216 protein-coding genes and 2 pseudogenes (1 of these 218 only partly in view) are annotated in these 228,566 nt (G+C 59.1%); 102 read left to right on the top strand and 116 right to left on the bottom strand.

Going from position 1 to position 228,566, the window contains the following annotated elements; genetic code table 11:
- Positions 1-259: 259 nt before the first annotated feature.
- Genes DQ393_RS32300 through DQ393_RS33645 form a run of 3 tightly spaced genes read right to left on the bottom strand, consistent with a single transcriptional unit; the run spans position 260 to position 927 of the window.
- Entirely contained in the window at positions 260-454 is a 195-nt protein-coding gene (locus tag DQ393_RS32300; protein ID WP_112345743.1) for a hypothetical protein, read from the bottom strand.
- 60 nt (positions 455-514) lie between these two features.
- Positions 515-751 (bottom strand): 30S ribosomal protein S21, encoded by a 237-nt coding sequence (gene rpsU / locus DQ393_RS32295; RefSeq protein ID WP_112345742.1) that lies wholly within the window; start codon positions 749-751, stop codon positions 515-517.
- A 29-nt stretch (positions 752-780) separates the two neighbouring features.
- A complete protein-coding gene (locus tag DQ393_RS33645; RefSeq protein WP_169645360.1) occupies positions 781-927 on the bottom strand; it encodes a hypothetical protein in 147 nt (48 codons plus the stop codon).
- A gap of 345 nt (positions 928-1,272) precedes the next feature.
- Between DQ393_RS33645 and DQ393_RS32285 the strand changes: the two genes are divergently transcribed.
- The 3 genes from DQ393_RS32285 (at position 1,273) to DQ393_RS32275 (ending at position 4,149) form a co-directional block, all read left to right on the top strand.
- A complete protein-coding gene (locus tag DQ393_RS32285; protein WP_112345740.1) occupies positions 1,273-1,554 on the top strand; it encodes a ribbon-helix-helix domain-containing protein in 282 nt (93 codons plus the stop codon).
- Between the two features lie 299 nt (positions 1,555-1,853).
- Positions 1,854-2,765 carry an alanine--tRNA ligase-related protein gene (locus tag DQ393_RS32280; RefSeq protein WP_112345739.1) on the top strand — a complete coding sequence of 304 codons (912 nt, stop codon included), beginning with the start codon at positions 1,854-1,856 and terminating at the stop codon, positions 2,763-2,765.
- A gap of 226 nt (positions 2,766-2,991) precedes the next feature.
- The gene (locus DQ393_RS32275) at positions 2,992-4,149 is read left to right on the top strand and encodes an MFS transporter (RefSeq protein ID WP_112345738.1); all 1,158 of its coding nucleotides are present in this window, start codon (positions 2,992-2,994) and stop codon (positions 4,147-4,149) included.
- Between the two features lie 156 nt (positions 4,150-4,305).
- Here the strand turns inward: DQ393_RS32275 and DQ393_RS32270 are convergent, their stop codons facing one another.
- The 3 genes from DQ393_RS32270 to DQ393_RS32260 all read right to left on the bottom strand — a co-directional run bounded on the left by DQ393_RS32270 (position 4,306) and on the right by DQ393_RS32260 (position 7,626).
- The gene (locus tag DQ393_RS32270; protein WP_112345737.1) at positions 4,306-5,589 is read right to left on the bottom strand and encodes an epoxide hydrolase family protein; all 1,284 of its coding nucleotides are present in this window, start codon (positions 5,587-5,589) and stop codon (positions 4,306-4,308) included.
- A 514-nt stretch (positions 5,590-6,103) separates the two neighbouring features.
- Positions 6,104-6,613, bottom strand: coding sequence for a cytochrome P460 family protein (locus tag DQ393_RS32265; protein ID WP_112345736.1), 510 nt, complete (start codon positions 6,611-6,613; stop codon positions 6,104-6,106).
- Between the two features lie 140 nt (positions 6,614-6,753).
- Positions 6,754-7,626 (bottom strand): helix-turn-helix domain-containing protein, encoded by an 873-nt coding sequence (locus DQ393_RS32260; protein ID WP_112345735.1) that lies wholly within the window; start codon positions 7,624-7,626, stop codon positions 6,754-6,756.
- Between the two features lie 112 nt (positions 7,627-7,738).
- Between DQ393_RS32260 and DQ393_RS32255 the strand changes: the two genes are divergently transcribed.
- The 13 genes from DQ393_RS32255 (at position 7,739) to DQ393_RS32195 (ending at position 20,111) form a co-directional block, all read left to right on the top strand.
- Positions 7,739-9,055, top strand: a complete 1,317-nt coding sequence (locus tag DQ393_RS32255; protein ID WP_112345734.1) for an alpha-glucosidase/alpha-galactosidase — start codon at positions 7,739-7,741, stop codon at positions 9,053-9,055.
- Between the two features lie 186 nt (positions 9,056-9,241).
- Entirely contained in the window at positions 9,242-10,036 is a 795-nt protein-coding gene (locus DQ393_RS32250) for a DeoR/GlpR family DNA-binding transcription regulator (protein WP_112345733.1), read from the top strand.
- Complete coding sequence (locus DQ393_RS32245) at positions 10,033-11,031, top strand: N-acetylglucosamine kinase (protein ID WP_112345732.1); 999 nt, start codon at positions 10,033-10,035, stop codon at positions 11,029-11,031. The genes DQ393_RS32250 and DQ393_RS32245 overlap by 4 nt, the downstream gene beginning before the upstream one ends.
- Complete coding sequence (locus DQ393_RS32240) at positions 11,024-12,280, top strand: ABC transporter substrate-binding protein (RefSeq protein WP_112345731.1); 1,257 nt, start codon at positions 11,024-11,026, stop codon at positions 12,278-12,280. Before DQ393_RS32245 ends, DQ393_RS32240 begins: the two co-directional genes overlap by 8 nt.
- Positions 12,277-13,194, top strand: coding sequence for a carbohydrate ABC transporter permease (locus DQ393_RS32235; RefSeq protein ID WP_112345730.1), 918 nt, complete (start codon positions 12,277-12,279; stop codon positions 13,192-13,194). Before DQ393_RS32240 ends, DQ393_RS32235 begins: the two co-directional genes overlap by 4 nt.
- Positions 13,194-14,051, top strand: coding sequence for a carbohydrate ABC transporter permease (locus tag DQ393_RS32230; RefSeq protein WP_112345729.1), 858 nt, complete (start codon positions 13,194-13,196; stop codon positions 14,049-14,051). Before DQ393_RS32235 ends, DQ393_RS32230 begins: the two co-directional genes overlap by 1 nt.
- Before the next feature lie 11 nt (positions 14,052-14,062).
- Complete coding sequence (locus tag DQ393_RS32225) at positions 14,063-15,016, top strand: SIS domain-containing protein (protein WP_112345728.1); 954 nt, start codon at positions 14,063-14,065, stop codon at positions 15,014-15,016.
- Positions 15,013-16,311: a D-tagatose-bisphosphate aldolase, class II, non-catalytic subunit gene (locus tag DQ393_RS32220; RefSeq protein ID WP_112345727.1), complete on the top strand. Its 1,299-nt coding sequence runs from the start codon at positions 15,013-15,015 to the stop codon at positions 16,309-16,311. Before DQ393_RS32225 ends, DQ393_RS32220 begins: the two co-directional genes overlap by 4 nt.
- Positions 16,312-16,363: 52 nt before the next feature.
- Positions 16,364-17,428 carry an ABC transporter ATP-binding protein gene (locus DQ393_RS32215; protein WP_112345726.1) on the top strand — a complete coding sequence of 355 codons (1,065 nt, stop codon included), beginning with the start codon at positions 16,364-16,366 and terminating at the stop codon, positions 17,426-17,428.
- Between the two features lie 179 nt (positions 17,429-17,607).
- Positions 17,608-17,931, top strand: coding sequence for an ArsR/SmtB family transcription factor (locus DQ393_RS32210; protein WP_112345725.1), 324 nt, complete (start codon positions 17,608-17,610; stop codon positions 17,929-17,931).
- Positions 17,928-18,359, top strand: coding sequence for an SRPBCC family protein (locus DQ393_RS32205; protein ID WP_112345724.1), 432 nt, complete (start codon positions 17,928-17,930; stop codon positions 18,357-18,359). Before DQ393_RS32210 ends, DQ393_RS32205 begins: the two co-directional genes overlap by 4 nt.
- Positions 18,360-18,478: 119 nt before the next feature.
- Complete coding sequence (locus DQ393_RS32200; protein ID WP_112345723.1) at positions 18,479-19,099, top strand: YdeI/OmpD-associated family protein; 621 nt, start codon at positions 18,479-18,481, stop codon at positions 19,097-19,099.
- A gap of 262 nt (positions 19,100-19,361) precedes the next feature.
- On the top strand, positions 19,362-20,111 hold the full coding sequence (locus DQ393_RS32195; RefSeq protein ID WP_112345722.1) for a 2OG-Fe(II) oxygenase: 750 nt from the start codon (positions 19,362-19,364) through the stop codon (positions 20,109-20,111).
- A gap of 15 nt (positions 20,112-20,126) precedes the next feature.
- On the opposite strand, the gene DQ393_RS32190 is transcribed toward DQ393_RS32195, so the two are convergent.
- Positions 20,127-20,888: a helix-turn-helix domain-containing protein gene (locus DQ393_RS32190; RefSeq protein WP_112345721.1), complete on the bottom strand. Its 762-nt coding sequence runs from the start codon at positions 20,886-20,888 to the stop codon at positions 20,127-20,129.
- A gap of 169 nt (positions 20,889-21,057) precedes the next feature.
- Between DQ393_RS32190 and DQ393_RS32185 the strand changes: the two genes are divergently transcribed.
- Both DQ393_RS32185 and DQ393_RS32180 read left to right on the top strand, forming a co-directional pair.
- Positions 21,058-23,316, top strand: a complete 2,259-nt coding sequence (locus DQ393_RS32185) for a marine proteobacterial sortase target protein (RefSeq protein WP_112345919.1) — start codon at positions 21,058-21,060, stop codon at positions 23,314-23,316.
- Positions 23,313-23,939 (top strand): class GN sortase, encoded by a 627-nt coding sequence (locus DQ393_RS32180; protein WP_112345720.1) that lies wholly within the window; start codon positions 23,313-23,315, stop codon positions 23,937-23,939. The genes DQ393_RS32185 and DQ393_RS32180 overlap by 4 nt, the downstream gene beginning before the upstream one ends.
- 338 nt (positions 23,940-24,277) lie before the next feature.
- Here DQ393_RS32180 and DQ393_RS32175 read toward each other — a convergent pair whose 3' ends face one another.
- Positions 24,278-25,753: a mannitol dehydrogenase family protein gene (locus DQ393_RS32175; RefSeq protein ID WP_112345719.1), complete on the bottom strand. Its 1,476-nt coding sequence runs from the start codon at positions 25,751-25,753 to the stop codon at positions 24,278-24,280.
- Positions 25,750-26,967 carry a mannonate dehydratase gene (gene uxuA, locus DQ393_RS32170; RefSeq protein ID WP_112345718.1) on the bottom strand — a complete coding sequence of 406 codons (1,218 nt, stop codon included), beginning with the start codon at positions 26,965-26,967 and terminating at the stop codon, positions 25,750-25,752. Before uxuA ends, DQ393_RS32175 begins: the two co-directional genes overlap by 4 nt.
- Before the next feature lie 101 nt (positions 26,968-27,068).
- Here uxuA and DQ393_RS32165 point away from each other — a divergent pair, with 101 nt between their 5' ends.
- The 7 genes from DQ393_RS32165 to DQ393_RS32135 all read left to right on the top strand — a co-directional run bounded on the left by DQ393_RS32165 (position 27,069) and on the right by DQ393_RS32135 (position 34,405).
- Entirely contained in the window at positions 27,069-27,806 is a 738-nt protein-coding gene (locus tag DQ393_RS32165) for a GntR family transcriptional regulator (RefSeq protein WP_112345717.1), read from the top strand.
- Between the two features lie 97 nt (positions 27,807-27,903).
- Complete coding sequence (locus tag DQ393_RS32160) at positions 27,904-28,941, top strand: L-idonate 5-dehydrogenase (RefSeq protein ID WP_112345716.1); 1,038 nt, start codon at positions 27,904-27,906, stop codon at positions 28,939-28,941.
- A gap of 41 nt (positions 28,942-28,982) precedes the next feature.
- Positions 28,983-30,395, top strand: a complete 1,413-nt coding sequence (locus DQ393_RS32155; RefSeq protein WP_112345715.1) for an MFS transporter — start codon at positions 28,983-28,985, stop codon at positions 30,393-30,395.
- 364 nt (positions 30,396-30,759) lie between these two features.
- Positions 30,760-31,056, top strand: coding sequence for a type II toxin-antitoxin system HigB family toxin (locus DQ393_RS32150; RefSeq protein WP_112345918.1), 297 nt, complete (start codon positions 30,760-30,762; stop codon positions 31,054-31,056).
- Positions 31,056-31,442 carry a helix-turn-helix domain-containing protein gene (locus DQ393_RS32145; protein ID WP_112345714.1) on the top strand — a complete coding sequence of 129 codons (387 nt, stop codon included), beginning with the start codon at positions 31,056-31,058 and terminating at the stop codon, positions 31,440-31,442. The genes DQ393_RS32150 and DQ393_RS32145 overlap by 1 nt, the downstream gene beginning before the upstream one ends.
- 212 nt (positions 31,443-31,654) lie before the next feature.
- Entirely contained in the window at positions 31,655-32,035 is a 381-nt protein-coding gene (locus DQ393_RS32140) for a hypothetical protein (RefSeq protein ID WP_112345713.1), read from the top strand.
- 273 nt (positions 32,036-32,308) lie between these two features.
- Positions 32,309-34,405 carry a carboxy terminal-processing peptidase gene (locus tag DQ393_RS32135; protein WP_112345712.1) on the top strand — a complete coding sequence of 699 codons (2,097 nt, stop codon included), beginning with the start codon at positions 32,309-32,311 and terminating at the stop codon, positions 34,403-34,405.
- 81 nt (positions 34,406-34,486) lie between these two features.
- On the opposite strand, the gene DQ393_RS32130 is transcribed toward DQ393_RS32135, so the two are convergent.
- Positions 34,487-35,785, bottom strand: coding sequence for an MFS transporter (locus tag DQ393_RS32130; RefSeq protein WP_112345711.1), 1,299 nt, complete (start codon positions 35,783-35,785; stop codon positions 34,487-34,489).
- Between the two features lie 84 nt (positions 35,786-35,869).
- The gene (locus DQ393_RS32125) at positions 35,870-36,745 is read right to left on the bottom strand and encodes a helix-turn-helix transcriptional regulator (RefSeq protein WP_112345710.1); all 876 of its coding nucleotides are present in this window, start codon (positions 36,743-36,745) and stop codon (positions 35,870-35,872) included.
- 112 nt (positions 36,746-36,857) lie between these two features.
- On the opposite strand from DQ393_RS32125, the gene DQ393_RS32120 reads away from it, so the two are divergent.
- The 5 genes from DQ393_RS32120 (at position 36,858) to DQ393_RS32100 (ending at position 43,597) form a co-directional block, all read left to right on the top strand.
- A complete protein-coding gene (locus DQ393_RS32120; RefSeq protein ID WP_112345709.1) occupies positions 36,858-38,312 on the top strand; it encodes an MFS transporter in 1,455 nt (484 codons plus the stop codon).
- Positions 38,313-38,490: 178 nt separating this feature from the next.
- Positions 38,491-38,985: an Lrp/AsnC family transcriptional regulator gene (locus tag DQ393_RS32115; RefSeq protein WP_112345708.1), complete on the top strand. Its 495-nt coding sequence runs from the start codon at positions 38,491-38,493 to the stop codon at positions 38,983-38,985.
- Positions 38,986-39,115: 130 nt separating this feature from the next.
- Positions 39,116-40,612 carry an NAD-dependent succinate-semialdehyde dehydrogenase gene (locus DQ393_RS32110; RefSeq protein WP_112345707.1) on the top strand — a complete coding sequence of 499 codons (1,497 nt, stop codon included), beginning with the start codon at positions 39,116-39,118 and terminating at the stop codon, positions 40,610-40,612.
- A 31-nt stretch (positions 40,613-40,643) separates the two neighbouring features.
- Positions 40,644-42,023: an aspartate aminotransferase family protein gene (locus tag DQ393_RS32105; RefSeq protein ID WP_181592463.1), complete on the top strand. Its 1,380-nt coding sequence runs from the start codon at positions 40,644-40,646 to the stop codon at positions 42,021-42,023.
- 143 nt (positions 42,024-42,166) lie between these two features.
- Complete coding sequence (locus tag DQ393_RS32100) at positions 42,167-43,597, top strand: PLP-dependent aminotransferase family protein (RefSeq protein ID WP_112345705.1); 1,431 nt, start codon at positions 42,167-42,169, stop codon at positions 43,595-43,597.
- 20 nt (positions 43,598-43,617) lie between these two features.
- Here the strand turns inward: DQ393_RS32100 and ehuA are convergent, their stop codons facing one another.
- The 9 genes from ehuA to DQ393_RS32055 all read right to left on the bottom strand — a co-directional run bounded on the left by ehuA (position 43,618) and on the right by DQ393_RS32055 (position 52,108).
- Positions 43,618-44,382 carry an ectoine/hydroxyectoine ABC transporter ATP-binding protein EhuA gene (gene ehuA, locus DQ393_RS32095; RefSeq protein WP_112345704.1) on the bottom strand — a complete coding sequence of 255 codons (765 nt, stop codon included), beginning with the start codon at positions 44,380-44,382 and terminating at the stop codon, positions 43,618-43,620.
- Positions 44,379-45,071 (bottom strand): ectoine/hydroxyectoine ABC transporter permease subunit EhuD, encoded by a 693-nt coding sequence (gene ehuD / locus DQ393_RS32090; protein ID WP_112345703.1) that lies wholly within the window; start codon positions 45,069-45,071, stop codon positions 44,379-44,381. Before ehuD ends, ehuA begins: the two co-directional genes overlap by 4 nt.
- A complete protein-coding gene (gene ehuC / locus DQ393_RS32085) occupies positions 45,068-45,733 on the bottom strand; it encodes an ectoine/hydroxyectoine ABC transporter permease subunit EhuC (RefSeq protein WP_112345702.1) in 666 nt (221 codons plus the stop codon). Before ehuC ends, ehuD begins: the two co-directional genes overlap by 4 nt.
- A 93-nt stretch (positions 45,734-45,826) precedes the next feature.
- Positions 45,827-46,684, bottom strand: coding sequence for an ectoine/hydroxyectoine ABC transporter substrate-binding protein EhuB (gene ehuB, locus DQ393_RS32080; protein WP_112345701.1), 858 nt, complete (start codon positions 46,682-46,684; stop codon positions 45,827-45,829).
- Positions 46,685-46,788: 104 nt separating this feature from the next.
- On the bottom strand, positions 46,789-47,808 hold the full coding sequence (gene doeB, locus DQ393_RS32075; RefSeq protein WP_112345700.1) for a N(2)-acetyl-L-2,4-diaminobutanoate deacetylase DoeB: 1,020 nt from the start codon (positions 47,806-47,808) through the stop codon (positions 46,789-46,791).
- Positions 47,809-47,817: 9 nt separating this feature from the next.
- On the bottom strand, positions 47,818-48,996 hold the full coding sequence (gene doeA, locus DQ393_RS32070; protein ID WP_112345699.1) for an ectoine hydrolase DoeA: 1,179 nt from the start codon (positions 48,994-48,996) through the stop codon (positions 47,818-47,820).
- Positions 48,993-50,009 (bottom strand): ectoine utilization protein EutC, encoded by a 1,017-nt coding sequence (eutC, locus tag DQ393_RS32065; RefSeq protein WP_112345698.1) that lies wholly within the window; start codon positions 50,007-50,009, stop codon positions 48,993-48,995. Before eutC ends, doeA begins: the two co-directional genes overlap by 4 nt.
- Positions 50,006-50,992: a hydroxyectoine utilization dehydratase EutB gene (eutB, locus tag DQ393_RS32060; protein WP_181592462.1), complete on the bottom strand. Its 987-nt coding sequence runs from the start codon at positions 50,990-50,992 to the stop codon at positions 50,006-50,008. Before eutB ends, eutC begins: the two co-directional genes overlap by 4 nt.
- Positions 50,993-51,262: 270 nt before the next feature.
- Positions 51,263-52,108: an oxidoreductase gene (locus DQ393_RS32055; protein ID WP_112345697.1), complete on the bottom strand. Its 846-nt coding sequence runs from the start codon at positions 52,106-52,108 to the stop codon at positions 51,263-51,265.
- Between the two features lie 158 nt (positions 52,109-52,266).
- On the opposite strand from DQ393_RS32055, the gene DQ393_RS32050 reads away from it, so the two are divergent.
- Positions 52,267-53,130 (top strand): AraC family transcriptional regulator, encoded by an 864-nt coding sequence (locus DQ393_RS32050; protein ID WP_112345696.1) that lies wholly within the window; start codon positions 52,267-52,269, stop codon positions 53,128-53,130.
- Between the two features lie 247 nt (positions 53,131-53,377).
- On the opposite strand, the gene DQ393_RS32045 is transcribed toward DQ393_RS32050, so the two are convergent.
- Both DQ393_RS32045 and DQ393_RS32040 read right to left on the bottom strand, forming a co-directional pair.
- Positions 53,378-55,018 (bottom strand): FAD-binding dehydrogenase, encoded by a 1,641-nt coding sequence (locus DQ393_RS32045; RefSeq protein ID WP_112345695.1) that lies wholly within the window; start codon positions 55,016-55,018, stop codon positions 53,378-53,380.
- Between the two features lie 110 nt (positions 55,019-55,128).
- A complete protein-coding gene (locus DQ393_RS32040; RefSeq protein ID WP_112345916.1) occupies positions 55,129-58,155 on the bottom strand; it encodes an alpha-mannosidase in 3,027 nt (1,008 codons plus the stop codon).
- Between the two features lie 202 nt (positions 58,156-58,357).
- Between DQ393_RS32040 and DQ393_RS34380 the strand changes: the two are divergent.
- Positions 58,358-58,555 (top strand): annotated as a pseudogene (locus DQ393_RS34380) (IS30 family transposase); the annotation flags it as partial.
- A gap of 852 nt (positions 58,556-59,407) precedes the next feature.
- The gene (locus tag DQ393_RS32025) at positions 59,408-60,544 is read left to right on the top strand and encodes an ROK family transcriptional regulator (RefSeq protein ID WP_112345694.1); all 1,137 of its coding nucleotides are present in this window, start codon (positions 59,408-59,410) and stop codon (positions 60,542-60,544) included.
- Positions 60,545-60,572: 28 nt separating this feature from the next.
- On the opposite strand, the gene DQ393_RS32020 is transcribed toward DQ393_RS32025, so the two are convergent.
- Positions 60,573-61,619 (bottom strand): Gfo/Idh/MocA family protein, encoded by a 1,047-nt coding sequence (locus DQ393_RS32020; protein ID WP_112345693.1) that lies wholly within the window; start codon positions 61,617-61,619, stop codon positions 60,573-60,575.
- 273 nt (positions 61,620-61,892) lie between these two features.
- Between DQ393_RS32020 and DQ393_RS32015 the strand changes: the two genes are divergently transcribed.
- From DQ393_RS32015 to DQ393_RS31990, 6 genes are all read left to right on the top strand, one after another.
- On the top strand, positions 61,893-63,191 hold the full coding sequence (locus DQ393_RS32015) for an extracellular solute-binding protein (protein WP_112345692.1): 1,299 nt from the start codon (positions 61,893-61,895) through the stop codon (positions 63,189-63,191).
- A 67-nt stretch (positions 63,192-63,258) separates the two neighbouring features.
- A complete protein-coding gene (locus tag DQ393_RS32010; RefSeq protein ID WP_112345691.1) occupies positions 63,259-64,188 on the top strand; it encodes a carbohydrate ABC transporter permease in 930 nt (309 codons plus the stop codon).
- Entirely contained in the window at positions 64,185-65,027 is an 843-nt protein-coding gene (locus DQ393_RS32005) for a carbohydrate ABC transporter permease (protein ID WP_112345690.1), read from the top strand. The genes DQ393_RS32010 and DQ393_RS32005 overlap by 4 nt, the downstream gene beginning before the upstream one ends.
- Before the next feature lie 38 nt (positions 65,028-65,065).
- Complete coding sequence (locus DQ393_RS32000; RefSeq protein ID WP_112345689.1) at positions 65,066-66,304, top strand: ROK family transcriptional regulator; 1,239 nt, start codon at positions 65,066-65,068, stop codon at positions 66,302-66,304.
- A gap of 31 nt (positions 66,305-66,335) precedes the next feature.
- A complete protein-coding gene (locus tag DQ393_RS31995) occupies positions 66,336-67,190 on the top strand; it encodes a sugar phosphate isomerase/epimerase family protein (RefSeq protein WP_112345688.1) in 855 nt (284 codons plus the stop codon).
- Between the two features lie 21 nt (positions 67,191-67,211).
- Entirely contained in the window at positions 67,212-68,267 is a 1,056-nt protein-coding gene (locus tag DQ393_RS31990) for an ABC transporter ATP-binding protein (protein WP_112345687.1), read from the top strand.
- 28 nt (positions 68,268-68,295) lie between these two features.
- Here the strand turns inward: DQ393_RS31990 and DQ393_RS31985 are convergent, their stop codons facing one another.
- Entirely contained in the window at positions 68,296-68,928 is a 633-nt protein-coding gene (locus tag DQ393_RS31985) for an invasion associated locus B family protein (RefSeq protein ID WP_112345686.1), read from the bottom strand.
- A 592-nt stretch (positions 68,929-69,520) separates the two neighbouring features.
- On the opposite strand from DQ393_RS31985, the gene DQ393_RS31980 reads away from it, so the two are divergent.
- Entirely contained in the window at positions 69,521-69,811 is a 291-nt protein-coding gene (locus tag DQ393_RS31980; protein ID WP_112345685.1) for a hypothetical protein, read from the top strand.
- 14 nt (positions 69,812-69,825) lie between these two features.
- Here the strand turns inward: DQ393_RS31980 and DQ393_RS31975 are convergent, their stop codons facing one another.
- The 6 genes from DQ393_RS31975 to DQ393_RS33640 all read right to left on the bottom strand — a co-directional run bounded on the left by DQ393_RS31975 (position 69,826) and on the right by DQ393_RS33640 (position 74,101).
- Positions 69,826-70,719 carry a CsgG/HfaB family protein gene (locus tag DQ393_RS31975; RefSeq protein ID WP_245430538.1) on the bottom strand — a complete coding sequence of 298 codons (894 nt, stop codon included), beginning with the start codon at positions 70,717-70,719 and terminating at the stop codon, positions 69,826-69,828.
- 143 nt (positions 70,720-70,862) lie between these two features.
- Complete coding sequence (locus DQ393_RS31970; RefSeq protein WP_181592461.1) at positions 70,863-71,168, bottom strand: curli assembly protein CsgF; 306 nt, start codon at positions 71,166-71,168, stop codon at positions 70,863-70,865.
- Positions 71,169-71,207: 39 nt separating this feature from the next.
- Positions 71,208-71,651, bottom strand: a complete 444-nt coding sequence (locus tag DQ393_RS31965) for a hypothetical protein (RefSeq protein WP_210209451.1) — start codon at positions 71,649-71,651, stop codon at positions 71,208-71,210.
- A gap of 56 nt (positions 71,652-71,707) precedes the next feature.
- Entirely contained in the window at positions 71,708-72,136 is a 429-nt protein-coding gene (gene csgH / locus DQ393_RS31960; RefSeq protein ID WP_112345682.1) for a curli-like amyloid fiber formation chaperone CsgH, read from the bottom strand.
- A 27-nt stretch (positions 72,137-72,163) separates the two neighbouring features.
- A complete protein-coding gene (locus DQ393_RS31955; protein WP_146759013.1) occupies positions 72,164-73,252 on the bottom strand; it encodes a hypothetical protein in 1,089 nt (362 codons plus the stop codon).
- Between the two features lie 216 nt (positions 73,253-73,468).
- Complete coding sequence (locus DQ393_RS33640) at positions 73,469-74,101, bottom strand: hypothetical protein (RefSeq protein ID WP_181592476.1); 633 nt, start codon at positions 74,099-74,101, stop codon at positions 73,469-73,471.
- On the opposite strand from DQ393_RS33640, the gene DQ393_RS34375 reads away from it, so the two are divergent.
- Positions 74,049-74,492 (top strand): helix-turn-helix domain-containing protein, encoded by a 444-nt coding sequence (locus DQ393_RS34375; RefSeq protein ID WP_112345679.1) that lies wholly within the window; start codon positions 74,049-74,051, stop codon positions 74,490-74,492. The two genes, DQ393_RS33640 and DQ393_RS34375, sit on opposite strands and share 53 nt — an antisense overlap.
- Positions 74,493-74,497: 5 nt before the next feature.
- Positions 74,498-74,923 carry a DUF6941 family protein gene (locus DQ393_RS31940; RefSeq protein ID WP_112345678.1) on the top strand — a complete coding sequence of 142 codons (426 nt, stop codon included), beginning with the start codon at positions 74,498-74,500 and terminating at the stop codon, positions 74,921-74,923.
- Between the two features lie 507 nt (positions 74,924-75,430).
- Here DQ393_RS31940 and DQ393_RS31935 read toward each other — a convergent pair.
- The 4 genes from DQ393_RS31935 to DQ393_RS31920 form a co-directional block, all read right to left on the bottom strand.
- Positions 75,431-76,198 carry a helix-turn-helix transcriptional regulator gene (locus tag DQ393_RS31935; RefSeq protein ID WP_112345913.1) on the bottom strand — a complete coding sequence of 256 codons (768 nt, stop codon included), beginning with the start codon at positions 76,196-76,198 and terminating at the stop codon, positions 75,431-75,433.
- A 260-nt stretch (positions 76,199-76,458) separates the two neighbouring features.
- Entirely contained in the window at positions 76,459-77,130 is a 672-nt protein-coding gene (locus DQ393_RS31930; RefSeq protein ID WP_245430536.1) for a Crp/Fnr family transcriptional regulator, read from the bottom strand.
- A 255-nt stretch (positions 77,131-77,385) separates the two neighbouring features.
- Positions 77,386-78,606: a polysaccharide pyruvyl transferase family protein gene (locus tag DQ393_RS31925; RefSeq protein WP_112345677.1), complete on the bottom strand. Its 1,221-nt coding sequence runs from the start codon at positions 78,604-78,606 to the stop codon at positions 77,386-77,388.
- Positions 78,603-80,027, bottom strand: coding sequence for a hypothetical protein (locus DQ393_RS31920; RefSeq protein WP_245430535.1), 1,425 nt, complete (start codon positions 80,025-80,027; stop codon positions 78,603-78,605). Before DQ393_RS31920 ends, DQ393_RS31925 begins: the two co-directional genes overlap by 4 nt.
- Before the next feature lie 309 nt (positions 80,028-80,336).
- Between DQ393_RS31920 and DQ393_RS31915 the strand changes: the two genes are divergently transcribed.
- The 5 genes from DQ393_RS31915 to DQ393_RS31895 all read left to right on the top strand — a co-directional run bounded on the left by DQ393_RS31915 (position 80,337) and on the right by DQ393_RS31895 (position 95,469).
- Positions 80,337-81,029, top strand: a complete 693-nt coding sequence (locus DQ393_RS31915; protein WP_245430534.1) for a glycoside hydrolase family 16 protein — start codon at positions 80,337-80,339, stop codon at positions 81,027-81,029.
- A gap of 307 nt (positions 81,030-81,336) precedes the next feature.
- The gene (locus DQ393_RS31910; protein WP_112345676.1) at positions 81,337-83,250 is read left to right on the top strand and encodes a non-ribosomal peptide synthetase; all 1,914 of its coding nucleotides are present in this window, start codon (positions 81,337-81,339) and stop codon (positions 83,248-83,250) included.
- The gene (locus DQ393_RS31905; RefSeq protein WP_112345675.1) at positions 83,247-91,340 is read left to right on the top strand and encodes a non-ribosomal peptide synthetase/type I polyketide synthase; all 8,094 of its coding nucleotides are present in this window, start codon (positions 83,247-83,249) and stop codon (positions 91,338-91,340) included. The genes DQ393_RS31910 and DQ393_RS31905 overlap by 4 nt, the downstream gene beginning before the upstream one ends.
- A complete protein-coding gene (locus DQ393_RS31900; RefSeq protein ID WP_112345674.1) occupies positions 91,337-93,820 on the top strand; it encodes a condensation domain-containing protein in 2,484 nt (827 codons plus the stop codon). The genes DQ393_RS31905 and DQ393_RS31900 overlap by 4 nt, the downstream gene beginning before the upstream one ends.
- Positions 93,821-93,864: 44 nt before the next feature.
- Positions 93,865-95,469: a glucosamine inositolphosphorylceramide transferase family protein gene (locus DQ393_RS31895; protein ID WP_112345673.1), complete on the top strand. Its 1,605-nt coding sequence runs from the start codon at positions 93,865-93,867 to the stop codon at positions 95,467-95,469.
- On the opposite strand, the gene DQ393_RS31890 is transcribed toward DQ393_RS31895, so the two are convergent.
- Both DQ393_RS31890 and DQ393_RS31885 read right to left on the bottom strand, forming a co-directional pair.
- A complete protein-coding gene (locus tag DQ393_RS31890; protein ID WP_112345672.1) occupies positions 95,439-96,176 on the bottom strand; it encodes a 4'-phosphopantetheinyl transferase family protein in 738 nt (245 codons plus the stop codon). The two genes, DQ393_RS31895 and DQ393_RS31890, sit on opposite strands and share 31 nt — an antisense overlap.
- 1 nt (position 96,177) lies before the next feature.
- Positions 96,178-97,362: a DegT/DnrJ/EryC1/StrS family aminotransferase gene (locus DQ393_RS31885; protein ID WP_112345671.1), complete on the bottom strand. Its 1,185-nt coding sequence runs from the start codon at positions 97,360-97,362 to the stop codon at positions 96,178-96,180.
- Between the two features lie 213 nt (positions 97,363-97,575).
- Here DQ393_RS31885 and DQ393_RS31880 point away from each other — a divergent pair, with 213 nt between their 5' ends.
- Positions 97,576-99,306 carry a GMC oxidoreductase gene (locus DQ393_RS31880; protein WP_112345670.1) on the top strand — a complete coding sequence of 577 codons (1,731 nt, stop codon included), beginning with the start codon at positions 97,576-97,578 and terminating at the stop codon, positions 99,304-99,306.
- On the opposite strand, the gene DQ393_RS31875 is transcribed toward DQ393_RS31880, so the two are convergent.
- From DQ393_RS31875 to DQ393_RS31850, 6 genes are all read right to left on the bottom strand, one after another.
- On the bottom strand, positions 99,288-100,127 hold the full coding sequence (locus DQ393_RS31875; RefSeq protein WP_245430533.1) for a methyltransferase, TIGR04325 family: 840 nt from the start codon (positions 100,125-100,127) through the stop codon (positions 99,288-99,290). The genes DQ393_RS31880 and DQ393_RS31875 overlap by 19 nt on opposite strands.
- Before the next feature lie 34 nt (positions 100,128-100,161).
- Positions 100,162-101,679 (bottom strand): oligosaccharide flippase family protein, encoded by a 1,518-nt coding sequence (locus tag DQ393_RS31870; RefSeq protein ID WP_112345668.1) that lies wholly within the window; start codon positions 101,677-101,679, stop codon positions 100,162-100,164.
- 433 nt (positions 101,680-102,112) lie between these two features.
- Positions 102,113-102,805 carry a sugar transferase gene (locus tag DQ393_RS31865; protein ID WP_112345667.1) on the bottom strand — a complete coding sequence of 231 codons (693 nt, stop codon included), beginning with the start codon at positions 102,803-102,805 and terminating at the stop codon, positions 102,113-102,115.
- Between the two features lie 131 nt (positions 102,806-102,936).
- Positions 102,937-104,244 (bottom strand): glycosyltransferase family 4 protein, encoded by a 1,308-nt coding sequence (locus tag DQ393_RS31860; protein WP_245430532.1) that lies wholly within the window; start codon positions 104,242-104,244, stop codon positions 102,937-102,939.
- Between the two features lie 4 nt (positions 104,245-104,248).
- A complete protein-coding gene (locus DQ393_RS31855) occupies positions 104,249-107,500 on the bottom strand; it encodes a Wzz/FepE/Etk N-terminal domain-containing protein (protein ID WP_112345665.1) in 3,252 nt (1,083 codons plus the stop codon).
- A 28-nt stretch (positions 107,501-107,528) separates the two neighbouring features.
- Positions 107,529-108,815 (bottom strand): polysaccharide biosynthesis/export family protein, encoded by a 1,287-nt coding sequence (locus tag DQ393_RS31850; protein WP_245430531.1) that lies wholly within the window; start codon positions 108,813-108,815, stop codon positions 107,529-107,531.
- Positions 108,816-109,191: 376 nt separating this feature from the next.
- On the opposite strand from DQ393_RS31850, the gene DQ393_RS31845 reads away from it, so the two are divergent.
- Complete coding sequence (locus DQ393_RS31845; protein ID WP_112345663.1) at positions 109,192-110,388, top strand: glycosyltransferase; 1,197 nt, start codon at positions 109,192-109,194, stop codon at positions 110,386-110,388.
- 238 nt (positions 110,389-110,626) lie between these two features.
- Positions 110,627-110,878 carry a hypothetical protein gene (locus DQ393_RS31840; protein WP_146759012.1) on the top strand — a complete coding sequence of 84 codons (252 nt, stop codon included), beginning with the start codon at positions 110,627-110,629 and terminating at the stop codon, positions 110,876-110,878.
- Between the two features lie 73 nt (positions 110,879-110,951).
- On the opposite strand, the gene DQ393_RS31835 is transcribed toward DQ393_RS31840, so the two are convergent.
- Complete coding sequence (locus tag DQ393_RS31835; RefSeq protein ID WP_112345661.1) at positions 110,952-112,022, bottom strand: LacI family DNA-binding transcriptional regulator; 1,071 nt, start codon at positions 112,020-112,022, stop codon at positions 110,952-110,954.
- Between the two features lie 221 nt (positions 112,023-112,243).
- Between DQ393_RS31835 and DQ393_RS31830 the strand changes: the two genes are divergently transcribed.
- The 6 genes from DQ393_RS31830 (at position 112,244) to DQ393_RS31805 (ending at position 119,078) form a co-directional block, all read left to right on the top strand.
- Complete coding sequence (locus DQ393_RS31830) at positions 112,244-113,197, top strand: sugar phosphate isomerase/epimerase family protein (RefSeq protein WP_112345909.1); 954 nt, start codon at positions 112,244-112,246, stop codon at positions 113,195-113,197.
- A 58-nt stretch (positions 113,198-113,255) separates the two neighbouring features.
- Positions 113,256-114,488 carry an ABC transporter substrate-binding protein gene (locus tag DQ393_RS31825; protein ID WP_112345660.1) on the top strand — a complete coding sequence of 411 codons (1,233 nt, stop codon included), beginning with the start codon at positions 113,256-113,258 and terminating at the stop codon, positions 114,486-114,488.
- 72 nt (positions 114,489-114,560) lie between these two features.
- On the top strand, positions 114,561-115,448 hold the full coding sequence (locus DQ393_RS31820; RefSeq protein WP_112345659.1) for a carbohydrate ABC transporter permease: 888 nt from the start codon (positions 114,561-114,563) through the stop codon (positions 115,446-115,448).
- Complete coding sequence (locus tag DQ393_RS31815) at positions 115,448-116,335, top strand: carbohydrate ABC transporter permease (protein ID WP_112345658.1); 888 nt, start codon at positions 115,448-115,450, stop codon at positions 116,333-116,335. The genes DQ393_RS31820 and DQ393_RS31815 overlap by 1 nt, the downstream gene beginning before the upstream one ends.
- Positions 116,336-116,339: 4 nt before the next feature.
- Entirely contained in the window at positions 116,340-117,422 is a 1,083-nt protein-coding gene (locus DQ393_RS31810; protein ID WP_112345657.1) for an ABC transporter ATP-binding protein, read from the top strand.
- An 18-nt stretch (positions 117,423-117,440) separates the two neighbouring features.
- Positions 117,441-119,078, top strand: a complete 1,638-nt coding sequence (locus DQ393_RS31805) for a GMC oxidoreductase (protein WP_112345656.1) — start codon at positions 117,441-117,443, stop codon at positions 119,076-119,078.
- Between the two features lie 219 nt (positions 119,079-119,297).
- Here DQ393_RS31805 and DQ393_RS31800 read toward each other — a convergent pair whose 3' ends face one another.
- The 7 genes from DQ393_RS31800 to DQ393_RS31770 form a co-directional block, all read right to left on the bottom strand.
- Positions 119,298-119,597, bottom strand: a complete 300-nt coding sequence (locus tag DQ393_RS31800; RefSeq protein WP_112345655.1) for a hypothetical protein — start codon at positions 119,595-119,597, stop codon at positions 119,298-119,300.
- 550 nt (positions 119,598-120,147) lie between these two features.
- A complete protein-coding gene (locus DQ393_RS31795) occupies positions 120,148-121,941 on the bottom strand; it encodes an ABC transporter ATP-binding protein (protein WP_432422055.1) in 1,794 nt (597 codons plus the stop codon).
- An 11-nt stretch (positions 121,942-121,952) separates the two neighbouring features.
- Entirely contained in the window at positions 121,953-122,813 is an 861-nt protein-coding gene (locus DQ393_RS31790) for an ABC transporter permease (RefSeq protein ID WP_112345653.1), read from the bottom strand.
- Positions 122,810-123,760 (bottom strand): ABC transporter permease, encoded by a 951-nt coding sequence (locus DQ393_RS31785; protein ID WP_432422051.1) that lies wholly within the window; start codon positions 123,758-123,760, stop codon positions 122,810-122,812. Before DQ393_RS31785 ends, DQ393_RS31790 begins: the two co-directional genes overlap by 4 nt.
- Before the next feature lie 12 nt (positions 123,761-123,772).
- The gene (locus tag DQ393_RS31780) at positions 123,773-125,290 is read right to left on the bottom strand and encodes an ABC transporter substrate-binding protein (RefSeq protein ID WP_112345652.1); all 1,518 of its coding nucleotides are present in this window, start codon (positions 125,288-125,290) and stop codon (positions 123,773-123,775) included.
- A gap of 82 nt (positions 125,291-125,372) precedes the next feature.
- Entirely contained in the window at positions 125,373-126,854 is a 1,482-nt protein-coding gene (locus DQ393_RS31775) for a M81 family metallopeptidase (RefSeq protein ID WP_112345651.1), read from the bottom strand.
- A gap of 501 nt (positions 126,855-127,355) precedes the next feature.
- Positions 127,356-127,730, bottom strand: a complete 375-nt coding sequence (locus DQ393_RS31770; RefSeq protein WP_112345650.1) for a hypothetical protein — start codon at positions 127,728-127,730, stop codon at positions 127,356-127,358.
- 217 nt (positions 127,731-127,947) lie between these two features.
- Between DQ393_RS31770 and DQ393_RS31765 the strand changes: the two genes are divergently transcribed.
- From DQ393_RS31765 to DQ393_RS31755, 3 genes are all read left to right on the top strand, one after another.
- Positions 127,948-128,229, top strand: coding sequence for a hypothetical protein (locus DQ393_RS31765; RefSeq protein ID WP_112345649.1), 282 nt, complete (start codon positions 127,948-127,950; stop codon positions 128,227-128,229).
- Between the two features lie 190 nt (positions 128,230-128,419).
- Entirely contained in the window at positions 128,420-129,103 is a 684-nt protein-coding gene (locus DQ393_RS31760; RefSeq protein WP_245430530.1) for a BON domain-containing protein, read from the top strand.
- A 112-nt stretch (positions 129,104-129,215) separates the two neighbouring features.
- Positions 129,216-129,653: a CBS domain-containing protein gene (locus DQ393_RS31755; RefSeq protein WP_112345647.1), complete on the top strand. Its 438-nt coding sequence runs from the start codon at positions 129,216-129,218 to the stop codon at positions 129,651-129,653.
- Between the two features lie 96 nt (positions 129,654-129,749).
- Here the strand turns inward: DQ393_RS31755 and DQ393_RS31750 are convergent, their stop codons facing one another.
- From DQ393_RS31750 to DQ393_RS31730, 6 genes are all read right to left on the bottom strand, one after another.
- Positions 129,750-131,081, bottom strand: a complete 1,332-nt coding sequence (locus DQ393_RS31750; RefSeq protein ID WP_112345646.1) for a PQQ-dependent sugar dehydrogenase — start codon at positions 131,079-131,081, stop codon at positions 129,750-129,752.
- Positions 131,078-131,698, bottom strand: a complete 621-nt coding sequence (locus DQ393_RS31745) for a DUF2231 domain-containing protein (protein ID WP_348628037.1) — start codon at positions 131,696-131,698, stop codon at positions 131,078-131,080. The genes DQ393_RS31750 and DQ393_RS31745 overlap by 4 nt, the downstream gene beginning before the upstream one ends.
- A gap of 23 nt (positions 131,699-131,721) precedes the next feature.
- Positions 131,722-131,919, bottom strand: coding sequence for a hypothetical protein (locus tag DQ393_RS31740; RefSeq protein ID WP_112345644.1), 198 nt, complete (start codon positions 131,917-131,919; stop codon positions 131,722-131,724).
- Between the two features lie 9 nt (positions 131,920-131,928).
- Complete coding sequence (locus DQ393_RS31735; RefSeq protein ID WP_112345643.1) at positions 131,929-132,111, bottom strand: hypothetical protein; 183 nt, start codon at positions 132,109-132,111, stop codon at positions 131,929-131,931.
- 101 nt (positions 132,112-132,212) lie between these two features.
- Positions 132,213-132,365, bottom strand: a complete 153-nt coding sequence (locus DQ393_RS33635; protein ID WP_181592459.1) for a hypothetical protein — start codon at positions 132,363-132,365, stop codon at positions 132,213-132,215.
- 154 nt (positions 132,366-132,519) lie between these two features.
- Complete coding sequence (locus DQ393_RS31730; protein WP_112345642.1) at positions 132,520-133,377, bottom strand: SDR family oxidoreductase; 858 nt, start codon at positions 133,375-133,377, stop codon at positions 132,520-132,522.
- A gap of 193 nt (positions 133,378-133,570) precedes the next feature.
- Between DQ393_RS31730 and DQ393_RS31725 the strand changes: the two genes are divergently transcribed.
- From DQ393_RS31725 to DQ393_RS31715, 3 genes are all read left to right on the top strand, one after another.
- On the top strand, positions 133,571-134,335 hold the full coding sequence (locus DQ393_RS31725; RefSeq protein WP_112345641.1) for an SDR family NAD(P)-dependent oxidoreductase: 765 nt from the start codon (positions 133,571-133,573) through the stop codon (positions 134,333-134,335).
- Positions 134,336-134,350: 15 nt separating this feature from the next.
- The gene (locus DQ393_RS31720) at positions 134,351-134,788 is read left to right on the top strand and encodes a PPC domain-containing DNA-binding protein (RefSeq protein ID WP_112345640.1); all 438 of its coding nucleotides are present in this window, start codon (positions 134,351-134,353) and stop codon (positions 134,786-134,788) included.
- A gap of 115 nt (positions 134,789-134,903) precedes the next feature.
- Positions 134,904-136,997, top strand: a complete 2,094-nt coding sequence (locus tag DQ393_RS31715; protein WP_112345639.1) for a catalase — start codon at positions 134,904-134,906, stop codon at positions 136,995-136,997.
- Between the two features lie 88 nt (positions 136,998-137,085).
- Here the strand turns inward: DQ393_RS31715 and DQ393_RS31710 are convergent, their stop codons facing one another.
- A complete protein-coding gene (locus tag DQ393_RS31710; protein ID WP_112345638.1) occupies positions 137,086-138,873 on the bottom strand; it encodes a thiamine pyrophosphate-requiring protein in 1,788 nt (595 codons plus the stop codon).
- A 252-nt stretch (positions 138,874-139,125) separates the two neighbouring features.
- Between DQ393_RS31710 and DQ393_RS31705 the strand changes: the two genes are divergently transcribed.
- Positions 139,126-139,329 carry a hypothetical protein gene (locus DQ393_RS31705; protein ID WP_112345637.1) on the top strand — a complete coding sequence of 68 codons (204 nt, stop codon included), beginning with the start codon at positions 139,126-139,128 and terminating at the stop codon, positions 139,327-139,329.
- A 58-nt stretch (positions 139,330-139,387) separates the two neighbouring features.
- The gene (locus DQ393_RS31700) at positions 139,388-140,488 is read left to right on the top strand and encodes a DNA topoisomerase IB (RefSeq protein ID WP_112345636.1); all 1,101 of its coding nucleotides are present in this window, start codon (positions 139,388-139,390) and stop codon (positions 140,486-140,488) included.
- A gap of 123 nt (positions 140,489-140,611) precedes the next feature.
- On the opposite strand, the gene DQ393_RS31695 is transcribed toward DQ393_RS31700, so the two are convergent.
- On the bottom strand, positions 140,612-140,941 hold the full coding sequence (locus tag DQ393_RS31695) for a four-helix bundle copper-binding protein (RefSeq protein ID WP_112345635.1): 330 nt from the start codon (positions 140,939-140,941) through the stop codon (positions 140,612-140,614).
- Between the two features lie 184 nt (positions 140,942-141,125).
- Between DQ393_RS31695 and DQ393_RS31690 the strand changes: the two genes are divergently transcribed.
- A complete protein-coding gene (locus DQ393_RS31690; protein ID WP_245430529.1) occupies positions 141,126-141,731 on the top strand; it encodes a hypothetical protein in 606 nt (201 codons plus the stop codon).
- A gap of 23 nt (positions 141,732-141,754) precedes the next feature.
- Here DQ393_RS31690 and DQ393_RS31685 read toward each other — a convergent pair whose 3' ends face one another.
- The 3 genes and pseudogenes from DQ393_RS31685 to treS form a co-directional block, all read right to left on the bottom strand.
- A complete protein-coding gene (locus tag DQ393_RS31685) occupies positions 141,755-141,976 on the bottom strand; it encodes a hypothetical protein (RefSeq protein ID WP_112345907.1) in 222 nt (73 codons plus the stop codon).
- Between the two features lie 198 nt (positions 141,977-142,174).
- Positions 142,175-142,408 carry a DUF2934 domain-containing protein gene (locus tag DQ393_RS31680; RefSeq protein WP_112345634.1) on the bottom strand — a complete coding sequence of 78 codons (234 nt, stop codon included), beginning with the start codon at positions 142,406-142,408 and terminating at the stop codon, positions 142,175-142,177.
- Positions 142,409-142,716: 308 nt separating this feature from the next.
- Positions 142,717-144,363 (bottom strand): annotated as a pseudogene (gene treS, locus DQ393_RS31675) (maltose alpha-D-glucosyltransferase); the annotation flags it as partial.
- A gap of 223 nt (positions 144,364-144,586) precedes the next feature.
- Between treS and DQ393_RS31670 the strand changes: the two are divergent.
- Positions 144,587-144,874 (top strand): DUF3175 domain-containing protein, encoded by a 288-nt coding sequence (locus DQ393_RS31670; protein WP_112345632.1) that lies wholly within the window; start codon positions 144,587-144,589, stop codon positions 144,872-144,874.
- A gap of 67 nt (positions 144,875-144,941) precedes the next feature.
- On the opposite strand, the gene DQ393_RS31665 is transcribed toward DQ393_RS31670, so the two are convergent.
- Entirely contained in the window at positions 144,942-145,361 is a 420-nt protein-coding gene (locus tag DQ393_RS31665) for an HD domain-containing protein (protein ID WP_112345631.1), read from the bottom strand.
- 345 nt (positions 145,362-145,706) lie between these two features.
- On the opposite strand from DQ393_RS31665, the gene DQ393_RS31660 reads away from it, so the two are divergent.
- The 3 genes from DQ393_RS31660 to DQ393_RS31650 all read left to right on the top strand — a co-directional run bounded on the left by DQ393_RS31660 (position 145,707) and on the right by DQ393_RS31650 (position 147,744).
- Positions 145,707-146,234 carry a hypothetical protein gene (locus tag DQ393_RS31660; RefSeq protein ID WP_112345630.1) on the top strand — a complete coding sequence of 176 codons (528 nt, stop codon included), beginning with the start codon at positions 145,707-145,709 and terminating at the stop codon, positions 146,232-146,234.
- A 73-nt stretch (positions 146,235-146,307) separates the two neighbouring features.
- Positions 146,308-146,469, top strand: a complete 162-nt coding sequence (locus tag DQ393_RS31655; RefSeq protein WP_112345629.1) for a DUF1328 domain-containing protein — start codon at positions 146,308-146,310, stop codon at positions 146,467-146,469.
- A 180-nt stretch (positions 146,470-146,649) separates the two neighbouring features.
- A complete protein-coding gene (locus tag DQ393_RS31650) occupies positions 146,650-147,744 on the top strand; it encodes a PAS domain S-box protein (protein ID WP_112345628.1) in 1,095 nt (364 codons plus the stop codon).
- Positions 147,745-147,821: 77 nt separating this feature from the next.
- Here DQ393_RS31650 and DQ393_RS31645 read toward each other — a convergent pair whose 3' ends face one another.
- The 5 genes from DQ393_RS31645 to DQ393_RS31630 form a co-directional block, all read right to left on the bottom strand.
- Entirely contained in the window at positions 147,822-148,322 is a 501-nt protein-coding gene (locus DQ393_RS31645; protein ID WP_112345627.1) for a ferritin-like domain-containing protein, read from the bottom strand.
- A 97-nt stretch (positions 148,323-148,419) separates the two neighbouring features.
- Positions 148,420-148,596: a hypothetical protein gene (locus tag DQ393_RS33630; RefSeq protein WP_169645414.1), complete on the bottom strand. Its 177-nt coding sequence runs from the start codon at positions 148,594-148,596 to the stop codon at positions 148,420-148,422.
- A gap of 349 nt (positions 148,597-148,945) precedes the next feature.
- Entirely contained in the window at positions 148,946-151,231 is a 2,286-nt protein-coding gene (locus tag DQ393_RS31640; RefSeq protein ID WP_112345626.1) for a xanthine dehydrogenase family protein molybdopterin-binding subunit, read from the bottom strand.
- A complete protein-coding gene (locus DQ393_RS31635; protein WP_112345625.1) occupies positions 151,228-152,217 on the bottom strand; it encodes an FAD binding domain-containing protein in 990 nt (329 codons plus the stop codon). Before DQ393_RS31635 ends, DQ393_RS31640 begins: the two co-directional genes overlap by 4 nt.
- On the bottom strand, positions 152,214-152,744 hold the full coding sequence (locus DQ393_RS31630) for a 2Fe-2S iron-sulfur cluster-binding protein (protein ID WP_112345906.1): 531 nt from the start codon (positions 152,742-152,744) through the stop codon (positions 152,214-152,216). The genes DQ393_RS31635 and DQ393_RS31630 overlap by 4 nt, the downstream gene beginning before the upstream one ends.
- A 346-nt stretch (positions 152,745-153,090) precedes the next feature.
- Here DQ393_RS31630 and DQ393_RS31625 point away from each other — a divergent pair, with 346 nt between their 5' ends.
- From DQ393_RS31625 to DQ393_RS31590, 6 genes are all read left to right on the top strand, one after another.
- On the top strand, positions 153,091-153,240 hold the full coding sequence (locus DQ393_RS31625) for a hypothetical protein (RefSeq protein ID WP_112345624.1): 150 nt from the start codon (positions 153,091-153,093) through the stop codon (positions 153,238-153,240).
- A 256-nt stretch (positions 153,241-153,496) separates the two neighbouring features.
- Positions 153,497-154,933: a CHAD domain-containing protein gene (locus tag DQ393_RS31620; protein WP_432422050.1), complete on the top strand. Its 1,437-nt coding sequence runs from the start codon at positions 153,497-153,499 to the stop codon at positions 154,931-154,933.
- Positions 154,934-155,592: 659 nt separating this feature from the next.
- Complete coding sequence (locus DQ393_RS31610; protein ID WP_112345905.1) at positions 155,593-158,001, top strand: FdhF/YdeP family oxidoreductase; 2,409 nt, start codon at positions 155,593-155,595, stop codon at positions 157,999-158,001.
- Positions 158,002-158,061: 60 nt separating this feature from the next.
- Positions 158,062-159,432, top strand: a complete 1,371-nt coding sequence (locus DQ393_RS31605; protein ID WP_112345621.1) for an MFS transporter — start codon at positions 158,062-158,064, stop codon at positions 159,430-159,432.
- A gap of 332 nt (positions 159,433-159,764) precedes the next feature.
- Positions 159,765-160,694, top strand: a complete 930-nt coding sequence (locus DQ393_RS31595; RefSeq protein WP_112345619.1) for an NADP-dependent oxidoreductase — start codon at positions 159,765-159,767, stop codon at positions 160,692-160,694.
- A gap of 23 nt (positions 160,695-160,717) precedes the next feature.
- Positions 160,718-161,101 (top strand): NAD(P)H-binding protein, encoded by a 384-nt coding sequence (locus DQ393_RS31590; RefSeq protein ID WP_245430545.1) that lies wholly within the window; start codon positions 160,718-160,720, stop codon positions 161,099-161,101.
- Between the two features lie 28 nt (positions 161,102-161,129).
- Here the strand turns inward: DQ393_RS31590 and DQ393_RS31585 are convergent, their stop codons facing one another.
- The 6 genes from DQ393_RS31585 to DQ393_RS31555 all read right to left on the bottom strand — a co-directional run bounded on the left by DQ393_RS31585 (position 161,130) and on the right by DQ393_RS31555 (position 167,605).
- The gene (locus tag DQ393_RS31585; protein WP_112345618.1) at positions 161,130-162,005 is read right to left on the bottom strand and encodes a shikimate dehydrogenase; all 876 of its coding nucleotides are present in this window, start codon (positions 162,003-162,005) and stop codon (positions 161,130-161,132) included.
- A 141-nt stretch (positions 162,006-162,146) separates the two neighbouring features.
- Positions 162,147-162,818 (bottom strand): TetR family transcriptional regulator, encoded by a 672-nt coding sequence (locus tag DQ393_RS31580; RefSeq protein WP_112345617.1) that lies wholly within the window; start codon positions 162,816-162,818, stop codon positions 162,147-162,149.
- Positions 162,819-162,901: 83 nt separating this feature from the next.
- The gene (locus DQ393_RS31575) at positions 162,902-164,788 is read right to left on the bottom strand and encodes a bifunctional sugar phosphate isomerase/epimerase/4-hydroxyphenylpyruvate dioxygenase family protein (RefSeq protein WP_112345616.1); all 1,887 of its coding nucleotides are present in this window, start codon (positions 164,786-164,788) and stop codon (positions 162,902-162,904) included.
- An 80-nt stretch (positions 164,789-164,868) separates the two neighbouring features.
- A complete protein-coding gene (locus DQ393_RS31570; protein ID WP_112345615.1) occupies positions 164,869-166,209 on the bottom strand; it encodes an MFS transporter in 1,341 nt (446 codons plus the stop codon).
- A 505-nt stretch (positions 166,210-166,714) separates the two neighbouring features.
- On the bottom strand, positions 166,715-166,921 hold the full coding sequence (locus DQ393_RS31560; RefSeq protein ID WP_112345614.1) for a hypothetical protein: 207 nt from the start codon (positions 166,919-166,921) through the stop codon (positions 166,715-166,717).
- 111 nt (positions 166,922-167,032) lie between these two features.
- On the bottom strand, positions 167,033-167,605 hold the full coding sequence (locus tag DQ393_RS31555; protein ID WP_112345613.1) for a cysteine hydrolase family protein: 573 nt from the start codon (positions 167,603-167,605) through the stop codon (positions 167,033-167,035).
- A 304-nt stretch (positions 167,606-167,909) separates the two neighbouring features.
- Here DQ393_RS31555 and DQ393_RS33625 point away from each other — a divergent pair, with 304 nt between their 5' ends.
- Entirely contained in the window at positions 167,910-168,071 is a 162-nt protein-coding gene (locus DQ393_RS33625; RefSeq protein WP_181592458.1) for a hypothetical protein, read from the top strand.
- A 106-nt stretch (positions 168,072-168,177) separates the two neighbouring features.
- Complete coding sequence (locus DQ393_RS31550; protein WP_112345612.1) at positions 168,178-168,831, top strand: LysE family translocator; 654 nt, start codon at positions 168,178-168,180, stop codon at positions 168,829-168,831.
- Between the two features lie 85 nt (positions 168,832-168,916).
- Here DQ393_RS31550 and DQ393_RS31545 read toward each other — a convergent pair whose 3' ends face one another.
- Together DQ393_RS31545 and DQ393_RS31540 are read right to left on the bottom strand one after the other, a co-directional pair.
- Complete coding sequence (locus DQ393_RS31545) at positions 168,917-169,411, bottom strand: hypothetical protein (protein WP_245430547.1); 495 nt, start codon at positions 169,409-169,411, stop codon at positions 168,917-168,919.
- Between the two features lie 27 nt (positions 169,412-169,438).
- Complete coding sequence (locus tag DQ393_RS31540; RefSeq protein WP_112345610.1) at positions 169,439-169,894, bottom strand: hypothetical protein; 456 nt, start codon at positions 169,892-169,894, stop codon at positions 169,439-169,441.
- Between DQ393_RS31540 and DQ393_RS31535 the strand changes: the two genes are divergently transcribed.
- On the top strand, positions 169,893-170,330 hold the full coding sequence (locus tag DQ393_RS31535) for a chromate transporter (RefSeq protein WP_245430528.1): 438 nt from the start codon (positions 169,893-169,895) through the stop codon (positions 170,328-170,330). The genes DQ393_RS31540 and DQ393_RS31535 overlap by 2 nt on opposite strands.
- Before the next feature lie 137 nt (positions 170,331-170,467).
- Here the strand turns inward: DQ393_RS31535 and DQ393_RS31530 are convergent, their stop codons facing one another.
- From DQ393_RS31530 to DQ393_RS31520, 3 genes are all read right to left on the bottom strand, one after another.
- Positions 170,468-170,875: a hypothetical protein gene (locus tag DQ393_RS31530; protein ID WP_112345609.1), complete on the bottom strand. Its 408-nt coding sequence runs from the start codon at positions 170,873-170,875 to the stop codon at positions 170,468-170,470.
- Between the two features lie 475 nt (positions 170,876-171,350).
- The gene (locus DQ393_RS31525; protein WP_112345608.1) at positions 171,351-172,226 is read right to left on the bottom strand and encodes a hypothetical protein; all 876 of its coding nucleotides are present in this window, start codon (positions 172,224-172,226) and stop codon (positions 171,351-171,353) included.
- 143 nt (positions 172,227-172,369) lie between these two features.
- Positions 172,370-173,428 carry a helix-turn-helix domain-containing protein gene (locus DQ393_RS31520; protein WP_112345607.1) on the bottom strand — a complete coding sequence of 353 codons (1,059 nt, stop codon included), beginning with the start codon at positions 173,426-173,428 and terminating at the stop codon, positions 172,370-172,372.
- A gap of 158 nt (positions 173,429-173,586) precedes the next feature.
- Between DQ393_RS31520 and DQ393_RS31515 the strand changes: the two genes are divergently transcribed.
- Entirely contained in the window at positions 173,587-174,642 is a 1,056-nt protein-coding gene (locus DQ393_RS31515) for a DUF1176 domain-containing protein (RefSeq protein WP_112345606.1), read from the top strand.
- Positions 174,643-174,858: 216 nt separating this feature from the next.
- Positions 174,859-175,251, top strand: coding sequence for an Ivy family c-type lysozyme inhibitor (locus DQ393_RS31510; RefSeq protein ID WP_112345605.1), 393 nt, complete (start codon positions 174,859-174,861; stop codon positions 175,249-175,251).
- A gap of 30 nt (positions 175,252-175,281) precedes the next feature.
- On the opposite strand, the gene DQ393_RS31505 is transcribed toward DQ393_RS31510, so the two are convergent.
- Complete coding sequence (locus DQ393_RS31505) at positions 175,282-176,169, bottom strand: LysR family transcriptional regulator (RefSeq protein ID WP_112345604.1); 888 nt, start codon at positions 176,167-176,169, stop codon at positions 175,282-175,284.
- Between the two features lie 452 nt (positions 176,170-176,621).
- Here DQ393_RS31505 and DQ393_RS31495 point away from each other — a divergent pair, with 452 nt between their 5' ends.
- The gene (locus tag DQ393_RS31495) at positions 176,622-177,020 is read left to right on the top strand and encodes a DUF1236 domain-containing protein (RefSeq protein ID WP_112345603.1); all 399 of its coding nucleotides are present in this window, start codon (positions 176,622-176,624) and stop codon (positions 177,018-177,020) included.
- 291 nt (positions 177,021-177,311) lie between these two features.
- On the opposite strand, the gene DQ393_RS31485 is transcribed toward DQ393_RS31495, so the two are convergent.
- Positions 177,312-177,983, bottom strand: coding sequence for a hypothetical protein (locus DQ393_RS31485; protein ID WP_112345602.1), 672 nt, complete (start codon positions 177,981-177,983; stop codon positions 177,312-177,314).
- Positions 177,984-178,260: 277 nt separating this feature from the next.
- Between DQ393_RS31485 and DQ393_RS31480 the strand changes: the two genes are divergently transcribed.
- Together DQ393_RS31480 and DQ393_RS31475 are read left to right on the top strand one after the other, a co-directional pair.
- Complete coding sequence (locus DQ393_RS31480; protein WP_112345601.1) at positions 178,261-179,694, top strand: sensor histidine kinase; 1,434 nt, start codon at positions 178,261-178,263, stop codon at positions 179,692-179,694.
- Positions 179,691-180,335 (top strand): response regulator, encoded by a 645-nt coding sequence (locus DQ393_RS31475; RefSeq protein ID WP_112345600.1) that lies wholly within the window; start codon positions 179,691-179,693, stop codon positions 180,333-180,335. The genes DQ393_RS31480 and DQ393_RS31475 overlap by 4 nt, the downstream gene beginning before the upstream one ends.
- On the opposite strand, the gene DQ393_RS33620 is transcribed toward DQ393_RS31475, so the two are convergent.
- The gene (locus DQ393_RS33620; protein ID WP_112345599.1) at positions 180,329-180,826 is read right to left on the bottom strand and encodes a hypothetical protein; all 498 of its coding nucleotides are present in this window, start codon (positions 180,824-180,826) and stop codon (positions 180,329-180,331) included. The genes DQ393_RS31475 and DQ393_RS33620 overlap by 7 nt on opposite strands.
- Positions 180,827-181,234: 408 nt before the next feature.
- On the opposite strand from DQ393_RS33620, the gene DQ393_RS31465 reads away from it, so the two are divergent.
- Positions 181,235-181,558, top strand: a complete 324-nt coding sequence (locus DQ393_RS31465) for a hypothetical protein (RefSeq protein WP_112345598.1) — start codon at positions 181,235-181,237, stop codon at positions 181,556-181,558.
- Positions 181,559-181,594: 36 nt separating this feature from the next.
- Here DQ393_RS31465 and DQ393_RS31460 read toward each other — a convergent pair whose 3' ends face one another.
- The 7 genes from DQ393_RS31460 to DQ393_RS31430 all read right to left on the bottom strand — a co-directional run bounded on the left by DQ393_RS31460 (position 181,595) and on the right by DQ393_RS31430 (position 187,871).
- Entirely contained in the window at positions 181,595-182,794 is a 1,200-nt protein-coding gene (locus tag DQ393_RS31460) for an ABC transporter permease (protein WP_112345597.1), read from the bottom strand.
- Between the two features lie 4 nt (positions 182,795-182,798).
- A complete protein-coding gene (locus tag DQ393_RS31455; RefSeq protein WP_112345596.1) occupies positions 182,799-183,941 on the bottom strand; it encodes an ABC transporter permease in 1,143 nt (380 codons plus the stop codon).
- Complete coding sequence (locus DQ393_RS31450) at positions 183,938-184,648, bottom strand: ABC transporter ATP-binding protein (protein ID WP_112345595.1); 711 nt, start codon at positions 184,646-184,648, stop codon at positions 183,938-183,940. The genes DQ393_RS31455 and DQ393_RS31450 overlap by 4 nt, the downstream gene beginning before the upstream one ends.
- Positions 184,645-185,739 carry an efflux RND transporter periplasmic adaptor subunit gene (locus tag DQ393_RS31445; RefSeq protein ID WP_112345594.1) on the bottom strand — a complete coding sequence of 365 codons (1,095 nt, stop codon included), beginning with the start codon at positions 185,737-185,739 and terminating at the stop codon, positions 184,645-184,647. The genes DQ393_RS31450 and DQ393_RS31445 overlap by 4 nt, the downstream gene beginning before the upstream one ends.
- An 85-nt stretch (positions 185,740-185,824) precedes the next feature.
- Positions 185,825-186,844, bottom strand: a complete 1,020-nt coding sequence (locus DQ393_RS31440) for a helix-turn-helix domain-containing protein (protein WP_112345593.1) — start codon at positions 186,842-186,844, stop codon at positions 185,825-185,827.
- A gap of 295 nt (positions 186,845-187,139) precedes the next feature.
- Positions 187,140-187,592: a VOC family protein gene (locus DQ393_RS31435; RefSeq protein WP_112345592.1), complete on the bottom strand. Its 453-nt coding sequence runs from the start codon at positions 187,590-187,592 to the stop codon at positions 187,140-187,142.
- Between the two features lie 12 nt (positions 187,593-187,604).
- Entirely contained in the window at positions 187,605-187,871 is a 267-nt protein-coding gene (locus DQ393_RS31430) for a hypothetical protein (RefSeq protein ID WP_146759010.1), read from the bottom strand.
- Between the two features lie 140 nt (positions 187,872-188,011).
- Between DQ393_RS31430 and gcvA the strand changes: the two genes are divergently transcribed.
- Complete coding sequence (gene gcvA, locus DQ393_RS31425) at positions 188,012-188,908, top strand: transcriptional regulator GcvA (protein WP_112345590.1); 897 nt, start codon at positions 188,012-188,014, stop codon at positions 188,906-188,908.
- 87 nt (positions 188,909-188,995) lie between these two features.
- Here the strand turns inward: gcvA and DQ393_RS31420 are convergent, their stop codons facing one another.
- The gene (locus DQ393_RS31420) at positions 188,996-189,328 is read right to left on the bottom strand and encodes a hypothetical protein (RefSeq protein WP_245430527.1); all 333 of its coding nucleotides are present in this window, start codon (positions 189,326-189,328) and stop codon (positions 188,996-188,998) included.
- 91 nt (positions 189,329-189,419) lie between these two features.
- Between DQ393_RS31420 and DQ393_RS31415 the strand changes: the two genes are divergently transcribed.
- Positions 189,420-189,743, top strand: a complete 324-nt coding sequence (locus DQ393_RS31415) for a DUF1236 domain-containing protein (protein ID WP_112345588.1) — start codon at positions 189,420-189,422, stop codon at positions 189,741-189,743.
- 218 nt (positions 189,744-189,961) lie between these two features.
- Here DQ393_RS31415 and DQ393_RS31410 read toward each other — a convergent pair whose 3' ends face one another.
- Positions 189,962-190,408 (bottom strand): hypothetical protein, encoded by a 447-nt coding sequence (locus DQ393_RS31410; RefSeq protein WP_112345904.1) that lies wholly within the window; start codon positions 190,406-190,408, stop codon positions 189,962-189,964.
- Between the two features lie 642 nt (positions 190,409-191,050).
- On the opposite strand from DQ393_RS31410, the gene DQ393_RS31405 reads away from it, so the two are divergent.
- Both DQ393_RS31405 and DQ393_RS31400 read left to right on the top strand, forming a co-directional pair.
- Positions 191,051-191,242 (top strand): hypothetical protein, encoded by a 192-nt coding sequence (locus DQ393_RS31405; protein WP_112345587.1) that lies wholly within the window; start codon positions 191,051-191,053, stop codon positions 191,240-191,242.
- Positions 191,243-191,355: 113 nt separating this feature from the next.
- Entirely contained in the window at positions 191,356-191,589 is a 234-nt protein-coding gene (locus DQ393_RS31400) for a hypothetical protein (protein WP_112345586.1), read from the top strand.
- A gap of 239 nt (positions 191,590-191,828) precedes the next feature.
- Here the strand turns inward: DQ393_RS31400 and DQ393_RS31395 are convergent, their stop codons facing one another.
- The 9 genes from DQ393_RS31395 to DQ393_RS31355 form a co-directional block, all read right to left on the bottom strand.
- Positions 191,829-192,074: a hypothetical protein gene (locus DQ393_RS31395; RefSeq protein WP_245430544.1), complete on the bottom strand. Its 246-nt coding sequence runs from the start codon at positions 192,072-192,074 to the stop codon at positions 191,829-191,831.
- A 108-nt stretch (positions 192,075-192,182) separates the two neighbouring features.
- The gene (locus tag DQ393_RS31390; protein ID WP_112345584.1) at positions 192,183-192,959 is read right to left on the bottom strand and encodes a TIGR04290 family methyltransferase; all 777 of its coding nucleotides are present in this window, start codon (positions 192,957-192,959) and stop codon (positions 192,183-192,185) included.
- Positions 192,960-192,961: 2 nt separating this feature from the next.
- Entirely contained in the window at positions 192,962-193,993 is a 1,032-nt protein-coding gene (locus tag DQ393_RS31385; protein WP_112345583.1) for a UDP-glucuronic acid decarboxylase family protein, read from the bottom strand.
- 20 nt (positions 193,994-194,013) lie between these two features.
- Positions 194,014-195,117, bottom strand: a complete 1,104-nt coding sequence (locus DQ393_RS31380; protein ID WP_112345582.1) for a CgeB family protein — start codon at positions 195,115-195,117, stop codon at positions 194,014-194,016.
- A complete protein-coding gene (locus DQ393_RS31375; protein ID WP_112345581.1) occupies positions 195,114-196,202 on the bottom strand; it encodes a CgeB family protein in 1,089 nt (362 codons plus the stop codon). Before DQ393_RS31375 ends, DQ393_RS31380 begins: the two co-directional genes overlap by 4 nt.
- Positions 196,199-197,320 carry a CgeB family protein gene (locus tag DQ393_RS31370; RefSeq protein WP_112345580.1) on the bottom strand — a complete coding sequence of 374 codons (1,122 nt, stop codon included), beginning with the start codon at positions 197,318-197,320 and terminating at the stop codon, positions 196,199-196,201. Before DQ393_RS31370 ends, DQ393_RS31375 begins: the two co-directional genes overlap by 4 nt.
- The gene (locus DQ393_RS31365) at positions 197,317-198,393 is read right to left on the bottom strand and encodes a glycosyltransferase family 4 protein (RefSeq protein WP_181592474.1); all 1,077 of its coding nucleotides are present in this window, start codon (positions 198,391-198,393) and stop codon (positions 197,317-197,319) included. Before DQ393_RS31365 ends, DQ393_RS31370 begins: the two co-directional genes overlap by 4 nt.
- Before the next feature lie 83 nt (positions 198,394-198,476).
- Positions 198,477-199,541 carry an NAD-dependent epimerase/dehydratase family protein gene (locus DQ393_RS31360; protein ID WP_432422054.1) on the bottom strand — a complete coding sequence of 355 codons (1,065 nt, stop codon included), beginning with the start codon at positions 199,539-199,541 and terminating at the stop codon, positions 198,477-198,479.
- Positions 199,538-200,647: an NAD-dependent epimerase/dehydratase family protein gene (locus tag DQ393_RS31355; RefSeq protein WP_112345578.1), complete on the bottom strand. Its 1,110-nt coding sequence runs from the start codon at positions 200,645-200,647 to the stop codon at positions 199,538-199,540. Before DQ393_RS31355 ends, DQ393_RS31360 begins: the two co-directional genes overlap by 4 nt.
- A gap of 260 nt (positions 200,648-200,907) precedes the next feature.
- On the opposite strand from DQ393_RS31355, the gene DQ393_RS31350 reads away from it, so the two are divergent.
- The 3 genes from DQ393_RS31350 (at position 200,908) to DQ393_RS33260 (ending at position 203,323) form a co-directional block, all read left to right on the top strand.
- Positions 200,908-201,897 carry an MDR/zinc-dependent alcohol dehydrogenase-like family protein gene (locus DQ393_RS31350; RefSeq protein ID WP_112345577.1) on the top strand — a complete coding sequence of 330 codons (990 nt, stop codon included), beginning with the start codon at positions 200,908-200,910 and terminating at the stop codon, positions 201,895-201,897.
- A complete protein-coding gene (locus DQ393_RS31345; RefSeq protein WP_112345576.1) occupies positions 201,894-202,916 on the top strand; it encodes a Gfo/Idh/MocA family protein in 1,023 nt (340 codons plus the stop codon). The genes DQ393_RS31350 and DQ393_RS31345 overlap by 4 nt, the downstream gene beginning before the upstream one ends.
- Before the next feature lie 104 nt (positions 202,917-203,020).
- Complete coding sequence (locus DQ393_RS33260) at positions 203,021-203,323, top strand: hypothetical protein (protein ID WP_146759009.1); 303 nt, start codon at positions 203,021-203,023, stop codon at positions 203,321-203,323.
- On the opposite strand, the gene DQ393_RS31335 is transcribed toward DQ393_RS33260, so the two are convergent.
- On the bottom strand, positions 203,309-205,186 hold the full coding sequence (locus tag DQ393_RS31335; protein WP_245430525.1) for a hypothetical protein: 1,878 nt from the start codon (positions 205,184-205,186) through the stop codon (positions 203,309-203,311). The genes DQ393_RS33260 and DQ393_RS31335 overlap by 15 nt on opposite strands.
- Between DQ393_RS31335 and DQ393_RS31330 the strand changes: the two genes are divergently transcribed.
- From DQ393_RS31330 to DQ393_RS31320, 3 genes are read left to right on the top strand one after another with little or no spacing between them, the layout of a single operon-like run.
- The gene (locus DQ393_RS31330; RefSeq protein WP_112345574.1) at positions 205,185-206,288 is read left to right on the top strand and encodes an inositol-3-phosphate synthase; all 1,104 of its coding nucleotides are present in this window, start codon (positions 205,185-205,187) and stop codon (positions 206,286-206,288) included. The two genes, DQ393_RS31335 and DQ393_RS31330, sit on opposite strands and share 2 nt — an antisense overlap.
- A complete protein-coding gene (locus DQ393_RS31325) occupies positions 206,285-206,884 on the top strand; it encodes a histidine phosphatase family protein (RefSeq protein WP_112345573.1) in 600 nt (199 codons plus the stop codon). Before DQ393_RS31330 ends, DQ393_RS31325 begins: the two co-directional genes overlap by 4 nt.
- A gap of 18 nt (positions 206,885-206,902) precedes the next feature.
- Positions 206,903-207,841, top strand: a complete 939-nt coding sequence (locus DQ393_RS31320) for a beta-xylosidase (RefSeq protein ID WP_112345572.1) — start codon at positions 206,903-206,905, stop codon at positions 207,839-207,841.
- Positions 207,842-207,852: 11 nt separating this feature from the next.
- Here the strand turns inward: DQ393_RS31320 and DQ393_RS31315 are convergent, their stop codons facing one another.
- The 3 genes from DQ393_RS31315 to DQ393_RS31305 form a co-directional block, all read right to left on the bottom strand.
- A complete protein-coding gene (locus tag DQ393_RS31315; protein WP_112345571.1) occupies positions 207,853-209,145 on the bottom strand; it encodes a Coenzyme F420 hydrogenase/dehydrogenase, beta subunit C-terminal domain in 1,293 nt (430 codons plus the stop codon).
- 106 nt (positions 209,146-209,251) lie between these two features.
- A complete protein-coding gene (locus DQ393_RS31310) occupies positions 209,252-210,403 on the bottom strand; it encodes a polysaccharide pyruvyl transferase family protein (protein ID WP_112345570.1) in 1,152 nt (383 codons plus the stop codon).
- Positions 210,404-210,597: 194 nt separating this feature from the next.
- Entirely contained in the window at positions 210,598-211,329 is a 732-nt protein-coding gene (locus DQ393_RS31305) for an endonuclease/exonuclease/phosphatase family protein (RefSeq protein ID WP_112345569.1), read from the bottom strand.
- Between the two features lie 67 nt (positions 211,330-211,396).
- Between DQ393_RS31305 and DQ393_RS31300 the strand changes: the two genes are divergently transcribed.
- Positions 211,397-212,353: a lysylphosphatidylglycerol synthase domain-containing protein gene (locus DQ393_RS31300; RefSeq protein WP_112345568.1), complete on the top strand. Its 957-nt coding sequence runs from the start codon at positions 211,397-211,399 to the stop codon at positions 212,351-212,353.
- Here DQ393_RS31300 and DQ393_RS31295 read toward each other — a convergent pair.
- Together DQ393_RS31295 and DQ393_RS31290 are read right to left on the bottom strand one after the other, a co-directional pair.
- Positions 212,306-213,724 (bottom strand): phospholipase D-like domain-containing protein, encoded by a 1,419-nt coding sequence (locus tag DQ393_RS31295; protein ID WP_245430524.1) that lies wholly within the window; start codon positions 213,722-213,724, stop codon positions 212,306-212,308. The genes DQ393_RS31300 and DQ393_RS31295 overlap by 48 nt on opposite strands.
- A gap of 193 nt (positions 213,725-213,917) precedes the next feature.
- Positions 213,918-214,127, bottom strand: coding sequence for a hypothetical protein (locus tag DQ393_RS31290; RefSeq protein WP_112345567.1), 210 nt, complete (start codon positions 214,125-214,127; stop codon positions 213,918-213,920).
- A 317-nt stretch (positions 214,128-214,444) separates the two neighbouring features.
- Between DQ393_RS31290 and DQ393_RS31285 the strand changes: the two genes are divergently transcribed.
- A complete protein-coding gene (locus DQ393_RS31285) occupies positions 214,445-214,972 on the top strand; it encodes a DUF4142 domain-containing protein (protein WP_112345566.1) in 528 nt (175 codons plus the stop codon).
- Positions 214,973-215,085: 113 nt separating this feature from the next.
- A complete protein-coding gene (locus DQ393_RS31280; RefSeq protein WP_112345565.1) occupies positions 215,086-215,319 on the top strand; it encodes a hypothetical protein in 234 nt (77 codons plus the stop codon).
- A 112-nt stretch (positions 215,320-215,431) separates the two neighbouring features.
- Here the strand turns inward: DQ393_RS31280 and DQ393_RS31275 are convergent, their stop codons facing one another.
- Positions 215,432-216,712, bottom strand: coding sequence for an NRAMP family divalent metal transporter (locus tag DQ393_RS31275; protein ID WP_112345564.1), 1,281 nt, complete (start codon positions 216,710-216,712; stop codon positions 215,432-215,434).
- Between the two features lie 314 nt (positions 216,713-217,026).
- Here DQ393_RS31275 and DQ393_RS31270 point away from each other — a divergent pair, with 314 nt between their 5' ends.
- From DQ393_RS31270 to DQ393_RS31255, 4 genes are all read left to right on the top strand, one after another.
- Positions 217,027-217,230 (top strand): hypothetical protein, encoded by a 204-nt coding sequence (locus DQ393_RS31270; RefSeq protein ID WP_112345563.1) that lies wholly within the window; start codon positions 217,027-217,029, stop codon positions 217,228-217,230.
- Between the two features lie 403 nt (positions 217,231-217,633).
- The gene (locus DQ393_RS31265) at positions 217,634-218,251 is read left to right on the top strand and encodes an NUDIX hydrolase (RefSeq protein WP_112345562.1); all 618 of its coding nucleotides are present in this window, start codon (positions 217,634-217,636) and stop codon (positions 218,249-218,251) included.
- Between the two features lie 180 nt (positions 218,252-218,431).
- Positions 218,432-218,944 (top strand): ferritin-like domain-containing protein, encoded by a 513-nt coding sequence (locus tag DQ393_RS31260; protein ID WP_112345900.1) that lies wholly within the window; start codon positions 218,432-218,434, stop codon positions 218,942-218,944.
- Positions 218,945-219,073: 129 nt separating this feature from the next.
- A complete protein-coding gene (locus tag DQ393_RS31255; RefSeq protein ID WP_112345899.1) occupies positions 219,074-219,979 on the top strand; it encodes a c-type cytochrome in 906 nt (301 codons plus the stop codon).
- A gap of 6 nt (positions 219,980-219,985) precedes the next feature.
- On the opposite strand, the gene DQ393_RS31250 is transcribed toward DQ393_RS31255, so the two are convergent.
- The 10 genes from DQ393_RS31250 to DQ393_RS31200 form a co-directional block, all read right to left on the bottom strand.
- Positions 219,986-220,405 carry a c-type cytochrome gene (locus tag DQ393_RS31250; RefSeq protein WP_112345561.1) on the bottom strand — a complete coding sequence of 140 codons (420 nt, stop codon included), beginning with the start codon at positions 220,403-220,405 and terminating at the stop codon, positions 219,986-219,988.
- Positions 220,380-221,276, bottom strand: coding sequence for a cytochrome c oxidase assembly protein (locus DQ393_RS31245; protein WP_112345560.1), 897 nt, complete (start codon positions 221,274-221,276; stop codon positions 220,380-220,382). The genes DQ393_RS31250 and DQ393_RS31245 overlap by 26 nt, the downstream gene beginning before the upstream one ends.
- The gene (locus DQ393_RS31240; protein WP_112345559.1) at positions 221,264-221,575 is read right to left on the bottom strand and encodes a hypothetical protein; all 312 of its coding nucleotides are present in this window, start codon (positions 221,573-221,575) and stop codon (positions 221,264-221,266) included. Before DQ393_RS31240 ends, DQ393_RS31245 begins: the two co-directional genes overlap by 13 nt.
- The gene (locus DQ393_RS31235) at positions 221,572-222,174 is read right to left on the bottom strand and encodes a cytochrome c oxidase subunit 3 (protein ID WP_112345558.1); all 603 of its coding nucleotides are present in this window, start codon (positions 222,172-222,174) and stop codon (positions 221,572-221,574) included. The genes DQ393_RS31240 and DQ393_RS31235 overlap by 4 nt, the downstream gene beginning before the upstream one ends.
- On the bottom strand, positions 222,171-224,084 hold the full coding sequence (gene ctaD, locus DQ393_RS31230; protein WP_112345557.1) for a cytochrome c oxidase subunit I: 1,914 nt from the start codon (positions 224,082-224,084) through the stop codon (positions 222,171-222,173). The genes DQ393_RS31235 and ctaD overlap by 4 nt, the downstream gene beginning before the upstream one ends.
- Complete coding sequence (gene coxB, locus DQ393_RS31225; RefSeq protein WP_112345556.1) at positions 224,081-225,079, bottom strand: cytochrome c oxidase subunit II; 999 nt, start codon at positions 225,077-225,079, stop codon at positions 224,081-224,083. Before coxB ends, ctaD begins: the two co-directional genes overlap by 4 nt.
- Entirely contained in the window at positions 225,076-225,645 is a 570-nt protein-coding gene (locus DQ393_RS31220) for a c-type cytochrome (protein ID WP_112345898.1), read from the bottom strand. The genes coxB and DQ393_RS31220 overlap by 4 nt, the downstream gene beginning before the upstream one ends.
- A gap of 276 nt (positions 225,646-225,921) precedes the next feature.
- Positions 225,922-226,647 carry a metallophosphoesterase family protein gene (locus DQ393_RS31210; protein WP_112345554.1) on the bottom strand — a complete coding sequence of 242 codons (726 nt, stop codon included), beginning with the start codon at positions 226,645-226,647 and terminating at the stop codon, positions 225,922-225,924.
- Between the two features lie 2 nt (positions 226,648-226,649).
- On the bottom strand, positions 226,650-227,468 hold the full coding sequence (locus tag DQ393_RS31205) for a nucleotidyltransferase family protein (RefSeq protein WP_112345553.1): 819 nt from the start codon (positions 227,466-227,468) through the stop codon (positions 226,650-226,652).
- A 33-nt stretch (positions 227,469-227,501) separates the two neighbouring features.
- Complete coding sequence (locus tag DQ393_RS31200) at positions 227,502-228,029, bottom strand: sigma-70 family RNA polymerase sigma factor (RefSeq protein WP_245430523.1); 528 nt, start codon at positions 228,027-228,029, stop codon at positions 227,502-227,504.
- A 76-nt stretch (positions 228,030-228,105) separates the two neighbouring features.
- Between DQ393_RS31200 and DQ393_RS34250 the strand changes: the two genes are divergently transcribed.
- Positions 228,106-228,566, top strand: partial view of a response regulator gene (locus tag DQ393_RS34250; RefSeq protein WP_348628036.1) — the 5' portion only. 223 nt of this gene lie beyond the right edge of the window; the window shows 461 of its 684 coding nt (coding positions 1-461); the start codon lies at positions 228,106-228,108; its stop codon lies beyond the right edge, outside the window.

Here is a 228,566-nt window from a genome sequence, read left to right as displayed (position 1 = left end):
CCCTCTCACGTTCACGCCCGCTACATAAAGCGCCCTAACACAATGACTTTTCAATTCATCCATTCGCACGAGGACATCCCGCTTTCAGATTGAATCCACAGGATTTCGTCACTTGAAAGGACAGAAGCGCCGCTCGCGCGCTTACCGTTACGCTCGGCTCCGCTGATTCTATATGTCTACGAAATCAAGGCGCTGGTGAACGGGATTTGCGCAATCGCTCGATAGCGGTTGCGCGCATCACAATATTCGTCACCAGCTCCTAGTGGACGCTGGGAATCTTCACGACCGCGGCGAAATCTTCCGCCACCAGTTCGCTGATTGCGATCAGGACCTCCTCGGCCGTGAAGCCGGCGGCGATCGTATCGTCTATCAAATCCCGCAGATCGGGCTCGATGACGTCACGGCAATCTTCGAGCCGCTCATCGGAGACCGTGATATTATTCAATTCTTCCATCTCGCGCCCTCTTCAAAAGATATTCGCGGCCGGCTCGATGCACCGGCCGCCGTTGAGCTGTTATCGAGCCGAAGCCCGGCGCTTGGCAGTCGGCAAGAGCCCCTCGCGTTGCAGCTTCTTGCGCACAGCCTTGCGCTGCCGGGCAACCGCCTGTGCTTTTTCGCGAACCCGGCGCTCGGAAGGCTTTTCATAGGCGCGACGCTCCCTCATTTCCCGAAAGAGACCTTCCCGCTGCATCTTCCTCTTCAAGGCACGCATGGCCTGTTCGACATTGTTGTCTCTGACGATGACCTGCATCTTCTTTCTCCTTGTTGTCGTTGTTGAATTCAGCCGAGCTGATCGGCAATGATGGCCTGAAGCTCCTGCCTCGTGAGAAGACAGGGATATGGCTTCCAGTTCGTGTCCGGCCGTTTGACGGCTTCGCCGCGCTCGCGCGGCTTTACCGCCGCCGGCACGGCGGCAGTGTTTTGCATGTTCAATCGAAATCCCTGGCCGCCCGAGGCGGCGAAATGGCTCGGCAGCGCTTGACGCGCAAAATTATCGACGTCCTTGAAACGTCTGCCACAGCCGTGTGTGAAATTTGGGTGATGGCCAAAAGATAGGAAGCGCTCTGTCATATTACAAGGCAGCCGCGCGCACAGCTGGAAAACGGGATGTTGTGCCATCCTATATGGGTTTAGATGCTACCGAGCGCGCGGAAGAGACTAACCCAGAGGATTCGGGCCAGTGAAATGGATCTTACATTCTCCCCGCGATCTGCTTAGCTGGAGCATCGGTTTGGTGGTAAACTTCCTACCAGAAAGCGGATGAGGACAGCCATGTCTAATGTCTCAAAGGTCAGCATTGCAGTAACGCCGCAGCAAGCTGAGCTTTTACGCGATGCGGTCGAAAGTGGTGCATATGCCAGTAGCAGCGAAATTGTCCGCGAAGCCATGCGTGACTGGTCTGCGAAATGGGCTAGCCGGAAGAACGATATTCAGCATCTGCGCGAATTGTGGGCGCAGGGTAAAGCCAGCGGCGCGCCGCAAGCTGTTGATTTCGACGCAACCCGCGAAAAAACCCGGCAGAAATTAAACGCCGCTCGCGGTCATGGCGGTTAAGCTCGCTCGGTCGCCTCAAGCCGAGGACGACGTTATCAGTATTATGTCGAGATAGGTCTTCACCAACCACAAGCTGCTGAACGCTATTATGAGCAGTTTAGGCAGAAAGTCGGCCTTTTGGCCGATGCTCGATATCCCTGTTCGAAGATGAGAACGACGCACAATCTAGCGGGATAGCCGAGGATTTATCTGCCAAAGCAGTAATTGGCTGTGTCGACAATAATCTGACGGGCCGAAGAAGACGATCTCAGGCCCAGCTCGGACATGACCCGGCGTATATGGATTGCCGTCAGCACCATATGCCACTATCTTTGAGCCCAGGCACATTTACTACAAAGGAGGTTGCCTATGCCATCGCGGGACGCCTGATCCAGCAATACCAAGACTTCTGTCTTTCCAAAGACATCGACTTCACACGTATAGAATCCGTACGGCCGCACGACAATACCACGCTTTTCTGCAGCGCTGGGATGCAGCAGTACAAACAACTCTTCTCCGATCCCTCCCACATTGGAACCGTTGCCAACGTTCAGGCCTGCCTGCGAATGGGCGATCTCGACGAAATCGGGGACGGGACGCATTTCCTTCATTTCACGATGCTCGGTCTCTTCTCCTTCCGAGAAATGAGCGTCGGTGACGCGATCGATTTCTGGATCGAGTTTCTCGGCTCGATTGGCCTGGTGCCAGACCATGTCACGATCCATTCGGACCGCCTGGAGGAATGGTCGCCGCTTTATCGAGACCGTATCCCCATCGTACCGGATGACGGATGCATATGGAGCGATGGCAGCGTCAGCGGTTACTGCACCGAGTTCTACAAGAACGGCATTGAGATCGGGAATATCGTCAATCCGCTCGGGACCTGTATCGACGTCGGGTTTGGTGCCGAACGCCTTGACATGATCTTGAACGGCACGCCGCCCAGCGATGCGCTCAGCACGCTAAGCGACACCGTCATGAAGATCGTCGAGAGCGGCTATCGACCGGGAAGCAAGGAGCAAGGATATGTATTGCGAAAACTCCTTCGTCGCATCCATGTGCTCGGCGGAAAACTCGACCATCCTTATTTCGAGCAGGAAGTTGAGCGCCAGGAGCGACTACACTCCAAATATCTGCGCCTTCGCGACAAATATCCTGAGATGAGTCCGGAATGGTGGTTCGATACGCATGGGATCGATCTTTCCGACATGCAGGCAAGGAGGTCGAGCTAGTCTGATCGTTAAGAAAGCGGCGACGGAGCGCGCGGACGGTTTCATCGCCGCTCCATCGCCTCCCGCCGCTGACCAACTACAGGCTGCGCCGCACCCAGCGGAAATGGTCGGAAGAAAAGCCGCCAATTGGTAGGATCATTTAGACGCGCTTGTATTGCCAGCACTGGTTGCTTTGAGATAGACCCGTTCCATCTCACCCGTGTTCAGATTCTCCGGAGCATCCGAAATGCGCCTTCAACCGCAGCAGCGAATTTATGTCTGCTTTTTCCTCTTTGCGGTATCGATGGGCGCATTGCTGTCGCGCCTTCCCGATCTGCAGGACGCCTTGCAGATCGACAAATCCGAGCTCGGCCTGACGTTGATCGGTGCGGCCATCGGCGCATTGATATCGCTGACATTGGCGTCACCGGTCGTAGCGCGCCTTGGCGCGCGCAAAACCGCGTTCGTTACCGTGCTCGGGACATCGGCGATGCTCGCGCTCGTGCCATGGATGGGTGCGGCGCCTCTGGTCTTTGCCGTGCTGTTTTGCGAAGGCTTGCTGGCGGGCGCTCTCGAAATCAATCTTAACGTCGAAATCGATCGCATCGAGGCCCAGCTCGGCCGGGGTGTGATGAACAGGGCGCATGGCTTCTGGAGCCTCGGCTTTTTCGTCACCGCTCTCGTATCCTCCGCGGTCCGTCAAGCAGGCGTGCCGATGCAGCTGCATCTTGCCCTGACATTCGCCTTTGTCCTCATCGTCGGCTTCATCACGATCGCCGGTATGCGAAATGCCCCCGCACGCGCGACGCATGACCATGCAGACGAAGGCCATATCGCACTGCCAACGCTTGGCCTGCTGCCTCTTTGCGTGATCGGGATCGCGGCATTCCTGGTCGAGGGCGCCGGCATCGACTGGTCGGCGATCTACATGCGCGGCGTCTTTCACGCCGAGCCGTTCATCGGGGGGCTCGGCCTGACGCTGTTCACCTTTTTCATGGCATTGGCGAGATTGTTCGCCGACCCGTTTGTCGATCGCTACGGCTCCAGGGCCGTTGCGCTCTTCCTGCTGCTTCTGTCGACCGCCGGGCTTTGCGCCGTCTGGCTTGCCCCGCATCCCAATGTGGCTCTCGTGGGATTTGCCTTCATGGGCGCCGGCTGCAGCGCGGTCTATCCGCTGGCGGTTTCAGCCGCCGCACAGCGCACCGATCGTCCGGCACATGTCAATGTTGCCGCTCTCGGGCAAATGTCGTTCGTCGTCTTTTTCCTGGCTCCGCCGTTGCTTGGATTCGTCGCCGAACAGGCGGGCATTCGCACGGCCTATCTCGTGTGCATCCCCGTCATCCTTGCCGCCCTGATGGGTGTCGGTTCGCTCTCGGCGCGCCGCAGCGCTTTTGCGACCTCTTGAAACTCGCGGGTCAAATCAGGCATCGGCTTCACAAGTTCGACCTGCGAAGCCGGCTGTCTGTCGAGGGGATACGCCATACCGCTTCCCCTCGCCCGCAGGCGAGCTAGGGGCATCGCTCGCCTGCGAGGTTTTCACCAGACAGGAGGCCGAACCCCCTTAACGCAGCGACCGGAATGCCGCCCTGACTTCATCGGTGAAAATCGCCGGTTGTTCCCAGGCGGCGAAATGCCCGCCATTGTCGGCCTCGTTGAAGTAGATCAGGTTGCCATAGCAACGTTCGGTCCAGCTCTTCGGGGCCTGGTAGATTTCACCGGGAAAGACACTGACGGCAACCGGCAGCGTCGGAATCTGAATGGCATTGAAGTTGTTGGAATGATCTTCCCAATAGATCTGGGCCGCGGACGTTCCGGTTTCCGTGAACCAGTAGAGAGAGATGTCATCCAGCATTTCATCGCGGCTCAAGACCTTTTCCGGCTGCTTGTTACTGTAAGTCCAGGTGACGAACTTGTCGTAGATCCAAGCGGCCAGGCCGACCGGCGAGTCGACGAGCGAATAGCCGATGGTCTGCGGACGGGTGACCATCATATTGGCGTAGCCCGAGCTGTCGCGATAGAACGCCGCCAGCTTGTTGAAACAGGCGCGCTCCTTGTCCGTCAGATCAGCCGGAGCGGGATCGCCGGCTGCAAGGATGTGGGCAATCTCCTTCGGGACGATGCCGGGCATGTTGAGATGGATGCCGAGCAATCCCGGCACCTTCTGAAGCGCCATGCGCTGCGAGATGACCGAGCCGCAATCGCCGCCCTGCGAGACGAACCGCTCATAGCCAAGGCGATGCATCAACGTACCCCATGCCCGGCCGATATGATCCGAGCCCCAGCCCGTCGTCGTCGGCTTGCCCGAGAAGCCGAAGCCGGGAATCGACGGTACAACGAGATGAAACGCGTCTTCGGCCTTGCCACCATGGGCCGTCGGGTTCGTCAAAGGATCGATCACCTTGAGCATTTCCAGGATCGAGCCCGGCCAGCCATGGGTCATGATCATCGGCATTGCGTTTTCATGCGGGGAGCGCACGTGAATGAAGTGGATATCCAGCCCGTCGATTTCCGTGATGAACATCGGAAGGGAATTGAGCTTCTGCTCCACCTTTCGCCAATCGTAGCCGTCGGCCCAATATCCAACGAGATCGCGCAAGCGCTCGAGCTGCACACCCTGGGAATCATCGGCGACATTTTCCTTAAGCGGCCAGCGTGCCGTCGCAAGTCTCTGCTTCAACTCGGCAATCGCGCTGTGGGGGATATGAACCTTGAAGGGCTTGACGCCATCGGGCAAGGCCTCCGAGCCGGCAAAGGACATCGCAGGCTTGAGCAGCGCCGCTGCACCGGCGACAGCAGCCGCGGTGACGAAGGCGCGTCGATTCAATGAGAAGGATGAAGACGACATCAGAAACTCCATATATTTGGGAGGTTGTTGAATGCCGTGAAGTTCTGCTTTCCGCGTGTATCTGCGTTGTGTCTTCAACCGTATCGAATTGTATCCGTCCGTATCAAGACCGAGGAAGGCTACGATGGATTACAGAAGCCGCGTTTTCAGGCTTTGTCGGCAAAGAGGAAATGCACACAACATGCCTCCAGCCGGATTGGTCGGCGAGAGGATGTCCGCCGGAAAGCCGCAGCCGCATGGGCAAGCGCGCCGCGCCATACGTAGCCTCTGATGGCGAATATTGGGTTCGGTGTGGGATACAAGACGCAGCGGCGGGAACGTCAAAGTCCGCAAGATCATCGACTTGCCTGGGCTTGTCAGGACCTCCTTCCGCAATAGCGGAATGGCCTCATGGCTGAGCGCCAGGAGCGATAGGAGCGGCTATCCCGGCGGGAGGAGGAGACCGTGGATAGCCGGCCGGCCTGATTTAAAGAAATCGGGCCGGCGATTTCCAATTGCGCAATATCGCCGCACCTTATGGTGCATAGCGCGTGAAGACGTAGTCGTGATCCTTCACATTGCCGACATGGCAGCTGAGACAGGTCTCGTGCTGCGCAATATCCACCGGCTTGCCATCGATGAACCGCCCGAAGCCCCAACCGTGGCTATCGGGATATTTCTTCGAATCCTTCACCATGACCTGCACCGTTGTCGGCGCTCCCGGCACCGTTGCCGGCGCAAACTCCGTCGATTGCTTGCGCTTGTAGGCCAGCTTGACAAGGATCGAACCATCGGGAAAAGGCAGGGTACCCTTCTTATAGGCGTCGACGGCAATATCGTTGCCGAGCACCGCGCGAAGCTCGTCGAGCGGTGGGGCCTCCTGCGCCGGCGCAATGAATTTCCAGTCTCTATAACCTTCCGGGATGTTTACGCCATAAATCGGCGAGGCGTTTTCGGAGGGCGTCGCGGGGTCGGCGGACTGCGAAGCTGCAACGCCGACAGCAAGGCTTGAGACGACAAATGCGCCAAGGAATGCGAGTTTCATTTTGGACTCCTGCCCGACCGATGATTTGACGGGAGGATCGCGCCGAATTGTATCTGCCAGATTTCAGGAAGCAGCCCGATTGTATCGCAATGTAGCCTCGACAAGCGGCGGCGGGCCGTTATCTGTTGGGGAATCGAACATCAGTCCGCCTTCCCGTCGCGCGCGAGGGATGAACGGAACAGCCTTGGCGTCGTTCCCGTTCGACGCTTGAAGATATCGTAGAACCGGCTGCTGGAACCGAAACCGCAGTCATAGGCGATCTGGAGAATGGGCACCTTCGTTTCCGCAAGCTGCTGCATCGCCCGCGCCAGACGATAGCGCGTGAGATATTCGTTGACGGGAATGCCAAGGATGCTGCGGAAGATCTTGTTGGCGGTGCTCGGATGCATGCCGGCAAGCCCAGCCAGTATCGGCAGGCTGACCGGCTCGGAATAACGGGCGTGAATGAGGTCGGTCAGCGTCTCGGCTCGACCTATGGCGGCGCCGCCGCCCAATGCCGAGGATTGGCGGGCGACAGAATGATCGTCGATGGGAGCATCGAGAACGAAGCGCCGTATTCTGAGTTTGACCTCATCCACAATCAGCTGGCGCTTGGCCGCATCGCCAAATTGCCAGTCTTGCACCCACTGAGGCAAAAGGACCGCGTCGGCTGCATAAGCGCGCGCATCCGCGAAAAAACGTCCTTGCATGATCGACTGGCGAACGCCGCGATCGATCGGCAGACCGAGGAAATCAACGAGCGGAAGATAGATGCAGACGAGCGGCGCATTCGGCGTAACCGCGACCGTTCTATGGGGAATGGCCGCCCAAAAGAGTACCAGCCGCCCCGCCTCGACCTGTTCCTGCCTCCCATTGAAGATGTAGGTCATCTGACCATCGAGCAGATAGTTCAGCTCGACATGATCGTGCCAATGCGCTGCGTTCATGGCGCCGGCGATGTGACGCTCGATCATGAAATCGCCCTGGGATGCGAGAAGAGCACCCTCCTCGGCGGATATGTGAAGTTTTGGCATGACTACTCGGCACCGCGCCGCGAATCCGGGAATAATCTCCCTATTATCGGGAAGAAATCCGATTTTGAAAGATGCATTCAGCTTCACAGATATCTCTTGTGGAGGCTTTTCCATGCCAAAGATCTGCCTGATCGGTGCTGGCAGCACCGTCTTTGCCCAGAACATCCTGGGCGACGTCCTCTCCAGCCAAAGCGGTGGCGATTATGTCATAAGCCTCTTCGACATCGATCCGGAACGTTTGAAAACATCCGAAATCGTTGCACGGCGCATCTGCGAGGCGCTTCACCTCGGCAAGGTGCACGTCGAGGCGACGCTCGACCGCAGGCAGGCGCTGCGAGGTTCGGATTTTGTCATTCTGATGATGCAGGTCGGCGGCTATAAGCCGGCCACGGTGACCGATTTCGAAATCCCGAAACGGTACGGGCTTCGACAGACCATTGCCGATACGCTTGGGATTGGCGGCATCTTCCGAGGGCTTCGCACCATTCCCGTTCTCGAAGCGATCTGCCGCGACATGGAAGAAGTGTGCCCGAATGCCTTGCTCATGCAATACGTCAACCCGATGGCGATCAATTGCTGGGCGATCAAGGAGATTGCTCCGAGCATCCGGACCGTTGGTCTCTGCCACAGCGTACAGCACACAGCCGCCCATCTTGCCGATTGCCTTGGCGAGGATGTCGCCGACATCAATTATCTCTCGGCCGGCATCAACCATATCGCCTTCTTTCTCAAATATGAAAAGCTGCGTGCCGATGGCAGCCGCGAGGACCTCTATCCGCGCCTGCGCACCCTGGCCGAGGAAGGACGCGTCCCTTCGGATGATCGGGTCCGTTTTGATGTTCTCAAGCGGCTCGGCCATTTCGTGACGGAATCGAGCGAGCATTTTTCGGAATATACATCCTGGTACATCAAGGAAGGCCGTAGCGATCTGATCGAGCGGCTCAACATTCCCCTGGATGAATATATCCGCCGTTGCGAGGTGCAGATTGCCGAGTGGCACGAGTTGCGCCGCGATCTTGAAGGCGGCAAGCCGATAGATGTTTGCCGGAGCAACGAATATGCGGCCGGCATCATTCATGCTGCGGTCACCGGCCAGCCCGCGCTGATCTATGGAAATGTTCCGAACGACGGCTTGATCCAGAATCTGGCGAACGAATGCATCGTCGAAGTTCCCTGCCATGTCGATCGCAACGGCATTCAGCCGATCCGCATCGGACGCATACCGTCCCAACTCGCCGCCGTAATGAACTTGAGTATTTCCGTGCAAGGACTGACGGTCGAGGCGGCGCTGACGAAGAAACGGGATCGCATCTATCAGGCGGCTCTGCTTGATCCGCATACCTCGGCGGAGCTGTCGCCTGATCAAATATGGACGCTTGTTGACGACATGATCGAGCAGCACGGCAATCTCTTGCCTGCTTATCATTAGCCCATTTGGGCGTCCCAGACATCATGTGAGCGCGCGGCTTCTTCGCAAGAGGATGCCGCGCGCTCACATTTTGTGGTTTCCGCCGATCAGAAATTAGATCAAAAAAGATCAGAATCATGATTGACATTGATCTTATTGAATGGAAACTTGAGCGAAATAGAAGCCTTCGTGAGACAGGAGTTTTCGTTGAGCCAAGCCGGGGGAGTGAAAGTCGATCGCCTCGACGCTATTCGCAGCCATCTGTATGCGAATGGATTTTCGACCATTCAGGCGCTCGCGGATGCCATCGGCGCCTCCCTGGCAACGGTGCGCAGGGACCTGCAGGTTCTCGAACGAGAAGGCGCGATCGACCGCGTGCATGGCGGCGCCCGGATCGCCGAGGGGTCGTCGGTGGAGCTTGCCTTTCAGGAGCGGGCCAAGCGCCATCTGTCGGCCAAGCGCGCGATCGCAACGGCTGCCTACAATCTGCTAACGCCGCGCACGGCCATTTTTCTCGATGCTGGCACGACGGTTCTGCAACTGGCACGGCTCATCCGCCTGAACCCGATGCCGCTTCGCATCTTCACCAATGGCCTGACGGTGGCGCAAGAATTCCTCAATATCCCCAATCTGGAAGTCGTCTTGCTCGGCGGCCAGCTTCGCAGCGAAAACGCTTCGCTCGTCGGACCGCAGGCCGAAGCGATGCTCGAGAGCATCTGGTTCGATCAGCTTTTCCTCGGTGCAAGCGCCATCAGCCCGGATGGCGCGATCTATAGTGTCGACAGCGCCGAAGCGAGCCTCAACAAATGCATGCTCAGCCGTTCAGCGCATCGTTTCGTGCTCGCCGATTCCTCGAAGTTCGGCACGATGGCAACCTATAAGGTCGCTCCCCTGAATGCCGCCAAGGTGATAACCGATGCGGGCCTTTCCGCGCATTGGCGCAGCGAACTCGTCAATCTCGGCGTCGAGATGACGATTGCGGACCTCGGAGCGCCGGAATGAGCGACGAGCTGATCCTCGGCATCGATGGCGGCGGCAGCAAGGTGCTGGTCGCGCTCGCTGATCGAGCCGGCAACATACTCCAGATGTCGCACAGCGGCGGCGTCAATCCAATGGACAATCCGAACTGGCGGCGCGAACTGGATCTTGCGCTGTGCCCCTTCCTGGAGCGGGACCAGCCGGCGGTTGTCGCCGCCGCATTGCCGGCCTATGGCGAAGTGGCCCGCCTGTCGGAGCAGCAGCGCGAGGCGATCGAGGCCAGCTTTCCCAAGGCGAAGCGGCATATTCTCAACGATGTCGACGCAGCACATCTTGGCGCCTTTGCCGGAGAGCCAGGTATTCTGATCCTATCCGGCACAGGTTCGATGGCCTGGGCGCGCAACAGCGCTGGGGTTTCTGCACGCGTCGGCGGCTGGGGCGATGTCATCGGCGACGAAGGCAGCAGCTATTGGATCGGGCGGACAGCACTCAGTCTCGTCAGCCAGAGTCTCGACGGCCGTGCAGGCCCGACCGCGCTGGCCAAGGCCATGTTCGAATTCCTGAACCTCGACAGTATCGACCCGGTCAACGCTCTGGGAGGCTGGGTAAGTGAACTCAAAAACCCTCGTGCTGATATCGCTGCCCTTTCGGTTCTCGTCGATCGCGTCGCACGTGCCGGCGACCGAGCGGCAAAGCAGCTGATCGGCGAGGCGGCGTCCGAGCTTGCAAAGCATGCCGAAGCCATAGCGCCGCATTGCGATCCGGCGGCAGACTGGACCTATGCCGGCGGAACATTTGCAAGCCGCGCCCTGCTTGCCGCACTGGAGCGGCGCATCGGCCGTCCGGCTGTGAGCCCCAAACTTCCTCCCATCGGCGGCGCTCTTCTGGCGGCCGCCCGTCTTCTCGATTGGCCGGTGAATGACGGCTGGATCACGCAAATCGCCGCAACGGCAAAGACCGCAGCGGTGCATTCAGGTGAAGCAGACCTCAATAACAAGGAAAGAAGGGAACATGCGTAAATTAACTTTGCCATTCGTCGCCTTGGCGGCGCTCGTTGCCGCCGTTCCGGCTCTCGCTCAGGATGCGAAGCCGCTTGCCGGCCAATCGATCACGGTGCTGATGCCTTCGCCGCAAGCGCCGAATATCGCCGGCGACTTCGAAGCCGAAACCGGCATCCACGTCAACATGCAAACCTTATCTTGGGACGATATCCGCCCCAAGCTCGTCACATCGCTGATCGCGGGAACAGCGCCGGCCGATGTCACCGAATTCGATTGGTCGTGGACCGGCCAGTTCAGCGCCGCAGACTGGTATCTGCCGCTCAACGACGTGATCGACACCGACACGGTGAAGGATATCGGTGTCTCCAAGATCTTCACGGTCAACGGCAATCTGCTCGGCGTGCCCTATACCAACGACTTCCGCGTCATGCTGATCAACAAGAAGCATTTCGCCGATGCGGGCATCACGACAATGCCGAAGACACTCGACGAGCTTGTCACCGCTGCCAAGCAGATCAAGGAAAAGAAGGTCGCGACCTATCCGATCGGCCTGCCGCTTTCGGCGACCGAAGGTGCGTCGACGAGCTGGTACCTGCTAACCAAGGCCTTCGGCGGCGAACTGTTCGACAAGGATTTCAAGCCGCTTTTCGTTTCGAAGGATTCCGCCGGCTACAAGGCGCTGGCCTTCGAGCTGATGCTGTTGAAGGAAGGTCTCGTCGATCCCGCCTCCACCGGCCTCAAGGACAGCCAGATCAATGAGAGCATGTTTGCCCAGGGCGTCACCAGCATCATGATCTCGGGTGAGCCGGGCAGGATCGGCCAGATGAACGATCCCAAGCAGTCGAAAGTGGCCGGTCAGATCGAGGCGATCCTGGTGCCGACGGCAAGCGGCGAGACCCGCAGCTTCGGCCTTCCCGAAGCGCTCGCCATCCCACGCGTTTCGCAGAACAGGGAAGCCGCCATCGCCTTCGTCAAATGGTTCACCAGCAAGGAGTTCCAGAAGAAGAACGCGGTCAATGGTGCATTGCCGACCCGCACTTCGGCATTGTCCGAGCTCAACGCCGCCGGCCAGTTGTTGAGCGGCGATACACTCGTTGCGCAATCGAAGACCGTCGAGCCGCTGTTCCAACAGGGTACGCCCCCCTGGTATCCGGAATTCTCGAGTGCGGTAAATACGGCCATCAATAGCGCCGCAAAAGGCCAGGTCACCGTCGATCAGGCCATGCAGAACATCGCCGAAGCGGCAAAGCAGGCATCGGCGCAATGACAATCGCAATCTCTGCCGGTGGCGGGAGCAGGCGTGGTGCCGGCGTCAAGGCCGACACCATGCTGGGTATCCTGCTTGTTTCACCGATCCTGATCACGATGGCGGCCCTTGTCTTCTACCCGATCGGAAGAACGGTTTGGGACAGCCTGCACAGGGTCAATCCGATGCAGGCGGGAACGCCCTTTGTCGGGTTGGAAAACTACACGCGCATGCTCTCCGACGGGCAATTGGGCACGACCTGGATCAATACGTTTCTCTACGTTGTGCTTGCAGTCGTGGCCGAGACGGTGTTTGGCGTGCTTGCCGCCGCTCTTATCAATCAGGTCAAGGTCGGCCGGCAATGGCTGCTCGCAGCTGTCGTCCTGCCTTGGGCGCTGCCCGGTGTCGTCAATGCGGTGATCTGGCTCTGGATCTACCAACCCGGTGCGGGATTACTGAATGGCATTCTCTCGGCCATCGGGTTGCCATTCGAAAACCACGTCTGGTTCAACGATCGCACCAGCGCCATCATTGCAGTCACGGTGGTCCACGTCTGGCGCATGATGCCCCTGACCGTCGTCATTGTGCTGGCCGCCATGCAGAGCATTCCCGCTCATCTCTATGAGGCCGCGCGCATCGATGGCGCAACGCGCACACAGATGTTCGCCCTTGTTACGCTTCCATTGGTGCGCAGCGCGATTGCCGTTGCCATGACCAACGCGACCGTCAATGCATTCAACCTCTTCGATGAGGCCTGGGTATTGGCCGGTTCCAGCCTCGAGACGCGACCGGTTCTCGTCCAGATCTATCTCGAGACCTTCCAGAACCTGCGCTTCTCCTACGGCATGGCCTTGTCTCTCGTGATCACGTTGGTCTCGCTGCTGGTCTCGCTCGTCTATGTCCTGCGCGTCTATCGCAACACCCGGTTTGACTGATGAAACAGAGCCTTTCCTATCGTTTGCTGATCTGGGCCGGTGTCGCGGTTCTTCTGATCTGGTCGCTCGGGCCGATATACTGGACGCTCGCAAGCTCCGTCACCCCGACCGAGGACTTTTCGGCTAGACCCATCCATTTTTTCCCGCAGCATTTCACGCTGGATCATTTCTCGCGCTTGTTCGGTATCGATATCGCTCGAATTGGCGGTGTTCAGGTCTGGTCGCAGTTTCGCGCCGCACTGATCAACAGCATCGTCACCTCGGTGGCTGCAACGCTTCTTTGCGTAGCGATATCGGCACTCGGTGCCTACGCCTTCACGCGGATCCAGTTTCCAGGCCGGGGCTTTCTGTTTGCCGCCGTCGTCGCGACGCTCGCAATCCCCGGTTACGCCGTGCTCATTCCGCTTTATCGGATCATGATCAGCCTGCATCTGGTCGATACGTATGTGGGCGTGGCGCTGATCTATGTGTCTGCCTACCTGCCTCTATCCCTTTGGCTGTTGCGCAGCGTCTTCGAGGCATTGCCGATCACGCTTGAAGAGGCGGCACAGCTCGATGGCGCCGGCAGGCTCTACATCTTCTTCAACATCGTCCTGCCGCTTGCCGGTCCCGGCCTGACGGCAGCAGCCATCCTGACCTTTCTTGGCGCATGGGGGCAGTATCTCGTCCCGCTCATCTTCTCGCCGCAGGCGACGAAGCCCCTGACGGTGCTGATCCCGGAATTCGTCACCAAGAACTTCATCGACTATGGGCTGATCACGGCAAGCGGATCGATTGCCATCATCATCCCCGCCCTGGTCGTCATCTTTCTCAATCGATACCTCGTCAGCGGTCTGCTGGCCGGATCGGTCAAGTAATCGGAGCTGATATGAATACGACGGAAAAGGTGATCTTCGAGCAATTCCCTTATTGGGAAAAGGCGATTGGACCGATCTCCGCCCCGCAAGATGCCGAACTGACGGTGTTTCTGGGCTGCGGCACATCCTACAATCTCTCTTTGTCGCTTGCGGCTCACGCCAATCTTGCCGGCTATCCGGCGATCGCCGTACCGGGTGCGGAATGGCTGAACCGGCCGGCCGCCTTCTGGCCGCGCTGGCAGAAAGTCCATCTGGTGGCCCTTTCGCGCAGCGGCGAAACGACGGAAACCGTTGCTGCCGCCAAGGCAAGCCGCAAAGCCGGCGTTTTCGTCACTGCCATCACGGTCGAGCCCGAAAGCTCGCTTGCCAAGAACTGCGACCGGCTGATCGAAGCGGCGACCCATGGCGACGAAGGCATCGTCATGACGGTCTCGGCGAGCCTGATGCTGCTTCTGGGGATGCAGATGGTCGGCATGGAGATTCCGCTGTCCATCGTCCAATCGGCGCGCGTCCTGGCTGATCGGCTCGATAAGGCCTTCCCCGGTATAATCGAGGGGCGGTCGCATTTCGTTTTCCTCGGTAGCGGATCGCTCTACGGCATCGCTCTGGAAGGCGCCTTGAAGCTGATGGAGATGAGCCAGATCATCACTCAGGGCTTCCATCCCCTGGAATACCGCCATGGACCGATCAGCCTCGTCGATGAAAAGACCGCTGTTGTCATGCTCTACAGCGCCGACCAGAAGACCGCGGAAACGTTGCTGGTCGAGGAGCTGCGGCAAAAGGGCGCCACCGTCATCGGTTTTGGCGGCCCAGGCGATCTGGAGTTGACTGTCGATTGCGATCCGGCACTTACAGGCCTCTGCGTGCTGCCGGCTCTGCAGATCCTCGGCGAACGGGCAGCGCAGTCGAAGGGTGTCGATACGGTATCGCCCCGCCACTTGACCAAGGTCGTGATGCTCGGATGAACGCGTCCCTCGAACATAATCGCCGTGTGGCGCTGAAAAAACTTCTCGGCGATCGCGTCAAGACATTGCCGCGCGGCATCGCCTCCGTTTGCTCCGCACATCCGCTTGTCATCGAGGCGGCACTGAGGCGCGCAACTTCCGAGGATGCGGCCGCGCTCATCGAAGCGACCTGCAACCAGATCAATCAGGAGGGCGGCTATACCGGCATGACGCCGCGCGACTTCCGGCGTTTCGTGGAAGACACCGCCTCCACGGTCGGCTTTCCGATCGATCGCCTCATCCTCGGCGGCGACCATCTCGGGCCGAACCCATGGAAGAAGCTGCCCGCGGAACAGGCAATGGTGAAGGCCGAGGCGATGATAATGGCCTACATCGAGGCGGGTTTCGAAAAGATCCATCTCGATACATCGATGGGCTGCGCGGGCGAGCCGGTGGCCTTGGCCGACGAGCTGACGGCGGAGCGCGCAGCAAGGTTGGCGCGCGTGGCGGAAGAGACCGCTCGTCGCTCCGGCCGCCGCTCGCCAATCTACATTATTGGCACCGAGGTCCCGCCGCCGGGTGGTGCCACCCATGCCCTCGACGAGCTTGAGGTGACGCGACCCGAGGCGGCGATAAACACGTTGGCAGTGCATCGCGAAGCTTTCGCCAAGGCAGGCGTCGAGAAAGCCCTGGAGCGAGTGATCGCGATTGTCGTCCAGCCCGGCGTCGAGTTCGGCAATGCCAATGTCGCCATCTACAGGCCGGATCGGGCGTCATTTCTGACCGGCGCGCTGGAGCAGATGCCTGGCCTACTTTTCGAGGCTCACTCCACGGACTACCAGCCTGCGGAGGCGCTTGCCGCCCTCGTGAACGACGGATTTGCGGTCCTCAAGGTTGGCCCGGGTCTGACTTTCGCCTTGCGCGAAGCGCTCTACGGCCTCGATGCCATCGCGTCTATTCTCGCCGGTGAGACCTTACCCGGCGCGCTTTATGCCACCATGGAGACCGTCATGCTCGAAAGTCCGGGTCACTGGAATTCCCATTATGGCGGCTTGGTCGAGGAACAGCGCTTGCAGCGCCACTTCAGCTATAGCGACCGCATCCGTTACTATTGGCCGGACGAGCGGGCAGCAGCAGCGGTCGAGACGCTGCTTGCGCGCTTCGACGGTGATATTCCCGAAACGCTGATCAGCCAATACCTCCCCCGGATCTATCCGGCGGTGGTTGAAAAGAAGGTTCCACCTCGCGCGCGGGATCTCTGCATTGCGTCGATCGATGCCGCCCTCGCACCCTATTCCGCCGCAACGATCGCATAGGTCGGCAGGGCGCGGGCGATCAAACAACACGTTTTTCTAATTGGAGATCAATATGGCATCGGTCAGCGTGGCGAATGTCCGCAAGAGCTACGGTCACTTCGAAGTTCTGCATGGTGTGGATATCGATATCGAAGACGGCGAGTTCGTCATTCTCGTCGGGCCTTCGGGCTGCGGAAAATCGACCCTGCTTCGCATGATCGCCGGACTTGAGGAGATCAGCGGCGGCAATGTCGCCATCGGCGGCAAGGTGGTCAACGATGTCGAACCCAAAAGACGTGACATCGCCATGGTGTTCCAATCCTACGCTCTCTATCCGCATATGACCGTCGAGGCGAATATGGGTTTTTCGCTCCGGCTGGCCAAGGCGCCGAAGGAAGAGATCCGGCAGCGCGTACGCGATGCGGCGCAGATCCTCGGCCTGGAAAACCTGCTCGACCGCCATCCGCGCAATCTGTCCGGCGGCCAGCGCCAACGCGTTGCCATGGGCCGCGCGATCGTGCGTCAGCCACAGGTATTTCTCTTTGACGAACCGTTGTCCAATCTGGACGCCAAGCTGCGCGTGCAGATGCGCTCGGAAATCAAGCAGTTGCACCAACGTTTACGCACGACCACGATCTACGTCACCCATGATCAGATCGAAGCCATGACGATGGCGGACCGCATCGTCGTCATGCGCGACGGTTATGTCGAGCAGATCGGTTCGCCTCTGGAGCTATACGACCGACCCGCCAACCTCTTCGTTGCCGGCTTCATCGGTTCTCCGGGGATGAATCTCATTCGCGGCAAGATCAGCAGCGCCGGCCCGCTGGAATTCGTCGCTGATGGCGGCGGACGCCTGCCGTTGCCGCAAGGGCTCGATGTCACGCGAGGAGCCGAGATCATCTATGGTATTCGGCCGGAGAACATCTCGATCAGCGAAGCCGGCATCGATACCGACGTCGTCGTGGTTGAGCCCACGGGAGCAGAGACGCTGATCGTCTCCCGCATGGGATCGGACGATCTCGTGACGGCGTTACGCGAGCGGGTAAGTACGCGGGTTGGAGAGCGTCTCTCGTTAATGCCCGATCTTGGAAGGTTGCATCTTTTCGATGGAGCGACCGGCCGTCGGCTTGAATGAGCCAACCTCTCCCGATCGAAGCTCATCGCAACTCGTGACCGCCTGAAAAAGACGATCAATGGAAAATGCCACGATGGTGCGTGTTCTGAAGCTTCTGATGAAAGGCCATATGCATACTTGACTTATTCATAACTCTTCAGCTATTCATCCAACCAATAGCTGGAGAGTTATGAATTGCCATGGCCAACGGTCACGATCCAATTTTCAGGGCTCTCGCCGATCCGACGCGGCGGGCGATTTTCGAGCGATTGTGCCACAATGGCGATCAGACCGTTGCTGCGCTCACCGCTTATGCCGGGGTATCCCAACCAGGTGTTTCGAAGCATCTTGCCGTCCTGAAACAGGCGGGGCTGGTGGGTGACCGGCATGAAGGACGCCAGACCCATTATAGCGTACGGCGAAACGCTCTTAAGCCGCTGGTTGATTGGGCAAGCCAAATGGCTGGCTTTTGGGAGGACAAGCTCGACGATCTCGAAGATCTGCTCGGCAGGATGGATCAATGAAAGAAGCATCGCCCGAGGTGCGCGCCGTCGTCGTCGAGCGAGACATCGCTCATCCGCCCGAACGGGTCTGGCGCGCCCTAACTCAGCCGCATCTGATGGCGGAATGGCTGATGAAGAACGACTTCGTTCCCGCCTTGGGCCACAGGTTTACTCTTCGCAGCGACTGGGGCGGTGTCTTGGATTGTGAGGTGCTCGTCATCGAGCCGAACAGCAGACTGTCCTACACATGGAATTTCACACATGATGACCCGGCTTTCGATCTGAAGAGTGTCGTGACCTTCACGCTGGCACCGACGGAGAACGGAACCCATCTGCGCGTGGAGCAGCGTGGCTTCCGGCCGGATCAGAAACAGGCCTCCGGAGGCGCCAAAGCTGGATGGCGGCGGTTTCTTGGAAGGCTTGAACAGGTGCTGACGAGCGTAAGTTGAGGCCATCGTCGGCAAGCCGGGGAAGTAATCATGCTTGCACCGTCCTGCCGCTTGCTTTCGTCAGGCCCATTATCCTGTTTCGACGCGTCGAGCAGCAAAATTTGGAAGTGGATGAGGAAATGATTACCGATATCGAGGATTTCTTCAGCAAGGGATGCGGACGCTGCGAACGCTTTGCGACGCCGGACTGTTCGACCAGACAATGGATTGGTGGTCTGAACGACCTGCGTCGAATCTGTCTGGAAGCGGGGCTCATCGAGACGGTGAAATGGGCGCATCCATGCTACATGCATCAGGGCCGCAATATCGTCATCATCGGCGCATTTCGCGGCGATTTTCGCCTCACTTTCTTCAACGCGGCACTGATGAAGGACCCCGAGGGCGTGCTCGAAAAACAAGGGCAGAATACCCGGCATCCCGATATGATCCGCTTCGTGAACAATGCCGCCGTGGCAAAACTGGAACCCATCATCCGCGCCTATCTGAAGGAGGCAATGGGATATGCGGAAGCGGGCATCAGGCCTGCGAAAGAGGTGGCCGAAATCGAATTGCCAGACGAGCTGATCGAGGCGCTGGATTCCGATCCCGAGCTGGCGGAGGCTTTTCACGATCTGACACCAGGGCGAAAGAAAAGCTATGTAATCAACCTCGGCTCCGTGAAGAAGTCCGAAACGCGGGTCGCGCGCATAGTAAAGTTCCGCGATCATATTCTCGCCGGAAAAGGTGCATTGGAGCGGTAGCCGATCCCCTCGACCGGCCGGCCAACCTCTTCGTCGTGGGCTTCGACGTCATTTCCCCGAAGCCCGACCTTGGCAAGCTTCACCTTATCGACGGAGCGACAGGCCGGCGGATCGGTAACGGCGGAGATTGAGTTCCCTTCGCATAAACGGCTCATCGGAAATCGGGTGGCCACGGTTCCAGTTCGGACGCTAGGCTTCAGGTTCTCGCGGCGACCGGGCGCTTCCAACGCTCGCGGTAGCCCACCCAAACCGAGGACATGACATGAACACCTTGCTATCCACTTTTGCTCCATCTCCGATGGAACGCTCTGTCCAAGCGCGGGTCGACGCTTATGATTGGAAGACCCTTGCTGGAGAACTCGACGGTTTCGGCTGCGCCATCCTTCCGAAGCTTCTCGCACCCGGCGAATGCGATGCAATCTCCCGCCTTTACCCCGAGGAACGCCACTTCCGCAGCCATGTCATCATGGCGCGTCACGGTTTCGGAAAAGGCGAATACCGCTATTTCAATTATCCGTTGCCCGAACTTCTTAGCGGATTACGCACTGCGCTTTATCCTCATCTGGCCGGGATCGCGAACGAATGGAACGAGCGCATGGGCGCGGACGAGCGCTATCCGGATGAGCACGCGTCCTTCCTGAAGCAATGCCATGCGGCCGGCCAGGCACGCCCGACGCCGCTATTGCTGCAATATGTGCCCGGAGACTTCAATTGCCTGCACCAGGACCTCTACGGCGAGCTTGCCTTTCCGATCCAGGTCGCGATCCTGCTTTCCGAGCCGGGCCGAGACTTTACCGGGGGCGAGTTTGTTCTGACGGAGCAGCGGCCGCGCATGCAAAGCCGTGTGGAGGTCGTGCCCCTTCGCCAAGGCGATGCCGTCGCCTTCGCGGTTCATAACCGCCCGGCGCGAGGAACAAAGGGGAACTACCGAGTCAATCTCCGGCATGGGGTCAGCCGGGTTCGCTCTGGCATGCGTCACACTGTCGGCATCATCTTTCACGATGCCCGATAATGGCTGCCGCCATTCTCAGCCCACGAAACCGGCGTAGCTCTCGCCGGTAATCCTGCGCATGATCGCGGTATAGGCCTCGTGATTTTGGTCTCCCGCCGAAACGCGCCCCAGCGAGGGCTGCGCGAAGGCCGAGATCGGCAGCAGGGCCAGCGGCGTCGAGACGGGCGTGAGATGCGAGCCCTGCCCGGCGCGCAAGGTCGTCAGAAGGCCAAACATCTCGCCCGTGATGCTGGGCCGCGACAATATGGCCATGCGGTACTGCCCGGACGAATTCGTCACCAGATAGATATGCCCCGACAGATGCGGAACGGAGACCGAGCCATGCTGCGAAAACGAGGCGTCACTGCGCTCGCGTTCCCGGAAGCTCAAACAGGTGCGCTCTCCGTCCCAGGCGATCTCGGTGCAATAGGCGAAAATCGCATTCGGATCGCCGAAGGACGGACGCAGCGTCAGGTAGGTGCCTTCGAGCCATGAGACCGAAGCGCGGGAATAGGCACCGAGTTCCTCAGGGGCATGGCCCGGCTTGTCGTTGATGACAGTCGATTGTGCTCCGCTCGCATCGCGCAGGACGACACCCATCGCCTGCTCAAGGCGGATAAGGGTCGCAAGCGTGAAGGGCCGGTGGCCGGAAAGAGCCTTCTCCAAGGTCGAAAGACTGATGCGCGCATCGTTGGCAAGACGCTGACGGGAAATGCGCCGGCGGGCGATCTCTTCGCGAACCCGCGCCGCCACGGCGCTGTTCTGATGTTCGGATAGATAGGGGTCGCCCTGGACCATTCACTCGTTTCCTGATTGCGTAATTTTCTTCACAATTCCACACATGACCGCCACCGGCAAGACCGTTTGCGGCAAGATGCGGACGAAACAGGGCAAAGCTTACGCTGGCGGGAAAATAGCCTTTGTTCACAATGGCTTCAGTCATTCCACAGCGAACAAGGAGCCTGTCATGTCAGCCTCGCCAAGCCTTTCACGCAATCGAAATCAGCACGCCGTCCTTACAGGAGCCGGCCTGTTCCTATGGTTCAGCAATGCCATCCTGCTGCCGGTGCTCGCCGTCATTCTCGCCCTGCTTCATCCCTTGGAGTCGCAGGCGCAGCCGGCGGCCTTCGTCACCCCAAACGACATGGGCGCGGGCAGCCTTCTTCTCCAGACGGCACAGGATGGCAAATACATCGAGGCGCCGCGCCTTGCGACCGATGTCGACATCGACGTCAACGGACCGACGGCACGTGCGGTCCTGACCCAGGCTTTCGAAAATTCGACCGACAAATGGGTCGAAGCCCTCTACGTATTTCCTCTTCCGGAGGACAGCGCCGTCTATTCCTTGAAGATGATCGTCGGCAACCGGGTCATTGTCGCCGATATCAAAGAGAAGCAGGCCGCACGCGCCATCTATGAGAAGGCGCGCAGAGAAGGAAAGAAGGCGTCCCTGGTCGAGCAGCAACGGCCGAATGTCTTCACCAATGCGGTTGCCAACATAGGTCCGCATGAAAAGATCGTCGTCCAGATCGAATATCAGCAGGCCGTACACCTGGCCGATGGCCGCTTCTCCTTGCGGGTTCCGCTGGTCGTTGCTCCTCGCTATACACCGCAAAATGCCGAAGCCATCGCGCAGCGGGCAGACCTGAAGGCCGGCTGGGGACAGACCAAGCAGAGTTCGTCGCGCAATGGCGTCAGCAAGCCCGTTTCCGCGCCGCTGTTGGCGCCGGAGAGCGATCGTGCCAATCCTGTCACGCTGAAGGTCAATCTCAATGCCGGCTTTCCGCTCGACGACGTCAAAAGCCTCTATCACACAGTCGAGATCGATAGGGTAAGCGACGGTGCGCGCCGGATCGTTCTGGATGGCGATGCGACGGCCGATCGTGACTTCGTACTCGAATGGAGTGCTGTCGCAAGCAGTGTGCCGAGCGTCGGTCTCTTCCGCGAACATGTTGGCAAGGATGACTATGTGCTTGCCTATGTGACGCCGCCGGCTGTGGCAACGTCGCAAAAAGCCGGCCGAGAAGTGGTCTTCGTCATCGACAATTCCGGCTCCATGGGTGGCACGTCGATCGAACAGGCAAGGGCGAGCCTCGACTATGCCCTGTCCCGGCTCAAAACGAATGACCGCTTCAACGTCATTCGCTTCGATGACACGATGACCAAATTCTTCCCGGATTCGGTCATGGCGACGGCGGATAATATCGCCTCCGCACGCCGCTTCGTCACCGGCCTCGACGCCTCAGGCGGTACTGAAATGCTGCCGCCGCTCCAGGCAGCGCTCGATGACAGCCATCAGACTCCGGGATTGCGTCAGGTCGTCTTCCTGACCGATGGTGAGGTCAACAACGAGCAGCAGCTTCTCGATGCGATCGCCCAATCGCGTGGACGCTCGCGCATCTTCATGGTGGGCATCGGCTCCGCGCCGAACACCTACCTGATGAGCCGCGCCGCCGAACTCGGCCGTGGCAGCTTCACCCACATCGGTTCGGTCGCCGAGGTGGATGAGCGTATGCGCATCCTCTTCGACAAGCTGGAAAACCCGGCAGTCACCAATGTCGCGGCTGCCTTTTCGGAGAAGAATGTCAACCTGTCGCCCAGCCTCCTGCCCGACATCTATCATGGCGAACCGCTGGTCCTGGCCGCCCGCATGGGGAAAGCCGCGGGCAGCCTGACCGTCAGCGGCATGGTCGGTGACCGCCCGTGGACGATCTCCTTGCCGCTCGATCAGGCAAGCAACGCCAAAGGCATCTCCAAGATCTGGGCACGCCGCCAGATCGACGATGCCGAAGTCAATCTCACCCTTGGCAAGATCACGCAGACGGAAGCGGACAAGCGCATCCTGCAGCTGGCGCTGGAGCATCATCTGGTGACACGCCTCACGAGCCTCGTCGCGGTCGACAGCAAGCGTCTGCGCCCGGCAAACACACCTCTGACTACGGCCGATATCCCGCTGCAGCTGCCGGCCGGCTGGGATTACGACAAGCTCCTCGGCATCGAGGCGATGCGGGAAGCGAAGGCAGACACCAGGGACCACCAGACGGGCGACAAGTCGCAAAGTGTCAACGGCGATGCAGATGTTCAGGAGATCTCGGCACCGCCTTCGGCAAGCCCGCCCCTGCCGCAGACGGCAACACCCGCAATGCTTCTCATCCTTCAGGGATTGCTTGCCCTGCTGTTTGGAGCGTCGCTACTGATCTTCATATCGCGAAGGAGCAAGGCATGATCGCCGCCGCTCGGATCCAATCGATCGGGAGCGCGCCAGCGCGCTCCCTTCTGTCCCTGGCCGCCGGCATTTTCATAGCCATAGGCCTCTTCCTCGCTGCCCAGGGCGGATGGATCTACGCGAAGGCAGCCCTGGCTCAGGTTCTGCTGGAGCGCGCCTTTGCCGAGAGCGTGACGTCCGGCTTGCCGGTCAAGCCCTGGAGCTGGGCCGACACCTGGCCCGCGGCGCGCATAGAGGTTCCGCGTCTTGGCGTTTCCGCCATCGCCCTCAATGGCGCAAGCGGCCAGGCGCTGGCCTTCGGTCCCGGTCATCTCGACAATACGCCGGAAGCCGGCGAGAACGGAACGGCGGTTTACGCGGCGCATCGCGACACGCACTTCACCTTCCTGCGAAATATCAAGGAAAATGACCAGATCACGATCACGCGCCGCGATGGCCGGATTTTCACCTTCCGCGTGGCGCATATGGCCGTCGCACGCTGGGATGAGGCCGGGATCGACCCCGACGCGCATGGTGTTCATCTCGTGCTCGCGACATGCTTTCCCTTCGACGCCGTAACATCCGGCCCGCTGCGTTATCTGGTCTATGCCGATCTGGAAGAGGGTGGCGCAGCCGCACCTTGAAGAGAATAAGGGCGAAGGCAGGGAATTCGGCTTTCGCCTCGTTGAATATTGTTTGAACTCTTAAAGTTCCGGATCGTTCAGAACGAACCGTTCAGCCAAAGCATTGCCGGCGCCCCCAGGATTACCATGGCGATTACTGCCGAAACCGCCATTTTGATCGCCTTGATGCGCCGTGTCCTGACGCCGCTCCAGTCATAACTCACAATCACTAACCCCAGAAAATCATTAGAGATTCGCAAACTAGAGCCGATCGGCCCTTCGACAAGGGAAGCATGTGATTCGTCCACAGGGGATATTTTGAAGACTTGCGCGTCATCAGAGACGGCATCGGCCGTATGCTAATGCGCCAGCTCGGAAGCGACTGCCGCCTGCATCCCATCCATCATCATTCTGCCAAGCCTGGACGACACGGCATCCAGCCATTTGGGGTCGGAGCGAAGGCGTTCGGGAAATAACCCCGGAAGGGCATGCAATGCCCTGGCTAGATCCGACGGCGAGCGGACGCCCGAAATGGCCTTGGCGATATCGGCCTCGCGCGGGACGTTGAGCGCATAAGCCGTGCCGTCGTCCTGACGCCCGAGGCAATAGCGCATCCAGGCTGCGACGGCGAAGGCAAAAGGACCAATATTCGCGCCGTCAGCCAGGAGCTCGGCCGCCGGTGTCAGGAGGCGCTGCGGCAATTTTTCGGTGCCATCCATCGCAATCTGACGGGTTTCGTGGGCAATGGCCGGATTGGCGAAGCGGGCAAGAATATCCGCAGCATAGGCGTCGAGCTCTATGCCCGGCAGCGGCCGAAGCGTGGAAGCGGCAGCGCTCAGATGCCGCATGATCAACGGTCGAAAGCCGGCCGGGCCGACCGTATCGCGGACATAGCGTCGGCCGGTCAGAAATCCCGCATAGGCCAGCATCGAATGCGATCCGTTGAGCATGCGCAGCTTCATCGCCTCATAGGGACGCACGTCATCGACAAACAATGCGCCGCCCGTCTCCCAGGCCGGACGTCCGCTCGGAAAGCGATCCTCGATCACCCATTGCCGAAAAGGCTCGGTTTCGATCGCGGCGTGGTCCACACAACCGGTCATTTGCCGGGCGTCGTCGAGCGTCTGCTGGGTTGCTGCGGGTGTAATGCGATCGACCATGCTCGACGGAAAGGCGACATCGGTTGTAATCCAGTCGGCAAGCGCCGGGTCGGATCTGCGGGCAAAATCGATAACCCCTGCCCGAACGAAAGCTCCATTGTCAGGCAGATTATCGCAGCACAGCACGACAAATGGCGAAATGCCGGAAGCACGCCGACGCTTCAGCGCTTCGGTCAGAACGCCGAGCACACCGGTCGGCTGCGCGGGTTTTGCCAGATCCGCCGCGACGGCGGAATGGTTGAGATCGGCCATCATCCTGACGCGATCGATGCCGTAGGCCTTCTCCGTCACGGTCATCGACACGATGCGCGTCGCCGGATCCACAAGCGCCTGCATCACGGCAGCAGGCTCGCGGCTCCCAGCGATGACGCGCTCGATACTGCCGATGACCCTTGCGCGTGCTCCGGCAGCATCGCGTTCGATCAGCGTGTAGAGGCCGTTTTGCGGATTGAGGGCGTCGGCAACGTCATGGCCGCGAAGGCTCACGCCCACGATACGCCAATCGCCGCCGCGAGCGGCAAGGGCTGCGTCCGTATAATCGGCCTGATGCGCACGATGGAATGCGCCCACTCCCAAATGCACGATGCCGCGGCCGTGACGGCCGGGCTCATAGCCGGGCCTTGATGCCGGGCCGGCTATGTCGGCGAGCGAAGACAGGCGCTTCCGATCGGTCATGCCTGCAGCCCTGCCGAGGGGTGAGACAGTGCCGTCTCGATGCCGCGCAGTTCGGCAAGGCCCTTGAGCCGCCCGATGGCGGGATAGCCGGGCTGGCCTTCCCGCTTGAGGTCATCGAGGATATCCTGCCCGTGATCCGGCCGCATCGGAATTTGGCAGTCAGCGCGCCCGATGGCGGCACGACGGCGCTCCTCGCGCAGGATGGCGGCAATCATCGCCACCATGTCGGTGCCTCCTCCGAGATGCTCGGCCTCGTAGAAGGAGCCGTAGACGTTGCTGGATTCGCGCTTGACGTTGCGCAGATGCAGGAAATGGACGCGATCGCCGAGCCGTTCCATCATGCCGGGCAGGTCATTGTCCGGCCGGGCGCCCAGCGATCCCGTGCAGAGCGTGATGCCGTTTGCCGGGCTGTCGACGGCTTTCATCAGCGCCGCATAATCCGCCTCCGTCGACATGATGCGTGGCAGTCCGAGAAGCGCGAACGGCGGATCATCCGGATGGCAGCACAGCCGCATACCGAGCTTTTCCGCCATGGGAACCACTTCGGAAAGAAAATCTATCTGATGAGCCCGCAGCCGGTCCGCCGGGACATCGTCATAATCCTCCAGATGGGCGCGCACATCCGCCAGCGTGAAATTTTCGGCAGCACCAGGCAGGCCGCAGACAATATTGTTTGCCAGCTGCTGCCGTTCCTCCTGGCTCATGCCCGCATGCCGCTTGCGCGCCTGCTCCACGAGCCAGTCGGGCAGTTCCTCTGCAGCGGCAGCACGAGCGAGGATAAACAGATCGAAGGCGGCAAAATCGACCAGATCGAACCGCATGCAGGTTGCTCCATTGGGAAGGCGCCATCGCAGATGCGTTCTCGTCCAATCCAGCACCGGCATGAAATTGTAGCAAATCGTCTCGATACCGGCGTCGCGAAGATGGCCAAGGCTAAGCTTGTAGTTTGCGATATGCTCGCGCCACTCGCCCTTCTGCTTCTTGATATCCTCCGAAACAGGCAGGCTTTCGACGACATCCCAGGCGAGGCCGGAGGGGCTGCCATCCGTCATGCGGCCGATTTCGGCCTTACGCTTCGCAATCTCGGCTGCGGACCACACGGCCCCCGTCGGAACGTGATGCAGTGCGCTGACAACACCCTGCACGCCAGCCTGCAGCATATCATCGATCGAAACCTGATCTCGCGGCCCGAACCATCGCCAAGTCTGCTTCACGATATTACTCCCTTTCGAGACGGCATGATCTGCATGTGCGATTGCATTAGCATGCAGGATTGTGATTGACTAGTATGGTAGTCCACTATATTGAATGCGACATGGCGACTATTGACCACTTAACCCGAACAACGGCGCAACGCACGGACGAGACCCGGACGACCGCATGGTCGCTGGAGCCGACGGCCGCCGTGGGACCGCAAATATATAAAGCCCTCCGCCGGCTGATTGTTCGAGGCGAGTTCAGTCCGGGCACGGCGATGTCGGAAGTGGACATCGCAGGGCGATTTGCCACGAGCCGCCAGCCGGTGCGCGAGGCTTTTATCAAGCTTGCCGAGGATGGTCTGCTCGAAGTCAGGCCGCAGCGTGGTACCTTTGTCCGAAAAATCAGCATCGCTCAGGTGATCGACGCGCGTTTCGTGCGCGAAGCGATCGAGACCCATATCGTACGCGAGCTTGCGGCCAAGAGCGACGCTCGCCTGATCAGACATCTTCGTCTGCAGCTGGAAGAACAGACGGCAATCCCGATCGACAGGCCCGACGACTTCATGAAATTGGACGAGCAGTTTCATTGGACCCTCGCCGACGCGGCGGGCCGATCCTATGGCTGGAAGGTCATCGAGGACGTGAAGCTGCAGATGGACCGCGTGCGTCACCTCACGTTGAGAAGCTTCCCGCAACAAAAGCTCGTGCGACAGCATACCGCCATCGTCGACAGCATCGAACGCTCCGCGCCCGACGAGGCCGAGCGCGAGATGAGGCAGCACCTGCAGCTCATTCTGGAGGATCTGCCGTCGGTCGAGGCGCAATATCCCGATTTTTTCACGCCATCGACCTAGCCGTTTGGCAATCGGCACAGCCAAGGCAGCGGCGGCTGATTGGCTGCTCCATCCTGCCTGACGGAAGATAGCGTCCCAGAAACACAGGAGGGAGCTCATGAAGACGAGAGCTTGCGTGCTTCACGCTCAAGGCGACATACGTATCGAGGAGCGTAAGGTCGGTGCTGCCGGCGACAGCCAGGTCCTGGTGCGTGTCGGTGCCGGAGGGATCTGCGGATCGGATATCCATTATTTCTGGGATGGCGGGATCGGCACGATCCGTGTCACCGAACCGATCATCCTGGGTCACGAGGTCGCCGGCACCGTCGAGGCCGTCGGCGCAAGCGTTGGGAATGTAAAGCCAGGGGATCGGGTGGCGCTTTGCCCGAGCCGGCCCTGCGGCCGCTGCCGTTTTTGTCAGGCCGGACAGCAGCAGCATTGCCTGGAAATGCAGTTCTTCGGAAGCGCGATGCGCAAGCCGCACTGCGATGGCGGCTTTCGCGATCTCATCGTCGTCGAGGATTTTCAATGCGAGCCCGTCGGCGAGGCAGCATTGGACGAGGCAGCCTGTGCAGAGCCGCTCTCGGTCGGCCTTCATGCCATCAACAATGCCGGCAGCCTGCTGGGCAAGAGCGTGGTGGTCATGGGAGCGGGTCCGATCGGTGCCCTTCTGATCGGTGCTGCACGCATGGCAGGCGCGCGTGAAGTCGTTGCCGTCGATCTGGCGGAAGCCCCGTTGAAGGCGGCGAAGAAAATGGGAGCCACCCTGGCCATCAATGGGGGCGACGGCGACCGTCTCGCTGGCTATTCCGAAGACAAGGGATACTTCGATGTCGGTTTCGAATGCACCGGATCCGGCATCGCGCTGGGCAATCTGTTTCCCATCGTGAAGCCGCGCGGCACCATCGTCGCGGTCGGCGTCAGCAACGGCTCGCATATTCCGTTCAATGCCCTGGTCGGAAAGGAGATCCGCCTGGTCGGCACACATCGCTTCCATAGCGAATATGCCCTGGCCGCCCGGATGATAGCGGAGCGACGCATAGATGTGCGCCCGATCATCACCTCGACGGTGCCGATGGAACACATCCGCGAGGCGTTCGATATCGTCCGCGACCGGACCACGCAAATGAAGGTGCAGCTCAGCTTCGCGACATAAGCAATCAAGGCGCAATGATCGACCATGTGGAGGAGGAGTGAATGGCAGCAATTGATACTCAAGATCCGGCAACCATACGGAAATTGTCGGATGAAGCGACGAGAGTCCTGTTAAACAAGCCCAATACGCTATCCAGCACGCAGGGCGGCTGGATGATGATCGCAACCATTCTCATCGAGGCCTGGGATCTCTATGCCATCGCCTTCGTACTGATCTTCATCAAGACGGATTTCAATCCGACGGCGGCACAGCTCGGTCTTGCCACCGCCGCCGTCCAGGGCGGCGCCTTGATCGGTGCGCTGCTCGGGGGGATCTTTGCCGATTATTTCGGACGAAAGAAGGTCTTCATCGGCACGATGATCCTGTTCATCGTCCTGGCGCTCGCGCAGGCCTTCGTGCGTGACATATGGGAACTGATCCTCATCCGCTTCCTGATCGGCATTCCGCTCGGCAGCGACATCTCCAACGGCTATGCCTACATCATGGAATCGATGTCCAAGGGCAAGCGCGAACAGATGGGCAGCCGCTGGCAGTTCATGTTCGGGCTCGGCGAGGTATTCGCCATCATCATCATCACGGTGATGTATATCAGCGGCATGGACCATTCGCTGCTATGGCGCGTCGCTCTCGCGCTCGGCGCCGTTCCGGCGGCGATCCTCCTGTTCTGGCGCCTCGACCTGCCGGAGACGCCTCTTTCCCTGCTGCAGCGCGGTCACTTCAGAAAAGCCAAGGAGGTTTCCAAGCGGCTGTTCGACGATCCGCTCGACATGCTTCCGAACGAGGATGTGCAGCTAGCCAAGCCCAAGCTCGGCGACTTCCTCAAGGTTATCTGGGCCGATCCGATCAAGAAACGGGCGACGATCTTCTCGTGGATTTCCAACGCGTGCCAAGGCGCGGAATTCACGGCCTGGGGCTTCTACCTGCCGGTCATCCTGGTGCTGAGCGGTGTCGGTGTGTCGAGCGACGGCAATATTACCGGCACGAACATGGTGACCGCCCTGATCTTCTGCCTTGCGACGATTTCCGGTTATGTGGCGCCCCTTATGCTGCCCAAAATCGGCCATCGCGGCGTTGCCATGTGGGGTTTCGGCCTGGCATTCCTCGGCCTTATCCTGGGCGGCCTCGGCATACAATATGATTGGAAGATCATCATCGTCGTCGGAGCCTGCATTCTCATGTGGGGCCATTATTGGGATGCGTCCAACGGCATGACGATATCGTCCATGGTCGCCCCAAGCCGCTTCAAGGCAACGGCTTCGGGATTCGGCTACGTCTTCGTCAAGGGGGCGTCTTTTTTCGGTGCCTTCGTGTTCCCCATCCTCAGCGAGCAGTTCGGCAAGGCCGGCGCGACCTTCTCGGTGGCGATCCTGTCGCTGATCGGCTTCCTCGCGGCCAAGTTCATATTGCCTGAGGTCTATGGCTACGTCGAAACCGAAGAACTATCCGATCCCTGATAGCGGCTTCTGACGACCGATGCCACCGGACCTGAACATCCGGCGGCATCCGGCACAGGCCATGCCGGTCCTTTGCCCATCGGTAAACTGTTTCGCATTCTTCTATAAAATCATGCGGAGCCGGACGCCGTAACTCGTGCTGCTCATTTGGAGGAAATGGGAAACGCAAAGGTATGGAGGAGGTTACCTTGGCAGCAACCGCAGAGGAAAATACCGCACCATGTTTGCTCATTGGGCATAAAAAAGCTGACTCCGGGAAACCGTCATTGCTTTGAACTTCGATTTTTTAAGAGAGACTTTCAGGGAGTTCCCATTTCGGGAAATTTTCCTTGTTCCCGATATGGGAATATGCTGCATACTGCTCATGCAGATCATCGCTAAGTCCACATTGAGGAAGTTTTGGGAAATCCATCCCCAAGCTGAAACCCCATTAAGGACTTGGTACGCAATGGTCGACAAGGCGATGTGGAGCGGGCCGACCGATGTCAAAATGATGTTCGGAGCGAATGTCGATTTCGTCAGCGATAATCGCATTATTTTCGATATTGGGGGGAACAAATACCGTCTGATTGTCCACGTCGCTTATCCATACCAACGGGTGCTGATCAAATTTGTCGGCACTCGTAAAGAATACGATAATATCAACCCGGAGACCGTGTAATGGACAACATCCGCGCCATCAGGAACGATGAAGACCTTGCCTGGGCTATTGGCGAGGTTGAACAATACTTCGATGCGCCGCCCGATTTGGGCACCCCGGAGGCAGACCGATTCGATATTCTCTCCACTCTTATCGAAGCCTATGAGGATCGTTATTACCCGATCGAAGCTCCAGGGCCGATAGAGCTGATCAAGGCTCACATGGAGATGATGGGCCGCAAGCAGTCCGACTTGGCTGATCTATTCAACTCCAAGTCTCGCGCCTCCGAGGTGCTTAACCGGAGGCGCGCCCTTACAGTGGATATGATCCACAAACTACATAAGGAGTGGGGCATTCCAGCCGATTCCCTCGTGCAGCCATATCATCTTTTAACTGATGCGGCTTGAAGTGCCGCCGACCAAGCCATCCCGATGTGGCGCGTGAACGCGGTACATCAGCCCGAACCCGGCCAGCGGACCAATGCCTTTGAAAGCCTGGGTCCCGGGATTGACGGAACGACGGAAATCACGACAGAGTGCGCCTGCATACCCCTCTCCATCGAGTTGCCCTGGCGTTGGAAGGGCCCGACAGAACCTCGTAGCGAGCAGGAACGATAGCCATGGCCAAGCAGCTTCCCGATATGACAAAGCACCGCGGCTTTCCATCCGGCATGCCGGGAACGGGCATCCAATTCACCATTCGCCGCGCAAACCCCAGGGGTGTCACGCCGATCAAACAGCTCCCGCGCCGCGCGCGACCGGGATCGCAGGAACACCGTGTCGACGCGGCTTTCCTGCACGCGCTCTGGCATCAATTCGGAACCGAACCTTTCGAGCGCGGCAACCTCGATGCGGCCCGCTTGAACCTGCTCTTCGGACGCGAGGTCGTGGCGGCGGACAAGGATTTCGATCCGATGTCCTATGAGGCGATGCTTGTCATCAACGAGAAGTTGGCACGTGAAAATTTTCCGGAAGCCTTCGAAGACGTCATGGAAGTCTAGCGAGCGCCAGCGGGGATTTTGCAGATATTTTGCCCTTGCGGGTCGTTCACGGCCCCTTCCGCAGTCTCCGACGCCACCCACACAGACAACCTCCGTCCCCGTTCTGAACTTCCTTTCGGCAGCCCTAGAACGTGGTGTCCATCAGCTCTCCTGGCGACATTTGGAAAAATGTTTCCGCAAGGAAAGCACCTGTCTGGTTGCCAAAAAACCATAATTGTTCCACCTAAGATCATACATCCAACATTCAATGATCCAGAATCGGGCCAAGATTTGATGCGTATGAAATATGGTTTACTCTGCCTTTTCCTGGCAATTGCTCCGTCGGCATATGCTCTGGAAGCAGGTTCGCCGCCAATTTTGACGCCACTGCCGCAACAGGCGCAGGCCGCTCATTTGAGCGCGGAATTCCTCACCCGTTTCCACTACAGGCCGGTTCCCCTGGATGATGCTTTGTCGTCCAAGGTCATGAACCGGTTCATCAAATCCCTGGATCCGGACCGGATCATCTTCCTGCAGGCGGATATCGACAAGTTCATGGCCGGCAGCACCAAGATCGACGATGCGATCAACCAGGAAGACCTGAATATCCCGTTCTCGATCTTCAACACGTATGAGCAGCGGGTGGTCGATCGCATGAGCTATGCGCGCGGCCTGCTCAAGCAGAAGTTCGATTTCAGCGTGCAGGAAGACTATCCCCTCGTGCGCGACAAGCAGCCGTGGCCGCAATCCGAAGCGGAAAGCAATGACCTGTGGCGCAAACGCGTCAAGAACGACTGGCTGCGCCTGAAATTGGCCGGCAAGGATGATGCCGCCATTCGCGACACGCTTGACAAGCGTTATGAAAACTCGCTTGAGCGGGCCTACAAATACAAGAGCGACGACGTGTTCCAGTCGTTCATGGACGCCTATACGACGTCGGTCGACCCGCATACCGACTATTTCGGCGCGACCGCTTCGGCCGAATTCGATATTTCCATGAAGCTCTCGCTGGTTGGCATCGGCGCGGTGCTGCAGGAAAGAGACGATTACACGACGATCCGCGAGCTCGTCGCGGGCGGCCCGGCGCAATTGTCAGGCAAGCTGGCGGTCGGCGACCGTATTATCGGCGTCGGCCAAGGCGAGAACGGTGCGATCAAGGAAGTCGTGGGGACCCGCCTCGATGAAATCGTGCAGATGATACGCGGCGCGAAGGGTTCCGTCGTGCGCCTGGATATCCTGCCGGCCGATGCCGGCCCCGACGGCAAGCATCACGTCATCAGCCTGGTGCGCGACAAGATCAGCCTTGACAAGCAGGCTGCCAAGAAAACCATCCTGTCTGTCAAGGATGGCGATGCCACCCGCAAGATCGGCGTCATCACGCTGCCGGCCTTCTATGAAGATTTCGAAGCGCGGCGAAAAGGCGACAAGGATTACCGAAGCGCGAGCCGTGACGTCGCCAAGCTTCTCGACGAGTTGAAGCAGGACAAGGTCGAAGGCGTTCTGATCGACCTTAGAAACAATGGCGGCGGCTCGCTCGCCGAAGCGATCGATCTGACGGGTCTGTTTGTCGGCAAAGGTCCGGTGGTTCAGCAACGCAATGCGGACGGTCAAGTGGAGGTGGAAAACGACGATCTTTCAACCCCCGCCTGGACCGGCCCAGTCGGTGTGCTGATCAATCGCGGTTCGGCCTCGGCGTCCGAGATTTTCGCCGCCGCGATACAGGATTATGGCCGAGGTGTGATTGTCGGCGAACCCAGCTTCGGCAAGGGCACGGTGCAAACCGTTGTCAATCTCGACCAGGTCGCCCATAACGCCAAGCCGAAATTCGGCGAGCTGAAATTGACCGTGGCCCAGTTTTTCCGCGTCGATGGCGGCACGACCCAGCTGCGCGGCGTGACGCCCGACATTAGCCTGCCGGGCCTTTCGGACCCCAAGAGCTTTGGTGAATCGAGCTATGACAATGCCCTGCCGTGGACACAGGTCAAGCCGGCAAAATATACGCCCGCCGGCAACATAAAGGCATTGCTGCCGCAGCTTCAAAGCCGCCATGATGAACGCGTACAGAACGACAAGGATTTCCAGCGCTTTGTCGAAGACATTGCCGTGCTGAAAGCACAGCGAGACAGACAGGTCATTTCTCTCAACGAAACCGAACGCCGCAACGAAATGGCCGCCCAGGCAAATCGCCTGAAGTCGCGCGACCAGATCAACGACGGCGTGGACACTGGAGAGGATGATGGCCTGCAGGCCAACGAGCGCAGCCTGAGTGCCGATATCGCCATCGAGAAAGCCCGCAAGAACGCAAAGGACGTGCTGCTGAACGAGGCAGCCGCGATCCTCGCCGACGAAGCCGACCTGCAGGCTGGAACGCCGAGGACGGCGGCTCAGTAGCGCGGAAACAAAGGGTTTGCACAAGGGAGACATCGCGGTGAACCGCGATATCTCCCTTGACTGGCGGACACCGCAATAGGCCTAGGACGTCCCCTCTGGTAATCTGGGCGATGCAACCTCAATGGGTTCAGGCACCGCCGCAGCGGCTCGCAGAACGCCATGAAAGCCGATCCAAAGCGCAATCGAGCCGAGCGCGAAGCTCCCCAAAATAACGAACATCGCGCTGTAACCGATTTCCTGCGCGAGCCAACCACCAATGGCTGGGCTCAAGGATGCGCCGACACCTTGAACGGTCATCACAATGCCCTGGCCGGCATTGATGCGGCCGGTTCCGTTCAGGATGCGCGCGACCAGCGCCGGCACGGCGACACTCTGCAGGCCCGCGCCGACGCCGTCGAGGATTTGGACCGGATAGACGCCCCAGGCGGTAATCAGGTGGGCTGCGACAAAACCGCGGACCGGCAAAGACATGAAGGAGATCAGCAGCACGAGCCACTGCCCTCTCCTTTCCGCCATATGCATCGCAATCAACGAGGTGATGATCATGGTGCCCTGTGCCACCACGACGGTCAGGGCAACGAAGGCTGCGGGATCGCCTCGCTTGGCGGAGACCACGGCAAGCCCGTAGAGCGGCAGCATCGCTCCATTACCGAGATGGAATAATGCGAGAGCACCGGCCAGGATCAGCAGCGGCTTTGATTCCGCAAGCACCGTGAAACCGCTCGGTTTGCGCTGTGCTGCAGTTTCCGTTTTTCCTTGCGGGCCGATCACGGTGAGAACGGCGCCTCGCGCCTCGTTATCGTCGATCGCGGCGGAGGGAACCATCAGAACGGAACCGATGGTGAGCACGCCGAACACGGCGGAAAGCCAGAATACCGCCGTCAGTCCGAACATCCAGCCGAGCCATCCTGATAGCGCGGCGCCGACCAAATTGCCGGCATGGTTGAAAGCTTGGTTGTAACCGGTCTGCCGATTGAAGCCGGCTTGCCGGACGATGCCGAGGGTAATTCCGCTGAGAGCCGGGCCGATCGCGGCACCCGCAACGGCAGTCGCAACCTGGGACAGCGCCACAACCCAGAAGGCCTGCGACAGCAATATGGTCATGGAGGCCAGGACGGTGCAGATGCCAAGTACGATGATACATGCCCGCTTGTGCGTCGTCTCATCGATGAAGGCGCCGGCCGGCGCCATCATCAGCATGCCGGCAAAGCCGCCGATCGTCATGACCGAGCCGATCGATCCACTTTGCCAGCCATGCGCGATCAGGAAGACACCAAGAAAGGGGCCGATGCCCGCCTGAACATCGGCCATGAAGAAGTTGAGGAGCGCGAGTGGGATGAGTGCGCGGGCTTGCTGGTCAAAAGGAGATGAGCGCGGCAAAGGATAACCATATCGTTCTTGAAATCGTCAGACGAAAAGCACTCGGCCGCAAAAAGGTTCCCGCGGGTGGAGTGCCGCCTGCCCTTAGCAGGCCCGCCTGCGTTTCATCATGGCTTTCAGCCTTTCGGCTCCGACCTCATCGACAGGCGTGTAGACGATCATGCGGTCGTCGTTGCTGGGGCTTGCCCACCAGTTGTTGGATTGCAGCGCAAGGATCGTACCATCGGCAAGACGGAAGCGTTTCACGGCATTCTCGATGCCCTTGAGCTGATAGCGGTCCCATACGATACGGAACTGATCCGAGGCGCTCATATAGCGCTCCAGCTGCCGCTCCCAGACGGGATCGTCGAGATGTTCGGCCATGGAGGCGCGAAACAGGGCAGCCATGTGGGCCAGCATCTCGTCGGGGTCGGCCTGACTTGCGCGCCAGGCAGGATTGACGAGGGACAGATAGATGCAGTTCCGATCTTCAGCCGGGATCGCATGGAGGTCCACTCCGACCAGACGGCGATAGGCTTCGTTGAAGCCACGAATATTGTAGCGTTGCGTCTGGATGAGAGCGGGATAGGGACAGAGTTGATCGAGAATGTGCTGGCTTGCCGCGGTCAGCGGCTTGCACACCTGGGGAGAATCGAGCCGGGGCGGAACGGGCAGGTTTGCCAGCCTGAACAGATGCTCGGTTTCGACCTCGTTGAATTCCAGTGCCTGCGCGACGGAAAGCAGCACGCGCGGCGACACGCGGATCGGCCGGCCCTGTTCCAGCTTCGTGTACCAGGTGATGCCGATATCGGCGCGCGCCGCCACTTCTTCGCGCCGCAATCCGGGTGTACGAACTCGCCCGACGCGGCTGAGGCCCAAACGCACGGGATCGAGCGTTTCCCGCCGCCGACGCAGCAGCTCGCCGAGTTCCTGGGCTCGCGACAGCATGTGATTGGGGGCAATATCGAGCGTGCCGTGCATTTTCATTCTCCAGCCTGATACTTTTTATACCAGTCTAAACAGGTATCTTGTACCAGTTTAACATAGGTGTAGAAGACAGTGGACTCAGTTTCGGAAATCCTTTGAGGTCTTCATGTCATCCGCACCAATCCGGCTCGGCCAAGTCGGCCTGATGATCCTGCTTGCCGGGCAATTGCTGCTGCAGCTCGATTTTTCCATCATCAATGTCGGCCTTGCCGCCATTTCCGCCTCGCTGCATGCCGGCGAGACGGAACTCGAGCTCTTCGTTGCCGCCTATGGCGTGGCGTTCGCCGTCTGCCTGGCCATGGGTGCACGCCTCGGCGACAATTTCGGCCGCCGACGCATGTTCGGTCTGGCCGTGCTGCTGTTCTGCCTTGCTTCGCTGCTCTGCGGCGTCGCGACATCCGTCGCCTTCCTCATCGTCGCTCGTACGCTGCAGGGAATTGCGGCGGCGCTGATGGTGCCGCAGGTGCTGGCGACGATCCACGTCACGCTTACCGGGCGTGACCACGCCCGCGCGGTTGCGCTCTACGGCGCAATCGGCGGCATCGCCTTCATCATCGGCCAAGTCCTCGGCGGCTTTCTCATCTCCGCCGATATCGCCGGCTCCGGCTGGCGCAGCATCTTCCTCATCAACCTGCCGATCTGCGCCCTGATCCTCTTCTGCATGTGGCGCCACGTTCCGGAGACGCGCGGACAAGGCAGAGTGCCGGTGGACTGGTCCGGCATGATCACGCTGGCATTGCTGACGCTATCGGTGCTGCTGCCGACGGCGCTTGGCCCGTCTCTGCATTGGAACTGGCTCTGCCTGGCGGGTTTCGTGCCGATCCTGCCGCTAACGGCGCTTCTCTGGCGCATCGAGCGGGCTAAGGAAGCGCGCGGCGCCTTCCCGATCCTGCCACCGTCGCTGACCCGCATCTCCAGCATGCGCTTCGGCGGGCTGATCGCCATCATTTTCTTCACCTGCTGGAGCGGCTTCATGTTCGTCCTCGCCCTGACGCTGCAGGCGGGCGCCGGCCTGACGCCGCTGCAATCGGGCAATGCACTGATCGCGCTCGGCGGCTCCTATTTCGTCTCGGCCGCCTTCGTCACGCGCCGGCTTGCCGGCATGCGCCGCGAGGCCATGCTGGTGACGGGCTGCCTCATCCAAATGACCGGGCTTGCCCTGCTCATCGTGACGCTGGAAATCGTCTGGCCGCGGCTCGCTGTCATCAATCTCATCCCCTCCACGATCCTGATCGGGTTCGGTCAGGCACTGATCGTCAACTGCTTCTATCGCCTCGGGCTCGCCGATGTGCCGCATGAACATGCAGGAGCAGGCAGCGCCATGCTCGCCACCATGCAGCAGGTTTCGCTGGGCCTCGGGCCAGCGATCCTCGGCGCCGTATTCGCACAGGTCCTGCAATATGACAGCGTCTATCTCACGGCGGGAGTAACGGCCATCGCCGTCGAGCTCGGACTGATGGCCATTCTGCTGCTGGCCACGCTCCTGCGCCTGGCTCGCCAGCGCAGCCTTTCGGAAGAAGACGCCAAAATCGACGAGACGCTGGTCGTGGCGCCCGAATGATACTCGATGAGGCCGCTGCTGCTGCGCCACCAGTTGCAGCGGCTTTACGCCAGACATGCTTCCATTCCGGACCTGCCGCCGGCGTAGCCGATCATTCAATTCCGCTCAGCCTGCTTGTCAGTGCCGTTTTCGAATGCCATTGCTCTTGAAACCTCGGATGACAGACAAGCGGCTTTAAATGAAACTGGATGCAATCGACCTGCGGATACTGGATGCCATTCAGCGCGATGGACGCATCACAAAGCTTGCACTCGCCGAAAAGGTCGGCCTCTCGCCGACGCCATGCTGGCTTCGCCTTCGCAAGCTGGAAAAGGCAGGCATCATCACAGGTTACCACGCGCGCCTGTCGCTGCGCCGGCTCGCCCCGATCGCCAATGTCATGGTCGAGCTTACGCTTGCCAACCATCGCCAGGCCGACTTCGACCGCTTCGAGCGGGCCGTCGCGGCCATTCCGGAAATCGTTGCCTGCTGGGCCGTCGGCGGCGGCGTCGATTACATTCTGAAGATCATGGCGGCCAATATCGATGCCTATCAACGCCTGATCGACGATCTCCTCGATCGCGATCTCGGTATCGAGCGCTATTTCACCTACATCGTCACCAAGACCGTGAAGGAGGAGACGGTGCTGCCCGTCACGGATCTGCTTTCCCCGGATGTGCCCGGCGGCGAATAGAGAGATTCTCCATCGGCGCCTCTCTCTTTAGGTGCTTTCTCTCTTCCAGCTGCCTGCAATGGACAATCTCTCGCGGCATTCCGTGACAGCATTGGACATCTGGCGACCATCTGGAAAGAAAGACCCGATCATGACTGCGCTCCATGCCCGCGCCACCTATCATGAAGCCCTTTCGCGGCTGAACGACCGTCATTTGCTGCGAGACCTTTCCTATGTCGCCGGCCGCTGGGTCGCCGGCAAAGCCGGCCGCAGCTTCCAGGTCACCGATCCCGCATCCTCCGTAACGCTCGCCTGGGTCACCAGCCTTGACCAGAGAGAAGCTTTCGAGGCCATCGACGCGGCAACGGATGCCTTTGCGGCCTGGCGCTCACTCCTGCCGCAGCAACGAGCGTCGATCCTGCGCAGATGGTACGAATTGATGATCGAGGCGCGCGAAGATCTGGCGCTGATCATGACTCTGGAGCAGGGCAAGCCGCTCGATGAATCCCGCCGCGAGATCGACTACGCCGCAAGCTTTGTCGAATGGTACGCCGAGGAAGCCAAGCGGATCAATGTCGAAAGCGTGACCAGCCATCTGCCCGACACCGAAATGTTCGTCCGCAGGGAAGCCTTGGGCGTCGTCGGGATCGTCACGCCCTGGAATTTTCCGGCTGCCATGATCACGCGCAAGGCCGCCGCGGCGCTTGCAGCCGGCTGCACGGTCGTTTCCCATCCGTCGTCGGAAACGCCTTTGTCGGCACTGGCGCTCGCCGAACTCGGCGAACGCGCCGGGCTCCCCGCCGGTGTCTTCAACGTACTGACCGGTGATGCCGCAACCATCGTCGGGGCCTTCTGCGACGATCAGCGGGTCAGGGCATTGAGCTTCACCGGCTCGACCGAGATCGGCAGGCTGATCGCCGGCCAATGTGCCGCAAGCATGAAACGGCTCGTCATGGAGCTTGGCGGTCATGCGCCGCTAATCGTCTTCGACGACGCCGATCTCGATCGCGCCGTCGATATCGCCATCAATGCCAAATTCGCGACCTCCGGCCAGGATTGCCTCGCCGCCAACCGCATCTTCGTGCAGCGCCCGATCATGGACGCCTTTGTTGCAGCGTTCGCCAAGCGCGTTGCCGCCTTGAAGGTCGGCCATGGATTGGACGGTGCCGTCGATATCGGGCCTCTCATGCACGAACGCGCCATTACCAAGGTCGAGGAGCATGTCGCCGACGCATTGAAACATGGCGCAAGGCTTGTCGTCGGCGGGAAACGGCACCCGGCCGGGAAGCTGTTCTTCCAGCCGACCTTGCTCGTCGATCCCTCGCCGGACGCGCTGATCATGCGCGAGGAAACATTCGGACCGGTCGCTGCTGTGACCGCTTTCGATAGCGAAGACGAGGTCATCGCCCGGGCCAACGACACCCAATACGGCCTCGTCGCTTATGTCGTGACGGCCAACGGCGCGCGGCAGATGCGGCTCGGCCGGGCGCTCGAATACGGCATGGTGGCCATCAACCGCGTGAAGATCACGGGCGGCCCGATCCCTTTTGGCGGTTGGAAGCAGTCAGGCCTCGGCCGCGAAGGCTCCCGCCATGGCATCGAGGCCTTCACCGAACTCAAATATCTCTGCGTCGACACGACAGCCTGACGCCGCGAATAGAAAAAGAAGGAACGATAATATGCTGGACAAGCGCAACGAACTGAACGCCTGGGACAGGGACCATTTCTTCCATCCCTCGACTCATATGGGCATGCACGCTCGTGGAGAGACGCCGACCCGCGTCATCGCCGGTGCCGACGGCGTCTACATCACGGATACCGCCGGCAAGAAGAGCCTCGATGCCTTTGCCGGCCTTTACTGCGTCAATGTCGGTTACGGCAGGCAGAAAATCGCCGATGCGATCGCCGAGCAGGCAAGGAACCTCGCCTATTACCATGCCTATGTCGGCCACGGCACGGAAGCTTCCATCACGCTTTCGAAGATGATCATCGATCGCGCGCCTGAGGGTATGAGCCGCGTCTATTTCGGTCTTTCCGGGTCTGACGCCAACGAGACCAACATCAAGCTGATCTGGTACTACAACAATATCCTCGGCCGACCGGAAAAGAAGAAGATCATTTCGCGCTGGCGCGGCTATCATGGCTCCGGCGTCATGACGGGCAGCCTCACCGGCCTCGAACTGTTCCACAAGGCCTTCGACCTGCCGCGCGCGCCGATCCTCCACACCGAGGCGCCCTATTTCTTTCGCCGCGCCGACCGCTCGATGACCGAGGAACAGTTCGCGCAGCATTGTGCCGACAGGTTGGAGGAGATGATCCTCGCCGAAGGTCCGGAAACGGTCGCAGCTTTCATCGGCGAGCCGATCCTCGGAACCGGCGGCATCGTTCCGCCGCCGAAGACCTATTGGCAGAAGATCCAGGCCGTCCTCGACAAATATGACGTGCTGCTCGTTGCCGACGAGGTCGTCACCGGCTTCGGCCGTCTCGGCACGATGTTCGGCTCAGATCATTACGGCATGAAGCCGGATCTGATCACCATCGCCAAGGGCCTCACGTCTGCCTATGCGCCGCTTTCGGGCAGCATCGTCTCCGACAAGATGTGGCAGGTGCTTGTCCAGGGATCCGATCAGCTCGGCGCCATCGGCCATGGCTGGACCTATTCCGCCCATCCGATCTGCGCGGCTGCCGGCATCGCCAATCTCGAGCTGGTCGACGAACTCGGCATCGTCGAGAATGCGGGCTCGACCGGTGCCTATTTCCGCTCTGAACTTGCCAAGGCCGTCGGCGGCCACCGGCATGTCGGCGAGGTTCGTGGCGACGGGCTGATGGCAGCAATCGAATTCGTCGAGGACAAGGACGAGCGCAAGTTCTTCGATCCCGCGCAGAAGATCGGTCCGCAGGTGGCGGCGGCACTGCTCGAGCGCGGCGTCATCGGCCGCGCCATGCCGCAGGGAGACATCCTCGGCTTTGCACCGCCGCTGTGCCTGACCCGCGAGGAAGCCGATACCGTCGTCAAGGCAGCGGCAGGCGCCATCGAAAGCGTATTTTCGAACCGCTGATCCGATCCTGACGAGACGACCCTATACACCCTACGCCGATGGCGGGGCCCGTTGTTGACAATAGGCCCCGCCATTGCATTCGGACGTCGCCATCCGGCACCGAATGGTGTACATGGATTCCTGTAATTGTACCGGATCAATCCATGTATCGTCATGATTCAAAAAGCCAGGACAATGGCGCTTGGAAACCTGTCCTCCAGCATCGCAAGGGTGCGACCAAGCACAAGCTGCTCACCGACAAGATTATATCCGACATCGATGAGGGTATTCTGCCGGTGCACGCGCAGATGCCGACGCATCGCGATCTCGCGCACGCATTGGGAATTTCGGTGCAAACCGTGAGCCTGAGTTACAAGGAGGCGGAGCGGCGCGGCTATCTGCGCGGAGAGGTTGGGCGTGGCACCTTCGTGCGCAGCCGTGTCACCGAACGCGCCGACAGCTTCATGCTCGATCGCGATCCGAGCGGCAGCGCCGATCTTTCCATAATAAGGGCCGTCTATACCGAGGCACATGAGCGCTCGGCTCGCGAGCTCATGCAGGCACTTGCGGAAAGCGACAATAGCAGCTTCATGCGGCCCTGCCGTCCGATCGCCGGCCTCGATGCTCATCGCGCGGCAGCACAGGTCTGGCTCGCCGGCTTATCGGTCACAACCGATCCGGATCGCATCCTCATCACCAACGGCGCGGCGCACGGCCTCTTCCTTGCCGTCGCCTCGGTCGTTCGGCCAGGCGAGGTGGTCCTGACCGAGAGCTTGACCGATCACGGCATCATCGGTCTTGCCAATGTTCTGGGCTTCACGCTGCGTGGCCTTCCGACCGATCGCGAGGGTATCCTGCCGGACGCCTTCGAGGCGGCTTGTGCCGTCGGCGACGTGACAGCGCTTGTCATCGTTTCCTCGCTCGGCAATCCCACCAGCCACGTCATGGGAACAGAACGCCGGCGCGCAATTGCCGATATCGCCCGCCGGCACGGCATCTTCGTCATCGAGGATGAGGTCTATAAGCCGATGCTGCGCGATCCCCTCCCCTCGATGGCGGACCTCATACCGGAGCTCGGTTTCTTCGTAACCAGCTTCACCAAATCCGTGATGACGGGACTGCGCATCGGCTATCTCGTCGTGCCCGCCCACTATTCGATCCGCGCCGCTTCGATCCTGCGCGTCACCGGATGGAGTGCAACCAACGTCGTTGCCGAAATGGCGTCGCGCTGGGTGCTGGATGGAACGGCGGAAGCCCTGCTTGCCGTCCAGCGAAACGAGGCGGAGGCCCGGCAGGCGATCGTCTCCGATGTGCTGGCGCCGTTCGTCGCCGGCAGCCATCCGCTGTCGCTTTGCGCCTGGCTGTCTGTTCCCGAACGTTGGACCGAGGAAGGCCTCGTGCGGGCGCTGGCCCGCAAGGGTGTGGCGGTAACGCCATCCGATCCGTTCGTCGCGGGTGGAGAGCGGCCGGTCGGCGGTATCCGCATCTGTCTCGGCGGCCGCCTCTCGCATTCCGCTCTTCGCTCGGCGCTCGAAACCGTTCGCGGCACCTTCGAACAGCTGCCGCCCGTCTTCGATGTGGGATCGATCGTTTAACCTTGCCGCAGGTCGATCTTTCAAAGGATCGAGCCCAGAAATTCCTTGGTGCGCTCTTCCTTCGGCGCGCTGAAGATCTCTTCCGGCTTGCCCTGTTCGCAGATGCGGCCCTTGTCGAAAAAGCAGACGCGGTCGGAGACTTCGCGGGCAAAGCGCATTTCGTGTGTGACCAGCAGCATGGTCAGATCGTGTTCATGTGCGAGATCGCGGATGACGCCGAGCACCTCGCCGACAAGCTGCGGATCGAGCGCCGATGTCGGCTCGTCGAACAGCAGCACGCGTGGTCGCATGGCGAGCGCACGGGCGATCGCGACGCGCTGCTGCTGGCCACCAGATAACTGGCTCGGATAATGATCCTTCTTCTCCGAGAGCCCGACCATGCGCAAAAGCTCGACCGCGCGGCATTCGGCCTCCGCCCGGCCAAGTCCGAGCACGCGTGTCGGCGCCTCGACGACATTGCGCAGCACGGTCATATGCGGAAACAGATTGAAGCTTTGGAAGACCATGCCGACATGGGTACGGATCTGGCGCAGATGCGCCTCGCTGGCGAGGAAACGACCACGGCCGTTGTCCTGATGATAGGACATGCCGGCCAGATGCAGGGTTCCCTCCTGGAAGGGCTCGAGCGTCATCAGGATGCGCAGGACAGTTGATTTTCCGGAGCCGGAAGGGCCGATCAATGTCACCTTCTCGCCGGGCGTGACGTCGAAGCAGAAATTGTCGAGCACGGTGAGGTGGCCGTAGCGCTTGGTCACATCTTGAAAGCGGATCAATGGTTGCGTCATTTGAGAGCAATTCCGTTTTTCGGCAACGCCTTTTCGAGCCAATGAATGGCCGCCGAGCAGACGAGCGTGAGGATGAGAAAGATCAGGCCGACAAGGGAAAGCGGCACCAGATACTCGAACGTCCGATCCCCGATGAGATTGGCGAGGTTGAGCATGTCGACCACCGTGACGACCGAAAGCACGGGCGTTTCCTTCAGCATGGAGACGAGATAATTGCCCATAGTCGGAACGATGCGAGGAATGGCCTGAGGGATGATGATATCCCAATAGGCGCGGCCGCGGCTGAGATTGAGCGCCGTCGCAGCTTCCCATTGTCCGAGCGGCACGGCATCCAGACCGCCGCGATAGACCTCCGACGTATAGGCGGAATATTGCAGCCCGAGCGCCAGCGCGCCGGTCAGGAAAGCAGGTAATACGATGCCGTAGATCGGCAGGACATAATAGAGGAAGAAGAGCTGGACGAGCAGTGGCGTATCGCGCAGGAACTCGATGACGAAAGCCGTCGGCCAGGAGATCGCCACAAAGCGGCTACGCCGCAGCAAGGCGAAGACAAGGCCGAGAACAAGCGCGATCGCAAAGCCTGCGGCTGCCGCCTCCAGCGTGACGATGAGGCCGATGCCGAGGATCGGCAGGATCGACAATGCGAAGGACAGCGTCGTCGACGTATCCCAGGTGAAGCCATACATCATGCCGGCGTCCTCCCCGGGAAAGCGGCGCCACGACGAAGAACGGTCTCCAGCCAGCGCATGAAGGCAACCAAAATGAGAGCCATGATGAAATATCCGATGAGCGTCAGCGAGTAGATCGTCACGCTGTCGAGCGTGATGTTGCGCAATTGCTGCGCCTGGAAGGTGAGATCGCTGATCGAAATGAGCGACACCAAGGCGGTGTCCTTCAGATTCTGAACGGCGAGATTGCCGAAGGCCGGCATCATTTCGACCACGGCCTGCGGCAGGACGATATGGAAGAGCGCTTGGCTCTGCTTGAAATTCAGGGCGCGCGCCGCTTCATGCTGCGTATCGGGGACCGCCTGCAGCGCGCCGCGCACCACCTCCGCGCCATAGGCGCCGATGTTGAGCGCCAGGCCAGCGATACCCGTGGTGATGGGATCGAAGGAGATCCCGATCAGCGGCAGCGCGTAATAGAGCCAGAAAAGCTGCACCAGAAGCGACGTGCCGCGAAAGATCTCGATATAGACGATCGCGATCGCGGAGAGCAGCCGCCCTCCGGCAAAGCGAGCAAGACCAGCGGCAAAGGCGAGGATTGCGCCGAGGAACATCGAGGCTACGGCGATGAGTGCTGTCACCTCCGCGCCCTTCAGCAATGCCGGCAGATAATGTGTCCAGCTCATGTCCGGGTCACCTCCGTTCCAAAATGGGAGGGGCCGAACGACCCGGCGATCGTCTGCAGACGGCCGCCAGATCGTTCTTGACTATCGATAGGTTCATTTGCCCGCGCACAGGTCTTCGGTGCTCTTCGTGCGTGCGGCCTCGACGCTTTCGGCGCTGAGACCGTAGGACATCAGGATCTTCTTGTAGTCGTCGGTCTTCTTGAAGGCTTCGAGAGCGGTATTGAAGGCCTTGTAGAGCTCCTTGTCCTCGGGCCGGAAATCGAAGCCGCCATAGCTTCTGACGGACTTTCCGTTGATCACCGGATCGGTGAAGGGCTCGGCATGCTCGACATTCGTGCTGCCCTGAACGAGCTTGGCGACAGTCAGCTCGGTTGCCGCATAAGCATCGGCTCGGCCGGTCTGGATCGTGGAAAGCGCATCCGCATTCGCCTGGATCATGACGATCTGGGATTCCGGAATGCCGAGACCATGGAAGAAATCGAGCTGATCGGCACCCGATACTATCGCAACTTTCAGCGACGGATCCTTCTTGATATCCTCATAGGAATGCAGCTTCTTCGGATTGCCCTTCGGCACCAACAGTCCCTCGCCGTAGCTCGAATTCGGCGTGGTGAACTGCACCTGCTTGCAGCGCTCGGGCAGGATGTTCTGCTCGGCGGCGACGAAGTCGAAGCGCTTGGCCTTCAGGCCGGGGATCAGCGAGCCGAAAGGCGTCACGGTCCAGTCGACTTCCTTGACACCCATCGACTTCAGAACGGCAGCGGCAACATCGGGACCAATGCCCTTGGCGGCACCGCTCTCGTCCATATAGCTATAGGGAACCTCGTTGGCGCTGGCGCCACGGATGTAGCCATCCTTCTTGATCTGCTCGAGGCTAGCGGCATGGGCTGAAACGGCGAGGCCAAGGGTCAGGCCCGTGGCGGCGAGGCTGCGGTAAAAATTCGATCTCATGGTTCACTCCTCTGTGGTTGAAATTCGTCATCGGCTGTCCGGTTTTCCGGATCTTTGCCGATAACGGGGTGGTGACCCGCGCCGCGCCATCGCGGCGCGGGAATTCAAGGCGCCTCCGTCAATGTTGCGACGACGGCCAAGCAATCCCCGGTCTTGATGAGGCCGGGGAAATGACGTGCGGCGAGAACACCGTCCAGCGCCGCCCGATAGTCAAAGGGCTCGGACCCGGTGCGGCCGATCGGATGGATGCGGGCGATGATCTCGCCCTGGACAATCGTGTCGCCAAGATCCTTCAGCGGCTCGAAAAGCCCCTCAGCCTCGGCGAAGACGAAGCAATCGGAGGACGGCATATCGAGCCATTGCGTCGCTTCGACCTCCGGGGCACCTGCAACGATTCCGACGTGCTTCAAGACATTCAGAACGCCGCGCTTGGCAATGGAAGCCGTGCGCGCCGATATGGTTCCACCGCCCGAAAGCTCGGTCGTCACAAAGACCTTGCCCATCTCCTCGGCCGTGGTGTCATACATGCCGACGGCATCGATCTCGATCATCCGCATGGAATAGGGTGCGGAAAACGCAGCAACCCCATCGAAGCAAGCCTTTTCCTGGCTCCTATCCGGCAAGGCATGCGCTGCGGCATAGGGCAGGAAATCGAGGGTACGGCCGCCCGAATGAAAATCGAGCACGATGTCGGCCAACGGCAGCAGGTAACGGGTAAAATAGTCCGCGATCTTCTCAGTTACGCTGCCGTCGGGCCGGCCCGGAAAACTCCGATTGAGATTGCCCTTGTCGATCGGCGAGGTACGGGTGGCCGCCCGGAAAGCAGGGTAATTCATCGCCGGAACGATGATGACCCTGCCCCTGACCTCCTCCGGCTTCAACGTACGGGCGAGATCGAAGAGCGCGACGGGGCCCTCATATTCATCGCCGTGATTGGCGCCTGTCAAAAGCGCCGTCGGCCCCTCACCGTTCCTGATGACGCAGATGGGGATCATGATCGAACCCCAGGCGGAATCGTCGCGCGACCAGGGAAGGCGCAGATGCCCGTGCTGAATGCCGTCCTGGTCGAAATCGACTGACGGTGTAATCGGCGATGAACGTTTGGATATGCTCATGCTGTTCATCTCAGGCGATCACTTCACGACAAGTCGTCGGGGAACGTTGGACAGGCACTCGACGCCGCTCTCGGTGATGACGATGCTTTCGGTGATCTCCATGCCCATGTCTTCCAGCCAGAGGCCGGTCATGAAATGGAAGGTCATGCCCGGTAGCAATTCGGTGCGATCGCCGGGGCGCAGGCTCATGGTCCGCTCGCCCCAATCCGGCGGATAGGAAAGGCCGATCGGATAGCCGGTGCGGTTGTCCTTGACGATCCCGTATTTCTTCAGGACCGCAAAGAAGGCGTTGGCGATATCCTCGCAGGCATTGCCGGGCTTGGCGGCGGCAAGGCCGGCCTCCATGCCCTCAAGCGTCGCCTTCTCCGCGTCGAGAAAGGCCTGCGTCGGCTTGCCGAGGAAGACGGTGCGCGACAGCGGGCAATGATAGCGGCGATAGCAGCCGGCGATCTCGAAGAAGGTGCCCTCGCCGCTCTTCATCGGCTTGTCGTCCCAGGTCAGATGCGGAGCGGAGGCATCCGCGCCCGACGGCAGCAAGGGAACGATGGCAGCGTAATCGCCGCCAAAGCCGTCGACGCCGCGAATGCCGGCATCATAGATTTCGGCGACCAGATCGGATTTGCGAATGCCCGGCTCGACTTTCTCGACGATCCGCTGGTGCATGGCCTCGACGATGCGGCCGGCCTTGCGCATATAGTCGAGCTCGGTCTTGCTCTTGACGGCACGCTGCCAGTTCACGAGCCCCTGGGCATCCTTGAAACGGGCATTCGGTAAGTGCTTGACGAGCGAGGCATAGGCTGCGGCGGTGAACCAATAATTGTCCATCTCGACCGCGATCGAGGCATTGCCCCAGCCGCGCTCCTCGATGATCTTCGAGAGCAGATCCATCGGATGGCGCTCATTGGACTGCACGTAGTGATCGGGATAGCCGATGATATTGTCATGGGCGAGATAGGCGGTGCGCTTGGCGCCATTGGCATCCTGGCCGCGGCCATACCAGATCGGCTCGCCGGTATCAGGCACCAGCACACATTGATGTACGTAGAAGGACCAGCCGTCATAACCGGTCAGCCAGTGCATGTTGGAGGGATCCGTGACGATGACGAGATCGACACCGGCTTTTTCCATGGCGCGGCGCGTCTTCTCGAGCCGCTCGGCATATTCGGCGCGGGTGAAATTGAGGGTCGGTTCGCTCACGCTGGGTCTCCTGATGCTTTTGTCGTTTCGATCGCTTGGCCCGCACCGGCCGAGACGGCGCGGCGATGGGCAAGCGTGGCAATGGCGGTATCCTGCACACCGGTCCCGGTCAGGTCGCAAAACGTGATCGCCTCGAGCGAACGGCGGCCCGGCACCTGGCCGGCGACAATGGCGCCGAGTTCGGGAAAGTCGGCGGCCTCGCTCACAAGTCCCTCGGCAATGGCATGATGAAGCTCGCCCAGCCGCCGCGTCTGTTTCAGGCTGTCGGCAACATAAGGCGCGGCCTTCAGGATGGCGGCCGGGTCGATCTCGTTCTTGTGTTCGGCGTCGGAACCCATGGCAGTCACGTGCTGGCCCGGCTGCAGCCAGGTGGCATCGAGGATCGGCTTGTCCGCCGGCGTGGTGGTGACGATAATATCGGCGTCGCGGCAGGCCTGCTTGGCATCCGCCTCCGCCACGATGGGAAAGCCGAGTTCCGCCGTCAGTTCTGTCGCGAGTTTTTCCGCCTTTGCCAGATCGCGCGCCCAAATCCGAGCAGCTTCGATCGGCCGAACCAGCGTGAGCGCGCGCAATTGCAGGCGGGCCTGCATGCCGGCTCCGAGAATTGCGGCAATCCGTGCATCAGGACGAGCAAGATGTCGCGCGGCCACGGCCCCTGCCGCGGCGGTTCGAACATCCGTCAGATAGCCATTGTCGAGCAGGAGCGCCTCGACCAGTCCGGTGCGCGCTGATAACAGCATCATCAGCCCGTTGGTGCTCGGCAAGCCGAGCGAGGGATTGTTGAAAAAGCCGGGGCTAACCTTGATCGCGAAACTGTCGAGATCGGGAACGTAGGCCGTCTTCACGTCAACCTCGCCGCGATGGGCTGCTATATCGAGCCGCATGATCGGCGGCATTTCGACGGCCTTTGTCGCCAGGGCCGCAAAGGCCCGCTCGACGCTATCGACGGCGTCGCCATCGAGCTCAACGATCTTGCGAAGGTCGGTTTCCGTCAGGATCAGCACACGCGTCATGGCGCCACCTCCGCCTTGATATTATCGACGATTGCCCGATGGACCGCCGGATCGATATTGGCCCCGGAAACAACAATCACGGTCAGCCCCTCGGGTTTGATCTTGCCGGCAAGCAGTGCGGCAATGCCCACGGCACCGGCCCCTTCGACGGTCTCGCCCTCGATCCTGGCTGCATGGCGGATGCCCGCGGCAATCTCGTCTTCGTTGAGCAGGATCACATCATCGAGAAGCGAACGGCACATGGGGAATGTCAGGTGATTGTCGAGCCCTATGCCGCCTCCGAGCGAATCCGCCAGGGTCTCGACCTCCTGAACATCGATCGGCCTTCCTGCCGCAAGGCTCGCCGCCATCGCCGCACCCCGTTCCATCGAAACGCCGATCACTTTGGCGGCCGGCAGGCGGCCTTTGATCGCGGCGGCGACACCGGAGGCCAGCCCGCCTCCCGAGAGCGGCACGAGAACAAGTGTGGTCTCAGGCAGATCGTCGGCGATCTCAAGCCCGAGCGTGCCCTGGCCGGCAATGACGGCGGCGTCATCGAAGGGAGGCACGAAACACATGCCCTCTTCACGGACCAGACGTTCGACCTCCCGCATGGCGTCATCCTGCGAATGCCCGACAATGCGGATGTCTGCCCCGAGGCTTCGGATGGCCTCGACCTTGTTGGCAGGAACAAGTGCCGACAGGCAGATGGTCGCGCGTGCACCCATTGCCCTAGCGGCGTGGGCGACAGCCCGGCCGTGATTGCCGGTCGACGCCGTCACCAAGCCGCACGAGCGCGCTTCATCGCTCAGGCATTGAAGTGCATTGGTGGCGCCGCGAAGTTTGAAACTGCCGGTCTCCTGATGGTTTTCCAGTTTGAGATGAACGGCGACGCCCATGCGCTGAGACAATGCATGCGACGGCCGTAGCGGCGTGCGCTGCACATATCCGGCAATGCGCGGCTGTGCTGCCTCGATATTCTGCAGCATGACCATCGTCGTCATGGCGCGCTCCGATGCTTCGCTGTCGACGTGAGCGATACCATGACGATTTTCATTCCTCTCTCGCGCTGGATGTTCATGACATCAGCGTGAAAGAGGTAATGGATCATGTCAATCTGTATATTGTTTCATTACAATCATAGATGTTCTTTTCCGACGTGGGGCCGAGCGGCAAGCCACGCAAAGCGCGCAGTGGTCAATTATAGGAGGATATCACCCACGCCGTTTCCAGCGGGGCACTCTCGCACCGCCGGAAATGCGCGGTTGCGCAAACTATCGGCTTTCGAAATCAACGCTTGTCGTCACCTCGGCCAAGGCTTCGAATTCAGCCTTCAGTGTCTCCATCCGTGCCTTGGCGACCTTCAGCGCGGATGCGCCAAGGAGAAGCCGAAGCGGCGTTTGCTCGGCTTTGACCGCGTTCAGGATCGCTTGTGCTGCCTTCTTCGGATCTCCCGGCTGCGAGCCGGAGACCGCGCGCGTCGCGGCCCGCCTCTTCCCCGCCGTCTCGGCATAGTCATCGATGATAACGGGGGACTCGATCATCGAACGCCCGGCCCAATCGGTACGAAAGGCCCCGGGTTCCACGATCAGAACCTTGATGCCGAGCGGCCCGACTTCATGAGACAGCGATTCCGAAAGCGCTTCGATGGCAAATTTCGTCGCGTGATAATATCCAGTTGCGGCGAATGCGACCAATCCTCCAAGAGAGGAAAGATTGACGATGCAGCCGCGCCGCCTTGCGCGCATGCCCGGAAGCACCGCCTTGGTGACATCAAGCACACCGAAGACGTTGGTTTCGAATTGGGCGCGTATGCCACTATCTTCTCCCTCCTCGATCGCCGCGAGGTAGCCATAGCCCGCCGCATTGACGAGCATGTCGATCCGGCCGAAACGCCGCTCGGCCTCACCGACCACCTGTGCGATGGTTGTGCGATCGGTTACGTCAAGCCGCGCGGCGACGACCTGATCCGGAAATCTTTCAACGAGTTCGCGGATCGTCGCCGGGTCGCGTGCGGTAGCAATCGCGATATCGCCCGCCTCCAGCACCGCTTGAGCAATCGCGCGTCCAAGTCCTGATGAGGCTCCCGTGATGAGCCATATCGATCGGTGATCTCTCATTCCATTATCCTTCCAAATGCTGCGATCATGATGATCCCGCTTGCGGAAGACATACGCTCGGCAATGGCGGAGGCTTAGGCCGATCCTTTCGAAGTTTTGCACAATCCTACCATCCTGGCCTATCTTGATCTCGACAATGGGGAGAAGAGGGGAAAGCGATGGAAGCCACACGACGAAGCTTGATCGAGCTGATGCGCTTTCATTGCACCGCGCCCAAGCAAAAAACACCGGTTCCCGGTTTGACGCTCTTTCGCAACGAAGCACCGACCGAGCCGGTTCGCAGCCTTTATGATCCGCGCCTTTGCGTCGTCCTACAGGGTCGAAAGGAGCTCATTCTGGATCGGCAACACATTGAAATCGGGCCGCGCGACTATCTCGTCGTCGTCCTCGATCTTCCGGTGACGGCACGTGTTGCCGAGGCAAGCCCTGGCCACCCGCACTATGCGATAACGCTTGATCTCAATGCGGCAATCATTGCCGAGCTGGTGGCAGATAAAAGGGAACCGAGATCGGCGGCAAAGACGAAGGGCGCCGCCATTGCCGGCCTCACCGCCGACATTCTGGAGCCTCTCGAGCGGTTGGTGCGGCTGCTGGATCGGCCCATGGACATCGAAACACTGGCACCGCTTGCGCAACGCGAGCTTTTCTACAGGCTCATCCAGGGCAGCCTCGGCGACATGGTCATCGAAAGCGGAATGGGAAATTCCCGCCTGTCGCGCATTGCCCGCACGACCGCCTGGCTTAAAGCCAACTTCGATCAGCCTGTCGATGTCGCGACCTTGGCAGATATCGCCGGCATGAGCCAGACCTCCTATTACCGCGCCTTCAAGGCCGCTACTGCGATGAGTCCCTTGCAATTCCGGGCACGGTTGCGATTGCATGAAGCGCGACGGCGGCTGCAGTTGGGCGTCGAGAAGATCGGATCCGTCGCCTTTGCGGTCGGCTACGAAAATCAGTCGCAGTTCAATCGGGAATATCGGAAACTGTTCGGGAGACCGCCTGGTGCAGACCTGTCTCGCTGACACGCAGGCCAGCCGTCCATTCGGGTAGGTTCACTAAATCGTCGTGGCCGCTATTGTTTCTGCTGTCGGTTCGGACGCCACCCCCGAACCGATCACTACAGCGTCCGACGAGACTGCATGCCCTCGCAGTGTCGTCGGACACCCCCATGGGAATGAATGCCAGTGACGAGGACTGCAGCCCGCGGCCATATCGATGATATGGAGCTGGATCAGTCTTTACTGGAAACACCGGCCGCGAACGCGCGGCTCATGCCGCCCGCCCGGCATTGCGTCCGGAAAAGATGCAGCCTCCCAGGAACGTGCCCTCCAGCGCATTGTAGCCATGATATCCGCCGCCGCCGAAACCTGCCGCCTCACCGCAGGCGTACAGTCCCGGTATGCGCGCGCCGTCATGCCCGAGCGCCTGGCTGTTCAGATCGGTTTCGAGCCCGCCCAGAGATTTACGGGTGAGAATGTGGAGACGCACGGCGATCAGGGGACCCGCCTTGGGATCCAGGATCCGGTGTGGCGGTGCGGTGCGCATGAACCGATCACCGAGATAGCCACGCGCCTGTCTCAATGCGACGATCTGGGCGTCCTTGGCAAAGGGATTGTCCAGCTCGCGGTCACGGGCCTCGATCTGGCTGCGCACGTGGACAAGGTCGATCGGATGATCCCCGATGCGGTTCATGCCGGCGACGAGCTCTTCCACCGTTTGCGCGACGATGAAATCCTCGCCCTTCTCCTTGAAAGCCTCCACCGGCGGCGGCGCCGAGCGGCCGAGCCGGCTGCGCAGGAGGAGGCCGATGTCGCGGCCCGTGAGATCGGGATTTTGTTCGGACCCCGAGAGCGCGAACTCTTTCTTGATGATCTTTTGTGTGGTTACGAACCAGCTGTAACCATGCCCGAGCTTGCAGATATGCTGTAGCGTCGCGAGGCTGTCGAAACCAGGCAGACAGGGAGCGGGCATACGATTGCCGGTGGCGTCGAACCAGAGAGAGGATGGTCCGGGCAGGATGCGAATGCCATGGTTCGGCCAGATTGGGTCCCAGTTGCGAATCCCCTCGGTATAGTGCCACATCCTGTCGCCGTTGATGAGCCGTGCGCCCGCCGCTTCGGCATGGCCGATCATCAGGCCATCGACATGGTGAGGCACCCCGCTCAGCATCCGGTCTGGCGGTGTGCCGAGGCGCTCGGCAGGCCATGCGCGACGAACCAATTCCGGATTGCCGCCGATGCCGCCGCTCGCCACGATCACGGCTGCGTGAATGCGAAAATCCCCGACGACATCGCGGTTCGATCGCTGGCCGCGCCGGATATTGTCCTCTGCCAGGATCTCGCCTTCCACGCCGGTAATGCCGCTGCCGTCGCCGATCAGCCGCGTCACTCGCCGGCGGAACATCAGCTCGATCTTTCCCTCCTTCTCGGCCGCCAGCACCCGCTTCACGAACGGCTCGATCACGCCCGGACCCGTGCCCCAGGTGACGTGAAAGCGCGGCACGGAATTGCCGTGGCCGTGAGCAAGGCTTCCGCCGCGTTCGGCCCAGCCGACGACGGGGAACCAGCGCATGCCGAGTTCGTGCAGCCAGCTCCGCATCTCGCCGGCGGCGAAATCGAGATAAGCGTCCGCCCACGCACGCGGCCAGAAGTCCTCAGCCCGGTCGAAGGCGGCCGAGCCCAGCCAGTCCTGGCGGGCAAGTTCGATGCTGTCGCGAACTCGCATACGCCGTTGCTCCGGCGTATCGATCATGAAGAGCCCACCGAGAGACCAGAAGGCCTGGCCGCCGAGGCTTGCCCGCGGCTCCTGATCGATGAGGATCACCCGTTTCCCATGTTCAATCAGCTCCGAGGCGGCAACAAGACCAGACAAACCTCCTCCAACGATGACGACATCTGCGTAACTGTCCATTCGACCTCCCAGCGAATAGTTATTCGCCGAGAATTCTAACGGCACTTACGTAAAAGTAAAACGAGGAACGGCTTTCTCGCCGGCTCGTCCAGCGAGGCCGATTTCCGTCGTCAGCTTCTCTGCAGCCGCCACGTCCGGATCTCGAACGGCATGATATCGGCGGGTCCCTCGCGTTCGATCGGCTCTTCTAGGATATTCAGCGGCCCCGATGCTTGCCATCCCGGCGCCAGGTTTAGCGACAGGCGGCCCCGGCGGCCGGCCGGCTCGTAGAGCCGCAGAACAAGGCCCTCCCCCTCCTCCGCCGGTTTCAAGCCCGAGAAAGCGACCGGTATGCCCTCGATGCCGAGAGGCGAGAGCGTGCCCTGCGAAAGCCCGCTTGCCTCCATGGTGACGAGCGGCTGGTTGAGATCGATCGCCTCCGGCAGAACGCCTCCTTCATACCAGGCGCCTTCATGCGGCATCAACGCATAGGTGAAGCTCTGCTGGCCTTCGTCGGCAAGCGGATCGGGATAGATCGGTGACCGCACGAGGCTCATGCCGATGACATTGCCGCGGGCACTGTGTCCGTATTTGGCGTTATTGAGCAAGGCAACACCGAAGCCGGGTTCGCTGAGATCGACGAAACGATGGGCGGCTGCCTCGAACATCGCCTGCTCCCAGGGGGTGTTCGTATGCGTCTGCCGCTCGACGATGCCGAAGGCACATTCGAAAGTGGCTACGCGAGAACGCACAGCGATCGGGTTCAGGGTCCTAAGCAGGGTACGCCGGTCATGCCAGTCGATCGTCGTCTCGATATCGAGCCGGCGGGCATTGGCCGTCAAAACATAAAGCTGGGTGATGGTCGAGTTGCGATATCGATTGACAACACGGACCGCGGCGCGATGCGGCCCCTCCTCGACCAGGGCGATGCTTTCGGGCTGGTCGAGGCGAATGCCTTTTTCGGCATAGTCGGCGTCGACATCCCAAGCATCCCAGTTGCGGGGCTTGTCGGCGGGATAGGCCCAGAGCTGATTGGCGGAGCCTTCGATTGCCTCCCGCCCCGTCGCCTTGTGAACAAAGCTCGACACGGACCCATCCTTGCCGATGACAACGGATAGATGCTCGTTCTCGAGGTGATGGGCGTCGGCTTTCAGCATGCCGGCGGGCTTGAGCATCTTGCGGTCGAAAACGGCGACGGAAAGAGGCGCAACAAGATCGGCAGACGACAGAACCGTTCCGTCGGACAGTGCGGCTGTGAGCGGCCGCGCTGAAAGGGATGGGTTGACGACAATCAATGCGTCCGTGACACCGCCCGTCGGAAGATGGGCCGATAATGCCTTGAGCGCCTTGCCCTGCTCCGCCTTGGCATTGCCGATCACGCCATCAAGTTCCCGCTCGGCATCGACATAGACCTCGCGAATGCTCGACCCCGGCAGGATGTCATGAAACTCGTTCTTCAGAACGGTGCGCCAATCCGCCTCGAGGCTTTGCGGTTTTGCAGCCCCCAGCATGTGGGCGAGCGAAGCCAGCGTCTCGGCCGTGATAAGGGCGCGTTCGGCCTGGCGGTGCTTGCGCTTGACGCCGCTTTGCGTCGTCAGCGTCGCGCGGTGCAGTTCGAGGTAGATTTCTCCGTCCCAGACCGGCAGGTCCTTTTCCGCTGCCGTGCGATGCGCCTTATCATAATAGTCCTTCACGGTACCCCAGCGTGCCCTGGGGATTGCCGGAAAATCGCGCAGTTGAACTTCGCGCTCGACCATTTCCGGTGTGACACCGCCGCCACCGTCACCATAGCCGACGGCCAATAGCGACGTGTCGTGCTCAGTCTTGCCGCGGAAATTCTTCCATGTCGGCACAAAGCAATCCGGCTGCACGAAGCCATTATAGCCCTGCATGGGATTGTCGAAGGTATGCGTCAGCACCTTGCTGCCGTCGAGCCCCCTCCACCAGAAGAGGTCGGAGGGAATGTGATTGGTCTCGCTCCAGTTCACCTTGATCGTGAAGAAGCTGTTCATGCCCCCGAGTCGGAGGATCTGCGGCAGGGCACCCGAAAAGCCGAAGCAATCCGGCAGCCAGCAGACGGTATGGCGCAGGCCGAAATGCTTTTCGAAATAGCGCTGCCCATAGAGCACCTGACGGGCGAGGCTCTCACCCGTCGGCATATTGGTATCGGGCTCAACCCACATGCCGCCGACGGTTTCCCACTTGCGCTCGGCGACATTCTTCTTGATCCGTTCGAGGAGATCCGGATCGTCCTCCTCCATCTGCGCGTAGTAGTGGGCAGTCGATTGATTGAACCGGAAATCGTCGGAGCGCTCCATCAGCGAAAGCGCCGTATTGAAGGTGCGGCGCATCTTCCTGCGCGTCTCGCCATAGGGCCAAAGCCATGCAAGATCGATATGGGCATGGCCGGTCAGCAGCAGTTCGCCGTTTTGCGGAAAACGCTTCTGAAGCTCCTTCAATCGCTCAAGCAGCCGATCATGGGCGGCTGAGGCTGAAGCGCTCTCAGCTTCGCTGAGACCGGCTGGATTGTCCTGGAGTTCCGGCAGTTCCCAGATCTTCTGCTGCATTTCCGCATCCGATGTGCGCGCGATATAGGCAGCCGTGTCGGAGGGCCAATCGAGGCTGCGCAGCGCCCGTTCGGCCGCATCGATGAGATGTGGCACGACGTCGTGACCGTCGAGCGCATCGACCGCCTCACCGATCTGTTGCAGCAGGAGATGCAACCGGTGGACCGGCTCGTCCAGCCAGATCAGCCGGGCTTTGTTCAAGCCCGGGGCACGGTTCGGTTCTCCGAAAGGAAAGCGAGCGACGCTCTCCGCCGCGATCGAAAAGTCCCGATCCTTGATCGGAAACTCCTGGTGATAGGGATCCAGTCCGAAGGTCTCGGTCCGGCCATCGGGATAGCGCAAGGTCAGTAGGCTCTCGCCGCCGAGATCGAGCTGCAGGCGGGTCTGCTCGAGCGGCCAGTCATGGGGAGCCTTTGCCGCCGCGGCAAAATGAACCGTTCCCTTGCGGTGCGGCCAGTCCTGGCGATGCGCGATCGGCTCGCCATCAAAGGTCCAGCCGTCGATGTCACGGCTCTGTCTGTCGCGCCAATGGGCGAGCTCGGCTATGCGGACCTTGAGACGATCGAGACGTTGGGCAATGGTGAGAGACATGGCGGTCCTATCGGAAAATCGGCAATTGGCGGTGAAGGAGAATAAACCGATGCAATAGATCGCAATCGCCACGCGCCGTCTCCTCCAGGCGGATCGCATAGCCGAATTTTAGATTAAGTAACTTTGTTTTCGCGTCAAGCGGCCAAGACATGGGTTACGAGAGTTTTTGGCCGGCGATGTCCTAGGTTACGATCATCGTGGGAAGCGTGGGCGACATCGATCGACGATCTTTCGTGAGATCAACGCAACATGTCCGTTGACAGGATCATTCCCGATCTCAACAGACACTATTGTGTAACGGCGCATGACATGGCTTTGAACGGCAGGCAAAACTTCGGAAGTTCGCATGCTTCTCGCATATCCGGCAATCGTGATCGACCGGATCACATACGGTCGCTCGCAGCGTGGCTCAGAGACGTATTTCGCGTTTGTAACGATGCGGGATGCGGCGCCGACGGCGCGGCTCGCCGGACTGCGACCGAACCGGCTCGGGACCTTCAGCCATCTTCCGCTGCGTCAAACTCAGCTAACTAGCGGCCGCTCTTTCAACATAGCGCAAGATTCTGGTTACCGTCGCTCGGCTGACGCCAGCCTCTCTTGCTATATCATCGGTCGATCTGCCGTCAGCTTTCAGACGCAGCACGTTTTCGGATTTGCGTCTCGTCGTGGCGGCAGATGGATGGCTCAAAGGAATCGTGCCTGGGGAAACCACGTGTTTTCCGGCCGACGTTTCGAAAAGCTCACCATCAACAGGCATAGGGACATCCTCCTTCAAATCGCTATCGACAGGAAGAATGGCGCCAGCCTCAGACCGAGTAAATTCCGATATAAGCAGTATGCGAGCTAAGCCAACTTAACGATGCCACAGCCACAATGGGCAGGACCAATGCGTCAATGGTCAGACAGGTTGCCGGAGAATGGCTTCCATCCTGCGCTGTTCTTATACCAGCCCATCTCGCAGGGCCGAAAATATCGATGCTCTTGAGAGGTGATAAGCGGCTTTGCGACTATCCGCTTCAGTTCCGATAGCTCGAAAAGGCTAAATCGGACGAAAAGGCGGGCATTGTTGGCTTTTTCGCGGCTTGCGTTTGGTTACCGTCAGATGCATGCATAACATTCTGAAAGTCACTCAGACGCAATACGTTTGCGGCCCAAATGAAATCAATGGCTTGCAAGAGCCGGTTGGAAAATAGCTGGGAGCGTCGATGTTTGCCGTGATACACAAGCATGAGGGTGCTGAGGGAAGTCGGTTATGCGGTATCTTCGATCCGGGCCACGGCGGCGTCAGCCGGAGGAAACGGACGTTGCGCGGGGGAAAACACTTGGTCTGCGGTCGGGAGAAATCGCCGACAGAAATATTCGCGTCATCCTGGAGGCGATCCGCCGTCATGGCCCATTGACCCGCATGGAGCTCGGCCGGCACTCCGGGCTGACTGGTCCGGGGATCACCAATATTCTGCGCCGCCTCGGCGACGAAGGATTGGTGACGTCGCATCGCCGCAACGGTGCGGGCAGCGGCGCGACCGCGACCGAATTTGCCCTGCGGCCGGAGGGAGCCTTCTCGATCGGCGTCCGGGTCCGTCAAAACCGGGGCGAAGCCGTCCTCGTCGATCTTAGCGGCCAGGTTCACGACCGCGTTTATTTCACATTCGTTCGAACAAGGAGAGTAGAATCCGTCCTTTCAACCATCGAAGCCATGATCGGCCGTCATACCGGCCTGCCGATCATCGGCGTCGGGATCGGCTCGAATGACTGGACGGCAGAAGAAGCAGGCAAGCTTGATGCGGCGTCGAAACTTCCCCGCAGTTACGTCGAGAACGAATGCACGGCAAGCCTGCTCGCCGAGCGGACGATCGGCACGCCTGCCCCCGAAGGCGGCCTGGCAATGATCATTGTGGATGAGGATGTCCAGGCCGGTTTCCTCGTTCGCGGCATTCCCTATTCGGGTGTCCACGGGCGCGCCGGCAATATCGGCGACATGCGCACCGGCCCCGACAATGTTCCGTTGAGCACCGTTGTCGGCTTCGGCGCCCTGCGTGCGCTCGTCGGCGATGACGAATTCGCCCGCCTTTTGCAGGGTCAAGAACCGCCTTCTCCGCTGCTGGCGCAATGGATCCGCGAGGCGGCAAGCCACCTGCTCGACCCGATCATCGCGATTGCCGGTTTCATCGCGCCGAGCGTCATCATGATCGGCGGCGACCTGCCAAGAAGTACCATCGAGGCGCTGATCCATCAACTTTCCGTCGAGCGGCGCGACACGTCGAAGCGACCCTTCCTGACGCCATGGATTTCGCCGATGAAGCCCGCAAGCTTCAGTGGCGGCGGCGTGGCGCTGGGGGCAGCATTCCTGCCGTTCCTCAACACCCTGCTGCCGCCGGTCTCGGCCTGACCAGACATGCCGGGAAAACAAAAAGGCTTTACGCGATCGCCTCGTCCGCATGGCTGACGTCCGAGGCGATCGCCTTGTCCAGAACCTTCTGGATACTCGCGGCACGGCGAAATGAAGGTTCCTGCGTTTTGCCCATCCTGACGGCCTGAACGAACCGCTGATAGTTCGTCTCCACTTCATCGAAGGGAACGTCGCGCCATGTCGCGGTATGGACGTCGTCACCAAGGCAGGCGCGCAATGTCGACTTTCCGGTATCGTAGATCATCTCGATCGAACCTGTCTCGCCATAGACCCTGAGACGAAGCTGATCCATCTGGCCGGCGGCGGTGCGCGTCGCCTGGATGGTGCCGATCGCTCCGGTCGTGAAATCGACGTTCATGGTAAAGCTGTCATTCGCGTCGAGATCATAGTCGCCGATCTTGTGACCCGGCGCCTTGTTGAAGGTCTTCAGCCGCGCGAAGACATGGGCAACGTCGAGGCCGGAGCCATAGGAGGCGAAATCGACGATATGGATGCCGATGTCGCCGAGCGCGCCGTTCGAGCCATGTTTCTTGCTCAGACGCCATAGCCATTTGCTTTCGGTCTTCCAGTCTCCCCAATGCCGTCCCACAAGCCAGCTCTGCAGATGCGAGGCTTCCACATGCCTCACCTCACCTATCTCGCCGGCAAGCACCATCTGCCGGCCCTTCTGCAGGGCGGGCGAGTTGCGATAGGTGAAGTTCACCATGCCGACCTTACCCGCTCTCTCGATCGCCTCGGTCATTTCCATCGCCTTGATCGCGTCGGTCGCGAGCGGCTTTTCACAGAAGACGTGCTTTCCGGCCGCAATCGCCTGAAGCGTCGTCGCGTGGTGGACACTGTCGGGCGTCACGTTGGCGACGGCATCGAACTCGCCCCAGGCAAGGGCTTCCTCAAGCGAACTGAAATGATTAGGGATGGCATGTTCCGTACAAAAGACGGCGAGCCGCTCGGGAATGACGTCAACCCCGCCGACGACGCTGACGCCCTCTATTTCCTTGAAACTTGCAGCATGCTTATTGGCCATTCCGCCCGTACCGAGAATGAGTAAGCGCATCTGATCCTCCATAAGATGCCGGTGGGCCGGTCCTCGCCAGCCAAAGCAAACCTCCCACCATCGCGGATGTCCGCAATGGCTCGATTATTTCGTAATCGGGAAATACGGCTGCACGCCGCTAGCTGCTGTTGAATGTCGCCAGCATCTTGATCCTCCGAAGCTGCGGCTTGACATCAAATCAAAGTAACTTAATCTATTTAATGCAGCATGGAAATGAGGAGAGGTCAACCGGCCACCAGGCTGTATCCGTTCAAAATGGGGAGGAGACCCATCATGAAGAGAGCGTTCGTCAGCGCGCTAGCGCTGAGCACGATGTTGTTTTCAGTGCCTGCCGCATTTGCCCAGGAAATCGCGACAAAGGATCGGATCGGTCTTGCCGATGCGCCGAAAACCCTCATGGTCCGGCTGACGAATGACAGTCCCAACAATGCCGATCCGGCGATCGCCAAGGGCTACCAGACGCTCTTCATCGACTTCATCAAGAAGTATCCCGACTGGAAGCTGCAGATGCAGTTCATGTCGACGGATATCGGTACCGAACAGGCAAAAATGCTCGAGCAGGCAAAGGCGGGCAACGCTCCTGACTGCGCTGCCGTCGACTCCTTCGTTCTCTCTCAATTCATGGTCAACCACGTGCTGGCCGATTTCACCCCCTATTTCTCGAAGGACGAGGTTGCCGACCTCTTTCCCTTCATCCGCAACGGCATCACCGACAAGGACCAGACGATCCGTGCCTGGTGGTGGGATACGGATCTTCGCGTGCTCTATCGCAACAAGTCGATCGTCCCGGATGCGCCGCAGACCTGGGACGATCTGAAGAAGGCCGGCATCGCTTCCGTCAAGGAGGGCATGGAAGGCATCCTCTTCAACGCCGGCCGCTACGAGGGCTCCACCTTCGACTGGCTCGCGAATTATTGGGCGCTCGGCGGCAAGCTCGTCGACGATAGCGGCAAGCCGGTCTTCGGCGAAGGCGAAAACAAACAGAAGTTCCTCAAGGCCCTGACCTATTACAAGGATCTCGTCGATTCCGGCGCCGCCCCCAAGCGCGTGACCACGATTGCCAACTATGACGACCTGAACGCGGCTGCGGCCGCGGGAACAACGGCACTCTTCATCGGTGGCAACTGGCAGCTTGCCCAATTGAAGGCCACGCTGGATGAGGACGAATTCGCCAACTGGACCTTCTCGCCGATCCCCGGCCCGACAATCGATCAGCGCTCCACCGGTACCGGCGGCTGGACGATCGCCTCGTTCAGCAAGGACAAGGACAAGATCGAGATGTGCGCCAATCTTGCGCGCGATGTCTATATGGGACCGGCCAACGCGCTGCAGCAGCAATTGCCGACGCGCAAGTCTCTCTTTGACAAGTATCAGGTCTTTGCGACCGACGCCAACAAGACCTTCGCCCAAGCGCTCGCCAACGGCCAGGCCCGCCCGGGCGCTCCGATCTATCCGGAAATTTCCAACCAGATCCAGATCATGATGGGCGACGTCCTGTCGGGCACCAAGCCGCCCGAACAAGCTCTCGACGCCGCCTTCAAGGCGACGATGGAGGCTTACAAGCGTCTCTAACGATTGTGATCGCGGTGGTGCCTGCAAAGGGCGCCACCGGTAGCGTCAAACCCGGACAGAGAAGCCTATGACCCCTATCGCCATCGAGGCTGCCGACCGGCCGCACAGCAGATCGTTCATGCGTCGTTTCGCCGGGGCACCCCTGCCGTGGATCATGCCTGTAATCATCGTCATCGGCGTCTTCTATCTCTATCCCATGATCGACGTGTTCCGCCTGTCGTTTACCAACGCCACGCTCATCGGCAACAATCAGGACTATACGCTCGGCTCGATCGCCAACATGCTGAGTTCGCCGCAGCTTCCCGATATTCTATGGGCAACTCTCGTCTTCGTCGGTGGCAGCGTCATCGGTCAGCAGATTCTCGGCCTTGCGGTTGCCGTCGTCGTTGTCCGCGGAGAAAAGCGGGGCCTGTTCGGCACGACGATCTTGCGAACCACGGCGCTTGTTGCCTGGGTGGTTCCAGGGATTGCCGGCGGCATCATCTGGCAGATGCTGTTTTCGGAAGCTCCCTATGGCGCGCTGAACAGCATCTTGCGGCTCATGCATCTGCCCGTGGTCGCCTGGCTTTCCGATCCGTCGATCGCCCCGTGGTCGGCCCTGATTTCGAACATCTGGCGCGGAACGGCCTTCTCGATGGTCGTCATGTACGCCGCTCTCAAGGCGATCGACCCCTCGCTCTACGAGGCCGCGGAAGTCGACGGCGCAACGGGTTCGCAGCAGTTCTTCTTCATCACCATCCCGCAGCTGCGCGCGGCCATCCTCGTCAACATGATCCTGATCACGATCATGACTTTGAATACGTTCGACGCGATCATCACGCTGACGGGCGGCGGGCCGGGGCGCGCCACCGAAGTCATATCGCTCTATGTCTTTAACATCGTCTTCCGCAATTACGACTTGTCCGGCGGCAGCGTGCTTTCCGTGCTGATGCTGATCATAAGCCTCGGACTGGCGCTTGTTTATGCGTCGTTCCTGCCGAAGGAGGAAGAGAGATGAGCAGGCGTACCGGCACACGTTTCGGCGATTTCCTCAGCTACCTCTTCATGCTGGCGATGTTCGTCTTCTTTGCTGGCCCCCTCACCTACCTTCTGTCGCTGGCGCTGCGTGACCGGCGGGAGATCTACCGTGGCGTGGCACGCTATATCCCGCATAATCCGACCATCGACAATTTCGTCACCGTTCTCAACAACAGCTATTTCCCGCTCTATCTCTGGAACGGCCTGAAGCTTGCAACGCTCAGCGGCTTCGGGGTCCTGATCGTCGCACTGCCGGCCGCCTATGCCTTCTCGCGCTTCCAGTTCAGGGGCAAGGGTCTGTCCATGATGGGCCTTCTGCTGTTCCAGATGATTTCGCCGCTGGTCATCATGGTGCCGCTCTACCGCTACATCAACCGCCTCGGCCTGCTCGACACGCATTTCGCCGTGACGATGGTCTATATTGCGCTCGGCGTGCCGCTTGCGACATGGCTCCTGAAGAGCACGGTCGACGGCATTCCGCGCAGTCTCGACGAGGCGGCGATGATCGATGGATGCAACCGCTTTTCGGTCTTCTGGCGCATCGTCCTGCCACTATCGGCGCCGGGGATAGCCTCCGTCTTCATCATCACCGTGATTGCCGGCTGGTCGCAGTTCCTCGTGCCGTTTCTGCTCCTAACGCAAAACAATTTGATGCCGATCGGCGTCGGAATCTTTAACTTCCGTGGGATGCAAACCGACTCGTCCATCCAACTGCTGGCAGCCGCCTGCCTCATCTCCGTCGTCCCCGCGATCGTGGCGTTCCTGTCTCTCCAGCGATTGATCCTTGGTTCCATGACCAGTGGCTCGGTGAAGGGTTAAGGTGGTTGCATGCCCGTGGCTGATAGAGGATCCCGACCATGAACCAGACGACCGGCGTCAAACTCTCTCCCGATCTGTCGGGCGCCAATGTCGAGGATGCGGGCGAGTATAACAGGGCCGTCGTTCTGCGCTGCATTCATCGGCAGGCGCCGATCTCGCGCGCCGAAATCGCAAGGCAGACTGGATTTACCAAGCCGGCGATCGCCCGGATCGTCGATCGCCTGCTCGATGAGGGCCTGATCATCGAGGCTCGCCGGCGCCACGGCCTCAGAGGGCAACCGGCGATCGAGCTTGAGATCAACCCGGATGCATTCTTCGCCATCGGCATCAATATCGATCGCGATCATCTGACAATCCTTGCCGTCGATGCGGTCGGCAACGTACGCGCCCGTGTCCATCACGAGAAACGCTACATCTTGCCGGCCGAGTTCATGCAGCTGACGGCAGATGCGATATCGCACTTCCAGCGCAGCCGCCTGATCGACGATGCGCATCTGGCCGGCATCGGGCTTGCCATGCCGGACTGGCTTGGCGAGATTGCCTTCCTGGGCAAGCCCGACGATTATGGCGAGTGGATGGAATTCGACGTTAGGGCAGCACTGGAAAACCTTACGCCGCATCCGGTCTTCATCGAAAACGAAACCAATGCGGCGGCGCTTGCCGAACTCGATTATGGGCTCGGTGCCGAAAGCCGCAGTTTCTTCTACATTTCGGTCAATGCCTGCCCCGGCGGCGGCCTCGTGCTCGACGGCAACGGTCATCGCGGCGCCATGGGCCTCAGCGGCGAAATCGGCTGGCTTCCGATCGCGGACCCCGGGGATAAGAAGGCGCAGAAGGTCGAACTCCTCGGTGAAATATTCTCGCTCTTCTTCCTTTACAAGTTTCTGGGAGAGCACGGCATCGAGGCAAGCGTGCCCCAGGATCTCCTTACGCTGGACACGCGCGGCAGGAAGCTGGTGTCCCAATGGCTGAAGACCATGAGCGCGCATCTCGCCGTCGCGGTCAAGCACATCGGCATGATCGTCGACCCCGACGCCATCATCCTCGGCGGCCGCTTGCCCATCCGCATGGTCGATGAGCTGCTGCGTTACGTCCACGAGCATCTCGATGCCGGGGACACCACGCTTCCCACGCTCCATCGCGCTTCGCTCGGCGAGGACGCCTGCGCGATCGGTGCAGCGGCGATGCCCATGGCGGCAGCCCTCATGCTCGCCTCGGCCGATCAGGTTCAACGCACGCGTTCACCACTCAAATTCATGGATCGCCTGAACAATTGATACGGCCGCCCAAGGCCACAGGGAGGACTTGATGAGGATCGGCTTTTATACCTCCACATTCAACGACAGGCCCTTCGAGGAAGTCGTGGATTTCGCTGCTTCCGCCGGCTTCGACGCGATCGAGATCGATGTCCGCGGCCACATCAAGACCCCGGATAAGGTGCAGGCCGCAGTCGCGCTTGCGCGCAGCCATAATCTCTTCGTTTCCTCCATTGCCTATTTCGGCAATCAACTCGATGCCGATCGCGACAAACGTGGCGAACTCAGGACCCGCACCGAGGAGTTTGCCCAGGCGATCGGCGAGGCCGGCGTGCCGATCTTCGTGATCTTTCCCGGCCGCAACGACAGTGCGGACGACGAAGCCAATTACGATGATTTCGCCGACTTCGCCAACCAGCTGATTGCGAAGACGACGTCGAGCGGGCTCGTCATTGCGATCGAGAATTGGCCAGGCCCCAAGGACAATTTCATCGGAACCACGCCGAAGGGCTGGCAGGAGCTCTTCAAGCGGATTCCGGACCGGCGTTTCGGTCTCGAATTCGATCCCTCCCACCTCATCCGCATCGGCGTCGATCCCTATGCCGCGATGGACGTGGTCAGGGATCGCATCGCCATCCTTCATGCGAAGGATACGATGATCGATGCCGCCGCGCAGCAGGCCGTCGGCTACCACGGCAAGGGCTGGTGGCAGTACAAGCTGCCGGGCCATGGCCTTCTCGATTGGTCCCGCTTCCTGCGCCAGGCCCGCGCCAATGGCTTTGACGGCACTCTCTCGATCGAGCACGAGGATGCTGCCTATGGCTGGCCGGGCAAGGATCTCGCTCGGCGGAAGGAAGGCGAGCGCCTAGGCCTTGCCTATCTCAAAAACATCTTGGACACGCTTTGACAGCAGCCGGGGAGGACGGAAATGGCCCATGTGAGAGTGAGCAATGCGCGCAAGGACTATGGTGCGTTCAAAGCCATAAAGGGCGTGTCGGTCGATATCCGCGACGGCGAGTTCGTCGTGCTCGTCGGCCCCTCGGGCTGCGGTAAATCCACCCTGCTCAGAATGATCGCCGGCCTGGAGGACATTACCTCAGGCGATATCCAGATCGGTAAGCATATCGTCAACGATCTCGCGCCGAAGGACCGCGACATCGCGATGGTATTCCAAAACTATGCCCTTTACCCCCATATGACGGTTGCCAAGAATATGGGCTTCTCTTTGCGGCTGAAGCGGATGCCGAAGACGGATATCGACCAGCGTGTCGGCAATGCCGCGAAAATCCTCGGGCTTGAAAATCTTCTCGAGCGATATCCGAAACAGCTGTCCGGCGGGCAGAGGCAGCGCGTTGCGATGGGCCGGGCAATCGTTCGCGATCCGGCCGTTTTCCTTTTCGACGAACCTCTGTCCAATCTCGATGCCAAACTTCGCGTCCAGATGCGATCCGAGATCAAGGAGATGCACCAGCGGCTGCAAACCACCACCATCTATGTCACCCATGATCAGATCGAAGCGATGACGATGGCCGACAAGATCGTCGTCATGAAGGATGGGCTGATCGAGCAATCCGGATCGCCGCTCGAACTCTATGACCGGCCGAACAACCTCTTCGTCGCGGGCTTCATCGGCTCTCCCTCCATGAATTTCATCAGAGGCAGCATGACGAGCGAAGGCTTCCGCACGACAGACGGGCTTCTCCTGCCGAGCGAACGGCGCCCATCCGGCGCCGTCACCTATGGTCTTCGCCCGGAAGATATCAGGCTCGACCCCGATGGCATCGAGGTGGAGACCGTCGTCGTCGAACCGACGGGATCCGAAACCATGGTCATTGCGCGTATGGGCACGCAAACGATCACTTGCGTTTTCCGTGAACGGATCAGGGCTGCGCCGGGCGACGTGCTGCGGATTGCGCCCGTTCACGGCGCCGTCCATCTGTTCGACGAAGATGGACAGCGCATCATCACCAAAGAGACCAATTAGACGGATTGACGGAAAATCGCCTATGCAATCATCCGTTATTGGCTTCCATCGCCCGGTACGCCGCGCTGAAACCGCCAAGGGATATGGGAAGTTCGGCCGTATTTCCCTGCATCATCCGAATTGAAACCTTCCCCGACTTTTCCTTCAGCAACGCATCGAGCATTCCAGGCGGACACAGCCCCTCCACGAGGCATCCCTGGTTGGTGCAGCGCGACACTTTCGCCATCGTCGAATATTTGGCGCCAAATCCGATCTTGACACCGGCCTGGATGGAGAAGCCGAGCGGAAGCGCCATCTGCATGCCGACCTTGTTTTCGGCGGAGCGCGCCATGCTGATCACCATGAATACCTGTTTTTGATCCGGCGACGTCAGACGGTACATGATTTGGCAGGGAGGTTTCAGTGCTTTGTCCGTGCTGCATTGCAGCGTCCATGCGTCAAACTTCTGTTCCGTGACCGGCGGGCCGGCGGGCGAAGCTGCTGCTGAGCCTGCCGACGGCGCCGGGCTAATGGGTGCCGGATTGTTCTTGTCGGGTTCGACCGCTTTGGGGGGATCGGATTGCTGTGCCGCCGCATTGTCGCCGCCGAATGCCGAGAGCGCGACGGCCTGCAAAAGCAAAAAAGCGATACAGCCTATAGCTGACTGCCAAGATTGACACATGCGCTCCTCCCGTATTTCAGTTTGCAATCCTACAGTAAATGAATAATAATGTCGAATAAATCACGGGAAAATTGCATTTCAATAACGTATAATTATTCTATAGATTCAATTTTCCTCCGGAAATTTGGGTGTTTGAATTTTTTACTGCAGTATACCTCCAAAGGATTAATTCAGATGACGCAAATGATCATTGCAAACCACGCTCTGGTCGTGTTGCTGGCACTGAGTGAAAGCGCTGTATTTGGTGAAAGCTACCTGCAGCAGGCACCTCCTGTAGAAACGAACCCCGCTTTCGTCGAGCAGCTGCCCGAGACATCAGTGGTGCCGGCAACGCGGCCGCCAGCGGACAACCGGAAGCTCTCGCATAGGCCAAGGCAGCCGCCGCGGGCGCGACCGCCAGCCCTCTTGGCAAACAGCATCTTTCCGAGTGTGGGCAGCGGCGTTACGGAGCGATCCGCGCCGGGGCCTGCAGACAATCGTCTGCCGACGGTAGGGTCGGGCACGGTCGGACATTGACGGTATTGCGATGGCAGACGGGAGAGGCCGATAGCTCAATCCCGGCGCACAGCCATGATCCAGGAGCAGCATCGAAATGGTAAACTCCAATAAAGTCATTAGGGCCACAGCCATCACGCTGATTGCAGGCGCGCTTGGTCCGGCGAATGTCTTTGCCGCGGACCAGCCCATTATTCGGCGTCCCGGATTTTCGGAGACCCGCATTCCGCAGGTCAATGGACGTGTTCCCATCCGGAAGAGCGGCAATCTCGAAAAAGGAACGGCCGCCAAGACTGCCATCAAGCCAGGCCAAAGCGGAAACGCGCAGGGCGGAACCGCCACCTGCGGACCCGACAACGCGCAATCCGAATTCTGCCGGAAAAAATGATGCCGCGGCGGCAATCACGAATTCGTCGGCTTGCCCTTGATCACGGGAGGGCTTGATGTCGCTTCGACGGCCGGTTGTGCGGCGGTGGCCACGGGAACATCGATGACCGGCGCAATCGGTCGGCCATTCGTATCGAGCTTGTACGTCATGGCTCTTTGATGTTGATCCAGGTAGCGCATGAATGCAGCACCGGCCGCGGCATCCTCGAATTCCCAAAGACCGTTTTTCACGCCTTCAAAGATCAACGCATAGACTGCGAGCTGTATCCCTTCCTGAACGCCGAGGGTCGTCGGTGCATTGCGCGTAACGCCGCCTTCGATCTGGAGCAACTGATCGACGCCGACGAAACGGAACGCCGAACCCTGCAGCTGAACGGAATAGATGGTCTTGGTCGTGCTCACGGATGCAAGCACGCGACCGGTGCTGACGCTCACCGCCCGCAGCGATACGGTCACGATATCCTTGCGGTATTGCGTGTTTCCGCCGATCCCAAGGTAGTTGGCGCCCACACCGCCGGTCGTTTCGTTGGAATCATAGCCTATGATACCGCCGTCGAGCAGGACACCGGCAAAGCGAAGCGGCGGTATGCCGCCGGCCTTCGCGCCATAGACGGCTGCCCGCGTATTCTGGATGATCTGTCTCTCCTGCAGAAGCGACTGCAGGTCTGTGCGCTCGACGACGCTGAACCAGTTGCCGTTTCCGGCCCTGGTCAGGACGTCGGTCAGCAGTTGCGCGCCACCTTGCGTCAACGCGCGGGAATATTCGGCAAAATTCTCATTGGGCTTGTTTTGCCCCGTCAGATCGGGAAACGAGTAAACGGCCACATCGAGCTTTTGCCTGGGCCGCGGCAGGCTTTCCAGCGCCACGCCCGACTTGGTCGAGGGCATCAGGGTTGCTGGCATACTCATCGGATCAAGACTGCTGCCGGCAGCAGCGCATCCGCCCAACCCTAATCCGCACAAAATGGCTGCAACGGGAAAACCGATACGTGACATCGCCGCTCGAATAAATCGCCCCCAACAAATGAAAATCGTTACGCAATCAATGTGGCTCAGGGGTTGGCCGGCACCTGGCCGTTTCCAATCACGATGATCGGAGACGTTCCGGTCGAGCCCGTACCCTGATTGATGTTCCCGAGATTGCCCAGCGCATTGTTGAGACCAGAGAGATCCGGCGTCTGCTGCTGACCGGACTTGACGCCATCGCCTTGTGTCTGCGCCGTCGACAGCAGGAATGACCCATTCAAGGGATTACCGCCAAACGTCGGGTTGGTCGGCTGGTAGACCAATTGTCCCGCCAAAGCTGGCACCGCCGTGACGGCAGCCAAACCGATTGCAGCCATAGTCACACGCATCATCGCCATTTCCCTCCCTGTTTCAGGACGCCGCTGCGTCGCTCAACGCTTGATAAGCAGACCGCCGCCGGGCAACCGCGCGATCAGGACATTGACCGGCGCGGAACCGGCAGGCTGAAGAACGCTTACGCTCAGACCCGCCCCATTCAGCAATACGACATTTGACTTGAGGTTATTTCCGGCCTGAAGCACATTTATATTGCCGTAGTTTCCGATAATTCCCGCGGTTGAAGTATTATTGCCCCCTGACTGAAGATGATACACGCTGTTGCGCATGCCAATTTCCAGCGTTTGCGCCAGATTGTTGCCGTGTGTCGCGACAGGAGCTTCGGGCAGGCCTGCGACGCCGGCCGAAGCATAATGCGGCGAGTGGCGATATTGCTGTGGCGGCTGCTGGGGCATCACGCCGCTGAACGGCACGCTCGTCGTCACATTGGCCGGGATCTGGGCCACATATGCGGTTTCGGCCCGGCATTCCGCCGCCATCAGGGCAATCAACGCGACAACGGCGCCAAGCGCGAGCCTCGAACCATTCAGGTATTTCATTCTGGTAATCCGCATCGTGATGTACCTCGATCGGTTTCGATCAATAGCCTTGCAGTCAGTTCTGTCCGGTCCGCCGCATCGACCATCGTCGCGGCAAGAAGGCCGTCCGAACCGGGCTGCAAATCAAAACTGCCCTGCTGAATGCTCTGGCTCGTGCCCGCGGCGCTATGCGTGACGAGAATCAGCCTGTATCTTCCGGACACCGCCGCTTCGGACCTCGCGATCGCCTGCACGACCAGAAACTGTTCCTGCCTGTCCGTCTTTATCAAGCACTCAACAGCGGTCTGCGATGCGGCCGGAACGGCACATGAGAACAACAGGATCGATACAAAGAAAGGCTTCAGCAGCAAGGTGAACGCTGATCGCCCGCAATCGATTCCGGCGCGCGGAACTGGCTCAGTCGACATGTAGGAGGAGGCGGACATTTGCTCTCGCCTCCTCCGTGGGCTCACTCAGTGCTGGACCGTAACGGCCATGTTTCGATAGCCGAATTGCGCCGTGACGGATGTGTTCGTCAGTGCACTCGCGCTGGTCTGAGAGGTAACGGCATAGTTACCCGTACCGATCTGAATGGTTCCCTGGAGGTTGGAGCCTCCGTAGGGGAACACGGTCTGAACGCCGGTCTGAGATGCGATCGCCGTATTGCGATAGCCGGCCTGCACGATCAGCGAATCGTTGGAGCCCAGCGGGTTGGCGATCTGGGAGGTCAAGGCGGCGTTGCCGACGCCGAACTGCGCCGTCGCCGACTTGTTCACGCCAAAGAAGGAGGACTGACCGGTGACGGCGAAGTTACGCCCGCCGGCTTGGAACGTGTCCTGCGAATTATTGCCGCCCGCCTGATCGGCAAAGGATATATTCCCCCAGCCAAACTGCGTTGTCGAAGAGGAATTGCCGTTGCTTCCGATAACGCCCCACTGGGAGGTTGCGGCGAAGTTCCCCGTGCCGACCTGCAACGTCGTCTGATCGTTGTTGCCACCGTCCTGGCCCACGATCGCCCCGTTGCCCCAACCGAATTGCATGATATCGGACGTGTTGGAGCCAGGCTTGCCATCGGTCTGGGTCGTGGAGGCGAAATTCAGGCCGCCGACCTGCAGCGTATCCTGGGAGTTGTCCCCCTTGGACTGATCCGCGAAGGCGGAATTGCCGAAGCCGAACTGGCTGATCGTCGAGTTGTTCTGCGCCCCGTCGCGCTGCAGCGTCGAAGCGAAATTCAGGGTGCCAACCTGGAGGGTGCTCTGATCGTTGGTTTTGCCCTTCTGGTCGGCAATCGCGAAGTTGCCGGAACCAAACTGCAAGATAGCGGAGGTATTGGACTTGGCCGTATCCTGTTTGGTGACCGCGAAATTGCCAAAGCCGTTTTGCAATGTCAGCGCTTGGTTATTGCCGCTATTCTGGCTGACGAAAGCGCCGTTGAAGGCACCCACCTGACCAATAAACGATTCATTTTCCGCCGGTGTCGGTGGGCTATGCGGGCCACCGGGGCCGGCAAGAGTCAAAGACGTACTTGCCAGCAAAATAGAGAGAGCTGCAATCGTCCTCATATGATCCTCCCTGTTGTCCAAGACGGGGCCGGCGGTCATTCGCCGCCCTCGAGCTTGTTAATAAGCCGGCAGCGGAGAGCTGAACAAGAGAACCGTTCGTATTAGGACGACAACATCGGATAGCATCAAATATAAATGCCATACCTCAAAATGGGTAACGGATAAAACATGTATCGACATGACGTATCGGCTATACTCTTCTTTGACTATAAGGAACTACGCCATCGGAAAGGCAATTAAATACAATCCAAATGTGCGGCAATTCATGATACCCTCAAGGAGACCTGGCGAACGGCTTGCCACATTATAATGGATTAGTTGACAGGTATGACTACGTTTGACAGTCTCGTAGCATCCGAAGCAATCGTTAAAGTTGAGATTCAGCTTAGTGGAGGGCAGCTGCCCAAGCGGCTGCTCTTCGCGACGGCGGGCTTTGCGGAATGGTTGAGCGAGCGCGTCGCCAGGAACGAACCATCGTCGCTTGGCGCCGTCCTCACCCCGATCGAACAGCTTGATTTTCTCTTTTATACATTCGTCTCCGGGAAGCCGCTTATTCATTGCAGACAATTCCGGGCAATCCGGAACGAACGAAATGCCGTTTGGGAGTTGAAGACCGTCGATCTGCGCATATTCGGCTGGTTTGCCATGCGCGATTGCTTTGTAGCGGTTTTCGGGGACTGGGCCGACCATGTGAAGGATCATGATCTTTACCGTGGCTACCGGCTGGAAGTGCGCCGACTGCGCCGCGAGCTTGGTGTGGGTGATGCGTTGTGCGTTGAGGGAGTAAACCCGGAAGATGTCATTTCGGTTTGAGATAGGCGCGCGTGCGCGCGCGGCCAGCCGCTTCATCGCAAACGTTCGCAGCGATCTCATTGCCGCCGCCGTCGAAAGACGATCCCAAACTGGTTTTACACAGCAGCAGCTCGCGGAGCTGGTGGGCGTAAGCCGGCAGGAGTTGAACCGTTATTTTTGCGGGCAAAGAGAGCTCCCGCTTCGCTCGATCGCGGATCTGGCCTGGGCGCTCGACAAGGAGATTCATGTCGAACTGCGCGATCCGGCGGGTTCGACGAAAAGCGGTGGCCTTGCTCAATCCGAGGCACGTACCGAGATCCCGGACGAGATCCGCGCCGAGGCGCGGGCAGCCGTTCATTTCATTAGCTTCAGAGAGGTCGTCTCATGGAGCTCTTCGCGCGCGATGCGCACCATCATTGCCCGCGCCACCGCTGATAGGGATGAGTAAAACGCATGCGTTACGGATATTGTATCTTTTGCGATGACATTCGCACCGAAGTCGGCGAAAAGCTGAGCTTCATCGGGGTCTATAGCGGCGTGCTGATGCTGCCGGAATTTCCCATTTCACTGGCCAAGTTTTGCGTGCATGTGAACTTGGTCACCTTGGCGGCGCAACCTTACCGGTCGATCGTGCTGCGCTGCGTCGCCCCGGGGGAACAACAGCCGCTTCTCGAGGAACGCCTGGAGTCGGCCCAGCTCGACGAGCAGAGCAACCTGACGGATGGGTTCGAAACAGACGATGTTCCCATGCATGTCGTGGTCGGCGCCAGCCTTGTCTTTTCACCATTGAGACTTCGCCGTCCCGGGCTGCTGACCGTAAGCGCGATCATCGACGACAAACCGGCGGAAATCGCCTCCCTGCGCATAGCCCAGCGCTGAGCAAGTTCTCAAATTCTCTCGTCAATCGACACGGGGATCATCCGCTGCTGTCCGTTCTCCAATCTTGTTGTGCTGCGTGCTCTGGGAGGATATTCACGCCCCTTCGCACCAATGGCCTGGTCGGGGCCAAATAAAGCAATTCCAAGAAAAGTGCATAGCGGTTTTCTGTCCGGAATTGCGTGAAAACAATAGGATGACTGTTTACGCAATTCTAAGAAAAGCGGACACGGTCCAGAAGGCGGCATGTTGCGCGGCAGGCTGGCCGGATCGCTCGGATCTCGACAGGATCGTTCAAGCTTGGCGGATGTCTGGGGTTTCGCGATATAGTCTTTCAGTGCCCGGATAGGCCCCGTCACTTTCGGCAATTGGCTGCAATTGGCCAGCGCATTTGCCGGCCGATATTTCTGATTCCTGCCCTGCCCCGGTGCCGGGGCTGGTAGCTGCGAAATACATCAAGCGGGCTCATCATAGTGTTCCCGCGGATGGGCGACCGACACGGCGGAGGCGCTAGCGGACGAGTTCCCGGATCTTATAGGCGACTTCGGTTCGGTTCGTCGCATTCAGCTTCTTCATGATATTGCGGATGTGAACTTTGACGGTGCTCTCGCAAAGATCCATCTCGTAGGCGATGATTTTATTTGCCTTTCCTCGCCGCAGCGCTTCCGCGACCACGACTTCACGCGGCGTGAAGAGGCTGTCGAGGCAGTCATTGCGGCTGGCTACGGGGGCAATCGCCTCTTTGGCGGCAAGCAGACTGCTTGCCGGCACGAAGACGCCGCCTGCGCGAGCAAGAGCAACGGCTTCCGCAGCAACGCGGATCCCGACACTGGTCGGGATATAGCCACGAGCCCCACATTCCAGCGCATGCAGGAGCTGCGCGAGCTCGTCGCCATCTGCGCCGACGATGACAGGGCTTGGCTGGAATCTCTCCACCAAGGCGCAGATCTTTGCGCTGATATCCGTGTCGGAGACTTTGCGGCCGCCGATCATGAAAAGAATTGCTGATGGCAGGACCTGCATATTGCGCATTTGCCATTCGTCGAGCGAACCCACCGTGACAATATGCATGGCGTCGTCGTACTCGCTTAGGCTCTTCGACAGGCATTCGCGATCCAGGGCACGGGAATCGACGAGAAGAATGTAATCTTCCCATTCGTCGACGCCCGGCGTGCCGGAGGCTATGAACGGCCGCAAGGTGTCGGACGTCCGAACCGAAATAAGGCGCGCGCCTGCATCGGAGGTGAATTTTTCACTTGTGAGCATTTGTCCATTCATGGCCGGCATCCCCAACTCTTAAAGTGGCCTCTGTATTTCTTGTAACTAGCTCAGTATTGACTTTCCACGGACAGCAAGAACTTTGTCTAAATTGAAACGTTTCTTTCTTTCTCATATCGTCCCCCTTGTTTTAGGCTTTTCTTACTGCAGTAATTGCTTATTTTGTTTTTATGCGCATTAACATATGTTAATAATGAATTTAAATATTGACTAAAAGAATTCTTTTCAGACTTTAGTCTGAATCTGATTCGCCCTATTCTTCAAATCATGGCTGTGTCGAAATAAGATTCGTCAAAATCGACGAGATCCATGAGGCGCGGGCGGTCAAGAAAAGCAACCACACCGTTGCGAAACGACAGAAGACCGGCTTCGCGCATGTCCCTGAGCACACGATTGATATGAACCGTCGACAAGCCGACGGCATCTCCGATGTCCGTCTGCGTCAATGGACAATCGAAGCATTCCGAATTGGAGTCGTCTTGCGACGTCCCGATCCGCGTCCCGAGCTCGAGCAGCAGGTAGCCGGTCCTCTCCAGCGCGTCACGCCGCCCTATGTTGGCAAGGCTTTCCGACATGCGCGCCTGGCGCCTCACCAATTCGGCAATGGCAATTCGATAGAACAAGGCCGGCGTATCGATTTTGGGGATGGAGGCGAAATCCGGGAAGGCCATCACGGATACGTCGGTGATGGCTTGCACGGTCTCACGTGAAAGTGCCGTCAGCGATGTCGAGATCATATCGCCGCGCAGAACGAATTCAGTCACGAAACGTGTGCCGTTCGGCAGCATCTTGCTGGACGCCGCCCATCCGTTCAGAAGAAAGAGAAGACGCGGCGCATTGCTCTCGTAATCGCAGATCACACTGCCGGCGGGAAAGGTCCGCGCTATGCCACCCATGCCCTGGATATGCTCGATCGAAATCTGCGCCGTCATGCTATGGTCCCCTCGGTCAACAAGCATATCCTGAATGCTCAGATGGCCATCGCAAAATATAAAATTCTCTATCTCCAAGTATTGGATATCATAAAAATCCACTGATGTCTTTAATGCAAATCAATATTTGTCATTCTGCCAACGCAAGCCGCCGACACCTGCACACTAATGCAACTTTAATGTATCAGTAATAGTACTGAACTCACCTGCGCGTTACATATATTCCAATCGTGCAGTATTTTTCGAACTCGCCAGCTATATTCCCGATATGGCGCATTCGTCGCTTCCCACCAGATGACGGCGCATGTTCGAGATTCCCGCTTGAGCTTCCGCAATTGTGACACGGTGCCGGAGCGCCTCTATTCCTTCCTTTTCAGCCGCTTTCAGCAGCAGGGCGACATGAATGGGCGGCGTGCGTGAATCTTTTATGAAAAAGGTCTCGCGCCCGACAGAATTGAAGAAACCTTCGACCTTACTGTCCCACCCCAGGCCGACATGCGGCACCTTGAGCGCATAGGCCGCGATACAGGCATGCAGCCTATGGGCCAGGATCACGTCCATCGACTGGATCGTCTGTATGAGATCAGCCGGAACCCGCGGGCGACTGGCAATATCGAGCGCGCCGGCTTCAACGACCCGAAGTTTTCTGACCGAATTTCGGATGCGCTCCGCAAACAACTGGTCTTCCCTCGCGCCATTGCAGAACAGGACGACACGCTGGCCGTCTTCCAGGAGTACTCCGATCAGATCCCTATAGGCACCGATGCTGCAGAATGGGAGGGAGGAGGCATGATCCCCGCTGTGCCTATGCAGGATGACGGGATCGGTCACGCACAGACCGACGGTCAGCTGGCGCTTGGTGGATGAGGCGGGTTTTTCCACGGTCGCCATTGCTTGGACCAATAATCCCGGATCCCGTACGATTTTCGCACTCGGACCTTCGGGAAAGTGTTCCTGCCAATTGTCCTGGGCAAAGCCGTCCCGCACTGAGAGATGAACAAGCCTCGTCCGCCTCAAGCGCGCAAAGAGGTCATAGGCAGGCTCCGACCACTGCTTGCTGACCCCGACGGCATAAACCGCCAGAGGGCGATCGTACCGAGAGACGCAATCGAGCACCTCGCCGATTTTCAACGGAAAATTGAGGTCATCGTCCTGAAACAAATTGCCGCCGCCGATAATGACGGCATCCGCATGGGCGATCTTTTCGTCCCATAGGCCGCGGAACCTGTTCAGCCTGCGCTCCAGCACCAGGCGGACAAGCCGCCGTCGGGCAAAAAAAGGCAGCCTGCGAAGCAACCCGAGCGCCAAGCGCCTGCGGCCGCCATTGGTTGCGGCATAGGCCCGGCGCCCAGCGAGATCGATCGTCTCTACCTCGATCCCGTCTCCGCTTTTCATCAAGGCGGCTTCGACGCATTCCGCCAGCAGCCCATCACCGAGATTCTCGCTGTATTTGACGTTGAAGACGACGATCTTCATCTCAAATCTCCAGCAGTGCTCAGGTGTGGGCTATATTCAGCCTTGACCTCGCGCACGCCGGCGGCGAACGCTGAAACGGTGCCCGCGAGGATGTAAAACATTAATCCGAGATCGTAGACCGTGCCTGAGATAACAGCGGAAACAAGGACGGTGATGAAGCCGGCCTTGGCCGCGCGCACGACCGCGACGGCCTCGCGTGATGACGCGTACCCCGGTCGCGTATCGGCGATCAGCACTCGGCCGACAAAAAGCGCAAAGAGTACTGTGCCAAAGATGCCGATATTGGACAACAGGACGAGGCCGAAGCTCGATGCGCGGGCACTTCCGAGACCCGCGCCAAACCCGATCGTATCCACGAACGCCTCATAGGCCATGCTATTCCACATGAAGCGCTCGCGCCCTGACTGGCTGCCGGCCTTCGAAAACAGCATTTCATCGAGAAAATCCTGCAGATTGTTCGCAAGATCCGGCATGACGATCAGAACGAAGAAGATGACGAGCGGCATGCTGGCGAGAATGGACACGATCAGCACAGGCCGGCCGGCGCCTGGATCGCGCCGGGAGGCCAGGAATGACTGCAGGCTGAGGATCGGCAGGATGATGGCGAGCCCGACCAGGGCGGTCGCCGATGTCGACAGGATCAGGGCCACCAAAAGCAACCCTGCGACAATACCGGTTACACCGGAACGGATACCGCCGAGCCACAGGCTTGTGACGACCGCAAAGAGGACGAGCGTGAAATCGGCAAATGCCGAGGCTTCGGGAAAGGTCCCGGAAATACGTTTTAGCCCACCTTTCTCGGCGTTGGTCAAAAGCGCGTAATTGGCCGTTCGCACGAAGCCGAGCAGAAAATCCGTGTGCGTGAAATACGTAATGATATCGGCAAGCGCGAAACCGAGGTTGACGCCTGCCACAATCAAAATACCGTTGATGAAAATTTTCGGAATGCCATTGCCACGAAAGAAGGCAAAGGTGGCAATGAAACAGACGAGCCCACCGGCGGCATAGACCGACTGGGTAATATTGTTTGACGAAAAGCGCAGCGGCACCAGCGCGATAAGGCTGCGCGCGCCGACCGAGCGCTCCACCGTCATTGTCTGCACCAGCCCCTGGAACAGTCGCGGGAAGAAGATCGCGGTGAAGATGCCAAATGCCGTCAGGAGCAGAAGGAAGAAGCCTGGACGCCAGGGGGCAAGGGCGGCGAGGAAAGGTGACTCCCCATAGGCTGTGAACAATCGAACCGCGAAGAATAGCAGAAAGAAGCTTGGCACCAGCACGGATGCTCCGCCAAGACCAGGCACGCTAAAGGCCGCGGCAGCGCCAAAAACCGTCGACAGGATCATGATGATGAATGACAATCGAACAGGTACGATCAGTGTCACAATACCGACAACTAATGTTAGAAGTCCCATGACGTTCATAGACGGCAACCTAATGTTGTCTAATGTTTTTCCTCTTTATAGCCAAAAGGTAGCATGCGGATATGAAGCTGTATTTCCGCCAAGCCTAAGTCTTTTGGTGGACATGCTGGCCGAAATACGTTCTATACCCTGCACGTTGTGCCGTTCATGCTTATGCACATGGATCGCTTCTCAAAAGCATGTCGCTCTCGATGCATCTACAACCGTCGCGGATTCCTTCACGCATCCGTTGCGGCTGCACTCATTGCGTTCGTAGACGTCGATCTTGCACGCGCCGGCGATACGGGAGATGCGCTTGATATCAGCGGCATGACGCTGACCTTCGAAGATCCTTTCGATGATCTCAGTATCTCTGCCTGGGGGCCTGGCACCCGATGGATTGCCCACACTCCATGGAATGGTGATTTCGGAGGTGCTCGATTCTCCAATCCGGGTAAGGACTTTCCCTTTGCAATACAGGAAGGCATGCTGCGCATTACCGCCGCACGTGATGATAAAGGCGCGTGGCGTTCAGGCCTGATTGCTTCCGTCGATCGAAACGGCGATGGCTTCTCTCAGCAATATGGCTATTTCGAAATGCGGGCGCGTCTTCCCGATGGCCCTGGTGTCTGGCCGGCCTTCTGGCTGATCGGCAAGGATCGCTCGAAATCGACAGCCGAGATAGACGTCATCGAGTATTATGGCGATAAGCCGGGAGCTTATTCTTCGACGGTGCATGTCTGGCACCGGGATGGACGCCACGATTCCGACTATGCTCGTATCGATGCATTCGGTTCTGCAAGTCCCGGCGATCTGCACACCTATGGCGTGAAGATCGATTCCGACTTCATACGAATGTATTTCGACGGAAAGCTCGTTTGGAAAACCAAGGCTTTACCGGAACATCGCCAGCCGATGTACATGCTTGTCGATCTCGGCATCGTTGAAGGCATAACGAAGATGGCCGCAGCCGATCCATCCTTCATGTTTATCGATTATGTCAGGGCCTACCAGTTCAGGTAGCTGCCTCATCACCAAACCCAACTCATTACCATCTCGATCGGCGTGATCGAGACAATCCTGTGCATGGTGCTTGGCGAGAGGTGCCCGCGCTGGCGCCATGCGTAATGCTTTCGGTCGAGTTGTTGCCGCCTTATCGGATGTTTCCGACGAATTGGCTACGCACCTTCGGGACTTACGACTTTCGGTGGTGAACGCGATCATACCAATGATCAACTGGTGCTTTTGCCCCAGCGTGAAATTCTGCGGTGGACGATCAGGCATCGCATGTCGTGCCGTCGTCAGTTGCAGGATGATCCGGAGGGTGACGATGATTGACCGCGAGGCCCAAGCAGAAGCAGGTAGCGCAGCAGGCCTGCACTACGATCGCAACCTTTGCCTTCACGAAATGCTGCGCATGCAGGCTCGGGCGACGCCGGAGGCAACTGCACTTGTGTTCGGCGACGCCAGGCTCAGCTACCGTGATCTCGATCGCATATCCGACGCGCTCGCGTTGCATCTGGTCAGGATCGGCGTGCACAGGGCCGATATTATCGGTCTTTTCCTGCCGCGCAGCGCCAATGCCATCATTTGCAAGATAGCGATCCTCAAGGCTGGCGGCGCCTATCTGCCGCTTGATCCCGCCCTTCCGGTCGACCATCTCGATTTCGTCATCGGCGAATGCCTGCCGAAGGTCATCTTCGTCGATTCAGCCTTTGGCGATAAGCTTTGCAATGTGCCGAGCATGAATGCAAAGGTCATCGAGGCAAATGCCATTATCGCCGAGATGGCAAGTCAACCGCGGGTTGCTCCGCCAGCAACGGCGATCACCGGCGCCGATCTTGCCTACATCATGTACACGTCGGGCTCGACCGGGCGCCCCAAGGGAACGATGATCTGCCATCGCAGCATCGCGCGGGTGGCTCTCGACCAGAACTATGCCGATTTTCGCCGCGACGACGTCATTCTTCATGCGGCCACCATTTCCTTCGATGCGTCGACTTTCGAAATCTGGGGCGCGCTTCTCAATGGCTGCACGATGGCAATCATGCCCGATGGCGATTTTTCCATTTCGCGCCTGTCCGACTTCATGCGGGCGACGGATGTCAGCATCTCCTTCCTCACGACGGGGCTGTTCAATCTCTTTGCCGATCATGTCCGCGCACCCCTGCCGAAGCTTCGCCATGTTCTTTTCGGCGGCGAAGTCGGATCGGTCGTTCATGCCCGGCGGTTTCTCGAGCACCATCCCGGCTGCAAGCTCACCAATATCTACGGCCCGACCGAGACGACGGTCTTTGCCACCGCATTCCCGGTCCTGCCCAGTTTTTCAGGCGGAGAGCTGCCGATCGGCAAGGCGATCGCGCATACGGGCGTCGCCATATTGAACGAGGAGTTGCGCATCGTCCCGCCGGGGATCGAAGGCCAGCTGGCAATATCGGGCGATGGCCTGGCCATCGCCTATTTCAAGCGCCCGGAGCTGACAGAGCAGAAATTCGTGACCATTGCCACGAAGGACGGCGCGACGCGCTTCTATCTGACCGGCGACGTGGCCTCCATGAAGCCGGATGGCACCGTTACCTTCAAGGGACGGCGCGACCGGCAGGTCAAGATCAACGGCAAGCGGATAGAGCTCGATGAGATCGAAACCGCGCTCAGGCGCGATCCGCGTCTTGCCGATGGCATCGTCCTTTGCCATGTCCAGGGCGAAAACCTGAAACGCATCGTTGCCTATCTATGCCCCAAGGAAAGCCATGTGGGCGCAGGCGCCGACCTCGTGCAGGGCGTCATGGCAACGCTGCGCATGGCACTCCCGGCCTATATGATCCCAAGCGCCGCCGTCATCGTCGATACGCTGCCGCTCACGGCAGCCGGCAAGGTCGACCGCTCCAAACTCTTGCCGCCGCCCGTCGACATGCAGACGAAGCCCATGGATACCAGAAGCCGGACGGAAGAGCTGCTGACGACGCTGTGGCAAGATGCATTGAGCCTTACCGGCGTCGATGTCGACCGAAACTTCTTCGACCTTGGCGGCACCTCCCTGCAACTGATGGAAATTCATGCCGGTCTTGAAGAAGCGCTCGGTCGTCCGATCGACGTGGTTGCGCTGCTGCACCATCCGACCATCCGGGAACTGGCCCTTTACCTGGACGGCAGGACGGCCGGGCCGACGCGGATCGCCGCGGCCGCTCAGCGCGCGGCCCTGCAGAAGAAGGCAATCTCTCACATGCGCAGGAGCTCCTTATGAAACGAAATCACCAAGAGAAGGGCGAACAGCGTGATTTCGAGGAGAATGAAGATCTGAACGGGCAAATTTCCGGGCACATCGCCATTATCGGCATGTCCGGCCGTTTCCCCGGCGCCCCTTCCGTCGATGAACTCTGGAAGCTCGTGCTCGAAGGGAAGAACGTCTTTTCCCGCTTCTCGCCGGATGAAATCGAAGACGCATTCACCGACGAGGAGCGGGCGCAGCCGAATTATGTCGCGGCAAGACCTCATCTTGAGAATGCCGATATGTTCGACGCCGAATTCTTCGGCATGTTTCCACGCGAGGCTGCCGTCACCGATCCGCAGCATCGCATCTTCCTGGAAATATGCTGGGAGGCGCTGGAGGACGGGGGCTATGATCCGCAGCGCTATGCCGGCCCGATCGGCGTCTTCGCCGGCTCCTCGATGCCGACCTATCTGATCAACAATGTTCTGCACGATCGCGCCAAGGCGGAAGAGTTCACGTCGAACTACCAGATCGGCTCGTTTCACGAGCTCGTCGGCGCGCTCAACGATACGCTCGCAACCCGCGTCGCCTACAAGTTCAATCTGCGCGGCCCCGCCTTTACGCTGCAGTCCGCATGCTCGACCTCGCTTCTCGCCGTTTCACAGGCGTGTCAGAATCTGCTCACCTATGGCTGTGACATGGCTCTTGCGGGCGGGATTTCGGTCACCATTCCGCAGAAAAGAGGCTACATCTATCAGGAAGGCGGCATGGCCTCGCCGGACGGCACTTGCCGGCCTTTCGACGCTGACGCCGCCGGAACGGTCTTTGCGAGCGGAGCCGGCGTCGTTCTCCTGAAGCGTTACGAGGATGCGCTGCAGGATGGCGATCACATCTATGCGCTCATTCGCGGCTACGGCATCAACAATGACGGCAGCGACAAGATCGGTTTCACCGCGCCGAGCGTGGACGGGCAAGCCGAAGCGATCGCCACCGCGATCGCCAATGCGGGCGTCGATCCCTCGACGATCGGCTATATCGAATGCCATGGCACCGCAACGCCGCTTGGCGATCCCATCGAGTTCAATGGATTGACGAGAGCCTTCGCGGATGGCGCGCGGGGAACTGCCGGCTGCGCACTTGGATCGGTCAAGGGCACCATCGGCCACACGGATGCCGCAGCCGGCGTAACCGGGCTCATCAAGACGGCGCTGGCGCTTCACAGCGCAAAAATCCCGCCGATGCCGAATTACCGAAGGCCCAATCCCCGCATCGATCTCGATGGAAGTCCCTTCTATATTCCGACCGCCGTGACCGACTGGCCGCAGGGGCAGGCGCCGCGCAGGGCCGGAGTGAGCGCCTTCGGCGTGGGCGGTACGAATGTCCATGTCGTTTTGGAGGAGGCTCCTCATCCGTCGACTACGCCCAAAGAGGTAGAGGGGCATTATATCCTCCCCCTTTCGGCGCGCAATAAACCGGCCCTTGCGCAGATGCGCACCAATTTGAGCAATCATCTCGCTGAGAATCCGAAGCTTTCGATCGCGCAGCTCGCCAGCACGCTGCAAACGGGTCGGCGCGAGTTCGGCCATCGACTGGCGGTTGCCGCCGGAAGTGCCGAGGAAGCAATCATCAAGCTGACGACGGACAGCTATCAACCCCTTGTTGCGGTAGATCAGCCGCCGGTCGCCTTCATGTTTCCCGGTCAGGGTGCGCAATATGTCGGCATGGGCGCCGGCCTCTACAGCTCCGAGCCGGAATTCGCCCGCTGGATCGATCGCGGCTCAGAGCTGCTGAAAATGACGCTCGGGCTCGACCTGCGCGACTATATCTGCCACACCGGCTCCGTGACGCAGGCGATCGCCGACGAACAGCGTGAAACCCGCATTGCTCAACCCTGTCTCTATCTTGTCGAATATGCGCTTGCCCGATTGTGGCTCAGCCGCGGTGTCAAGCCGTATGCCATGATCGGTCATAGCGTTGGCGAGTTTGTTGCCGCTACGCTCGCCAACGTCATTTCCTTCGAAGACGGACTGCGCCTCGTGGCCAATCGCGGGCGGCTGATGCAGCACCAGCCGCAGGGCGCGATGGTCTCCGTTCGCGCCGACGCCACGACGACGGCTTCCTATCTGCAGGGCGATGTCGAAATTGCCGCGATCAATGCTCCGAAGCTTTGCGTCATCTCCGGCCCGTTCGCCGACATCGACAGGGTATGCACGGCGCTTGAAGCCGCCGAGATTGCCTTCAGTCGTCTGCACACATCGCACGCCTTTCATTCGGTCATGATGAAGGACGCGGCTCTTGCGCTGCGCCAGGAGACGGAGAAGGTGACCTACGGCACCGCGACGCTCCCCTTCATCTCGTGCGTGACGGGCGACTGGCAAACCGCCGAGCTGATGACGTCTCCCAACTATTGGGCGATGCATTGCCGCGATGCCGTCCACTTTGCCGATGGCCTAGTCACGCTGTGCCGCGACCGCAAACCGCTTCTTCTCGAAGTCGGGCCGGGGCGGACGCTTTCGGTGTTTGCCGCGCAGACGATCACCCGTGACGGCCTTGCCGCCGTCGTGCAATCCCTGCCGGAGCATGACCGGGCCTCCACTGCCGCAGAAACGCTCGCGGAAGCGCACGGCAAGTTATGGATGGCGGGCTGCCGGCTCAACTGGCCGGCTCTCCCGCCGGCCGCACGGCAGCGACTGTCCCTGCCCACCTATCCGTTCCAACGCCAGCGTCATTGGCTCGATGCGCCCCCATCCGCGCGTCGCGCATCGAGCCGGAGCGCCCATGCCAATCCGGAGAGCTCTCCTGAAAGCGAACCCCTTGTCTCTGACGTCAACCTCACCGAGGAGAAACGAGCGATGAATGTTGCAGCATCAATTTCCATCCCCAGCCGCCTGCCGCAATTGGAAACGGCTCTTCTGACGCTATTGAGCGATATGTCAGGTGAAACGCTTGGTCCCGACGACCGGGCGGCGACATTCCTGGAACTCGGCTTCGATTCCCTCTTCGTCGGTCAGTTTGCGCAACGCATCGAAAAAGACTTCAAGGTCAAAATCTCCTTCCGGGAATTGCTGAGCGATATCCCTTCCGTTGCCGATCTGGCCGTCTACCTCGATCAGCAAATGCCACCCGAGGCAATCAAGGCGGCGGAACCGGTACCATCCACCCCCCAGGCTGCGGCCGCGCCGATGCCGGCCATGTCGGCACCGGGCGTGTCGGTACCAAGCGTGTCAGCGCCAATCATGCCTGTCGCTACACAGGCCTCCCCCATGCCAGCTGCAGCATCGGACCTCGCCACCGTGCTGCAATCCCAGATCCAGATGGCGCAAACCCTGTTCTCTCAACAGCTGCTGATGCTGCAGGCCATGCAGGGTGGCGCCCAGGCCTCCTCGACGCCGAGCGCGATGCCAGTGGCACCCATTGTACCGGCGCCGCAACCGGCAGTGAGTGCGCCCCCCGCCCCCGCCGCCGTGGAAAGCGATTTCGGCACCGAACGCATCAAACTCTATCGTCCGAATGCCAAGAGCCTGGCGCCGGAGATTACCGCGGCCAAGCAGGATTTCATCACCAGCCTCACCAGGGCCTATGAAACCAAGAATGCCAAATCGAAGAGCTTTACCCAGGGTCATCGCGGACATCTGGCCGATCCCCGTTCCGCCTCGGGCTTCCGGGCAGACTGGAAAGAGATGGTGTTCCCGATCGTCTGCGACCATTCCAAAGGCGCCTACATCTGGGATATCGACGGCAATCAGTATGTCGATCTGGTCAACGGTTTTGGGCAGACGGCCTTCGGCCATGCGCCGGATTTCGTCATCGACGCCGTCAAGGCTCAGGCCGACCGGGGATTTGCCATCGGCCCGCAGACGCCGCTTGCCGGCGACGTCGCAAAGATGATCGCCGACGTGACCGGCCACGAGCGGGTCACCTTCTGCAATACCGGTTCGGAAGCGGTCATGGCTGCGATGCGGCTTGCGCGTGCCGTCACCGGCCGTGATCGGGTCGTGGTCTTTGCCAATGATTATCACGGCCAGTTCGACGAAGTTCTGGTCAAGGGCCGCAATCGCGCCGACAAGCCGATCGCCCTGCCCGTCGCTTCCGGGATTCCGATGGCCTCTGTGTCGAATATGACCGTGCTGCGCTACGGCGCTCCGGAAAGTCTCGACTTCATTCGCGCCAACGCCGCCGATATAGCAGCCGTCATCATCGAGCCGATCCAGAGCCGTCATCCCGAATTGCAGCCGCGCGAGTTCGTGCTGGAACTGCGCGACATCGCCACCAAGTCCGAATTCGCTCTGGTCTTCGATGAGGTCGTCACGGGCTTTCGCGTCGATCCCGGCGGCATGCAGGCGATCTGGGGCATCAAGGGCGATATGGCGACCTACGGCAAGGTCGTCGGCGGCGGAATGCCGATCGGCGTGCTTGTCGGCAGCCCGCGTTTCATGGATGCGCTGGATGGCGGCTATTGGGCTTACGGCGACAGCTCCGTGCCCATGACGGCGCCGACATTCTTTGCCGGCACCTTCGTGCGCCACCCGCTGACGCTTGCCGCCGCCAACGCCGTGCTGCACCACATCAAGGGAGAGGGTTCCGCTCTCTACAGCCGTGTGGCCGAACGAACCGAAGCATTGGTCGCGGAGATCAAGGCCGATCTTGCCAGGCGCGGCATCGCCGATGTGGTCCATGGCTACAAGAGCTGGTTTGCCACCGACTTTTCCAGCCAGGATCCGCTCGGCGCGCTGTTCTATGCCCAGATGCGGCTGAATGGCGTCCACATACAGGATGGCTATCCCTGCTTCCTGACGACAGCCCACAGTGAGGACGACTTCCGCACGATCGCGAAAGCCTTCCGCGACAGTCTCGACGCCATGCAGCGCGTCGGAATATTCACCGCAAGGGAAGAACCGTCCGTATCGGCAAAGCCGATACAGGCATCCCTGGCAAGGCCGGAATCTGCGCCGCTGACGGAGGCGCAAACGGAAATATGGCTCGCAGCCCAGGCGGGCGACGAAGCCTCCTGCTCATTCAACGAGTCCTTTTCGCTGACGCTGGAAGGAACCCTCGACGAGGCAGCCATCCGGAAGGCTATCGATACGGTCATTGCGCGCCATGACGCGTTTCATATTCGCTTCGACCGCGGCGGCGAGTCTTTCCACTTCATTCCGGATTTCAAGCTCGACGTGCCGATCCTTGAGGATATCGATGACCAGGGCCTTGCCATTCTCATAGACGACGACGCCCATACGCCCTTCGATCTCATCAACGGCCCGCTGGTTCGCGCAAGCATCGTCAAGCTGGCATCCGACAGGCACGTGCTGGTCTTCACGGCCCATCACATCATCTGCGACGGCTGGTCGATCAACACTTTCGTCGAAGAGCTTACCGCTGCCTACGAGGCCTACAGGACGGGCAATGTTCCGGAATTCCAGCCGGCCCTTTCCTTCGCCACCTATTCGACGGATCTTTCCCCCAGGCCGGAGAAATCCCAGGCGACGGAACAGTTCTGGCTCGATCAGTTCAAGACGGTTCCGGACCTTCCCGACCTGCCGCTCGATCGGCCGCGTCCGGAATATCGCAGCTTCGCAGGCGGCAGCTGCACGGGCTATATCGATGCCGATGTCTACAAGGCGCTGAAGAAGAAGGGAGCCAAATCCGGCGCCACCCTGTTCTCGACGCTGCTCGCAACCCTCCAGGTCATGATATCGCGGCTGTCGGGCCAGAACGATATCGTCATTGCCATTCCATCAGCCGGTCAAAGCCTGCTCGACGGCCAGATTCTCGTTGGCCATTGCGTCAACCTGCTGCCGCTGCGCCAGGCTATCTCGCAGACCGAGCCGTTTACGGATCATCTGAAGGCAACGCAGCAGCTGGTCTTCCAGGCCTTCGAACATCAGGATTACACCTACGGCACGCTGGTGCGTAAACTGGATACGAAGCGCGATCCGCGCCGCCTGCCGCTCACCGAAATACAGTTCAATCTCGAACGCATGGCCGGCGGATCATCCTTCGGCGATCTCAAGCCGACCATGGAGCCGAACGCGAAGGCTTTTTCCAACTTCGATCTATTCTTCAACATGATCGAGGCGCCCGACCACATCCGCATTGATGTCGATTACAATGCCGATGTCTTCGATCGTTCGACCGTGGAGCGATGGATCGGTCACTTCTCGACGCTCGCCGCCACCTTGGCCAAGGACATGGATCACAAGATCGGTGAACTGTCGCTGCTGTCGGCGGAGGAGAAATCCTGGCTGGTCGACGATCTCAATCGCACGGCTGTACCTTACGATCACGATCAGTTCGTCTTCTCGCTCTTTTCCAAACGGGCAGCCGAACAGCCGAACGCCGTCGCCGTGCAACATGACGGCCAGACGCTGAGCTACGGCGAGCTGGAGACGCGCTCGAACCAGCTTGCTCTCTACCTTCAGATGGTGCTTCCGGATCCTGGCCAGCGGATTGCCATATTGGTCGAGCGTTCGCTGAACATGATCGTCGCCTTGCTCGCGGTCATGAAGGCAGGACACACCTATGTCCCCATGGATCCCGCTCATCCGGAACCCCGCCTGCTGCAGACGCTGGATATCGCCCGCATCGGCGGCCTGATTTGCGACGGCGACGGCATGGCACGGCTTGCCTCCAAGGATACTCCCGTTATCCGGCTCGACCAGGATGCCAAGGCTATCGGCTCGATGACCGGCCTTGCCCTCAAAACCTTACCTGTCGATACGACCGCATCCGCCTATATCATCTTCACCTCCGGCTCGACCGGCATGCCGAAGGGGGTCGAGGTTTCGCATCGATCCCTGACGAACTTCCTTCTCTCCATGACGAAGGAGCCCGGCTTCGGTGCGGATGACACGCTTGTCGCGGTCACGACCATCTCGTTCGACATAGCCGGTCTGGAACTGTACCTGCCGCTGATATCGGGCGGGAAGGTCGTCATCGCCAGCCGCAGCCAGGTCCAGGATGGCTTCGAACTGGTCAAGCTCATAGACGAACATGATGCCACGGTGCTGCAGGCCACGCCAACGCTTTGGCAGATGCTGGTCGAAGCCGGCCTGAAAGAGCGGCGGACACTGAAAATGCTCTGCGGCGGTGAACCCCTGCCCAAGGAGCTGGCGCGCTCGCTGCTTGGTATCGGCGGCGAACTCTGGAACATGTACGGCCCGACGGAAACGACGATCTGGTCGTCGCTGCAACGCATCACGGATGCCGATCAGCCGATTACCATCGGCCATCCCATCGCCAATACCCAGCTTTTCATTCTCGACCAGAGTGAAAATATCGCACCCGTCGGCGTCATCGGCGAGCTGCATATCGGCGGCGACGGCCTGGCGGAAGGTTATTTCGATCGCCTCGATCTCACCGAGAAGGCCTTCGCCCCGCATTGCTTCGCCATCGGCAGGCCGATGCGGCTTTACAGGACCGGCGACGTCGGGCGGCGGCTGGCCGACGGTTCGCTGCAATTGCTCGGCCGGCGCGACCAGCAGGTCAAGCTGCGCGGCTTCCGCATCGAGCTCGGCGATATAGAGGCCGTCATCTCCAAGGCGGAGGGTGTGCGCCAATGTGCTACCGTCGTGGCCGAGAACGCCAAGGGCGATCGCTCGCTGGTTTGCTATATCGTGCCTGAAACAGGCGGCAACGATGCATTGACAGCCGATATCGCGGCACATGCCAAGGCCAATCTGCCCGGACATATGGTTCCGAGCTTCTGGGTGCTGGAAAGCGAGCTGCCGCAGACCGCCAACGGCAAGCTCGACCGCAAGACCCTGCAGCAGCGTGGCGTGCCTCAGAGGGGAGCCGCGCCAACCAAGGTCCAGCCAAAAACCGAGATGGAACAGCGGCTGCTGGCGATCTGGCAGGACGTTCTGAACCTTGGCGATATCGGCATGGATGACAATCTCTACGCGCTCGGCGCCGACTCGCTTGCCATCTTCCGCATCGCCGCCCGCATGCGCGACAACGGCCTGCCGCTGGAAGCAAAGCATCTCTTGCGTCATCCGACGATTGCCGCATTGGCTGCCTTTGCCGACAGCCAGACGGAGGCTCCGGCCGATCCCGTTCAGCTGCACATTCCATCACTGCGAGATTTTCGTAACGGCGCACGCCGAGGGCTGGGGGCATCTCTATGAGTACAGTCGACAATAGTCCAAGCGGTCCCCTTGCCGAACCGCAGATCATCGGCGAATTTCCCTGTACGCAGACACAGCTGCGCTGCTGGATTCTCGATCAGCTCAATCCCGGCAATCCGGCGCTCAATGTCGCGGTCCGGTGGGAAATCCGCGGTTCATTCAAGGTCGCGACCCTCGAAGCGGCCTTTCGAAAAATCATCCAGCGTCATGAAATACTGAGAACCCGCTTCATCGAAAAAAGTGGCCAGCCATTCCAGCAGGCCGTCAGCGACGTCAATTTCAAGATGTCGGTGATCGATCTGCGCGGCATGCCGCCGGAGCAGCGCCAGGCACGAATCCTGTCGATCGGCGAGGAGACCGCGCAAGCGCCCTTCGATCTGAGCGTTCCGGGCCTCTTCCGCGTCACACTGCTGATGGCCGAAAACGACCGCGGCTTTCTGTTGATCACCGCGCATCAGAGCTGCTTCGACGGCTGGTCCATCCGCGTCCTCGGGCGGGAAGTCGGCGAAATAGCGGCTGCGATCGATGCGGGACGCGCGCCGGTCCTGCCGGAACTGCCGCTGCAATATGGCGATTATGCCCTCTGGCAGCAGGAATATCTGCAGAGCTATGGCTTCGAGACGGAAAAGGCCTTCTGGCGGGATACGATGCAGGGCGCTCCCTATTTCGAAGTCGCCTCCGACCGGCCGCGCGGTCAGGTCAAGACCAATCGCGGCGATATCCTTGCCATCGCCCAGCCGCCCGCTTTCACCGATCGCATGGATGCGGCGGCACGTGCGCATTGCGTTTCGCAATACAGCTTCGGGGCGGCGGTTCTGAGTGCGGCCCTCCATCGCCTGACACAGGCCCCGACCGTCCTGTTCGGCTCGCAGATCGCCGGCCGCGAACAAAGCGATCTGGAAGACCTGATCGGCGTCTTCATCAACAATCTGGTCCTGCGCTTCGATTTCGGCTCCGATACCAGCTTTGCCGAACATATCCGTTCCGTCAGTGCGACGATCGAAGGCGCACTGAACCATCAGCGCATGCCGTTCAACAAGCTCGTGGAACTCGTCAATCCGGTGCGCGACCCGGCACGCAATCCGCTGATCTCGGTCAACTTCAACCTGCAGAAAGCGTTTCTCGAGGATCGGCGCTATGGCGGTTTCGAGCTGATCAGCTCGCCCTCGCAGTCTCCCGGCGTCATCTACGATCTGAGCTTCATCATGATCGGCCGCCCAACCGGCTGGCGCATGTCGATCGAATACAATGCCGACCTTTTCGAAGCCAGCACCATCGAAAGCCTCCTGCAACTATGGAGGAACGCTTATGAAATTGCTCTCGATCACCCTGAGGCGCCGCTTTCTTCGCTCGCTGCGCCGGAGCGACACCTGGCAGCTTCCGCCGAGGCTGCGCCGGTGGATGGCGCCGTCACAAGCAAATCGCCGGCGGATACGCGAATGGAAACGCTTGCTGAGCTTTGGAAAGAAGTCCTACAGGTTCCGCAAATACGTCCGGATGATGATTTCTTCGCACTCGGCGGCCACTCGCTCCTCGCGTTACGGCTCCTATCGGAAATACGCACAAGATTCGAAGCAACACCGACATTGCAACTTCTATTCAAGCAGCCGACGTTTGCAGGCTTTGCAGCGGCGATCTTCAATGTCGATACGACGCCGGCATCACAGGAAAGGCCGGTAAACCCGTGGGAATTGATCACCTGCAAGCATGGTGCGGGGACCGGTACGGTTTATACGCTCAATCATCCGTTCCTGTATTATCGCCTCGCCAACGAGCTGCCGGACAGCGTCTCGGTGCATAATGTCAACATGTTCCATGCGGATCTGGCAAACGGCCTGGATCGCCTGAGCATCGAGGATATAGCCAGCCACGCGATAGACGCCATGCGGATCGACAAGGCCGTGGGCCGCGTTGCCATCGTCGGGCTCTGCGTCAATGGAATCCTGGCGCTGGAGGTCGGACGGCAGTTGCGGGAAAGAGGCGTCGATGTCGGCACCACGGCAATCATCGATGCATGGGCTCCGGGCTTTTTCATATCCCTGCCGAAACGGGAGCAGGCACGCTGGAACCGTGAACGGCGGCGCAAGCGGCTCGCCTATTTCACCCGAAAACTGCTCTCCGGCCGTATCCGGCCGATCGACTATCTCAAGGAGTTCGAAATCTCGCTGTCGCTCCTGAGGCTATTCGGCGTCAAGGCCGGCCAATATTCGCCCGAAGAGGAAGCCAACGAGGCCGTCACCAAGTTGCTCGTGGCGGCAGCGCGCCGCTACAAGCCGCCGCAGACGAAGGACCCCAGTGTCGTGCTGCTGCGAAGCAGCGCGACCAATCCTCGGGCACGCAAATTGCGGTTCGGATGGGGTGATGCGATCGGAGACGACTGCCCGGTAGTCGATATCGATGGCTGGCATGAGGATTCGCTCACCAGCAACGGCATCCGCGACCTGGCGTCGACGCTCTCCGGAAAACTCGCCGGCGGCTAGAGCCGCCTGACGGTCTGCAAGGATGCGAGCCATAAAGGGAAGCAATGATGAACGAGACCAAGCCATTGAGGATCGGCATCCTTGTCGCGCGCGGACGTGCGCTCGAGAATTGGGAGCTGATGATCCTGGATCGAATCCTGGCGGAACCCTCTCTGGAACTCGCCGCGGTCTTCCCCCATCCCGATCCATTCGAGGATGGCACGACATCGAAGCTGTTATCCTGGGGCGCAAGGCTGGAGGCCGGCACCCTTGCGCGCCAACCGGCCTACTCGCCGAAATATTTCCATAGCCACCGCCATTTTATTGATTGCTACGACGCCGACGGCGACAAGAGGTGTGCCACCGACACCATCACCGGGGCAATGCTGCGCCGTCTGAAGCTTGACCTTGTCATCCGCACGACCCCGAAAGGGATGGCGGACGAGGCAATTGCCGCCCTGCCTTTCGGAGAATGGGCTTTCAATTTCTCCGACCAGCAATCCGCCGAAGCGGATTGGTTCGGATATGCGGAGGTTCTGGCACGTGCTCCGACCGCGGAAATCGCTCTCTATGCAAGATGCGGCGGCAAGGCCGATAAGCGGGAGATTGCAAGGGCGGCATTCAATATCAAGCCCAGCGCGGCGAGATTGAGCGCCTTCGTGCGGGAGCGAAGCGTGACACTTCTATTGCGCGAGTTGGCGCGGCTTGCCGACACCAGACAGTTCAATCCGCCCGCCTTTGTCGAGGCCACCGAGGCGCATGCGCCATCATACGGGGACCTCGTTCGCTACGGCTGCATCGTCGCAGGTTCGGTCTCCGCCAAGGCATTCAGATCGATCAAGGCGAGACTCCATTCCGATTCCGCCATATGGACCCTCTATACGGGGCACGGTCAGATCGATGATTTCGATCCGAGCGAGGCGGTCGAGATCCCTCCTTCCGACAACAGCATCAAGGCCGATCCGTTTCTCTTCGAGCACGAAGGCAAATGCTACCTGTTCTACGAGGCCTATGCCCGCGGCGACCGCAAGGCGCATATCGCCGTCGGCCGCTTCGACGGCGATGCGCTCACGCAGGTCGGGGTGGCGCTGGAGCGCCCCTATCATCTTTCCTATCCGTTCATATTCCGCGACGGCGATCAGATCTTCATGATACCGGAAACGCATCAGGCGCGGCGCCTGGAGATCTGGCGGTGCTCCGAGTTTCCGTTGAAATGGGAACTGCATGCCACGGCCTTCGAAGGCCAATCGCCTGCGGACAGCATCCTTATCCGTCATGGCGGCAAATGGTGGCTGTTCACCAACTTGTCGGACTTTCATGCTTACGAAGATCATTGCAGCGAGCTCTATCTGTTCGAGGTCGATGGACCGGCGCTCACCGGCATTAAGCCGCACAAGCGGAATCCCGTCGTCATCGGCAGCACGGAAGCGCGCGGCGCCGGCCGCATCTTCGAACATGACGGCAGGCTCCTGCGGCCCTCGCAGAACAATGCGCACGGCATCTATGGTTACGGGCTCAACATCATGGAGATCGAAACGTTGACGCTCGACGACTATCGCGAGCGCCGCATCCGTACCATAACGCCCGGCTTCAAGGCTGGACTGCACGGTTGCCACCATTTCGATGCGACGGGCGGCCGCTACATTCTCGATGCCAGATTGACCATCTGACCTGCAGCCTCGCTGCGATAGCGCAGGCGAAGCCGGCGTCCTCCAGTCGAGGCGACAATCGCACCAGCAAAGTTGATCGGTGTCGCAAGCTCCAAAACGATCCAGTTTGCCGGCGCGTCCGGCTCCCCTTCCAGTCGTTCCAATCGCGGTTCCGCCGACCCGTCGACAGTAACGTCGAAGCTATCCAGCGGCAGAGACAGCCCGGCACCATGCGCCTTGATAAAGGCCTCCTTGCGCGTCCAGCAGCGATAGAAACCATCCAGATAGCACTCCGCCGGCAAAGACCGGAGCGTCTCGTATTCCTTGCGTGAGAAGAAGCGTCTTGCGACATCTTCCTTCAAGAACCGGATTTCCTCGATGTCGATGCCAAGCTCGTAACGATCGGAGACGGCAAGAACGGCCAGATCGGCGCTATGGCTGAGATTGAAGTGAATCGGGAGAGTGCCGCAAGCCGATACGGAAGGCTTTCCGTGATCGCCATAGGTAAAGCGGATCGCTTGCGGCGGAAGGCCGAGATAGCGACCCAGTATCAGCCGCATCCCGCTTCTTGCCGCAACGAAGCGAAGCCTGTGGCGGTCGTGAATGAAGCGATCCGCCCGCGCGCGTTCGTCAAGGGACAGCAATGTGGTGGACGCGTCGAACTCGGTCGGCGGCGCGTCCAGGCTCCAACTCCAGACATCGATGACGTCAGGGCCGATACTCTCCATGCTAGGTTGTTGCATAGAAGAGGTTGGAAGGTATGGATTTGGCCTGTCGCGACATGCGCCGCGCCATATGGGCAACCAGCGCCACGGGATAGTTCTCTCCGAGACTGATGCGGCAGCTGCGCTTCAGAATATCCAGCGTCTGCGCGCAGAGGTCCGGCGTGTACTCGATTTTTCGATCTGTCCAGTGGAACGGATTCATCGCCGGATGGCCGGTGCGCTGCTGCAGGATCGGTTGCCAGTTGGTGTAGACATGGCGGCTGGAATCGAAGAGCCGATAGACGCCGCGCTTGTTTTCCTCCGCGAATCTTTTTGCTTCTTCCGAGGTCTCGAAGATGACGTGAAGCCCCGCCGCATTGCCGACATCGTTATGCGGACCCACCATCAGCCGCGTATTCTTGGCAAAGATTTCGCTCATCACGTCATAACGCTCGCGCATGCGGGCAATCATCGGATCAAGCTTCTTCAGCTGCACGTTCAGCATCGCCCCCTGGATCTGGCTTGCCTTGAAATTCACGCCCAGCATGGGCGGCTCGTTGGCATTGTCGAGATGACCGCGAAACATGGAGCCGATGTCGTGATACATGCGGGCGCGTGCAAACAGCCGCGCATCGTTGGTGACGACCGCACCGCCCTCGCCGCAATTGATGTTCTTGAATTGATTGAAGCTGAATGCTCCGAAATCGCCGATCGTGCCGACCCGCTTGGTCTTGTAACGCAACCCCACAGCCTGACAGGCATCTTCGATCACGACGAGATTATTCTCGCGGGCTATGCGCATGATGCTGTCCATGTCGCAGACCATGTTCGACATATGGACAGGAATGATTGCCCTGGTCCGCGGCGTGATCTTACGCTGGATATCCTGCGGATCCATGGTGAGCGTATGGTCGACATCGACCAGAACGGGCACAGCACCGGCTGCCAGAGGCGCAGCAGCGGTTGCGATCCAGGTATAGGCCGGCACAAGCACCTCATCGCCAGGCCCGACGCCAGCGGCCACCAGGGCCGAAATCAAGGCCCCGGTTCCGCTGCTTGTCGTCAGCGCATGCCGCACGCCGAACTTGGTACAGAAATCGGCCTCGAAACGCCCCAGCGGACCGCCGGTCTCGTCGCTGTATCGTGCCAGTTTTCCAGAAGCAAACACCGGCGCGAGCGCCAACCATTCGCGTAACCCAACCTTGGCCATAGTTTTCGCTCCCCAGGAAACACGGCATTTGCAGGAGAGCCTAGCGTGTGATCGACCCATTTTCAGCATGGCTTTCCGACTGAAAAAGAACATCGCAACCGATCAAAACACCTATCCGAAATCGGTAGATGTCATCCCCGCCTATGCCAATCGAACAATTATCCGAGCGCTCGCGATACTGGTAAAAACGGGAAAAGCGGATGGAAAACGACCATGATGAGCCGCGACTTAAGCTCTATGCCACATGGCATTGAAATATATGCAGATATCGCCATTATCGGCGGCGGTCCGGCAGGCATTGCGATCGCGCGCGAGCTTGCCGATACGCAGATCCGCGTCCTCGTCATCGAAAGCGGTGGCCACGATTACGAAGCCGAGATCCAGGCGTTGAACGCCGTCGAAAATATTGGGCAGCCTTCCGCTTCGGCGGTGGGTACGCCGGAGGGGCGAGGCTATAATGGCAGTCTGGCATGGCTGAACGATATTCCGGCATTCGAGCTGCGAAATCGCATGCTTGGCGGTAGCAGCCATACATGGATCGGAAAATGTGCCGCCTTCGATGACATCGACTTCGCCAACCGGCCCTGGCTGCCGCTGTCCGGCTGGCCGATCGATCGTCGCGAACTGCTGCCGGCCCTCGACCGCGCCGGGGAGCTGCTCAATCTCGGGCCCAATCTCTATGATGAAAGCCTGCTTGGCCTGCTGCATTCGCGTCCCGATGATCTCGGTCTGGACACGCAGCTGCTGCGGCCCTTCTTCTGGCAATTCAGTCATATGCGCCATCCGCGCGCCGAGCCGACACGTTTCAATCGCCTTGCCCTCGACATCAGGGCAACGAATATAGATTTTCTGATGCATGCCACGGTGGTCCAGATCAATCTCGACAGCCCCGGCCGGCGAGTGACCTCGCTGGATCTCAAAAGCGCGACCGGCCGGAGCGCAAGCGTGCGTGCGGATACGGTCATTCTTTGCGGCGGCGGCGTCGAGAATGCACGGCTCCTGCTTGCGTCGAATTCCGCCCAGTCTGCGGGCATAGGCAACGCGCACGGCATCGTGGGACGCTATCTCTGCGATCATCCCCGTACGTCGCTCTGTCGCTTCACAGGGCGTGACATTGACGCCATTGCGCGGCATTTCAATTTCTACGGCCTTGGCCATGGCGGGCGGACGCACTTCTATCTCAGAGGCATGTCCCTGAGCCCGGAAATGCAGGCGCGCGAAGGCCTCACCAATTGCGCGGCCTATCCCGTTCAAGTCCACGCCGATGACGATCCCTGGGCGGCACTGAAACGTTTGACGAAGGGAGCGGGCAAGACAGTCAAGCGCGATCTGCTGGCGGTCGCGAAATCGACCGACATGATCATCTCAGGACTGTATAATCGCCTTGTCCGTAAGCGTGGACTTCCGCATCGTTCGATCGAATTGCGGTTCGATGTCATGGTGGAACAGCAGCTCGATTCCGAAAGTCGTATCACCCTTGCGGACCGGTGCGATCCGTTCGGCCAACCCTTGGCACGCATCGACTGGAGGATCGGTACGCGCGAGATAGACAGCGTCAAGCGGCTTGCACTGACAATCTCGAATGAATTCACCCGTGTCGGCCTGCCGAAACCACGACTGCCGGATTGGATCGTTGCGGGCGGGAATGCCGGTGCGCAATTCATGGACATGGCGCATCCGTCCTGCACGACCCGCATGGGAACCGATCCGCGAACAAGCGTCGTCGACACCAATGCCATGGTTCATGGCATCGACGGCCTGTTCATTGCAGGCAGTTCCGTGTTTCCGACGCCGGGCCACGCCAATCCGACGTTGATGCTGCTTGCCTTGGCGATCCGGCTCGCCGACCACCTCAAGCAGAGGCACGCGGCCGCGCAAGCGCGCAAGCCGCGCGTCAGCGAACTGGATCTCTCCCTCCTTCAAGGCTACCCAAGCCGGAAATAAAAGCCGGCGCTTTCGCTGCGTCCGAGTTCGGGATGCGTGTCGATTGCGTGCGACAGGGACGGAATGGACCAGCGATCGACCTGCCTGTATCCGAGATTTGTGATATCAGCGATGAATTCAGCCTCGTTGCGCATGTGGTAGGGGACGTACGACCCGCCGATTCGTTCAAGCGTGACGACAGTGCTTTCTTTGCGAAGCGCGACTTTATTGAGGATCAGGTGACGTGGCCGAGAGGGCATTTTCATCAGGAGGCCGGACAGCGGCATATCGAGATATTGCATGAGCCCTGATCCGAGGAACAACGGCATCTCGCCCGCATCCTCGATCCGCTCGACAAAACCGAGACCGGTCAGGCCCTCCTTTTGAGCGAGATCCTGTCCGGCATGAACGATGGCGGGTAGATCATAGACAATCCAGCGAAACGAGCCTTCCAGCGGCAGCAACGGGCGGAAGGCGCGATATTTCGTTCCCATATGCCCGCCCGCATCGATGAGGCCGTCGATCTCTGGCAATAGGCTGCGAATCCAGAACAGCACCGGATAATCCCACGGCGTTAGTTGACACATTTTGGCAAAGGCAACGGTTGCGATCTCCTTGTGATCGTAGCCGGCCAACTCCCGTCTGCGGGCGGCTGCCATGGCCGCGTCGTAAGAACCATAGGCGCCGGTAAATCGTCGCGGAAAAGGGGAAAGGTAGTTCAGCCGTCCTCTTGCGAGCCTGAGGGGCGAAAGTCCGTGGGCGGCGGTTTGCTTCGCTCCCCTGAAGACCGTGCGCGCATGGTTCGACCACGATGAACTGGACCACAACGATGTTGCCATCATTTCCCTCCTTGTCCGTGCGAGCCGGTCGCCGCCATTATCGCTTGACCGGTAGAATGGAGGCCGCGCCTCCGAATATCTTTTCCAAAGCGAGCAGCGTGCAGGCGTAGATCGCGCTGCCTGCGGCCACCTGCAGCAGCACGGTCAGGATACGCCGCATGCTGAGCGTCTCGGCAAAATAGCCGAGCCCATAGACCGCCGCCGCCATCAGGGCGATCGCGACCACGACATAGCCACTCTTGCGCAAGACCTTCCCCCAACCAAGGCCTCCATAATTTTTCTGCAGATGCATGGAGGTCAAAAAGGAGATCAATGATGCCGCGCATTGGCCCCATGCCGCCGCCGTGACGCCGAAGGGCGCCAGAAGCAGAATGAGCGAGACGGAAACCAATGCGTTGAGCAGCAAGGTCGGTGGCATGCGCCTGATATTGCCTGACAAGGACAGGAGGGCCTCGGTCACATAGCCCGGCGTCAGCAGGACCTGCTTCATGGAGAGGATAGCCACCAGAACGGCGGCCGGTGCCCATTTGTCACCGAGCACGACCTCGATCAGATTGGACGAAATCAGCGAGAGGCCGAGATAGATCGGCGTGGAAATTGCCATGAGAACCATCATGAAAACCGTCGCGGCTGCGCCGGCGTCGCGAACAGGCCTTCCGTCCGAACTCATCACCATCGCCGATCGGCGAAACAGCGTCCAGGCAAGCATCCGCGCGGGCTCGCCGATGAGCTCGGAAAATGCCGCGACGATGCGCTCCGCCACACGATAATAGCCCGCCTCCGCAAGCCCGAGAAAGCTGCCGATCGCCAATGTTCCGGAATAGGAGCGCAGAAAGACGATCAGCCGGTTCGACAGGATATGGCGCGAGAATTCGAGGATCTCGCGGGCAAGAGGCCAGGTCAGATATATTCTGGGGAACCAGCCGAGCACGACCGCGGAAGCGCCAAGGCAGACCAGCTGCGACATGAGCCGGCCGGCCACGAGTGAAAATATGCTCCACCCCAACCACAGTCCTAGCATGGTGCAGCAAAGCCCGGCTATCTCGCTCGCCATCCGGATGACCGCCTGCCGGCGCAGGAGACCTCGGGCAACCAGCAGCCCGTCATAAACGGCATAAAGCGATGACGGCAAGAACCAGCCGCTGAAGAGGACCAGAAGCGCCGCTTCATGCGGGCGGCGAAAGACGAGCCATGCAGTGGCCGCAGCCGCGAGGCCGACGATCGTCACGAGCATACCGGCAATGATCGAAATCGTGCCGACCTGGTCGAGCTCCCGCGCGCTGCATTCGGCCTTCATGACGAACTCGCCCCATCCGCCTTCCGCAATCACGACCAGCATGATCATGATGGCGGAGCTGAAGGCGTAGAGGCCGAATTCCGCCGATTCCAGCACGCGAGCGGCAACGAGGAATATAAGGAGCTGGACGACCTGCGCGACGATTTTCGAAACGAGGGTCGATGCTCCGTCGCCGACCACCGATGGCAGGCGAGAGCGGAGCCAATGCCGCAGGCCAGTCCAGCCAACGCTCTTGCGGCGAAGCGGGAAATTGTCCATCAGCGCACCGTCTCAGCGGCTGGACAGGGGGCGAAACTCGTTTTCAGGCCAGTTGATGAAGAATTTTTCGCGAAATAAAGCAAGAAGTTGCATAGTCTCATCCAGTTTTGCACCAGATAAAATGTGTAGTGTTCCCATTCAGGACATGATTCCGTGCCATGAAGCGCTGCCCGTAAGCAGGGAAAGCCGGAATTATACGATCTTATTTCACGAAGACTTCTACCCTGACCCCCAGGGTCGGATCGAAATTCTCGGCAATAGAAGAGGAGCTTGCCGGCAAACATTATGAAACACCACGCAGAGCCCCTTATGAAAGACGATAACCATGATCCCGTCGCCGCAGGACAGCCGGGCAGATCGAGACAGAAGTACCTCCTTCGGTGGATACTGGTACTCTTCTGTGTCATCGTGTGGGTTGCTGTAGCCGCGCTCTTCATTTGGTGAGACGTTCTTTTTCATTGCGCGCGAGCAGGACGACACCGGCGGTTTTGACGAGAATCGCGAAGTCGGTACGCATTGAACGGCTGTGGAAATAATCCACATCGAATTGAACGCGCTCTTCATAGGTGGTGTCGGCGCGGCGGCTGACCTGCCAAAGTCCGGTGATGCCGGGTCGCAGGCCCAGATAGCAATAGAGATCGGATCCGTAGCGCTCGAGCTCCGAGGCGACGACGGGGCGAGGTCCGACCATGCTCATGTCGCCGCGCTGGACATTCAGCAACTGAGGCAATTCGTCGGCACTGCTCATGCGCAGATATTTTCCGAACCAATGAACGCGCGGATCGCTCGTCAGCTTCTGCGTCGACAGCCATTCCAGCCTCCGTTTCTCGTCGCGGGCTAGCAACTCCGCCAGCTGCCGGTCGGCATCCTTGCGCATCGTGCGGAATTTCAGGCATTCGAACGGCTGGCCGTCGCGGCCGATGCGTGTGTGGCGATAGATGATCGGCCGGCCATCGACCAGGAGCAGTATGATCGTAATCAGGAGCAGCGCCGGCGCCAGAAACAGCAATGCCGCTCCGGAAAGAAGAATGTCGACAATGCGTTTGGAGCGGCCCAGCCGTTCCGCCCGCTTCATGTCGCGGCGAGTTCTCTCGCCGTGGGCAACGCCGTCAATAGTCGATAACATGGCTCGGACCCCTAACCAGTCGTATGCTTCTTTCAGAGGCTGCCAGCTGCCCTCATCATTGACAATTGACCCTGCGGGCATTGGGCTAGTCCCATTGGCGTAGGGGAAGAACGCACATCTAACCACAAGCGTCAGCTCCTCTCCTCGATCAGCCGACCCGCAGCCGGAATGTCAGTGTCCATGACAATCCCTGGGCGCATCCCGACCGTATTTGCGCGCTGCAGCACGCCGTCGTAGAGCTTCAGCAGAGCCTCGAGCCATGAAGCCGGCGTGTGAGCCAGGTCGCCAGACCGGCGGATGCAATTCACACTCATCAAACGGAGTAGCATATCGTCGCTGGCAAGCCTGCGTATGCCGCTTGCGAGCGTCTCCACCTTGCCGCTTTGAAAGGTAAGGCCACAGCCAAGCATTGCAATCTCTTCACCCAAAAGTGCCGCGTCGGGTAGAATGACGGGTATGCCGCTTGTCACCGCTTCAAGAGCCGCCAGGCCGAACGGTTCAGGAACCCGCGACGAAACGACGAGCGCGCGCGCCTCCTCGAGAATGGCGCGCATCTCGTCCTTGGATTTCCAGCCGTGAATGATGACCTCCGGAAAATCCTTCTCCAGGCGCGCCCGGCCGGCGCCATCACCTATGATATGCAATTTGACGCCGGCGAGCCTTGCCGCGATCGCCGCGTCTTCGAAACCCTTTTCCGGCTCAAGCCGGCCGACGAAGAAGAAATCGCGCTTTTTCCATGGATCCGTCGGACGCGCGAGGAAGGGTTCGACCGGATTGCGGATCGTTTCTATGTTGCTCGTCTGTACTTGCCCGCGCTCGAAATAATCGCGCATGCGTTGATGGACCACCACAATATTGGCGGCAACCTGCCGGACGGGATAGTAGTGCTCCCGCACAAGATGACGCGCGGATCGCCAGATCTTCTCGTGATAGCCGCGTTTGTCGCAATTTGTCGTCAGACATGCCATCGACATCGGCGCCAGAGGGCAGACCTGGTTTTTGCGGTAGTTGGCGAACCCTCCATTCGGACAGGAGAGAAAATAGTCGTGAGCGTGCAGGACGACGCGCTCACGGACGGGCCACAGGGCGCGAAAGATCGAAGGCGACAGGATCTTCGACCAGCCATGGACGTGATAGATGGTGCCTTCGGTATCGACGCGCGAAATAAGATCCTTCAGCGAGGCATGAGCTTGCCGGCTGTAAAGGCCGCTGGCGAATGCACCGAGACGCGATTGCTGCATCAGCGGCCGCGCTGCCAGATTGACAGTTTCGGGTGCTGGTGGATCCGAGCCGGCGTCATCGCCGGCGAAATAGGTTACCGCAACCCCTGCTTTTTGCAGCAAATCGGCCGAAAGAACCGCAAGATTGGATGCTCCGCCCACCCGGACGGAGCGATCATTGATGACGACGACGCGATCAAGGCCAAACGGAGGTACCACCGCACTATTCCAACGCTTCGATATTCTGTGGCGCCAGCCTGCCCTTGAGCAGATCGCGCAATGCGATAACATTGCCCTTCAATCGTCCCTTGCGATCAACCCAGGGCTCCGGCCGCCAGACCTTGATGAGATTGGCGACGAGATTGCGGCCGATCTGCGCTGCCGCCTGCGGCACGCTCATGGTCCGCTTGCGCATGAGATAAAGCGGGTTGGCGATCTGCGAATAGCCGAGACGGACGCCGCCGGCCCGGCCGCCCTTCGTACCGAGATGAACGCCTTCCAGCTGTCTGGCGCTGACAACCTGGCCATAATGGGCGACCAGCCTGCTGAAATCGACATCCTCAAGCCAGCCATAGAAAGGCAGGTTCTCGTCGAAGCGCAAAGCGGCGGCCCTGACGATGGCCATGCGGATTGCCATGTTGCAGCCATAGGCATTGTAGATCGGCCGAAGTTGCATGGCAGGCTCGGATCGCCGCCGGCGCTTGCCATCGACCAAGCGTAAGCCATCGCGAACAGAGATACCAGGCCCGGTGATTCCGTCCGCCAGGACCTTGCCGCTGCACATGGCAACGTCAGGCTGGCGCTGGAACAGCCGTTCCGTCTCCTCGACATAGGTCGAGGTCATCAGAAAATCGTCGTCAAGGAACAGAACGATATCGGCATCCTGCACATTGTCGAGAATCCTGTTGCGCTGGCGGCAGAGGCCACGCTCCGAGATCAGAACCTGGACCGGAATGTCGAGATTCCGAAGGCAGCTTGGATCGATATCCTCCGGTGAGGACAGACAGACAACGATCTCGTCCGGCTTGCGCGTCTGGTTGGCGATATGCGGGAGAATGGACGATAGGATATCGCGGCGGCCCGAGCTTGCAATGCCGATGGCGATCTTCAAGGGACGGCTCGTCGCGTGACCCGTCAGGCGCCTTGCGGACGCGCGCAGCGGGCGCCCCTCCTGCCTGCGGCGCCAGAGGCGTGTCGGTTGGCGACGGCGCTTCTCGTAGCTGCGGTTGGCGATGATGCCGAGGATATTGATCGCCGACGTGCCGAAGCTTGCAAGCGCATCCGACAATCGTTCGACGGTCATCTTGTTCGTCTGGCCGACGACCACGACGATACCTTCGAGATAGGTGCAGATGACGCGGGTATCGGCGGAATCCTCGAAAGCCGACATATCGACGATGACGACCTTGTATTGCCGCCGCAGCAGGTCAATCTCGGCTTTCAGCGCCGGCAGATGCCCATAGCGCTGGAAGGCGGTGACGGATTTTTCGGTCTCGTCGACGGTGACGACCGGAACACCACCATGGCCGTGCACGATTCCCGCCTCGGGCTCGTGATCGGCCTTCGCGACAAGCAGGCCACCCTCCTGGGCAACGGCATAGCGGCGCGGCACGTCGTTGATGCTCAGCGCCTCCATGCCGAATTCCGTGCCGGACTCGGTCACGACGCAGCTCAGTCGGGCATTGAGGAAGTCGGCATCGATCAACACGACGGATGCGCCTTCATGCTGGTAGAGCTGGGCGAGATTGGTGGCGATCGTGGTCTTGCCTTCGCCGGTGCCGACCGAGGTGATGCCGACCACCATTGGCGCGTTCGGCGGGAATGCGGAGTCGATCGAATGCTTGACGCCGCGCAGCGCCTCGGAAAATTGCGAATAGGGCGTATCGAGCACGGATCTGAGCGGCAGCATCGTTCGCCGCCATGTGGCATTCGCCGCCACCATGCTTCCGGGGAGGAACGAGGGGCTCACATAGACGGGAACATGGCCGAGAGAGCTGATTCCCAATTCGCGCCGCAGTTTCTCGCTGGAACTGACGCGCCGGTCCAGGCCATCCCGCAAAAGTGCCGCCATGACACCGGCCGCAAGGCCAAGCATGGCAGTAAAAGGCAATACGAAGGAGGATTTTGGCCAGGTCTTCGAAAGCGGCACCGCGGCAGCCGTCACGACGCGAACATTGCCAAGCGGAAAGGATTCCTTCTGCAGGGCGCCGATCAGCTGCTGCAATATGCTCTCATACATCCGGCGATAGGTGGTGGCCCGGCTTTCCATCTCCGACAGCTCCACCCGCGCCAAATTCTTGTCGGTGCCGGCATCCTTCAATGAGGTCAACTCGTCGCTCAGAAGCTTCTCGCGGGTCTTGGCGACATCCAGATTTGCCTTGTAGAGTGCCTGGATGCGCTCGAACTCCTTGCGCATGTCACCCTTTACCCGATCGATTTCCTGCTGGGCGGCAATGATGGCGGGATTGTCGGCATCATACCGGCTTCTCAGGTTGTTGAGCTTGGTCGTTGCTGCTCCGAGATCCTCCTGGAGTTTCTGTATGCGCGAATTGTTCATCGTCTCGTCGACATCCCCCTCGATCTTGCCGCCCCCCATGAGCTGGTTGAGAGTCTCGAGCTTGGCCGATTCGGCTGCGGTCTGCGCCTTGGCAGCAACGGCCTGGCTGCTGATCTCGGACAATTGCTGCTGATCGAGGGATGAGGAGTTGCTGATCTCCATGATGCCGTTCTTGGCGCGAAATTCCTCCACGCTCATGGATGCTTCACGCGCCTGCCTGCCGACTTCGATCAGGCGCGTCTCCAGCCATCTGGCGCCGCTTTGCGCGGCGGAAGCGCGTTCGGACAGGCCGGTGCTGATATAGGCTTTCGCAATGGCATTTGCCGCCTGCGCCGCCTTGTTGGGATCGACCGAGCTGTACCCGATCTCGAGAATATAGGACTGGCCGACGCGATTGACGGAAACCCGAGAAAGGAATGACGCCATGGTCCGGCGCATCACGTCGTCACTGGTTTCCGTCTTCGCGCCATCGTCGCCATGCCTGAAATAATTGACGATGGCGCGCATCTTGTCGCGCAGGCTCGCCTGCCATGACATGCCGCCTATGATTTCCGGATCTTCCGTAAGGTTGAGTTTCTGGACGACGGCGCGCGCGATCGCTTCCGATTTGACGATCTCGACCTGGCTTGCAATTTCGGCGGCCTCGATGATGACCGTGCCGGTGAATGCATCCTGCGAGACGATGCGTCCCTGATCCGGATCCATGACGAGGCGTGTGGTCGCCAGATAGACCGGCTTGGTTGTGGCCATGTAGAAGACGCCGGCGCCAAGGCCGAGCGCGGTGAACAGGGTAAAAAGCAGCCAATGGCGCTGCACGAAACGCCAGACGTCGCGAAACGAAATATATTCGTCGTCCCCCATGCTCTTGCTGTCCGACGGCATGCTGCGCAAGCCTTTGCCGATCTCGTGAACTGCCATGACTATCGCCCCCTTGGCTCACTTATCCTTATTGGGATTGACCGGTATCGGCCGACGAGAGCGTCGTGCCGTCCAGGCTTCCCGAAATATTGTAGCGCACGTCGAGAACATCCCCCGGCTGCAGTTCGGTCGCTTCTGACGCCTTGATGGCAGCGGCCTCGTCGCCGTTTCGGGTGATCCAATATTCAAGCGGCTGGAGATCGAGCGCCTTCATGCTCTGGCTGCGAGAGAGCGAGGCACCGGAAATCTGCAGCAGCTGCAGGGTCGTGTTCCGCTTGAGTTTCGTATCCTCGATTTCCGTCTCGGCGATCTGGAGCTGTTGTCCGGCGTCCGTCTTGCGCTGGCCTTTGAGATTGAGGGCATCGCGCTCGGTCTCGCTCAGCTTCTGCTTCGCCTGCATCGATGCAACGACGAGGTCCAGCTTGCCGGCCTGCATCTCGGCAACGATCCGTTCCAGCGAGGTCTTGCGGGACGTCGTCAAGATCTTGGTATCGACCAGCTTGGAGATATCGTTCAATTCATCCTGCGCGATCTTCACCTGTTCGTCCTGCGACGACATCTTCTCATCGAGAATGTTGATTTCATTGCGCAGCAGCACTTCGAGATCCGCGGCGGCGGCAAGTTGCTGGCGCAAGGCCTCGGCCCTTGCATTGAACAGGTCGAGCTCGCTCATCATGATCTGCCAGACCGCCGACCCTTGAGGTGCTGCCTTGATCTCCGGCGGAAATGTGATTGCCGGCTGATCATTGAGTTCCGCCAACAGCCGTGCCCGCCGTGCTCCGAGCTGCTTCAGCTGCAGCTCCATGCGGCTGATTTCCCCCGCATAGCTGATCTGCTGCGCCTCTGAGTATTCCCCCCCCTGGGTTGAGCGGCGCTCGCGCCCCCCCGCCATGGCGATCGCCTGCCTGACGGTCAGGCCCGGTCTGAATTCCAGCTCGCTGCGCTTCTCTACCGCGCCGGACACGTAAACCATCGGATATTTGACGACTTCGACCGAAGCCGTGGGCGCCACCGCCAAACCGGTGATCTGCTTCAATCTTTCGCCGATAGCCGCGCTGATGTCGTCCACCGTCTTGTCGCCAACCTGCATCTGCCCGATCATCGGAACCGAGATCGAGCCCGATTGCGACACGACATATTCGCCGTTCAGCGCCGTCCATTCCTTATATTCGCCAGTCGCGGCAATCCATTCGACGATGGCGACCTTGATCCGGGCCTGGGGGCCGACACGGTAGACCTCGCTGGCTGCGGCGGCATGGCCGATGTCGAACACGCCGGCGCCGGAAAGCATCAATGCCAGTAGCCATGGCGCCATGCGCCGGGGCGGCCTGGAGATGGGATGGTAAGGCAAAGCTGAAACTCTGAACATGAGCCGAAATCTCGCTTTCGTGTCGCTTGCACCGTCGGGCAGCCGAGGCGCACCCTCTCGTAATCTTCAACGAGATCAGCAGCTGAACGCATAACGTGTAAATCCCCTACCGAAGCAACAGGGCTTATCATTTCTGACAGGGAGGAAGACGTTCCTGCAGTCACTTAGTCGGGGGGATATATCCTTGTGTGCAGGCTTCGATCCCCAGCTAAATCTTTTGGTTACTCCCTTCGGCCATTTGGATGCCGTAGTGAACCGATGTAGGCCCTGTCGCAAAAGTTGCCGTCTGACAATCTTGTTTCGACCCATGGAGGGAAGAGCAATGCGGATAGCGATCGTGCATTACTGGCTTGTGTCGATGCGAGGTGGAGAGAAAGTCGTCGAGGCGCTCTGCGACATGTATCCGGACGCCGACATCTTCACCCTCGTCTACGATGAAAGCCGCGTTTCGGAGAAAATCCGCAAACATAAGATCATCACATCGTTCCTGCAGCGGATCCCGGGGGCGGTCAGAGGCTACCAATCGCTTCTGCCGCTCATGCCCTTCGCGCTGGAGAGTTTCGATCTTTCGGATTACGACCTGATCATCTCCAGTGAATCAGGCCCGGCCAAGGGCATCATTCCGCCGCCGCAGGCAACGCATGTCTGCTATTGCCATTCGCCCATGCGCTATCTCTGGGATCACTATCATTTCTACCGATCGCACGCGGGGCTGGCATCACGGCTGATGCTGCCGATGCTTGCGCCGCTTTTGCGCTCCTGGGACGTCAACACCAGCCTGCGCGTCGATCGTTTCGTCGCCAACTCGCATCATGTCTGCGATCGCATCAGCAAATATTATCGGCGCCCTGCGACGGTGCTCTATCCGCCGGTCAATGTCGATGATTTCGCGCCGGCCACCTCGATCGAGGACTTCTATCTCTGCGCCGGCCAGCTGGTCCCCTATAAGCGGATCGACCTCGCCGTGGAGGCGTTCACCCGGATGAACCGCAAGCTGGTTATTATCGGCGAAGGCAAGCAGATGGACGAGTTGAAGCGCATCGCCGGTCCCTCCGTCACTTTCCTGGGTCGAACCCCCTTTGCAGTGCTGAAGGAGAAGCTGGCCCGGTGCCGCGCCCTGATCTTCCCCGGTGAGGAAGATTTCGGCATCGTTCCGGTCGAAGCCATGGCCAGCGGACGGCCGGTCATCGCCTATGGAAGCGGCGGGGCGCTGGAGACGGTCGTGCCGGGCGTGAGTGGTGTTCTCTTCAACACGCAGTCTGCAGACGCGCTGATCGAAGCCGTGCTCGATTTCGAGGCGACGGAGCATCGCTTTCGCCCAGAGGCGCTGCGAGCACATGCGGAGCAGTTCAGCCTGCACAAGTTCACGACGGGCATGCGGGCAATCATCAACGAGGAGCTGCTGATCCGCAAGGCCGTTAAACTTCGCAATCCCCAGGTCGTCGCAGCGGTTCAACGCGGGCTTGAGGCACAATTGCCCGCACTTGCCGCAAAGCCGCACAGCACGACGCTGCAATAGACCATGCCGAACCTTCACCTGTAATTGCCGCCGGGATAGGCACGTTCCCTCCGCGCGGGTTTCCTGCCCGCTCACTTCCCTATCATGATCTTCAGCCGAAGCTGTACACTCGCCGGACTGCGCGTCCGAAACCGTCGGTTAACCATCTCACACCTACCGTTCACACCGACGCTTCCGAAAATGAACTGATTCCATGTCCGGCTCCGGCAAGACAGGACAAGGCAAAAAGGATCCGACGATGACCGACGATGCAGCCGAGATGACGCTCCCATCCGAAATCCAGGCCTTGGAGAGCCATTACTGCGAATATCCCGGCTGCCTGAAGCGAGGTGGCCTCGGCTACGATGTCGGCGATGGAGAAAGCCAGTTTTTCTGTCATGAGCATAGATGGAGAGAGTATCGTCAAGACGGAGCGCGGCGATCGTTCTTCGAAGAAGAGGCAGCGGGAATCGAAGCCATCATGGTCGAGCCGCGAAGCATTGCCTTGTAAAGGCGCGTAAAGCACCTCCGGTGGCGATCCTCCACGGCAAGCCGCGCCCTTGGATTCGCTTTCGCATCTCGCCTTAATTGTTCGGCGGCGCCACGCTCTCCCGCAGGATCAGCCTGCTGCGAATAGTGATGCGCAGGTCCCTCTCCGTCTCCGCTTGTCCGATGGTATCAAGCAGGCGGGCGACGGCTGCCTGACCCATTTCCTCGAACGGCTGTTCGATCGTCGAGAGCGGCGGGAAGCAGAATTCGCAGACCGGCGCGCCGTCGAAGGAAACCACTGACAGATCGTCGGGAATGCGCAGGCCCGTTTGCCGGATGCGGCTGACGAAGGAGATCGCCATGTCATCGCTGGTGGCGATCACCGCCGTCGGCCGGTCCTTCAGCCGCACGAAATCGAGAGCAGCCTGAACACCGATCTCGAAGCCCTTCTGGAAATCGAGATCGCCTCCGGACCGCGACAGCGTTTGCTTCGAAATCCCGGCGTCGCGCAGAGCTTCCAGGGTGCCGCCATAGCGCTCGATATCGTGATAATTGCCCTGCGGCCCGGCGATGTAGAAAAAACGCCGGTGCCCCATCCTGATAAGCTCTGCCACCGCGTCACGCATCGCCTCGCGATCATTGGTCACGACGCTCGGTACGCCGGCATCGCTCATGTCGAGCAGCATGGAAACGATCGGCAGGCCGGCATTCGCCAGAGATCTGCCATCGATTTCCGGCAGTTTCGACGAGAGGATGATGGCGCCACGAATGGTGCCGCCGAAGGCGAGATTGAGAATATGCCGTTCCGACTCCGGGTCACGGCCAAGATTGGCGATCATCAGGTTGTAGCCATTCTGCAGCAAGGCCTTGTTGATGCTCTGCAGGACATGCGGAATGACCTGGGAGACGCCGTAATAGAGCGATCCTGGAAGAATGATCATGATGGTGTTGGATTTACCCACCCTGAGACCACGAGCCATGGCGTTAGGCGTGTAGCCGAGCTGCTTGGCTGCCGCATCGATCTTGGCGCGCGTCTTCTCGTTGACACGTCCGGGATTGGCAAGAGCGCGGCTGACCGTAGAGATCGCGACCCCTGCGAGCCTCGCGACATCGGCCATCAACGGTCCGGATTGCTCCTCGACGGGCATATCCTTGTTATTTTTCACTTTTTTGTTTCCTTCCCGGTGCCTGACGTGGCGGATGCTATGGCAATTCCCGCCGTTTAGCAAACGTTTGCCAAAAATCGCTTGCATATGGAAACGACTTGTCTACTATCAAGTTATGGCAAACGATTGCCAAAGCATAGTGCATTGAAATCATTATGGATTATTCGCTGCTGGATGTGTTCTGCAGACGATTGTCCTTGGCTTTGAGAACGGACAGCATCATGGGCTCGACCGAACGGCTTCGCTTTGGCGTGGATCTCGTCACCTTTTTCCATCCCGGTTTCTGGGGCGTCGAGGATTACGACGGCATTATCGCGCTGTCGCGCAGCGAACCCCGCGCCTTCTGGGACAAGATCCTCGATGCCGTGCAAGCCTCCGGCGTCACCGGTGTCGAGCTGACCTTCTCTCCTTTCAACTGGCAGGATGCGACGAAAACCTATGGTTCGGTCGAAGCCTTTGCGGCCGAGCTTTCCAGGCGCGGCCTGACACTGGCAAGCGGCTTTTTTGCCGAGCTCGAGGCGGCGGGCGATTTCACCGAAGCAGCGGCGCAGGCGGCCATCATCGAAAAGGCGGAGAAGTACGCCGCGTTTCTCAAGGCCTGCGGCAGCGACATCATGGTCATCGGCGCGCCGCTTCGCCAGACGCCAGGCGCCGAGCCCGTGCGGTTCTTCGATTTCGAGCAGGCCCGCAAAATCGCCGACTTTCTCAATCGCCTTGGCGCCATCCTCTACGCAAAGGGTGTGCGGCTTGCCCTTCACACGGAGGCGCATTCGATCTTCGCCGCATCGCGGGATGTCGATCTTCTGATGCTGCTGACGGATCCCGCCTATGTCCACATGTGCCCGGACACCGCCCACATCATCGTTGCCGGTTCCGATCCGCTTGAGGTCGTCGACCGCCATCACGAGCGGGTCATCATCGCCCATTGGAAGGATGCGCTCGGACCGATGCCGGCAGATACGCCGATCGACGAGCATATTCACGATCGCCATCGCCCCTATTTCTGCGGCTTCGGCCTCGGCCGTGTCGACTGGCCGGGCTGGATCAGGCTGCTGCGCGATCGCGGCTACGAAGGCTGGGCCATCCTTGAGCTGGATGCGGCTCCCGATCCCGTCGGCGACATCGCCAACGGCTTGACGCTGGTAAGGCAGGCATTATTGCCGATCTATCGCTGATTTCATGACCTGAAGACCAATGGCCCCGCAAAGAGGGCCTTCTTGAAGAGGTGGAACGATGAAGAATACGATGAAATTGCTCATGGTGGGGGCAGCACTCGCGGCAGCCTCCGCTCCGGCCCATGCCGAAGACAAGGCAAAGGCTGAAGTCATGACCTCATGGACATCAGGCAGCGAAGCGGCCGCCCTTGATGTCATCAAACAGGAGTTCGAAAAACGCGGCGGGGTCTGGAAGGATTCGTCCATTGCCGGCTTCGGCGCCGCCGATGCCGCCTTTCAGAACCGCCTGGTCGCCGGCGATCCGCCGACCGCCAAGCAGGCGGTCATCGGCCTTGCCAATGCAGATTTCGTCAGTCAGGGCCTGCTGAGCCAGATCGACGATCTCGCGAAAGCCGGCAAATGGGCCGACATACTGCCCAAATCGATCCATGACCTCATCACCTATAATGGCCAGGTCTATCTTTCCCCCACCGGCGCTCATGGCGAGAGCTGGGCCTTCTATTCCAAGGATGCCTTCGCCAAAGCCGGGGTGAACGAGGAGCCCAAGAGCTGGGACGAATTCTTTGCCGCACTCGACAAGCTCAAGGCCACCGGCGTGCAGCCGGTCGCCTGGGGTGGCCAGTCCTGGCAGGAAGCCAAAGTCTTCAACATGATCCTGCTGACGCAGGTCGGCATCGATGGCTTCCTCAAGATCTATGCCAACAAGGACAAGGGCGATGCATCCGTCGAGGGCGTGAAGAAGACGCTCGATATTCTCGGCAAGCTGCGAGGTTATGTCGACGAAGGTGCCGCAGGACGTAACTGGAACGACGCCACCGCGATGGTCATCACCGGCAAGGCCGGCGTACAGTTCATGGGCGACTGGGCCAAGGGCGAATTCGTTGCGGCGGGCAAGCAGTTGGGCAAGGACTACGGCTGTATGCTCGTTCCGCAATCCCCCGGAATGGTCTATGTCGCCGATGCCTTCTCCTTCCCGAAGATCGCCGATGCGGCATCGCAGAAGGGACAGGCACTGCTGGCTGAAGTCGCCATGGACCCGGCGGTTCAAGTCGCGTTCTCGCTGAAGAAGGGCTCGGTGCCGATGCGCACGGACGTCGACAAGTCGAAGCTCGATATGTGCGCGCAGAAGGGATTGGAGCTGATGGGCGCCGGCAAGATCGTTCCGGACCAGGCGCTGATCCTCTCGCCGCAGCAGGCAGGCGCACTCAACGACTTCGTCGACGAGTTCTGGAGCAACCCATCGGAAGACAGCGCCTCCGGTGCCGAGAAGTTTTTCGGGATCTTCGAATAGCGCCTTTGCCTCGGGCTGGTCGGCGATGTGATCGTCGATCGGCTCCTTCCGTTCTTTTGAGAGAGTTTGCTCATGCAAGCCAAGCGCAGACGTTCCGTGGCTGCGACCTTTGCACTGCTGCCGACATGGATTGCCGCGATCTTCGTCTACATCGGCACCATGGTCTGGTCGGTCCGGCTGTCCTTCACGGATTCGACGATCTTCCCGTCGTCGAACTATGTCGGCTTTGCCCAGTATGCCAGGCTGTTCAAGAATTCACGCTGGCTGGCATCGCTGGAGAATGTACTGATCTTCGGCGTTCTCTATGTCGCGGGATGTCTGGCGCTCGGCTTCGTGCTGGCAGCGGCCCTTGACCGCAAGGTCCGTTTCGAAAGCGTATTCCGCACCATATTCCTCTACCCCTATGCCATGTCCTTCGTGGTCACGGGGCTGATCTGGCAATGGATGCTGAACCCCACCCTCGGCATTCAAGCGACCGTAAGGGCGCTCGGCTGGCAGGGCTTCGTCTTCGACTGGATCGTCAATCGCGACATGGCAATCTACACCGTCGTCTTCGCCGGCGTCTGGCAGGGCGCCGGTCTCGTCATGGTCATCGCACTCTCCGGCATGCGCGGTATCGGCGACGAGCAATGGAAGGCGGCCCAGATCGACGGCATACCGGTCTGGCGCATCTACCTTTCGATCATCCTGCCACAACTCGGACCGGCGCTGGCGGCATCCGGAATGCTACTCTCCATGGGCGTGATCAAGACCTACGATCTGATCGTGGCGCAAACCGGCGGCGGCCCCGGCTATTCGACCGAGGTGCCGGCGAAATTCATCATGGACAATCTGTTCGAACGCCAGAACCTCGGGCTTGCCAGCGCCGGTGCCACCGTGCTGGTGCTTTCCGTCGTCATGGCCGTCGCCCCGTTCCGCTATGCGCTCACCATGCGCGCCAGAAGAAGGGGAGCGCATTGATGACAACCCGCCCTCATCCTCGTGGTCCCAAGCCGTCCAGGCTCAGTGGCAGCCAGATCGGGCTCTATGCCTTCCTGATCCTGTCGGCGCTGTTCTTCCTGCTGCCTCTCTACACAATGCTCGTGACGTCGCTGAAGTCGATGGAAGAAATCCGCCAGGGCCATATCTTCGCCCTGCCCGGCACCATCGATTTCAATGCGTGGAAGACGGCCTGGTCTGGGGCCTGCATGGGCACGCAATGCCTCGGCGTGCGCATTGGTTTCTGGAATTCGGTCAAGATCACCGTGCCCGCCGTCGCCATTTCCGTCCTCATCGGGGCAATCAACGGTTATGCATTGTCGATGTGGCGGCCGAAGGGCTCTAATCTTCTGTTCGGGCTTCTGATGGCGGGCGGCCTGATCCCCTACCAGATCTTCCTCTATCCGCTAGTGCGGCTGCTCGCCAATCTCAACCTCTACAATTCGCTGGCCGGCGTCGTCCTGGTGCATGTGATCTTCGGCCTGCCACTGGTCACGCTGCTGTTCCGTAACTATTTCGTCGCAATCCCCGAAGAGCTCTGCAAGGCGGCCCGTGTCGACGGAGCCGGTTTCTGGCGCATCTTCCTAGAGATCATGCTGCCGATGTCGGTGCCGATGGTGGTCGTCGCCTCCATCTTCCAGTTCACCGGCATCTGGAACGACTTCCTGATCGGCCTCGTCTTTGCCGGCCGCGACAATCTGCCGATGACGGTCCAGCTCAACAACATCGTCAACACCACCATGGGCGAACGCGCCTACAATGTGAACATGGCCGCCACCATCCTGACCGCCGTCGTTCCGCTCGCCATCTATTTCTTCTCCGGTCGCTGGTTCCTGCGCGGTGTCGCAGCCGGCGCCGTCAAAGGGTAATGCCATGCAGCCTGCCGTATCGGTAAAAGACCTCAAGATTGCCTATGGCGACCATACCGTCATCGAAAAACTCTCCATCGACATCGCTCCGCGTGAGTTTCTGGTACTTCTCGGTCCATCCGGCTGTGGGAAGTCGACGCTTCTCAACGCAATCGCCGGATTGCAGGACATCCGCGACGGCGAGATGTGGATCTCCGGAAAGAACGTCACATGGGAGGAGCCGAAGGACCGCGGCATAGGCATGGTGTTCCAGTCCTATGCGCTTTATCCCCGCATGACCGTTCGCCGGAACCTGTCCTTCGGCCTGCGCGTCGCTGGTCTGCCCAAGCCGGAGATCGAGGCGCGCATCGCCCGCACAGCATCCCTCTTGCATCTTGAAAATCTGCTCGACCGGCGGCCGTCGGAACTGTCGGGCGGACAGCGCCAGCGCGTCGCGATCGGCCGCGCGCTGGTGCGCGAAGTGGATGTCTTCCTGTTCGACGAACCGCTCTCCAATCTCGACGCCAAGCTTCGCAACGAGCTGCGCGTCGAGATCAAGAAGCTGCATCAGAGCCTCGGCAATACGATGATCTATGTGACGCACGATCAGGTCGAGGCGCTGACGCTTGCCGACCGCATCGCCATCATGAGGGACGGCGTGATCCAGCAGCTTGCGAGCCCTTCGGAGATCTATCATCGGCCCGCCAATCTCTTCGTTGCAGGCTTCATCGGCGCCCCGGCGATGAACTTCATCAAGGGCGAGATCGCGATCAAGGCTGCTGCCCCGGTCTTCGAAAGCAGCGGCCTCACCGTCCAGCTGAGCGACTATCCCTTTCAGGCGCCCGTCGAGCCGGGTCCCGTAACGCTCGGGATCCGGCCGGAACATATCGCTCCGGATGGAAGAACGGGATCCCTGCCGACCATCGCCGGTATCGTCTCGGTGGTCGAGCCGATGGGTGCCGACACCATTGTCTGGTTCGACTGGACCGGGCAAAGCCTCTCCTATCGCATCATGGGCGACACGGTGCTTCAGCCCGGCGCGGCAATCGCACCCGGTATCGACATCGCCAAGGCCTCCCTCTTCGACGCCGATGGCGTCCGTCTCTGAAATATACGGAAAATATCTATGTCTCAGACTGTTTATGACGCGCTGGTCATCGGCTCCGGCGCCGCCGGCTCCTTTGCCGCCAGGGAATTGACCGCTCAGGGCCTTTCCGTGCTTTTGCTCGAAGCCGGTCCGGCGGTAAGCCACAAGGATTTCGATCCGGCACGCAAGAAGCTGCCGGCCAGCAGCATCAACATCTGGGAGCGCGCACGCGCCACCATGAAGGGGCAGCCGATACAGGCCCGCGCCGCTTTCTTTACCGAGCGCTTCAGCCATTTCTTCGTCAATGACCGGAAAAATCCCTATACGACCCCGAAAGATGCGCCTTTCCTATGGATCCGCGGCCGGCAGGGCGGCGGGCGCCTGCACAGCTTCGGCCGCGTGCTGCTGCGCTGGACGGACGACGACTTCAAGATCCGGTCGCGAACCGGCAAGGGCGTGGACTGGCCGGTCGTCTATGACGACCTCGTGCCTTACTACGAGGAGGTCGAGGCCAGCCTCGGCCTCTATGGCAATCCCGACGGCGTGGAGACGCTGCCGGACGGCATCTATATCAGTCCGGCGAAACTGACGCCGGCCGAACAGGTCTTCAAGAATGAGGTGGAGGGCCGCTGGCCGCAACGGCATGTCGTGTCCTGGCGCTATATCGCGCCGGATGCGGAACGCATGCCGAAGCCCTTGAGAGAGGCGCTTGCGACCGGACGGTTGACCATCCGCCACGACGCCATCGTCCGCCGGATCGAGACCGACGAGCAAGGGGTTCGCGCCACGGGCGCGGAATTCATCGATCGCGTCACCGGTAGGGTCGAGACCGCGCGCGCCAACCTCGTCGTGCTGTCGGCCTCGCCGATCGAAAGCGTGCGGCTGCTTTTGAATTCTGCATCCCCGCGCCATCCCGAAGGTCTCGGCAACAGGTCCGGCGCGCTCGGGCGTTATTTCATGGATCAGCTGCCCTGCCTTGCCTTCGGCTCCTTCTCGAAGGCAAAGGGATGGGCGGTAGACGATTCCGCGCCCGTCGATCCATTCTATAACCCGTCAGGAGGTATCTTCGTGCCGCGTTTCGGCACCGGCGATACAGGGCGCGGTGATTTCGACTACCAGGGGAGCATCGGCCGGGCACCCACGCCCGATGATGAGCCCGCGCGGCTGGCATTCTTCGGCTTCGGCCGCATGCTGCCCTATGCGGATAACCGCATAAGCCTCAATGCCAGGCGCAAAGATGCCTGGGGGATTCCCATTCCCCATATTCGCTGCGTCATGGGCCAGGAGGAACATGCGCTTCTGCGCCAGCAGGAAGAGGTGCTGATCGAGATGGTGCGCGGCGTCGGCGGAGATCTGGAGTTCATCGGCTCCCCGACAGGCCTCAGGGAAATGGGGCGCGGCGCCTTCCCGGACGCCGATCCCTTCAGCCGTTTCATGTTCCGCACATGGTTCCGCAAGACCATGTGCATGGGCGCGGCAATTCACGAGACAGGCGGTGCACGGATGGGAGATGATCCCAGCAATTCCGTGCTCAACCCCTATAACCAGCTTTGGGACGCACCCAACGTCATCGTCACGGACGCCAGCGCATTCCCCGGAAGCGGCATCGCGGGCACGACCCTCACCGTCATGGCCCTGACGATCCGCGCATGCCGGCATCTCATCGGCAAACACTAGGCACACCACACGTTGCCGCTCTCGGAAGACACCGGTCTCCTTCCCAGAGCGGCAACGGTTGCTTGGATTAAGCCCCTCACAACGCGCCGTTCAAAACCCTTATCCTCGAACTCGGGTAGGGAAACCGCGCCACGATCAGCATTGGTGCAATCGAGACGTTTCGGACGTGCGCAGTCCTCTTGGACAGGTCGAAGCTTCCGCCGCCGGCGGTGGCTTCTGTTAGCCGTTAATCGAAAGCCGCTCGATCCCGTGCGCGGCATTCCGCAGATTCGCCCGATCCATTTTTGCCCCGTGGCGAATAAAGTCGCTCACTGCCCAGGAAACACCAATTGTTTGGAGATGCGCTGCGTCTTCTATTCCCATTTTGATCAAGATCGCCAATCGCTCGGCTAGGATGTTGCAGGAGCGCTCACTGTTGTCGAACCACGGCTGTTTGATGATGCTGGCCAATACTTTTTGGAGTGTATCGGTCTGCTTCGGCGACAGACGGCCACTCATAACACGGCGAAAACGCTCCATTACGCATTCTCCAAACGCTATCGCCCGTGTCGTTTCGCGAACGGCTGCATCTTCGAAAGGGAGTTGCCTTAATGGCTTGGTGGCCAACAGGCCATCTTCCCCGATCGACGCCTGCCGATGGTTCACTCTCACATCGCGATCACCCTGCCTTAATGGCTTGGGACATTAGGCAGATTCCTGCCCGGCTCCTACGTCCATTTTTGACGAGCGACGAATACAACAAGCATCAGCATGGGCATTTGGGCGCCTTTTGGTGGTGCTGTGGAGCGGACGCTCTATGAAGTCGGTGTGCGTCCGACGACAATGAAAGGGGCATCTTGATTGCCGCCGGACGCTGCACTCTTCGGCTCGCGGGTGGCATCCGGGCCGACAATTAGAATATTAGCATCAAGCGTTGCTTTGACGTACCTACCCGAATGGGTTGCCGCCTTCGCCTGCCACCTACCCACCGGAAAAGAGTACATGTCTCTATCGCGAAGTGGTCGGTGGAAGCGATTGGAATGCCGATTGTCTCAGCGGCGTTTTTTCAATTCGTCTCGCGAGCCGGTCGCTATGCTTCCTGCACGAAATGCCCCGGAGAAACCTCCCGGTAGATCCGTTTCGGCGGCTGGTAATCGAGAGGCCTTACCGCACTCTTGATCTCATCCGAAGGCTGCGGCGCCAACTGACCACGGCGCGACGGATCCGGGATCGGCACGGCCGAAATCAGCCGCCGCGTGTATGGATGTTGCGGGTTATCGAAGATCGCCGCACGCGGGCCTATTTCGACGATTTCTCCAAGATACATGACCGCGACCCGATGGCTTACGCGCTCCACGACCGCCATATCATGGCTGATGAAGAGATAGGCGAGCTGCCGCTCTTCCTGCAGCTCAAGCAAGAGGTTGGACACCTGCGCCTTGACCGATACGTCGAGCGCCGAGACAGCCTCGTCCGCAATGATGAATTTCGGATCGAGCGCCAGCGCCCGGGCGATCGAGATACGTTGGCGCTGGCCGCCGGAAAATTCGTGCGGATGGCGGTCGGCCATTTTCGCTGACAGCCCGACCTGTTCGAGCAACTCGCTGACCCGCCCCTTCGCTTCGCGTCTGCCTATCACGCCATGGGCAAGCATCGGCTCCGCGATTGCCGAGCCGATGGTGATACGCGGATTGAGCGATGCGAACGGATCCTGGAAAATCATTTGCGACGTGCGACGCATCGCACGCAATTCGCGCGTATTCGCTTCCGTGACGTCCCGGCCGTCGATCATAACCGAGCCTGCGGTTGGATTGATCAACCGAATGATCGCGCGACCGGTCGTCGATTTGCCGCAGCCGGATTCACCGACCAGCGAAAGGGTTTCGCCGGGACGCAGATCGAACGAAACACCCTCAACGGCATGGATGCGGCCATTGGGCAGGTCGAACCGCACCGAAAGATCGTTCACCTTGAGAATTGGTGCAACCGTTCCGGAAACGCTGCGCATTTCGCGGCCGTCCGACGCCTCGCCGGTCGCGGGATCGACCTGCGGAAAGCGACGTGGAGCCACGGCATTGCCCATCGTGCCGAGCCGCGGAATGGAAGCAAGCAGCGATTTCGTGTAGACAGCCTTCGGCGCGGCGAAAATCTCGCGCGTCGGGCCGGTCTCGATCATTTCGCCGCGAAACATGACGACCGTGCGGTCGGCGATTTCAGCGACGACACCCATGTCATGCGTGATGAAGAGCACGGCCATGTTCTCTTCGCGTTGCAGCTCGCGAACGAGGTGAAGGATTTCCGCCTGGATCGTGACGTCGAGCGCCGTCGTCGGCTCGTCGGCGATCAGCAGCTGGGGCCGGCAGGCAAGCGCCATGGCAATCATCACGCGCTGGCGCATGCCTCCGGAGAATTTGTGCGGATATTCGTTCAGCCGGGTTTTGGCCGCCGGAATACGCACGCGCTCCATCAGCCGCACAGCCTCGGCCTCGGCCGCCTGCCAGGAAAGGTTCTGGTGCAGCACAAGCGCCTCTGCGATCTGGTTGCCGATGGTGAACACCGGATTGAGCGAGGTCATCGGCTCCTGAAAGATCATGCCGATCGAGCCGCCGCGAACCCTGCGCATCTCCGCCTCGGAAACGTTCAGGAGATCCTTGCCCGCAAGCAGGATCCTGCCGTCGCATCGCGCTTTGCCCACGGGCAGAAGACGCATCGTCGAGAGGGCCGTCACGCTCTTGCCGGAGCCGGATTCACCGACGATAGCGACGGTTTCCCCGGCACCGACCTGTAGGTTGATATTGCGGATGACGGCACGCCAGCCCTCGCTTGTCCTGAACGACGTCGTCAGGTTCTCGATGGCGAGCACAGGTTGAGTAGCGGAGGTCATGTCGGTCATGATCAGCTCTCCTTCACAAGACGCGGATCGACCAGATCGCGCAGGCCATCGCCGAGCAATTGCAGCGACAGGACCGAGAAGACGATGGCAAGGCCCGGAAAGACCATGAGCCAGGGCGCGTTGTTCATGAATTCCCGGCCGGAAGCGAGCATGGTGCCCCAGGTTGGAGTATCGGAGGACACGCCGACGCCGAGGAATGAGAGGCTTGCTTCGGCCAGCATCGCCGAGGCGAAGACGAAGGTGGCCTGCACCAGAATGGGTGACGCCAGATTGAGCAGGACGTGGCGGCACAGGATCTGCCAGGTCGGCAGGCCCATGGCGATCGCCGCTTCGATATAGGGCAGTTCCCGCAAGACCAGGGTCGAGCCCCGGACGATACGAGCCAGCCGTGGCGCATAGGTGATCCCAAGCGCCAGGATCACAGTTACCAGCGACGGCCCGAGTGCCGCGACCAATGCGATGGCAAGCAGAATGTCGGGAAACGACATCATGGCATCAAGCAGGCGCGAGATCGGCGCATCAAACTTGCGGAAATACCCCGCAATGACACCAAGAAACACGCCAAGCAGCGTCGAAATGCACACCACGCCAAGACTGACCAGCAACGAAACGCGGCCCGCGAAGATCGCGCGCGAAAAGATGTCGCGCCCGAATTCGTCGGTACCGAAGATATGAGCCTGCGATGGTCCTTTCAGCTTGTTGATGATCGAGAGCTTGTTCGGCGCGTAAGGGGCGATCCATGGCGCCAGGATGGCGGCGACGATGACAACAAGCAGGATGATGGCGCCGAGCAGCATGGCACGATTGCCGAAGAGGCGTCTAAGGCTTGCAGCAAATGGAAGCTTGAGGGAGCTGGCGGTCATGGGCGCACCCTCGGATCGACGACAATATAGAGCATGTCGACGACGAAATTGATGAGGACATAGATGGCAGCCACCACCAAAAGCGCGCCCTGGATCACCGGATAATCGCGCCGCAGGACGGCTGATACGACCAGATTGCCGACACCGGGCAATCCGAAAACGGTCTCCGTGACGACAGCGCCGGCGACGAGCATCGCAACGGAAAGGCCGATAACGGTGATGATCGGGATGAGCGCATTCTTCAGGGCATGCTTCAGGATGACGCGGCGTTCGCTCGCGCCCTTGGCGCGGGCAGTGCGCACATAGTCATCGCCGAGCACGTCGAGCATAGCCGCGCGCGTGAACCGCGTGATCATGGCGGAGTTGACGATACCCAGAGTAATGGCTGGCAGGATGAGATGGTGCAGCCGCTCGAGGAAGCCGGTGTCCGGACCGCCATATCCGGAGGCTGGAAACCAGCCCTGGCCGACGGCCAGAATCTGGATCAGCATCAGGCCGAGCCAGAAACTCGGCACACTCGCAGCCACCATGGTCAGAACAACGACGATCTGATCGAAGAGCGTGCCGCGCTTGACCGCCGAGATGATCCCGACGGGAAGCGCGATCGCCATTGCGATCAGAATGGAGAACAGCGTCAGGAAGAAGGTGGGCTCGGCGCGGGCGGCCAGCGCCTGGGTCACCGGCTGATTGAGAAAGATCGATTGCCCGAGGCCGCCCTTCAGCAGGCCCAGGACGAACTGGACATATTGAACGAGCAGTGGCGCATCGAGCCCCATCTTGGCGCGCAGCTGCGCAATGTCCTGCGGCGTGGCATCGGCCCCCAGCATCACGGCCGCCGGATCGCCCGGGGTAACCCGGACGATGATGAAGACGACCGTGACGACGAGCGCGAGCACAATCACCATGCCTCCGAGACGTCTCAAAAGCGCCTGGGCGATCTTTGCCATGTGCTTCCAGCCTTATTTCTTCGGGGTGACGTTCCAGAAATGTGGCCAATAGGTCGGCGTATAGCCGGTGACCGACGCGGAAATCCCCGAAAGGGCATTGAAGTTGCCGACCTTGTAAAGCGGCGCGTCATCGTAGATCACGGTCTGGATGCCCTCCCAGGCCTTCTGCTTGGCATCGTCGCTCGTGGCGTCCATATAGGCGGAGACGGCCTTCGCCTTCTGGTCGGACACGTACCAGCCGGGATAGCTGTCCGTGATCGTGTTGATCGTTGTGGGGTCGCCGGGGAAGTTGGAGTGGGTAATGAAGATATCCCATTCCTTCGGGTCGGCACGGCGGGTCGTCAGCGTTGCCCAATCGACGACCTGCATGTCCACCTTGAAACCGGCAGCTTCCAGATAGGCCTTGGCGACTTCGCCGATCTTGTAGTGGAATTCATATTGCCGGCTCGTCAAAAGCCTGAGCGGTGTGCCGTCATATCCGGCATCCTTCAGCAGCTTGGCCGCCGTTTCGGGATCACCCTCACCGTAGCGAACGACGCCAGCATCGGTGTGCCAGAACGATCCCTTCGGGAAGAAGGAGCCATCGACGCTGAAGAAGCGCTGATCGTTGAAGGCGGCTAGCATCATGTCGGAAGAGTTCAACGCGGCCTGCACGGCCTGGCGCAAGGGCTTCTTTACCAACAGACCTTGCTTCATGTTCATGTTGAGCGACACCCATCCGGTATTTTCGAAGATCACGGGTTTAGCGTTGCCGCTCTTCTCGACGCGCTCATAGGCGCTGACCGGCAGGGAGTCGGCAAAATCGAACTGTCCGGAAATCAGGCCTTCCACGCGGGTATTGGCGTCCGGCACGGGCACGAAACGGATTTCCTTGGCGATCGCTTCGCGTTTGCCGGCATAGTTGTTCGGCTCGCCCTCGGGGGACTTGTAGCCATCGAAGCGGACAAGCTGGGTGTACTGGTCGGGCTTGCGCTCCTTCAGCATATAGGGGCCGGTGCCGATGAAATCGGTAAGCGTATCGGCGACCTTTTCCGAGGGAAGGATGATTGAAGACTGCGACAGTGTTGCCAATAGCGGCGCATAACGCGACTTCAGCTTGATGATGACGGCATGATCACCATCGGCCGTCAGGCTATCGACGATGCCGGCAACCTGCTTGCCCTTGGAATTGACACTCATCCAGCGCTTCAGCGAAGCCACGACATCCTTAGAATCAAAGTCACTGCCATCATGGAACTTGACGCCTTCGCGCAGCGGGATGCGATAGGTAAGACCGTCATCCGAAATCGTCGGCATGGCCGCCGCCAGCAGCGGAACGGATTTCCACTGGGCGTCGTAGGTATAGAGCGTCTCGAAAATATGCTGATCGACGGTCAGCACGATGTCGGTCGGCGTCTGCATCGCATCGAGCGTCGGCAGTTCACCGATGGTGGCGACAGTCAGGACGCCATCAGAAGATTGTGCGGTCGCCAAGCTGCTTGTACCGGCAAGCATGGCCAGCGTGATCAAAACGAATGCGCTCTTCTTCATCTCATTCCCCTTCTATTTTCGTTGGTATCTGGTCGAGTTCGTTGCTCTTAAGGCCGGCGGCCGGTTCCCCTCGGCTGACGGTTCATGCGTCCAATCCCAAGGGATCGGGGATGCGCGGCCACAGATCGAGGCGCGCCTTGCGATAGGGTGTCGTTGCTGGATCCGTTGGATAGGAGGTCGGCGCGGCGACGTAGACGATTTCGGAGGACACCGGCACGAAACCGGCATGGAAGTGATTGGTCGATTTGACCAACAGATAGGCCTTCTCCGCAAAATCGACGCCTTGATTGGAGAAGATATCCGGCTCGTAGGTCTGCGTTCGGCTGGTGATGAGCACGATGTCGATACTGGTTCCGACCGGACGGACGACAGCGGTGCTGCCAAGCACGACGCGGCTATTGCGGAAGCTCTGCCAGCCGGCATGGAAGAGCCGCTGCACGGTGACCCGAAGATCAAGCGGCTCGCCCCCTTCCGGCCCCGACTTGCCGCCGACGCGCAGGTTAAGCACTGCCCCTTCGCCCGCCGCGTGGCAGAAGCTCACCGCGATCGGATCCCAGATCGTCGCAACGGCGAAGTCATCCAGGCCGCGCTGTATCATCCGCCGCAAAATATGCGTTGCATCGCCGGCAACGCCGCCGCCGGGATTGTCCCAGACATCGGCGATCGTCACCGGCAGCTCCGGATGCGCGGCGCGGATTGCTATCGCCCGATCGAGGCCTGTCTCGGTATCGAACATCGGCATGGCTGCTTCCTTGCGCAGGCCGTAGAGCTCGCGACCGAGTGAAGCAGCCAGGGCATCGCCCTTAACCTTGTCATCATCGGTCAAGACGATGATGCGCGTACCCATGTCGGGCAGGTCGCCGGCCATGAAGCCATGGATAACGGAGATCGAGAGCACGCCGTCCCTGCCCTCCATCGCCTTCAGGCGGTCGACAAAGGATCGCATCGGTTCGCGGCTCGTCGGAAAGATGGTGATCATGCGGCAATCGAACGTCGAGATGACCGGCTTAATTTCGCCCCGGAGCGTCCGAAGCGCCAGTTCGACGACATGCTCCCCACGTTCTTCGAAATCGATATGCGGAAATTCGAGAAAGGCCGCCATGATATCGAGATTGGCGACGCGCAGTGCCGTCAGATGGCTGTGCGGATCGAACTCCGCAGCGACGAGCACATCGGCTCCGACGATATGGCGCACCCGGCACAGCAAATCGCCTTCGGGATCGTCATAGCCTTGAGCCGCCATCGCGCCATGGAGGCCGAGAACGACGGCATCGACGGGCATCGCTGCGGTCAGTTCGGCAAGGATTTGGTCGCGAAGCGTCTCATAGGTCTGACGCTGGATGAGCCCGGCCGGCTCCGCCCAGCAGGAAGTACCCTCGATTGCGGTAAACCCCTCCGCCCTGGCGCGGCGACGCAGGATCGGCACGACCGAGGAGCACAGGGTCGGCGTTTCCGGATGCTCGCCTGGTCCAGCATAAAATGCCGCCTTGAAGGCGTTCATATCGGTCGGAACGGGAGAAAATGTGTTTGTTTCAGTCGCCAATGAGGCGGTGAAAATGCGCATACCTATTACCCGAATAAACAGAGTTTCGGAGCCGGAAACCGATCAGCACCGAACCCTCTCACCCGTTGCGTTCGAGCGATGCTCGGGACTGCCAAAGCCGCCGTGTTGGAATAACCGTCCGTGAAATCAAAGGTCGAATGCAGCCGCCATCGACTTCATCGACAGATTTAGCCCCCGTTCGTAAGTTCACCCATTCGTCGTTCTTATGTAATTTATTTTCATCATAATGCGTTAAATATGCGGGAAGTCAACGCCACTTGAATATTTTCAAGGGAATTTGTAATTTTTTTTCTTCGTTGATAAAAAACGTCGCGAGGCTTTCATCTTCGATCGAGGAAGCGCTTGCGGAATGAAAAGCGCGCCTTCGTTCATCGGAAAAATATGGCGAAACAGTCTACCGATCACCGTTGCAGTATTTTGTCGTCCTGACGACGGCATGACTGGCCACGCCTCAACCATTGGCGAAGGCGTCTGCCATCCTCCTCGACCGTAAGATAAAGCTTACTTTTCTGCTCTCTGCAAAAGAATGCGCATTTCCTCGAACCGTCGTTTCCGGTCGGCATCCTGGTCGTTGGCCGTGTAGCAGGTGCTCGATACGCAGAACTTGGCAAGGTTATGAGGCTTGTCTGTCCTGTCGAACTCGCATTCGAACGTATCACTCATCTCAGATGGCGCCGTTCCCTGCCGGGTGGAATAAGCCATGCGCACGCCCGGCGGCTTCAGCTCGGGAAAGGATTGGATCGCGCCGATCGAGAGCCCATCCGACAGGAAGAAATTCTTGGCCACCATCTTGCAGGTTGCCTCGAGATCGGTCGATTGCGCGAATGCGGCCGTCGGGATCAGCGTAAGGGTAAGCAAAACCAGATGTTTGAACACCGGAACCTCCATTGGATACGCTACGGATTCACTTAAGAGCGCGACCGCCAAAGGCAAGGCCGCTACGTCATCTTCCGCATCAGCGCATCGAGGGCCGCATCGGCCGCCCAAATCTTCCAGGAAGCCGATCCAGCCGGGAACATTCGCCTCACGCACTTGTTCGGCATGCACATGGGAAGTGTCAAAGCCACAGCTGAAACTCTGGAGGACAGTCATCATGACCGCATCGAAGATAACGACGGATCATGAGGAAATACGCCGCTGGGCGGAGGCCCGCAATGGACATCCGGCTCGTGTCAAGGGAACAGGAAACGGCGGATTGTTGCGGATCGATTTCGGCGAGCCGGAGGAAACTCTCGAAGAGATCTCCTGGGATCAGTTTTTCGAGATCTTCGATCGAAGCGACTTGGCATTTCTCTATCAGGACAAGACTGAAGCAGGTGCGGAAAGCCGTTTCAACAAGTTCGTCAGCCGTGCGGCGAGGAACCAAGCCAAATAAGTCCTCGGACATGTCAAAGCAGACGACGTGCTCAACAACGCCGCACCTGAATCCGCATCGATCCTGATCTGCCCGGCGGAGCCGACAGAAAGAAGAAGGACTACCGGGTTGGCACCTGGTCCATTCGACGTCGGCGCATTCGCCAATGGATAGAATGCAAAGCAAATCGAGATATCAAGGAGGACGACCCATGGCATATGGCTATGAAGACGGCAATGATCGGTACCGCAGAAACAGGGATCGCAACTATGGCAGCCGCGAACGGAATAATCCGGACTGGGATCGATATGGTTCGGAGTTCGATCGTCCCTATTCCTCCCGCGCATCGGATCGCTATTCCGCCGACGACCGGGATAGCTGGACGACGGACGATCTAGGCTATTCGGATTATGGTTATGGCGATCGCCGTAGCCTTCGCGCCTATCCCGAGCGTTCATTCGACGATCGCGAGAGGGGATATGCGCGACAAGCTAATTTCGACCGTTCCTCCGGCCGGCCCTCACGCGATCTCCCCTCACGCGATTTCATGGATCGCGCAGGCGATGAAATCGCATCATGGTTCGGCGACGATGATGCTGCTCGCCGCCGCGAGATGGACAAGTTTCGTGGCAAGGGGCCGAAAGGATACAAGCGCGCCGACGAGCGGATCCTGGAGGATGTCAATGATCGGCTGACCTATGCGCCGTCGCTCGACGCGTCCGAGATCGAGGTTTCGGTTGCGGGCGGTGAAGTGACCCTCGCGGGCTTCGTCTTCAATCGTCAGGACAAGCGAGTGGCCGAAGACATAGTCGACGACGTTTTCGGCGTCTCGCATGTTCAAAACAACCTTCGGGTCAAGACAGCCGGAGAAAGCGTCGGCGGCCTCGATACCTGATATCGGGGGCCTGTCCGCGCGCAAGTTCGGCCACGCCCAAATGGGCGCCGGCCCGTGCCATCGGCTTCAGACGAATAAGTCCGATGGCGCTAACGAAGAATGGAGGTCCATCATGCAAGTCAGTGAAGCTATGACACGAGACGTACGCATTGCGCGTCCCGACCAATCGATCCGGGATGCCGCTTTGATCATGGCGGATATCGATGCCGGCGTGGTTCCGATCGGCGATAATGACCGCCTGGTCGGCGTCATCACGGATCGGGATATCGCCATCCGCGCCATTGCCAGGGGCAAGGGACCGGACGCCAGGATTGCCGATGTGATGAGCTCCGATATCAAATACTGCTTCGAGGACGAAGAGATCGATCACGTCATGCAAAATCTCGGCGACCAGCAACTTCGCCGCCTTCCCGTGGTCAGCCGTGACAAACGCCTGGTCGGCATACTGTCTTTGGCTGATATCGCTGTGAAAGCCAGCGATGGGGCGGCCGGATCAGCGCTTTCAGGCATTTCGCGACCAGGCGGCAGACACTCGCAAACCGGCGTCTAATCGGAAGAGTTGCCGATTTCTTAAGCCTTGTCGATCGCCCGTCCCGATAATGGGGCGGGCGATCGCTTCGTATGATGTCCGGACGTTGCAGAGAGATCACGGCGCGGCGGCGCTAACGCGCCAAACCGTGTTGCCGACATCGTCGGCAATCAGAAGGGCGCCGGCATTGTCAACCGCAAGGCCCACCGGCCGTCCTCTTGCCTCGTTATCGCCGTTCAGAAAGCCGGTCACCACATCTTGCGGAACGCCTTTCGGCTGGCCGCCCGCGAAGGGTACGAAGATCACCTTGTACCCGTTGAATTGGTAGCGATTCCAGCTCCCGTGCTCGCCGACGAACGCGCCGCCGCGATAGGCCGCCGGCAGATTGGCGCGCGTGTAAAAAACCATGCCGAGCGGCGCCACGTGCGAACTCAGCGCGTAATCGGGAACGATCGCCTTCTCGACCAGATCCGGCCGTTGCGGCATGACACGGGGATCGATATTCTTGCCGAAATAGCTGTATGGCCAACCATAGAAACCGCCCTCCTTCACGGAGGTCATATAATCCGGCACGAGATTGGGGCCAAGTTCGTCGCGCTCGTTGACGACGGTCCAGAGGGCATGGGTCTCGGGTTCCCAGGACAGTCCGTTCGGGTTCCTGAGGCCATCCGCGAAAATGCGATGGCGTCCCGTAGCCCTATCGACCTCCCAGATGGAAGCTCGGTCCATCTCGGCCTGAATGCCGTTTTCCGTGATGTTGCTGTTGGACCCGACACCAGCGTAAAGCAGCGATCCGTCCGGACTGGCCACAAGGCTCTTGGTCCAATGGTGATCGATGGGGCCGCCCGGTAAATCGGTCAGCTTCGTTCCGGGCTCGGGGATACTTGTCTCCCCGGTCTTGTATGGGTAGCGCGTGATCTTGTCCGTCTCCGCGACATAGAGATCGCTGCCGACGAGGGCGACGCCGAAAGGAGAATTGAGATGGTCGAGAAAGACGCTCTTCGTTTCGGCAACACCATCGCCATCGGCATCGCGCAGAAGGGTGATGCGGTTGCTACCTTCGTTGCTGCCCGCAGACGTCGCCATTGCCTCGATCCAGCCCATGATCAGGTCCTTCGGCCGCTTGATCGAAGCTTCGGGCGGCGCGACCGATTCCACTGCAAGGACGTCACCATTCGGCAGCACATAGATCGAACGCGGGTGTTTCAACCCCGTCGCAAGTGCCTTGATCTGCAATCCTTGTGCAACCTGCGGCTTTTCGCCATTTTGCCAGCCGATGACCTTGGCGACATGCATTGGAGGAAAAAGATATTGCGTTTGCGCCGGCAGCGTCGGATTCGGTCCGATCTGGCCGGTCGGATCCTCTTCGTTCTGACTGCAGCCGGAAAGAACGGAGATCGCGCCAAAGACGAAGGCCGCGGCCATCGTCTGACTTGTCTTGAAGATCATGGTTCGACTCCCGGGTTTTCGTAGTCGATCAGTGCCCAGCGTATCCAGCCGCTGAAAAGGATGAAAACGACCGTCACGATGGAAAGGATGAGCCCCATGGGAACGACGGAAGTCCACGCATCACGGCTATGCACCAGCGCGTTGAAGAATGAGAGGACAAGGATAAGAGCATTGCAGATCACATAAGGCCATATTCGCCCTTGCATCGAGGAAAGTCGCCCGGCGAAAGCATCGACAGCGGCAGCGACGATCGCGACCAAGCCGAACAAGAGCCCGACCGCCAGCAACCATGCGGAGGCGTCGGCCCACATCATTTCGGCGGATTTCCAATAAGCGACATCCGTCGCCAACGCGCCGACGAAGCAGACCATTGGAATTGGAACGAGAAGAGTGTGAAAAGGGCGATATGAAGCATGACGCGTCACCTGAAGATATCGAACGACCATGGCGGTGTCTCCAATATTCCCGCAGAGATTGCTATCCAACTTCCGCCGATCTGCTTTGTTCCGGACTCGGCAAAGGGCGGATTCCCGAGGAATCTCATAGCCAAAACTTGAGCGTGAGACACAACCGTTCAAGCTGAAGCCCGCCACAGGCGAGCTTTTCGGTTTCAGCAAAAGCGGAAAGTCTTGAGGCTGTTCTACTTGCCGCCCTTCCGCTTGGGATCGTGGCTATGATGACGATCGCGTTCTCCGCCACCGCCGGAGACCTTGCTGCGGTCGCGCCGATCGGGCTCGGCAGGCGGCTTTGGAATATTCAATGGCGCCTTGGCATTTTCATGCGATGCGCCAGGGCCGCCCTGGCGGATACTGGCCGGCGTCTTGGTCGAAGTGGACATTGGCACCTCCTATCGATCCTGTTGATGACCCTGGTGGCTGGTGTTGATCCTGCTGTTTCCCTGCTGGCCCTTCTTCTCGGGATCGACGGACGTGTCAGGCCTGCGAGGATCGGATACGGACGGTCTGGCGTGATCGCCGACGCCCTTATCGCTCCGGTTTTCTTCGGGAACGGGTGGTGGTTTGCTGTTCATCATGTCCTCCTATCGTTGCTCTTGGTGAGACCCGCTGCGACATCCATCGAGCGGAAAATCGCGAAGCTGTGCGAGCCTGGAGAATGGCGGAGCGGGTCGTGTCACTGCGCCTGAGACGATGATGCGGCGCCAGGCGGAGCCGGCTCGCCGGGATGGAACTCGAAGGCGAAAAAGACGGCGATGACACAGGCAAGAACGAAAATCGTCGCAACGAAGATCATCATGCGGCGACGTGCTTGCGGCTCTCGGTCCATTTGGCCTCCTCACGAGCTTCTCGCCCGCGCACCAGGCGCGGTCATTTTCTCGGCATCATCTGACGGACAAAGGTTTAACCCGTGTCCTATCCATAATGTTCCCCCGGGATGACCGAGGTTGCGCGGCGCATGTCCGTGCAACGACGGTCCACCGTCATAGCAACGGTTTGCCTCCCGTAACGGCGACTGTGGTTCCGGAGACATAGCTCGAAAGCGGGTCGGCAAGCATGACATAGGTTGTTGCGAGTTCCACCGGCTGCCCGGGCCGCTTCATCGGCACCTGCTTCCCGAAATCCTTGACGGCGTCCTCCGGCAGTGTCGAAGGAATGAGCGGCGTCCAGATGGGGCCAGGCGCGACAGCATTGGCGCGAATGCCCTTTTCCGCGAGCAATTGCGCCAGACCGGCAGTGAAATTCTGGATGGCGCCTTTGGTGGTGGCGTAGGCGAGCAATGTCGGATTCGGGTTGTCCGAATTGATCGACGCCGTATTGATGATGGCGCTGCCCGGCTTCATATGAGCCACGGCCGCCTTGGTCAGATAGAACATGGCATGGATATTGACCTTGAACGTCAATTCCCACTCCTCATCGCTGATGTCGCCGATCTCGTGAAAGCTCGCCTGATGGGCGGCATTGTTGACGAGGATGTCGATCCCGCCGAGTTCGGCCACGGCCTTGTCGACGATATGGCGGCAATGCTTGGGATCCTGGATATCGCCTGCGACCAGTACCGCCTTTCGGCCCGCCTTCTCGACCCAGCGTCGGGTCTCATGCGCATCGTCATCTTCGCTGAGATAGGAGATCAGAATATCGGCACCCTCGCGCGCGAAGGCGATTGCGACCGCGCGACCGATACCGCTGTCGCCGCCGGTGATGATCGCCCTCTTGCCGGCAAGTCTCTCCGATCCGCGATAGCTCTCTTCTCCATGATCCGGTGCCGGATCCATGGCAACCGTATGACCGGGCATCGGCTGCTGCTGCGACGGGAATGGGGGCTTGGGATAGGTAACCATGATTGTCTCCGAATTCTGTGTGGTTTCGTCCTCGCTGGATTTCCTCGTTTCCGAACCCTCTCATTCGCGCCTGGTTCCACGATTGGCAAAATCCTCGGACGATCCAGCCCAGGAACCTTGGCGCCCCCTTGCAGTTCTGACCGCAAGACCAATTCCGGGTGATCCGCTTCATCCGTCTCGAAAGGATATTTCAATGCATCGTTTCAAGGAAAAGGTTGTTATCGTGACCGGCGCGGCTTCCGGGATGGGAGAAGCGACCGCCCGGCGGTTTTCGGAGGAAGGCGCCAGTGTCGTTCTTGTCGATCGCAATGCCGAGGCGCTGGGCAAGGTCGTCGCCGACCTGCCGCCCGAGCGCAGCATGACGCAGGTCGTGGACGTCTCGCAATCGGCAGCGGTCGATGCGATGGTGTCGGCGGTTGTGGATCGGTTCGGCCGGCTTGACGTCATCGTCAACAATGCAGGCGTCCACGAGGCGGGCGAACCTGCCGACATTTCCGACGAGCGTTGGCGCAATGTGATGGCAACCGACCTCGATGGCGTATTTTTCGGATGCCGTGCCGCCATTCCGCACCTTGAGAAAACAAAAGGTGCGATCATCAATACTGCATCCGTTTCAGGGACAGGAGGCGACTGGGGAATGAGCCCTTACAATGCCGCCAAGGGCGGGGTTGTCAATCTCACCCGGGCGCTCGCACTTGATCTTGGCAAGCAGGGAATCCGCGTCAACTCGGTGTGTCCAAGCCTGACGCGAACGGGCATGACCAAGGACATGCTCAAGGACGAAGCGCTGGTGGCTAAATTCACGCAGCGCATTGCACTCGGCCGTGTTTGCGAGCCGCACGAAGTCGCCGCCGTCATCGCTTTTCTGGCGAGCGACGACGCGAGCTTCGTCACCGGTGCCAATATTGCCGTCGATGGCGGGGTCTCGGCTTCCAATGGCCAGCCGGCGCAAGATTGAGCGGAGGTAAGTGTCATGAACTTCAAGAAAATCGAACTCCAGAACGGACAGAATACCTATATCGTCGTGCTCGATACCAATGAGGAAGCCTTCGCAACGCTCTCGGCATTCGCCACGGAGCAGGAACTGACCGCGGCCTCGATCACCGCCATCGGAGCGTTTGAAAGGGCGACGGTCGGCTGGTTCGATTTCGCAGATCGCAATTACCGCGAGATCCCGGTCCCGAAGCAATGCGAAGTGCTGAGCCTGGTCGGCGATATCGCCACAGGCGACGACGGCAAGGCAAGTCTGCATCTTCACGCGGTTCTCGGCCTGGAGGATGGTTCGACCCGCGGCGGCCACTTCCTCAACGGCATCGTTCATCCGACATTGGAAGCAACCATCGTCGAAACGCCCGCCCATCTGCATCGCCGCCGCCAAAAGGATCTTGGCATCGCGCTGATCGAGCTCTGAAGCCTATTGCCGCACCTCTGCGCCGGAACAATGCCGATCGGCAAAGGTTCGACCTGCCGAACCCGACACGAGGCCGAACCCGACACGAGCATGAATCCGGCGGAAGGAGAATACTATGGCGAGCGAGACGAATTTCGAAACATCGCGCGGTGAAGGCGGCGAGACGCATCAGCACATCGCGACGAAAGGACCGCATGACGGTGCCGATCATCTGACGACCAATCAAGGCATACGGGTTTCAGACAACCAGAACAGCTTGAAATCGGGCAAGCGAGGGCCGACGCTGCTGGAAGATTTCGTTCTGCGTGAAAAGATCTTCCATTTCGACCACGAGCGAATTCCCGAAAGGATCGTTCATGCGAGGGGTTCGGCGGCTCATGGCTTCTTCGAGCTTTACGAACCGCTTTCCGATATAACCCGCGCCGATCTGTTCCAGCGCAAGGGCGAGAAGACACCCGTTTTCGTACGATTTTCCACGGTTGCCGGCGGAGCGGGATCGGTCGACACGCCACGGGACGTGCGTGGCTTCGCCGTGAAATTCTATACCAAGCAGGGTAATTGGGATCTCGTCGGCAACAATATCCCCGTGTTCTTCATCCAGGATGCGCTGAAATTTCCGGATCTGGTGCATGCGGTCAAAATGGAGGCCGACAGGGCCTATCCGCAGGCTGCCACCGCTCACGACACCTTCTGGGACTTTGTCTCGCTGATGCCGGAATCGACGCATATGCTGATGTGGGCAATGTCCGACCGCGCCATTCCCCGCTCCTTCCGCATGATGCAGGGGTTCGGCATCCACACTTTTCGCTTCGTCAACGAGGCCGGCAAATCCACCTTCGTGAAGTTTCACTGGAAACCGAAGCTCGGCATCCAATCGCTGGTGTGGGACGAAGCTCTCAAGCTGCAGGCCGCCGATAACGACTATCATCGCCGCGATCTTTTCGAAGCCATCGCGGCAGGGCAATTTCCGGAATGGGAACTGGGATTGCAGCTCTTCGACGATGCCTTTGCCGAGAGCCTTCCCTATGATGTCCTCGATTCCACGAAAATCATTCCTGAAGAGATATTGCCGCTGAAGATCGTCGGGCGCCTGGTCCTCGACCGCAATCCGGATAATTTTTTCGCTGAAACGGAACAGGTGGCATTCTGCCCTGCCAATATCGTTCCAGGCGTCGATTTCACCAACGATCCATTGCTGCAGGGGCGCCTGTTCAGTTATCTCGATACGCAGAAATCCCGTCTCGGCACTGCCAACTTCCATCAATTGCCGATCAATGCACCAAAATGTCCGGTCATGAATTTTCAGCGTGACGGGCAGATGCAGATGGCAGTGCCGAAAGGGCGGGCCAATTACGAACCCAACAGCCTTGGCGCCGATGGCGAAGCCGGCGGCCCGCGTGAATGCCCCGTCAGCGGCTTTCAAACCTACGAGCATCAGGCTGGCGAAGCGGAGCAAGGCGACAAGTTTCGCATTCGCGGCGAGCTCTTTGCCGATCACTACAGCCAGGCCCGTCTGTTCTGGAAGTCGCAGACACCGTCGGAGCAAGCCCATATCGCCTCGGCATTCGTCTTCGAATTGTCGAAGGTGCAATTGGAGCAGGTGCCTCCTCGCATGGTCGGCAATCTGATGAATGTCGACAGCGGGCTTGCCAATCGCGTTGCAGCCGGCCTCGGTCTGGTTATGCCTCAGAAGAACGCGCCGGCGCGCGAACCGATCGATCTCGACGCATCCCCTGCCCTGTCCATTCACAGGAATATGAAAGAAACCCTGGAGGGGCGAAAAATAGGCATACTGATTGCCGCCGGGAGCGACGCCAAAGCGGTCGCCGATCTTGTCGATCTGTTGAACGAGGCAAAGGCAACGCCCTTCCTCGTAGCGCCGAAGGTCGGCGATACGAAGCTTTCCGACGGCAACACGATCAGAGCCGACGGACAACTTCTCGGGTCGCCTTCGCAGATCTTCGACGCAGTGGCCGTCATCCTTTCCAAGGAGGGTGCCGCTGCGCTCGCCAAGGAGGCGGCCGCCGTGCAATGGGTGATGGACGCGTTCGGGCATTTGAAGGCGATCGGTCACGACGCTCCGGCCAAAGCGCTTCTCGACAAGGCGGGCATTCAGCCCGATGCTGGCGTCGTCGATCTTGCCTCATTCCCCGGGGCTGCAGCCAAGCGCTATTGGAATCGTGAGCCGGGATTGCGCATGCTCGCCTGAACGGTAAGGCCTTCATGTTGCCGGAAGGCCTTCGTTCGGCGACAGTCGGCGCCCGCCGGACTCTTGGGTTCGGCGGGTGTTGTTTTGCCTATTTGCGGCCAGGGAGAATGGCACTGAGCGCCTGCCTCAATGTACCCTTGACGACGCCGCTTTCCTCCGGATCTCCCTTCAGCAAGGCGGCAGCGAGATTGCTCATCTGCTCGAACGTCAGATGCGGCGGAATGGGAGGCACCTCCGGATCGGTCTTGACCTCGAGCACGACGGGACGTTCGGCGGCGAGCGCCTCATCCCACGCGGCCCCAAGGCTCTCGGGGCGGTCGACAAAGATGCCCTGCAGGCCGATGAGATCGGCAAAACGATGATATGGAACATCCGGGATGCGCTGGGAGGCATCGAATTTCGGATCGCCTTCCATGACGCGCTGTTCCCAGGTCACCTGGTTGAGATCCTCATTGTTGAAGACGCAGACCACCAGCCGGGGATCGGGCCAGTTTCGCCAATATTTTGCAGCGGTGATCAGCTCGGCCATGTTGTTCATCTGCATCGCGCCGTCACCGACGAGCGCAATGACGGGCCTGTCCGGATGAGCGATCTTGGCCGCGATCGCATAGGGAACGGCCGCGCCCATGGACGCGAGACCGCCGGACAGGGAAGCCATCATGCCGCGCCGCATGCGCAGATCCCGGGCATACCAGTTGGCGCAGGAGCCGGAATCGCTGGTGACGATCGCCCGATCGGGCAGGCGGGGCGAAAGCTCCCAGACGACGCGCTGCGGATTGACGGGATTTGCCTCCACATGCGCCCGTATCTCGAGCGTTCTCCACCATTTGCCGACATCGGCTTCGATCTTCTTGCGCCAGGAAAGATCCTGCTTCTGCGTCAGGAGCGGCAGCAGCGCCTCGAGAGTTTCGCGCGCATCGCCGACCAGATTGACCTCCATGGGATAGCGCAGGGAAAGCATGTCCGGCCGTATATCGATCTGAACACCGCGCGCATCGCCTTCTTCGGGAAGGAATTCCGAATAGGGAAAGCCGGAGCCGATCACCAGCAGCGTATCGCAATCGCGCATCAGGTTCCACGAGGGCTCGGTTCCCAGAAGGCCGATCGAGCCCGTGACCCAGCCGAGATCATCAGGCAGCGCTGCCTTGCCGAGCAACGCCTTGGCGGCGCCGGCGCCGAGGCGATCCGCAACAGCAATCACCTCCTCTGTCGCTCCGAGCGCACCGGCACCTACAAGTATCGCCACCCGCTTGCCGGCATTCAGCACCTCGGCGGCACGAGTCAGATCGATTTCATGCGGCACGGTTCTCGGCGCCGTATAGCCGATGCCCGACATCACGGAACCATGTTTGCGCGGCGGTGTTTCATAGGGCATTTCCTGCAGATCGTTCGGCAGGATGACGGCGGTCACGGTCTTGTTGGCAAGAGCGATACGCACGGCACGATCGATCAGGTGTCGGATCTGTGCGGGGGCGGCTGCCTGGTGGACAAAATTGCCGGCGACATCCTTGAAGAGCGAGGCGAGATCGACCTCCTGTTGATAGTGACCGCCGATGGCACGGCGGGCTTGTTGGCCAACCAGTGCCAGGACCGGTTGATGATCGAGCCGCGCGTCGTAGAGGCCTGTCACCAGGTGCGTGGCACCGGGACCGGAGGTCGCGATGCAGACCCCCAATTCACCGGAAAACTTCGCATAAGCCGACGCCATGAAAGCCGCCATCTCCTCATGACGGGCCTGAATGAACTCGATCTTTCCCTCTGCACGATTCAACGCACCGAAAAGACCGTTGATGCCATCTCCCGGATAGCCGAACATGCGCCGCACGCCCCAATCGTAAAGGCGCTGCACGATGAAATCGCCAACCGTCTTTGCCATGATCTATCTCCGCTTGTTGCGCGTCGCCATTCCCCGACGCGGATGGCGCCCAACAAGCGGACCCTGCTTATGTTCCCGTAAACAGCGGGAGATAGGCGGTTCGCTATGAGGCCTGAACGATCCCCGTGCGATCACCCCACGGCCCAGCTTTGCCCCAGCCGAAAGGAACAATGCGCCACGCGGACGGTTTCATTGGCGAAAGCGAGACGTCGGGATGATCTGACGCATCGAACCGCCCGAAAGGAAACCGCGATGAAACATCAGCAGCCACGCGACGGCGCACCCGGGACCACGGACCAATCACCGCGATGGGAGGGACCGGCCGGATCGAAGCCGGCCGGATATCTTCCCGCCAAGGATGGTGGAGAAAAAGCGCGCGATGCGCATGGCGAGAATATCGACCATCCCCGCAAGCGGCGCGTCTCCGACGCATTGAAACAGAAGGGCGACGATTGACGGCGGTGCACAGGTGAAAACGGAGACCATTATCCCCGGTGACCCCGGAGACGCAACGATGGTGGAAGGCCGCCTCGAGCGGGATTCGGTGGACCATACCCCAAAAGATCGATCGGATAAGCAGATCGACAATCGCTCCGCCTCTGAAAGCGAAGAGATCGTCTATCTGGCAGGTCTTGAGACGGGCATAACCCGTAAAAGAAGAGGCGCGGGCTTCGTCTACCATGATCCACGGGGACAAAGAATAACCGACCCGACAGAGCTCGAGCGGCTATCCGCTCTCGCCATTCCTCCCGCCTATACGGATGTGATCATATCGCCGGATCCGAACAGCCATCTGCAGGCGGTCGGCCGCGATGTCCGAGGGCGCAAGCAATATCGTTATCACCCAAGCTGGATCGCCATCCGCGAAAGCGAGAAATTTGCGCAACTGGCTGAGTTTGGACGATCGCTGCCGGCCATTCGCAAGCGCGTCGACGCCGACCTCCGGCGACGCAAGCCGAGCTTGACGAAGGCGCTCGCAACGGTGGTCACGCTGATGGACAACCTTTTCATCCGTATCGGCAATGAGACCTACGCGCTTGAAAATGGTTCCTATGGCTTGACGACGCTGCGTGGCCGCCATGTCAAAGCGATCGGATCGCGCCTGCAGTTCCGCTTCAAGGGCAAGTCCGGCAAGGAATGGCGCCTCGATGTCGCCGACAAGCGGATCATCCGCGCCATTCGTATGCTTCAGGAACTGCCCGGCCAGCATTTGTTTCAATATGCGGACGAAAATGGGCTGACCCATCCGATCCGCTCGCAGGACGTCAATGCCTATATTCGCGAAGCGACGAACTGCAACTTCAGCTCGCGCCAATTCCGCATATGGGGCGCAACGCGCATGGCGGCAACAGCGCTTTCGGCGATCGAGCCGGCGGAGACGGCAAGAGAAAGGGCAAGACAAATCAATGAGGTCATCGACAGCGTCGCCGCGAAATTGGTGAACACGCGCGCCGTCTGTCGCAGCTCCTACATCCACCCTCGCGTGTTCGAGGATTTCGACAGTGGCCGTCTAGCCGAGATCACCAAAATGCGGGTGCGAAAAAGCTCGGCCATTCTCAAATGGATGGATGAGGACGAATTGGCGGTGCTGCGCTGGCTGGAAACATTAGACTAAACTTTTTCCGCTTTTCTTCGAAGCGCGAAAACGCTCTATCCTTTTGTTGTGACGCAGTTCGAACGGAAAATCGCTGTGCCCATTTCCGGGTATTGCTTTAAGCGGCGGCCGCGATTTCGATTCTCACGCCGCCATTTGCCGGCAGCTCTCGGCACATTGCCGGCAACTATCGACGCAATCCGCCATGTCGCCGATGCGCTCGCAATCATCGGCGCATTCAAGGCAGATCTCCGCACATTCGCGGCATAGATGGGGATGATGACTAGAGCCGATCAGCATGAAATATGCGGCGGCCTGGCAGATCTCCGCGCAGGACATCATCAAGCGGAAATGGGCAGGTTCCGTGTGCTTGCCGCCAGCCTCCAGGCAATGAAGCATGGCCGTTGAAAGGCAGCGGCTGTAACAGCGCAGACAAGCCTCGACACATTGCTGTACGTTGGAATCCAGTTGCATCGTCGTTCTCCTCGACTTTCTTGCCCAGCCGCTCGGGGATGCCGTCGAACCGGTGGCGGAGCCGATTGTTCCCCTGCCGCCGGGAACTCGATGCGCCTTCAATTGGCGGCGTAAGCGCGGAACATGTTGTCTTTCAGATAGTTAAATCAGCAGGCGCTCGTTCCCACACGAAAGGAGATGGCTCATGCCGATGATCGCCGGAGTTTTCGATGACTATTACGATGCCAAGCTCGCCGTCGAGCTGCTGGAGGATGCCGGAATTGCACCGAAGGACATCTCCATCATTTCCCGCACGCTTGATGGTCGCAGGATCGACGAAGGAGAAAATCAAACGGCGGCGGATGCGACGACGGGCTCCGGCATCGGAGCCGCGGCAGGTGCCGCAGGCGGCCTTTTGGCCGGTCTCGGCGCCATCGCGATTCCCGGTATCGGTCCCGTCGTCGCCGCAGGCTGGCTTATCACGACGCTGATCGGCGCTGCGGGCGGTGCCGTCCTCGGCGGCGCAACGGGAGGTATCATCGGAGCGTTGACCGGTTCAGGCATTTCGGAAGAGGACGCCAACGTTTACGCCGAAAGCGTACGCCGCGGTGGTGCGCTGGTTATCGCCCGTGTCGGACAGGCCCAGCTTCCGCTTGCAAATGAAATTCTCGACCGGGTGCCGCGGATCGATGTTGCTGCGCGCCGCACATTCTACCACCAAAGCGGCTGGGACCAATTTGACGAGAGGCGCGGTGTTTACGATCCGCCGGATCGTGATCCCATACATTATGCTCCACCGCCCCGCGTATGAGGCCAAGCGTGGACGGCAAGCCATCAGGCTCGGATGTCAGCCGCCTTCGCCAAAAGCAGAAGCTGCTTCTCATCGCGGATGCCCTTTTGATACAGCTCTATGATCAGCGCTGCCGCGGCTTCCGCTTCTTCGCTATCGCGCTTGGCATCGCGCTCGAGGAGGAAAGCGTCGAAGGCGCGCTGGCAAAGCTTAAGTTCGGCCGGCGTCAGCGGATATATTTGCGTTTGCAGGGATTTCCGGATCATTGCGTTCTCTTTTCTGTAAAGACCATCCGATACGGCGGCAGCGCTGCTGAGAACCGCCGGCATTGAGGTCGGCAGCGCTGACGTTCGATCCCGCCGTCTTTCGCTCGCCTCGCCGGGACGAGACACCTACGCCCGAACAGACGCGCAGAGCGGAATGGAAAACAGCAAAGCACTGCTCCAGCTTCGAGGGTTCTACCCCTAATGTCGCGGCTTCTGCTTGGCCGAAAGCACCGGCGGCGCTTGCGGTGGTGTCGTGGCCTGCGTCACGGCCTCTGTCTCATCCATTTCAGGCTGCTGCTGGCCGTCTTCGGCAAGGATCTCTTGGGCTGCACGATGCCAATGGACAAGGTCCTGTCCATCCGGCTGACCCTCGTCCTGCCATATTTGATAGGCGCGCAAGCGTACGGCTTCTTCCTTTGAAGTCTGGTTCATCGATCACAATCCCTCGGGTGATATATCGGCAAGGCCCAACTCCGCTCACGGCAAGCCCGCGTCGTCGGCCTGCTCACCTCGAACATTCCGGACGTAAAACCCTTGCGTCCCTGGAAGTGCTCTGACTCTACCGAACTGCGGTACCGCTCCGATGTTCCACGGGATCCGTTATTTTTGGTGGGAATGCTGCTATTTCAGGGATTCCGGCGAGGGCATGGGCATCATGAGCGCCGGCTGCGTATGAGCATGCGCCAGAATGGTGGCCGTCAGGTGCCAAGCCTGGCAACGCACGCTCACTTGGAGCGGCGCTCCAAGCGTAGCCAAAAATATCCATAGGGCTGAAATGTGAGCATATAGGGGCGCTTGCCAATGGCCGGGAATGGCGCACCGCCAAACAATTCCCTCGGGCGCTGATCCGCATACTGGCGCAGATCGAGATCGGCGGCTTGCGGAACTTTCGACAGGTTCGCGACACAAAGCACATGGTCGCCGCCGTATTCCCTGACATAGGCGATGACGGCGGCATTATCCGTATCCACGAAACAAATATGACCTCGTGCGAAGGCCTCATGCCTGGAGCGGATTGCCAAAGTGCGGCGAATCCAGTTCAGCAGAGAATGCGGGTCGTTCTCCTGCACCTCCACATTGATGGCGCGAAATCCATACCGGGCATCGTCGATGGGCGGAAGCGCGAGGGTTTCCGGATCGCCATTCGAAAACCCGCCATTTCTACCGCCGGACCATTGCATCGGCGTGCGGACACCGTTCCTGTCGCCCAATTCGACATTGTCGCCCATGCCGATTTCGTCACCATAATAAAGGACGGGACTGCCCGGCAGCGAAAGCAGCAGCGCCTGCAGAAGCTCGACGCGACGCCTGTCCTGATCCATCAAGGGCGACAGACGGCGCCGGATGCCGAGGTTGAGCCGCGCGCGCTCGTCGGACGCATAGGTGTCCCACATGAAATTGCGCTCGGCCTCGGTGACCATTTCCAGCGTCAGCTCATCATGGTTTCTGAGGAAAATGGCCCATTGGCAATCCTCCGGAATATCGTGGGTCTGCTCAACAATCGTCACGATCGGCTGGCGGTCTCCCGTGGCGACCGCCATAAATATGCGCGGCATCAGCGGAAAATGGAAAGCCATGTGGCATTCATCGCCCTCTCCGAAATAATCCCGTGCCTCATCCGGCCACTGATTGGCTTCGGCAAGAAGAATGACGCCAGGATAGCTGGCATCGAGGGTCTTCCTGATGCGCTTGAGCAGTTCATGCGTTTCTGGAAGATTCTCGTTGTTGGTGTTTTCCCGCTCGACCAGATAGGGAACGGCGTCGAGGCGAAAACCGTCCACCCCGAGATCAAGCCAGAAACGCATGATGTCCAGGAGCGCTTCGATGACCTCGGGATTGTGATAGTTGAGATCCGGCTGATGCGAATAGAATCTGTGCCAGAAATAGGCCCCGGCGACGGGATCCCAGCTCCAGTTGGATCTTTCGCTGTCGACGAAGATAATGCGCGTGTCGGCAAATTTATCGTCCGTGTCGGACCAGACGTAGAAATCCCGCTCCGGCGAGCCGGCGGGTGCATGTCTCGCACGTTGAAACCAGGGATGCTGATCGGATGTATGGTTGATGACCAGCTCGATGATCACGCGCATCTTGCGCGCATGGGCAGCGTCTACGAAGACCTTGAAGTCGGCAAGGCTGCCGAATTCCGGGCTGATGCTTTTGTAATCCAGGACGTCATAACCATCGTCGCGCTGGGGAGACGGATAGAAGGGCAGCAGCCAGATCGCGTTGACACCAAGCGATGCCAGATAGTCCAGTTTCTGGGTAAGACCCTCGAAATCACCAAATCCGTCATCGTTGGCGTCGAAGAAGGATTTGACATGTAGCTGATAGATTACGGCATCCTTGTGCCAGGACGGATACCGAAGCTCACGTTCAGTCCTGTTCAATCGGCTGCTCCTCGGGCAATCCCTGTTCGCCAATCCCACTCTTCTGGAATTAATGTCGCCAACGGCCTCTTCAAGGCCACCAATTGTGAATGCCAGCTTCGAAGCTGAAGTTCGACCGGCTGATATACCGGGAACCGGGGAGAATTCTGCGTGTTTGGCTTGATACCATGGGAAGCCCTGACGCGGCTGCCCTTGTGGGCGCCATCTCAAGGAGGAAGGTACGATGTCAAAAAAGAAATCGAAAAAATGGTCGCAGCATGTGACGGACAACAGCGACGCGATGGATCTCGACAAGGGCGTCTTCAAACAGCGCAGCGCCAAGAAGATCGCGGATTCTCTCAAGCAATCCTCCGAGCAAAGCCATCGTCGCAAGTCAGGCCCATTTCAATCGGCGATGTCCATGTTGAACTTCTATATCAACCGGGCAGGCGACCAGCTCTCCAAGTCGAGACGGACAACGCTGGAAAAGGCAAAGACCGAGTTGCGCAAGGATTTCGGCCGCAAACCCTAGATCTCATCTGCGATCGGCTCTTGCTCGGATGGAACAGCGGAAATGCTGGCTCAGGGGCGAATCGAAGCTAAATCTTCGCCATAATCCCAATCAAGATCTGCAAACCGCGCTGATATTTCTCTCCGCTTTTGCCGATCTGCTCGCTTTGCCACAGATTGTCCTCCAAATCGGCCTTTTTCACCGGTAGTGCCAATGCATTCGACGCCGCCCGTGTGACGAATTCGTCATACGGCTCGTCCGATCGCCGCGTCAATGCATCCACGGCGGAGATGATCTTTGGCGGAAAACCCTCTTCTCTCAATCGATCGAGCGTCCATCCCCTTCCTTTCTCGACGACATCGTGAAGATAAGCGACGGTACGGGCGTCATCCCCGGAAACGAGAAGTGCGATTCGCTGGCAATGCTCGAAGAAAGGGCGCCCCGTCTTGTCGGTCTGTCCCTCATGCGCCTCGAGCGCAATCTGTATGGCTTGGTCAAGGTGCTTCATGACATTCAATGCCTCCAGTCATCGCGGATACCGGCCGAACGGACACAATAAATCGGATTGCAAGGATATCTGAACTTCGTGAATGCCCGAGGAAGGTGTCCTGGAATGCCGAAGCCGACATCTTACCCTCCTTTTCGATGGACACGAAGACCGGCAACATAGGAGCCTCCCCAAGGAAGCGCATTCTCCGAAATCAGCCAATGAACCAAGTTCAAAACGGATTGTTCCCTCTTCGCCGCCGCGCGGCGCCAGGATCGCTGTCTATTTTCATCGCAACTGAGTGCCTGCCATGCTGATGCCGAATTTTTCTGGTCTTGGCTACCTACGACTTTGGAAGGGCGCCTCATGGAATTCATCAATCGTTATGTCGACCGACCATTGCTTGATTGCGGAGCGATGGCGCTGCGGACGTGGCACGAGCAAACAGGCCAATCGCCGCAGAAACTTGCTCCTGTCTGGAATCTCTTCGTCATTTTGTCGCTTCTGTCCGCAAGCAGCCTCTTCCTGGCAGGCACAGCCTACGGGATAACACTCGCCGGTCTGCTGATGCTCTCCATTCCTTCGCTCCGGATGCTGGCCCTCGGTCGCAGCACGACGACCTATAATATCCGTGCCTATCGTGCGCTGGCGGCCATTGCGGTTCGCAAGCGTGAGGCCGAATGGGCTGTTCGCCTGACGGTGCTGTTCACCTCGGTCATCTTTCCATTCTGCGTCCAGGTGGACGATCAGACGACGGCATTGTTTCTCCTCGGCGCCAGTCTATGGTTCGCACTCAGCGTGCCCGCGAGACTGTATTTGGAAGCCGCCGAACCGCCGCCGCCGGCTGATGATAGCCGCAAGGCTTACTCGCGGGAAGCGAAGTTTGCCGCTTAGCCCCTCATCACTAACGATGGAACAAAACTGATAGCTGCTTCGTTCTCCATTTCAGCAACAAATGGAGAGTAAGATGCTTTACTACGCGTTGGTATTTCTCGTCGTAGCCCTGATCGCGGGCGCCCTCGGATTTGGTGGCATCGCCGGCGCGTCGGCGTCAATTGCTCAGGTGCTGTTCTTCATCTTCCTGTTATTCTTCGTTGTCACGCTGGTCATGAATGTGATGAGGCGTTAGGCTCGAATGGCCGGAGATGGTTTCCGTCTCCTGGGTGCGAGAACCGAACGCCCGATTCCCGCATGAGCTGAGCATGAAGGCCCCTTGCGTCCGGCAGCCGGCTGCCCCATCTCCTTGAGTATCGAAAAATACAGGAGATGGTGGTTCACCAAAACGGCGGACGGAAACGGGAGGCAGCGAATGCGTGAAGAGGCACCTCGTCTACTGAAATCGACAGATTTCCAACAAGATACGGCAACAACTTCCTCATCATCAAACACGGTCGTCTCGCCTGCGGAACCCGGTAGCGCCGGCGCTCCTTTGGCGCAGGCCCTGCTCGCGGCGATCGTCGAGAACTCCGACGATGCGATCGTCAGCAAATCCCTCACCGGGCACATCACGAGCTGGAACCGAAGCGCTGAACGGCTTTTCGGATATACCGCGGACGAAGCGATCGGCCAGCATATTTCCATTATCATCCCCGCAGACCGACTGCATGAAGAAGACGTTATCATCGCCAGCATTCGCGGCGGAAAGAGGATTGAGCACTATGAAACCGTCCGCCGCCGCAAGGATGGGACCTTGCTGGATATTTCGCTGACGGTTTCCCCGGTCCGCGATAGCCATGGCAGCATCGTCGGAGCTTCGAAAGTCGCCCGCGACATTTCAGAGCGCAAGCGCGCCACCGAACGTCAGGTCCTTCTGCTTCGTGAAATGAACCATAGAATCAAGAATATCTTCGCTATCGCGAACGCAGTGATCGGCTTGAGTGAGCGCACGGCGACAACGGTCCACGAACTTGCACGCGACGTGCGCGCCCGGATAAGCGCGTTGGCGATCGCAAACGAGCTCACCCTCCCCGATGTCGGATTAGCCGAGAGCTGTCTGTCGCAGGAAACAACGCTCTTCGCCCTCGTCAAGGCTCTCTTTGCCGCCCATCAAGTCGACGGCGTGGAGCGCATCTCTATAAGAGGCCAGGATGTCCCGGTGCGCGGGAACATGCTGACGTCGCTTGCCTTGCTGCTGCACGAATTCTCGACGAACGCGACCAAGTACGGAGCCTTATCGGCACCGGAGGGCCGCATTGAAATCGAGGTGCGCGACGATACGGACTTCTCGCTCATCTGGAGGGAAATCGGAGGGCCTGCCGTCCATCAGCCCGACGGTCCTGGCGGCTTTGGTTCGCAGCTCGAAAAAGCAACGATCGGGTCGCTTCAGGGATCCATCGAACGCGAATGGAATCCGGCGGGACTGAAAATTTTCCTACGAATTCCCTCGGCTATTCTGCGCCGTTAGCAGAGTGCTTTCATGTTTGATCGCGAGCGATGCGCTGCCTCGGCAGCGCATCGACGCATGAAAATGCGGCCAGGTTTCTACGCCGCTCTTTTCGCCTTCGCGTTCGCGGCCGTTTCCGCGAGCTTAGTAAGCTTCTGGTCGGTCGCTTTTTCTTCCGCCAGCGTCTGCTGAAGAAGGGGCACTGCGTCCTTCAACCCGAGTTGCTTGGCCCATTCGATCAGAGTACCGTAGCGGGCGATTTCGTAGTGCTCGACAGCCTGGGCGGAAGAGATGAGGCCAGCGTCGAGAGCGGGCGTACCCTTGAACTCTTCGGTGATCTCGTCGGCTTCGGCTATGATGCCCTGGATCGCCTCGCATGTCTTGCCCCGTGCCGGCTTCCCCAGCATTTCGAAGACCTGCTCCAGGCGCTCGACATGACCTTGCGTTTCATCGCGGTGGTGCAGAAAGCCTTGCTTGCCTTCTTCTGCCTGCGCCGCACGCGCCATCTTGGGCAGGGCCTTGAGAATTTGCTTCTCGGCGTAGTATATGTCTTTCAGAGTATCCAGGAACAGATCGTTCAACGTTTTCTCGGATGCCATTGTTTCCTCCAACGATTATCGGTGAGTTCTTTCGGGCGGCTGGCTTCCTACCGCCCGCAGAGAAAGACCGCCTGCGCGGCATTGCATGAAAACTGAATCACGAGTTCTTGTGACTCTTCTGGCCGGCCTTCACATGTTGTTCGTGGCTGCCACCACGCGTTCCCTCTTTTGACTGCTCGTTCCGAGATGAAGCTTGCTGCTTCGTGCCGGTATTCTTGTGGCTCTGCTGGCCAGCCTTGACATGCTGATCATGTGAACCGCCTTGAGTTGCCATGTTCTTTCTCCTTAGTTTGATTGCGAGACATTGTCGGTCTCGACTTCCAAACAGACGGGTTAGGCTTTGGTTCCATGAAGACTTTCAAAAAATACTGTCTTCCTATTTCACCAATGAATGCAGGCGACACGGGGCAGCGGTCTTTCCCATCCAGATAGCTTCGTTCTCAAGAGCTGCGTATTCGCCATCATGCGAAATACCTACTCGACAGACTATAACCGGCGAAAGAAGTCCGGATAGATGCACAGCTACCGCCGCCGAAACATGCCGCCTGCTCCCACAATCTTGCGAATTCTTCATTGGCGGATACCACGCGATGTGATCCGCTTAGTTTAAGGCTACACTTACGTTAGATAATTTTATCAAGTGTGATCGGTAATTCACGAATACGCCTGCCGGTCGCGTTAAAGACGGCATTGGCGACGGCGGCCGCCACGCCCGTTATGCCGATCTCGCCGATCCCCCGCGCTCCCATCGGTGCCTGCGGATCGGCGACATCAGTATAGATGATATCGATCTGCGGCACGTCCATCTGCACGGGTACATGATATTCGGCAAGCGAGGCATTGACGATGCGGCCCGTTCGCTCATCGAAATTCGTCTCTTCCGTCAAGGCGAGACCAATTCCCATGACGATGCCTCCCTTGAACTGGCTGGTGGCCGTCCTGGCATTCAGAATTCGCCCGGCATCGAATGAACCGAGGAAGCGCGTAACCCGAATCTCTCCGGTAATCTCGCTGACGCGGACTTCGCAGAATTGCGCACCGTAGGAGTGCATGGAGAAAGCCTCCATCTCGGCCGGCTGCGGTGCTTCGGCCTGGCAGACAAGCTCATTGCGGCCGGAACGACGGAGAATCGATTCATACGTCTCGAAGCGGTCGGCATCATCGCGATGACCGATCCCTCCATCGCGCGGCTCGACATCGGTAAGCGAAAGGCCGGCGAGCGGCGAGGCATTTCCTGCAAGCTTGATCAGCTCTTCGATGAAGACTTCCGTCGCGGCGATGACCGCGCCGCCGATCGAAGCCGTCTGAGTCGAGCCGCCGGCGATGATGCCGCGAGGCAAGGCGCTATCGCCATATTCGAAGGTGATGCGATCGGCCGGGATGCCAAGACGCACGGCGATATGCTGTGTCTGCGCCGTTGCCGTTCCCATACCCATGTCGTGAACCGCCGTCGAAACCGTGACGCGGCCGTCAGCCGTCAGCCTGATGCTTGCCGCAGTTCCGGGAAAGCGATGATAGGGATAGGTCGCAGTCGCACAGCCCATGCCGATCAGCCATTCCCCTTCGCGCCGCCGGCGCGGCTGCGGATCGCGGCGATGCCAGCCGAATTGCTTGGCACCCTTCTCATAGGCCTGGAGCAAATGACGCGAGGAGAAGGGCTTTTCGCTCGTTGGATCCTTTTCCGGCTCGATGCGCCTGCGCAGTTCGACCGGATCGATGCCAAGCTTGTCGGCCAGTTCGTCCAGCGCGCATTCCAGCGCAAACGTCCCGACGGCTTCGCCAGGTGCGCGCATGAAGGTATTCGCCAGCATATCCATGTCTGCAACCTCCTGGGCCAAGCGGAAGCTTTTGGCGGCATACAGATGCCGGGCCGGAAAGGTGAACTGCTCTGGGCAGGAATTATGCAGCGTCATCGCGACGATGCCGGTATGAACAAGCGCATTGAGCGTTCCGTCGGTGTTGGCGCCCAAGGCCACGCGTTGCTCCGTCACCGTACGGCCGCCGACAAGACGGAAGACGCCCTCGCGCGACAGCATGACACGGACCGGGCGCTGCGCGAGTTTGGCGGCCGCGCATGCCAGGATCTGATGATCCCACAGGCATTTGCCGCCGAAACCTCCGCCGACATAGGGAGAGGTCACGCGCACCTTGCCCGGATCGATGCCGAAAATATCGGCGAGTTGTCCCGCGGTCAGATCGATCATCTGTGTCGCATCGTGCACGCGCAGTTCATCGCCTTTCCAGACGGCCGTCGCGGCGTGCAGTTCGATTGCATTGTGATTGTACCGAGGCGTCCGATAGATATTGTCCACCTGAACTTCAGATGCCTTCAGGGCAGCTTCCGCATCGCCGATGTCCAGGATCGGCGGCTGGCCGAGCAATGTCTCCAGCTGACGCGGCTTCCTCTTGGCCTCCTCAAAGGACGTGACCGCCGGAAGCGGAGCATAGTCCACCGCGATCAGCGATGCCGCATGGTCGGCTTGCTCCTGCGTTTCCGCGAGAACCACCGCGACAGCCTGGCCGTTCCAGTGGATTTCGTCATTCTGCATGACGGGCAGGTCGCTTGCGCCGGCGGCCGAGGGCGAGGACATCATCAGGGACGGCGCTTTCATCCGGGGCGCATTCCGGTAGGTCATCACCAGTGCGACGCCGGGCGCCTTTTCGGCAGCGGCAGTATCAAGCTCCGTTATGCGGCCCCGCGCGATCTTGCTGAAGACGAGAGCGGCGTAGCACATGTTTTCATAAGGATATTCGGCTGCAAAACGGGCCTTGCCTTCAACTTTGAGCGGCCCGTCGACGCGTGAGATCGGCCGTCCGAGCGCACCGTGCTTGCGCAGCAGCGGATCGGATGTGACAGCCGGCTGCCATTTACCGGGGATTCCTTTCGGGGTATCGGATTGTACGCTCATGCGCCCTCTCCCTTCAACTCATCGAGAACGGCGACGATCGTTCGTTTCGCCAGCTCGATCTTGAATCCGTTATCCTTCAGCCCAATCGCCGCGGCGAGTTCCGCTTCGGCTGCCGCGCGAAAGCTTTCGACATTGGCAGGTGCGCCTTTCAGGACCGCTTCGGCCTTCAAGGCGCGCCAGGGCTTGTGGGCGACGCCGCCGAGTGCCAGGCGGGCATCGTGCACCTTGCCCGCCTCGTCGATGTCGACGGCGGCGGCGACGGAGATCAAAGCGAAGGCATAGCTTGCCCGGTCGCGCACCTTGCGATAGGTGGAACGCCGGGCGAAGGGAAGCGGCGGAATTTCCACTGCGGTGATCAGTTCGTTCGGCTGCAAGTCTGTTTCGATATCGGGCCTTTCTCCGGGCAATCTATGCAGATCCAGGAAAGGCATGCTGCGCAAGCCGATAGGACCCTTCAGGTGCAGCCTCGCATCCAACGCGGCAAGCGCAACGCACATGTCGGACGGATGGGTCGCGACACAGGAAGGCGAAGCGCCAAGGATCGCATGATAGCGGTTGAAACCGTCTCTGGCGTCGCAGCCGTCACCCGGATGCCGCTTGTTGCAATGAGCCGCATCGTCATAAAAGTAACGACAGCGCGTGCGCTGCAAGATATTGCCGCCGACGGTTGCCATGTTGCGGATTTGAGCGCTTGCCCCCGCAAGAATGGAGCGGGAAAGCAGTGGCAAGGCCGAGCGGACGTAGGAATCTGCCGCAAGCGCGGTGTTCTTTGCCGCGGCGCCGATCAGAAGACTGCCGTCGGAGCGTGGCTCGATGTCGGCGGGCAATTGCGTGATATCGATCAGCATGTCCGGGCGTTCGATATCTTCGCGCATCAGATCGACGAGATTCGTGCCTCCCCCTAGATATCGCGGCGCGTTGCCGGCTTTGGCAAGATCGATGGCGGCGGCGGCGTTGGATGCCTGCTCGTAGGAGAAGAGGTTCATGCCCGTACCCTCCTCTCGTTCTCGCTTTCACTTTCCGCGAAGGTCTGCGAGATGGCCTCGACAATGCCGTTATAGGCGCCGCATCGACAGAGATTGCCGCTCATTCGTTCGCGAAGCTCGATCTCATCGAGAACGACGCTCGCTGCCGAAAGGTCCTTCGTGGCCGCACTCGGCACGTTGCGATCGACCTCATGCATCATACCGATCGCGGAGCAGAGCTGCCCCGGCGTACAATATCCGCATTGAAAGCCCTCGCATTCGACGAAAGCCTGTTGCAGCGGATGAAGCCCGCTTTCCGAAGCAATACCCTCGATCGTCGTGATGCTGCGGCCCTGATACTGGATTGCGAGCGCCAGACAGGAATTGATGCGCTCACCGTCGACCAAGACGGTGCAGGCGCCGCAAGCGCCCTGATCACATCCCTTCTTTGTGCCGGTAAAGCCAAGGATATTGCGCAGCAGATCGAGCAGCGATGTGCGAATATCGGCTTGCACCTCAACGTCTTCACCGTTGATCGTGAACTTCATGATCTTTGCCTCCCTGATGGCAACCGATGCAGATCGGGTAATAGCGTCCAGCCAGTGTTTCCAGGCCGGCATCTGATCGTGGACCTCACGCGCCTTTGCCTGGCAGCCGGGGCAGAGCAAGCTTGCTCATCTCGAAGCCTCCGCTGCTGCCTGAGCGACAACCAGACGGGCGGCCAATTGTTCCCAGAAGATTGCGCGTGCCTTGGATTTAGTGAGGACCGCGCAGCGCTCGTTCCGGCTTTCACGATGTGGCGGGGCACGAAGGCAATGGCATTGCGCCGATCGGGTCCCTTGGAACCAGAACAGCCCTGCGAGGATTAAATCTCCTTGAACGGAGAACACGCCCATGATCCGCAAACTGAAATCCGGCGAATACCGGCTTTACTCGCGCAAGGTCGATCCGAAGACAAACAAGCGCAGGAATCTCGGCACCTTCAAAACGCGTGAGGCTGCCGAAAAGCACGAGCGCGAGGTGCAATATTTCAAGCGCCACTAGCCGGCTGCCAACGAAGCAGCGGTCTGAAGCGTCCAGGCCTGCCGATGATGGGTAGGACCAGGACTCGCGATGATCGAAGGTGAGCCCTTGGCCGCCTTACCGATTTATCGTGGCCATATCCTTGCTTTCGGTCGATTTCATCACGCCAGACAGTGATCTTGCGGAGAAAGCATGCTTTCATCTGACTGTGAGACGATTGAATTATCCCTACCAGGAAACCATTCCATAGATCATATTGGGTATAGGGAGCATGAAGGTGGCTGAAATCGAACTGAAGCTTGATCTGTCGCATTTGGAGATGGACAGCCTCGTCGCGTCGGACCTTCTCGGCGAACCCGCCGAGACGGTCGAGCAGCATTCAATTTATTTCGATACGGACGACCGCAGATTGTTCAACGCAGGTTTCACACTCCGTATCCGCCGCTCCGGTGCCGTGAAGACGCAAACGGTGAAGGCAGCCGGTCCCAGCGCGTCGCTCTTCGCCCGATCGGAATGGGAGACCGCCGTCGAGACGGACGTCCCTGCCCTCGACCATACGAGCCCTCTTCTCAATCAGTTCGGCGATATTCGGGAAGATCTCCTTCCCCAGTTTGAGGTTTCCATCGACCGCCGGATTTGGAAGCTGGTCGAGAACGGCTCCAAAATCGAGCTTGCTGCCGATCGGGGCACGGCCGCGGAGGCTGATCGACAGGCGCCTATCTGCGAGATAGAACTGGAACTGAAGGACGGCGATCCGAAGGATTTGTTTGCTCTCGCACGCAAGATCGAGGCGATCGTTCCGTTCAAGTTCGGCGTCCACTCCAAGGCCGAGCGCGGCTACCGGCTGCTGGCCGCAGCGCAACATGTGCATAAATCAGCGGAAATCGACCTGGAGTGGCGGTCGAGCGCCGTCGATGGGTTCAAGGCGATAGCGCAGGCCTGTTTCCGCCAATTTCGATTGAACGAAAACGTACTGCTGCATCGAAGAAGCGCGGAAGCGCTTCATCAGGCGCGCGTCGCGATGCGGCGGCTGCGATCCGCCATCTCACTCTTCAAGCCGGTCCTGGACGATGAAGCTCGCCGACTATCCGGCGAATTCCGCTGGCTGGCCGGTGTCCTGGGCGAAGCCCGCAACATCGACGTCCTTTTGCCGAAAGCGAAAGACGGGGATTTTGCAGATAGGCTGCAGCAAGCCCGCAAAGCCGCCTATGACGAGGTCGAGAATGCGCTGGGATCGCCCCGCGCCAGAGCGCTGATGCTGGATTTCCATGAATGGCTGCACACGGGCGCCTATCTGGATGGACCGGCGAAAGACAAGACGATCGGCGAACAGGCGGTCGAAGCTCTCGACAAGATGCGGAAAAAGCTGAAGAAGCACGGCCGCGATCTCGCACATGTCGACGACGAGCAGCGGCACGAGGCAAGGAAGGATGCCAAAAAGCTGCGTTATGCCGCGGAATTCTTCAAAACGCTGTTCGCCGACCATAAGAAGGCTCGCCGCCACAAGCGCTTCATCAAGGCCACGGAAGAATTGCAGGATCAGCTTGGAGCGCTGAACGACCTGGTGACCGGCCCCAGCGTGCTGGAGAAGCACGGCCTGCGGGACCACCCCGAGGCCGCATCGGTCATCCTGCACGCCGACAAGAGGTCATTGATCGCGGTGGCGCAGGCGGCCCTCGACGACGTCCTCGACACCAAGCGTTTCTGGCGATAGACGTGCCTCCCGCGCGATAGTCGACTTTTAGAGCGGTTCGGCTGCGGTTTGAATATCGCGGCAGGCCCATTCATCGTTGCCTTGCATCGCATTTGACATGGACTCCCGCCCACGAAGGAGTACTATCAAAATATCGTTGCCAACCGATCAAGTAGGCGGTGACGGCTGAGGGTTCATACGTGCTCCCGCCTGCAAGGACATTGGAGAGCATGATGATCCTCCTGAAACCAGCAAAATTCCCAAAAGATCCGACGCTCCGCGCCATGCTGAGGAATTGGGCACGCCGGTTTCTCGTCAGCGAAACGGCTGTAAACCGTGTCGTGGAGAGGACGATCAATGTTGCCTGTGACGATCCCGAAATCCTCAGTGGCGCAAACATGAACGATGCCTTGTTTGCCCTTGTGCACCGGCACGCATTGGATGAGCTCCACTCGACCATGGCACGGCATTCTGAGACGGAAATGTCGATCCTTCCGCCGTTGGGTGACATTCAGCACCAGGCATTCCGGTAAAAATTCCAGCTTCGAACTCTTCCCGCAAGTTGAATGGGAAGCCAAGTGCCCAATCGTTTGTCCCTGAGATTTCACGTCCCCGATACGTGGAACCAATTGTTCTGCTCTTTGTTCGATTTAGGTTCGACAAATGCAGGACGCATGCGGATGACCGGCAACCCAAAAAATCCTCCCAAAATTCGAGCTTATGACGGTCCAGCCGGTGGCTGGGGATCGGCAAGATCAGTGGGTGAAGTGCTGCTTCGCGAGCACATCCCGGCAAAGGGACCGAACCTGCTTGCGCATCAGAACAAACCTGACGGCTATATGTGTGTCAGTTGCGCCTGGGCAAAACCGGCGAAGCCTCATCCATTGGAATTCTGCGAGAATGGCGCGAAGGCCACGGCCTGGGAAGTCACCGATCGCAGGGCGGATGTGGAGTTCTTCGCCCGACACTCCCTCACGGAATTGGCGAGCTGGAGCGATCACGATCTAGAAGAGCAGGGCCGCCTGACGCAGCCCATGCGCTTCAATCCCGATAGCGACCGGTACGAACCCGTCGAATGGGAGGCGGCCTTTGCCGAAATCGGCCGCGAACTGCGCGCCCTGGCCCCCGAACAGGTGGATTTTTACACCTCCGGCCGAGCCTCGCTGGAAGCATCCTACATGTACCAGCTCTTTGCGCGCATGTACGGAAGCAACAACCTGCCGGACTCATCGAACATGTGCCACGAAAGCAGCTCCGTCGCGCTGCCGGAGAGCATCGGCGCGTCCGTGGGCACCGCAATCCTCTCCGACTTCCAAAACTGCGACTGCATCTTCTATATCGCACAGAACGTCGGAACTTCTTCTCCTCGCCTGCTGCACGACCTGCAGGATGCCGCGGATCGGGGCGTACGGATCGTTACCATCAATCTCCTGCGCGAACGCGGACTGGAGCGTTTCAAGAATCCGCAGGCACCGAGTCAGATGCTCTCCGGCAAGGAGACGATTATTTCCACGGAATATTATCAGGTGCGCAACGGTGGGGATACCGCAGCTCTGTTCGGTATTTGCAAGGCTTTGATCGAAACGGATGATGCCTTGCGCCTGACTGGTACCAGCAAGGTCACCGGTGCGGACGCCGAGCCGAAGGATCAGACCAATGCCGCCCAGGTCGCCTACGCCGCCTCGATCGCGGCGGCCGACAAGAAACACATACTGGATCACGACTTCATCAAGGAACACACGACTGGATTCGAGCAATTTGCCTCGATCACGAGAGCCCATTCCTGGGAGGAGCTGGAACGCGTTTCGGGCCTCAGCCGGCAACAGATGGAACAGGCCGCGAATACCTATGCAAACGCCCAGGCGGTGGTCATTGCCTATGGCATGGGGGTCACTCAGCACATCATGGGTGTCGACAATGTGCATATGATAGCCAACCTCGCCCTGCTGAGAGGAAATATCGGCAAGCCAGGGGCAAACATATGCGCCGTGCGTGGCCATTCAAACGTGCAGGGACAGCGCACCGTCGGCATTACGGAGAAACCGGGCCTGGCGCCGCTCGACAAGCTGGCACAGCTCTATCGTTTCGAGCCACCGAGGTGGATGGGACATTCGACGGTCGAGACGTGCGGTGCCATCTTGCGTGGAGAGAGCCGTGCCTTCATTGGCCTCGGCGGCAACTTTCTGCGAGCTGTGCCCGACACGGACCTGATGGAAAAGGCCTGGCGAAAGCTTCGCCTGACGGTCGCGATCGCCACCAAGCTCAATCGCTCGCACGTCGTCCATGGCGAGATCGCCTATCTGCTTCCGTGTCTTGGGCGCCTGGAAATCGACGAACAGGAGAGTGGTCCGCAAGCGGTTTCGATCGAAAGTTCCATCGCGCATTTTCACGGTTCGCGGGGGCGAGCAACACCTGCAAGCACAGGTTTGCGTTCGGAGCCGGCGATCATTGCCGGCCTCGCCAAGGCGACGCTCGGCGCCACTGCAGTTCCATGGGACAGATGGGTCGCGAACTATGCGGAAATCCGCGACGCGATCGAAGAGACCTATCCGGAGACATTCAAGAACTTCAACAAACGCCTTTTCCAGCCCGGGGGATTTCCGCGCCCGCTTCCGGCGCGCGAACGCAAATGGGTAACGCCGACCGGGAAGGCAAACTTCATCGCGCCGGCCCGCCTGTTTCCGGAATTCGATATCCGCGGCGATACCAGTCGCCTTCTTTATCTTGCGACTCTGCGCTCCAACGATCAGTTCAATACCACCGTCTACGGCTACAGCGATCGCTTCCGCGGCGTGGAAGGAACCAGGATGGTCGTGTTCATGAATGGTGAGGACATCCGCCGCCTCGGTTTTGTCGAGGGCGAGAGCATCGATCTTCACACCGCGCTTGCAGATGCGGCGGGCAGACAGATCTCGGGCCTGCGGATCATTGAATACGCCATCCCTGAAGGATGCTGCGCGGCCTATTACCCTGAAGCCAATCCGCTGTTTCCATTGGCTCATCACGACAAGAAATCAAAGACGCCCTCCTACAAGCTTCTGCCGGTCTTGGTCTCTCGCTCGATCGGTACGACCGCCGTGGATGGATGACGCTCGTTACCCTGCTCCTTCACGTTAATCGCGCTACGTTTGCTTCCGAGAGGAAAAACCATGCACTCGATCGAGCAACGCGAAAAACACCTTTCGAAACTGCATCCCTCCTCGCTCATCGTTCTTTGCCTCGGCGTCATCGTTGCGCAAGTCGACACATCGGTCGTCAACTTGGCGATTCAACCAATCGGCAAGAGCCTCGCGGCTTCGGTCACGCAATTGCAGTGGGTCGTCGATGCCTATAACCTTGTCTACGCCGCCCTTCTCATTACCGGCGGCCTGCTGGCTGACCTTTATGGGCGGCGTCTGACTTTCATCATCGGCTGCATCATCTTCACAATTGCAAGCCTTGGATGCGCCCTGGCTCCAGCGATCGCGATCCTGATCGGCGCCAGGGCGGTAACCGGCTGCGGATCCGCCCTTCTGATCCCCGCCTCTCTCTCGCTCATTCGGGTGCTCTATCCGGACGAGAAGGTTCGCGAGCGCGCGCTCGGCATCTGGGCGGGATGCAACGGCATGTCGCTCGCCATCGGACCGAGCCTCGGCGGATATCTGATCCACAGCTTCGGTTGGCGGGCTGTCTTTCTTGTCGTCGTTCCCATCGGTGTGATGGCTGCCATCGGGGCATTGCTTTGGGTTCCGGAGAGCGCGGGCCGAAAGGGAAGATCCTTCGACGCGCTCGGCCAGATCTTGGGCGTGGTATCGCTGGGGGCAATCACCCTCGCGGCCATTGAATCCTCGCATCTACCCTTGCTCTGGACCATCTTGCTGGCGTCTTGCGGCTTGGTTCTGCTCTCGTTTTTCGTTGTGGTGGAACGGCGCCTGGATCAGCGCGCCCTCGTGCCGGTCGCTGTGTTCTCCAACACGCGGTTCAGCGGCGCCATGGTGGGAACGGCCGCAATGACTTTCGGTATGTATGGCACGCTCTTTCTGTTTCCACTCACCTCGCTCGGTCTTGACAGATTGGACCCGACCGATGTCGGCCTGGCGCTCCTACCTATGGCATTGAGCTTTGTGGTGATATCGCCTTTTTCCGGCTCGCTTTCAGAAAATTTCGGCAAGCAGCGAACGATTACGCTGGGGCTGGCTGGGATGGGTCTGGGAAACATGCTGCTCGGCATTGCTTTTACCGAAAACCTGTTGATCGCCGAGGAATTCGGCCTGCTGCTGACCGGCATCGGCATGGGATTGGCGACGGGGCCGCTCACGGCAGTCGCGGTGTCGAGCGTGGGGAGCGAACGAGCCGGAACCGCAAGCGCACTCATCAACGTTGCGCGCATGGTCGGCGCTACCATCGGTGTGGCGTCACTCGGATCGGTCTTTGCATGTTTCCATGAGCCTCAGCTCGGCTTCATCACAGCTATGCTATGTGGTGGCGTCACTCAGCTTCTCGGCAGCGTCGCGGCATGGAGATACCTGTCATGGACATGAGCGCTTTCGGATCATGCATTCTTCATATCTCCGGTTTTGGAACTTCCGGCAGAGTGGCTTGTTCGGTTGCGGTTCAATCGGGTGCCGATGATGACGATAGCGATCGTGATCGGATTGCTGATGATTCTGGCTGCAAGCGGTAGCCTGCTTGTCTGTGCATGCATCGGCTATGTCGATTACATGCTCGAGAAAAGGAGAGACCTCCTACTTCTCAGGCAGGCTGCCAAGCGCCGCGGCAGGCTTTGATTGCATCGCCACTACAATATGAAGACGCCTCCGCGTCTCATCGGCAGATTGCGGTTCTCAGATCAAATCAGCACGGAGATTCAACGATGCAAGCCGTACGAATTCATCGTTTTGGTGGGCCGGAAGTCATGCAGCTCGACCAAATCGAGCAGCCGATACCAGCGACCGACGAAGTCGTCATCAAGGTTTTTGCCGCGAGTGTCAATCCGGTCGATGCGAAGATACGCGAAGGCAAATATCCCGTCGTCACCGAAGAAGATTTCCCGTATGTGCTCGGTCGCGACGTCAGCGGCGAAATTGCCGATGCGGGCCAATCGGTTTCAAGTTTTCTGATGGGTGACGAGGTTTTCGCCTTTCTGGCACCGGATCACGGCGGCTACGAAGAATTCGTGATCGCCAAATCGGCCGAAATCGCCACGAAGCCTCAATCACTGGACCACGTTCTAGCCGCTGCCGTGCCGCTTGCGGGCATCACGGCATGGCAGGGCCTCTTCGATCACGGCAAGCTTGAAGCCGGCCAGCGCGTTCTCATCCATGGCGGCGCAGGCGGCGTCGGCCACCTTGCAATTCAGTTCGCCAAGGCCAGGGGTGCTTGGGTGGCGACTACGGCTTCAGCGGCTGACCGGGAATTCCTGAATGGCTTGGGCGCCGACCAGATCATCGACTATAAATCAGAACGCTTCGAGACCATCGTCGAACCGGTCGATCTCGTCTTCGATCTTGTGAGCGGCGAGACACAGGATCGGAGCTTTTCGATCATCAAAAACGGCGGCGCGTTGATTTCCACCCTGACGGAGCCCAATAAACAGCGCGCCGAAGCCCGAGGCATCAGGTCCGGCCGCTACACCGCCCAGCCGAACGGCGCACAGCTCCAGAAGATCGCCGAACTGATCGACAGCGGCAGGGTGAAAGTCCACGTCGATCGCACCTACGGGCTTCGTGAGGCAGCGGCGGCACAAGAGGCCCTTCAAGAAGATCATATCCGAGGCAAAATCGTCCTAAAGGTGCTGAACTGAATGAATTGAAAGTGGGTACTTAGATTGTCGTTGGTGCAGGCCCGGTAGGTCGCGAAACTGCTTGGCTTCTTGCCGAGGAGGGCCATAAAGTTACTCTTATCAGCCGCAACGCAGGGGCGATGGATGCCGGCGCGGTGCGCACCGTTTCGACGGACGCAACTGATGTGGAAGCGTTGGCGCGCGTCAGCGATGGGGCCGATGCGATCTTCATGTGTGCGATGGCCGCCTATCACCGCTGGCCAACCGATTTCTTCCCCATTCTGGATGGAACTCACAATCTTGAACAGACCCGTCCAATCGGCGTGACGCGGCAAGCGAACCGATTGCCGACGGCAGCGCAACATCATTTCCCTGATCTCGTTTCATCGAACGGCGCCAGAGACATGGTCATCCTGCTCATGACTTAAGCCATCGAGCATCTGAGGCCATCTGCCGTCAGATCGTGCTGCGCAACGAATTGAAATTGTGCATCATACGCTCCGCCGTCGGTCGGATACCGGTGAACAGTTCGAAAGCCTTCACCGCTTGAAACACCGCCATACCGCCGCCATCGAGAACGCGGCACCCCGTTTTTCTGGCAACCGTCACCAATTCGGTTTCGATCGGAAAATAGACGATTTCGGCGACCCACAAGCGATCCGACAGGAGTTGCGCGTCGAGCGGCAATCCAGGATGGGCGGCCATGCCCGTCGGCGTTGCGTGAACCAGGCCATAAGCAGCATCCAGGGCCGCGGCCAGATCATGGCCAACCGAGAAAGTGCAGGTGCTGTGAGCCGGCTGCAGCTGATCCACGAGTGCCTTTGCGCGCAAGGGATCGAGATCGAATATTTCGATCGAACCGGCTCCCATCCCAGCCACAGCATGGGCAACGGCAACGCCGGCGCCGCCCGCGCCCAGCTGCACGACGTGATCGAGTGAAACACCGGCCAGTCCGCGCCGGAAACTTTCGGCAAATCCCCACCAATCGGTATTGTGCCCGATCCTGCGGTTCCCTTGGAAAACGACCGTGTTGATGGATCGCAGCGTCTGCGCATCCGGCGACAGCTCGTCCATCAGGGCGACCGCCGCCTGCTTGCAGGGATGGGTGATGTTAAGGCCGGCAAAGCCTTGCGCCTCCGCCTCGTCGACAAGAGCCGGCAGGTCCGACACGGAAAGGCCACGCGCATCCAGGTCGATGAGATCGTAACGATAGGACAGGCCGCAATGTTCGCCTTCACGCATGTGCATGGCCGGCGTTAGCGAACGGCCAATGCCGGCACCGATCAATCCAACATGAAGCTGGCGCGGAATAAGGGCGGCTTGAGTATTCAATTTTTCCTCCCGAGCGGCAAATCGAAGCCATGCCACAGGCTTAGCTGCAAAATGTACGAACTAGTACGTAAAGTCAACAAGAGGCATACTTTCCCACTCCTGGCAAATCCCCAGCCGCAAACCAGGCGGCTTTGGCCGCCGTCAAGCCAATTCGGAGGAAGGCTGTCTTAGAAAGGCGAGAATGGCGTCGATGATCAAGGACTTGTGCCGCTTCTTCAGCTCCTCCGAGGACAAGTCCCGCTCGAAGATCGCTCCGAAGGTGTGGCGATTAGAAACGCGAAAGAAGCACTGGGCGCTGATCATCATATGCAGATCGACCGGATCGACGCGACGCACGAAGCTGCCGTCGGCATAGCCCCGTTCGAGAATGTCCGTGATGATATCGATGACTGCGATGTTCGTCTGCGACAGGACGACCGAACGCTTCATATGCTCGGCACGATGGATGTTTTCGATGCTGACGAGGCGCACGAAATCGGGATTCTGATCATCGTGATCGAAGGTGCTTGCGATCAATTGCGCCATCGCCTGGACGGGCGGCATGTTTTCAAGATCGAGCTCGCTCTCCAGCGTACGGATCTTCGTATAGGCTTGCTCGAGAACGGCGAGGTAGAGCCCTTCCTTGCTGCCGAAATAATAGTAGATCATGCGCTTGGACGTCTTGGTGCGCTCGGCGATCTCATCCACGCGCGCACCGGAAAAACCGGCTGCGACGAATTCCTCGGTCGCGATCTTCAGAATATTTTCCTTGGTCGCGTCTGGATCGTTCTTTCGCGTCAGACGCTCGATCTTGGCCGCTTGCGCTTTCGTCATGCCCTGCCCGTCTTCCTGGGTCTGCCCCTGCCCATCATTGAAGATCAAAGCTTTAACACAGGCTTTACACGGATGGGGAGAGCCTAAAGTTTCGGCAGACCAATCGGCCGCAGGTGACGCCTGAGCGCAGCGATGCGGAAAATGGCGTTCGCCGCACCATATCCGCGATAGCCGCTGCGCTGGACGATCTCGAAGAAGAAGCCTTCGCCATAGGTCGGACTGTATAGCTGGAAGTATTCGCCGTGATCGTCGCGGTCATAGAGGATGTTGTGAGCCTTCAGACGATCGGTGAAAGCCGGATCCAAACCAAACCTCGCCTCCAGATCGTCATAATAGTTGGGCGAGATCGTCAGGGTGGCAAAGCCGTTATCCGATAAGGCAGACGCTGCCGCGAAGATATCGTCCGTTGCAAAGGCGAGATGCTGAATGCCCGAACCAAAGGTCTCGGCGATAAAATGCCCGGCCAGAGTGTTGCGATTTTCCGCGCCGTTCAGCGTGATGCGCAGACTGCCCGGCTCGTTTTCGACGACCTGGCTGCGAACGACGCCGGCGGGATCGATAATATCGACCATCGGCGTCTTATATGCATTCAACATTGCCGTATAGAAAAGCAACCAGGTCAGCAGCTCCTCATATTTCGTCGTTTGCGCGACATGATCGATCCTCCTCAGACCGATTGGCCGCAGATCGGTCTCGTCGTTGACGGGATCGAATTCGATCTCCCATATGCGTCCGAGGGGGCCTTTATGGTCGAGAAAGTACAGGACTCCACCGCCGACGCCCCTGACACCAGGCATTTCGATCTCACCGGGATCCAATGGCTGCTCGAAACGTTCCGCGCCCAGGGCCACAGCCCTCGCAACTGCGGCTTCGGCATCATCCACCCACAATCCCATCGCATAGGCCGATTGCCCATGCAAAGCATAGGAGGCGCCGGCGAACCCGTCCGGATCGGTATTGACGACCAGATTGATATCGCCCTGCCGGAAGACATCGACACGCTTGGTCTTGTGACGCCCCGCATGGCGAAAGCCCAGTGCCCGCAGCCGATCGGACAGAACGGGCGCCTCGGCTTCGTCGACGGTGAATTCGATAAAGGCGATGCCGTTCGCATCGGCACGCGCAGGCATGGGCGGCAAAGTCAGGCTGCTGTTCTCCGCGCGGCGAACCTGATCGCCGAGATAGACGAGCGACCGCCGGCCGTCGACGGCAATGGCAGTCGGCGAGCCGCCACGAAACTGATCGTTGAAGATTTCCAGCGACAGATAGCCGTCGTAGCCTGTCGCGCCGACGGCCTTCATGAATTCGAGAACAGGAAGATCCCCCTCACCCGGCATGTTGCGGAAGTGGCGGCTCCAATAGAGAAGATCCATGTCGATCAGCGGCGCATCGGCAAGCTGGATGATGAAGATCTTCTCCTTCGGGATTGACCGGATCGAATTGACATCGATCTTGCGCGATAGGGTGTGGAAGCTGTCGAGAATGAGACCGATATTCGGATGATCGGCACGGCGGACGATTTCCCAGGCATCACGGTGATCGTGAATATGCCGTCCCCAGGCAAGCGCTTCGTATCCGACGCGCAGGCCGCGCTTGGCCGCTCTCTCGCCGAGCTCGAAGAAATCGGCTGCGGCGCGATCGATCCCGCCCAGCGCCGCGGACGAAACGTTGGAGCAGACGAGAACGAGGTCTGTCCCCATTTCCTGCATCAGATCGAACTTGCGTTCGGCCCGATCGAAGGTCCTGCTGCGCAAGGGTTCAGGCATGCCCTCGAAGTCCCGGAAGGGCTGAAAGAGTGTGATTTCCAGCCCATGATCCCGAACCATTTGCCCAACCTGGCGCGGTGATTCATCGAAGGCGAGGAAATCGTTCTCGAAGATTTCGACACCATCGAAGCCGGCCTTGGCGATGGCCTGAAGTTTTTCCTTGAGGTCACCGCTGATCGAAACGGTCGCGATCGAGGTTTTCATTGTTTCATCCCGTTCACTTGGCGATTTTCAACAAACTCATCCGCGATCGCTGGCCGTCAGCGCTGTCCCGAAGCCAGCTGCTAGACAGTCCGATCGACGTGGCGAACCGAGGCTGCAAAGCGTCGTCCGTCCCTGCCGAGCTGATCGATCGGCGTTCGGTATGTCTCCGTTGCCGTTGCCGCAGAGACGGCAGCAATCAAGGCCGTAATCGATGTAAACACGGCAACCGGCACCCATCCCATCGGTCCGGTGCCCATCACGGCTGCGCTGATCGTCGGTGCGAAACCGCCGAGCGCAAAGCCGATCTGGGTGCCGACCGCCATGCCGGACAGACGCACACGGGTATCGAACATCTCCGCATAGAGCGCCGGCCAGATGCCGTTGGAAGCGCTGTAGACCACGCCCGAGAGCAGAATGCCGAGAACGAAGACGAGCATGAGATTGTTCTGGCTGATAGCCCAGATGTAGGGCCAGATCAGCACCGCGCAGCCGACGGCGCCGAAGATGAACACCGGTTTGCGGCCGATGCGATCTGCAAGAGTGGCCCATGCCGGAATGGCGCCCAATGCCACGATATTGGCAAGCACCAGAACGGTCAGCATCGTCGAGCGATCGATATGCATGGTATTGACCGCATAGGACAAAGTGAAGACGCTGAATATGGTGCTGACGACGGAAATCAACGCGGCAAAGACGATGCGAAGAACATCGGCCCAATAGTTGGTGAAAAGCGAGACGAGCGGCACTTTTGCGACCTCACATTTCTTTGTTTCCTGCAGGAAAGCGGGCGTTTCAGCGAGCGTTCGGCGGACCCAGAATCCGACGATGACGACCACGAAGCTCAGAAAGAAGGGCACGCGCCAGCCCCATGACATCAATGCAGCCTCATCGAGCTTTCCAAGCGGGATGAAGACCAATGTGGCAAGGATCAGTCCCGCTTGCGTTCCGCTCAGCGTGAAGCTTGTGAAGAAGGCACGCCGATTTTCAGGGGCATGTTCGAGCGTCATGGAACTGGCGCCAGCCTGTTCGCCGGCAGCCGAAATGCCCTGCAGCAGGCGCGCGAGAACCAGAAGAATCGGCGCCAGAATGCCAGCCTGATTGTAGGTCGGCAGGCAACCGATGATGAAGGTCGAAAAGCCCATGAGAAGCAATGTGAAGGTCAGCACCTTCTTGCGGCCGAACTTGTCGCCGACATGACCGAGAACGACCGCTCCCAGCGGCCGCATGATGTAGGCTACACCAAAGGTTGCAAATGAGGCGATGGCCGCTGTTTGCGGATCTTCCGCCGAAAAGAAGATTTTCGGAAAGATCAGCGCAGCCGCTGTCCCGTAGACGAAGAAATCATAGTACTCGACGGCACTTCCGAGCCAACTCGCAAGCGCTGCCCGCCTGGGCGTCTTCTGTTCAACCTGTGTTGTCATTGTCGTTCCTCCCCGAAATTCCGATGTCAAAAGAGCGCCGCGACCGAGATGCGCGGGGTTCTATCCCGCACTCGCTCGCAGGACATTCAAGGTCATCCTGACGGTCATCGGTGCTGCCAGGGCAGCATTCCTCACTCCTCTGATCAATAATGTACGAACTAGTTCGTTTTGTAAAGCTCTAGCATTTCGCGATGGCTCGACGCATGGCTTGCGACAACGCACCGCGCCGCCCCGGCTTTTACCCGCGGGGTCGCTTGCTCGGCTTTGTCGAAGCCTGGGATGTGTGTGATGACGGCTCTACGCCGCAAGGCGTGAGGCTGTCGTCGCCGTTAAGGTGACTCAGCTGGTATTCGATCTCGATGGTCAGCCGCCGAAGAATCAGGCCCACGGATTGAAGGACAAAGGGGTGATGCATGTTTCGCATGGCGAACGGCAACGCCGCATGCCTCGACATCGAGGAGGCCCCGAAACTCTTCTCAGAAGACGGTGCCAGTGAACGCCAGGATCAATGAATGGCGGCGGAGGTGGGCGCGTTGACCTTCGTCGACCAGATGCCGATATAGGTTCCGATCAACATCACGGCGATGTCCTCTGTCGTTTGATAACCATCACGAAAGAAGTCGAGAGCCGCACCGACGAGGGCGCTCGAAGCCTCGTCATCCGGCGGCACTTCATAGAAGCTATACCATTCTACCACAGCTTCCGCGAGCATTCGCCAGTCGTTTCCTGTAGGAGCGCGATGAGGCATGGCAGATCTCCTCCGATCTTATTGGGGGCGGATGTAGCGGACCCTCGCAGCAATTCAAGGAAGCGGCCGCTTTCATCATCCGGCTGAGAGAAACTCCTCGGCCGTCATGATTTCAGATTGAACGGAGAACCGTCTTTCGAAAAGCGTAAGTGCGGCTTCATGCGCATCGTCGTCGCCGCTGCAGACCGCATCTTTTAAAACGACGACCCCATATCCGAGCTCGATGGCGCCAAGCGCAGCAGCCATGACGCAGACATCCGTCTCACCTCCAGTGATCACCAGGGTGTCTACGCGTTCTTGAACAAGATGGCGCTGGAGGCGACCATCGGTCCAGGGCGAATAGGTGTGCTTGTCAAAGATGCGCGCCGGCGGAACGTAGCGCTGAAGCGGGTCAGCAAGCAGCAGCAAATCGTGCGGAAGTCGATTTGTGGTCATCATTTCCCATTTTTCGTAATAATCCCGCCATTTCCCCGGCATGCCGTCTGGACTCGGCGGTGGAATGAAGCGGGTAAAGATCGTACGCTCGGGAAACCGTCTCGTCACTTCGGTCACCTGGTCCAAAGTGCGCGCCATCCAAGGCACATGCCATGGCGTCTCTTCAAGGAACATCCGTTGCATATCGATACAAAGATGCAGCCAGGTCCTCATGCAGACACCGCCTTAGCGATCCATGGCGAGCTGGGCTTTTGTCGAGGTGGCCGATTCCCACTCTTCATTGCCGCCTCAAGTCGATGCTTTCGTCGCGATCTGCAATAACGCGATCTCCAATATCCCAATGCCGGCCAAACAGCCGACATGCGATAATGTTCCGGAATTATAGAATTTTGCCCATGTCCATCTATTTCGCCGACGCGAATTGGGCGAATGGATCGCGCAGCTGCCGAAGCAAGGGAAGGAACCTTCGGGTGCTGTCGATGTTTGGATGCGGATAGATCGCGGAGGAAGAACGACAATGCCAGCGACAGAGAACCGAAAATACAGCGCATTGATCGTATACATCATCCTCATCGTGGTGGTGGGATGTGTGCTGATTATCGGTAGCATAGCCCTTTATCGCGGCGATGCTGAACGGCCCGGTCAAACGTCTCCCCATGCCCTCGATCAAACCCAATGAAGGCGAAAAATCGGTGTAAACCAACTGCGCCTCAAGCCTAAGATCGTCGGCAGTTCATAGACGGGCAGTTTCCCGGCACTGTCATTCACTCTCTGGAGGTGCCGTAATGCTGGACATCAGGACATTCCTGACCTTTTACGTCGCCGTTCTGGCAATTCAGCTCTCGCCGGGACCGGACATGGTTTTAGTCATTGGCCGAGGCATCGGTCAGGGCCGGCGCACTGCCTTTTTGAGTGCCCTCGGCATGATGCTTGTCTCCGGCGTCATCCAGATTTCGCTTCTGATCTTGGGTATCGCATCGCTGCTGCGCGCCTCGCCGCTGGCTTTCGATATCTTGCGCTGGGTGGGAGGCGGCTATCTTGTGTGGCTCGGAATCAGGCTGGTCTTGAAATCCATACGGCACAACAAACAAGGTTGGCGGGCGGAAATGCCGTCAATCTCGGATACGGCAGCGTTACGCGAGGGCGCGATCAACAATCTGACCAACCCGAAAGCACTCGCCTTTCTGTTTGCCTTTCTACCGCAATTTGTCGATCCGATGAGCTCTTGGCCCGTGGCGGCGCAGATCCTTCTTCTCGGAATGGTAACAAAACTCTCGAACTTCCTCATCCTGAGCGCGGTCGCTTATGGCTCTGGTACGCTCGGCAGCTGGCTTTCGCGCCGACCGATCCTGATCGCGTGGCAAGAGCGATTTGCCGGGAGCATCATGATATTGCTCGGCCTGCGGCTTCTCTTTGCCGGCGACACTCGTTCGCCGTGACGCTTCCGCCGCATGCCAACGCCTTAACGGATCCGTCCGATGCTTGGACGTTCCCATCGCCTGCCATAGGACGCCCGCGGCGTCTTCAGCGCGTCAATCCGAAAACAAATCCTATTGCCATGGCTGCCAGAACGGAAGCGATCGGCTTTTCGCGAATTCGCCGCCCAATCCCCAAAGTGCCGAGATCGGTATTTGATCCCATTGACGAACCGGATTGATCCTTCCGGCGTGCAAGGACACTCCCAGGTGTATCGCCAGCCTTATCCTCAAGGGCAATAGCACCCATGGCTGATGTGTGTGTCACCGAAGCCGGATCCGAGGCCGGAAAAGTATTTTCAAGCGCTTTGTCAAGTTCGCTTGCCGGGCCGTTTCTTTGCTGCCGCTTCTGTTCTTTCCGCAAGGATTGAACTGCTGGTGATTCATTTCGCTCGGGCATTTTTCGCTCCGTTAACAAAAGATCGGATCGGAAGAAGATATTCGGTGAACGCTGCCGCCGGCATAGATACTCCTGTAAAGGCAACGGCGATTTGATCGATTTGTTCCAACGACTTGCTTGCACCACCCGGTCGGCTCCCGACACCAGCAGGCTCGCTCTGAGTCCGGACGATCAACGGTCGACCTGCGTGGGAAGAATCGTGTCGACCGAGACCTCGCCTTCCAATATGCCCCGTTTCAGGTCGGTTCGGCCGCGATCGATCTCGATGACGGTATAAAGCTTATCGTCGCGAAACGCGCTCGCGTTACTGGTCGTTACATCTTCGGCCGGTGCTGCATCGACTTCCATAAAATCAAGCTCGCTGCCTGCCGCTACAATGCGAGCGTCGCCCGCGGTTCTCGCTGCCACGATGATCGTGCCTTGATTGGGCGCATTATCCCAATGCGGATCTTCTGGGGCAGCGATGGGTTCCAGGCGATAGACATTCAGCGTCTGCGCGCCATCGATCGTGGATGAGAGGGTAGCTGCATCCTGCAATTGGGCCTTGCTCTCGACGGAACGTCCGAATCTTGTGCGGCTGGTTGCGTTGTTGACATCGTCGGTTCCCGTTCTCGACACATTCGACATGTTGTTGTTCTCCTATCCCTGCCCTCTCCTTCTTCCGTTTGATCCTAACTGCCGTGCAACCAAATTGGTTCCGGATTTCGAGATTGTCGGGGTGATCACGGCGAGCGGAGGCGGAGATGTCGTGCTGCCGCTCCTGAAGGCAGAAGTGGTCAGCACCGGCTGGATCAATTCCGACACGTTCCCGGCGGGCTATGGCGCAGCCCAGACAGCCCCGGAACCGCTGTTCATCGTGCGGCATATTTCGCGCCGTGACAGGCCCTCCCCCGCATGGCGCCGCCGGAGCGGCGAGGCGCTTGTCGGGATCTTCGTGCCAGTTCTCTTGCCGTTCTTGGATGATTTCCGTCGCAACTCCCTAGCCGCAGGCGGCCTTGTGCGGCGGCGCAAGTGCCGCGGTCGTCGGGATTCTCGGGGCAGCACTTTATGCAGCGCTTTATAATAGGATCCAGGCTTCGTGCTACTCGTCGCCTGACACTCGCCACCACGGGCGGTGGTGTTCCCGATAAGCGCGGGAGACCTCTCTTTCATTTGAGATATGCGGCCATCGCCAATTGCTTTTGGCGATGGCCGCAACGCTTATTCTGCCACGGCATTGACGACACGGCAGAGATTGTCGCTCATGCTGGGAGCCACCTGCCCCTGCGGCACCATGAAAACGGCATCGACACGGCTGCCCTTGCCACTCTTTCGGACGACGACGCGCAAGGTCTGAGGGCGGCCGGATCCGGTCGTTTCCTGTTGAGCTGTCAGCGTGCCGAGTTGTTTCTCGACATTCACGTCCACAAAACCTTCAGCCAGGACCGCCCTCGACACCTTATCGAAGGCGGCGGCAGGACCGACGGAGGGGAATTCCATCCAGGTCTTGTAGGTTACACCGGTGACGAGGGGGACGCCGCTGCTTTGGTAGTGCTGCGAACATACGCTGGCTGCTGCGGACGTGAATGAAAGTGCGACAAATGCAAAAGCGCAAATTATCTTACGCAAGGGAATTTCCTCTGTTGACGAATGACTGATGCATACTTCCGTGATTGCTCATGCCGTGGTCACGGCCAAGCTTTGCGACTGACTGTCCCTTGGTTTCCTGCAGCGTTGAAAGGAACTCGTTTCCTTCGCGCCAGGGATTGGGAGCATAACGGGTTTGACAGCTGCGACGATGAATAAAAGACGACCTCATGCGGACCCGCCTATTCGTATACCCCCGCACATAATTGTCACCTTTGAAAAGGAATTGCGGCCCCTGACCAATTTCCATTCCATTTCAGGAAGATAGCAGTAAAATTTTTCCGAGCAACGACAACAGCTCGTTCATCTTGTGCAGCTTCGTCCATAACAAGTGCACGCAGGTTCCAATCTTAGCACGACGATCTACGGTAATCTCCCCTCCCACGGAGGAGCACGAGGTCACCTCGAGCGAGGCCGATCGAGCTTGAATTCCGAGGAAGGCGCCGGCCCTCAGCCGCTACTGCGCCTTATGCCATTTCGAACGCTCGCAGGCCGTGTCATAATCCGAGACCGTCGGTGTGCCGTCTCCAAAGCTGCTCAGCTCCAGCTCCAAGTCACCCTTGCGGTAGTAGTAACTGCAATAGGCCAAACCCGTGCCGGCGCAATCGGTCGTCTCGACGATCCCCATCTTGCGAAGACTGTCGCCGAAAGCATCCGGGTAGGATGGCGGCGGGCTCTGAAATGGCTCCCATCCCTTGGCAATGATTGCCCGTCGGACTTCGGTGATGGGCTTGCCATAGATATTCGGCACCACCGCCTTGCCGTCGCAAACCTGCTCTTCAGACGCCAGCGGTTTCACCTCCACATCCTCACCTTTAAGCTTGATCTCGCCGATAGGCATCTGCACGAGATCACCGTCGAGAATGCGCAGATGGTCGTTGACCGTGGTAATCCTGCCGATCGTCAATTTGCTGTTCTTGTCGGCATAAATCAGAGCCAGCAGGTTCGAACCGTCAAAAAGCGCAATGTTGCCTTGGTCTATGGCGCAGGCAGAACCGGTCGCCTGATCGAACTCGGCCGCGAAGCTGACTGCCTCGTATGGGCCGAGTTTCGCCTCACCGGTCACCCCCCAGCCGAGATCGGAGGCAATCTTGGCGCCGGCGCTTTTCGTCTCGGGCAATACACCGCATGATGGCGCTCCGGAGGTGTCCGAGTCCGGTGCCTCGGGCAGTTTTGCGAGACGGGTGATCTTCAGGCCTGGCACGGCGGATTTCAGGGCAATCCGGTCTTTCCCGCTCGCCGGAGCGGCGAATGAACCCATCGAGGTCAGCAGGGCGAAGATCAGCAGAGCATAGACCGCCGGGAAAATGGAGAAACGTTTGAAGGCAAGCATGGGTGGAGGGTGCCGATCGGTGGAAAAACTCAGTGATGTCTAGTGAAAGGCCAAACATCCTTCAAGGCATGCTGACTAACGGCCGGTTTGCCCATGTCCATTTCGAGTGTACATTCGTACATCTTGTGCTCTCGCAGACGAACTTAGCGATCCGGCACGCCAAAGGGCAAGGTCCAGCCCAAGGGGCCGTTGACCGGCTTCTCGCGGGGGTGGAGGGCAATCGTTCCTGACACTGGATTCGATCGAGAGACGACCTCCAGTGTCTCACCCGGCGTATGGCCGAATTCAGCCTTGAAGAGACGATAAAAGTACTTCTCGTTCGAGAAACCATGTTTCCATGCAAGCTCCGCTATATGGAGTCTTGGCCCGCTCGGATTTGCCAGCATCTGATAGGCCCGGCGCAAACGCTTCCGCTGAATCTGCCGCATGATGCCCCCATTGCCCTCGAACAAATGGTAAAGCTTCGCCCGCGAGACCCCGATATCACGGCAAATCCGGTCCGGCGTCAGATCGGATTCGAGTAAATGGGCATCGAGATAGCGCAAGATGCGGCCAAGCAACAGCTCGCGTATCGGGCCGGCCGCCTCCTGCATCGCATCGGATGCGGACGAAACCGCGGCCATCAGGAGCTGCAGTGTCGATTGCACCACATAGGGGATTTCCTGCGGCCGCAAGCTGGTGAGATTGCGCAGCAGCGAAACGAGATGATCCGTCAGGAGTTGGGCGACGCCAGTTGAAAGCGTATGTCCATGCAGGAGCGCTGTTTGGCTCGGCAGCAGATCCCGCGGAACGGCAAGCGATATGGTACTGTCGGCCTCGACCAGGCAGTCGTTGACCTGGGCGGCATCGAGTATGAACAAGTCGCCGGCCGTCTTGATCGATGAGGCGTCGGTCGATCGATAGGTGAAGCGGCCACTCAGAATTGACGTAAATCGGTAAAAATCATACCCGTCGGTCCGGATGCGCCGCTCGGATCTGAGGACTTCGTAGGCGGCAGACCGGCCTTGGCGAAGCAGCCTTCTGCCGGACAGGATGAGCGGGCCAAGCGCGGCACCGGTCGCCTCCGCGTCGAAGAGGCCAGATTCAAAGTCCTGTAACCTGCAGTCGCAGTGATTGTCCTTTACCCAGAGATGAAACCGATCTTTCTCGGGGAAATTAACGGTCGAAAAATTGTAGACTAAATTGGACGATGTCTGCGCCATGAATGCAATCCCGGCCCCTTTTGGCCTGCAAGCATAGATAGGCGAACCATAGCTTGTGGCAATAGGCTGGTTGGACCGTATTGAGTGTTTATCAGAATTGCCTTTTCTAAATTAGAAAACACAACTTTATTCGAAGCGCGATCGATAAGGAAATCTGCATGAAGCATCTCTACAAGCGCCTCATCGCCCCCCTGCTGGTGAGCCTCGCGCTGGGCGGCACGGCGAACGCGGCGGATCCTTCCTATGATCGTTACAAGTCCTGGCTGATTGCATGCGACAATGGTTTGACCTGCGAAGCCAAGGGTTTCGAGAATGGCGTCATAAGCCGTCCCGACATGCACTTTCATCGCGCCGCTGGCCCTAATGCGCTCACCGAGGTGGCGATTGGAGTCCCGTTTCCGGTCGGCTTGAACGATTTTCGCGCCGATGGCGTATCCTTGCATTTTGGATCGGCATGGCAGCTCAGTCGCGATGAAAATCTCACAACGATCTCGACCAGCAATCCCCAAGCGGTCATGGAGCTGCTTTCGGCTTTACGCAATGCCGCCCAACTGGAAGTTGGGGCCGATAAAGCCGTGATCCCGCTCGATGGCATGGTCGCTGCTCTGTTGCATATGGACGATCGTCAAGGCCGCCTCGGCAATGTGACCGCTTTGATCAAGCGAGGCGCCGCTCCTGCATCAAGCGTGGCAGCCGCTCCTGCCTTGCCCATCGTCGCGCGTCGAAAGATTGATATCGCTTTATCCGATGTGGAAAAACAGCGGCTTATCCTGCAAGCAAGAAATTCCGGCAAGGCCGTGTTTAAGGCGGAAGAATGCGAGGGCACCGCATCAGGGGAAGATCTAATGGAGGAAGCTTACCCGCTCGACGCCGATCACGCCCTTGTATTCATTCCCTGCATCATGGGCGCTTATCAAGGATCGTCGCTGGCTTTCATCGTGCCACGGAACGGAAATGGTGCTCCCATTCCGTTTCAGCCGAAACTTCCTCTCGGCGGTGACGGAACCGAACTGAAAATACTGACGGAACCGGGCTTTGACATGAATACCGGATCATTGCAGATGGCAGGCAGGGGGCGCGCGGTCGGCGATTGTGGGCTTACCGCCGAATGGGTATGGGATGGCGCGCGGTTTCAGCTGGCGGCGGTATCCTATCAGGGGACCTGCGGCGGCAGTCAACTCGGAGATTGGCCGATTCTGTTTCGGACGAGGTGAAAGGTAATACTCTTCCCTCTGATCTGATGCCCTGCCCCGGTGAAAAGTCGCATGGTGCACGATTGTCCGAGATAGGTGTACCTGCGTTTGGATTTTGCGAACCGGCTGGAGGAAGATCACCGCAGGCGTTAGCTACGAGCTGCCGCTCGGGGGACGACCCATGCCAAACCGAGCCTTCGTGCGCTAGCACATTGCTGTTAAGAGCCTGAGGGATTTATGCGTAGGTTTATACTGTTGCTTGCACTTCTTGGCGTTGCAGATGCCGCCTATGGCAAGGACGTCTATCTCTATGACCTCCTGAAGGACCCGGTTCACGCCCAGTCATGGAAAACCATGCTGTCATCGGCAAAACAGGCGCCGGCCTGGGTCCGCGACGAGAATAGGTTTATTGCGGAACCAGTCAAAACCATATCCGCTGGCTCGACAGATTACTCGCTCAGCATCATCGCCGAACAGCATGCAACCAATGACGGCCAAGCGGCAATCCTCTTCACCATGGATGGGACGCAGGCATGGGCGGAAATCCAGGAAGAGGGAAGCCAAAAGCGCTATTTGGGCAACCCCTCGGCAGCGCAAAAGAATGCGCTCGACAAGGCTCTGGCGGAATAATCACGCCAAAGCACCCACGCGGCGCCACCCTCACTGCCGGAGGGCATCGATCACGATCCTGAAGGCGGGCGAATTCTGCCGCCGGCTCGGATAGCAAAGATAATAGCCGGGAAAGGCCGGCGACCAATCGTCCAGAACCTGAACCAAACGTCCCGATTCGATGGACGCTTGAACCAGATCTTCCGGCAGGTAAGCGATCCCGTATCCGCTCAGGGCTGCATCGATCATCGCGTAAGAGGTATTGAAGGTCAGCTGCCCATCCACGCGCACGCGTAATTCCCTGCCGCCTTTCTCGAACTCCCACGCATAAAGGCCACCCGATCGCGCCTGCCGATGATTGATGCAGATGTGGGAGACAAGCTCCCCTGGATCGTCAGGAACCCCACGCGTGGAAAGGTATTCCGGCGATGCGACGGCGACGAGACGCCAATCGGGACCGATCCTGACGGCGATCATGTCCCTGTCCAGGCTTTCGCCAAGCCGGACGCCTGCATCGAACCTTTCCTCCACGATGTTGCGAAAGCCGTTGTCGATGTTTAGGTCCAGCTTTACGTCCGGATATTCCTTCAAGACAGGACGCAGCTTCGGCCAGACGACGCTGTCGAGAGCATGGTCCGAGAGCGTCATGCGCACGGTGCCGGAAGGTTTATCCCGAAACGCCATGAGTTCGTCTATTTCGGTGTCGATCTCCGCAAGTCGTGGTGCGAGCGACCGGATAAGCCGCTCTCCCACGTCCGTGGGAACGACGCTGCGGGTCGTGCGCGTCAAAAGACGGAGTCCCATGCGAGCCTCCAGGCGCTTGACCGCATGGCTGATTGAGGATTGAGAAGTACCGAGTTTCGCCGCCGCCTTCGTAAAGCTCCGTTCCTCCGCGACCGCCAGGAACCACAGCATCTCGTTGAGGTCTTCGCGCTTCATCTCTTATCTCCGACTCGACAATCGATTAATATCAAAGATTGATAAGTCCGAACAAATTGCAATGACCAGCCATGGGAATGCGCAGTGTCTATCTTGCGGCCATGGCACAGCAATCACTCCCTGATCGCCTGTCGGATAGCATCGTGACGCTGGCGCCCAGTTACGCCGTCCTCATGGCCGGCCGTGCTCCGCTTGGTGCGGCAATCGGGGCCTCTGGTCGAGGTCGGCAGCCATTGTCATGCGTCTCATGCCATGAATGACAAGGAGCTCACCGCAATGGAGCTTCAAATGAGCGTGAATCCATTCTCTTGAGACTTTGGTCCGAACATCCTTGCGACCCACGTCCCAATCCAACCGACTGAAGCCTGAGAAAAGGAACCGATTGCAATCAGGCCCTGTTTTACCAACAGCTCCGTCAATGACGGACGAATAGCAGGTGAAAGGAGATTCTGATGAAAACCAAAGTACTTAGCATAGCGGCACTCTCGCTTGGCCTGGCCGCCGGATGTGCCTTCGCCCAGTCGTCGACCGTCACTGGCGCGGCAGGCGGCGCCGCAACCGGAGCCGTGGTCGGTGGACCTGTCGGAGCTGCCATAGGCGGCGTGGCTGGTGCCATCGTCGGCACGGCCATCGATCCGCCGCCGCAGAAGGTGGTTACCTATGTGCGCGAACAGCCCCTGCCCGATGACGGAGTGGTTGTCCGTGAGCGAGTGGTTGTCGGCCAACCATTGCCGGAAAGGGTCGTCATAAGAACCATTCCGACGAATCCGCGATATGCTTATGCTGTGGTCAACCACGAACGGGTGATCGTTGAACCATCATCGCGCAAGGTCATCCAGATCGTTGAGTGACCAGGCTGGAGAGCGGAAACACGCTCTCCAATCCTCCCTTTGTCGTTGCGCTACCCATCCGGTAGAAACGACTGGTCATGCATGATCATGACGTGAAGAGCAAATTGCCTATCGCCGGATCGAGCAGCGTCCGGGGCGGAAAGCTTCGACCCGGCGATAGAGCCGGCGGGCGGACCGGCTATGACGTGGCGTCAGCGGCGCGGAACCCTCAAAAGGTTAACCCCAGGAACCGCCGATGCCAGACGCGCGGCAATCGATATGCTTATCCTGCAAATCCGCTATGGCAGCGCCTCAGTCGTCGATCTCGGTATCGCTCTGAGACGCGGCGGTGGATTGCCTTTCCAGTGCGTCACGCACTTCTGCGATTTTTCCCGTATCCGTTCCGGCTCCGAGAATGCTCTTTGCCTCGGCAAACGTCTGGTCCGTCACTGGTTTGTTCGACAGCTGCGCCAGCGCCGAACGCAAGGCGCTGTCGCTGAGAGCGGGATCCGTCGGCACCGCCGTCGTTCCATATTGCATCTCGAACTCTGCATATGCCCTCACATAGGCTGAGAGCGCCGCCATCTTGGGGTCCTTCGAATTCAAGTAGGCGTGGTAATCTCTCTTGAGCGAACTCAGGCTGCCTTGGCCGGGCTTCGAGACATGTGTCTTTGCGCTTGCGCTATGGGACTTGGAGTGCTTGTCGGGGTGATGTGCCAACAAGGATGATGAAGTGCCAGAGGCCGTGGCCGTATTCGCGGAAGTGTCGCTGGCATCGTCGTCACCGGACTTTGCGTGGTCGGATTTTCCCTGGCCATGACTGCCGCCATTTCCATTGCCGTTACCGCCACCATTTCCATTGCCGCCGCCATTGCCGCCCTTGGCGAATGCCGTCTGTATGAAGCCGACGGCAGTTCCTCCCATGGGAGCGACCGCCAATACCAGGCCGAGGCTTGCGGTACCGATGATAGAACCGATTTTCATGCGCATTTCCTTCAAAAAAATCCGTTGTCCGGGACAGCGGACAGCAAAATCAATGCGCACTACAATATTGCTGAATTCCGAGGTTTCTACATTGGTGGGACTTATGCCTTGGGCATTAGGACCATGGTCCGATTGATCCCGCCCGATGGTCCCTTAGATTGCATGGGCCGGATAGCGCTACCATCTTCAGATGACGACCCGGCCGGTGCGGACGGGCAACGGTTGACACTCGATCCAGCTGGGATAGCTATAAGGGGTTGGGAGATCAGTGCTGACTATGCCGGTTCTGCGAGCAAATCGTACACACAAGCTATCTCTGGCAGGTCTGATCGAACGCTGGAACTCTCAATCCTTGGCAAGACAGTTCCTGCTTGCCGGCGGCTTCGTCGCGATCTGTGCCATGCTCGTCATCGGCTCCTTCGTTGCGGGCCTGATCGAAAACGCGGTAACGCGCAATTCAGCGGCGACGACAGCCCTTTACGTCGACAGCGTCATCGCCCCGCTTCTGCCCGATATGCAAACCACGCAGGTTCTCGATGATACGGTAACGCGGGCCCTTGACGAGACACTCGGCCAGGGGGCGCTCGGGACACGGCTGTTTTCATTCCGGCTGTGGCGCAGCGACGGGACGATCCTTTATTCCAATGACAAAAATCTTTCCGGCAAGCAGTTTCCGCTCTCGGATAGTCTCAACACCGCTTTCTCCGGCCAAATGGTCGCCAAGTTCAATCGGCTCGACGATGTGGAAAGCGTTGCCGAGCGCAATAGCGGCAAACCGCTGCTGGAAATCTACAATCCGGTGCTGCAGCCCTGGTCGGGCAAGGTCGTCGCCGTTTCCGAGTTTTACGAAGTCGCCTACGACTTCGAGGGGAGCCTGACACAAGCGCGGCTGTTGAGCTGGCTTGTGGTCGCCTTGTTCACACTGACATTCTTCGCGCTTCTCTCGATCATCGTTCTGCGCGGCAGCCGCACCATCGACAATCAGCGCAAGGCGCTCAATGGCCGTATCGGAGAACTGTCGACGCTTCTTCGACAGAACGAGGCATTGCGCGCGCGCGTTCAACGGGCGACACAGCGCTCGGCCGCGCTCAACGAGAGCTATTTGCGCCGCATCGGCGCCGACCTGCATGACGGTCCTGCCCAGTTGGTCGCCTATGCCTCTCTGCGCCTGGATAGCCAGACCCTGACAAATCCCGCCACTGCGCCGGACGAACGCGAGGCGTCGCTGCGCACCATCAAAGCCAGCCTCGACGATGCGATGGCGGAGATCCGAGGCATCTGCGGCGGGTTGATGCTGCCACACATCGAAACGGATAATCTGCCCGGATTATTGGGGCGCGCAATCCGCGCCCATGAGCGGCGCACCGGCGTTACCGTCGCGCTCTCCGTCGGCGCGATACCGGCGGACCTTTCCACCTCGGCGAAGATCTGCATCTATCGCTTTGTACAAGAAGCCTTGAACAACGGCTATCGCCATGCCGGCGGGATCGGACAAAAGGTCGTGCAATCCCTGGAAGACGGCCAGATCGTGATCGAGGTCGCCGATGAAGGGCCGGGATTTGATCCGAAAGATGTCGGCCCGCAAAAACTCGGCCTCGCCGGCCTCAGGGACCGGGTCGAGAGCCTTGGCGGCACGTTTCAGCTTTTATCGTCGAACCGTGGAACAACCGTTCGAATGTCTTTGAACATCGAGGAAATGGAACAGGCATGACAGCTCCGATCAGCTTGGCAGTCATCGATGACCACCCGCTTTTCAGGGAAGGTGTTATCCGAAGTCTGACTGAAATGGATGGATTTAGCGTCGTCGGCGAAGGAAGCAGCCGAGAGGACGCGTTGCGGATTGCGGCGGAGTGCCGGCCGGACATCCTGCTGCTCGACATCTCCATGCCGGGAGGAGGGCTGGACGCCATTCCTCTCATACTCGCCCAGATACCGAACCAGAAGATCGTGATGCTGACGGTCTCCGAGGCAAGCGACGACGTGATGGCGGCGCTCAAGAGCGGTGCGAAAGGCTATGTGCTGAAGGGCGTTGGATCCAGGATGCTAGCCGATATCATTCGCAGCATCGCCGCCGGCGACAGCTATGTCGCACCGACGCTATCGGCTCGCCTGATTTCGGAAACCGGATCGAGCGCTCAAATAAATCCCTTCAACACGCTGACGGATCGGGAACGGGAGGTGCTGGAATTGGCCTCAGCCGGATTGAGCAACAAACATATCGGCCTGAAGCTCGATCTGCACGAGAAAACCATCAAGCATCACATGACCCAGATCTTCACCAAGCTTGAGGTGAGCAATAGAACGGAAGCGGCGATGGCGTTCCGGGACGAGCTTGAAAGGCGCCGTCAGTGAAGGAAGGACTTGAGCCGCTGCTCATCGGCGATCGTGGCATTGCGGTTGACGATTGTGCGGCCCTTTGAATCCTGCATCACATAACGTCCACTCTGTATCTTTTCGCTCATGCCATCCTTGTGGCGAACGGTAATCGCGCCGTTGCCCGTGTCGGTGGACTGCTCGGCATCGACCTGGCTTTGCGTCGCGCTCTTGGCACTGGATGACTGGCCCTTGTCATTTCCTTTCCCATTGCCATTGCCGTTACCGCCGCCGTTACCTCCATTGCCGCTGTTGCCGCCGCCGTTTCCATTACCTCCGCCGTTTCCGTTACCTCCGCCATTGCCTCCACCATTGCCACCGCCATTGCCGTTCCCGCCCTTGGCCTCCGCCATCTGCTGCGCAAATATCGCCGAACCGCCATGGATTTTGACGGTGTAAGGGAGCGCGGCGCTGACGAAAGTCAGCAACAAGCATGGCAAGGCAGCAATAAGCTTTCGACGCAATGACACCAGTAGCCTCCTGAGGCTTGAAGTCGTTCAAGCGACGGGCGGCCATCGTCCCCTGGCGCGAAAGCGCCGCCCTCTATCGCCGATTGGCAAGTTCCGATCTCCATATCAGATCGTCGCAACACCGCGAGCGGTCAAGTTCTATCACGCGGGACAAAGCCCGGCTTGGACTTCAGCAATCGCGTCAGGGACCTTTTGCCGACGTGGGATCAGACCAACGTCGGAGAAGAAGACCGACCGAAGCCCAATTGTGTGGTTGCATTATTGAAAGCAATTTTCCCCGGCCGATATGACTGCGCTCGCCGGGACTCTATCGACGCGGATGCGGTGGTCGGGACCCAATAACGTCTCTTAAAAATTGGCACACGCGATGCGGCAGCACCTACGCGAACGGTCCGATGGGGGAGTATTATGACCCAGCAATGGAGGATATTTCTGGCCCGTTTAACCCCGCCAGGCGCAATATTGGATTTCTCGGCCGCCGAATTTGCCATCGAGGTTGCCGTCAATCTTCGTTATTGCCTGAAACTCGTCCAACCGACGCCGGAATGCATTGATCTGGCCGAGCTCGTGCTGCTGCGCGCGCAGAGGTATGGCGAGGCCAGAATAGGAGATAAATCGCTGTTGTTCGCGGAGGCGGAAGATGCCCTTGCCCAGGCAACAAGGCTGCTCGAGATCGAACTCGAATATTGCTCGACACGGAGCATGAAAAGCAGTTGCGATCAAGCCGCCTGAGATTTTCGTCAAACCATGCCATGTCGCGCCAAGACCCTATCCGCGTGATCGCAAGGCTGCAGTCAAAGGAAGCCTGCTTGCAACGGTTGCCGGCAAGGCGCCGCCCAGAATGCCGATCGCAAGTCCGAGCAGACCGGCCGTCGCCATGACATCGCCGGTCACGGAGAGCTGGAACGCCATACGCGCGCCATTCGTCCCAACCGTACTTGCCTGCCAGCCATTGAAGGCCAGCCACGAAGCCAGCAGTCCGACCGCCACACCAAGGGCGGCAAGCATGACTGCCTCCATCCATGTGCCGAGAAACGCGGATATCCGGCTGAAGCCGAGCGCTCGAACCGTGGCGATCTCGACGGTACGGTCCGACACGGAATTCATCATCGTATTGAGCGCACCGGCGGTCGCTCCAACGGCCATCAACAGCGCAAGCGGCCAGCCGAACAGCCGGATGAGACTGGCCGTGCGGGCCGATTGCGCCGTATAGAGGTCGGCTTCGACAACAGCGCGAAGCGGCGTGGTCCTGATCGTGTCGAGCTTGGCCTGAAGTCGTGGCAACAAGGCGGGATTGGACAGCCGCAAGCGCAGGCTCTGGACCTGCCCCTGCCGGTCGAAGGCCGATCGAACCGCGTCGAGGTCGGCCCAGATCTCGGACTCGAAGGCACTGCCTCGCGCCGAGAACAAGCCGACCACCGTCCAGCCGACCGTGCCGAGCCGCAAGGTACTGCCGATCGATATTCCGAACTGCTGCGCGAGACGGTCCCCGACGACGATCTCGCGCGAGCCGGGTGTGAACAGGCGGCCGGCCGACAAGGCGATATGGTCACGGATGGAGGGACCGGACTGATCCATGCCGCGAAGAGCGAAGGTCCGGCCCTCTTCCGACCTGTTCGATTTGGTATCGACGGCAACGACGATTTCACGCGAGAAAATCGGCATGCCGTTGGCGTCTCGCGCCACGCCGATATCGTCGTTCATTGCGCCCAGGGTGCAAATGACCGAGGCGGGTACATCGGAGCCGGTCTCCTGGTTGGTGCCGCCACCCAGGACGACCGCAACGGAGGCGGAGCCGGCACTTTGCAGGGCCGTCTCGAAACCTCTTGCCATGGCCAGGAAGCCCGCGAGAACGCAGACGACGAGCGCCACGGAAAGAACCATCGAGGCGGAAATGGAGATGCGTCGCGGCAGGCTGAACAGATTTGCCCTGATCATGACGAATGCTTGCCTGGCATTGGAGGACATGTATCTACCTCGTTCTGAATGCGGAAATGATCGGGATCCTGAGCGCGTTGAGCGCCGGAAGGGCACCGGTTACGAGCGCAAGCAGGGTGACGATCGCCAGGGCTCTTGCAAAAATCGCATGGGAAAAGACGAGGCCGATCGCAGGTCCCGTGATGACCGTTGCAAGCAGTGCAAATAGCAGGCCGATGGTGCCGCCGACCACGAATATGAAGAATGTTTCACCGAGGATCAGCGCCATGATCCAGGAGCCGGAAAAGCCCAGGGTTTTCAAAACGCCGATCTCGAAGGTGCGCTCGCGAATGGCAAAGACCATGGTGTTGCCGACGATCATCAGCAGTGTGACGAATGCCGCCCCGACGACCATGTTCACGATCAATCCGATATCGGCATATTGGCGCAGAAAGGCCTCGAGGAACTGCTTTTCCGACCTGGTCTGTGTCGGCGCCGCCGAATTGGCGAACAGCTGATCGATCCCGGAGGCGAGCTCTGCGGCCGATACACCCGGCTGCGGTCGGATGATGAAGGCGTCGACCGTGTCCTTGTTGCGGGCTCTGAGCGCATTGACATAGTCGTATTGGGCAACGACGAAATAGGTGTCGGTCGAGGCGTTCTCGCCATTGAAGATACCGGCGATTTCAAAGGACCAGTCACGGCTGCCATCCTGCTTTGCCATGTCGAAGCTGGTGACAGTGATCTTCTGGCCGACGGTCCAGCCTTGCGCCTCGGCAAGCGCCCGGCCGACGAGGACGGTGCTGCGGTCCCTGGCGAGCACGCTGATCAGATCCGGCGTTAGCCCGAGCTCCTTGCCGTTCGAACTGTAAAGCCGCGCGGGATTGGCGGCACTCACAGCGATGATGTTCTTTTCGACCGTCGCAAAGCCACGCAAACGCGACATATAGCCGACGGCGGCTACACCTAGCTCGGCGCCGATCCGGTTCAGGTAGGAAATCGGCAGCGGCTGGGCGCGGCCAGCCGCGCTCATGACCCCGAGGATGTCGTCGCTCGCCGCCGACGAGCCCTGGCTACCGTCGATGAAGCTCGTCGTCAGGCCGTAGATGAGAAAGGCGGTGGCGACACTTATCATCAGCAATATCGTGCGCAAAGGCTTTCGCCAGGCGCTCTTTTGCACGAGATCGAGGAATGTCATGCGTCGGCCCTCCGCTCTTCGACGAACCTGCCCTTGTCGAGATGAAGCGTTCGGCCGGCATAACTTGCGGCCTGCGGGTCGTGGGTCACCATGATGATGGTCTTGCCGAGCTCGCGGTTCAGAAAGCGCAGCATTTCCAGCACCTCGTCCGCCGACCGGCGGTCGAGGTCGCCCGTGGGCTCGTCGCAGAGCAGCAATGCCGGGTCCGCGACGATGGCGCGCGCGATGCCGACACGCTGCTGCTGGCCGCCCGACATCAGCTTCGGATACTGCTTCTGGCGACCCGAAAGTCCCACCAGATCCAGGACCTTGTCGACGCGGACCCGGCGCTCCCTTGATGAGAGCGGCTTCAAGAGAAGCGGCAGTTCGATGTTCTCGGCCGCGTTCAGCATCGGCAGGAGATTATAGAACTGGAAAACGATCCCCATGTTATGGGCGCGCCAGGACGAACGGGCTGCCTCTCCCATTTGGTCGAGATTGCTGACCCCGATGCGCAGGCGGCCCTGATCCGGCCTGTCTATGCCCGACAGCATGTTAAGCAGCGTCGATTTCCCGGATCCGGAAGGCCCCATGATCGCGACGAATTCGCCTTGTGCTATCTCAAGATTGAGATCGGCAAAAATCGGGATGGTCTCGGTCCCGATCCTGTATCCCTTCTTGACATTGTTGAGCACGATATACGGCTCGTTGCTTGTCGAAGCAGTCATCGAGAAGTGTCTCCTGGCTGTTGTGCTGGAATGGTCGAAATTCGAATGCGGGCGGCCATGTTGGGCATGGTGCCGTCAGGTGGATCGAGGAGCGCCAGGCGCAGCGTGATCGTGCCCTTTTCCGCCGAAGCGATCGGCCAAACCTGCAGGATCTCGATCATGAAGGGCTTATCCGGAAAGCCGTCGAGGACGGCCTCGCCGCGAAGGCCCGGACGAAGCTCGCCGATATTGGTTTCGGCGACGTCGGCGTCGATCACCATGCTTTTGGTATCGGTAATCGTCAGCAGGCTTTCATTTTCCTTGAGACCGTCCACCCGGGCCAGAACCCGGCCACCGACACGGGCGTCGAGCCGCGTCACCGTACCCGAAATCGGGGCTCTAACGGTCAACGCGTCGACATGCTCCTGCGCGATCTTCACGCCGAGTTGCGTTCTGGCATAAGCTTGGCGCGCCTGATCGACTGCATTCAACGCCGCATCCCTTGCGGTTTGCGCCTCCTCAACGGTCTGGACGGAGACAGCGTTCTTTGCTGAAAGCGCCGCATTGCGCTGCAGCGAGCTCTCGGCCTGCTTGAGCGCTAGGATCTTGCCGTCAAGGACAAGCTTGGCGGCATCGCGATCAGCCCTCGCTTGCTCGAGTGAGAAGTCAGCGCTGATATCGCCGATCCCAACGAGAACCTGCCCGGCTTCGACGCGATCGCCGACGCGCACACCCACCGATGCGATCTCTCCCTCGTATTTGGAAAAGACCGTCACGATACGCGGCGCGACGACAAACCCGGACCCGGTTATCTCCGGCGCGGATGCCGGTCTCAGCGAATTGGCTGAAGGGATGGGCGAGCCAATACCGGACGCCGCCTGGGTGGTTGGCGTCGTGATCGCCGGCGGCGGCTGGAGGGCGGTTTTGAGGCGTGGCGCGATATCCGGCCAGAAGAATGCGACCGCACCGACGCCAAGGGCGAGCAGAACACTCGAGAGGAAAAGTCGCCGGCTTTTCCTGACCGGCGGCTCCGCTGTTTGGAACGAAGGCTCAAGGGATAATGACCTGAGCGTTTCGGCGAGTTTGCAATTTTGTTCGGTGTTCGTGTTCATGCCGCCAGCATGAACGAGACGCCCGAAAACTCGACCTCAAACGCGTTCCAGATCGTACTCGATCGCGATCTGGTACTTTTTCCCCCTAGGCGGCGGCCAGGGTCTTCTTCCGCCACTCCAGAGGCGTGACCTCGGTCACGCGCCGAAACTCGCGATTGAAATTGGACTTCGTCTGAAACCCGACTGCATACATGATCTCGATGACCGACTTCTCGGTTTCGGTCAGCAGCTTGCAGGCGGCGGCGATACGAAACTCGTTGACATATTGCGAGACGTTTTTCCCCGTGGCCCGATTGATCGCTTCGGAAATCTGACGCGCCGAGAGGCCGGCCTTGCGCGCCAGTCTGTTCAAGGTCAGATCGTGATCCTCGTAGAGCCGCCTCTCCGACATCAGCGCTTGAACGGCAGCCATCGTCTCGATATCGCCCGCATCCGCTTTTGAAGCTTCGGCGATCTCAGGCGCTTCCTTTGCCGCGCCGCTGCGGCTGGCAGCCGCGGCCGCGGCCGACAAGATGATGAGCGCCACCAGGTTCCCACCGACAATGAGGGCCGGCGTGTACTGACCATGCGCCCACATAAAATCGAGGGCCACGACCGTATCAAGCGCCGCAGAAAGAAGCAGCGAAGCGGCCGCCAACAGGATCGCATGATAGGCAGGCCTGGCTTCGTCGAGCGCGGCAAGGCGAAGGGCGTCCATTCCCGGTCGCATCAGGCGCAATATGGCGATCGCATAACCGATAAAGGTAAGAACGAGGACGATATCGATCGCGTCGCGCCAGACGATCATCGATATCAGAACAAGAACCGCGGGCAGACAATGGATGCCGATGCGCAGGAAAGGCGGTCTCACGCTCTTCTTGACCAGCTGAAACACGCCCGCATAGACCAGCGGCGGCATGGTGGCCGCAACCAAAGGGGCCGCATACATGACGGCCTGGATCCCGTACCCCCATCGCAAACCGGACAACACGGACTGAAAAGCACTGACCAGGATAAGGGTCAGAAAGGGCAGATTGGCCGGCCGTTCGTCATCCCGCCCGGCCACCATGGCAAACAACACGAGCAGCACGATGGCGACCGCGAAAGGAAATGGAATAAAAAGCATGACGGTCACCCTCGGCAGCTCGAAAGCAATAGAATGAAATCATGTCAGCAACTGCCGCCTCGCACGACCTCGATCGCGTTTCAGTACCGTGTCATTGCCATAGATTGACGCCCGCTGCCGGTCAAGCGCGGGCGCCCCGTATACCAAACTCGGGGCTATCGGAGAATTCTCGCGAGCGCGGCTAGCGTCCAGGGCAGCCATTGCTCCAGACGCTCAGTTGGGAGTTTGGTTTTCTGATCCTCACGGAAACCTCGGTCTACTTGGAACCGCATGGCGCGGCGCAGTGGAGATGCCGCTATGCGTAATAGGCGCGCTCGAGGTCCGCGATGACGATCTTTTTCATTTTGTACATGGCCTGCAGCACGCGCGTCGCCTTGCTTCTGTCGGCATCGGCGATCATTTCCAGAAGGATCGTCGGCGTGACCTGCCAATAGACGCCGAATTTGTCGGTTAGCCATCCGCACGGCTTTTCCTCGCCGCCGCCGGCCGTAAGCGCATTCCAATAATAGTCAGTTTCCGCCTGGTCGGCCGTTTCGATCTGGAAGGAGAATGCTTCATTGTAGGGTACGTGAGAATTGGCATTGAGGGCAGCGATTGGCAGTCCGGCCAATTCAAACCGAACCCTCGACAATTCAGGATCCGGAAGGTCGATTCGCCCCTGGAGTTTCGAGTCCCTGAACACCGACATGTAAAACGCCATGGCCTCTTCGGCCTGCGCCTTGAACCAGAGATGGGGATAGATTTTCATGGCAACGCTCCCTCACTGACAGTTGCACGCCGACACAGGGCCACCATCGGCCCGGATCAGCGACCCGTCCCAATCTCGCTCAAAGCCGATATCGCGCAGACGATGGGCCGAAAAACGGGTGACGAGGCGCATCGCCCACATATGCTGGACATGGGCAACCAGGCAGGCCGTTCGCCGCGCGATCATGGTGAGCGCGGATTTGATTGCCGCGATGGGCAAGCCGATGGAGGCGGGAGCCGCGCGATCGACCATCTCAGTATATGCATGAATAACACTCACAGTAACCTCCTGTTTGAATTGCATTGGCAACGAACGCCACGCTTAAAAAGCGATGCTGATAGCCAAAGATTGCCCTCCAGGTGGCTGGACGACAACCGAATATTCGTGCAGGATATGTGAGTTTCACTCACAGGTAATCGATGCCGCGCCAGCTTCCACCCTTGACAACTCTTCCGGCTTTTGACGCTGCGGCTCGCCATTTGAGCTTTACGAAAGCAGCCGTGGAGCTGAATGTGACCCATGGGGCGATCAGCCGCGCCATCCGGAACTTGGAGGAAAGGCTCGGTACCCTGCTGTTCGAGCGAGGAACGCGATCCGTCCGGCTGACACCCGCGGGCATCGCTTATGCCGCCGAAATCGGCGCGGCTCTCGATCGAATAGGAATCGCAACCAGCGCCGCTACGGCGCCGAAATCATCAGGCGTGCTCAATGTCAGCACGTCGGACGGGTTTGCCGGAAGATGGCTTGTTCCGCGACTGCATCGGTTTCACCGCGCCAACCGCGACATCGATGTGCGTCTCTCCACCTCGGGAGGGTTCGCGGACTTCCTGAGAGACGGGATCGATATCGCAATCCGCTATGGAGAGGGCGACTATGACGGAGTGGTTTCGGAGATGCTGGCAGAGGAAGATGTCTCTCCTGTCTGCAGTCCGGAGCTGCTTGAAGGCGAGCATCCTCTCTGCTCGCCCGCTGATTTGAGATATCATAGGCTTATTCACGACAACTTCCGCATTGATTGGGCCACCTGGCTCAAGGCCGCTGGATTGGACGATATCAATCCCGATAGTGGCGTCCGATTCGACTCGGCCGCCTATGCGGTCCAAGCCGCCGTCCAGGGCGAAGGGGTATTGCTGGGCAGGAGTGCGCTGGTCTCGAACGATCTCGCAGCCGGGCGCTTGGTGCGCCCCTTCGATCTCGCGCTTAAATCGCGGTGGAATTATTATGTCGTCTATCCTGAAGGCGCCATGCGGCTGAAAAAGGTCAGATCCTTCCGCGACTGGCTATTTAGCGAAATGACGTCGGCCACCGGGCCTTGACGGGGCGTCTGCCATGCCAAGGTGTTGGCCAGCAGCGTTCGTGGATGCCTAACCACATTTAATGCCAATGCGGGCTAGTTTTTCCAATCATTCCGATCCGGATCGGGATGCATCCTCTTGTTGTCTGACTTCTTTCAGCAGTTTTTCCCGCGGATCGTCGGAAAGTTTATTCCTGGTCGCCTTGATCTTCTCGTCGGCGACATCGACAGGCCTTCCGCTGTCATCGGGAAAACCCTCGGCCGTCTGGCCGATCGAGGCATCCTTTGGCCGATCATTCAAACCGGTGGTGAGCTTTTTGTCTGCCATATCGAATCTCCTTTTCCTGAAAACTCCTCGGCCGATGTTTTGTGCCGATGCGTCGATAAGACGTGCAGAAAAATGACAGATGTTTCGATGGCGCGGCCCGATCACCGTGCTCATGCAGCGAAGCGACGCGCAAGTTCACCCATTTGATCAGGAACATTCGCGGTTCACGACAGTTGGGAATTTTTAGAGATCAATGGAGGTCGCTATGAAAAGATTGCTCGCTGTTATGAGTGCGGCACTCTTCGCATCCGGAACGGTTTTTGCTCAAAGCAGTGTGGTTGTAACTCCGGACAGCTCCGACACCAGCGGATCAACCGTGGTTGTTCCCGGAGATGTCACGACATACGTGACAGGACAAGAGGTCCCATCAGTAACTTACGAAGGCGATATCGCAGTTGGTAGCGCGTTGCCGAGTTCCGTCGAGGTATATCCTGTGCCAAGCAATAGTGACTATGCCTACACCATCATCAACAAGAAGAGAGTTATCGTAAATCCTCACACTCATAAGATTATCGAAATCGTCAAATGATCGCTCATGTATGCACCTGTTGATTGCGGCGCCTTTTATCGGCAAAATGCGGTCCGGTAGTCGCAGCTGTCAGTCATAGGTATCACCATGCTCGAAAGCGGCAACGGTTGTGGATATCCCTTGCTCTCTGTTTGAGACGTGATCGCGACGCCTTCGACACGGCGACATCGCTGCGCCGTGTCGGCTTCTCGTCGCTCATAACGTGAAGCGAAGGATTTTTATCTATCGCGAAACATCCCACGCAGCCTGGCAAGAATGCCCGGTCGATCGCCTGCAGCAATCAACGCACGAACGCTATGGGCGGCTACCGAGGCATTAATCGTGGCTCCGAAGTGACAATAACAGACGAGCTTATGCAGCTGATTGTGACTCAGCCCGAAGAATTGCTTGATTTCGCCATAGGTGTCGTCATTGAGCCCGGCTGCCCGCAGGACGGGGTCGGCAAATGCCACCGACAGCGGCGAATCGTCAGCGCGCATGATCGCACGCTCTCTGGCGGGCTGAAATTCCGTTTCATGCAACGTCGAGAGTGCTTGTTGCCCGCGGCGTTCGAGGAGCTCCGCCCACCGCTCAAGGCGGTCGCGGCGCGTCGCAGGCAGCGCGTGCCGATATTCGAGGTTAACGTTGGCGCGGGTCCGAATTTCTTGAAGGGCATGGTGTTTCATCGAAGGCTCCTTTCGGACGATATCCGTCCATTCGCGACATTCCAAGTTTGAGAGGGGTTCCGACGAGATCATTCGATCCGGTTTGTGCCCGAGGTGGACAAGCGTTCTTGAACGGCGGATGCGATGCAGTCTCGGCATTCGCCAGCCACGAATCGACCAATTGCTTTCCGGCACTGGTGAGCTCCTGAAGTTCAGCACGATACATGTCCCCGAAACTTCCGATCTGCATCGCGGTAGTCCCTATCATCCGATCGGATCGGAGATCGGAATCCCAGTGGTTCCTAACCGCAGCGATGACCAAATGTTCCGATCAAATTCCAGATCCCTTCAAAATCGTTCGACCAAACCCGCGCGATCCAACTCGGTGGGACTTTCGTTCAAAGATCTTCACAGCTATCGCCGTGGCCAGTCCTCCGAACCGAACTTATCGTTGATGGCGTTCTCCTCGTCGCAGGTCAAAAAAACGCGCAATCACAGGGGCTTGCACCATCTCGCCCGCGCGATTTTCTCTCACCCGCACGAGCCATCATCTAGATTTTGACGTCCGCAACTGCCGACTGCCTATTTGGGTCGAGTGCGACCTACCAACAGAAGGAACATTTCTCCGCTCCAACGGTTAGAAGGCAGCAGAGGAACATGGTGATGATGCAGAATGACGAAGAAAAGGATCGGGATAGAAATGACCCGATCGTATCTCCGAGCGATAGTCCCTCGCAGAAAAGGAGCAAACGGCGAGCCGGATATTTTATCGTGATCGGGTTTTGCATCATTGCCTTACTGGTTCTCGTCGAATGGTTATTGAATGGCACGATCATGCTCTCGAACGCGCATTGAGCCCGAGGCGCAAGAGAGGCGTTTTAGCATTCACCGCAAGGTGTTTGGCTACAAAAGACGAAACGCGGTGGTGCCGAAATCCGTCAGAAACTCAGAAACAATGAGGTATAGCGATGGTTGGACAAAAAACCCACCAGCAGCAAATACATGTCATCGAAAAGCGGGAAGACACCTCCAATGCGGGAGATGATTTCAATGCCGGCCTGGATTTGAAGAAATCCCCCGAAGAGCGCAGGAGAGAAGCTGAAAGCACGCGACTGCGTTCGAGCCCCGAGATTCAAACTGAAGACCGCGCGATGTTGCGAGGCGTCAATCAAAGAAGCGGACAACACAAGAAACATAAGTAATACGTTCAACGTGCTGTCGGAGTGTGAGGCGCCCACATAATCTAGAAAGCGAACAGCGAACCCAACTGTTCAAACCACATCGGGTAGAAACGGTCCGCGTCATCCAGACAACCATGCATGATGGAATGCTTGATCAGCGTGAGTGCACAGGGTTCCAACCATTATCACGTGTCGTGAAGTTGGTTTATGGCGGAAGATAGAACCCCACACGCGCTTACATGCCGGCCTTGGAACCGGTCTCAGCCGCGATACTTGCCCTCGTTCATTTCACGCGGATCATAATTGAGATCCCAATCTTTCTCTGGTTTTGTTGTGCCGGGAGGCTTTTTGTTGACGGTCGCGTCGTCGGACCCCGTGATGACAGTCGGCTTGGCGCTTGCCACACCGTTATTGCGGCTGCTTTTCAGCAGTCTTCGGGATTGACCCTTTGCATCCTGCGCGGGATCGCCCCTACTCTTTTCACCTGGATTGTTCGACTTAGGCATGGCGGTATTCCCATCATTCATTGCCATATCAGGCCTGCATGTTCATCGTTTTTCCGGTATCTCGATCCTCCGCCAAACAACCCACGTGCTGCAATGTTCCCGGGCACTTTATGATCCTCTTTTGTCATCAGATCGGTCTACGGCGCAAATGCCAGGTGGTTTCTCCGCCATATAATGACGGGCGCTGCATCGCAGCAGATATACTTCCGGCTCTGGATTTTCCAGCATCGTAAAACCTGCGCTACGTAGCATCGCCTCGGTCGCCGCCTTGTTCGGTATGAACCAGTTTGTCGGATCCCCGGCGTAGCGGTTTTCGACGAAGAACAATTTTGGATAATCGGGGCGGTTGAAAATCTCCCGCTCCGCGAAGTCGTAATCGTCTTTCAGCTCCGGTGTTTCGTCCACGCCTCGCTGCATGCATTGAAACAGCATCAGGTCTTTGACGACATGCTCACGAAGCAGATCAAGAGCCAATAGCGGGTGACGCAAATGGTAGAGGACGCCCATGAAAAGGACGAGGTCAAACTTCTCGTGCAATTGCGCGACCTCGTATACGGACATTTGCCTGAAGTCGATATCCACCTCGGCCTGCGTTGCCGCGAAGACGGCTTGCCGCAGATAATGCGGATCCGTATCGATTGCCACCACACGATCCGCATTGCGCCGTTTCATTTCCAGCGAGTAAAACCCGGCATTGCAGCCGATATCGAGAACAGTTCTGCCTGTCAGATCCCGAGGAATGACATCCTTGAAGCGACGCCACTTGAAACTTGGATAGTCCCCGAGAAAATGATCGGGAGCTGTTTCGACACCCTTTATGCGCAGGTTATGAAACCATGGCGCCAGTTCGATAATCCGACGCTGCAACTCCTCTTGGTTTTGCATGGTCACGCTCCGAGTGAAATGCCCGTCGGACGCCGGATCGGCGTAGCCTTGCGGTTTGTCCGTCGGACAAATTGTGGTTCGTGAAGCACTTGGCGAAACCAGGCAATGGTATATTCCAAGCCTTCCGCGAGATGGACCTTCGGTTCCCAGGACAGGAGCTGCTTTGCCCTGAGTATATCAGGCCGTCGACGCTGCGGGTCATCGGTAGGCAACGGCCGGTAAACGATGCTTGAGCTCGTGGGCACCATCTTCAGGATCATTTGCGCAAGCTCGTGAACCATGAACTCCCCGGGATTGCCGAGATTGATGGGCAAGCCGGCGTTTGGCTGCACATTCATCGAGCGGATCAGCCCGTCCACCAGATCGGACACATAGCAGAAGGATCTGGTCTGGTCGCCGTCTCCATAGATTGTCAATGGTTCATGTTGCAGCGCCTGGACGATGAAATTGGAAACGATGCGGCCGTCGTTCGGCTGCATGCGAGGGCCGTATGTATTAAAGATGCGCACCACGCGGGCGTCGACACAGCCCGTGCGCACACTGTCGAAACAAAGCGCCTCTGCTGCGCGCTTCCCTTCGTCGTAACATGCACGCGGCCCGATGCAGTTGACGTGACCCCAATAATCTTCCTGCTGAGGATGCTCTTGCGGATCACCGTAAACCTCGCTCGTGGAGGCCTGCAGGAAAGAGGCAGCATGGTGCTCGGCAAGCTTGAGCAGATTGCCGGTTCCGGCCACGCTGGTCATCATCGTGTGAATAGGGTCAGCCTGATAGAAGGCAGGAGACGCAGGACATGCCAGGTTGTAGATCTGGTGAAGCGGCTCGGCAACCTGCAGCTCCTCGCATATGTCATGCTCGATGAGCGTGAAATCGGGATGATTTTGCAAGGCCTTGATATTATCGGGGGTACTGGTCAGAAAGCTGTCAACGCAAATGACCTTATGGCCTCCGGCGATCAACGCATCGCAAAGGTGAGAGCCGACAAAACCGGCGCCTCCAGCGACGAGAATATTCTTTTTGATTACCTGCCGCATGCAATTTCTCCTCTGGGTTGCTACACGAAAGCACGTCGCCCTGCTCGATTTTCCGGCAGACTCTCTGACAGCATGTTCACCAGTTGCCGGGCGCGAACACGGCCGGTGTGCTCGCCATGAACGATGCGATGCGCGAGATTGGCTATTCCGCGCCTCGCTTCCTCTGAAACGCCGGTCAGCGCACCGACCACGTCTGCGGTGTCATGCGCGATCAAGATGGAGCGATCCTGCGGGAAAAGCTCATCGAGGCCGCGCCAGAAATCGCTAATGATCGGCGTGCCGCAGGCAGCAGCCTCGAAAAGACGCACGCTGGGCGACCAACCCGCCTCGATCATATCGGATCGCGTGATGTTGAGCGTGAATCTTTGCCGGCTGTAGAAGGACGGATGATCGGTGGGCGCAAGATGTTCGATGCGGGTTACATTCTCGGGCCAGTCGATATCAGTGGGAAATTGCGACCCGGCGACGACAAACCGCAAATGCGGCAACTGCCGTGCCGGCTCTATCAAGAGCATCTGCAGTTTCTCCTGCCGGTCGGGACTGTAGGTGCCAAGATAGCCGAGATCCCAATAGGGCGTTTCGCCTGTATTCCTGTAACGCCGCTCGTCCACAGAGCAATAGAGAGCTTCGGCACGCGAGACGCCGAACTCTGTCATCAGCCGGTCGAGGACGCCTCCTCCCGAAAAAGACAGATAGATATCGAACAGCGCCATCTGACGTCCGGCAATGTATTCCTGGTCGCCCTGTCCGAGTTTTGCAAGCGTGACGGGCGTGTCGATGTCGTAAAAGCACAGGAGCGAAGGATCTAAGGCGGCAACAGTATCGATCACTGCTACTCCATCCGGCACATAGGAGCCGATGATGACGGCATCAGCGGCGGTCAATCGCTGACTGAAACGATTTTTGAGCTCATCGATCCCGTCATAGTAAGAAAGTTCGCAGAACTCCGGATCGAGAAGATCCCGTTGGGCAGCATACCAGGGGACGTCCCGCTCCAGGAAAAGAACATTGTGGCCCTCGGCATGGAGACCTCTGATCAAGGAGCGGTACGTCGTGGCGTGACCATTGCCCCAGGAAGAGGACAAGGTGAGGCCGAGAACGACGATGTCGAGGGCACGGCTCATTCGGCAGCCTCCTTGCTTGCGAAACGAGACCGCAAGAGTTGATCGACTTCGACGGCTCGATGCCGGTAAGTGTGCTCGCCAAGCACCTTCGCAAGCGCCCTCCGGCCGACCGCTGCCGCATGCTCCGCCGTCAGACCGGACAGGATTTCGCGCACGTCCTGACCGTCGCGCGCGACGAACACCTCCTCGTTCGACGTCAGAAAATGGTCAATTCCTTCCCAATAATCTGTAATCAGGCAGGCACCGGCGCCCGCTGCTTCGAACACCCGCGTGGCAGGTGAAAAGCCGTTGTCGGCCATGCTCTCGCGCGAGATGTTGAGCACTGCTCTCGGCGTCACGTTGAAGGCATTGTGATCGCGGGTGGGCACGTGCCCGATATAGCGGACATTGCCCGGCATCGGCTTGTCGTCCCAGCCCGCGCCACCCAGGAGGAAGCGGTGCGTGGGCATGGCTGCGGCCGGTTCGAGAAAAAAACTTTCGACGCGGCGCTCTCGATCAGGCAGACGGTTGCCAAGAAAGCCTAGGGCGGCCTCGAAACGATGATCGGCGATGACGGGATGATGGGTCTGCGGATCGAGCGCATTGTAGATGGGAATGCATGCGGTCGCCCCCAGCAGAAGGTATTGTTTTACGACGGGTTCCCCGCCGCCATAGGTCAAAACGAGATCAAGGCTCCCAAGGGCTTGGCGAAGCGGATGTTCCGCGGAGGTCCGCATTTCGGCAAGGGTCGCCGGCGCGTCCACATCCCAGAAAATTTTCAGCGCTTCCGGGCGCGCAGCCGTCATGACCTCCCGCAAAAGCAGATCGTCCTCGAAGCCGACGCCGCTCGTCTTGATGACAACATCGGCAAGGGCCGCCTCGACCGCAACCTTCCTCAGGGCGGCGATCGTCCCATCATAGACGACGACCTCGCACCACTCGGGCGGGTCGATATCCCGGTGCTCTTGGCGCTGATAGACATCCGGCTCGTAGAAAGTGATGCGGTAACCCCTCGCCGCCAATGCTTTCAGCAAGCCGCGATAATAGGTCGCCGCACCGTTCCAATAAGCCGAAAGGAGGCTCGAGCCGTAGAACGCGATCTTCATTCCGCAACCTCCTGCCGACCCGTTGCATTGCCCTGATCCAGAATTTTCAGAAGTTCATCCACGCGATGGCTGCAGGTATGCCGCGTGCGAATGCGCTCCAGGCCAGATGCAATCAGCGCATCGGCGAGCGCCTGGTCCGAAAGGACATCACGAACGAGGCGGGTCATTTCGTCGCCAGTTCTGGCGATGAGAAAATCCTCGCCAGGCCGGAAAAGCTCCTCGCAATCGTCCCATGGCGCGGATATCAGCGGAATCCCGCAGGCGAGCGCCTCGAAGACACGTATCGTCGGAATGCCCGGCAGGGATTCAACATAGGGACGGCGGGGAATATGCACAGTCACCCGGTTTTCGGCAAATGCCCGCGGCACGTCGGCATTGGCGATCCAGCCGCCGTAGTTGATGCCGGCTTTGCGCAAAGCCTCGAGCGCTGCCGGAGGATAGCGCACACCTCGCACGCTAGTCGTCAGTGCGTCTTTCCCGATGCGGCTGGCAGGGTCGATCAGAAAGCGGCCGATCTCGGCACTGCGTTCATCATCGCCCCAATTACCGATCCATATGAGATCGCCGGTCTTTTCTACCTCGGGTATCGGCCTGAACAACGCCGCGTCGGCCGCCTCGTGCCAGGTAAAGACATTGGTCCCCCACCCTGCCTTGAGATAACGCTGACGCAGCGTCTCGCCGAAGGCGAGAATGAGGTCATAATCCTCAAGATCAAGCCCTGCGATTTCACTCCGTGCGGAGACGGCACGATGATGGGTGTCATGAAAGATGAGTGTGAAGCGCCCGCCGATGCGCCTGGCTCTGCCGAGCCGCTTGACGAGCGCGGGATCTGTCCACTCGTGAACGACAACGACGTCTGCGTCGCTGATCGCTTCCTCATGGTCGAAGGCGCTGTCGTAGGATAGCGACGTCAGCTGCGGGAATGTGCGACGGAAAGTTTCCAGCGCCTGCGGCCCCTGATCCATGAGGAGATTACGGCGGCTCCAGGAATCGGAAGGCTCAATAGCGATGGCACTATGTCCGCGCTTCAGGAGCTCGCGCATGATCCCGCGCAGGAAATGCGCATTGCCATGGTTCCAATCCGACACCAGAGAATGCGTGTAGAATACAAATTTCATGGATGCATCGCCTCCCTCTCATCGGCATGCTGCATGGCGCTTGCATAAACGCTCAGCAGCGACCGGCATTGATGGTCGAGCGAGTAGCCCCGCGATCGATTTTGTGCCGATCGAGCCTTCGTTTTCCGCAATTGCTCGTCGTGCGACAGCAGATCGATCGCATTGGCGAAGCCGGCGGGATCGTGCGGATCCACAAAAAGTGCGGCCTCGTCCCAAAGTTCGCGATAGGTCGCGATATCCGCCAAAACGAGAGCAGCTCCCGAACGGGCTCCCTCAAGCGCGGCAAGCCCGAAGGGTTCGTAGAGAGAGGGCGAGACGACGATACCGGCCTCAGCCATCAGAGCGGCAATGTCTTGATGAGGCATCTCCCCTAGCTGGGCGGCATGCTCGACGAAAAAATGCTGACCGGACGGCCCGTCGACAGGCCCTGCCATCAGTATTTTTGATCGAGAGAGACCTGCGGCCTGATCCAATACTGCACCATTCTTGCCATCATCCCACCATCGGCCAACCGCCAGGGCAAAATTCCCCTTCGGAGTTGACCGCGCGGGGAGTTCGCTTGAGTTATGGACGACCTTCAAATGGGAAATCGGCCCATAGCACGTTCGAAGCGCATGCGCGTGGCTATGGCTCGGCGCAACGACGATATCGGCGCGATCGAAGCCGCGCCGGTTGCGCGAGAATTGCCATCTCCATGGATCGGGAACGCCGATGCCACGTACGGATTGGAACCAGGTCACGACGCACGAATGCGAAACAACGACAACGGGCAGATCGACATCGAGACCGGCGGCTTGCGAGGGAAGATTGAGATGAAGCAAATCTGGAGAATGCCGGTCGATAAGCCGCCTGAGAAGGTCGGGAATGATATCGAGCTCATCTTCGTTTGCCGCCATCCAATCCAGCGGCGCATCCAGCCATGTCATCGGTCCGAGCGCAAGGGCTTCCCGCTGCTGTTCGGATGAAGGCGACGGCCCCAACCCGGCAAACACCGTGGTGACGCCGAATTGCTGTAATCCCCTGGCGAGATCCATGGCATATCTCCACACGCCGCCGACAGCGTCTATGGTCATCAGAACGGTGTGTGGCCTGGCAGGGTCGAACTGATAGCCTTGCGCATGCGCCAAATTGCTTTGATTGACACTCATTGCCCCAGTCATGCCGAGGCCCTCCGTGCCCGAGCAAAGCCGTTTAGGCGGTTGCTCGCAATCCAATCGCAAAGTTCGCGCACACCGTCGCGCCAGGCTATTTCAGGCGCCCAACCGATGGCTTTTCTCAATGCGCTGGTGTTCGTGACAAAGTACAGTTGATCGCCCACGCGCCAGTCGGAGTGCATGGTCGCAATCGGCCTGCCGATGACCCTTTCGATCTCCCTGAGCACGATTCGAATGCTCACGGCGTTGTCAGGCCCTCCCCCCAGATTGAAGGCCTTGCCCTTGGCTTCGTCGATTGAATTCAGCAGACCCCGATAGGCGCGAACAGCATCATTGACATGCAAAATGTCTCGTACTTGCCGACCGTCACCGTAGATCGAAATCGCTTCGCCGTTTAACGCGCGGATCAGGAAATGAGCGACCCAGCCTTGATCTTCGGTGCCAAACTGCCGCGGGCCATAGATGCAGCTCATACGCAAAACGGCGGTGAGCGAACCGAAAGACTTGGCATAGTCGAGGACATATTGATCCGCGACCCCCTTGGAGCAGCCATATGGCGTGCAGAAATTCAGGCCGCGATCCTCATCGAACCCGTTCTCGCGCAGCAATTCATCGGCGGGTATATAGCGATCTTCCAATCCCGCCATCGCGATGTCGTGGATATCGCCATAGACCTTGTTCGTACTGGCAAAAATGACCGGCGCCCTGTTGCCTGCCTTGCGCACCGCTTCAAGCACGTTGAGTGTTCCGCGAGCGTTTGTCTCGAAATCATGAACGGGATAGTCGAGGCTTGTCGTCACCGCCGTTTGAGCCGCAAGATGAAAGACAGCGCGTGCGCCCATGAAATATGGAGCGATCGCATCGAAGTCCCGGATATCGATTATCGCGGGTTGAACGCGATCACCGTGATTGCTTTTCAGCCAGCGAAGATTCTCCTCGACGCCGGGGCGACTGAGATTGTCGAGGACGATCACCTCCTCACCATCTCTGAGATAGCTGTCGGCAAGATTGCTTCCAATGAAACCGCTGCCGCCAACGATAATGATGGGACCTTCAGGTAATCTCATGACATGAGACCTCTTTCCTTGAGATGCCTGGTCATCTCCGCGTTCCTGTCGACGGCCCCTGTCATAAGAACCCATTCCGCAAAGGACTCGAGCGATCCGTCGAGATGGTAATGCGGCTCGAAGCCGAGCAATTCTCTGGCCTTTGAAATATCGGCGAAGCAATGGCGGATATCGCCGCTGCGCGACTGGCCGGTGATCTCAGGCGACAAGTCCGCGGCTCCCATCGCGGCGGCAAGCAGCATTGCGACCTGCGCTATGGTATAGGCCTGGCCACTGCCGATATTGATGACATGCCCTGCCGCCGGTCTCCGTTCCAGAGCGAGACGAAATGCGCGTGCGACATCGCGCACATGCACGAAGTCTCGGCGCTGCCTGCCATCCTCGAAAATCATCGGCGGCTGGCCATTGGCAAGGCGCGAGGCGAAATTCGCAAGCACGCCCGTATAGGGATTAGAAAGTGCCTGACCGGCACCAAAGACGTTGAATAGGCGTAGTGCCACTGCCTCGATGCCATAGGCGCGACCAAAGATGAGTGTCTGGCGCTCCTGTGCATATTTTGTCAGCGCGTAGATCGAGACCAGATCGACGGGTTTTTCCTCATCCGTCGGCGCAGGCAGGAGCGGCTCTCCATCGGGGCCAAGGGGATCCCACAGACCTTCCGTGAGACGATTGCCATCGCGCCTTATATAGCCGAGGCGATGTCCCACCGGCGAGACATACATGCCCTCGCCATACACGCTCATCGAGGATGCGACGACTATTCGCTTGATCGGAAGGCCGATCATGGCTTCCAGGAGAGTCGCCGTGCCGAGATCGTTGGCAGAGACATAACGAGCAATCTCATACATGGATTGGCCGACACCGACCTCGGCTGCCAGATGGATAACAGCATCAACCCCCTTCAGTGCTTCACGAACCGCTCCCTTGTCACGCACGTCGGCACGAATGACATCCGTTGTATCGACTGCTTGCTGAGTTCCCGAGAGGCCATGCACCTGATCGATCAAGGCATCGAGAATGCGAACCTGATATCCATTTTCAACCAGTTCTTCAGTGACATGCCGACCAATAAAACCGCATCCACCGGTAACGAGAACATGTGACATTGGGCACCCGAGACTATTGAGTTGAGAGGCTTTTGACCGCCACCCAACCGGGATCCCCAAGGAATGTTCCTCACGCTATGACATCATTATCATTGTAGACTTCTTCAATGATGCGTTCCGTTTTGCGCTCCAGGTGTCATCCTTGTACCTGCAGCAAGCATCTTCATCATCTTCTGGAACAAGCCATGCGCATGCCAGTTAGGCGCGCGTCGTCCATCCAATTCGAAGGCGGGATGATGGTAATTGCCAGGAGAGGATCAATGAACGCGATCACATCGGTGCGGACAGATGCCATGAGAGCGGCCGTGGTGACGGGCGCTGGGCAGCTGCGGGTGGAAACCATGGCATTGCCGGAGCCTGCTGCCGGTCAGCTGCGAGTAAAACTGGAAGGCTGCGGTGTATGCGCCTCGAACCTGGTGCCATGGTCAGGCCCGGAATGGATGCGATTTCCAACTGAACCTGGCGGGTTGGGGCACGAAGGCTGGGGAACGATCGATGCGATCGGAGATGATGTCACCGGTTTTGCCGTCGGTGATCGCGTTGCGACGTTAGGGCAGCATGCTTATGCCACCCATGATCTCGCCGACCACAGCAGCGTCGTCCGGCTGCCTGCCTGGCTCGACGATCGCCCTTTTCCGGGAGAGCCGTTGGGTTGCGCCCTGAATATTTTCAAGCGGTGCGAGGTCCAGCCTGGACAGTCCGTTGCCATTGTCGGAATCGGTTTTCTCGGCGCTTTGCTGACCCAGCTGTGCGTGGCTGCCGGCGCCCATGTCATTGCGATTTCTCGAAGAGCGTTTTCCCTGGAGATCGCCAAGCGCGCGGGAGCGTCCGAAACAATCGCAATGAAAGACCATTGGCAGATCATCGAGCAGGTGAGGCAATCGACACAGGGGCAATTCTGTGATCGCGTGATCGAGGCGGTCGGCAAACAATGGCCACTTGATCTCGCGGCCGAATTGACGCGCGAGCGTGGACGCCTCGTCATTGCAGGTTACCATCAAGATGGGCAGAGACAGGTCAACATGCAGCTGTGGAACTGGCGGGGACTTGATGTCGTCAACGCACACGAACGGGATCCTGCCGTTTATCTTCAAGGCATTCGCGATGCGATCGCGGCGATCGAAGCCGGTCAGCTCGATCCATGGCCTTTCCTGACCCACCGTTTTCCCCTGGAGCGGCTTGATGACGCGTTGAACATGACCAGGGACCGTCCCGACGGCTTTCTCAAGGCCCTGGTGGTATACTCATGAACAATCTCGGCGAATACGCTCACCGGAACGTAGCTCAAGGCCTCCGCCTTGGTTTTCTCGGCGTCGGCCGGATTGGCCGGCACCGGATGAAGGCCATTCTTGACACGGGCTTGGTCGGCTCGACGCTCATCTGCGATCCATCGGCGGAAATGGCGAAAGCCGCCGCAGACCTGGCTGAGCAAGCCACGATCGTTCCGAGTTTCGATGATCTGCTGAGCGAGCGCCTCGACGGAATCGTCATCGCAACGCCGAGCGCCTTGCATGCGGAGCAAGCCATGACAGCCTTGGAGCAAGGCATTGCAGTCTTTTGCCAGAAGCCGCTAGGGCGGACCCGAAATGAGGTCGAGCAAGCAATTGCAGCCGCGCGGAAGGCGGACCGATTGCTGCAGGTTGATCTTTCCTATCGGCACACCAGAGCGATGCGCCGTGTCCGCGATCTTGTTCGCGGCGGCGAGCTCGGCAAGATCTTCGCGGTCGATATGATCTTTCACAATGCCTATGGGCCGGACAAGCCCTGGTTCTATGACAGGCGAATGTCGGGCGGGGGCTGCGTCATGGATCTCGGAATCCATCTGGCTGACCTGGCGCTGTGGACGCTTGACTTTCCGGCTGTCACTTCGGTCCAAAGCTGTCTTATGCGAAGGGGTGTTCCAATTCAGCCCGACAGCGCCGATGTGGAGGATTTCGCTCTCGCAACCGTGACGCTATCGGATGGCGCAGCCCTCCGGTTAGCCTGTTCATGGGGCCTCAACGCTGGTGTGGACGCTGTCATCAGCGCAAACTTCCATGGAACGGCCGGAGGGGCGGCCATGCGGAACGTCAACGGTTCTTTCTATGATTTCGTCGCCGAAGGATATAGGGGAACACGCACCGATATTCTCATCGAACCGCCGGATGAATGGGGCGGCCGAGCCGCGGCCGCATGGGCGACACGCTTGGCCGGCGATAATAGCTACGATCCACTTTGCGAACGCCTTGTCGATTCCGCCGCAATCATCGACGCAATCTATGGCGGCTGAGAACGGCGGCTCAAGCGAATGGTGATTTTGTGAAAGCAACGGGAACCCGCGACCCTCACGCGGGTTTGATGCGATCTCAATGCATCAACTGATGGATCGCTGCGATGCAATCCGGTGAAAGCCGCAGTCCAGGCCAATTTACAGAAAACTCGGATATTCTTTCCGAAACCGCGCTTCCGCGATGGGTCGTTCGGTCATTGGCTGATAATGGGATCACGCGCGCAAAAGAGGCCGCCGAGATGACGGATGACCAATTGCTGATGTTGAAGGGTGTCGGCATCCAATCGGTCAGGCTCATCAGGACAGCCCTGGCCTGCTCTCCTGACATCACCGCTTCCATCCCTGATGCCCCCACATCGGCGCCCGCACCGTCAGCGCCAAAAGATGACGGCTCACTCGGCCAATAAGCCCAGCACACGGCCCTCGTAGCGCATCACGGCGCTCCTCAGTCGTGCTTGCTCCGAAGCATCATGGCTTTGAGCCGCCAAGGACCAAAGGCCGATCTGAAAACCCAGATAGCATGCTTCGAATACCTTGAGCACATCATCGCGCGGTTCCCGATCCGTTTCCACCGCGACGATCTCAACCAACCGGCATCGCTGCGCTTTCGACAGGTCAAATTCCACGGATGCACCGGCAATATCCCAAGCCACGTCCTGGCATCCGATGAGGTCGTGAGAGGCATTGTGATCGAGCGCGTCGGTCTTAATCAGCCGGCCGTCTTGCCGCCTTATCCATTCCCATCGATGGAGCCGATTGTCAGTATCCACCCGCCGCAGATGTTTCACCAGATGATGTGGCCGGCCAATCAACTGTTGGATTTGATGCGCAACTTCGCCTCCCAGGGCCTCCTCGATATTGACTGTAGCCATATGACATAGATCCAGAAGCGATGCGCCTCCGTGCGTGGCGGGAAGGTGACGTGCCCGGAACCCGAGATACAGGCCGATCTGCTCGACCATCTCCGTTTTCGGCGCCGGATCGATCTCCATTGCGCAGCCCTCGATCCAAGGCTCGACAATGAAGCCGTGGCAGGTCCCCAGCACCGGCGGCGTGAAGCCGGCTTCGCTCAAGATCTTGCCTCTCGCCTGCTTGGTCGCCATCTCACAAAGCCCGGCAAACTTCACCAGATGGTGCGTACCGCTGTCCGACAGCAGAAATTTCAGCTTCTCTTGCTGCCGGTAGCTCGGGGGCCAATATTGCGGGTCCTCGTAGCGCAGTCCTCGCCACTGTCCTCCCGATAGATCCCGCCAGGAGCCCTCGCTCACACCCAGGAGCTCGCAAGCCCAGGACTTCAGGTTGCGTTCACGCTCCGGCGTATCCAGGATCAGTTCATGAACGTCGACGACGTGCGGCCGCCGCTGCTTCCACCTGCGCAGATGCGCCTTGCTGACCTGTCTGCCCGGCTCGCCCTTGTGGCTTGGAAAGAAATGAATGCGCTCGGCCGGTACGCCATTGGTCTCGAGCCAATCCGCTATGCACCCAAAGGAACTGCCCGATAATCCGGGGCCTTCGTCGACAATGGCGAAATCTGTATGGAGACGATCAAGAATGCGCCTCTGCAGCAATTTTCCTGGCAGCACCTGTCGGCGGAAAGGATCGCCCGTCGGCCTCAGGGAATAGGCAGGACCCGATCCGAGCGCCGCCGCGACGACAGCGGCCAAGCTGACGCCAATGCTCCTCACGCCGATGACGACGGCCTTGGATGACAGACCCGAACGCAAGGCCGCTTCCAGAAAGCTCTCGGGATAGAGCGCATAATGTGCATAGCCCTCCGGCTGCTTTATCCGGATGGGTTCATCAAGCCTTAGAGGCTCCAGCAGTGCTTTCCAATCGGTCGAAGGCAGCAAGGATCCGGCGAAATTTGTCCGCCAGGATCGCACCAGCATACGGGCCTGAAAAAGCAAGAGCTCAGAACCCGCGACTTGAGCATCAGAGATTTCATCGTAGCCCCTCTGGCGAAATTCGCGATCGGCGAGCCCCTGAACGAGCTCGCCTGTCATAATGAAAGTCTGCACCAGGAGTTCATGCCGACGGCGATCCGGCTCCATGTTGAAACAGGCCGCCATGTCGTCCGAGACCCTACAGCAAATCGATGCGGCCCGTTCAACACGCTCGATATCTCCATAGACCAGCATCGTCGGCGCCTCATGAATCGAAACATATCGAACGCGCGAGATCGGGTTGCGATCCATCGAATGATTTTTTTCGGGAACAGATGCCCCCTGTCTTTGTTTGAGGATGGCTTTGTAGATGCTGGAGAAAGACATGCCTTCCCATTCCATTCGAGTAGCTATCGTCGGTGTCGGCAATTGCGCGTCCTCGCTTGTGCAGGGACTGACATACTATAGGGATGCCGAAAGCAACGAGCCCATCCCCGGCCTCATGCATGCAGACCTCGGGGGATACCATGTTCGTGATGTGGAAATTTCGGCGGCGTTCGATATCGCCGCCTCCAAAGTTGGGAAGGATGTCGCCGAGGCCATCTACGCCGAACCCAACAATACCAAGCGCTTCGCCGATGTGGCGATGATGGGTGTTACGGTACATCGCGGCAGGACGCTCGACGGCCTGGGCCGCTACCTGAAGGACGAAATTCCGCAATCGGAGGAGCCGGTTGCCGATGTTGCCGAAATTTTGCGTCGAACGCAGACCGAGGTGCTTGTTTCCTACCTGCCCGTCGGGTCTGAGGAAGCGACACAATGGTACGCCGAACAGGCGCTCGCCGCGGGGTGCGCCTTCGTCAACTGCATTCCCGCCTTCATCGCTTCGAAGCCTGAATGGCAGCGTCGCTTTGCCGAGCGCCGCCTGCCCCTCATCGGAGACGATATCAAGAGCCAGGTGGGCGCGACCATCGTCCATCGCATGCTCGTCAACCTCTTCTGTGAGCGCGGTGTAAGGGTCGATCGCACGTATCAGCTGAACTTCGGAGGCAATACGGACTTCCTCAACATGCTGGAACGCGAGCGTCTTGAATCGAAGAAGATCTCCAAGACGCAATCGGTGACGAGCCAGCTCGATGTTCCGCTTGCTCCAACGAACATTCACGTCGGACCAAGCGATCACGTTCCGTGGCTCGAAGACCGCAAATGGGCCTATATCAGACTGGAGGGTACGACTTTCGGCGGCGTGCCCCTCAATGCGGAATTGAAGCTGGAAGTATGGGATTCCCCCAATTCCGCCGGCGTTGTCATCGACGCGATCCGCTGTGCCAAACTGGCCCTTGATCGCGGCATAGGTGGGCCGCTGGTCGGCCCCTCGAGCTACTTCATGAAATCGCCACCGCGTCAGTTCACCGATCAGGAGGCTCGCCGGCGTACACAGGCTTTCATCGAGGACCAGGAGGATGCGCTGCCCGGAGCGGCGGAATGACGACGACCTTCTTCCTGGTTCGTCACGCAGCCCACGACAATCTCGGCAACTTCCTTGCAGGTCGCACACCGGGGATTGCTCTCGGGGAGGCAGGGCTGTCACAGGCAAAACGTCTGGGCCAGCAGATGATGTGCAAACATCTGGATGCGATTTACAGCAGCCCGCGCGAGCGAGCCCGGCAGACGGCCGATGCAATAGCCTCCGCATGCGGGCTGGATGCCCCACAGATCGAAGAAGCACTGGACGAAGTCAATTTCGGCGATTGGACCGGCAAGACCTTTTCGACGCTCGATCAAGACGCCCGATGGCGCCGCTGGAACGCGATGCGCAGCCTTGTCCGTGCGCCGAACGGCGAAACCATGCTCGATGTGCAGACCCGAGTTTGGGATTTGATTGAAGACCTCTCCAGCAAGGCCGAGGGCAAGAGGCTGGCGCTCGTATCCCATAGCGACGTCATCAAAGCGGCGGCCAGCTACATTCTCGGCCTGCCGGTCGACGCCTGGTCGAGGTTCGATGTGGAACCGGCATCCGTCACTCACATGGTCGTCGGAGATTGGGGAGCGAAGATCATCACGCTCAATGAAATGCATCCATGATTATCGCGGGAGACCAGCATGATCAAAGCAGCTATGATTTGGAACGAGCCGAACAACAAGTCGCACTGGGATCCGGAGATAGATCCGGATTGGAGCCGGTTTGCCGAAATGGCGATACTGGCCGCCGACGCAATCGCGCTTGCGAACCCCGATCTGATCAAGGTGCTCGGCGGCATTTCTCCGATCGATCCTGGTTTCATGAGCCGAATGAAGGATTACGGTGTATTGGACCATCTCGATGCCGTCGCGGTCCACGGCTTTCCGCTGGACTGGAATTTGTGGCAAATCGACGAATGGCCGCAAAGAATTGCCGACATCGCCAATGTCACCGATCTCCCGGTCTGGGTCAGCGAGGTCGGCGTATCCAGCTTCGGAGCCGAAGACGTGCAGCTTTGGGGATTGAACCGCACCATAGACCTGCTCAAGGGAAAGGTACCGCAATTCCAATGGTACAGCCTCTTCGATCTCCCCAGATCATGGGAAGCGACCACGCGCCATAAGGAAGCGGAAGGTTCCTCCTATTACCGACACTACTATATGGGCATTCTGCGTGAAGACGGCACGCCGAAGCTGGCCCTCGACGCCTTTGCTCGGCACACCCCCCATCTCGGCCTTGTTCAGTGGTTTCACTTCGAAGATCCACGGCTTGACGAAGCCGTCGCGTGGATGAAGCGGCTCGGCGTGCGGTCGGTCAGGACAGGTCTTTCCTGGGCGGATCGTTTCCGTCCCAATGCGCTGGATTGGTTCGACCGGCAAATGCGCAGCCTCGAGGAATTCGATGTCACGGTCACCTTCTGCTTCACGCCGGAGCATCGTGGCATTGCCCCTCATCATACAAGCGCGCCGCTGGTCCCTGAGGAATTTGCCGAATTCTGCCGTGAAATGGTCGAGCGCTATGCCCCGCATCACGTCGACGAGCGGCTCGATAGACTGCCTTCGACTATCACGGCCTTCTGACCATCAGTTCCTCATGGCTTCCTGTCCGGACAAAAGCGATCGAGCAACCGGCCCAATGGTCCGCGCGAATAGGCCAGCGCATGGTAGCAGCTCAGCATGAGGCGAGCCCAGTTCAGATAGAGGCCCGGCATATGCATCCGGCGGGCGAGCCAAAAAACACGATGGCTCCAGAAGCTGATGCCAAAGCGCATCCCATAGATCATCTTGCGCCTGGCACCCAACCGATGTCGCGCCGCCGAGACGCGCTTGCGGGGACGCATACCAAATCGCGGCAAACTCAGGCGGAAGGCCAAGCCTTCCCGTCTTTGCCGAAAACCGGCGGCCTGGGTGCTGACAACGAAGGCTTCGTCAACGGGCGAGAGGCAAATGCGTCCGGATTCCATTCCCCCGCGAATGAGCCCGAGAAGCGCTTTCGAACGCACGATCACGACATTGGTTCCTCGCCCATCTGAGGAATAGGGTTCCTGCCAGGCGTCACCGAAGGCAATATCCGCCGTCTCCGCAACCACGTCGTCGCAATAGTTGCAGGCGGAATTCTGGAAAAAGCCGGCGCCCCAGTCGCCGTCTGCGAGGTTCCACCAGTCCTTGGCGCGAACCTCGCCATTTTGCAGGGCTAAACTGGCGCGATACCAGTTGGCCGGCCGGTCCGGGGACTTTGACCTGTAATCGATCCGCTCGACATCTTGAATGCGCTGACCCATCTGCCAGGCAAAACTCTCGGTCATGCGCGCGCTCTTCATATGGCCGCAAAAAAGCCCGAGCGTGAAAACGATGCGCTCGTTCAGGATCGGATCAAGGCTGCTCGACAATCTCAATGCTTTTATGAAACAGGGAACTCCGACCACTGCATAACGGCCCGGAATCCTCTTGATCTGCTCCAGCACCTGCGACATCTCGACCGGATAATAACGCGATTTGGCGCCTGCGCTTAGCCCATGCGGATCGCGTGATAGCGCGTAGCGAAACATGCGGCCATCGCTTGCGGGGCCGCTGCTTTCGACAACATGCGCCACAGCGTCGACAAGGCCGCAACGAAGGAGTTCCGTTGCAACCCAGGTCACCATACCTCCCGAACTGCCGCCGGCGCGAAAGGCGCCCTCCGTGACATGGCCGGCGAATGTTGCTTCGAGCCGCCCGAGATGAGGATCGGTCTTCGCTGCATCTGGAAAAAGCCCTTTCGCAAGACCGTCCTCGTTTTCGCTAACGGGCGAGAATGGGCATAGATGTGCAAAATCCGTCGTTCGATCCCGCATCCAGCTGTCGCTCGCATGCGGCTTCCACTGACCGAAACGATCGAAATCCATGTGGACGTCATCTTCATCCGAACGCGCTACGCAAGCACCGCATCCGATACAGAGACCGGACCGAATAACATCGGCCGGGCTCACGGGGCCGGAATTCCCCGGCTGGTCAGAATGCCTGCTCGACGACATGATTGAGAAAGGTGCTCGAGTTGTGACGAAGGATTTCGATCCGGCGGATGACATCCGGCGCTGGAGCTTCCATCAAGGCCACATTCAAATGGGAAGACGGGCTGGATTCGGATATGACGCTGTCCTCGATTCCCACCATGGCCGCCAGATCACTCAGCTTGTTCGACCGATAATCGGAGAGAACGCAGGCCAAGGGCTTGCCATTGACGAGAGAAAACACGCAGCCGTGAAAGAAGTTCGTCACCACGCCGCTGGCGCCTCCGATCAGACGGGCGAAATCGACAGGACCCGCGTCGATGCGGTGCTCATGAGCCCAACCGTTCCTGTATCCGATGCTGATCAAGCTGGTATTGTTTGCATCAGCCCAGTTGCGGACCATTTTCTGAAACCAAGCCGGAAAACTATGTCCGTAGACCGTCACATAAGGCGGGATCGATGCTTCCTTGCCGACGTCCAGGATCGCTTGCGGAAACTGAAGACACGGATCGAGCACCAACTCGGCTTCTATCCCCAAGGCTTCACCGATCAGGCGCTGCGAATTCATGTCACGAACCGATATGCGGGAAAAATCGCGCAGCCTATCAACCCAGTAGCCGTTCAGTTGCCCCGGCGAACTGAAATTGCCAAAGCTGGCGGCATAGGAGGAAAGGAGATGCTGCTGCAGACCTTCGCCGAAGAACAGGTTGCGGCCGCCATACCAGGGATGATGTAAATTCCAGACCTCGTCGCTGCCGACGATGACGAGCGGAATATCTTCAACGACGACAGGGCCTTCCAACGCGAACGGCGCAGAGAGCGGCAGCCGGGAAACCGCATCAAGGAATTTGCGGATCTTCTCTCGGTAAAGCGGGTAATCTTCCGCCGAAGTCGCAATTGGAAGCTCGGGCCGAAACGCGCAACGCCACTCGGCGAAATCGATGCGTTTTGATTTGTGGTTCAGCAGGACCGCGTCGACGTTCATCGACCGCAATCCCTCGACCAGACAGCGCGCCTGCCAATAGGATCCGTAGTTGATACAGCCATGGAATGTCAGCACACCCGCCTGGCGACCGCCACCGTCGGCGATAAAGCTATTTCCGGCGGTATTCAGTGCATGCACATGACCGGCGAAGCGGTTCTGATCCAGCATGTGATCTTCCGTTGTCCTGCTGACAGCTATGAAACCGGGGCCTTTCAAGCGCACGCCACCCGCAGTGCTGGCTTGCGCTCTTGTTGGCCTTCAAACCGTGCGAATGATCGAATGTTCCCCGCCGACACGGAGATGCCCGCCAGGTTTGCCGACGGCGTTCCGGCTCTGGGATACCTCGATCCTTCAGGCAATCGCTAACCTTCAAGGATCAGATCGGCGATAACAGGCAGATGATCGGATGCAACCGCAGTCAGCTTGTTGCGCAGAACGGCACTGCCGATGACCCGAATGTCATTGCTGACAAATATATGGTCGAGGCGCATCAGGGGGTATCTGGAGGGAAAGGTGGCATATGACGGCCGATTTCCCAAAAGCTGGACATCCTTCAGCAGCCGGCTGATCAGCCGATAAGTGGCGGATGCGGGAATAGCGTTTAGATCGCCGCACAGGATCGTCGCTTTGGGATTCACGGAAGCATGCAGCCATGCGGGGCCAATCAACGCTGTCATTTGCTGGATACGATCTCGCCCACGAAGACCGAGATGCGTATTGACGACATTCAATGTGACATCGCCGATCGCGATCTCGACCGCAAGCGCGCCGCGTGGCTCGCCTCTTGAGGGCAACGGACCGGCCTTGACCGCTTTTGTCGGCCAACTGGTTATGATTGCATCTCCATATTGCTCCTCGGCGAATGTCAGGGTTGGATTGAAATGAGCCTCCATCTTCAAAAGCGATGCGATCATACTTGCCTGATCGGTGTGCCCTGTCCGCAAACGGCGAACATCGATTTCCTGTAGCGCCACGATATCGGCCTCTGCTTGAGCAATCACCGATGCGATACGTGCCGGGTCGACCCTGCGATCGGTGCCGATGCAGCTGTGCACGTTATAGGTGAGTATTCTGATTCGTTTCTGAGAGGCCATATGTTGGGAACACTGAAGTCATCAAGTCGTTCCGCTCGAATAACCGGTGCGAACGAAGGCGGATCCGATGACCCTGAAAGGCGCGATATGGAATGCGGCGATCTTCGGCGCGCTTTGCCTGGCGCTCTTTCTTCTCTATCGGATTCTTTCGCACTATAGTCTTGAAGAGATCGGCGCGTCGCTTCACCAACTTCCCTTCCCGCATCTTGCGGCTGCCTTCCTCTGTGCCGTGGCTTCCTACATCTGTCTGACCGGTTTCGATTATCTGGCAATTCTTTCGCTCGGAAAGTCCTTGCCATACCCCAAAATCGCACTGGCATCATTCATCAGTCTGTCGATGGGTCACAGTATCGGTTTTGCAGGGCTCAGCAGCGGTGCGTTTCGTTACCGCTACTACGCCCGCTGGGGTTTGAGCATGGAGGATGTCGCGAAAATCATTCTATTTTCCGGCGTGACGGTCGCTCTCGGCTTGATAACCATCGGCGGTATCGCCTTGCTTGTCGATTCGGAGGATATCGTTGCGCTTTCGCGGGCAGACACGACAACTTTGCGGATATTGGGTGGTGCTCTTCTTTGCATTCCCGCGAGCTATGGTATTCTGGCCAGATACTTGCGAGGAAGATTGACCCTCTGGAATTGGTCATTTGCCTTGCCTCGAGCCGGAATAGCCTTGGCGCAAATTGCAATCGGCACGGCCAATTTCGCCTTCGTCTCGGCATGCCTTTATGCATTGTTTTCGGCTTATGCAGACCTCTCCTATTTCCGTACCATCGCCGCGTTCGTGCTTGCCAACACTCTCGTCCTGACCACGCATGTCCCCGGGGGCCTCGGTGTCCTCGAGGCGGTGCTGGCATATGCTGTTCCGAACGCCGCGTCGATCGGCGCGTTGATTGTGTTTCGGCTGATTTACTATCTCATTCCGCTTCTGGTCGGCGCAATCGCGATGCTGACCACCGAACTGGTCTTCAGACGGCATTCAGCCAAATCGCAACATGCGACGCAACCGGCCAGCAAGACGATGTAGTCGTGGCGGCCGCGAAGGCGGTACGGGGTCGAATAAGGCCGTGCCCACAACGGGCGTCATTTTCCGGCTTTTCGAGTGAAGCGGTTTCAAGCCCCTTGCGCCGAGATCGAGCGTCGCGATCGCGTGGATCAGCGAGCGGCCTTGTTCAAGGATCTGATCGAGCGCCTCGGCAGAACAGCCGAGGAATTCCGAAAGAAGGCTATGACGCAGATTGCGGATGACCATCCTATGTTCCGCACTTTGCGCCTCAAACAGAATATCGCATTCCGTATCCAGGTTCTCCGAGCGGTGATTGAGATTCGACGAGCCAATTCGCACCAGGTTGTCGTCCGCGATCAGCAGCTTTGAATGAATGAACAGCGATTTCTGTCGTTTCCCGTCTGGAATGACCGGATAGAAAATGCGCAAACGATCGAACTCGTCTGCTTGTTTGAGTTTGGTAATGATCCTGTCCCTATTCGCGTCCATGATCATCTTTTCGATGAGACCATGCGAACCGTGCGCACATATGATCACGATCTCGGGCCCTTCCTTCTCCTTCAAACGCGCGGCCAATGCGTCAGCGACGTTGAAGGACGCCAGATATTGCGTTTCGACGTAAAGGTGGCGCTTTGCTGCCGCGATCACCCGTTTGGTTAAGGCTACTCCCGGATTGTCATCCGCCTGCGCTCCTTTCATCGGCCCCGAGACAGCGAGTTCGAACGGTATACCGGAAAGAGAAAGGGAGCCGTCATAGCGAAATCCAAGATCGTCAACACCTGCCAGGTGTCCATGCTGCTCGCCTGTTGCCGCTGCCCATCGCTGTCTGGCGATCCAGGAGACAGCTCTTGCCGCCTGCCCGCTTACCATCACCTGCAGGTCATGCACCGGTTCGTAGGGCAAGCCCTCCGAATCCCGTCTGCGCTGATCCCTGATCCCATGGCCGCGTGTATCCCATCGGCGCGATGCCAGATCGATGCCGCCGAGGAATGCGACATTGTCATCGATGCAAACAAGCTTTTGATGATGACAGCCGAGCAAGACAGGCTGAAACGCGAAGCGGAGTTGGATACGATTGCTCTTCGGGAAAGTTTTTCCAAAGAATGCCTTCAGCGATTTATCCGAATAGATTGGCCCGAGCGCCCAAACCAGAATACGGATCTCCAAATCCGGATTGGATTGGACGGCGCGTTCCAGGACATCTCCCAAGATCGTTCCCGGATCTTCCGGTTCCAGCAATATTTCCGGGTTGAAATTCCAGCCAACAATCCAGATCTGTTGTCTGGCCTCCTTCAGTGCGTTGGCCAGGCATGAAAAATATTTCTTGCCGTTGATGAGAAAACTCGCCCTATCTGCGATGCCTGTCAGCGCTGGCTTGGTCATTTCCTGCATGGTGGCGGGGCTGCAATCGTTGCGAATGATTCAAGGCAATAACCGGTTTCTGCGTAGATGGTTCATTGTCGCTTGATAGGCAGCACCGGCCGGTCATCATCTCCGGATCCCTGCGGAAGCGCCGTCCGGCGGAATTTACCGAAATCTCGATGCTGCATATGACGGGTTCGTTTTGTTCGTTCGCCTGCCGGCGTCAGCGGCGATTACTGACATGATCGCGATATTGTTCCGTCTGGATGTTCCGGCTGTCGAGGCCCCTTTGCCTTGAATGCTGCGCCTTGTCGCGATTGGACAGAACGGCATTTTCTCCAATCCGGCCCTCATCGAGAGTCGTAGCGGCGCCGGACGCATCGCCTTTGCCTTTCGAGCCACGGGAGAACTGCTTTTTTCCTGCGTGAGCCATTGTGTACCTCCTTCAAATGCCGAGCGGGTTGCAATCGGATATGCAGCCAAAGCTGCTTCGGAACTATCGAACATCCAGTCCCATCGATTGTTCCCCCGGGAGCAGCGGAACTGGCGCCGATCTGTCAGGCATTTATTTATTCCAATCTAGGAACATTCCACATCTGCCGTAGTTGCGTTCTGGCTAGTTCGAAGGAACCGGTCAGGCGGTGAAAAGCTCCTGTCGAAATGGCCAGCCGCGCACCTCAAGCGGTCAGTCAAGCAAATCAGATGGATCATCCTCGGAGCCACCGAGACCAGTGTAGGAAGGAGAGCCTTATGAAACTCACGATTGTCACCATTGCATTGGCACTGACGGCAGCGCCGGCATACTCCCAATCAGCAGCGGAGAAGACAGGTGTCAACTCTCTGGTAGGCGCAGCGCCGAATACGCAGGACTTCGTCAATGAAGCCGCAACGAGCGACATGTTCGAAATCGAATCAAGCAAGCTCGCACTGCAGCGCGGCAATGATCAAACGAAGAAATTCGCACAGCAGATGATCGATGATCACACAAAGACGACGGATCAGCTTAAAGATCTCGTCAACAGCGGAAAGGTCCAGGCGACGATTCCGACGGAGATGACCTCAAGTCAGAAGAAGATGCTGGTGCGGCTGCAGAAAATGCAGGGAAATGACTTCACCAAGCGCTACGATGCGGATCAGCGTTCTGCTCATGCGAATGCAGTGGATCTTTTCAAAAGATATGGAAACGGTGGCGAAAACGCGGACCTGAAAACCTGGGCTTCCAATACGAGGCCGAAGCTCGAGCAGCATCTGCAAATGGCCAAACAGCTCGCAAAGTAGATGAGCGACGGCGAGTGAAGACGGGCCACGCCTCATCCGGCTCGGACGTGGCTGCAACCCCGGTTTTCCCAAGCTCCTTGGGAAAGCAGGCGAAGTGATTAGGAGTTTCGATAATGAACGTGATCCAGCTTCCGCTGGTCCGCCGGAGCGATCGCGATCCCGAACCGGCGTTTTGCACAAGTGATCATCGCGGTCGTGCCATGTTTCGCTTCCTGGCGGATTACAGAATTGACGGCCGGACGTTTGGCATCAGTTTTTGGGCCTATGACCTGGCAGATGCCGAACGCCGCGTTGCGTCGATGCGGGCCAATCTCAGCCTCCAAGGTCAGATCTTCTGCCGCGTGTGAAAAAGCCCAAATGTTTTCCGATACGGATGGCTTACATCCATCGATCGCCGCATACCTTGAAACTGACCGAAGACGGGCCTGGCCACTCAGCCCCATCTAGATAAGCCCCTATCTAGACAAACCATGTCACCACCAGCCCGGCGCTAGCCGAGAATATGGCCAAAACCGTCAGCCAGCCGGCGATGTTCATAAGGCGCGAATTCACATGCTCGCCCATGATTGCCTCATTATTCGTGATGAACATGAGCAACAACAAAAGGGGAGGAGTGGAGAACCCTTGGACGACGCCGGACCATACAAGAGCTTTCATCGGATTTAGGCCAAAGAAGTTCATGGCGACGGCAACCACGGTCACGGCTGCTATGATAAGATAAAAACCCGGCGCCTCGCGGGCGGTGGCGTTCAGACTGCCCTTGATGCCGATGGACTGGGCAAGGTCATAGGCCGCTCCCGTCGTCATGACCGGAACCGCTAGAAATCCAACCGATACCACTCCTGCCGCAAACAGGTATCCAGCCGCCTCTCCGGCGATCGGCTTCAGCGCTTCGGCTGCCTGAGCCGCGGTTTCGATATTGGTCTGCCCCTGAACGTGCAGCGTTGAACCGGTCGCCAGGATGATGAAATACATCACGACATTGGAAAATGTCATGCCGACAAAGATTTCCCTGCGCGAGCGGGCCAATTTCGAGCCGCTGACACCCTGTCTGGCGCGCAGGGTCGTCTTTCCTGCAGCGATTTTCTCTTCGACCTCCTCGTTGGACTGCCAAGTGTAGAGATAGGCCGATAACGTCGTCCCGATGATCGCCACGATGATCGAAAGAAACTCCTCGTTGAATTCGACGGATGGAACGAGCGTGCCCTTGAGGACCTCCGTCCAATCCGGCTTCGAGAGCACGGCCGCGCCTGCATAGGCCAGTAGGCTGAGTGCAAGCCAGCGGAAAATGCGACGAATCAGGGTATAGGATCCAACGACCTGGAGACAGAGCATGATGGCCGCTGTCACAGTGACGATCAAGGGAACGGAAAACGGCACGAAAAGACCGACGGCAGCGGCCATGCCGCCTAAATCAGCGGCGGCCTCGATCGTATTACCCGAGACAACCCCGACCAATGCTATGTAAAGAAGCCACCGCGGATAATTGTCATGGACGACTTGAAACAATCCACGTCCCGTCACTTGTCCGAGCTTCGACGAGAGATAGACAACCGTGAACATCATCGGCAGCGTGACGGGGGCGGTCCAAAGCATCCCGACGCCGAAGCGGGCACCGGCACTGGCATAGGTACCAATTGCCGAGGGATCGTCGTCAGCCGCGCCCGAGATGAGGCCGCGGCCGAGCAGGCTAAATCCTTCGAAATGATGCCGGGTAACGGCCGTCTCGCCGTGCTTCATTGCGAGACCATCCGGGCACGGTCAGTTGCAGCCAACAGGCACATAAGAATGATCAGGCTGCCATGAAACGATCGCATCAACGGATACCTTTTTCCGCCTAAGCTTCGAGATCGACGGAAGTTCCATGTGGATCGGCAATAACTTGCCGTCCCCAACAACTTGTCATCGCTGGGGCGGCCGGAAAGCGCCGCTCTCGAGCAGCCGGTTGTTTGCGGGGCAAATTTCAGGTTCCGGTATCGGGAATAATCCGTAACTATTTGCGGAACTTCGCGGTCCGTTCTCGGTAAGGTTCTTTTAAAAAGAAAGGATCCGTCATGGCAGACAGCGAAGCAAAATCCGGCGGACGGAACTCTCTCTCCGGGAAGAACGCATCTCGCAATCCTGCTCCGGTCCGCCAATCGAGCGAGCAGGAAGGCATGGCCCCGAACGTGTTTGAAAAAGAGCGGGTTACGCCGATAGGCAAACCAGGCGTAAGGGTCTCCGCAGACAATCGGATCAAATCACGCTCGAAGGAATAGGTTGGTTCCTCCGTTCATGCAGCGCCCCTGCCAGCTTGCCAGGGGTGAATGTCAGTGCATATTTCCTCTTTCGTCGAACAGCAGGATCTCTTGGAGCCAGCAACATCCGCCGCCACGACGATCGTGCATTGAGATGATCGTGTATCGATTGGAAGCATTGTCTCGCCGATGTTGTAAAGCAGCGATCGGTGCCCGGCTTCGCATTCTGGTCATCCGATCGTTAAGAAACCTCGGCTTGATCCACATACGCGGAAGGAGGTTTTCCCGCTCGTCCGCGGCACCTTTATCGCGGCGGCGCGTTGAGAAGGGCACCCAGCGCATCGCCGGAGATTGCCGCTAGAGCTCCGAGGCTCGAGATCACCCCATTCTCCTGGCCGAGTGCCGCTTAACAAAGGGATCGACAATGGAATTGAAGCCGTGGACAATTCAATCATCGCGCCAAGTTCTGAAGGATCGCTGGATCGATGTGAGGGCCGATGATTGCGTAACCAGCGAAGGTCACTCGATTTCTCCCTATTACGTTCTTTCATATCCTGACTGGGTCCACGTCGTTGCAATCGGTGACGACAGCTCGGTCCTGTTGCTGGAACAGTACCGCCATGGGCTCGGTATCGTATCGCTCGAAGTGCCCGGTGGCGGAATTGACGCAGGCGAAACGCCTTTGGAAGCCGGAAAGCGTGAACTTCTTGAAGAAACCGGCTTCGAGGCTCGCCATTGGCAATATTGTGGGCGCCTTGCACCCAATCCAGCCATGCAAACCAACTATAGCCACATCGTTCTAGCGACCGGGCTGATGGAGAGCCAAGCGCCGATGAACGATCCTTCAGAACGTGTCGTACTGCGTCAGCTGCCTTTAACCGAAGCGGTAAACAAAGCCATCACAGGTGGAATCTGCCAAGCCATTCATACCTCTGCCCTGCTGCTGGCACTTGCGCACGGAAACCTCGTGAAGATCACTGCTGAGACGCATTTCAACGACATCCACGCTCGTCGAGCACGACTAAGCAACCAGGGTTCTTGAGGATGTCCCGGCTCCCATGCCGTCCGTATCCCCTGCGGCGATCCAATACCCGGTAATCCGCTGAGGCCAAGATGCTGCCACACGCATGCCCGCATACCTGCCAATCTTCCAGCGGCCAGCCTTCCGCAGGAACAACGCCGGCATGTCTGTGTTCGGAGTTTCCAGTCAATGGAGGACATCATGGCAGACAACGAAATCCGCGACGCTTTTATCGTCGGCCTCAGAAATGCCCATGCGATGGAAAATCAGGCGCTCAGTATCATGAAGCCGCAGCTGTCGCGCATCGAGAACTATCCTGAAATCGCCGCGAAACTCGAGCAGCATATTCGAGAGACCGAGGGCCAGATCATACGCCTTGAGGACGTACTCGAGGGGCTGGATGAAGACCATTCGACACTCAAGGACATGGCGTTGTCGTTTACCGGCGCGATGACAGCCATGGGTCACACGTTGGCCGGCGACGAGATCCTGAAGAATTCCTTCGCCAATTTCGCTTTCGAAAACTTCGAAATCGCCGCATACAAGTCCTTGTTGACTGTCGCCGATGCCGGCGGTTTTACCGCCGGCAAAACAGCCCTTCAGTCCAATCTCGAAGAAGAAGAGGCCATGGCAAACTGGCTTAATGTCAACCTGGCGGCTGTCACCCAGAAGTTCCTGCTCCTGCGGGAAGGTGGAGCAACCGCGAAGATCTGATGTACATAGTCCATGCGAGTGTCTGCCGATAATCTGGGGTCCGCCGCCCGCAAAGCGGAACGGATGGCTCGATCATCAGTTCTATGAGAGCGCCATCATTCACGCTCCATGGGATCGGTCGATAGAACCATGCGCATTCTGATTTGGCTGTGCCTGGCGGCCATGCTGGCCGCCGTTCTGATCTGGTTCGTGACGGAACCCGCCATGCCTTTTGCGCCCGATGATCCGCGCCTTCAGGGCAATGGCGACCCAGCTCGGGGCGAGCTCATTTTCGCCGCCGGCGACTGCGCATCCTGCCATGCCACCCCAGGCCAGAAGGATCGTCTGAGATTGGGTGGCGGCCTCGCGCTCGCATCACCCTTCGGAATATTTCGGGCACCCAATATATCGTCCGATCCCGTCGATGGCATAGGAAGCTGGAGCACGGTGGACCTTGCCAATGCGTTGATCGGCGGGGTTTCACCGCGACATCAGCATTATTATCCGGTATTTCCCTATCCAAGCTTAACGGGCATGCGTGTCGAGGACATCAGGGATCTAAGGGCCTATATGAGGACACTGGCTCCAGTCTCCGGTCGCCCGCCCGCGCATGATCTGTTTTTCGTGTTCCGCATGCGCCGGCTGTTGGGCTTTTGGAAATTGCTGTTCTTTCGCGAAGGGCAGATGCAAGGACCCGTCAGCACCGATCCTGTCCTCGCTCGTGGACGCTATCTGGTCGAGTCCCTGGGCCACTGTGCGGAATGCCATTCTTCCCGCAATAGATTGGGTGCCATAAGGCCCGAAACGCGATTTGCCGGCGGCATCGATCCTGAGGGCACAGGCTTCGTTCCCAACATCACGCCGAGCCGGATCGGAAATTGGTCCGAAGCCGACATCGCGGAAATGCTGAAGAGCGGCAACACGCCCAACCATGGCCGCGTCGGCTCGTCCATGGCCGAGGTCGTCACCAACATGGCGATGCTGCCGCAGAGCAATCGCGATGCCATCGCGCGCTACATCAAGAGCCTGCCTCCTCGACCGACGCCGCATCCTTAAACGGGATTAATGAGTGTAGAGATAGGCGGCGAGATCGCGGGCCTCGGCTTGCGAGATCCCTGTTTTCGGCATCGCCGAGTTGGGCGAGAAATCCTGCGGCGACACGATCCAATGAACGAGATTATCGCCCGTATTGTTGACGACGCCGGCGATATAGACCCGTTTTTGAAGGCCAGACAATGCGCCGCCAACCTGGCCATCCGCACCGGCGATCCCTGGGATTTGATGGCATCCGGTGCAGCCGTACCGACGAAAGATCGGTGGTGCTCGGGAGGGATCGCCGCCTCCGGTCAGCACGCGCGCGACCTGCAATCGCTGCTGCGAAGTCTTTGCCCAGTTTACGCCGATCACAGTGCAAAGTACTGCAATGGCTGCCGCACACAGCCAGATACCGCAGTATCTATAATGGGCGGATGTGCTGAACATGGTCCGCTCCCCTACCGGCATTTGCTATCCATAGCGCTGCCATTGCGAGCGCCGCGCCGGCGTAAATCGTCCCGGCTGGAATCCACATGACCATCCCGGCGAGCTGCTGATCCTCGAGCGGCGTAAGGCCCCATGTTTCCGCAGTATGCGTCTGCGCGACATAAAGGACGCGTGGCGCCAGCGCCATCAGCGCACCGAGCGCTCCTGTGTGCAGCATGGTCAGGAACAGATGCCACGCCGCGACGCCGCGATTGCTGCGCCAGAAGATCGACCACCAGAACAGGATAGCGGTGGCGAAGAAGCTCAGATGCTGGAGACGATGCAGCGTGACATCGGCGACGGCGGCATCGAACAGGATCGGCGCATGCCAGGCCCATATGGCGACGGCATGCAACAGGGTGGCATTGGTTCCTCCGCTCAGCCAGTGCCAGGCGATGCGCACGGAGCGCCGTCTCATCGCCCTTCCCGTCCAGCGCCTCAGCCGATCCGGCAGCCCCCATAGGAACGTGCCGGCCGGCCGCGCAATGACAATCATCGGAGCGGAGATCGCCATGATGATTTCGTGCTCGATCATGTGAAACGTAAAGAGCTGCTCTCCGAGCCAGTGCAACGGAGACAGCAGCGCACCGGCAAGCGTCAGCCAGCCGGCCCAATAACAAAGAGCGCGCTTCGCCACGACAGATCGGCTCATTCGAACGCGTCGCCTCAGCCTCCAGCAACCTCGGCCGTAAAGAAAAGCCGCGACCGCTAACGGTGTTACGATCCAGGGGTCGATCGTCCAGACAGAATGAAGGAGATGCGCCTCCGCGCCATGCGCGGCAGCCTCCCGCCCCGTCATCAGCAGGATCATGAGGGCGGCTAATGTTCGCATGCGTTCAAGAGCCACGTGGCTCCTCCCTGCAGGAAAAGCGCGAAGGCGAAGGCGAGCCCGACGAGGACACTGAGATGGCGGAGAAACAGCCCCGTTCGCGCCTCCTCCGGGGTCGAACCGGCCTGCGGGATCGCCGCGCTCGCCAACGCAAGCAGAATTGCGACGGAAGATGTCAGGATGGACCAATGCGTATGCCGGCTGCAATCGACATAGGGGAGAACCTGACCAAGCTGGGTATTGCCGGCCCAAATAAGGGGCGCGAGGATCAATCCGCCATATTTTGCGGCCATGGTCATCATAGGCGTGGTACCCAGTAAATGCATGCGTACAAGGGAATCCACGCCACCACGACAAAGTTCCAGTACATTGCATTATCTTCGACATCGCCGAAGCGGCGCGGATTATCGGCATGCTTCGAAAACATCAGGCAGGTCAGTACCAGCGTATCGATGAGATCCGTGACGATGTGGGTCGTATGAAGCCCCAACATGGTCCAGATGATCGAGCCATAGGCATTGTCGTCCCAGCGTATGTTGAGGACAGCGAATTCGAAACCGCGCAGGATCAGCGGCACCGCCCCGAGCACCGACATGACGATAAGCCCGATCCGCACCTTGCGCAGATCTCTTTGCCGCGCCCAGCGGGACAAAAGAATATTCGGCACGAGGCTTGCCAGCAATATCGCGGTCAGGGTCGTTCCAGGAACGAGGCCGGGCGCCGGCGCGTCGATCGGCCAGTGCGGGGCGAGGCTCATCAGGTAGAAATAGACTGCGATCGCCAACGCGAAGCCGGAACCTTCGATAAGCATGAAGGCGCAGGTTCCCCACCAGGTCGGGCTTGCTCTCCCCATGCCATGAGGCGGCAGCCTTGAAACATCGAGGACGACACGCTCCTTCATGATTCATCCTCCGGCGTCTGCTTCGGCCAGAACCAGCCAGTCAACGTGATCCCGATCGGAATTGACCCCCAAATGACCGCCCAAGGCGAGAAGATCGACCAGATCAGCATCACCGTGGTGGCAAGAGCGGCCAGGAGCGGCCAGATCGAATTTCGTGGCGAGGACTCGCTTGCTTCGGGTTGCGCCTCGACGACACTGCTGACGATCAATTCGCGCCGGTCGGTGCGCAGCCCGCCGGCAACCGCGAGTTCATCGGGCTGCGACCACAGCGGATCACGAGCGGCGACCACCGGAATACGACGGAAATTGAAGCACGGCGGCGGTGACGATGTCGCCCATTCGAGCGTCGATGCATCCCATGGATTCTCGCCGGCGATCTGCCCGGATCGAGCGCTGCGAATGACATCGATGAAGAAGACGAGGAATCCCAGCGAAAGGATGACGGCGCTCAGGCTGACGAACATGTTCAAACCGGCCCAGGGCATTTCCGGCTGATAGGTATATATGCGCCGCGGCATGCCCTCGAGACCCAGGATATGCATCGGAAAGAAAGTCAGATTGAAGCCAGTAAAGATCAGCCCGAACGCCCAGCGGCCGAGCGTCTCGCTCATCATCCGTCCAGTCACCTTGGGAAACCAGTAATAGATGGCGCCGAGCAATGGGAAGACGGCGCCGCCGACCAGGACGTAATGGAAATGTGCGACGACGAAATAGGTGTCATGTACCTGGGTGTCGAACGGCACAGAGGCGACCATCACCCCGGTCAGCCCACCGATGACAAAAGTCACGATGAAGCCGAGAACGAACAGCATCGGCGTCTTGAGCACTGGTTGCCCGCCCCATAGCGTCGCCAGCCAGCAGAATATCTGGACGCCGGCCGGAATGGCGATCGCCATGCTGGAGGCGGTAAAGAAGCTCTCGCCTAGCTTCGGCAGGCCGACAACGAACATATGATGCACCCAAAGACCGAAAGCCAGGATTCCGGTCGCGATCAGGGCCATGACAAGCGGGAGATAGCCGAATACGGGGCGGCGCGAGAAGGTCGCTGTTATCGTCGACACCATGCCGACAGCCGGCAGGAAGATGATATAGACCTCGGGATGGCCGAAGAACCAGAACAGGTGCTGCCATAGCAGCGCATCGCCGCCCTCCGCGGGATTGTAGAAATGCGTCCCGACCAGACGATCGAGGATCAGCGTCGAGCTGGCGAGCATGATTGCCGGCATGGCCATGATGACGAGGAAGGCCGTGACGAGCATCGACCAGACGAACAGCGGAATGCGGTCGAGCGACATGCCCGGCGCACGCTGCTTGAAGACGGTGACGACGATTTCGACCGCAACGGCCAAGGCGGCAACTTCCGTGAAAGTGATCATCTGCGCCCAGAGGTCGGCGCGCTTGCCCGCACCATATTGCGGTCCTGACAAGGGCACATAGGCAAACCATCCGACATCGGGCCCGGTATCGAGCGCAAACGAGATCCATAACAGCAGACCGCCGGCCAGATAGATCCAATAGGAAAAGGCATTCAAGCGCGGGAAGGCGATATTGCGGGTGCCGACCATCAGCGGCACGAGATAGACTGCCATGGCTTCCATGACCGGCACGGCAAACAGGAACATCATGTTTGAGCCATGCATGGTGAAAATCTGATTGTAGCGGTCCGGACCGATGAAGCGGGCCTCCGGCTGCGCCAATTGCAGCCGCATCGCGAGCGCGAGCAACCCGCCCAAGGCAAGAAAGACGAATGCGGTAACGATGTAACGGCGGCCGATGATCTTGTGGTCGACTGTCGTCAGAGCGCCCCAGACACCGGCGGGCGTCATCCAGGTCTGCGCGAGCCGCCGTTCTAACTCGCCGTCATCGAACATCAGATCTGTCGGTTGCGTTGGTTTGCCGTCCTTCGTCATTTGAGGCTTTCCATATAGGCGGAAAGCTGCCGCAGCTCATCACCGGAGAGCGGAACCATCGGCATGTTGTTTCCCGGTTTCAATGTCTGCGGATCGGCGATCCAGGCGGCAAGTGAACCGCGGGTATTATCGAGCAACCCTGCCGCGATCGTCTGGCGACTCCCGACATGGGTCAGGTCCGGCCCCGTCGATCCCGATGCCTCGGTTCCGCGTATGGTATGGCAGGCCGCACAGGGCTTGCGCATGAAGAGAGCCTTGCCGGCAGTCGCCTCCGGATCGGCAGACGATACGCTACTCGCCCTCTGTGCGGCGGCCCAGCGCTGATAGTCAGCCATATCCTCGGCAATGACGAACAGCGCCATATGGCTGTGCTGAAGCCCGCAGAATTCCGCGCATTGACCGCGATAAACACCTGGCCGCTCCGCTCGTATGGTTATGACGTTCTGCCGGCCGGGAATGAGGTCGCGTTTACCGGCGAGGCTCGGTACCCAGAAGGAATGAATGACATCCAAGCTTTCGAGCTCGATGCGAATATCGACGCCAACCGGGATATGCATCTCATTGGCCGTCTGAAAGGACTTGGCCGGATCGGCATCATCGTAGATGAATTGCCACCACCATTGCTGCCCGCGAACCTTGATCGCGAGACCGGCATCCGCGGACATTCCGAGGCCGCGCGTTGCATAGAAGCTCGCAATCGTCAAACCGGCGATGACGACAACGGTCGCTGCAACAGCCGCCGTTACCAGCTTGCCCATCCGCCGCTCACTTTCGGAGCTTGGACTTTCCCTCGGCGTCCTGGCGTGCAGCAATGCGAGGACCAGCGCGAACATGACCAGTGCCCACACGGCGCAGCAGACGACCACGATCCCGATGATGAGATGCTTGAGCTGAACGGCCGCGGCTCCCTCAGCGTTCAGCGCCGACTGAGCGCCGTTGCATCCTGCAATCAGGATGGCCGAAAGGAACAGGAAAACGGCAGCGCCCGCTTTCAAGGCGATGGCCCCTGCGTTGCGTTCGGTGCGGCAGGGCCTTCATCGAACAGGATTGCCGCCGGCGCGCGGTTTTCTGCCGGGCGCGTCTGCTTGTCGTCATTGCGGCTCGGCGCGGTGGTCTTTGCCTTATATGCGCCAATCGTCTGGACGTAGCCTGCGAGCTGCCAGATCTCGTCGATCGTCATCTTGTCGCGAAAGGCCGGCATTCCATGCGGGCGGCCGTCGCGGATGGAGGCTGCGATCGACACCATCTCCGGACCATAGAGCCACCAGCCATCCAGGAAAGACGGGCCGGTCCCGCCACGCCCGTCACCATGGCATGCTCCGCAACCGAACCAGGAATAGAGCCGTTTGCCCTGGCTGAGATCGTAAGCGGTGGTCTCGTAGGGTTTGCCGAGCGCGAAGTAGATTTCCGGGGGAGCGCCGCTGATCCCGTTCGGCATCAGGCGCAGTTCATCCAAAGCGGCCCCTACCGAAGGATCCGTTCGATATTGCCGTCCTTCTCGCGCATTGCCGATGACGGCGGCTGCCCCGAGGCTTACCAGAAAGGCGCCGATCCAGAACATGCGATCCAGGAATTCTCTGCTGACCTCCCATGTCATGTTTGATGTCTCAACCTTCTGCGGGCATCAGCCGGCGGGTGACATGCATGCATTTGTCATTCGCCAGCCTTCTCGAGCTCCATCCACTCGCTTCGATCTTGCCGGATCCATTGCCTGGCCGGTTTTTCCCTGTGCAGTCACGATGAAGATCCTCGATTCCTACAAAGAACCAACGACAGGCATTTCTGTTCCCCATCGCTCATATCGGCGGCAATGGACCGATGCCCGTCAGGTTCGTCGCTAGAGATCGATGAGCGCGTATGGTTTGCCCGTTGGCTTTTCGATATGGGCCGCAACATTATAGACGGGAGCTCCCGCGGGTGTGCGGCCCTCATAGCTTCCCCGGTGTGCGTGTCCGTGGACAACTGCATCGACCTTGAAGCGGTCGATCGTTTCGGCAAGGCGCGACGAGCCGAGAAAAGGAAAGATTTCGGGTGGTTCGCCGACGACGGTTTCGGTGATCGGCGCATAGTGAAGAACCACCATGGATCGACTGGCGCGAACCTGGCGCATGGCGTTTTCCAGCCGCATGGTTTCGTCGACGCTTTCCGCGACCATCGCCTTGATGGCAGGCTCTCCGAAAGAACTCAACATATGACGTCCGAACCCTCCGGCAAACCCTTTCACGCCGACGAAGCCAACACCCTCGATCTCGACGGCCCTGCCATCCAAAAGCTTCACGCCGGCATCCGTGAGAATGGCCGTCACTTCCTCGACGGCGCCGCTTTCATAGTCGTGATTGCCCAATACCGCCACCACCGGCACCGTACAGTTGCGCAGGTCTGCGGCAAGCAATTCGGCCTCTTTCGGCTTGCCGAGATCAGTCAGATCGCCGGCAATCACCAACACATCCGCTTCCGAACAAATATCCGCAAAAAGCGACTTGTAGGATTTCTCCCGATCTTCCTTCACGTGAAGGTCGGCAACGGCGGCTACCCTCAATTTTCGTCGCTGATCGTTGGCCATGGTCAGTTCTCCTCGTCGGTGCGCAATTCGCCCTCGCCGCCCACATCGGCAAAACCCCATTCCTCCACATCGATCTGGAAATCGACCCGCGAATACATTCGGCCTCGGCAAATCTTCATTTGCGGCAGGGGCAAGTCACGTTGTGCACTTAAGCGATCGAGCAGCTCATCCATCAGCCAATCGGGAACCTTGTCGCGCTCGGAGGGATAGATCCAGCGAAAGTTGAGAAGCTGGATTAGCAGCACCTCCCAGTTCACCTCCAAATATCCCAGCAATTTTCTCCAGTTGATCTTGTCATGGGCCTTCAGGATCACATGCGCGATGTCGGCGCCATCGTAGCGGTGCCGCAGCTGGACAAAGCATTTCGACCAGATGAGTTCGGTAGGCCCCACGACGCGGACGGAGCAACCGCACATTTCGAGCTGGCGGGCGTCCTCGAACCACTCATCGCCAACCGGCATCGTTCCGTTTGACGATGCAAAGATCACATCGAGGAAGTGGGGGCCCTTCGAGATCTTCCCCAGCCAGCGCTCGTCCTTGACCTCCACCGCGTAGCCCTTGTCCTGAAAATGCGCGAGAATGCGCGCATAGTCGCCCGCCTTGCAAAAGACGTCGAAGTCCTTCGTGGGACGGGAAATTCCGGTATAGGCGCTGACCGCATAAGTGCCGGCGACCAGGAACGGGATCTGCGATGCCGCGAGATCGTGGACGGCGGCAGCGACAAAAGGCTCAGCATCCGGGTCGATCAATTGAGGCACGGCCTTAGCCTCGATCGGCACGTTGCCGGTGAGGCTTCGATCCATATCCGAGGGAACATTCATCAGACCACCGCTTCGCTGAAAGACACAGTAAGATCAACGCCGCCAGTCGAAGTCCTCATCGAGCTGCGCGGCCAGGTGCCGGCGAGCCCGGTTGATGCGGCTCTTGACCGTGCCGATCGCACAATCGAATCTTTCGGCCGCGTCGTCGTAGGAGCGCCCCTCGATGACAACGTATTCGAGCACCGCGCGATAAGGCTCCGGCAGCTGATTACAGGCACGCTCCAGTTCCTTCGCGCGGATCGTCCACTCCTGCGACGGCGCTTCCACGCCAACACCGGAGACGCATTTCTTGGTTCCGGGCGACTCGCGCTTGGCTATGCGGAATTTGGTGCAGAAAGTGTTGCGCATGATGGTGAACAACCAGGACTTCAACCGCGTGCCTGGATCGAACTGTCCAATATTAGCGAGCGCCTTGGTCAAGGTTTCCTGAACCAGATCATCGGCATCGACGGAGTTTCTATGGAAAGTTCTGGCAAAGGCACGAAGAGCCGGAATGAGATCTACGATTTCGGCCTCCAGATCAGTGGTCTCGCGATTAGTGGATTGGGATATATCGTGCACGACGCTCTCCTTGTGGCCGCGATACTGGCGCGATCGACGCGGCATTTGCGTCGCCCGCCGATGTAGACGCCACAACGTGGCGCGAAATATCCGCGCGGATGGCGGCCAGTCATGTGAACAATCTAGTGCTGAGCGAGCCGGCGCATTGAAGCCAGTTTCTCAGCGCTTTTCGCATCTACTAAGGAACGGCTCCGTCTTCAGCTTGTTCCGTGCGTTTTTTACGTCCTTCCGGTATTGTTTCGCGCAAACCAAGCAGACTAAGAATCTCGCAGTGTATCAGTTCGACGGCAGCGGAACGGATCAAATTCACGTCGGAAGGGTTGATCTACACCATCGAACTCCCTTATCGGAGGAGATCAAGCGTTATGGACCGAAGATGAGCCAAGGCTACAGTCACCTCTTTTCCGGCCGCCGGGTTTTGATCGTGGAAGACGAGTATCTTCTTGCAAACGAAGCGCGCCGTCAGCTGGTGAAGCTCGGCGCCATTGTCATCGGACCGACAGCGCGAGTCGACCAGGCTCTCGAACTGATCCAGGA

The sequence above is a fragment of the Martinezella tropici genome (assembly GCF_003287875.1).
In the GTDB taxonomy this organism is placed as follows: Bacteria; Pseudomonadota; Alphaproteobacteria; order Rhizobiales; family Rhizobiaceae; genus Rhizobium; species Rhizobium tropici_C.
The sequence above is the reverse complement of the archived record's forward strand: the minus strand, read 5'-3'. Positions and strand labels throughout refer to the sequence as shown.

Excerpts from the sequence above, each read along its gene's own strand:
- DQ393_RS32145 (WP_112345714.1), top strand. The coding sequence starts at position 31,056 with ATGGACAACATCCGCGCCATCAGGAACGATGAAGACCTTGCCTGGGCT.
- DQ393_RS31660 (WP_112345630.1), top strand. The coding sequence starts at position 145,707 with ATGGAATTCATCAATCGTTATGTCGACCGACCATTGCTTGATTGCGGA.
- DQ393_RS31970 (WP_181592461.1), bottom strand. The coding sequence starts at position 71,168 with ATGATGCGTGTGACTATGGCTGCAATCGGTTTGGCTGCCGTCACGGCG.
- DQ393_RS31265 (WP_112345562.1), top strand. The coding sequence starts at position 217,634 with ATGGAATTGAAGCCGTGGACAATTCAATCATCGCGCCAAGTTCTGAAG.
- DQ393_RS31605 (WP_112345621.1), top strand. The coding sequence starts at position 158,062 with ATGCACTCGATCGAGCAACGCGAAAAACACCTTTCGAAACTGCATCCC.
- DQ393_RS31415 (WP_112345588.1), top strand. The coding sequence starts at position 189,420 with ATGAAAAGATTGCTCGCTGTTATGAGTGCGGCACTCTTCGCATCCGGA.
- doeB (WP_112345700.1), bottom strand. The coding sequence starts at position 47,808 with ATGAACAGCATGAGCATATCCAAACGTTCATCGCCGATTACACCGTCA.
- ehuB (WP_112345701.1), bottom strand. The coding sequence starts at position 46,684 with ATGAGATCGAATTTTTACCGCAGCCTCGCCGCCACGGGCCTGACCCTT.
- DQ393_RS31825 (WP_112345660.1), top strand. The coding sequence starts at position 113,256 with ATGAAGAATACGATGAAATTGCTCATGGTGGGGGCAGCACTCGCGGCA.
- DQ393_RS31445 (WP_112345594.1), bottom strand. The coding sequence starts at position 185,739 with ATGAACACGAACACCGAACAAAATTGCAAACTCGCCGAAACGCTCAGG.
- DQ393_RS31650 (WP_112345628.1), top strand. The coding sequence starts at position 146,650 with ATGCGTGAAGAGGCACCTCGTCTACTGAAATCGACAGATTTCCAACAA.
- DQ393_RS31955 (WP_146759013.1), bottom strand. The coding sequence starts at position 73,252 with ATGAGGACGATTGCAGCTCTCTCTATTTTGCTGGCAAGTACGTCTTTG.
- DQ393_RS32025 (WP_112345694.1), top strand. The coding sequence starts at position 59,408 with ATGCGGTATCTTCGATCCGGGCCACGGCGGCGTCAGCCGGAGGAAACG.
- DQ393_RS31380 (WP_112345582.1), bottom strand. The coding sequence starts at position 195,117 with ATGAGCCGTGCCCTCGACATCGTCGTTCTCGGCCTCACCTTGTCCTCT.
- DQ393_RS31210 (WP_112345554.1), bottom strand. The coding sequence starts at position 226,647 with ATGGCCAACGATCAGCGACGAAAATTGAGGGTAGCCGCCGTTGCCGAC.
- DQ393_RS32045 (WP_112345695.1), bottom strand. The coding sequence starts at position 55,018 with ATGGACAGTTACGCAGATGTCGTCATCGTTGGAGGAGGTTTGTCTGGT.
- DQ393_RS31405 (WP_112345587.1), top strand. The coding sequence starts at position 191,051 with ATGATGCAGAATGACGAAGAAAAGGATCGGGATAGAAATGACCCGATC.
- DQ393_RS31710 (WP_112345638.1), bottom strand. The coding sequence starts at position 138,873 with ATGGCAAAGACGGTTGGCGATTTCATCGTGCAGCGCCTTTACGATTGG.
- DQ393_RS31875 (WP_245430533.1), bottom strand. The coding sequence starts at position 100,127 with ATGATGGCAACATCGTTGTGGTCCAGTTCATCGTGGTCGAACCATGCG.
- DQ393_RS31975 (WP_245430538.1), bottom strand. The coding sequence starts at position 70,719 with ATGAGTATGCCAGCAACCCTGATGCCCTCGACCAAGTCGGGCGTGGCG.
- DQ393_RS31980 (WP_112345685.1), top strand. The coding sequence starts at position 69,521 with ATGGTAAACTCCAATAAAGTCATTAGGGCCACAGCCATCACGCTGATT.
- DQ393_RS31715 (WP_112345639.1), top strand. The coding sequence starts at position 134,904 with ATGGCGAGCGAGACGAATTTCGAAACATCGCGCGGTGAAGGCGGCGAG.
- DQ393_RS31925 (WP_112345677.1), bottom strand. The coding sequence starts at position 78,606 with ATGAAGATCGTCGTCTTCAACGTCAAATACAGCGAGAATCTCGGTGAT.
- DQ393_RS32000 (WP_112345689.1), top strand. The coding sequence starts at position 65,066 with ATGAACCAGACGACCGGCGTCAAACTCTCTCCCGATCTGTCGGGCGCC.
- ctaD (WP_112345557.1), bottom strand. The coding sequence starts at position 224,084 with ATGACGAAGGACGGCAAACCAACGCAACCGACAGATCTGATGTTCGAT.
- DQ393_RS33645 (WP_169645360.1), bottom strand. The coding sequence starts at position 927 with ATGCAAAACACTGCCGCCGTGCCGGCGGCGGTAAAGCCGCGCGAGCGC.
- DQ393_RS32110 (WP_112345707.1), top strand. The coding sequence starts at position 39,116 with ATGACTGCGCTCCATGCCCGCGCCACCTATCATGAAGCCCTTTCGCGG.
- DQ393_RS31595 (WP_112345619.1), top strand. The coding sequence starts at position 159,765 with ATGCAAGCCGTACGAATTCATCGTTTTGGTGGGCCGGAAGTCATGCAG.
- DQ393_RS31575 (WP_112345616.1), bottom strand. The coding sequence starts at position 164,788 with ATGAAAACCTCGATCGCGACCGTTTCGATCAGCGGTGACCTCAAGGAA.
- DQ393_RS31855 (WP_112345665.1), bottom strand. The coding sequence starts at position 107,500 with ATGGCAGTTCACGAGATCGGCAAAGGCTTGCGCAGCATGCCGTCGGAC.
- DQ393_RS31785 (WP_432422051.1), bottom strand. The coding sequence starts at position 123,760 with ATGGCAAAGATCGCCCAGGCGCTTTTGAGACGTCTCGGAGGCATGGTG.
- DQ393_RS32265 (WP_112345736.1), bottom strand. The coding sequence starts at position 6,613 with ATGAAACTCGCATTCCTTGGCGCATTTGTCGTCTCAAGCCTTGCTGTC.
- DQ393_RS31685 (WP_112345907.1), bottom strand. The coding sequence starts at position 141,976 with ATGATCCGGAAATCCCTGCAAACGCAAATATATCCGCTGACGCCGGCC.
- DQ393_RS32205 (WP_112345724.1), top strand. The coding sequence starts at position 17,928 with ATGAAAGAAGCATCGCCCGAGGTGCGCGCCGTCGTCGTCGAGCGAGAC.
- DQ393_RS31395 (WP_245430544.1), bottom strand. The coding sequence starts at position 192,074 with ATGCCTAAGTCGAACAATCCAGGTGAAAAGAGTAGGGGCGATCCCGCG.
- DQ393_RS31260 (WP_112345900.1), top strand. The coding sequence starts at position 218,432 with ATGGCAGACAACGAAATCCGCGACGCTTTTATCGTCGGCCTCAGAAAT.
- DQ393_RS31485 (WP_112345602.1), bottom strand. The coding sequence starts at position 177,983 with ATGAAAATCGGTTCTATCATCGGTACCGCAAGCCTCGGCCTGGTATTG.
- DQ393_RS31325 (WP_112345573.1), top strand. The coding sequence starts at position 206,285 with ATGACGACGACCTTCTTCCTGGTTCGTCACGCAGCCCACGACAATCTC.
- DQ393_RS31560 (WP_112345614.1), bottom strand. The coding sequence starts at position 166,921 with ATGCTCGCGGAAGCTGTGGTAGAATGGTATAGCTTCTATGAAGTGCCG.
- DQ393_RS32155 (WP_112345715.1), top strand. The coding sequence starts at position 28,983 with ATGGCAGCAATTGATACTCAAGATCCGGCAACCATACGGAAATTGTCG.
- DQ393_RS32115 (WP_112345708.1), top strand. The coding sequence starts at position 38,491 with ATGAAACTGGATGCAATCGACCTGCGGATACTGGATGCCATTCAGCGC.
- DQ393_RS31635 (WP_112345625.1), bottom strand. The coding sequence starts at position 152,217 with ATGAACCTCTTCTCCTACGAGCAGGCATCCAACGCCGCCGCCGCCATC.
- DQ393_RS31705 (WP_112345637.1), top strand. The coding sequence starts at position 139,126 with ATGAAACATCAGCAGCCACGCGACGGCGCACCCGGGACCACGGACCAA.
- DQ393_RS31680 (WP_112345634.1), bottom strand. The coding sequence starts at position 142,408 with ATGAACCAGACTTCAAAGGAAGAAGCCGTACGCTTGCGCGCCTATCAA.
- DQ393_RS32190 (WP_112345721.1), bottom strand. The coding sequence starts at position 20,888 with ATGGTCCAGGGCGACCCCTATCTATCCGAACATCAGAACAGCGCCGTG.
- DQ393_RS31550 (WP_112345612.1), top strand. The coding sequence starts at position 168,178 with ATGCTGGACATCAGGACATTCCTGACCTTTTACGTCGCCGTTCTGGCA.
- DQ393_RS31400 (WP_112345586.1), top strand. The coding sequence starts at position 191,356 with ATGGTTGGACAAAAAACCCACCAGCAGCAAATACATGTCATCGAAAAG.
- DQ393_RS31280 (WP_112345565.1), top strand. The coding sequence starts at position 215,086 with ATGAACGTGATCCAGCTTCCGCTGGTCCGCCGGAGCGATCGCGATCCC.
- DQ393_RS31890 (WP_112345672.1), bottom strand. The coding sequence starts at position 96,176 with ATGGAGAGTATCGGCCCTGACGTCATCGATGTCTGGAGTTGGAGCCTG.
- DQ393_RS31995 (WP_112345688.1), top strand. The coding sequence starts at position 66,336 with ATGAGGATCGGCTTTTATACCTCCACATTCAACGACAGGCCCTTCGAG.
- DQ393_RS32040 (WP_112345916.1), bottom strand. The coding sequence starts at position 58,155 with ATGTCTCTCACCATTGCCCAACGTCTCGATCGTCTCAAGGTCCGCATA.
- DQ393_RS31315 (WP_112345571.1), bottom strand. The coding sequence starts at position 209,145 with ATGGATTTCGATCGTTTCGGTCAGTGGAAGCCGCATGCGAGCGACAGC.
- DQ393_RS31540 (WP_112345610.1), bottom strand. The coding sequence starts at position 169,894 with ATGTCGAATGTGTCGAGAACGGGAACCGACGATGTCAACAACGCAACC.
- DQ393_RS31830 (WP_112345909.1), top strand. The coding sequence starts at position 112,244 with ATGGGCTCGACCGAACGGCTTCGCTTTGGCGTGGATCTCGTCACCTTT.
- DQ393_RS31570 (WP_112345615.1), bottom strand. The coding sequence starts at position 166,209 with ATGACAACACAGGTTGAACAGAAGACGCCCAGGCGGGCAGCGCTTGCG.
- ehuA (WP_112345704.1), bottom strand. The coding sequence starts at position 44,382 with ATGACGCAACCATTGATCCGCTTTCAAGATGTGACCAAGCGCTACGGC.
- DQ393_RS32195 (WP_112345722.1), top strand. The coding sequence starts at position 19,362 with ATGAACACCTTGCTATCCACTTTTGCTCCATCTCCGATGGAACGCTCT.
- DQ393_RS31730 (WP_112345642.1), bottom strand. The coding sequence starts at position 133,377 with ATGGTTACCTATCCCAAGCCCCCATTCCCGTCGCAGCAGCAGCCGATG.
- DQ393_RS31805 (WP_112345656.1), top strand. The coding sequence starts at position 117,441 with ATGTCTCAGACTGTTTATGACGCGCTGGTCATCGGCTCCGGCGCCGCC.
- DQ393_RS32015 (WP_112345692.1), top strand. The coding sequence starts at position 61,893 with ATGAAGAGAGCGTTCGTCAGCGCGCTAGCGCTGAGCACGATGTTGTTT.
- DQ393_RS31360 (WP_432422054.1), bottom strand. The coding sequence starts at position 199,541 with ATGAGATTACCTGAAGGTCCCATCATTATCGTTGGCGGCAGCGGTTTC.
- DQ393_RS31475 (WP_112345600.1), top strand. The coding sequence starts at position 179,691 with ATGACAGCTCCGATCAGCTTGGCAGTCATCGATGACCACCCGCTTTTC.
- DQ393_RS33640 (WP_181592476.1), bottom strand. The coding sequence starts at position 74,101 with ATGAAGCGGCTGGCCGCGCGCGCACGCGCGCCTATCTCAAACCGAAAT.
- DQ393_RS31800 (WP_112345655.1), bottom strand. The coding sequence starts at position 119,597 with ATGGAGCGTTTTCGCCGTGTTATGAGTGGCCGTCTGTCGCCGAAGCAG.
- DQ393_RS31915 (WP_245430534.1), top strand. The coding sequence starts at position 80,337 with ATGACGCTGACCTTCGAAGATCCTTTCGATGATCTCAGTATCTCTGCC.
- DQ393_RS31755 (WP_112345647.1), top strand. The coding sequence starts at position 129,216 with ATGCAAGTCAGTGAAGCTATGACACGAGACGTACGCATTGCGCGTCCC.
- DQ393_RS32235 (WP_112345730.1), top strand. The coding sequence starts at position 12,277 with ATGACAATCGCAATCTCTGCCGGTGGCGGGAGCAGGCGTGGTGCCGGC.
- DQ393_RS31870 (WP_112345668.1), bottom strand. The coding sequence starts at position 101,679 with ATGGACAATTTCCCGCTTCGCCGCAAGAGCGTTGGCTGGACTGGCCTG.
- DQ393_RS32160 (WP_112345716.1), top strand. The coding sequence starts at position 27,904 with ATGAAGACGAGAGCTTGCGTGCTTCACGCTCAAGGCGACATACGTATC.
- DQ393_RS31365 (WP_181592474.1), bottom strand. The coding sequence starts at position 198,393 with ATGACCATAGACGCTGTCGGCGGCGTGTGGAGATATGCCATGGATCTC.
- DQ393_RS31240 (WP_112345559.1), bottom strand. The coding sequence starts at position 221,575 with ATGATGACCATGGCCGCAAAATATGGCGGATTGATCCTCGCGCCCCTT.
- DQ393_RS31865 (WP_112345667.1), bottom strand. The coding sequence starts at position 102,805 with ATGTTATCGACTATTGACGGCGTTGCCCACGGCGAGAGAACTCGCCGC.
- DQ393_RS31410 (WP_112345904.1), bottom strand. The coding sequence starts at position 190,408 with ATGAAACACCATGCCCTTCAAGAAATTCGGACCCGCGCCAACGTTAAC.
- DQ393_RS31270 (WP_112345563.1), top strand. The coding sequence starts at position 217,027 with ATGGCAGACAGCGAAGCAAAATCCGGCGGACGGAACTCTCTCTCCGGG.
- DQ393_RS31520 (WP_112345607.1), bottom strand. The coding sequence starts at position 173,428 with ATGGCGCAGACATCGTCCAATTTAGTCTACAATTTTTCGACCGTTAAT.
- DQ393_RS31630 (WP_112345906.1), bottom strand. The coding sequence starts at position 152,744 with ATGAAGTTCACGATCAACGGTGAAGACGTTGAGGTGCAAGCCGATATT.
- csgH (WP_112345682.1), bottom strand. The coding sequence starts at position 72,136 with ATGTCCGCCTCCTCCTACATGTCGACTGAGCCAGTTCCGCGCGCCGGA.
- DQ393_RS32050 (WP_112345696.1), top strand. The coding sequence starts at position 52,267 with ATGGAAGCCACACGACGAAGCTTGATCGAGCTGATGCGCTTTCATTGC.
- DQ393_RS31905 (WP_112345675.1), top strand. The coding sequence starts at position 83,247 with ATGAAACGAAATCACCAAGAGAAGGGCGAACAGCGTGATTTCGAGGAG.
- DQ393_RS31625 (WP_112345624.1), top strand. The coding sequence starts at position 153,091 with ATGATCCGCAAACTGAAATCCGGCGAATACCGGCTTTACTCGCGCAAG.
- DQ393_RS32230 (WP_112345729.1), top strand. The coding sequence starts at position 13,194 with ATGAAACAGAGCCTTTCCTATCGTTTGCTGATCTGGGCCGGTGTCGCG.
- DQ393_RS31820 (WP_112345659.1), top strand. The coding sequence starts at position 114,561 with ATGCAAGCCAAGCGCAGACGTTCCGTGGCTGCGACCTTTGCACTGCTG.
- DQ393_RS31965 (WP_210209451.1), bottom strand. The coding sequence starts at position 71,651 with ATGGCGGCGGAATGCCGGGCCGAAACCGCATATGTGGCCCAGATCCCG.
- DQ393_RS31505 (WP_112345604.1), bottom strand. The coding sequence starts at position 176,169 with ATGAAGCGCGAAGACCTCAACGAGATGCTGTGGTTCCTGGCGGTCGCG.
- DQ393_RS31450 (WP_112345595.1), bottom strand. The coding sequence starts at position 184,648 with ATGACTGCTTCGACAAGCAACGAGCCGTATATCGTGCTCAACAATGTC.
- DQ393_RS31440 (WP_112345593.1), bottom strand. The coding sequence starts at position 186,844 with ATGCTTTTTATTCCATTTCCTTTCGCGGTCGCCATCGTGCTGCTCGTG.
- DQ393_RS31840 (WP_146759012.1), top strand. The coding sequence starts at position 110,627 with ATGACCGACGATGCAGCCGAGATGACGCTCCCATCCGAAATCCAGGCC.
- DQ393_RS31435 (WP_112345592.1), bottom strand. The coding sequence starts at position 187,592 with ATGAAAATCTATCCCCATCTCTGGTTCAAGGCGCAGGCCGAAGAGGCC.
- DQ393_RS32020 (WP_112345693.1), bottom strand. The coding sequence starts at position 61,619 with ATGCGCTTACTCATTCTCGGTACGGGCGGAATGGCCAATAAGCATGCT.
- DQ393_RS31665 (WP_112345631.1), bottom strand. The coding sequence starts at position 145,361 with ATGAAGCACCTTGACCAAGCCATACAGATTGCGCTCGAGGCGCATGAG.
- DQ393_RS31880 (WP_112345670.1), top strand. The coding sequence starts at position 97,576 with ATGATGAGCCGCGACTTAAGCTCTATGCCACATGGCATTGAAATATAT.
- DQ393_RS31930 (WP_245430536.1), bottom strand. The coding sequence starts at position 77,130 with ATGACGGCGCAGATTTCGATCGAGCATATCCAGGGCATGGGTGGCATA.
- DQ393_RS31290 (WP_112345567.1), bottom strand. The coding sequence starts at position 214,127 with ATGGCTCACGCAGGAAAAAAGCAGTTCTCCCGTGGCTCGAAAGGCAAA.
- DQ393_RS31510 (WP_112345605.1), top strand. The coding sequence starts at position 174,859 with ATGCGTAGGTTTATACTGTTGCTTGCACTTCTTGGCGTTGCAGATGCC.
- DQ393_RS31385 (WP_112345583.1), bottom strand. The coding sequence starts at position 193,993 with ATGCGGCAGGTAATCAAAAAGAATATTCTCGTCGCTGGAGGCGCCGGT.
- DQ393_RS31775 (WP_112345651.1), bottom strand. The coding sequence starts at position 126,854 with ATGCGCATTTTCACCGCCTCATTGGCGACTGAAACAAACACATTTTCT.
- DQ393_RS32055 (WP_112345697.1), bottom strand. The coding sequence starts at position 52,108 with ATGAGAGATCACCGATCGATATGGCTCATCACGGGAGCCTCATCAGGA.
- DQ393_RS31320 (WP_112345572.1), top strand. The coding sequence starts at position 206,903 with ATGATCAAAGCAGCTATGATTTGGAACGAGCCGAACAACAAGTCGCAC.
- DQ393_RS31850 (WP_245430531.1), bottom strand. The coding sequence starts at position 108,815 with ATGGCGCCATGGCTACTGGCATTGATGCTTTCCGGCGCCGGCGTGTTC.
- DQ393_RS31480 (WP_112345601.1), top strand. The coding sequence starts at position 178,261 with ATGCCGGTTCTGCGAGCAAATCGTACACACAAGCTATCTCTGGCAGGT.
- DQ393_RS32255 (WP_112345734.1), top strand. The coding sequence starts at position 7,739 with ATGCCAAAGATCTGCCTGATCGGTGCTGGCAGCACCGTCTTTGCCCAG.
- DQ393_RS31390 (WP_112345584.1), bottom strand. The coding sequence starts at position 192,959 with ATGCAAAACCAAGAGGAGTTGCAGCGTCGGATTATCGAACTGGCGCCA.
- DQ393_RS31670 (WP_112345632.1), top strand. The coding sequence starts at position 144,587 with ATGTCAAAAAAGAAATCGAAAAAATGGTCGCAGCATGTGACGGACAAC.
- DQ393_RS32005 (WP_112345690.1), top strand. The coding sequence starts at position 64,185 with ATGAGCAGGCGTACCGGCACACGTTTCGGCGATTTCCTCAGCTACCTC.
- DQ393_RS31645 (WP_112345627.1), bottom strand. The coding sequence starts at position 148,322 with ATGGCATCCGAGAAAACGTTGAACGATCTGTTCCTGGATACTCTGAAA.
- DQ393_RS32125 (WP_112345710.1), bottom strand. The coding sequence starts at position 36,745 with ATGCACGGCACGCTCGATATTGCCCCCAATCACATGCTGTCGCGAGCC.
- DQ393_RS31350 (WP_112345577.1), top strand. The coding sequence starts at position 200,908 with ATGAACGCGATCACATCGGTGCGGACAGATGCCATGAGAGCGGCCGTG.
- DQ393_RS31935 (WP_112345913.1), bottom strand. The coding sequence starts at position 76,198 with ATGAATGGACAAATGCTCACAAGTGAAAAATTCACCTCCGATGCAGGC.
- DQ393_RS31780 (WP_112345652.1), bottom strand. The coding sequence starts at position 125,290 with ATGAAGAAGAGCGCATTCGTTTTGATCACGCTGGCCATGCTTGCCGGT.
- DQ393_RS31345 (WP_112345576.1), top strand. The coding sequence starts at position 201,894 with ATGAACAATCTCGGCGAATACGCTCACCGGAACGTAGCTCAAGGCCTC.
- DQ393_RS31760 (WP_245430530.1), top strand. The coding sequence starts at position 128,420 with ATGGCATATGGCTATGAAGACGGCAATGATCGGTACCGCAGAAACAGG.
- DQ393_RS31900 (WP_112345674.1), top strand. The coding sequence starts at position 91,337 with ATGAGTACAGTCGACAATAGTCCAAGCGGTCCCCTTGCCGAACCGCAG.
- DQ393_RS31895 (WP_112345673.1), top strand. The coding sequence starts at position 93,865 with ATGATGAACGAGACCAAGCCATTGAGGATCGGCATCCTTGTCGCGCGC.
- DQ393_RS31910 (WP_112345676.1), top strand. The coding sequence starts at position 81,337 with ATGATTGACCGCGAGGCCCAAGCAGAAGCAGGTAGCGCAGCAGGCCTG.
- DQ393_RS32245 (WP_112345732.1), top strand. The coding sequence starts at position 10,033 with ATGAGCGACGAGCTGATCCTCGGCATCGATGGCGGCGGCAGCAAGGTG.
- eutC (WP_112345698.1), bottom strand. The coding sequence starts at position 50,009 with ATGACGCGTGTGCTGATCCTGACGGAAACCGACCTTCGCAAGATCGTT.
- DQ393_RS33635 (WP_181592459.1), bottom strand. The coding sequence starts at position 132,365 with ATGGACCGAGAGCCGCAAGCACGTCGCCGCATGATGATCTTCGTTGCG.
- DQ393_RS32150 (WP_112345918.1), top strand. The coding sequence starts at position 30,760 with ATGCAGATCATCGCTAAGTCCACATTGAGGAAGTTTTGGGAAATCCAT.
- DQ393_RS31375 (WP_112345581.1), bottom strand. The coding sequence starts at position 196,202 with ATGAAGATCGCGTTCTACGGCTCGAGCCTCCTTTCGGCTTATTGGAAC.
- DQ393_RS32300 (WP_112345743.1), bottom strand. The coding sequence starts at position 454 with ATGGAAGAATTGAATAATATCACGGTCTCCGATGAGCGGCTCGAAGAT.
- DQ393_RS31920 (WP_245430535.1), bottom strand. The coding sequence starts at position 80,027 with ATGAACGTCATGGGACTTCTAACATTAGTTGTCGGTATTGTGACACTG.
- eutB (WP_181592462.1), bottom strand. The coding sequence starts at position 50,992 with ATGACGACGATGGTCATGCTGCAGAATATCGAGGCAGCACAGCCGCGC.
- DQ393_RS32280 (WP_112345739.1), top strand. The coding sequence starts at position 1,854 with ATGCCACTATCTTTGAGCCCAGGCACATTTACTACAAAGGAGGTTGCC.
- DQ393_RS31515 (WP_112345606.1), top strand. The coding sequence starts at position 173,587 with ATGAAGCATCTCTACAAGCGCCTCATCGCCCCCCTGCTGGTGAGCCTC.
- DQ393_RS31695 (WP_112345635.1), bottom strand. The coding sequence starts at position 140,941 with ATGCAACTGGATTCCAACGTACAGCAATGTGTCGAGGCTTGTCTGCGC.
- DQ393_RS31355 (WP_112345578.1), bottom strand. The coding sequence starts at position 200,647 with ATGTCACATGTTCTCGTTACCGGTGGATGCGGTTTTATTGGTCGGCAT.
- DQ393_RS31765 (WP_112345649.1), top strand. The coding sequence starts at position 127,948 with ATGACCGCATCGAAGATAACGACGGATCATGAGGAAATACGCCGCTGG.
- DQ393_RS31990 (WP_112345687.1), top strand. The coding sequence starts at position 67,212 with ATGGCCCATGTGAGAGTGAGCAATGCGCGCAAGGACTATGGTGCGTTC.
- DQ393_RS31465 (WP_112345598.1), top strand. The coding sequence starts at position 181,235 with ATGACCCAGCAATGGAGGATATTTCTGGCCCGTTTAACCCCGCCAGGC.
- DQ393_RS31275 (WP_112345564.1), bottom strand. The coding sequence starts at position 216,712 with ATGAAGCACGGCGAGACGGCCGTTACCCGGCATCATTTCGAAGGATTT.
- DQ393_RS31580 (WP_112345617.1), bottom strand. The coding sequence starts at position 162,818 with ATGACGAAAGCGCAAGCGGCCAAGATCGAGCGTCTGACGCGAAAGAAC.
- DQ393_RS31455 (WP_112345596.1), bottom strand. The coding sequence starts at position 183,941 with ATGACATTCCTCGATCTCGTGCAAAAGAGCGCCTGGCGAAAGCCTTTG.
- DQ393_RS31255 (WP_112345899.1), top strand. The coding sequence starts at position 219,074 with ATGCGCATTCTGATTTGGCTGTGCCTGGCGGCCATGCTGGCCGCCGTT.
- DQ393_RS32165 (WP_112345717.1), top strand. The coding sequence starts at position 27,069 with ATGGCGACTATTGACCACTTAACCCGAACAACGGCGCAACGCACGGAC.
- DQ393_RS31525 (WP_112345608.1), bottom strand. The coding sequence starts at position 172,226 with ATGCTTGCCTTCAAACGTTTCTCCATTTTCCCGGCGGTCTATGCTCTG.
- rpsU (WP_112345742.1), bottom strand. The coding sequence starts at position 751 with ATGCAGGTCATCGTCAGAGACAACAATGTCGAACAGGCCATGCGTGCC.
- DQ393_RS31740 (WP_112345644.1), bottom strand. The coding sequence starts at position 131,919 with ATGTCCACTTCGACCAAGACGCCGGCCAGTATCCGCCAGGGCGGCCCT.
- DQ393_RS32200 (WP_112345723.1), top strand. The coding sequence starts at position 18,479 with ATGATTACCGATATCGAGGATTTCTTCAGCAAGGGATGCGGACGCTGC.
- DQ393_RS31220 (WP_112345898.1), bottom strand. The coding sequence starts at position 225,645 with ATGTTCTGGATCGGCGCCTTTCTGGTAAGCCTCGGGGCAGCCGCCGTC.
- DQ393_RS31815 (WP_112345658.1), top strand. The coding sequence starts at position 115,448 with ATGACAACCCGCCCTCATCCTCGTGGTCCCAAGCCGTCCAGGCTCAGT.
- DQ393_RS31655 (WP_112345629.1), top strand. The coding sequence starts at position 146,308 with ATGCTTTACTACGCGTTGGTATTTCTCGTCGTAGCCCTGATCGCGGGC.
- DQ393_RS31725 (WP_112345641.1), top strand. The coding sequence starts at position 133,571 with ATGCATCGTTTCAAGGAAAAGGTTGTTATCGTGACCGGCGCGGCTTCC.
- DQ393_RS31735 (WP_112345643.1), bottom strand. The coding sequence starts at position 132,111 with ATGAACAGCAAACCACCACCCGTTCCCGAAGAAAACCGGAGCGATAAG.
- DQ393_RS31845 (WP_112345663.1), top strand. The coding sequence starts at position 109,192 with ATGCGGATAGCGATCGTGCATTACTGGCTTGTGTCGATGCGAGGTGGA.
- DQ393_RS32120 (WP_112345709.1), top strand. The coding sequence starts at position 36,858 with ATGTCATCCGCACCAATCCGGCTCGGCCAAGTCGGCCTGATGATCCTG.
- DQ393_RS32135 (WP_112345712.1), top strand. The coding sequence starts at position 32,309 with ATGCGTATGAAATATGGTTTACTCTGCCTTTTCCTGGCAATTGCTCCG.
- DQ393_RS32010 (WP_112345691.1), top strand. The coding sequence starts at position 63,259 with ATGACCCCTATCGCCATCGAGGCTGCCGACCGGCCGCACAGCAGATCG.
- gcvA (WP_112345590.1), top strand. The coding sequence starts at position 188,012 with ATGCCGCGCCAGCTTCCACCCTTGACAACTCTTCCGGCTTTTGACGCT.
- DQ393_RS31305 (WP_112345569.1), bottom strand. The coding sequence starts at position 211,329 with ATGGCCTCTCAGAAACGAATCAGAATACTCACCTATAACGTGCACAGC.
- DQ393_RS31985 (WP_112345686.1), bottom strand. The coding sequence starts at position 68,928 with ATGTGTCAATCTTGGCAGTCAGCTATAGGCTGTATCGCTTTTTTGCTT.
- DQ393_RS32180 (WP_112345720.1), top strand. The coding sequence starts at position 23,313 with ATGATCGCCGCCGCTCGGATCCAATCGATCGGGAGCGCGCCAGCGCGC.
- DQ393_RS31790 (WP_112345653.1), bottom strand. The coding sequence starts at position 122,813 with ATGACCGCCAGCTCCCTCAAGCTTCCATTTGCTGCAAGCCTTAGACGC.
- DQ393_RS31285 (WP_112345566.1), top strand. The coding sequence starts at position 214,445 with ATGAAACTCACGATTGTCACCATTGCATTGGCACTGACGGCAGCGCCG.
- DQ393_RS31940 (WP_112345678.1), top strand. The coding sequence starts at position 74,498 with ATGCGTTACGGATATTGTATCTTTTGCGATGACATTCGCACCGAAGTC.
- DQ393_RS32105 (WP_181592463.1), top strand. The coding sequence starts at position 40,644 with ATGCTGGACAAGCGCAACGAACTGAACGCCTGGGACAGGGACCATTTC.
- DQ393_RS32220 (WP_112345727.1), top strand. The coding sequence starts at position 15,013 with ATGAACGCGTCCCTCGAACATAATCGCCGTGTGGCGCTGAAAAAACTT.
- DQ393_RS33260 (WP_146759009.1), top strand. The coding sequence starts at position 203,021 with ATGCAATCCGGTGAAAGCCGCAGTCCAGGCCAATTTACAGAAAACTCG.
- DQ393_RS32270 (WP_112345737.1), bottom strand. The coding sequence starts at position 5,589 with ATGTCGTCTTCATCCTTCTCATTGAATCGACGCGCCTTCGTCACCGCG.
- DQ393_RS31885 (WP_112345671.1), bottom strand. The coding sequence starts at position 97,362 with ATGGCCAAGGTTGGGTTACGCGAATGGTTGGCGCTCGCGCCGGTGTTT.
- DQ393_RS31370 (WP_112345580.1), bottom strand. The coding sequence starts at position 197,320 with ATGAAATTTGTATTCTACACGCATTCTCTGGTGTCGGATTGGAACCAT.
- DQ393_RS33625 (WP_181592458.1), top strand. The coding sequence starts at position 167,910 with ATGCCAGCGACAGAGAACCGAAAATACAGCGCATTGATCGTATACATC.
- DQ393_RS32260 (WP_112345735.1), bottom strand. The coding sequence starts at position 7,626 with ATGCCAAAACTTCACATATCCGCCGAGGAGGGTGCTCTTCTCGCATCC.
- DQ393_RS31295 (WP_245430524.1), bottom strand. The coding sequence starts at position 213,724 with ATGCAGGAAATGACCAAGCCAGCGCTGACAGGCATCGCAGATAGGGCG.
- DQ393_RS31300 (WP_112345568.1), top strand. The coding sequence starts at position 211,397 with ATGACCCTGAAAGGCGCGATATGGAATGCGGCGATCTTCGGCGCGCTT.
- DQ393_RS31700 (WP_112345636.1), top strand. The coding sequence starts at position 139,388 with ATGGTGGAAGGCCGCCTCGAGCGGGATTCGGTGGACCATACCCCAAAA.
- DQ393_RS32285 (WP_112345740.1), top strand. The coding sequence starts at position 1,273 with ATGTCTAATGTCTCAAAGGTCAGCATTGCAGTAACGCCGCAGCAAGCT.
- DQ393_RS31235 (WP_112345558.1), bottom strand. The coding sequence starts at position 222,174 with ATGAAGGAGCGTGTCGTCCTCGATGTTTCAAGGCTGCCGCCTCATGGC.
- ehuC (WP_112345702.1), bottom strand. The coding sequence starts at position 45,733 with ATGAGCTGGACACATTATCTGCCGGCATTGCTGAAGGGCGCGGAGGTG.
- DQ393_RS33630 (WP_169645414.1), bottom strand. The coding sequence starts at position 148,596 with ATGGCAACTCAAGGCGGTTCACATGATCAGCATGTCAAGGCTGGCCAG.
- DQ393_RS31795 (WP_432422055.1), bottom strand. The coding sequence starts at position 121,941 with ATGACCTCCGCTACTCAACCTGTGCTCGCCATCGAGAACCTGACGACG.
- DQ393_RS31495 (WP_112345603.1), top strand. The coding sequence starts at position 176,622 with ATGAAAACCAAAGTACTTAGCATAGCGGCACTCTCGCTTGGCCTGGCC.
- DQ393_RS31250 (WP_112345561.1), bottom strand. The coding sequence starts at position 220,405 with ATGTTCAGCACATCCGCCCATTATAGATACTGCGGTATCTGGCTGTGT.
- DQ393_RS32225 (WP_112345728.1), top strand. The coding sequence starts at position 14,063 with ATGAATACGACGGAAAAGGTGATCTTCGAGCAATTCCCTTATTGGGAA.
- DQ393_RS31810 (WP_112345657.1), top strand. The coding sequence starts at position 116,340 with ATGCAGCCTGCCGTATCGGTAAAAGACCTCAAGATTGCCTATGGCGAC.
- DQ393_RS32185 (WP_112345919.1), top strand. The coding sequence starts at position 21,058 with ATGTCAGCCTCGCCAAGCCTTTCACGCAATCGAAATCAGCACGCCGTC.
- DQ393_RS31610 (WP_112345905.1), top strand. The coding sequence starts at position 155,593 with ATGACCGGCAACCCAAAAAATCCTCCCAAAATTCGAGCTTATGACGGT.
- DQ393_RS31245 (WP_112345560.1), bottom strand. The coding sequence starts at position 221,276 with ATGCGAACATTAGCCGCCCTCATGATCCTGCTGATGACGGGGCGGGAG.
- DQ393_RS32100 (WP_112345705.1), top strand. The coding sequence starts at position 42,167 with ATGTATCGTCATGATTCAAAAAGCCAGGACAATGGCGCTTGGAAACCT.
- DQ393_RS32210 (WP_112345725.1), top strand. The coding sequence starts at position 17,608 with ATGGCCAACGGTCACGATCCAATTTTCAGGGCTCTCGCCGATCCGACG.
- DQ393_RS31535 (WP_245430528.1), top strand. The coding sequence starts at position 169,893 with ATGTTGTTGTTCTCCTATCCCTGCCCTCTCCTTCTTCCGTTTGATCCT.
- DQ393_RS32240 (WP_112345731.1), top strand. The coding sequence starts at position 11,024 with ATGCGTAAATTAACTTTGCCATTCGTCGCCTTGGCGGCGCTCGTTGCC.
- DQ393_RS31310 (WP_112345570.1), bottom strand. The coding sequence starts at position 210,403 with ATGCTGGATCAGAACCGCTTCGCCGGTCATGTGCATGCACTGAATACC.
- DQ393_RS31690 (WP_245430529.1), top strand. The coding sequence starts at position 141,126 with ATGCCGATGATCGCCGGAGTTTTCGATGACTATTACGATGCCAAGCTC.
- DQ393_RS31335 (WP_245430525.1), bottom strand. The coding sequence starts at position 205,186 with ATGTCTTTCTCCAGCATCTACAAAGCCATCCTCAAACAAAGACAGGGG.
- DQ393_RS31555 (WP_112345613.1), bottom strand. The coding sequence starts at position 167,605 with ATGAGGACCTGGCTGCATCTTTGTATCGATATGCAACGGATGTTCCTT.
- DQ393_RS31330 (WP_112345574.1), top strand. The coding sequence starts at position 205,185 with ATGCCTTCCCATTCCATTCGAGTAGCTATCGTCGGTGTCGGCAATTGC.
- ehuD (WP_112345703.1), bottom strand. The coding sequence starts at position 45,071 with ATGATGTATGGCTTCACCTGGGATACGTCGACGACGCTGTCCTTCGCA.
- DQ393_RS32175 (WP_112345719.1), bottom strand. The coding sequence starts at position 25,753 with ATGACCGATCGGAAGCGCCTGTCTTCGCTCGCCGACATAGCCGGCCCG.
- DQ393_RS32215 (WP_112345726.1), top strand. The coding sequence starts at position 16,364 with ATGGCATCGGTCAGCGTGGCGAATGTCCGCAAGAGCTACGGTCACTTC.
- DQ393_RS34375 (WP_112345679.1), top strand. The coding sequence starts at position 74,049 with ATGTCATTTCGGTTTGAGATAGGCGCGCGTGCGCGCGCGGCCAGCCGC.
- DQ393_RS31640 (WP_112345626.1), bottom strand. The coding sequence starts at position 151,231 with ATGAGCGTACAATCCGATACCCCGAAAGGAATCCCCGGTAAATGGCAG.
- DQ393_RS31460 (WP_112345597.1), bottom strand. The coding sequence starts at position 182,794 with ATGTCCTCCAATGCCAGGCAAGCATTCGTCATGATCAGGGCAAATCTG.
- DQ393_RS31205 (WP_112345553.1), bottom strand. The coding sequence starts at position 227,468 with ATGAATGTTCCCTCGGATATGGATCGAAGCCTCACCGGCAACGTGCCG.
- DQ393_RS31720 (WP_112345640.1), top strand. The coding sequence starts at position 134,351 with ATGAACTTCAAGAAAATCGAACTCCAGAACGGACAGAATACCTATATC.
- DQ393_RS32140 (WP_112345713.1), top strand. The coding sequence starts at position 31,655 with ATGGCCAAGCAGCTTCCCGATATGACAAAGCACCGCGGCTTTCCATCC.
- DQ393_RS31750 (WP_112345646.1), bottom strand. The coding sequence starts at position 131,081 with ATGATCTTCAAGACAAGTCAGACGATGGCCGCGGCCTTCGTCTTTGGC.
- DQ393_RS32275 (WP_112345738.1), top strand. The coding sequence starts at position 2,992 with ATGCGCCTTCAACCGCAGCAGCGAATTTATGTCTGCTTTTTCCTCTTT.
- DQ393_RS31420 (WP_245430527.1), bottom strand. The coding sequence starts at position 189,328 with ATGAGCACGGTGATCGGGCCGCGCCATCGAAACATCTGTCATTTTTCT.